At 68.0% G+C, this 229,905-nt stretch carries 220 protein-coding genes, 4 tRNA genes, 1 other RNA gene and 5 pseudogenes (1 of these 230 only partly in view); 80 read left to right on the top strand and 150 right to left on the bottom strand.

Annotation, left to right across the window (positions count from 1 at the left end; all coding sequences use genetic code 11):
- The 10 genes from mutM to QM806_RS16530 form a co-directional block, all read right to left on the bottom strand.
- Positions 1-303 carry the beginning of a bifunctional DNA-formamidopyrimidine glycosylase/DNA-(apurinic or apyrimidinic site) lyase gene (gene mutM / locus QM806_RS16575; protein ID WP_007296873.1) on the bottom strand. The gene continues 576 nt to the left of window position 1, outside the view, so only the first 303 of its 879 coding nucleotides appear in the window; it begins with the start codon at positions 301-303; the stop codon falls past the left edge of the window.
- Complete coding sequence (rnc, locus tag QM806_RS16570) at positions 296-1,054, bottom strand: ribonuclease III (protein WP_005566192.1); 759 nt, start codon at positions 1,052-1,054, stop codon at positions 296-298. Before rnc ends, mutM begins: the two co-directional genes overlap by 8 nt.
- A gap of 19 nt (positions 1,055-1,073) precedes the next feature.
- Positions 1,074-1,256 carry a 50S ribosomal protein L32 gene (rpmF, locus tag QM806_RS16565; RefSeq protein ID WP_005240446.1) on the bottom strand — a complete coding sequence of 61 codons (183 nt, stop codon included), beginning with the start codon at positions 1,254-1,256 and terminating at the stop codon, positions 1,074-1,076.
- Between the two features lie 2 nt (positions 1,257-1,258).
- A complete protein-coding gene (locus QM806_RS16560; protein WP_005259408.1) occupies positions 1,259-1,819 on the bottom strand; it encodes a YceD family protein in 561 nt (186 codons plus the stop codon).
- Between the two features lie 158 nt (positions 1,820-1,977).
- Positions 1,978-2,751 (bottom strand): DivIVA domain-containing protein, encoded by a 774-nt coding sequence (locus QM806_RS16555; RefSeq protein ID WP_005566190.1) that lies wholly within the window; start codon positions 2,749-2,751, stop codon positions 1,978-1,980.
- 108 nt (positions 2,752-2,859) lie between these two features.
- Positions 2,860-3,354, bottom strand: coding sequence for a pantetheine-phosphate adenylyltransferase (gene coaD / locus QM806_RS16550; RefSeq protein WP_005240440.1), 495 nt, complete (start codon positions 3,352-3,354; stop codon positions 2,860-2,862).
- The gene (gene rsmD, locus QM806_RS16545; RefSeq protein WP_005566189.1) at positions 3,351-3,917 is read right to left on the bottom strand and encodes a 16S rRNA (guanine(966)-N(2))-methyltransferase RsmD; all 567 of its coding nucleotides are present in this window, start codon (positions 3,915-3,917) and stop codon (positions 3,351-3,353) included. The genes coaD and rsmD overlap by 4 nt, the downstream gene beginning before the upstream one ends.
- Positions 3,914-7,318, bottom strand: coding sequence for a pyruvate carboxylase (locus QM806_RS16540; RefSeq protein WP_005259420.1), 3,405 nt, complete (start codon positions 7,316-7,318; stop codon positions 3,914-3,916). The genes rsmD and QM806_RS16540 overlap by 4 nt, the downstream gene beginning before the upstream one ends.
- A gap of 155 nt (positions 7,319-7,473) precedes the next feature.
- Positions 7,474-9,732 (bottom strand): ATP-dependent DNA helicase RecG, encoded by a 2,259-nt coding sequence (recG, locus tag QM806_RS16535; protein ID WP_120659263.1) that lies wholly within the window; start codon positions 9,730-9,732, stop codon positions 7,474-7,476.
- Positions 9,733-9,740: 8 nt separating this feature from the next.
- Positions 9,741-11,435 carry a DAK2 domain-containing protein gene (locus tag QM806_RS16530; protein ID WP_054246968.1) on the bottom strand — a complete coding sequence of 565 codons (1,695 nt, stop codon included), beginning with the start codon at positions 11,433-11,435 and terminating at the stop codon, positions 9,741-9,743.
- 236 nt (positions 11,436-11,671) lie between these two features.
- Between QM806_RS16530 and rpmB the strand changes: the two genes are divergently transcribed.
- Positions 11,672-11,863, top strand: coding sequence for a 50S ribosomal protein L28 (gene rpmB / locus QM806_RS16525; RefSeq protein WP_005240429.1), 192 nt, complete (start codon positions 11,672-11,674; stop codon positions 11,861-11,863).
- A gap of 148 nt (positions 11,864-12,011) precedes the next feature.
- Positions 12,012-12,800, top strand: coding sequence for an enoyl-CoA hydratase/isomerase family protein (locus tag QM806_RS16520; RefSeq protein ID WP_007296866.1), 789 nt, complete (start codon positions 12,012-12,014; stop codon positions 12,798-12,800).
- A 77-nt stretch (positions 12,801-12,877) separates the two neighbouring features.
- Here QM806_RS16520 and QM806_RS16515 read toward each other — a convergent pair whose 3' ends face one another.
- Genes QM806_RS16515 through QM806_RS16505 form a run of 3 tightly spaced genes read right to left on the bottom strand, consistent with a single transcriptional unit; the run spans position 12,878 to position 14,994 of the window.
- Positions 12,878-13,555 carry a uracil-DNA glycosylase gene (locus QM806_RS16515; protein WP_085999950.1) on the bottom strand — a complete coding sequence of 226 codons (678 nt, stop codon included), beginning with the start codon at positions 13,553-13,555 and terminating at the stop codon, positions 12,878-12,880.
- Complete coding sequence (locus tag QM806_RS16510) at positions 13,552-14,073, bottom strand: gamma carbonic anhydrase family protein (RefSeq protein WP_005561411.1); 522 nt, start codon at positions 14,071-14,073, stop codon at positions 13,552-13,554. The genes QM806_RS16515 and QM806_RS16510 overlap by 4 nt, the downstream gene beginning before the upstream one ends.
- A 9-nt stretch (positions 14,074-14,082) precedes the next feature.
- Positions 14,083-14,994: a thiamine-phosphate kinase gene (locus QM806_RS16505; protein WP_005561412.1), complete on the bottom strand. Its 912-nt coding sequence runs from the start codon at positions 14,992-14,994 to the stop codon at positions 14,083-14,085.
- A gap of 246 nt (positions 14,995-15,240) precedes the next feature.
- On the opposite strand from QM806_RS16505, the gene QM806_RS16500 reads away from it, so the two are divergent.
- Together QM806_RS16500 and QM806_RS16495 are read left to right on the top strand one after the other, a co-directional pair.
- Positions 15,241-15,474, top strand: a complete 234-nt coding sequence (locus tag QM806_RS16500; RefSeq protein WP_005240420.1) for an Lrp/AsnC ligand binding domain-containing protein — start codon at positions 15,241-15,243, stop codon at positions 15,472-15,474.
- Between the two features lie 2 nt (positions 15,475-15,476).
- Entirely contained in the window at positions 15,477-16,073 is a 597-nt protein-coding gene (locus QM806_RS16495) for a DUF3515 domain-containing protein (RefSeq protein WP_005561414.1), read from the top strand.
- Between the two features lie 19 nt (positions 16,074-16,092).
- Here QM806_RS16495 and QM806_RS16490 read toward each other — a convergent pair whose 3' ends face one another.
- The 3 genes from QM806_RS16490 to QM806_RS16480 form a co-directional block, all read right to left on the bottom strand.
- The gene (locus QM806_RS16490; protein ID WP_054246964.1) at positions 16,093-17,199 is read right to left on the bottom strand and encodes a D-alanine--D-alanine ligase family protein; all 1,107 of its coding nucleotides are present in this window, start codon (positions 17,197-17,199) and stop codon (positions 16,093-16,095) included.
- A 92-nt stretch (positions 17,200-17,291) separates the two neighbouring features.
- Positions 17,292-18,416 carry a cystathionine gamma-lyase gene (locus tag QM806_RS16485; RefSeq protein ID WP_120659264.1) on the bottom strand — a complete coding sequence of 375 codons (1,125 nt, stop codon included), beginning with the start codon at positions 18,414-18,416 and terminating at the stop codon, positions 17,292-17,294.
- A 4-nt stretch (positions 18,417-18,420) separates the two neighbouring features.
- Positions 18,421-19,419: an NAD(P)H-dependent glycerol-3-phosphate dehydrogenase gene (locus QM806_RS16480; RefSeq protein ID WP_005561650.1), complete on the bottom strand. Its 999-nt coding sequence runs from the start codon at positions 19,417-19,419 to the stop codon at positions 18,421-18,423.
- Positions 19,420-19,589: 170 nt separating this feature from the next.
- Here QM806_RS16480 and cofC point away from each other — a divergent pair, with 170 nt between their 5' ends.
- The 3 genes from cofC to QM806_RS16465 all read left to right on the top strand — a co-directional run bounded on the left by cofC (position 19,590) and on the right by QM806_RS16465 (position 23,534).
- A complete protein-coding gene (gene cofC / locus QM806_RS16475; protein ID WP_405135545.1) occupies positions 19,590-20,291 on the top strand; it encodes a 2-phospho-L-lactate guanylyltransferase in 702 nt (233 codons plus the stop codon).
- Positions 20,292-20,359: 68 nt separating this feature from the next.
- Positions 20,360-22,564, top strand: a complete 2,205-nt coding sequence (locus QM806_RS16470) for an RNA degradosome polyphosphate kinase (RefSeq protein WP_005259445.1) — start codon at positions 20,360-20,362, stop codon at positions 22,562-22,564.
- A 34-nt stretch (positions 22,565-22,598) separates the two neighbouring features.
- The gene (locus QM806_RS16465; protein WP_005240406.1) at positions 22,599-23,534 is read left to right on the top strand and encodes an NUDIX hydrolase; all 936 of its coding nucleotides are present in this window, start codon (positions 22,599-22,601) and stop codon (positions 23,532-23,534) included.
- Positions 23,535-23,637: 103 nt separating this feature from the next.
- Here QM806_RS16465 and QM806_RS16460 read toward each other — a convergent pair whose 3' ends face one another.
- The 3 genes from QM806_RS16460 to leuC form a co-directional block, all read right to left on the bottom strand.
- Positions 23,638-24,240, bottom strand: coding sequence for an HU family DNA-binding protein (locus QM806_RS16460; RefSeq protein WP_169693836.1), 603 nt, complete (start codon positions 24,238-24,240; stop codon positions 23,638-23,640).
- Between the two features lie 158 nt (positions 24,241-24,398).
- Positions 24,399-25,007, bottom strand: a complete 609-nt coding sequence (leuD, locus tag QM806_RS16455) for a 3-isopropylmalate dehydratase small subunit (protein WP_005240402.1) — start codon at positions 25,005-25,007, stop codon at positions 24,399-24,401.
- A gap of 27 nt (positions 25,008-25,034) precedes the next feature.
- Complete coding sequence (gene leuC, locus QM806_RS16450; protein ID WP_025432333.1) at positions 25,035-26,456, bottom strand: 3-isopropylmalate dehydratase large subunit; 1,422 nt, start codon at positions 26,454-26,456, stop codon at positions 25,035-25,037.
- 138 nt (positions 26,457-26,594) lie between these two features.
- On the opposite strand from leuC, the gene QM806_RS16445 reads away from it, so the two are divergent.
- The 3 genes from QM806_RS16445 to QM806_RS16435 all read left to right on the top strand — a co-directional run bounded on the left by QM806_RS16445 (position 26,595) and on the right by QM806_RS16435 (position 28,102).
- Positions 26,595-27,296, top strand: coding sequence for an IclR family transcriptional regulator (locus tag QM806_RS16445; RefSeq protein WP_005240398.1), 702 nt, complete (start codon positions 26,595-26,597; stop codon positions 27,294-27,296).
- Positions 27,297-27,334: 38 nt separating this feature from the next.
- On the top strand, positions 27,335-27,853 hold the full coding sequence (locus QM806_RS16440) for a pyridoxamine 5'-phosphate oxidase family protein (protein ID WP_005574162.1): 519 nt from the start codon (positions 27,335-27,337) through the stop codon (positions 27,851-27,853).
- Between the two features lie 81 nt (positions 27,854-27,934).
- Positions 27,935-28,102 (top strand): DUF5302 domain-containing protein, encoded by a 168-nt coding sequence (locus QM806_RS16435; RefSeq protein WP_005240394.1) that lies wholly within the window; start codon positions 27,935-27,937, stop codon positions 28,100-28,102.
- Between the two features lie 61 nt (positions 28,103-28,163).
- On the opposite strand, the gene QM806_RS16430 is transcribed toward QM806_RS16435, so the two are convergent.
- The 4 genes from QM806_RS16430 to QM806_RS16415 form a co-directional block, all read right to left on the bottom strand.
- A tRNA-Glu gene (locus QM806_RS16430) sits at positions 28,164-28,236 on the bottom strand.
- 76 nt (positions 28,237-28,312) lie between these two features.
- Positions 28,313-28,384: transfer RNA gene (locus tag QM806_RS16425), tRNA-Gln, on the bottom strand.
- A gap of 142 nt (positions 28,385-28,526) precedes the next feature.
- A complete protein-coding gene (gene gltX, locus QM806_RS16420) occupies positions 28,527-30,002 on the bottom strand; it encodes a glutamate--tRNA ligase (protein ID WP_120659265.1) in 1,476 nt (491 codons plus the stop codon).
- Positions 30,003-30,075: 73 nt separating this feature from the next.
- A complete protein-coding gene (locus tag QM806_RS16415; RefSeq protein ID WP_005574166.1) occupies positions 30,076-30,849 on the bottom strand; it encodes a fumarylacetoacetate hydrolase family protein in 774 nt (257 codons plus the stop codon).
- 115 nt (positions 30,850-30,964) lie between these two features.
- Between QM806_RS16415 and QM806_RS16410 the strand changes: the two genes are divergently transcribed.
- Positions 30,965-32,209, top strand: a complete 1,245-nt coding sequence (locus QM806_RS16410) for an MFS transporter (protein WP_120659266.1) — start codon at positions 30,965-30,967, stop codon at positions 32,207-32,209.
- Here the strand turns inward: QM806_RS16410 and QM806_RS16405 are convergent.
- The 5 genes from QM806_RS16405 to QM806_RS16385 form a co-directional block, all read right to left on the bottom strand.
- Entirely contained in the window at positions 32,206-33,216 is a 1,011-nt protein-coding gene (locus QM806_RS16405; RefSeq protein ID WP_283292038.1) for a 3-isopropylmalate dehydrogenase, read from the bottom strand. The genes QM806_RS16410 and QM806_RS16405 overlap by 4 nt on opposite strands.
- A 71-nt stretch (positions 33,217-33,287) precedes the next feature.
- Complete coding sequence (gene serA, locus QM806_RS16400; protein WP_005264744.1) at positions 33,288-34,883, bottom strand: phosphoglycerate dehydrogenase; 1,596 nt, start codon at positions 34,881-34,883, stop codon at positions 33,288-33,290.
- A 223-nt stretch (positions 34,884-35,106) separates the two neighbouring features.
- Positions 35,107-36,108 (bottom strand): ketol-acid reductoisomerase, encoded by a 1,002-nt coding sequence (ilvC, locus tag QM806_RS16395; protein ID WP_061700158.1) that lies wholly within the window; start codon positions 36,106-36,108, stop codon positions 35,107-35,109.
- Between the two features lie 49 nt (positions 36,109-36,157).
- Entirely contained in the window at positions 36,158-36,661 is a 504-nt protein-coding gene (gene ilvN / locus QM806_RS16390; RefSeq protein ID WP_005240383.1) for an acetolactate synthase small subunit, read from the bottom strand.
- Positions 36,658-38,601: an acetolactate synthase large subunit gene (locus QM806_RS16385; RefSeq protein WP_007296851.1), complete on the bottom strand. Its 1,944-nt coding sequence runs from the start codon at positions 38,599-38,601 to the stop codon at positions 36,658-36,660. The genes ilvN and QM806_RS16385 overlap by 4 nt, the downstream gene beginning before the upstream one ends.
- 267 nt (positions 38,602-38,868) lie before the next feature.
- On the opposite strand from QM806_RS16385, the gene QM806_RS16380 reads away from it, so the two are divergent.
- From QM806_RS16380 to QM806_RS16370, 3 genes are all read left to right on the top strand, one after another.
- Positions 38,869-39,366 carry a PH domain-containing protein gene (locus QM806_RS16380; RefSeq protein ID WP_005566372.1) on the top strand — a complete coding sequence of 166 codons (498 nt, stop codon included), beginning with the start codon at positions 38,869-38,871 and terminating at the stop codon, positions 39,364-39,366.
- A gap of 52 nt (positions 39,367-39,418) precedes the next feature.
- Entirely contained in the window at positions 39,419-41,263 is a 1,845-nt protein-coding gene (ilvD, locus tag QM806_RS16375) for a dihydroxy-acid dehydratase (RefSeq protein WP_005259494.1), read from the top strand.
- Between the two features lie 325 nt (positions 41,264-41,588).
- Entirely contained in the window at positions 41,589-43,124 is a 1,536-nt protein-coding gene (locus QM806_RS16370; RefSeq protein ID WP_283292035.1) for an amino acid permease, read from the top strand.
- A gap of 70 nt (positions 43,125-43,194) precedes the next feature.
- On the opposite strand, the gene QM806_RS16365 is transcribed toward QM806_RS16370, so the two are convergent.
- A complete protein-coding gene (locus tag QM806_RS16365; protein WP_005259499.1) occupies positions 43,195-44,064 on the bottom strand; it encodes a DoxX family protein in 870 nt (289 codons plus the stop codon).
- A 98-nt stretch (positions 44,065-44,162) separates the two neighbouring features.
- Here QM806_RS16365 and QM806_RS16360 point away from each other — a divergent pair, with 98 nt between their 5' ends.
- A complete protein-coding gene (locus tag QM806_RS16360) occupies positions 44,163-45,311 on the top strand; it encodes a PQQ-dependent sugar dehydrogenase (RefSeq protein ID WP_005259500.1) in 1,149 nt (382 codons plus the stop codon).
- Between the two features lie 76 nt (positions 45,312-45,387).
- Here the strand turns inward: QM806_RS16360 and gatB are convergent, their stop codons facing one another.
- From gatB to QM806_RS16340, 4 genes are all read right to left on the bottom strand, one after another.
- Positions 45,388-46,899, bottom strand: coding sequence for an Asp-tRNA(Asn)/Glu-tRNA(Gln) amidotransferase subunit GatB (gene gatB / locus QM806_RS16355; protein ID WP_005566378.1), 1,512 nt, complete (start codon positions 46,897-46,899; stop codon positions 45,388-45,390).
- A 42-nt stretch (positions 46,900-46,941) separates the two neighbouring features.
- A complete protein-coding gene (locus QM806_RS16350) occupies positions 46,942-47,973 on the bottom strand; it encodes an ATP-dependent 6-phosphofructokinase (protein WP_005240365.1) in 1,032 nt (343 codons plus the stop codon).
- 96 nt (positions 47,974-48,069) lie between these two features.
- The gene (locus QM806_RS16345) at positions 48,070-48,732 is read right to left on the bottom strand and encodes a response regulator (protein ID WP_005240363.1); all 663 of its coding nucleotides are present in this window, start codon (positions 48,730-48,732) and stop codon (positions 48,070-48,072) included.
- Positions 48,733-48,741: 9 nt separating this feature from the next.
- A complete protein-coding gene (locus tag QM806_RS16340) occupies positions 48,742-49,938 on the bottom strand; it encodes a sensor histidine kinase (protein WP_007296848.1) in 1,197 nt (398 codons plus the stop codon).
- 139 nt (positions 49,939-50,077) lie between these two features.
- Here QM806_RS16340 and QM806_RS16335 point away from each other — a divergent pair, with 139 nt between their 5' ends.
- Positions 50,078-50,719 carry a hypothetical protein gene (locus QM806_RS16335; protein ID WP_054246641.1) on the top strand — a complete coding sequence of 214 codons (642 nt, stop codon included), beginning with the start codon at positions 50,078-50,080 and terminating at the stop codon, positions 50,717-50,719.
- Complete coding sequence (locus tag QM806_RS16330) at positions 50,716-52,167, top strand: alpha/beta-hydrolase family protein (protein ID WP_054246642.1); 1,452 nt, start codon at positions 50,716-50,718, stop codon at positions 52,165-52,167. The genes QM806_RS16335 and QM806_RS16330 overlap by 4 nt, the downstream gene beginning before the upstream one ends.
- Here QM806_RS16330 and gatA read toward each other — a convergent pair.
- From gatA to QM806_RS16315, 3 genes are read right to left on the bottom strand one after another with little or no spacing between them, the layout of a single operon-like run.
- Positions 52,164-53,645, bottom strand: coding sequence for an Asp-tRNA(Asn)/Glu-tRNA(Gln) amidotransferase subunit GatA (gatA, locus tag QM806_RS16325; protein WP_054246643.1), 1,482 nt, complete (start codon positions 53,643-53,645; stop codon positions 52,164-52,166). The two genes, QM806_RS16330 and gatA, sit on opposite strands and share 4 nt — an antisense overlap.
- A complete protein-coding gene (gatC, locus tag QM806_RS16320; RefSeq protein WP_005259514.1) occupies positions 53,642-53,941 on the bottom strand; it encodes an Asp-tRNA(Asn)/Glu-tRNA(Gln) amidotransferase subunit GatC in 300 nt (99 codons plus the stop codon). Before gatC ends, gatA begins: the two co-directional genes overlap by 4 nt.
- A gap of 60 nt (positions 53,942-54,001) precedes the next feature.
- On the bottom strand, positions 54,002-54,559 hold the full coding sequence (locus QM806_RS16315; RefSeq protein WP_005566383.1) for an antibiotic biosynthesis monooxygenase: 558 nt from the start codon (positions 54,557-54,559) through the stop codon (positions 54,002-54,004).
- Between the two features lie 204 nt (positions 54,560-54,763).
- On the opposite strand from QM806_RS16315, the gene QM806_RS16310 reads away from it, so the two are divergent.
- Positions 54,764-55,414, top strand: coding sequence for an ACT domain-containing protein (locus tag QM806_RS16310; RefSeq protein ID WP_025432327.1), 651 nt, complete (start codon positions 54,764-54,766; stop codon positions 55,412-55,414).
- Positions 55,415-55,451: 37 nt separating this feature from the next.
- Here the strand turns inward: QM806_RS16310 and QM806_RS16305 are convergent, their stop codons facing one another.
- From QM806_RS16305 to QM806_RS16265, 9 genes are all read right to left on the bottom strand, one after another.
- Positions 55,452-55,940, bottom strand: a complete 489-nt coding sequence (locus tag QM806_RS16305) for a GNAT family N-acetyltransferase (protein WP_005259518.1) — start codon at positions 55,938-55,940, stop codon at positions 55,452-55,454.
- Between the two features lie 57 nt (positions 55,941-55,997).
- The gene (gene ligA / locus QM806_RS16300) at positions 55,998-58,088 is read right to left on the bottom strand and encodes an NAD-dependent DNA ligase LigA (protein ID WP_054246644.1); all 2,091 of its coding nucleotides are present in this window, start codon (positions 58,086-58,088) and stop codon (positions 55,998-56,000) included.
- Positions 58,089-58,129: 41 nt separating this feature from the next.
- Positions 58,130-59,152: a methionine synthase gene (locus QM806_RS16295; RefSeq protein WP_005259522.1), complete on the bottom strand. Its 1,023-nt coding sequence runs from the start codon at positions 59,150-59,152 to the stop codon at positions 58,130-58,132.
- Positions 59,149-60,243: a tRNA 2-thiouridine(34) synthase MnmA gene (gene mnmA, locus QM806_RS16290; protein ID WP_007296841.1), complete on the bottom strand. Its 1,095-nt coding sequence runs from the start codon at positions 60,241-60,243 to the stop codon at positions 59,149-59,151. The genes QM806_RS16295 and mnmA overlap by 4 nt, the downstream gene beginning before the upstream one ends.
- Complete coding sequence (locus QM806_RS16285) at positions 60,243-61,463, bottom strand: cysteine desulfurase family protein (RefSeq protein ID WP_005566003.1); 1,221 nt, start codon at positions 61,461-61,463, stop codon at positions 60,243-60,245. The genes mnmA and QM806_RS16285 overlap by 1 nt, the downstream gene beginning before the upstream one ends.
- Before the next feature lie 17 nt (positions 61,464-61,480).
- On the bottom strand, positions 61,481-62,404 hold the full coding sequence (locus QM806_RS16280; protein WP_054246645.1) for a lysophospholipid acyltransferase family protein: 924 nt from the start codon (positions 62,402-62,404) through the stop codon (positions 61,481-61,483).
- Positions 62,401-63,234 carry a GNAT family N-acetyltransferase gene (locus QM806_RS16275; RefSeq protein ID WP_054246646.1) on the bottom strand — a complete coding sequence of 278 codons (834 nt, stop codon included), beginning with the start codon at positions 63,232-63,234 and terminating at the stop codon, positions 62,401-62,403. Before QM806_RS16275 ends, QM806_RS16280 begins: the two co-directional genes overlap by 4 nt.
- Before the next feature lie 134 nt (positions 63,235-63,368).
- Complete coding sequence (locus tag QM806_RS16270; protein ID WP_005259533.1) at positions 63,369-64,325, bottom strand: electron transfer flavoprotein subunit alpha/FixB family protein; 957 nt, start codon at positions 64,323-64,325, stop codon at positions 63,369-63,371.
- Positions 64,326-64,371: 46 nt separating this feature from the next.
- Positions 64,372-65,172, bottom strand: a complete 801-nt coding sequence (locus QM806_RS16265; protein WP_005259535.1) for an electron transfer flavoprotein subunit beta/FixA family protein — start codon at positions 65,170-65,172, stop codon at positions 64,372-64,374.
- Positions 65,173-65,413: 241 nt separating this feature from the next.
- On the opposite strand from QM806_RS16265, the gene QM806_RS16260 reads away from it, so the two are divergent.
- Genes QM806_RS16260 through QM806_RS16250 form a run of 3 tightly spaced genes read left to right on the top strand, consistent with a single transcriptional unit; the run spans position 65,414 to position 69,077 of the window.
- A complete protein-coding gene (locus QM806_RS16260; RefSeq protein WP_005569008.1) occupies positions 65,414-66,241 on the top strand; it encodes a class I SAM-dependent methyltransferase in 828 nt (275 codons plus the stop codon).
- A complete protein-coding gene (locus tag QM806_RS16255; RefSeq protein WP_183102189.1) occupies positions 66,238-67,836 on the top strand; it encodes a 1,4-alpha-glucan branching protein domain-containing protein in 1,599 nt (532 codons plus the stop codon). The genes QM806_RS16260 and QM806_RS16255 overlap by 4 nt, the downstream gene beginning before the upstream one ends.
- Entirely contained in the window at positions 67,833-69,077 is a 1,245-nt protein-coding gene (locus tag QM806_RS16250) for a glycosyltransferase family 4 protein (protein ID WP_120659268.1), read from the top strand. Before QM806_RS16255 ends, QM806_RS16250 begins: the two co-directional genes overlap by 4 nt.
- An 8-nt stretch (positions 69,078-69,085) precedes the next feature.
- On the opposite strand, the gene QM806_RS16245 is transcribed toward QM806_RS16250, so the two are convergent.
- Both QM806_RS16245 and QM806_RS16240 read right to left on the bottom strand, forming a co-directional pair.
- Entirely contained in the window at positions 69,086-69,343 is a 258-nt protein-coding gene (locus tag QM806_RS16245; RefSeq protein WP_005566342.1) for a DUF3253 domain-containing protein, read from the bottom strand.
- Between the two features lie 25 nt (positions 69,344-69,368).
- Entirely contained in the window at positions 69,369-70,112 is a 744-nt protein-coding gene (locus tag QM806_RS16240) for an acyltransferase (RefSeq protein ID WP_005240319.1), read from the bottom strand.
- 139 nt (positions 70,113-70,251) lie between these two features.
- On the opposite strand from QM806_RS16240, the gene QM806_RS16235 reads away from it, so the two are divergent.
- Entirely contained in the window at positions 70,252-71,559 is a 1,308-nt protein-coding gene (locus QM806_RS16235; protein ID WP_054246649.1) for an outer membrane protein assembly factor BamB family protein, read from the top strand.
- A 39-nt stretch (positions 71,560-71,598) separates the two neighbouring features.
- Here QM806_RS16235 and QM806_RS16230 read toward each other — a convergent pair whose 3' ends face one another.
- The 5 genes from QM806_RS16230 to QM806_RS16210 all read right to left on the bottom strand — a co-directional run bounded on the left by QM806_RS16230 (position 71,599) and on the right by QM806_RS16210 (position 76,354).
- Complete coding sequence (locus QM806_RS16230) at positions 71,599-72,756, bottom strand: THUMP-like domain-containing protein (protein ID WP_005566344.1); 1,158 nt, start codon at positions 72,754-72,756, stop codon at positions 71,599-71,601.
- A gap of 1 nt (position 72,757) precedes the next feature.
- A complete protein-coding gene (locus tag QM806_RS16225) occupies positions 72,758-73,729 on the bottom strand; it encodes a class I SAM-dependent methyltransferase (RefSeq protein WP_005259548.1) in 972 nt (323 codons plus the stop codon).
- A 55-nt stretch (positions 73,730-73,784) separates the two neighbouring features.
- A complete protein-coding gene (locus QM806_RS16220) occupies positions 73,785-74,564 on the bottom strand; it encodes an enoyl-CoA hydratase/isomerase family protein (protein ID WP_005566345.1) in 780 nt (259 codons plus the stop codon).
- Positions 74,565-74,621: 57 nt separating this feature from the next.
- The gene (locus QM806_RS16215) at positions 74,622-75,464 is read right to left on the bottom strand and encodes an NUDIX hydrolase (RefSeq protein WP_054246651.1); all 843 of its coding nucleotides are present in this window, start codon (positions 75,462-75,464) and stop codon (positions 74,622-74,624) included.
- A gap of 65 nt (positions 75,465-75,529) precedes the next feature.
- The gene (locus QM806_RS16210) at positions 75,530-76,354 is read right to left on the bottom strand and encodes an ABC transporter ATP-binding protein (RefSeq protein ID WP_007296831.1); all 825 of its coding nucleotides are present in this window, start codon (positions 76,352-76,354) and stop codon (positions 75,530-75,532) included.
- A gap of 83 nt (positions 76,355-76,437) precedes the next feature.
- On the opposite strand from QM806_RS16210, the pseudogene glgX reads away from it, so the two are divergent.
- Positions 76,438-78,405 (top strand): annotated as a pseudogene (glgX, locus tag QM806_RS16205) (glycogen debranching protein GlgX); the annotation flags it as partial.
- 14 nt (positions 78,406-78,419) lie between these two features.
- Here the strand turns inward: glgX and yczE are convergent.
- The 4 genes from yczE to ctaD all read right to left on the bottom strand — a co-directional run bounded on the left by yczE (position 78,420) and on the right by ctaD (position 83,095).
- Positions 78,420-79,121, bottom strand: coding sequence for a membrane protein YczE (gene yczE, locus QM806_RS41695; RefSeq protein WP_259465556.1), 702 nt, complete (start codon positions 79,119-79,121; stop codon positions 78,420-78,422).
- An 82-nt stretch (positions 79,122-79,203) separates the two neighbouring features.
- Positions 79,204-79,983, bottom strand: coding sequence for an aminoacyl-tRNA hydrolase (locus tag QM806_RS16195; RefSeq protein ID WP_120659270.1), 780 nt, complete (start codon positions 79,981-79,983; stop codon positions 79,204-79,206).
- A complete protein-coding gene (gene serB / locus QM806_RS16190) occupies positions 79,980-81,200 on the bottom strand; it encodes a phosphoserine phosphatase SerB (RefSeq protein ID WP_005240300.1) in 1,221 nt (406 codons plus the stop codon). Before serB ends, QM806_RS16195 begins: the two co-directional genes overlap by 4 nt.
- A gap of 104 nt (positions 81,201-81,304) precedes the next feature.
- Positions 81,305-83,095: an aa3-type cytochrome oxidase subunit I gene (gene ctaD, locus QM806_RS16185; RefSeq protein WP_011598346.1), complete on the bottom strand. Its 1,791-nt coding sequence runs from the start codon at positions 83,093-83,095 to the stop codon at positions 81,305-81,307.
- Between the two features lie 301 nt (positions 83,096-83,396).
- Between ctaD and QM806_RS16180 the strand changes: the two genes are divergently transcribed.
- The 3 genes from QM806_RS16180 to QM806_RS16170 are packed head-to-tail and all read left to right on the top strand — an operon-like array spanning position 83,397 to position 85,989.
- A complete protein-coding gene (locus tag QM806_RS16180; protein ID WP_054248122.1) occupies positions 83,397-84,404 on the top strand; it encodes an ABC transporter substrate-binding protein in 1,008 nt (335 codons plus the stop codon).
- Between the two features lie 35 nt (positions 84,405-84,439).
- Positions 84,440-85,507: an iron-siderophore ABC transporter substrate-binding protein gene (locus tag QM806_RS16175; RefSeq protein ID WP_005566352.1), complete on the top strand. Its 1,068-nt coding sequence runs from the start codon at positions 84,440-84,442 to the stop codon at positions 85,505-85,507.
- A gap of 8 nt (positions 85,508-85,515) precedes the next feature.
- Positions 85,516-85,989 (top strand): NUDIX hydrolase, encoded by a 474-nt coding sequence (locus QM806_RS16170; protein WP_120659272.1) that lies wholly within the window; start codon positions 85,516-85,518, stop codon positions 85,987-85,989.
- 84 nt (positions 85,990-86,073) lie between these two features.
- Here QM806_RS16170 and nrdF read toward each other — a convergent pair whose 3' ends face one another.
- From nrdF to QM806_RS16150, 4 genes are all read right to left on the bottom strand, one after another.
- Entirely contained in the window at positions 86,074-87,039 is a 966-nt protein-coding gene (gene nrdF / locus QM806_RS16165) for a class 1b ribonucleoside-diphosphate reductase subunit beta (RefSeq protein WP_005240291.1), read from the bottom strand.
- A 77-nt stretch (positions 87,040-87,116) separates the two neighbouring features.
- Complete coding sequence (gene nrdE / locus QM806_RS16160) at positions 87,117-89,300, bottom strand: class 1b ribonucleoside-diphosphate reductase subunit alpha (protein ID WP_037204660.1); 2,184 nt, start codon at positions 89,298-89,300, stop codon at positions 87,117-87,119.
- The gene (nrdI, locus tag QM806_RS16155) at positions 89,258-89,734 is read right to left on the bottom strand and encodes a class Ib ribonucleoside-diphosphate reductase assembly flavoprotein NrdI (RefSeq protein WP_005259574.1); all 477 of its coding nucleotides are present in this window, start codon (positions 89,732-89,734) and stop codon (positions 89,258-89,260) included. The genes nrdE and nrdI overlap by 43 nt, the downstream gene beginning before the upstream one ends.
- Positions 89,735-89,822: 88 nt before the next feature.
- Complete coding sequence (locus QM806_RS16150) at positions 89,823-90,056, bottom strand: redoxin NrdH (protein WP_005240286.1); 234 nt, start codon at positions 90,054-90,056, stop codon at positions 89,823-89,825.
- Positions 90,057-90,619: 563 nt separating this feature from the next.
- Between QM806_RS16150 and QM806_RS16145 the strand changes: the two genes are divergently transcribed.
- Positions 90,620-91,453, top strand: a complete 834-nt coding sequence (locus QM806_RS16145) for a siderophore-interacting protein (protein WP_005566356.1) — start codon at positions 90,620-90,622, stop codon at positions 91,451-91,453.
- Positions 91,454-91,483: 30 nt separating this feature from the next.
- On the opposite strand, the gene QM806_RS16140 is transcribed toward QM806_RS16145, so the two are convergent.
- Entirely contained in the window at positions 91,484-92,047 is a 564-nt protein-coding gene (locus QM806_RS16140; RefSeq protein ID WP_005240282.1) for an NAD(P)H-dependent oxidoreductase, read from the bottom strand.
- Between the two features lie 101 nt (positions 92,048-92,148).
- On the opposite strand from QM806_RS16140, the gene QM806_RS16135 reads away from it, so the two are divergent.
- Together QM806_RS16135 and QM806_RS16130 are read left to right on the top strand one after the other, a co-directional pair.
- Positions 92,149-92,748, top strand: coding sequence for a TetR/AcrR family transcriptional regulator (locus QM806_RS16135; protein WP_005240279.1), 600 nt, complete (start codon positions 92,149-92,151; stop codon positions 92,746-92,748).
- Between the two features lie 34 nt (positions 92,749-92,782).
- A complete protein-coding gene (locus tag QM806_RS16130; RefSeq protein WP_120659273.1) occupies positions 92,783-93,553 on the top strand; it encodes an META domain-containing protein in 771 nt (256 codons plus the stop codon).
- Here QM806_RS16130 and QM806_RS16125 read toward each other — a convergent pair.
- Positions 93,550-94,101: a nucleosidase gene (locus QM806_RS16125; protein ID WP_043789679.1), complete on the bottom strand. Its 552-nt coding sequence runs from the start codon at positions 94,099-94,101 to the stop codon at positions 93,550-93,552. The genes QM806_RS16130 and QM806_RS16125 overlap by 4 nt on opposite strands.
- 50 nt (positions 94,102-94,151) lie before the next feature.
- Between QM806_RS16125 and nadE the strand changes: the two genes are divergently transcribed.
- Together nadE and QM806_RS16115 are read left to right on the top strand one after the other, a co-directional pair.
- Complete coding sequence (gene nadE / locus QM806_RS16120) at positions 94,152-94,991, top strand: NAD(+) synthase (RefSeq protein ID WP_005566362.1); 840 nt, start codon at positions 94,152-94,154, stop codon at positions 94,989-94,991.
- Positions 94,992-94,995: 4 nt separating this feature from the next.
- A complete protein-coding gene (locus QM806_RS16115; protein WP_005566364.1) occupies positions 94,996-95,781 on the top strand; it encodes an SDR family oxidoreductase in 786 nt (261 codons plus the stop codon).
- Here the strand turns inward: QM806_RS16115 and QM806_RS16110 are convergent.
- Complete coding sequence (locus QM806_RS16110; RefSeq protein WP_005566366.1) at positions 95,778-96,035, bottom strand: MoaD/ThiS family protein; 258 nt, start codon at positions 96,033-96,035, stop codon at positions 95,778-95,780. The two genes, QM806_RS16115 and QM806_RS16110, sit on opposite strands and share 4 nt — an antisense overlap.
- Positions 96,028-97,083 (bottom strand): GTP 3',8-cyclase MoaA, encoded by a 1,056-nt coding sequence (moaA, locus tag QM806_RS16105; protein WP_005259589.1) that lies wholly within the window; start codon positions 97,081-97,083, stop codon positions 96,028-96,030. Before moaA ends, QM806_RS16110 begins: the two co-directional genes overlap by 8 nt.
- A 122-nt stretch (positions 97,084-97,205) precedes the next feature.
- On the opposite strand from moaA, the gene QM806_RS16100 reads away from it, so the two are divergent.
- The 4 genes from QM806_RS16100 to QM806_RS16085 all read left to right on the top strand — a co-directional run bounded on the left by QM806_RS16100 (position 97,206) and on the right by QM806_RS16085 (position 101,438).
- Complete coding sequence (locus QM806_RS16100; RefSeq protein ID WP_120659276.1) at positions 97,206-98,390, top strand: molybdopterin molybdotransferase MoeA; 1,185 nt, start codon at positions 97,206-97,208, stop codon at positions 98,388-98,390.
- Complete coding sequence (moaCB, locus tag QM806_RS16095) at positions 98,387-99,361, top strand: bifunctional molybdenum cofactor biosynthesis protein MoaC/MoaB (RefSeq protein WP_283292020.1); 975 nt, start codon at positions 98,387-98,389, stop codon at positions 99,359-99,361. Before QM806_RS16100 ends, moaCB begins: the two co-directional genes overlap by 4 nt.
- On the top strand, positions 99,354-99,767 hold the full coding sequence (locus QM806_RS16090; protein ID WP_025432319.1) for a molybdenum cofactor biosynthesis protein MoaE: 414 nt from the start codon (positions 99,354-99,356) through the stop codon (positions 99,765-99,767). The genes moaCB and QM806_RS16090 overlap by 8 nt, the downstream gene beginning before the upstream one ends.
- A 252-nt stretch (positions 99,768-100,019) precedes the next feature.
- Positions 100,020-101,438 carry a DEAD/DEAH box helicase gene (locus QM806_RS16085; protein WP_169693573.1) on the top strand — a complete coding sequence of 473 codons (1,419 nt, stop codon included), beginning with the start codon at positions 100,020-100,022 and terminating at the stop codon, positions 101,436-101,438.
- On the opposite strand, the gene bluB is transcribed toward QM806_RS16085, so the two are convergent.
- From bluB to QM806_RS16070, 3 genes are read right to left on the bottom strand one after another with little or no spacing between them, the layout of a single operon-like run.
- Complete coding sequence (gene bluB / locus QM806_RS16080; RefSeq protein WP_051055332.1) at positions 101,435-102,094, bottom strand: 5,6-dimethylbenzimidazole synthase; 660 nt, start codon at positions 102,092-102,094, stop codon at positions 101,435-101,437. The genes QM806_RS16085 and bluB overlap by 4 nt on opposite strands.
- Positions 102,091-103,128 (bottom strand): CobW family GTP-binding protein, encoded by a 1,038-nt coding sequence (locus tag QM806_RS16075; RefSeq protein ID WP_283292018.1) that lies wholly within the window; start codon positions 103,126-103,128, stop codon positions 102,091-102,093. Before QM806_RS16075 ends, bluB begins: the two co-directional genes overlap by 4 nt.
- A 45-nt stretch (positions 103,129-103,173) precedes the next feature.
- The gene (locus QM806_RS16070) at positions 103,174-104,022 is read right to left on the bottom strand and encodes an alpha/beta fold hydrolase (protein WP_054247805.1); all 849 of its coding nucleotides are present in this window, start codon (positions 104,020-104,022) and stop codon (positions 103,174-103,176) included.
- A 64-nt stretch (positions 104,023-104,086) separates the two neighbouring features.
- Here QM806_RS16070 and QM806_RS16065 point away from each other — a divergent pair, with 64 nt between their 5' ends.
- The gene (locus QM806_RS16065; protein ID WP_005572223.1) at positions 104,087-104,611 is read left to right on the top strand and encodes a MarR family winged helix-turn-helix transcriptional regulator; all 525 of its coding nucleotides are present in this window, start codon (positions 104,087-104,089) and stop codon (positions 104,609-104,611) included.
- Here QM806_RS16065 and QM806_RS16060 read toward each other — a convergent pair.
- Positions 104,551-105,036, bottom strand: a complete 486-nt coding sequence (locus QM806_RS16060; RefSeq protein ID WP_005572221.1) for an acyltransferase — start codon at positions 105,034-105,036, stop codon at positions 104,551-104,553. The two genes, QM806_RS16065 and QM806_RS16060, sit on opposite strands and share 61 nt — an antisense overlap.
- Positions 105,037-105,163: 127 nt before the next feature.
- Between QM806_RS16060 and QM806_RS16055 the strand changes: the two genes are divergently transcribed.
- Positions 105,164-105,565, top strand: a complete 402-nt coding sequence (locus QM806_RS16055) for a PAS domain S-box protein (protein WP_283292017.1) — start codon at positions 105,164-105,166, stop codon at positions 105,563-105,565.
- A 279-nt stretch (positions 105,566-105,844) separates the two neighbouring features.
- Here QM806_RS16055 and QM806_RS16050 read toward each other — a convergent pair whose 3' ends face one another.
- The 16 genes from QM806_RS16050 to prfB form a co-directional block, all read right to left on the bottom strand.
- Positions 105,845-106,054, bottom strand: coding sequence for a hypothetical protein (locus QM806_RS16050; protein WP_283292016.1), 210 nt, complete (start codon positions 106,052-106,054; stop codon positions 105,845-105,847).
- A gap of 86 nt (positions 106,055-106,140) precedes the next feature.
- Positions 106,141-106,213: transfer RNA gene (locus tag QM806_RS16045), tRNA-Ala, on the bottom strand.
- Positions 106,214-106,375: 162 nt separating this feature from the next.
- A complete protein-coding gene (locus tag QM806_RS16040; RefSeq protein WP_005240246.1) occupies positions 106,376-107,107 on the bottom strand; it encodes a DsbA family protein in 732 nt (243 codons plus the stop codon).
- A 41-nt stretch (positions 107,108-107,148) separates the two neighbouring features.
- Positions 107,149-107,637: a MauE/DoxX family redox-associated membrane protein gene (locus QM806_RS16035; protein ID WP_005259608.1), complete on the bottom strand. Its 489-nt coding sequence runs from the start codon at positions 107,635-107,637 to the stop codon at positions 107,149-107,151.
- Between the two features lie 26 nt (positions 107,638-107,663).
- Positions 107,664-108,890 (bottom strand): MFS transporter, encoded by a 1,227-nt coding sequence (locus tag QM806_RS16030; protein ID WP_005259609.1) that lies wholly within the window; start codon positions 108,888-108,890, stop codon positions 107,664-107,666.
- Positions 108,891-108,950: 60 nt separating this feature from the next.
- Positions 108,951-110,582: a phosphoglucomutase (alpha-D-glucose-1,6-bisphosphate-dependent) gene (pgm, locus tag QM806_RS16025; RefSeq protein WP_283292015.1), complete on the bottom strand. Its 1,632-nt coding sequence runs from the start codon at positions 110,580-110,582 to the stop codon at positions 108,951-108,953.
- 74 nt (positions 110,583-110,656) lie between these two features.
- Positions 110,657-111,001 (bottom strand): fluoride efflux transporter CrcB, encoded by a 345-nt coding sequence (crcB, locus tag QM806_RS16020; RefSeq protein ID WP_005240232.1) that lies wholly within the window; start codon positions 110,999-111,001, stop codon positions 110,657-110,659.
- A complete protein-coding gene (locus QM806_RS16015) occupies positions 110,998-111,372 on the bottom strand; it encodes a fluoride efflux transporter FluC (protein ID WP_043793026.1) in 375 nt (124 codons plus the stop codon). Before QM806_RS16015 ends, crcB begins: the two co-directional genes overlap by 4 nt.
- 87 nt (positions 111,373-111,459) lie before the next feature.
- Positions 111,460-111,831, bottom strand: a transfer-messenger RNA (tmRNA) gene (ssrA, locus tag QM806_RS16010).
- 95 nt (positions 111,832-111,926) lie between these two features.
- Positions 111,927-112,793 carry an EamA family transporter gene (locus QM806_RS16005; RefSeq protein WP_487247565.1) on the bottom strand — a complete coding sequence of 289 codons (867 nt, stop codon included), beginning with the start codon at positions 112,791-112,793 and terminating at the stop codon, positions 111,927-111,929.
- Positions 112,790-113,263, bottom strand: a complete 474-nt coding sequence (smpB, locus tag QM806_RS16000) for an SsrA-binding protein SmpB (RefSeq protein WP_005240226.1) — start codon at positions 113,261-113,263, stop codon at positions 112,790-112,792. The genes QM806_RS16005 and smpB overlap by 4 nt, the downstream gene beginning before the upstream one ends.
- Before the next feature lie 76 nt (positions 113,264-113,339).
- A complete protein-coding gene (gene ftsX, locus QM806_RS15995) occupies positions 113,340-114,245 on the bottom strand; it encodes a permease-like cell division protein FtsX (RefSeq protein ID WP_005240225.1) in 906 nt (301 codons plus the stop codon).
- Between the two features lie 66 nt (positions 114,246-114,311).
- Positions 114,312-115,001, bottom strand: a complete 690-nt coding sequence (gene ftsE / locus QM806_RS15990; protein WP_005240222.1) for a cell division ATP-binding protein FtsE — start codon at positions 114,999-115,001, stop codon at positions 114,312-114,314.
- 55 nt (positions 115,002-115,056) lie between these two features.
- Positions 115,057-115,518 (bottom strand): Rv3103c transmembrane domain-containing protein, encoded by a 462-nt coding sequence (locus tag QM806_RS15985; protein WP_005572214.1) that lies wholly within the window; start codon positions 115,516-115,518, stop codon positions 115,057-115,059.
- Entirely contained in the window at positions 115,515-116,411 is an 897-nt protein-coding gene (locus QM806_RS15980; RefSeq protein ID WP_005240218.1) for a mechanosensitive ion channel family protein, read from the bottom strand. Before QM806_RS15980 ends, QM806_RS15985 begins: the two co-directional genes overlap by 4 nt.
- Before the next feature lie 5 nt (positions 116,412-116,416).
- Positions 116,417-117,523 (bottom strand): peptide chain release factor 2, encoded by a 1,107-nt coding sequence (gene prfB / locus QM806_RS15975; protein ID WP_005572212.1) that lies wholly within the window; start codon positions 117,521-117,523, stop codon positions 116,417-116,419.
- 166 nt (positions 117,524-117,689) lie between these two features.
- Here prfB and QM806_RS15970 point away from each other — a divergent pair, with 166 nt between their 5' ends.
- The 5 genes from QM806_RS15970 (at position 117,690) to QM806_RS15950 (ending at position 123,979) form a co-directional block, all read left to right on the top strand.
- Entirely contained in the window at positions 117,690-118,184 is a 495-nt protein-coding gene (locus tag QM806_RS15970; protein WP_005572210.1) for a beta-class carbonic anhydrase, read from the top strand.
- 49 nt (positions 118,185-118,233) lie between these two features.
- Positions 118,234-119,022 (top strand): histidinol-phosphatase, encoded by a 789-nt coding sequence (hisN, locus tag QM806_RS15965; RefSeq protein ID WP_005572208.1) that lies wholly within the window; start codon positions 118,234-118,236, stop codon positions 119,020-119,022.
- Positions 119,023-119,532: 510 nt separating this feature from the next.
- Positions 119,533-120,945, top strand: coding sequence for an acyl-CoA dehydrogenase family protein (locus tag QM806_RS15960; RefSeq protein ID WP_037245266.1), 1,413 nt, complete (start codon positions 119,533-119,535; stop codon positions 120,943-120,945).
- A 29-nt stretch (positions 120,946-120,974) separates the two neighbouring features.
- Positions 120,975-122,180, top strand: a complete 1,206-nt coding sequence (locus QM806_RS15955) for an acyl-CoA dehydrogenase family protein (RefSeq protein ID WP_005572206.1) — start codon at positions 120,975-120,977, stop codon at positions 122,178-122,180.
- Between the two features lie 164 nt (positions 122,181-122,344).
- Positions 122,345-123,979, top strand: coding sequence for an acyl-CoA synthetase (locus QM806_RS15950; RefSeq protein ID WP_120659281.1), 1,635 nt, complete (start codon positions 122,345-122,347; stop codon positions 123,977-123,979).
- Here QM806_RS15950 and QM806_RS15945 read toward each other — a convergent pair.
- Positions 123,966-124,385: pseudogene (locus QM806_RS15945) on the bottom strand (nitrate ABC transporter substrate-binding protein); the annotation flags it as partial. The gene QM806_RS15950 and the pseudogene QM806_RS15945 sit on opposite strands and share 14 nt — an antisense overlap.
- A gap of 74 nt (positions 124,386-124,459) precedes the next feature.
- Between QM806_RS15945 and QM806_RS15940 the strand changes: the two are divergent.
- From QM806_RS15940 to QM806_RS15930, 3 genes and pseudogenes are all read left to right on the top strand, one after another.
- Positions 124,460-125,096 (top strand): annotated as a pseudogene (locus tag QM806_RS15940) (ABC transporter permease).
- 23 nt (positions 125,097-125,119) lie between these two features.
- Positions 125,120-125,413: pseudogene (locus QM806_RS15935) on the top strand (2-oxoglutarate and iron-dependent oxygenase domain-containing protein); the annotation flags it as partial.
- 274 nt (positions 125,414-125,687) lie between these two features.
- On the top strand, positions 125,688-126,332 hold the full coding sequence (locus tag QM806_RS15930; RefSeq protein WP_005572201.1) for a GntR family transcriptional regulator: 645 nt from the start codon (positions 125,688-125,690) through the stop codon (positions 126,330-126,332).
- A gap of 72 nt (positions 126,333-126,404) precedes the next feature.
- On the opposite strand, the gene QM806_RS15925 is transcribed toward QM806_RS15930, so the two are convergent.
- Positions 126,405-126,481, bottom strand: a tRNA-Met gene (locus QM806_RS15925).
- Positions 126,482-126,925: 444 nt separating this feature from the next.
- On the opposite strand from QM806_RS15925, the pseudogene QM806_RS15920 reads away from it, so the two are divergent.
- Positions 126,926-127,255, top strand: a pseudogene (locus tag QM806_RS15920) (transglycosylase family protein); the annotation flags it as partial.
- A 475-nt stretch (positions 127,256-127,730) separates the two neighbouring features.
- Positions 127,731-128,285 carry a transglycosylase family protein gene (locus tag QM806_RS15915; protein ID WP_005240188.1) on the top strand — a complete coding sequence of 185 codons (555 nt, stop codon included), beginning with the start codon at positions 127,731-127,733 and terminating at the stop codon, positions 128,283-128,285.
- A 76-nt stretch (positions 128,286-128,361) separates the two neighbouring features.
- Here QM806_RS15915 and QM806_RS15910 read toward each other — a convergent pair whose 3' ends face one another.
- Complete coding sequence (locus tag QM806_RS15910) at positions 128,362-131,340, bottom strand: UPF0182 family protein (protein WP_082359909.1); 2,979 nt, start codon at positions 131,338-131,340, stop codon at positions 128,362-128,364.
- A 154-nt stretch (positions 131,341-131,494) separates the two neighbouring features.
- Here QM806_RS15910 and QM806_RS15905 point away from each other — a divergent pair, with 154 nt between their 5' ends.
- A complete protein-coding gene (locus QM806_RS15905) occupies positions 131,495-132,106 on the top strand; it encodes a PPA1309 family protein (protein ID WP_005564840.1) in 612 nt (203 codons plus the stop codon).
- Between the two features lie 4 nt (positions 132,107-132,110).
- Here the strand turns inward: QM806_RS15905 and QM806_RS15900 are convergent, their stop codons facing one another.
- Positions 132,111-133,133 (bottom strand): YlbL family protein, encoded by a 1,023-nt coding sequence (locus tag QM806_RS15900; protein WP_166680677.1) that lies wholly within the window; start codon positions 133,131-133,133, stop codon positions 132,111-132,113.
- 113 nt (positions 133,134-133,246) lie between these two features.
- Here QM806_RS15900 and QM806_RS15895 point away from each other — a divergent pair, with 113 nt between their 5' ends.
- The 3 genes from QM806_RS15895 (at position 133,247) to QM806_RS15885 (ending at position 137,039) form a co-directional block, all read left to right on the top strand.
- Positions 133,247-134,674 (top strand): zinc-dependent metalloprotease, encoded by a 1,428-nt coding sequence (locus tag QM806_RS15895; RefSeq protein ID WP_120659284.1) that lies wholly within the window; start codon positions 133,247-133,249, stop codon positions 134,672-134,674.
- Between the two features lie 119 nt (positions 134,675-134,793).
- Positions 134,794-135,687, top strand: coding sequence for a hypothetical protein (locus tag QM806_RS15890; protein WP_283292010.1), 894 nt, complete (start codon positions 134,794-134,796; stop codon positions 135,685-135,687).
- The gene (locus tag QM806_RS15885; RefSeq protein ID WP_054248208.1) at positions 135,684-137,039 is read left to right on the top strand and encodes an ABC1 kinase family protein; all 1,356 of its coding nucleotides are present in this window, start codon (positions 135,684-135,686) and stop codon (positions 137,037-137,039) included. Before QM806_RS15890 ends, QM806_RS15885 begins: the two co-directional genes overlap by 4 nt.
- An 87-nt stretch (positions 137,040-137,126) precedes the next feature.
- Here the strand turns inward: QM806_RS15885 and QM806_RS15880 are convergent, their stop codons facing one another.
- A complete protein-coding gene (locus tag QM806_RS15880; RefSeq protein WP_016883149.1) occupies positions 137,127-137,468 on the bottom strand; it encodes a WhiB family transcriptional regulator in 342 nt (113 codons plus the stop codon).
- 450 nt (positions 137,469-137,918) lie between these two features.
- Positions 137,919-140,057, bottom strand: coding sequence for an ATP-dependent DNA helicase UvrD2 (locus QM806_RS15875; RefSeq protein ID WP_005564831.1), 2,139 nt, complete (start codon positions 140,055-140,057; stop codon positions 137,919-137,921).
- A gap of 80 nt (positions 140,058-140,137) precedes the next feature.
- On the opposite strand from QM806_RS15875, the gene QM806_RS15870 reads away from it, so the two are divergent.
- Positions 140,138-140,392: a mycoredoxin gene (locus QM806_RS15870; RefSeq protein WP_005564830.1), complete on the top strand. Its 255-nt coding sequence runs from the start codon at positions 140,138-140,140 to the stop codon at positions 140,390-140,392.
- On the opposite strand, the gene nudC is transcribed toward QM806_RS15870, so the two are convergent.
- Together nudC and QM806_RS15860 are read right to left on the bottom strand one after the other, a co-directional pair.
- Positions 140,389-141,300, bottom strand: coding sequence for an NAD(+) diphosphatase (nudC, locus tag QM806_RS15865; protein WP_005564828.1), 912 nt, complete (start codon positions 141,298-141,300; stop codon positions 140,389-140,391). The two genes, QM806_RS15870 and nudC, sit on opposite strands and share 4 nt — an antisense overlap.
- Positions 141,301-141,320: 20 nt before the next feature.
- Positions 141,321-142,388: a potassium channel family protein gene (locus tag QM806_RS15860; protein WP_005564826.1), complete on the bottom strand. Its 1,068-nt coding sequence runs from the start codon at positions 142,386-142,388 to the stop codon at positions 141,321-141,323.
- A gap of 121 nt (positions 142,389-142,509) precedes the next feature.
- On the opposite strand from QM806_RS15860, the gene QM806_RS15855 reads away from it, so the two are divergent.
- The gene (locus QM806_RS15855) at positions 142,510-142,908 is read left to right on the top strand and encodes a DoxX family protein (protein ID WP_043788825.1); all 399 of its coding nucleotides are present in this window, start codon (positions 142,510-142,512) and stop codon (positions 142,906-142,908) included.
- On the opposite strand, the gene QM806_RS15850 is transcribed toward QM806_RS15855, so the two are convergent.
- The gene (locus QM806_RS15850; protein WP_283292004.1) at positions 142,874-146,221 is read right to left on the bottom strand and encodes an ATP-dependent helicase; all 3,348 of its coding nucleotides are present in this window, start codon (positions 146,219-146,221) and stop codon (positions 142,874-142,876) included. The two genes, QM806_RS15855 and QM806_RS15850, sit on opposite strands and share 35 nt — an antisense overlap.
- A complete protein-coding gene (locus tag QM806_RS15845; RefSeq protein WP_005564821.1) occupies positions 146,218-149,514 on the bottom strand; it encodes an ATP-dependent helicase in 3,297 nt (1,098 codons plus the stop codon). Before QM806_RS15845 ends, QM806_RS15850 begins: the two co-directional genes overlap by 4 nt.
- Positions 149,515-149,570: 56 nt before the next feature.
- Here QM806_RS15845 and QM806_RS15840 point away from each other — a divergent pair, with 56 nt between their 5' ends.
- Both QM806_RS15840 and QM806_RS15835 read left to right on the top strand, forming a co-directional pair.
- Positions 149,571-150,356 (top strand): alpha/beta fold hydrolase, encoded by a 786-nt coding sequence (locus QM806_RS15840; protein WP_005564819.1) that lies wholly within the window; start codon positions 149,571-149,573, stop codon positions 150,354-150,356.
- Between the two features lie 10 nt (positions 150,357-150,366).
- Positions 150,367-150,675, top strand: a complete 309-nt coding sequence (locus tag QM806_RS15835) for an MGMT family protein (RefSeq protein WP_005564818.1) — start codon at positions 150,367-150,369, stop codon at positions 150,673-150,675.
- A gap of 13 nt (positions 150,676-150,688) precedes the next feature.
- Here the strand turns inward: QM806_RS15835 and QM806_RS15830 are convergent, their stop codons facing one another.
- Together QM806_RS15830 and yczR are read right to left on the bottom strand one after the other, a co-directional pair.
- Positions 150,689-151,954 (bottom strand): lipase family protein, encoded by a 1,266-nt coding sequence (locus QM806_RS15830; RefSeq protein WP_005564816.1) that lies wholly within the window; start codon positions 151,952-151,954, stop codon positions 150,689-150,691.
- Positions 151,955-152,096: 142 nt separating this feature from the next.
- Entirely contained in the window at positions 152,097-153,542 is a 1,446-nt protein-coding gene (yczR, locus tag QM806_RS15825) for a MocR-like transcription factor YczR (RefSeq protein WP_133986530.1), read from the bottom strand.
- A 61-nt stretch (positions 153,543-153,603) separates the two neighbouring features.
- Here yczR and QM806_RS15820 point away from each other — a divergent pair, with 61 nt between their 5' ends.
- Together QM806_RS15820 and QM806_RS15815 are read left to right on the top strand one after the other, a co-directional pair.
- The gene (locus tag QM806_RS15820; RefSeq protein WP_257226324.1) at positions 153,604-153,729 is read left to right on the top strand and encodes a hypothetical protein; all 126 of its coding nucleotides are present in this window, start codon (positions 153,604-153,606) and stop codon (positions 153,727-153,729) included.
- Between the two features lie 22 nt (positions 153,730-153,751).
- Complete coding sequence (locus QM806_RS15815; RefSeq protein WP_283291997.1) at positions 153,752-155,500, top strand: NTP transferase domain-containing protein; 1,749 nt, start codon at positions 153,752-153,754, stop codon at positions 155,498-155,500.
- Positions 155,501-155,504: 4 nt separating this feature from the next.
- Here QM806_RS15815 and QM806_RS15810 read toward each other — a convergent pair whose 3' ends face one another.
- The 6 genes from QM806_RS15810 to QM806_RS15785 form a co-directional block, all read right to left on the bottom strand.
- On the bottom strand, positions 155,505-156,209 hold the full coding sequence (locus QM806_RS15810) for a sirohydrochlorin chelatase (RefSeq protein WP_064080765.1): 705 nt from the start codon (positions 156,207-156,209) through the stop codon (positions 155,505-155,507).
- On the bottom strand, positions 156,206-157,363 hold the full coding sequence (locus tag QM806_RS15805; RefSeq protein ID WP_054247393.1) for a uroporphyrinogen-III synthase: 1,158 nt from the start codon (positions 157,361-157,363) through the stop codon (positions 156,206-156,208). Before QM806_RS15805 ends, QM806_RS15810 begins: the two co-directional genes overlap by 4 nt.
- On the bottom strand, positions 157,360-157,761 hold the full coding sequence (gene nirD / locus QM806_RS15800; RefSeq protein WP_005574158.1) for a nitrite reductase small subunit NirD: 402 nt from the start codon (positions 157,759-157,761) through the stop codon (positions 157,360-157,362). Before nirD ends, QM806_RS15805 begins: the two co-directional genes overlap by 4 nt.
- Positions 157,762-157,842: 81 nt before the next feature.
- Positions 157,843-160,353, bottom strand: coding sequence for a nitrite reductase large subunit NirB (gene nirB, locus QM806_RS15795; protein ID WP_005574157.1), 2,511 nt, complete (start codon positions 160,351-160,353; stop codon positions 157,843-157,845).
- Between the two features lie 52 nt (positions 160,354-160,405).
- Positions 160,406-161,818: an MFS transporter gene (locus QM806_RS15790; RefSeq protein ID WP_064080766.1), complete on the bottom strand. Its 1,413-nt coding sequence runs from the start codon at positions 161,816-161,818 to the stop codon at positions 160,406-160,408.
- Positions 161,819-161,949: 131 nt separating this feature from the next.
- Positions 161,950-163,200 carry a CynX/NimT family MFS transporter gene (locus QM806_RS15785; RefSeq protein ID WP_120659291.1) on the bottom strand — a complete coding sequence of 417 codons (1,251 nt, stop codon included), beginning with the start codon at positions 163,198-163,200 and terminating at the stop codon, positions 161,950-161,952.
- Positions 163,201-163,211: 11 nt separating this feature from the next.
- On the opposite strand from QM806_RS15785, the gene QM806_RS15780 reads away from it, so the two are divergent.
- Positions 163,212-163,877 carry a FadR/GntR family transcriptional regulator gene (locus QM806_RS15780; protein WP_037204681.1) on the top strand — a complete coding sequence of 222 codons (666 nt, stop codon included), beginning with the start codon at positions 163,212-163,214 and terminating at the stop codon, positions 163,875-163,877.
- On the opposite strand, the gene QM806_RS15775 is transcribed toward QM806_RS15780, so the two are convergent.
- From QM806_RS15775 to QM806_RS15765, 3 genes are all read right to left on the bottom strand, one after another.
- On the bottom strand, positions 163,874-164,728 hold the full coding sequence (locus QM806_RS15775) for a TIGR02569 family protein (RefSeq protein ID WP_005562508.1): 855 nt from the start codon (positions 164,726-164,728) through the stop codon (positions 163,874-163,876). The two genes, QM806_RS15780 and QM806_RS15775, sit on opposite strands and share 4 nt — an antisense overlap.
- An 82-nt stretch (positions 164,729-164,810) precedes the next feature.
- Complete coding sequence (gene moeZ, locus QM806_RS15770; RefSeq protein ID WP_005240132.1) at positions 164,811-165,995, bottom strand: adenylyltransferase/sulfurtransferase MoeZ; 1,185 nt, start codon at positions 165,993-165,995, stop codon at positions 164,811-164,813.
- 134 nt (positions 165,996-166,129) lie between these two features.
- A complete protein-coding gene (locus QM806_RS15765; protein WP_005562509.1) occupies positions 166,130-167,269 on the bottom strand; it encodes a DUF3152 domain-containing protein in 1,140 nt (379 codons plus the stop codon).
- Between the two features lie 224 nt (positions 167,270-167,493).
- Between QM806_RS15765 and fasR the strand changes: the two genes are divergently transcribed.
- Positions 167,494-168,165 (top strand): HTH-type transcriptional activator FasR, encoded by a 672-nt coding sequence (gene fasR / locus QM806_RS15760; RefSeq protein WP_005259707.1) that lies wholly within the window; start codon positions 167,494-167,496, stop codon positions 168,163-168,165.
- A gap of 57 nt (positions 168,166-168,222) precedes the next feature.
- Here the strand turns inward: fasR and QM806_RS15755 are convergent, their stop codons facing one another.
- Both QM806_RS15755 and QM806_RS15750 read right to left on the bottom strand, forming a co-directional pair.
- Positions 168,223-168,453, bottom strand: coding sequence for a DUF3107 domain-containing protein (locus QM806_RS15755; protein WP_005259708.1), 231 nt, complete (start codon positions 168,451-168,453; stop codon positions 168,223-168,225).
- Positions 168,454-168,565: 112 nt separating this feature from the next.
- Positions 168,566-169,246 carry a ferritin-like fold-containing protein gene (locus QM806_RS15750; RefSeq protein ID WP_005240122.1) on the bottom strand — a complete coding sequence of 227 codons (681 nt, stop codon included), beginning with the start codon at positions 169,244-169,246 and terminating at the stop codon, positions 168,566-168,568.
- 322 nt (positions 169,247-169,568) lie between these two features.
- Here QM806_RS15750 and QM806_RS15745 point away from each other — a divergent pair, with 322 nt between their 5' ends.
- Both QM806_RS15745 and QM806_RS15740 read left to right on the top strand, forming a co-directional pair.
- Complete coding sequence (locus QM806_RS15745) at positions 169,569-171,203, top strand: DEAD/DEAH box helicase (protein ID WP_005562510.1); 1,635 nt, start codon at positions 169,569-169,571, stop codon at positions 171,201-171,203.
- Between the two features lie 9 nt (positions 171,204-171,212).
- Positions 171,213-172,427, top strand: coding sequence for an Rv3212 family protein (locus tag QM806_RS15740; protein ID WP_005562512.1), 1,215 nt, complete (start codon positions 171,213-171,215; stop codon positions 172,425-172,427).
- 9 nt (positions 172,428-172,436) lie between these two features.
- Here QM806_RS15740 and QM806_RS15735 read toward each other — a convergent pair whose 3' ends face one another.
- Both QM806_RS15735 and QM806_RS15730 read right to left on the bottom strand, forming a co-directional pair.
- The gene (locus tag QM806_RS15735) at positions 172,437-172,850 is read right to left on the bottom strand and encodes a VOC family protein (RefSeq protein WP_043787750.1); all 414 of its coding nucleotides are present in this window, start codon (positions 172,848-172,850) and stop codon (positions 172,437-172,439) included.
- 55 nt (positions 172,851-172,905) lie between these two features.
- Positions 172,906-173,892, bottom strand: a complete 987-nt coding sequence (locus tag QM806_RS15730; protein ID WP_054247388.1) for a GlxA family transcriptional regulator — start codon at positions 173,890-173,892, stop codon at positions 172,906-172,908.
- Positions 173,893-173,990: 98 nt separating this feature from the next.
- Between QM806_RS15730 and QM806_RS15725 the strand changes: the two genes are divergently transcribed.
- Positions 173,991-174,821 (top strand): NAD(P)H-dependent oxidoreductase, encoded by an 831-nt coding sequence (locus QM806_RS15725; RefSeq protein WP_133986528.1) that lies wholly within the window; start codon positions 173,991-173,993, stop codon positions 174,819-174,821.
- 8 nt (positions 174,822-174,829) lie between these two features.
- On the top strand, positions 174,830-175,660 hold the full coding sequence (locus QM806_RS15720) for an SDR family oxidoreductase (protein WP_133986527.1): 831 nt from the start codon (positions 174,830-174,832) through the stop codon (positions 175,658-175,660).
- Here QM806_RS15720 and QM806_RS15715 read toward each other — a convergent pair.
- A complete protein-coding gene (locus tag QM806_RS15715; RefSeq protein WP_005562521.1) occupies positions 175,632-176,429 on the bottom strand; it encodes a ParA family protein in 798 nt (265 codons plus the stop codon). The genes QM806_RS15720 and QM806_RS15715 overlap by 29 nt on opposite strands.
- Positions 176,430-176,498: 69 nt before the next feature.
- Between QM806_RS15715 and QM806_RS15710 the strand changes: the two genes are divergently transcribed.
- Positions 176,499-177,113, top strand: coding sequence for an acid phosphatase (locus QM806_RS15710; protein ID WP_005562524.1), 615 nt, complete (start codon positions 176,499-176,501; stop codon positions 177,111-177,113).
- Complete coding sequence (locus QM806_RS15705; protein WP_283291985.1) at positions 177,110-177,589, top strand: GNAT family N-acetyltransferase; 480 nt, start codon at positions 177,110-177,112, stop codon at positions 177,587-177,589. The genes QM806_RS15710 and QM806_RS15705 overlap by 4 nt, the downstream gene beginning before the upstream one ends.
- Here the strand turns inward: QM806_RS15705 and QM806_RS15700 are convergent.
- A complete protein-coding gene (locus QM806_RS15700) occupies positions 177,586-178,023 on the bottom strand; it encodes a hypothetical protein (protein ID WP_005259725.1) in 438 nt (145 codons plus the stop codon). The two genes, QM806_RS15705 and QM806_RS15700, sit on opposite strands and share 4 nt — an antisense overlap.
- A gap of 76 nt (positions 178,024-178,099) precedes the next feature.
- Here QM806_RS15700 and QM806_RS15695 point away from each other — a divergent pair, with 76 nt between their 5' ends.
- A complete protein-coding gene (locus tag QM806_RS15695; RefSeq protein ID WP_005259726.1) occupies positions 178,100-179,056 on the top strand; it encodes a diacylglycerol/lipid kinase family protein in 957 nt (318 codons plus the stop codon).
- 239 nt (positions 179,057-179,295) lie between these two features.
- Positions 179,296-179,550 (top strand): WhiB family transcriptional regulator, encoded by a 255-nt coding sequence (locus QM806_RS15690; protein ID WP_005240099.1) that lies wholly within the window; start codon positions 179,296-179,298, stop codon positions 179,548-179,550.
- Positions 179,551-179,610: 60 nt separating this feature from the next.
- Here the strand turns inward: QM806_RS15690 and QM806_RS15685 are convergent, their stop codons facing one another.
- On the bottom strand, positions 179,611-181,113 hold the full coding sequence (locus tag QM806_RS15685) for a sensor histidine kinase (protein WP_005259727.1): 1,503 nt from the start codon (positions 181,111-181,113) through the stop codon (positions 179,611-179,613).
- Between the two features lie 17 nt (positions 181,114-181,130).
- Positions 181,131-181,346, bottom strand: coding sequence for a biotin/lipoyl-binding carrier protein (locus QM806_RS15680; protein ID WP_005240095.1), 216 nt, complete (start codon positions 181,344-181,346; stop codon positions 181,131-181,133).
- A 94-nt stretch (positions 181,347-181,440) separates the two neighbouring features.
- Here QM806_RS15680 and QM806_RS41690 point away from each other — a divergent pair, with 94 nt between their 5' ends.
- A complete protein-coding gene (locus QM806_RS41690; protein WP_022597109.1) occupies positions 181,441-181,515 on the top strand; it encodes a 50S ribosomal protein bL37 in 75 nt (24 codons plus the stop codon).
- Between the two features lie 70 nt (positions 181,516-181,585).
- On the opposite strand, the gene rsrA is transcribed toward QM806_RS41690, so the two are convergent.
- Both rsrA and QM806_RS15670 read right to left on the bottom strand, forming a co-directional pair.
- Positions 181,586-181,867, bottom strand: a complete 282-nt coding sequence (gene rsrA, locus QM806_RS15675; protein WP_005240092.1) for a mycothiol system anti-sigma-R factor — start codon at positions 181,865-181,867, stop codon at positions 181,586-181,588.
- Entirely contained in the window at positions 181,864-182,523 is a 660-nt protein-coding gene (locus tag QM806_RS15670; protein WP_371737077.1) for a sigma-70 family RNA polymerase sigma factor, read from the bottom strand. Before QM806_RS15670 ends, rsrA begins: the two co-directional genes overlap by 4 nt.
- A gap of 176 nt (positions 182,524-182,699) precedes the next feature.
- Here QM806_RS15670 and ybaK point away from each other — a divergent pair, with 176 nt between their 5' ends.
- Positions 182,700-183,194 carry a Cys-tRNA(Pro) deacylase gene (gene ybaK, locus QM806_RS15665; RefSeq protein WP_005259729.1) on the top strand — a complete coding sequence of 165 codons (495 nt, stop codon included), beginning with the start codon at positions 182,700-182,702 and terminating at the stop codon, positions 183,192-183,194.
- Here the strand turns inward: ybaK and QM806_RS15660 are convergent.
- Complete coding sequence (locus QM806_RS15660) at positions 183,181-183,939, bottom strand: SOS response-associated peptidase (RefSeq protein WP_043787757.1); 759 nt, start codon at positions 183,937-183,939, stop codon at positions 183,181-183,183. The two genes, ybaK and QM806_RS15660, sit on opposite strands and share 14 nt — an antisense overlap.
- 78 nt (positions 183,940-184,017) lie before the next feature.
- Here QM806_RS15660 and aroA point away from each other — a divergent pair, with 78 nt between their 5' ends.
- Positions 184,018-185,334, top strand: coding sequence for a 3-phosphoshikimate 1-carboxyvinyltransferase (gene aroA, locus QM806_RS15655; RefSeq protein ID WP_133986525.1), 1,317 nt, complete (start codon positions 184,018-184,020; stop codon positions 185,332-185,334).
- Entirely contained in the window at positions 185,280-186,320 is a 1,041-nt protein-coding gene (gene rsgA, locus QM806_RS15650; RefSeq protein ID WP_005562531.1) for a ribosome small subunit-dependent GTPase A, read from the top strand. The genes aroA and rsgA overlap by 55 nt, the downstream gene beginning before the upstream one ends.
- A gap of 29 nt (positions 186,321-186,349) precedes the next feature.
- Here rsgA and QM806_RS15645 read toward each other — a convergent pair whose 3' ends face one another.
- From QM806_RS15645 to QM806_RS15620, 6 genes are all read right to left on the bottom strand, one after another.
- A complete protein-coding gene (locus QM806_RS15645) occupies positions 186,350-187,588 on the bottom strand; it encodes a fatty acid desaturase family protein (RefSeq protein ID WP_005562532.1) in 1,239 nt (412 codons plus the stop codon).
- Between the two features lie 112 nt (positions 187,589-187,700).
- Positions 187,701-188,957, bottom strand: a complete 1,257-nt coding sequence (locus tag QM806_RS15640; protein ID WP_061041172.1) for a fatty acid desaturase family protein — start codon at positions 188,955-188,957, stop codon at positions 187,701-187,703.
- A 62-nt stretch (positions 188,958-189,019) separates the two neighbouring features.
- A complete protein-coding gene (locus QM806_RS15635) occupies positions 189,020-190,135 on the bottom strand; it encodes a ferredoxin reductase (protein ID WP_005259737.1) in 1,116 nt (371 codons plus the stop codon).
- Between the two features lie 91 nt (positions 190,136-190,226).
- The gene (locus QM806_RS15630; protein WP_005259738.1) at positions 190,227-190,739 is read right to left on the bottom strand and encodes a DUF6912 family protein; all 513 of its coding nucleotides are present in this window, start codon (positions 190,737-190,739) and stop codon (positions 190,227-190,229) included.
- A gap of 30 nt (positions 190,740-190,769) precedes the next feature.
- Positions 190,770-192,194: a WS/DGAT/MGAT family O-acyltransferase gene (locus QM806_RS15625; protein ID WP_005259739.1), complete on the bottom strand. Its 1,425-nt coding sequence runs from the start codon at positions 192,192-192,194 to the stop codon at positions 190,770-190,772.
- A complete protein-coding gene (locus tag QM806_RS15620; protein ID WP_037204691.1) occupies positions 192,188-192,625 on the bottom strand; it encodes an HAD-IA family hydrolase in 438 nt (145 codons plus the stop codon). The genes QM806_RS15625 and QM806_RS15620 overlap by 7 nt, the downstream gene beginning before the upstream one ends.
- Positions 192,626-192,730: 105 nt before the next feature.
- Between QM806_RS15620 and QM806_RS15615 the strand changes: the two genes are divergently transcribed.
- The gene (locus tag QM806_RS15615) at positions 192,731-193,255 is read left to right on the top strand and encodes an Rv3235 family protein (protein WP_005562538.1); all 525 of its coding nucleotides are present in this window, start codon (positions 192,731-192,733) and stop codon (positions 193,253-193,255) included.
- A gap of 16 nt (positions 193,256-193,271) precedes the next feature.
- On the opposite strand, the gene secA is transcribed toward QM806_RS15615, so the two are convergent.
- From secA to QM806_RS15540, 15 genes are all read right to left on the bottom strand, one after another.
- Positions 193,272-196,142: a preprotein translocase subunit SecA gene (gene secA / locus QM806_RS15610; RefSeq protein WP_064080335.1), complete on the bottom strand. Its 2,871-nt coding sequence runs from the start codon at positions 196,140-196,142 to the stop codon at positions 193,272-193,274.
- A gap of 151 nt (positions 196,143-196,293) precedes the next feature.
- Positions 196,294-196,971 (bottom strand): ribosome hibernation-promoting factor, HPF/YfiA family, encoded by a 678-nt coding sequence (hpf, locus tag QM806_RS15605; RefSeq protein WP_005568143.1) that lies wholly within the window; start codon positions 196,969-196,971, stop codon positions 196,294-196,296.
- Positions 196,972-197,142: 171 nt separating this feature from the next.
- Positions 197,143-197,841: a ComF family protein gene (locus QM806_RS15600; protein ID WP_064080334.1), complete on the bottom strand. Its 699-nt coding sequence runs from the start codon at positions 197,839-197,841 to the stop codon at positions 197,143-197,145.
- A 31-nt stretch (positions 197,842-197,872) separates the two neighbouring features.
- Entirely contained in the window at positions 197,873-199,666 is a 1,794-nt protein-coding gene (lpqB, locus tag QM806_RS15595; protein WP_005259751.1) for an MtrAB system accessory lipoprotein LpqB, read from the bottom strand.
- Positions 199,663-201,435: an MtrAB system histidine kinase MtrB gene (mtrB, locus tag QM806_RS15590; RefSeq protein ID WP_043790468.1), complete on the bottom strand. Its 1,773-nt coding sequence runs from the start codon at positions 201,433-201,435 to the stop codon at positions 199,663-199,665. Before mtrB ends, lpqB begins: the two co-directional genes overlap by 4 nt.
- Positions 201,432-202,109 carry an MtrAB system response regulator MtrA gene (mtrA, locus tag QM806_RS15585; RefSeq protein ID WP_005240059.1) on the bottom strand — a complete coding sequence of 226 codons (678 nt, stop codon included), beginning with the start codon at positions 202,107-202,109 and terminating at the stop codon, positions 201,432-201,434. The genes mtrB and mtrA overlap by 4 nt, the downstream gene beginning before the upstream one ends.
- A gap of 45 nt (positions 202,110-202,154) precedes the next feature.
- Positions 202,155-202,838 carry a dTMP kinase gene (locus tag QM806_RS15580; RefSeq protein WP_054248260.1) on the bottom strand — a complete coding sequence of 228 codons (684 nt, stop codon included), beginning with the start codon at positions 202,836-202,838 and terminating at the stop codon, positions 202,155-202,157.
- 56 nt (positions 202,839-202,894) lie between these two features.
- Positions 202,895-204,379: an adenosylhomocysteinase gene (gene ahcY / locus QM806_RS15575; protein WP_043790469.1), complete on the bottom strand. Its 1,485-nt coding sequence runs from the start codon at positions 204,377-204,379 to the stop codon at positions 202,895-202,897.
- Between the two features lie 90 nt (positions 204,380-204,469).
- Positions 204,470-205,090 carry a TetR/AcrR family transcriptional regulator gene (locus QM806_RS15570; protein WP_005259761.1) on the bottom strand — a complete coding sequence of 207 codons (621 nt, stop codon included), beginning with the start codon at positions 205,088-205,090 and terminating at the stop codon, positions 204,470-204,472.
- An 84-nt stretch (positions 205,091-205,174) separates the two neighbouring features.
- On the bottom strand, positions 205,175-206,683 hold the full coding sequence (locus QM806_RS15565; protein WP_005259762.1) for an amino acid permease: 1,509 nt from the start codon (positions 206,681-206,683) through the stop codon (positions 205,175-205,177).
- 28 nt (positions 206,684-206,711) lie between these two features.
- Positions 206,712-207,638, bottom strand: coding sequence for a cation diffusion facilitator family transporter (locus QM806_RS15560; protein ID WP_005568158.1), 927 nt, complete (start codon positions 207,636-207,638; stop codon positions 206,712-206,714).
- Between the two features lie 78 nt (positions 207,639-207,716).
- Positions 207,717-208,949 carry a mannose-6-phosphate isomerase, class I gene (manA, locus tag QM806_RS15555; RefSeq protein WP_005568160.1) on the bottom strand — a complete coding sequence of 411 codons (1,233 nt, stop codon included), beginning with the start codon at positions 208,947-208,949 and terminating at the stop codon, positions 207,717-207,719.
- Positions 208,949-210,028 (bottom strand): hypothetical protein, encoded by a 1,080-nt coding sequence (locus tag QM806_RS15550; protein ID WP_005568162.1) that lies wholly within the window; start codon positions 210,026-210,028, stop codon positions 208,949-208,951. Before QM806_RS15550 ends, manA begins: the two co-directional genes overlap by 1 nt.
- A 77-nt stretch (positions 210,029-210,105) precedes the next feature.
- Entirely contained in the window at positions 210,106-211,473 is a 1,368-nt protein-coding gene (locus QM806_RS15545) for a phosphomannomutase/phosphoglucomutase (protein WP_043790472.1), read from the bottom strand.
- Positions 211,474-211,576: 103 nt separating this feature from the next.
- Positions 211,577-211,972, bottom strand: coding sequence for a DUF3499 domain-containing protein (locus tag QM806_RS15540; RefSeq protein WP_005259770.1), 396 nt, complete (start codon positions 211,970-211,972; stop codon positions 211,577-211,579).
- 80 nt (positions 211,973-212,052) lie between these two features.
- Between QM806_RS15540 and QM806_RS15535 the strand changes: the two genes are divergently transcribed.
- On the top strand, positions 212,053-212,544 hold the full coding sequence (locus QM806_RS15535; RefSeq protein WP_029539455.1) for a metallopeptidase family protein: 492 nt from the start codon (positions 212,053-212,055) through the stop codon (positions 212,542-212,544).
- A 1-nt stretch (position 212,545) separates the two neighbouring features.
- Here QM806_RS15535 and QM806_RS15530 read toward each other — a convergent pair whose 3' ends face one another.
- Positions 212,546-212,806: a WhiB family transcriptional regulator gene (locus tag QM806_RS15530; protein ID WP_166680705.1), complete on the bottom strand. Its 261-nt coding sequence runs from the start codon at positions 212,804-212,806 to the stop codon at positions 212,546-212,548.
- A gap of 467 nt (positions 212,807-213,273) precedes the next feature.
- On the opposite strand from QM806_RS15530, the gene cofD reads away from it, so the two are divergent.
- From cofD to QM806_RS15515, 3 genes are read left to right on the top strand one after another with little or no spacing between them, the layout of a single operon-like run.
- Entirely contained in the window at positions 213,274-214,263 is a 990-nt protein-coding gene (cofD, locus tag QM806_RS15525) for a 2-phospho-L-lactate transferase (RefSeq protein ID WP_005264987.1), read from the top strand.
- Positions 214,260-215,624, top strand: coding sequence for a coenzyme F420-0:L-glutamate ligase (locus QM806_RS15520; protein WP_120659299.1), 1,365 nt, complete (start codon positions 214,260-214,262; stop codon positions 215,622-215,624). Before cofD ends, QM806_RS15520 begins: the two co-directional genes overlap by 4 nt.
- A 10-nt stretch (positions 215,625-215,634) precedes the next feature.
- Positions 215,635-216,183: an NUDIX hydrolase gene (locus tag QM806_RS15515; RefSeq protein ID WP_005240029.1), complete on the top strand. Its 549-nt coding sequence runs from the start codon at positions 215,635-215,637 to the stop codon at positions 216,181-216,183.
- Here QM806_RS15515 and QM806_RS15510 read toward each other — a convergent pair.
- From QM806_RS15510 to rfbD, 4 genes are read right to left on the bottom strand one after another with little or no spacing between them, the layout of a single operon-like run.
- Positions 216,180-216,944 carry an SGNH/GDSL hydrolase family protein gene (locus tag QM806_RS15510; RefSeq protein WP_005563298.1) on the bottom strand — a complete coding sequence of 255 codons (765 nt, stop codon included), beginning with the start codon at positions 216,942-216,944 and terminating at the stop codon, positions 216,180-216,182. The two genes, QM806_RS15515 and QM806_RS15510, sit on opposite strands and share 4 nt — an antisense overlap.
- A gap of 11 nt (positions 216,945-216,955) precedes the next feature.
- Positions 216,956-218,035 (bottom strand): mannose-1-phosphate guanylyltransferase, encoded by a 1,080-nt coding sequence (manB, locus tag QM806_RS15505; protein WP_005563297.1) that lies wholly within the window; start codon positions 218,033-218,035, stop codon positions 216,956-216,958.
- Entirely contained in the window at positions 218,025-218,924 is a 900-nt protein-coding gene (locus QM806_RS15500; protein ID WP_065490414.1) for a glycosyltransferase family 2 protein, read from the bottom strand. Before QM806_RS15500 ends, manB begins: the two co-directional genes overlap by 11 nt.
- A 34-nt stretch (positions 218,925-218,958) precedes the next feature.
- The gene (rfbD, locus tag QM806_RS15495) at positions 218,959-219,807 is read right to left on the bottom strand and encodes a dTDP-4-dehydrorhamnose reductase (RefSeq protein WP_005563296.1); all 849 of its coding nucleotides are present in this window, start codon (positions 219,805-219,807) and stop codon (positions 218,959-218,961) included.
- 68 nt (positions 219,808-219,875) lie between these two features.
- On the opposite strand from rfbD, the gene QM806_RS15490 reads away from it, so the two are divergent.
- Both QM806_RS15490 and QM806_RS15485 read left to right on the top strand, forming a co-directional pair.
- The gene (locus QM806_RS15490) at positions 219,876-221,405 is read left to right on the top strand and encodes an LCP family protein (RefSeq protein WP_438363251.1); all 1,530 of its coding nucleotides are present in this window, start codon (positions 219,876-219,878) and stop codon (positions 221,403-221,405) included.
- A gap of 23 nt (positions 221,406-221,428) precedes the next feature.
- A complete protein-coding gene (locus QM806_RS15485) occupies positions 221,429-222,148 on the top strand; it encodes a TIGR03089 family protein (protein WP_005563294.1) in 720 nt (239 codons plus the stop codon).
- Here QM806_RS15485 and QM806_RS15480 read toward each other — a convergent pair.
- Genes QM806_RS15480 through QM806_RS15470 form a run of 3 tightly spaced genes read right to left on the bottom strand, consistent with a single transcriptional unit; the run spans position 222,133 to position 224,297 of the window.
- Entirely contained in the window at positions 222,133-222,489 is a 357-nt protein-coding gene (locus QM806_RS15480) for a hypothetical protein (protein WP_052023925.1), read from the bottom strand. The two genes, QM806_RS15485 and QM806_RS15480, sit on opposite strands and share 16 nt — an antisense overlap.
- A 37-nt stretch (positions 222,490-222,526) precedes the next feature.
- Positions 222,527-223,054 (bottom strand): 5-(carboxyamino)imidazole ribonucleotide mutase, encoded by a 528-nt coding sequence (purE, locus tag QM806_RS15475; protein WP_005563291.1) that lies wholly within the window; start codon positions 223,052-223,054, stop codon positions 222,527-222,529.
- Positions 223,038-224,297 (bottom strand): 5-(carboxyamino)imidazole ribonucleotide synthase, encoded by a 1,260-nt coding sequence (locus tag QM806_RS15470; RefSeq protein WP_005563289.1) that lies wholly within the window; start codon positions 224,295-224,297, stop codon positions 223,038-223,040. The genes purE and QM806_RS15470 overlap by 17 nt, the downstream gene beginning before the upstream one ends.
- A gap of 130 nt (positions 224,298-224,427) precedes the next feature.
- Here QM806_RS15470 and QM806_RS15465 point away from each other — a divergent pair, with 130 nt between their 5' ends.
- The gene (locus QM806_RS15465) at positions 224,428-224,973 is read left to right on the top strand and encodes a GtrA family protein (protein WP_043788103.1); all 546 of its coding nucleotides are present in this window, start codon (positions 224,428-224,430) and stop codon (positions 224,971-224,973) included.
- A gap of 3 nt (positions 224,974-224,976) precedes the next feature.
- Here QM806_RS15465 and QM806_RS15460 read toward each other — a convergent pair whose 3' ends face one another.
- The 5 genes from QM806_RS15460 to QM806_RS15440 are packed head-to-tail and all read right to left on the bottom strand — an operon-like array spanning position 224,977 to position 229,035.
- Positions 224,977-226,311 carry a sensor histidine kinase gene (locus QM806_RS15460; protein WP_005264680.1) on the bottom strand — a complete coding sequence of 445 codons (1,335 nt, stop codon included), beginning with the start codon at positions 226,309-226,311 and terminating at the stop codon, positions 224,977-224,979.
- 8 nt (positions 226,312-226,319) lie between these two features.
- Complete coding sequence (locus QM806_RS15455) at positions 226,320-227,000, bottom strand: response regulator transcription factor (protein WP_025432276.1); 681 nt, start codon at positions 226,998-227,000, stop codon at positions 226,320-226,322.
- Positions 227,001-227,039: 39 nt separating this feature from the next.
- Positions 227,040-227,597 (bottom strand): PH domain-containing protein, encoded by a 558-nt coding sequence (locus QM806_RS15450; RefSeq protein WP_005264682.1) that lies wholly within the window; start codon positions 227,595-227,597, stop codon positions 227,040-227,042.
- Positions 227,598-227,612: 15 nt separating this feature from the next.
- On the bottom strand, positions 227,613-228,170 hold the full coding sequence (locus QM806_RS15445) for an HdeD family acid-resistance protein (RefSeq protein ID WP_005563284.1): 558 nt from the start codon (positions 228,168-228,170) through the stop codon (positions 227,613-227,615).
- Between the two features lie 16 nt (positions 228,171-228,186).
- Positions 228,187-229,035: a biotin--[acetyl-CoA-carboxylase] ligase gene (locus QM806_RS15440; protein WP_037207635.1), complete on the bottom strand. Its 849-nt coding sequence runs from the start codon at positions 229,033-229,035 to the stop codon at positions 228,187-228,189.
- A 116-nt stretch (positions 229,036-229,151) separates the two neighbouring features.
- Between QM806_RS15440 and QM806_RS15435 the strand changes: the two genes are divergently transcribed.
- The coding region (locus QM806_RS15435; RefSeq protein ID WP_283291963.1) for an acyl-CoA carboxylase subunit beta at positions 229,152-229,905 on the top strand (754 nt) is incomplete at its 3' end.

The raw sequence follows: 229,905 nt of genomic DNA, 5'->3' as shown, positions 1-229,905 counted from the left end.
GGCACGGATGCGCAGATGCTTCTCGGTCGGCAATTCCGGTGGCTGCACGAGCATTTGACCACTCATGCCGAGATGCACCACGAGAGCGACCGTGCTGGGTTCGAGGACCAGCCACAGATACTTTCCACGACGGTCGGCGCTCGCGATGCGTTCGCCGGTGAGCTGTCCGGCGAGGTCTGCGGCGCCGGGCAGATGACGCCGGATCGCCCGCGGGTGCAGGATGTCGACGGAATCGATCGACGCCCCCACGATATGGCGTTCGAGTCCGCGCCGGACCACCTCGACTTCGGGCAGTTCAGGCACTGACGTCGTCGGCCGCTACGTCGGGGCCTGCGTCGGACAACGCATTCCACGCCGTGCTCGCAGCCTTCTGCTCGGCCTCTTTCTTGGAGCGGCCGATACCGACGCCGAGGGGCTTGCCGCCGACGATCACGGTGGCGGTGAATTCCTTGTCGTGGTCCGGGCCGGTCGCGGTGATCTCGTACGCCGGGACGCCGACGCCACGCTCCGCGGTCAACTCCTGCAGACTCGTCTTCCAGTCCAGACCCGCACCGAGACGGGGGGCCCGCTGGAGGAGGTCGCTGAAGAGGTCGAGTACGACGCGTCGCGCCGTATCGATGCCGTGCTCGAGGTGGATGGCGCCGAGAATCGACTCCATGCCATCGGCCAGGATGCTCGGCTTGTCACGGCCACCGGTCATCTCCTCGCCCTTACCGAGCAGGAGATGGGCACCGAGGCCGCCCTCACCGAGACTGCGGGCCACCTCCGCGAGCGCGTGCATGTTGACGATGCTCGCCCGGATCTTCGCGAGGTCGCCCTCGGACTTGTCCGGATGCGCAAGGTAGAGCTTCTCGGTGACGGTGACTCCGAGCACGGAGTCGCCGAGAAATTCGAGACGCTCGTTGGTGGGCAGACCACCGTTCTCGTACGCATACGAGCGGTGCGTCAACGCCAAGGTGAGCAGCGAAGGCTCGATTTCTACGCCGAGGGCGGCGAGGAGGGAAGCATGATCCTCCTCGCCGCCGGCGGGTGTATTACTGATGTCGCTCGTCACAACGCCTCTCCGCGGAGAACTAGACGGCGGCAGTGACCTGGCGGCCCTTGTATGTGCCACACGACGGGCACGCGACGTGGGGCAGCGTCTTCTCGCCGCAGCCACGGTTGGGGCAGGTGACGAGAGTAGGCACAGTGGTCTTCCACTGGCTGCGACGCGACCTCGTGTTGGATCGCGACATTCTGCGCTTGGGGACAGCCACTTCTACTTCTCCTCGGCTTCGGTGTTCACAAGATTCTTGCTGGGTTCTGATTCCACGCCAAATTTGGCTGCAAGACCAGCCCAGCGAGGATCAAGTATGTCATGCCCATGGCCAGATTCGGCAATCGCCAGGCGAACGCCACATTCTGGGCACAATCCTTGGCAGTCGTCACTGCAGAGCGGCTGCAATGGCAGTGCGAGGCCGACGGCATCGATCACGACGGGTTCGAGATCGATCTCGTCGTCCACGACGTGATAGACCTCCCCCTCCTCCGTGGTCTCTTCCGTAGTGCTGTCCGGGTATGCGAACAGCTCCGTGAGAGTCAGGTCCACCGTGTCGGAGAACGGCTCGAGACATCTCGAGCACTCCCCCACGGTGTCGGCTCGCAACGAACCGGTGACCAGGACCCCCTCGGATACGGCCTCCAATCGGAGATCGAGATCGATCTCCGATCCTTCCTCGATGGCGATCAGGTCGAGACCGATGCGCTGTGGCGCCGTCACCACCCGTTCCACGGTGCGCATCGAACCGGGACGACGGCCGAGTTTGACCGTGTCCAGCACGAAGTCCGCGTCCCGTCGGGAACGCGATGAGCTGTGGCGATGGGATGACAACAAACTTCACTTTCGAGAAAAGGGAAACGACAAAGGGCAACCACTCCACGATACGCAATCTGCGCGGTGGAGCCAAATTCGATCGAGTGCGGCGACCCGACCGTCGCTCAGCGGCGACGCTCGGCGCGGCGGTCGTCGACGTCGTAGTCCGAGGCGTAGTCGGGAACACCCGAACCGGTCCGCAACTGCTGACGTCCCCGGCCGACGGACCGGACGGTGCCGTTCAGGAAGTCCTCGAATTCCGCGAGCTTCGTGTCGACGTACAGATCGCAGTCCGAGCGGAGACGATCGGATTCGGCGTGCGCGGAGTCGATCACCCGGGCAGACTCGGCGTGCGCCTCCTGGACGACCTCCGTCTGCGAGACGAGGCGCGCCTGCTCCGCCGTGCCCTCCGCAACGGACCTCTCGTACGATGCCTTGCCCGACTCGATCATGCGATCTGCCTCGGCCCGCGCTCGACCCGTGAGTGCGTCGTACTCGCGCTGGCCTTCCGCGACCGAGGACTCGGCCTCGGCGCGCGCGTCGGTGACCAACTGCTCGGCGTGCGCGCGGGCCTCGGCGACCATCCGGTCGGCCTGCGCCTTCGCGTCCGCCAGAATGCGGTCGGCGTCGTCTCGCGCGTTCTCGATGGTGGAGTTCGCCTCGGCGTTGGCGCTGGAGATCGTCTTCTCCGCGTTGGACCGCGCGTCCCCCACCAGTTTGTCCTTGTGGTCCAGGACGTCCTGGGCGTCGTCGAGTTCACCGGGAATCGCATCGCGCACGTCGTCGAGCAGTTCGAGGACGTCACCGCGTGGAACCACGCAGCCGGCGGTCATCGGTACGCCGCGTGCCTCTTCGACAATCGCGACAAGTTCGTCGAGCGCCTCGAATACCCGGTACACAAGCAACCCCAATCATCCATGACCCTCAGCAGGTCGGCGCAGCCTTCTCCGTGCAAGTCTGCCCGACCGGACGCCGAGGGTGTGTCGTGGCAGCCGGTGTGTCGGGTATCAGCTGCTCTCGGCGGCGCGCTCGGCGATCCTCGCGAGAAGACGGGCGTGGACCTTCTCGGGCAGCATGTCGGAGACGTCGCCACCGAACGTGGCCACTTCCTTCACGAGCGAACTCGACAGGTAGCTGTACGTGGGATTGGTCGGGATGAAGAGGGTGTCGACACCACTGAGCTTCTGGTTCATCTGCGCCATCTGCAGCTCGTAGTCGAAGTCGTTGGCGCCGCGCAGGCCCTTGACGATCGCTGTGATCCCTTGCTGCTTGGCGTAATCCACCAGCAGGCCGTGCCAGGACGAGACCCGCACGTTGGGCAGCTCACTGGTCGAGTCTTCGAGCATCTCGATGCGCTCTTCGACGGTGAACAGGCCACGCTTGCTCTTGTTGACCATGACCGTCACGATGACCTCGTCGAACTGCGCGGCAGCTCTGCCGATCACGTCAAGGTGGCCATTGGTCACGGGGTCGAAGGATCCGGGGCAGACAGCGCCAGTCATGAGTCCAGACCGTAGCAGGTCGCCAATTCGATTCTCGCCTCGCCGTACTTCTTCGCCTTGACGGGTGCGAAGCCTTCGGGCCAGGCCGTCTCGGGTGACCTCGACGACCGTTCGAGCACCACGATCGAGCCGTCGCCGACCCAGCCGTTGACCCGCAGGTGGCCGAGCACCGTCTGCACCGCCTGGTCGTCGACGGCGTACGGCGGATCCGCCATCACCAGGTCGTACGGCCGGTCGGCGGTGCCCGCGAGCACCGCCGCCACCGGAGCGCCGCGCACTTCCGCGCCCGGTAGACCGACGGTGCTCACGTTGTGTTTGATGATGCCCGCCGCTTTCGCGTCGGACTCGACGAGGACCACGCGGTCCGCGCCCCGGGAGAGCGCTTCCAGGCCGAGCGCCCCCGATCCCGCGTAGAGATCGAGGACGGACGCGCCCTCGAGGTCCATCCGGCTGTGCAGTGCGCTGAACAATGCCTCGCGGACCCGGTCCGAGGTGGGCCGGGTCCCGCTCGGCGGGACCCGCAGGCGTCGACCGCCCGCGAGTCCCGCGATGATCCGAGTCACTCGCTCGCGGACTCCCCTGTCGCCACGACGGCGAGCAGGTCGCCGCCCTCCACCTGTTGGACCGATCCGATGGCCAGCCGGGAGACCGTGCCACTCCGCGGGGCGGTGATGGCCGCTTCCATCTTCATGGCCTCGATGGTCGCGATCGTGTCGCCCGCGGAGATGTGCTGGCCCTCGGTCACGGCGAGGGTCACCACACCGGCGAACGGCGCCGGCACGTGGCCGGGGTTGTTCTTGTCCGCCTTCTCCGCGGCGGGCATCTCACTGGAGATGGACCGGTCGCGCACCGACACCGGACGCAGCTGCCCGTTGAGGATGCACATGACGGTGCGGTATCCCCGCTCGTCGGGTTCGGAGATGGCCTCGAGCCCGATGATCAGCTCGACACCCTGCGCGAGGCGGACCCGGTGCTCGTCGCCGCGGCGCAGGCCGTAGAAGAACTGGTTGGCCGAGAGCTGCGACGTGTCGCCGTACTTGTCGCGGTGCTCGAGGAATTCCTTCGTCGGGCCGGGGAACAGCAGCCGGTTGAGCGTCGCGCGGCGTTCCGCGGACGTGCCGGAGAGGGCCTTCTCGTCCTCCGCGGACAGCGGCACCTCCGGCTTCGCTTCGCCGCGGCCTTCGAGTGCCCGGGTGCGGAACGGTTCGGGCCAGCCACCGGGCGGGGTGCCCAGTTCGCCGCGCAGGAATCCGACCACCGAGTCGGGGATGTCGAACTTCGCCGGGTTGTCCTTGAATTCCTCGGTGGAGGCACCGGATCCGACGAGGTGCAGGGCGAGGTCGCCGACGACCTTCGACGACGGGGTGACCTTCACGAGGCGGCCGAGCATGCGGTCGGCGGCCGCGTACTTGGCCTCGACCTCCTCGAACTTGTCGCCGAGACCGAGGGCCACGGCCTGGGTGCGCAGGTTCGACAGCTGACCGCCCGGGATCTCGTGCGTGTAGACGCGTCCGGTCGGGGCCGGCAGCCCCGACTCGAAGGGCTTGTAGACCTTGCGCAGCGCCTCCCAGTACGGCTCGAGGTCGCACACGGCCTGCAGGTCCAGGCCGGTGTCGTACTCCGAATGCGCGGCGGCCGCCACGATCGCCGACAACGCCGGCTGACTGGTGGTGCCCGCCAGCGCGGCCGAGGCCCCGTCGACCGCGTCCGCGCCTGCCTGCCACGCGGCCAGGTAGGTCGCGAGCTGACCACCCGGGGTGTCGTGGGTGTGCACGTGCACGGGCAGGTCGAAGTTCTTGCGCAGCGCCGTCACCAGGGTGGTGGCGGCCGGGGCGCGAAGCAGTCCGGCCATGTCCTTGATCGCGATGACGTGCGCACCGGCCTCGACGATTTCCTCCGCCAGGCGCAGGTAGTAGTCGAGGGTGTACAGGTTCTCGTTCGGGTTCGACAGGTCGCCCGTGTACGACAGCGCGACCTCGGCGAGCGCGGTGCCGGTCTCGCGGACGGCGTCGATGGCCGGCCGCATCTGGTCGACGTTGTTGAGGGCGTCGAAGATGCGGAAGATGTCGATGCCGCTGTTCGTGGCTTCCTCGACGAACGCCCGCGTCACCTTCTCCGGGTACGGGGTGTACCCGACGGTGTTCCGGCCACGCAGCAGCATCTGCAGGCAGATGTTCGGCACGGCCTCACGCAGCGCCGACAGCCGGTACCAGGGATCCTCGTGCAGGAACCGCAGAGCCACGTCGTAGGTGGCACCACCCCAGGCCTCGATGGAGAGCAGTTCCGGGGTCAGCCGGGCGACGTGTCCGGCGACGTCGAGCAGACCGCTGGTGCGCACGCGGGTCGCGAGCAGCGACTGGTGTGCGTCGCGGAACGTGGTCTCCGTGACGGCGAGGGCCTTCTGCTCCCGCAGTGCCTTGGCGAATCCTTCCGGGCCGAGGGCGAGGAGCTTCTGGCGACTGCCGTCCGGCGGCGGGGTGGACAGGTCGATCTGGGGCAGCTTGTCGCGCGGGTACACAGCCGACGGCCGCTCGCCGTGCGGCTTGTTGACGGTCACGTCGGCGAGGTAGGTGAGGATTTTGGTGCCACGGTCCGCGGAGCTGCGCAGCGTGAGCAGCTGGGGGCGCTCCTCGATGAAGGACGTGGTGACCCGGCCGGCCTTGAAATCGGGGTCGTCGAGCACCGCCTGCAGGAACGGGATGTTCGTCGACACGCCGCGGATGCGGAACTCGGTGACCGCGCGGCGGGCCCGGGCGACGGCGGTTTCGAAGTCGCGGCCGCGGCAGGTGAGCTTGACGAGCATCGAATCGAAGTACGCGGAGACCTCTGCGCCGACCGACGTTCCGCCGTCGAGGCGGATACCGGCACCACCCGGGGTGCGGTAGCCGGTGATCCGACCGGTGTCCGGGCGGAACCCGTTGGCGGGGTCTTCGGTGGTGATGCGGCACTGCAGCGCCGCACCGCGCAGCGTGATCTTGTCCTGGCTCAGGCCCAGATCCGCGAGGGTCTCCCCCGACGCGATCCGCAACTGCGATTGCACGAGGTCGACGTCCGTGACCTCTTCGGTGACGGTGTGCTCGACCTGGATGCGGGGGTTCATCTCGATGAAGACGTGGTTGCCGCGGGTGTCGAGGAGGAATTCGACGGTGCCGGCACAGGAGTAGTTGATCTCCTTCGCGAACGCGACGGCGTCCGCGCAGATCTTCGCCCGCAGCTCTTCCGAGAGGTTCGGGGCAGGCGCGAGCTCGATCACCTTCTGGTGACGGCGCTGCAGCGAGCAGTCGCGCTCGAACAGGTGGATGACGTTGCCCTGACCGTCGGCCAGGATCTGGACCTCGATGTGACGCGGGTCGACGACGGCCTGCTCGAGGAACACCGTCGGGTCGCCGAACGCCGACTCGGCCTCACGCGCGGCGGCCTCGATGGACTCCTTGAGCTGAGCCCGCTCGGCGACGCGCCGCATGCCGCGGCCACCGCCGCCGGCGACGGCCTTCACGAACAGCGGGAACTGCATGGTCTCGGCCGCGGCCAGCAACTCGTCCACGTCGGCGGACGGCTCCGAGGACGCCAGCACCGGCAGACCGGCGGCCTTCGCCGCGGCGATCGCGCGTGCCTTGTTGCCGGTGAGCTCGAGTACCTCGGCGGACGGACCCACGAACGTGATGCCCGCCTCGGCGCACGCGGCGGCGAGATCCGGGTTCTCGGAAAGGAAGCCGTAGCCGGGGTAGATGGCGTCGGCGCCTGCCTGCTTGGCCGCGGAGACGATCTCGTCGACGGAGAGGTACGCCCGAACCGGGTGTCCCTCCTCGCCGATCTGATAACTCTCATCAGCCTTCAGACGGTGGATCGAGTTCCGATCCTCGTACGGGAACACCGCGACCGTTCCAGCACCTAGTTCGTAGGCGGCACGGAAAGCGCGGATCGCAATTTCGCCACGGTTGGCGACCAGGACTTTGGAGAACATTGGAGCAAACTACCCCGCCGTCGACGGCCGCGGATAAATGGCATCCCACATTTCAGGATCCTCCACAAACTTCACAAAGACCCCCCTGACGTGTGCGAATTCTGCAACAGACCCGAAACAGACGAGCAAAGATTTACGTGAAGCGAAGTAAGTTCTCACGTTTTCTCCAGATATTCGATGCGGTCCGCGTCGAGCGCCGACGTCACCATCGCCGACAGTCCGGGATGGTTCTCGAGGCGCGGGTCGTCTGCGATCACCGAACGCGCGAACTCGGACGCCGCGGCGATGACGTCCTCGTGGCCGAGCAGCGACAACAGCCGCAACGTGGACGTCGTGCCCGACTGCGCCGCACCGAGAATGTCGCCCTCGCGGCGCGTGGCGAGGTCGAGTTGCGCGAGTTCGAAGCCGTCGTTGGTCGACGCCACGCTCGACAATCGCTCGTAGGCGGGACCGCCCGGATTCATCTTCGTGACGAGAATGCACAGGCCCTGGTGTTTGCCACGGCCGACGCGTCCGCGCAGCTGGTGCAGCTGACTCACACCGAAACGGTCCGCGTCGACGATCACCATGATCGTCGCGTTCGGGACGTCGACACCGACCTCCACGACCGTGGTGCACACGAGGACGTCGATATCGCCGGCCGTGAAGTCGCGCATCACCGCGTCCTTCTCGTCCGCGGGAAGCCGGCCGTGCAGCAGACCCACCCGCAGGTCCGGCATGACGCTGCCGCTCAACTCCTCGAACACCTCGACGGCGGACTTCGTCTCGGGCGCCTTCTCGTCGAACGCGTCTTCACCGTCACCCTTCTCTCCGTCGCCGATGCGCGAGCACACGACGTACGCCTGCCGCCCCTCGGCCACGTCCTCGCGGATCCGTTCCCACGCGCGCGCGACCCACTGCGGCTTCTGCGACGCGGGTACCACACTGCTCTTGATCGGTGACCGCCCCTTCGGCAGCTGGCGCAGCGTCGACACCTCGAGATCGCCGAGCACCGTCATCGCGATGGTGCGGGGAATCGGCGTCGCCGTCATCACCAGCAGATGCGGGCTCATGCCCTCCCGCGCCCTCGACCGCAGCCGGTCGCGCTGCTCGACACCGAACCGGTGCTGCTCGTCGACCACCACCATCCCGAGATTGAAGAATTCGACGTTGTCCTGGATCAGGGCGTGCGTGCCGATGACGATCCCGGCGTCGCCGGTGATCGCCTCGTTCAGAGCCGTGCGTTTGGCGGCGACCGGCATCGACCCCGTCAGCAGCGCCACCCGTGTGGCCTTCTCGTGCGCCCCGAGCTCCCCCGCGGTCGCGAGGGGGCCGAGCATCGCCCGCAGCGACCGGGCGTGCTGCGTCGCGAGGACCTCGGTCGGCGCGAGCAGGGCGCACTGGTAGCCGGCGTCGACCACCTGGAGCATGGCGCGCAGGGCCACGATCGTCTTACCCGAACCCACCTCACCCTGCAACAGCCTGCTCATCGGGTGCGGCTGCGCCAGATCGGCCGAGATCTCGTCGGCGACCGCGTGCTGACCGTCGGTGAGCTGGAACGGAAGCATTTTCTCGAACACGTCGGCGATCCCGCCGGGCACGGGCGGGCACTCGGGCGCGACTCGCTCGGCGTTGTCGTGGCGGCGACGGGCGAGAACCAGCTGCAGCGCCGTCGCCTCGTCGAACCGCAGACGGTCGTGGGCGTTCTCCACGTCCTCGCGGGTGTCGGGCAGGTGGACCGACCGGAGGGCTTCGTCGAGACCGATCAGGTCGCGTTCGGCCCGGATGTTTTCCGGCAGGGGGTCGTCGACGTGATCGAGCTGGTCCAGGATCTGGCGGACGCACTTCATGATCGTCCAGCTCTCCACGTCCCGGGTGGCCGGATAGAGCGGGATCAGCGCCCGGTCGAACACGGACAGGTCGACCCCCGCACCGGGTTCCTGCGACGCCCGGGCGATTCCCGCGAGATCCCCGGCACCGCGGATCCTGTCGACGTTCACGACGGGGTCCTCGCTGCCGGCACGCGGCTCGGGAAGGATGAGGTAGCTCGGATGGGTGAGGCTCCACTTCTGGCGGAAGTACTTGACCGTTCCCGAGAACATCGCGCGCACACCCGGCTTGATCACGTGCTTGACCTTCTGCGGGCTGAAGAACGTGACGTCCACGTTCTGGGTGTCGGTCGACAGGACCACCTTGAGCATGCTGCCCGGCCGGTTCTTCATCTTCACGACGGCCGCGGACGTGACCCGGGCGATGATCGTGATGTGCTCGCCCTCCGGCGGGTCCTTCTCCGCGAGCTCGCGGCCCTGCGAGGCGTACCGGTGCGGGTAATGCCGCAGCAGGTCCTCGACCGTGCGGATGTCGAACGCCTCCTCGAGCGCGTCGGCGGTCTTCTTCCCCAGCAGATGATCGAGCCGGTCGGACAATGTGGCCATCGAATTCCTCATTCCACCCCGAGTTGCAACAGATCTCCAGGTTGTCCACCGTGGTAGATCATCACCTCGACGCCGGGGTGCCGCTGCGAGATGTGATCGGCCAGTTCCGTGTCCAGCCCCTCCGGCGCCTCCGACCCCATCAGGAGCGTCACCAGTTCGCCACCCGCGCCGAGGACGAGGTCGACGAGCCGCCGTCCGGCCGCGACCGCGTCCGGTTCGATGACGATCACCTCGTGACCCATCAGTCCGATGCCGTCGCCCGGTTCGCAGGTGCCCACGTAGGTGAGGGCCCGTTCCCGGGCGATGCGCAACGATCCCCAGCGGGTGGCGGCGGCCGCCTCCGACATCGCGAACGCGTCGTCCACCGCCTCACGCTCGGGGTCGTGCACCGCCAGGGACGCGAGTCCCTGCACCATCGCGGACGTCGCGAGCAGCAGGACCTCGTGGCGGGCATCCCTCGCCGCGGCACTGACCGCGACGAGTTCCTGGGCCGTCAGCGCGCCGTTGGGGAGGACGAGCACCTCGGTGCGTCCCATCTGTCTGATGATGCCGAGAAGCTGGGCCCGGGTGACGGGGGCGTCATCGCACCGGAGGACGGTCGCGCCTTCGCTGGCGAACAGTTCGGCGGCGCCGTCCCCGGCCACGACGGCGACGATTCCCCGCTCCCCCTGATCCGGCCGGGTCCGGACCGGTGGAACGAGCAACCCCTGGTCCCGCGCATCCACGAGGAAGCTGCTGACCCGGATTCCGTGGATGCGTCCCGCCGACAGTCCGGCCTCCACGGCGGCGCCCGCGTCCGTGCAGTGCACGTGCACCGACCAGCCGCCGCCGCCGTCGCCGACGATCACGATCGAGTCCCCGAGGGCGTTCAGCGTGGTGCGCAACTCCCCCATGCGGTCCTCGTCGGACTCCGCGACCAGGTACATCACCTCGAAGTCCTGATCCGAGCCCTCGTCGCAGTCGGGTCCGGGTCCCGGATGCGCATGCGGGCCCTGCGACGCGGGCGGCGCGACAACGGGGACGGGCTCTGCGCGATGCGTGGACGGGGTGCGGCGCGGAACGTGGAGCGCGATCGGTGCGCGATCCGGCGGCGCACCCGTCACGGCCGTGACGAGAGCGTCGAGGATCACCACGAGGCCGAGTCCTCCCGCATCGACGACGCCCGCGGTGCCCAGCACGTCGAGTTGCGACGGCGTCCTGGTGAGCGCGGACGCCGCCGCATCCGCGGCTGCGCGTGCCGTGACCGCGATCGGCGCCTCGTCCGGGAACTCCGCCGCCGCGTCGGCCGCGCAGCGCAGCACGGTGACGATGGTGCCCTCCACCAGGTAGCTCACCGCGTCCGTCACCAGATTGGTGGCCATCAGCAGTCCGGTCCGGACCGTCCGGGTGTCGACGGCGGAGGTGACGGCCGCTTCCGCGACCCCTCGCAGCACCTGGGACAGGATCACTCCGGAATTCCCGCGCGCGCCGGCGACCGCGCCCCGAGCCAGGGCGATGGCAACCTGCCGGACGTCCTTGGTGCCGCTTGCAGTGCCCGCGTACTCGTCGATCGCACCCAGCGCCGCCCGCATGGTGAACAGCAGGTTGGTACCCGTGTCGGAGTCCGGGATCGGAAAGACGTTGAGGCTGTTGATCTCCTCGCACCGCTTTTCCAGACCCGCGACGGCGGTCCGCGCCCACGATTCGAGGACTCGACCGTCCATCGGGAGCTCAGGGGCCACTGTCGTCCTCTCCGGCCAGGGGAATGGGAAGGTGCCGTCAGACTAGTCGGGGGAAGATGATCGGGCCGGCGGTCCGAGCCCTTCGGGACCGGGTTTGGCCAATCCGCACTCGAGCGGCTACTCTTGCACGGTTGCCTCGTACAGGGCGCGCTTGCTGTGCCCTGTCTCCACGAGGCCAGCAAATTTCACAGTTCACTATCTTGAAGGAGTTCGCGACTATGGCTGCCGTCTGCGACGTATGCGCCAAGGGGCCCGGCTTCGGTAAGTCGGTCTCGCACTCGCACCGGCGTACCAACCGTCGCTGGAACCCGAACATTCAGACTGTTCGTGCCGAGGTTGCCCCCGGAAACACCCGGAAGGTCAACGTCTGCACCTCTTGCCTGAAGGCTGGAAAGGTTGCTCGGGGCTGACCCGACGCTGCGTGCGATGTCACTGCGCCCCCGACACTTCGGTGTCGGGGGCGCAGTTTTTTATGCCGCCGCACCTTGTCCGATTCGGCATCGTCGCAGCGCATCGGGGCACGTCGGGCACCGGCAGGGGCCCACGTAAGGTGCAACGGTGACTTCTCTCGATGGACTCAGCAAAGTACAGCTCGAAGACGGCGTCCTGCGCATCACGATCGCGACGGCGGAGAACGGCACCTCGCTGGACGGCGAGGGCATGGTGCAGGGTGCCCGGGCACTCGAAGCGGTCGGTGACCGAATCGGCAGCGTCCTCCTCGTCGGGGAGGGCCCGAACTTCTGCGCGGGCGGCAACGTCCACGCCTTCGCGTCCGCACCGGTGCGAAGCGAATACGTCGCCGAGGTGGCGCGCGTGTTCCACGAATTCGTTCGTGCGCTCGACGCCGTGACCGTTCCGGTGATCGCCGGTGTGCACGGGTGGGCTGCGGGCGCCGGTATGAGCCTTGTCTGCCTCACGGACGTCGCCATCGGCGGCCCGGGCACCAAGCTGCGCCCGGCCTACCCGTCCATCGGCTTCACCCCGGACGGCGGCATGTCCTGGACCCTTCCGCGCATCGTCGGCGACGCTCGCGCGCGCGAGATCCTGATCACCGACGCCGTTCTCAGCGGTGACGAGGCCGTCCGCCTGGGCATCCTCAGCCGCCTCGTCGGCGACGACGTCGTTCAGGACGAGGCACTCCGGCTCGCCCGCACGCTCGCTGCCGGCCCGACGCCGTCCTTCTCGGGGATCAAGACGCTCGTCCGCGCCTCCCGATATCGCACGCTCGCCGAGCAACTCGACGCGGAGGCCGCGTCGATCGCCACCGCGGCCGACAGCCCGGTGGGACGCGAGGGCGTCGACGCCTTCGTCGAGAAGCGGCGTGCCGACTTCTCGTCGGTGCAGTGAAGCGGCGTGCCGACTTCTCGTCTGTGCAGTGAAGCGGCGTGCCGACTTCTCGTCGGTGCAGTAGGGAAATTCGCCGATTACGGCAGCTGCCAGTTCACCGGCTCGGCACCCAGTCCGTCGAGGAGTTCGTTCGCCCGGCTGAACGGTCGCGATCCGAAGAATCCGCGCGACGCGGACAACGGTGAGGGGTGGGCCGACTCGATGGTCGGCACGTCGCCGAGCATCGGTTTCAACGTGGACGCGTCCCGGCCCCACAGAATTGCGACGAGGGGTTCGGGGCGCGCCACGAGAGCGCGAATGGCCTGCTCGGTCACCGCTTCCCAGCCCTTCTTCCGGTGTGAGGCCGGGAGTCCGGGCTGCACGGTGAGAACCCTGTTCAGCAGAAGCACTCCCTGGCGCGACCACGGGGTGAGGTCCCCGGTGGTGGGTGTCTCGTAGCCGAGGTCCTTGCTGTATTCGGTGAAGATGTTGCCGAGGCTGCGCGGCACCGGGCGCACGTCCGAGGCCACCGAGAAACTGAGACCGACCGCGTGCCCGGGTGTGGGGTACGGGTCCTGACCCACGACCAGGACCTTGACCTCGGAGAACGGGTGGGTGAACGCCCGCAGGACGTTCTCTCCCGTGGGGAGGTACTCACGCCCGTCGGCGATTTCCGCGCGCAGGAACTCGCCCATCTCCGCGATCCGCCCGGACACGGGTTCGAGTGCGTCTGCCCATCCGGCCTCGACGAGGTCCGACAGCGGCGCCGCCATCAGTCGAGCCTGCGCAGCGAGTCGCGGTAGTAGGCCGCGTTCGCGGCGTACATCTTCACGTTCATCGCGAGGTGCCCCTCGGGAACCTCGTAACCCTGCCGGATCTTCGCGGGGACGCCGAGTGCCATGCTGCGCGGTGGAACCTCGAACTTGAACGGAACGACGGCGCCGGCTCCGACGACCGAACCGGCACCGATGACCGAACCGTTGAGCACGATCGATCCGGACGCGATCAGGCAGTGGTCGCCGATCGTGGATCCTTCGATGTGCGCGGCGTGACCGACGACGCACCCCGAGCCGATGACGGTGGGATCGACCATCGTGCAATGGATCACGGTGCCGTCCTGGATGTTCGTGTCGGCGCCGACGGTGATGGTGCCGTAGTCGGCGCGGAGCACGGCCTGTGGCCACACCGAGGTTCCTGCCGCCAGGGTCACGTTCCCGATCACCACGGCGTCGGGATGGACGTAGGCGTCCGGATGGATGTCGGGTTCGCGGTCCCCGAGCGCGTAGATAGCCATGCGTGCAACCTATACCGAGAAGCTCTGCCAGCCGCCGGCCCCCGGCCAGGTCTCGCCGTCGACCGAGATGCCGGACCCGTCGTGCACCGCGCCGATCGTCGTCCACCCCGCGGGGAGCGGGACGTCGGCAGGAAAGCTGGCGGCGAAGCCATGGTCCTCTCCCCCGGTGAGCACCCATTCCCAGTGGTCGGCGCCGAGAAGCTTCGCCGCCGCCACCAGTTCGGGTGAGACGGCCATGTGGGATCGGGTGAGGGACATTCCGACGCCGGAGGCGTCGCAGATGTGACCGAGATCGGCGAGGAGCCCGTCGGAGATGTCGGTCATGGCGTGGGCGCCCCCGTCCGCGGCGGCCCAGGCGGCGGAATACGGTGGAGTGGGGACACGATGTGCGGCGAGAAGATCCGGGAAATCCGAGGACCCGCCGAGCAGCAGCGCGAGTCCGGCCGCCGACCGGCCGAGTTCGCCGGCCACCGCGACGACGTCGCCCGGCAGCGCGCCAGACCGCCGGATCGGGCTCCTGCCACCCAGATCACCGAGGACGGTGACGGAAATCACGACCTGCCCGGCCTGCACGAGATCACCGCCCACGACGCCGGCCCCGAGTTCCTCGGCGCTCTCCCCGATTGCCGCCGAGATGCCGTCCGCCACGTCGATCGACGTGTCCGGCGGCAGGCCGAGGGAAACCAGGAAAGCGGTGGGGCGCGCCCCCATCGCCGCGACGTCGGCTGCGTTCTGTGCCACCGCCTTGCGGCCCACGTCTCGCGGGGACGACCAGTCGAGCCGAAAATGCCTGTCCTGCACCAGCATGTCGGCGGACACCGCCACCCGGCCGTCGGCCGCCCGGACGAGGGCGGCGTCGTCGCCGGGGCCGATCAGGGTGGACAGGGGCTGCACCCGTCCCTCCACCGCTCGGCCGATCACGGCGAACTCGCCGACGTCGGCGACGGTGAGGGGCGGGTTCGGGTCCGGGGAATCCGTCGGTGTGATGGTGTGCCTCCAGTGTCGGGTGGCCCGGGCAGCGGCCGTGGGTCCGGTCGACGGGATGTGCGACTGCGGTACCTTTTAGCTGTTGCCGGGACTTCTCGGCACGTGACCGATCAGCGCGCCGAAGCACCCGCGACTCTACCGAGATCATGCGGCGCGGAGCAGGGAAGGGCCGGAGCGAGAGTGCAAGCGTTCATCCTGATCCAGACCGAAGTCGGCAAGGCCGCGGCGATCGCGACCGAGATCGCGAAGATCACCGGAGTCCGGACCGCCGAGGACGTGGTCGGACCGTACGACGTCATCGTGCGGGTGTCCGCCGACGATGTCGCCCCCGTCGTCAAGGAGATCCGTCAGGTCTCCGGCATCACTCGCACCCTCACCTGCGACGTCCCCGAAAAGTCTGCGAACAAGAACTGAGCATGTCCGACCTCGAACCCGAACAGAACGCCCCCGCCGGCAACTCCGACCCGGTTCCCGGGGAGCGGCGCAATCCCGCACTCATCGCGACGGCCGTTGCGCTCCCCGTGGCCCTGGTCATCGGCATCGTCGTCGCGGCGGTGTTCGCCGGCCGGAACCCGGTGAAGGAACCCGTGTCGCTGGGCCCCGTGCCCGCGCCCGCATCCGGCTCCGCGGAGTGCGCCACCCTGATGGCGGGCCTTCCCGAGGCTCTGGGCGACTACACGCGCGCCGAACTCACCGAACCCGCTCCCGAGGCGACCGCCGCGTGGCAACCGGCCGAGGGCGAACCACTCGTCCTGCGTTGTGGTCTGGACCGCCCCGCGGAGTTCGATCAGGCTTCGCCGCTGCAGGTCATCGACGGAGTTCAGTGGTTCGAGATCTCGGGCGCGAGCGCCGGAATCGACGCGAGCAGCTATTTCGCCGTCGACCGCGGCGTGTACATCGGACTCACGGTTCCCACCGGGGTGGGACCGACGCCGCTTCAGGACATTTCCGGTGCGGTGTCGCAGGCGTTGCCGCAGCAACCCCTCGATCCGGCGCCCGTGGCGAATCCCTGAGCGCCGGACCGCGATTTCTCTAGCGGAGACCGACGCCGCGCGCAAGGGCGGTGTCGACCAGGGTCGAGACGAGGGCGCCGTAGTCGACGCCCACCGCACCCCACATGCGCGGGTACATCGAGATCGACGTGAATCCGGGCATCGTGTTGATCTCGTTGATCACCGGGCCGTCTTCGGTCACGAAGAAGTCCACCCGCGCGAGTCCCTGGCAGTCGAGCGCGGAGAACGCGCGCACCGCGAGTTCACGGATCTCTTCGCTGACCGATTCGTCGAGTTTCGCGGGCACGTCGAACTCGCACACGTCGTCGAGGTATTTGCTGTCGAAGTCGTAGAACGCCTCGTCGTCGCCTGCGCCTTCCGGCATCCGGATCTCGGCGATGACGCTGGCCCGCACGTCGCCGTCCGGGAACTCGAGGACTCCGCACTCGACCTCGCGGCCGACGATCCCGGATTCGACGATCACCTTCGGGTCGTGCAGACGGGCGTGGGTGATGGCGTCGTCGAGCGCGGCCCACTCGGCCACCCGGGTGATGCCGATCGAGGATCCGCCGCGGGCCGGCTTCACGAATACCGGGAGGTGGAGGCGGGACTTCTGTTCGTCGGTCAGCGTGGCGGTGCCGGGGCGCAGGACGACCTGGTACCCGATGGGCAGGCCTTCCGCGGCGAGCAGCTTCTTCGTGAATTCCTTGTCCATACCGGCAGCGCTGGCGAGCACGCCGGGACCGACGTACGGGACACCTGCGAGTTCGAGCAGGCCCTGGATCGTGCCGTCCTCGCCGTAGGCGCCGTGCAGGACGGGGAAGACGACGTCGACCGAGGCCAGGATCTTGCCCGCTTCGCCGTCGTCGAGGGCGACGAGGTCACCGGACCGCGTCGGGTCGGCGGTGAGGGCCAGTGCGGACCCGTCGGCATCGACGCTGGGCAGTGCCCGGCCGCGGATGGCCAGCGTCTCGGGGTCGGTGGAGCCGAGAACCCACGAGCCCTCGGTGGTGATGCCGATCGGCACCACCTCGTACCGTTCCGGGTCGAGGTTCCTCAGGACGCTTCCGGCCGACACACAGGACACGGAATGCTCGTTGCTGCGGCCACCGAAGATGACGGCTACCCGGGTACGCGGTTTACTCACGACACAAACCGTACCGTCGCCGTGACCCGCTCACCGCACCCACCTCTCCTCATATTTCCTTCGCCGACCTCACGACACGTCGGGTGCCGCACTCACAATGCGGACAGGGCTTGCTCGAGATCGGCGACGAGGTCTTCGGTGTCCTCGATTCCACACGAGATCCGCACGAACCCGTCGGGCACGGGGTCACCCCACCGGGCCCGGCGGTCGGCGCTGGTGTGGATGCCGCCGAAGCTCGTCGCAGGCACGAGGAGCTCACTTCCGGCCACGAGTCGGTGGAACTGTTCGGCGGAGTCCACCTCGAAGCTCACCAGCCCGCCGAATCTACGCATCTGACCGGCGGCGACGGCGTGCGCAGGATCTTCGGGCAGCCCCGGGTACCGGACACGGTGAGCCGCCGGGTGCGACTCGAGCAGGGCCGCGAGGGCCAGGGCGTTGGCGCACTGCCGCTCGAATCGCAGACCGGCCGTCCCGAGACTCCGGTGGGCGAGCCACGTCTCGAACGGCCCCAGCACCGTGCCCGACAGCGCCCTCTCGCGTTCCATTCCGGCCAGGAAGTCGGCGTCCGACGCGGCGATGTACCCCATGAGGAGATCACTGTGACCGCTCAAAGTCTTTGTGCCGCTGGCGACTACCACGTCGGCGCCGAGTTCGAGCGGCTGCTGGCCGAGTGGGGTGGCGGTCGTGTTGTCCACCACGAGAACGGCGCCCGCGTTGGCGCACTGCTCGGACACGGCGCGCAGATCCACCACGTCGAGGGACGGGTTGGCCGGAGTCTCGGCCACCACCACCGTCGTCCCCTCGGCGGACGCCAGCAGTGCGGCGGCCGCCTCGCCGGCCATGTCGGCGGTCCGCAGTTCGTGCACGGTGATGCCCATCGGCTCCAGGCGCTCCCGCGCGTACGCACGCACCTGGTAGTAACCGTCGGACGGAACGACCACGGTGTCACCGGCGGTGAGCAGACTCCGCAGCACGACGGTGACCGCCGACATCCCGGAGCCGACGACGAGTGCGCCCGCGGCGCCCTCGAGCGTCGCCAGCGCCGATTCGAGGTCGCGCCACCCCGGATTGGAGGCACGCGCGTAGGTGTCGGACTCGGTTCCCTCGTCCGCGCTCAGCTGATAAGGCGCAGCGAAAACCGGCCCCCTCTGCATCGGTGAGCCGGGAACATTCTCTGCGGCAACGGCTTTGACGCAGCGGGTGGAATCACCACTCACGAGTTCACTCCGGCTTCGTGCGGCGGCCGAGCAGCTGACCGATCGCGTCCTGCACCACGAGGCCCTCGTGGCACACCCGGTGCACGGCATCGGTCAACGGCATCTCGACGTCGTAACTGGCGGCGAGAGCCCGCACCGACGAGCACGATTTGACGCCCTCGGCGACCTGACCGTGAGTGGCCGCCTGGGCACTCTCGATCGAACCACCCTGGCCGAGGCGTTCACCGAACGACCGATTGCGCGACAGGGGCGACGTGCACGTCGCAACCAGATCACCCACTCCCGCGAGACCCGCGAGGGTGGCAGGTTTCGCACCGAGCGCTACTCCCAGCCGGATGATCTCGGCCAGACCGCGAGTGATGATGCTCGCAATCGTGTTCTCTCCCAAACCGATTCCCGACGCCATACCGCAGGCGAGGGCGATGACGTTCTTGCAGGCGCCGCCGACCTCGCACCCGATGACGTCCGAATTCGTGTACGGACGGAAGTATCCGGTGGCCGAAGCCTTCTGCAGTTCCAGCGCCCGCGTCGAATCCGTGCACGCGACGACCGTCGCCGCCGGCTGACCGATCGCGATCTCCCGGGCCAGATTGGGCCCGGACAGGACGGCGACCCGCCCCGGGTCTGCGCCGGTGACCTGGATGATCACCTGACTCATCCGCATGAGGGTGCCGGTCTCGATGCCCTTGGCGAGGCTCAGGAGGGTGGCGTTCTCGGGGATCATCGGACTCCAGACCTGCAGATTGTCGCGCAGGGACTGCGACGGCACCGCGAGAACGACGATGTCGGCGCCGTCGAGTGCGGCCCGCGCGTCGTCGGTGGCGGTCAACGACGGAGGCAGGGCGATGCCCGGCAGGTAGTCCGTGTTCTCGTGCCGCGACACGATCGATTCGGCGACCTCACCGCGTCGCGCCCACATGGTGACATCGGTCCCGGCGTCGGCCAGGACCTTCGCAAATGCAGTCCCCCATGAACCCGCTCCCAGTACCGCAGCCTTGCTCACACAGCCCCCTCGTCGTTCGTTACCCGATGCGTCGCCCACAGTATTGCCGATGCCGAGGTCGAGCGCCGCCCCGCCACCGAACTCGTTCGCTGCTCAGCGGCGACCGGGCGTCCGCAGCACCACCCCGCGCGGGCTGGCAAGATATCCGCATGAGCACAGCGACCCGATCCGTGGCGCCGCGCGCGCACGTACTCGTCGCCGTGAAGGAACTCCACGCGGCCAAGACGCGGCTGTCGGGTGTCTTCGACACGGACGACCGCACCGGACTGGTGCTGTCGATGCTGCGCGACACCCTCGCCGTCGTCAGCGATGTCGCGACGGTCGTCGGTGTCACCGTGGTCACGCCGGACCCCGCGGTGGCGCGGCTCGCACGCAGCGTCGGCGCGCATGTCTACGCCGACCCCGCACCCGTTTCCACCGAAGACCGGCCGGACGAGGCCGGCACCGAGCACGGTCTCAATGCGGCGCTGTCGGCGGCGGCCGAGCACGTCCGCAGCAACGAGCGCGGAGTCGACGTCGTCGCACTCCAGGCCGATCTTCCGTCTCTGCGCGGAGGTGAATTCGGTGAAGCACTCGCCGCGGCGAGAACCGGCGGCAGGTCGGTGGTCGTCGACCATCACGGCACCGGAACCGCCGCACTGTTCTCCTGCGACCCGGAAATTCCGCTCGATCCCCGGTTCGGACCGGGATCGGCGAAGCGGCATCTCGAATCGGGGGCCCGTCCCCTCGACGGGCACTGGCCGGGTCTGCGGACCGACGTCGACACCGCCGACGATCTCGATGCCGCGCAGGCTCTCGGCGTCGGACCTGCGACGCGTGCCGCACTCGACGCGCTCGAACACACCGCCCCCTCGCGCTGCGGAAACGAGTAGGCAACGCACCGCGTGTGAATTTGCCCCATCGATTGTCCGCGGCCGAATTCTCGAGGGATGATCGTGGGGTGAGTAACCGAGAAGCACTCGACCAGCAGACCGACGTCGACGGAAAGAACGGAACCCGCGACGGCATCGTCACGGCGAATCCCACGAACGTTCCCATGGCGCCCCCCGCTGCCACGAGTGCCCTCACGAGCGCACTGACCGACGGACTCCCCGAAGATCGTTACCTGAACCGCGAACTCAGTTGGCTCGATTTCAATGCCCGGGTTCTCGCCCTCGCCGAGGACACGTCGCTGCCGCTGCTCGAACGCGCCAAGTTTCTCGCCATCTTCGCGTCCAATCTGGACGAGTTCTTCATGGTCCGCGTCGCCGGACTCAAGCGCCGCGACGAGACCGGGCTTTCCGTGCGGTCCGCCGACGGCCTCTCCCCCCGCGAACAGCTCTCGCTGATCGCGACCCGGACCCAGGAGATCTCGGAGAAGGCCGCACGGGTCTTCCTCGACTCCGTTCGTCCCGCGCTTGCCGCCGAAGGGATCTCCATCATCGGATGGGACGATCTCACCGACGACGACCGCGAGCGCCTGTCCGTGCATTTCCAGGACCAGATCTTCCCCGTACTCACTCCGCTCGCCGTTGACCACGCCCACCCGTTCCCGTACATCAGCGGCCTGAGTCTCAACCTCGCGGTGACGGTGAAGGATGCGGTCACCGGTGGCGAACACTTTGCGAGGGTCAAGGTTCCGGACAACGTGGGCCGGTTCGTCCGCGTCCGCCGCGACGAGACTCCCTCCTCCATCGACGCGTTCCTGCCGCTGGAAGATCTGATCTCCGCTCACCTCGACATGCTGTTCCCGGGCATGGAGATCGTGGAGCACCATGCATTCCGGATCACGCGCAACGCCGATTTCGAGGTCGAGGAAGACCGCGACGAAGATCTGCTGCAGGCGCTCGAGCGTGAGTTGGCCCGCCGCCGCTTCGGTTCACCGGTGCGACTCGAGGTCGCGGACGACATGACCGAGCACATGCTCGAACTCCTCCTGCGCGAACTCGACGTCGATCCCGGCGACGTCATCCAGGTACCCGGACTGCTGGATCTGTCGTGCCTCTGGCAGGTGTACGCGGTCGACCGACCCGCCCTCAAGGACGCACCGTTCGTCCCGGCAACGCATCCCGCGTTCGGCGAGCGCGAAACGCCCAAGAGCGTCTTCTCCACTCTCCGCGACGGCGACGTCCTGGTCCACCACCCGTACGACTCGTTCTCCACGAGCGTCCAGCGCTTCATCGAACAGGCCGCGGCCGACCCCCAGGTTCTGGCGATCAAGCAGACTCTCTACCGCACTTCGGGCGACTCCCCCATCGTCGACGCGTTGATCACCGCCGCCGAGGCGGGCAAACAGGTTGTGGCACTGGTCGAGATCAAGGCGCGATTCGACGAGCAGGCGAACATCAAGTGGGCCCGCAAGCTCGAGCACGCGGGTGTGCACGTGGTGTACGGACTGGTCGGGCTCAAGACCCACTGCAAGACGTGCCTCGTCGTCCGTCGCGAAGGGTCCACCATCCGGCGTTACTGCCACATCGGCACCGGCAACTACAACCCGAAGACCGCCCGGCTCTACGAGGACATCGGCCTGCTCACCGCGGCACCCGAGATCGGCGCAGACCTCACCGACCTGTTCAATTCCCTCACCGGCTACTCGCGGAAGACGCAGTACCGCAACCTCCTCGTCGCGCCGTACGGTGTGCGCCGGGGAATCATCGAGCGGATCGACGGTGAGATCGCGCACAAGCTGCGGGGCGAGGACGCCGGAATCCTGCTGAAGGCCAACGCCTTGGTCGACGAACAGGTGATCGACTCGCTCTATCGCGCATCCAAGGCCGGTGTGCCCGTCGATATCGTCGTGCGTGGCATCTGCGCCCTCAAGCCCGGAGTTCCCGGCCTGAGTGAGAACATCCACGTCCGGTCGATTCTCGGACGTTTCCTCGAGCATTCCCGCGTCTTCCATTTCCGCGGCGCCGACGAATTCTGGATCGGCAGCGCAGACATGATGCACCGCAACCTCGACCGGCGCGTCGAGGTCATGGCGCAGGTGAAAGATCCTCGACTCACTGCTCAGATAGGCGAGATCATCGATTCCGCGCTCGATCCCGTCACGCGGTGCTGGGTGCTCGGGGCCGACGGCCGGTGGGTTCCGTCGCCTGCCCACGGCGAGGAGGTTCGCGACCACCAGGAGGCCATGATGCGCAAACGAATGGGCACCGGATCCTGATCGCGGCGAATCCGCGGAAGAAGGAAGGAACTCGGTGAGCAGTTCACCCGGCAAACCGGTCAAAGCCAATATCTTCGCCGCGGGCGCCGTGCTGTGGCGAAAATCTCCCGGTAACCCCGACGAGATCGAGATCGCGCTCATTCACCGGCCCAAATACGAGGACTGGTCATTTCCCAAGGGAAAGCTCGACCCCGGCGAGACTGCCGTGGTGGCCGCACTGCGTGAGGTGGAAGAAGAGACGGGAATTCGCGGGCGTCTCGGCCGGCATCTCGGCGCGTTGACGTATCCGATTCCGGGCCACCGCCGATTGAAACGTGTCGAATACTGGGCGGCAGAAGCCCGTGCCGGCGAATTCGTCTCCAACAGCGAAGTGGACGAAATGCGGTGGCTTCCCGTATCCGAGGTCGCCGATCAGCTGTCGTACCCCATGGATCGCAAGATGCTCCGTCGATTCACGGCTCAGCCACCCGACACCGCGACCGTGCTGCTGGTCCGGCACGCCAAGGCTGGAAGCCGGAAACGGTACAAGGGTGACGACACCACCCGGCCCCTGGATGCGAACGGCCAACTCCAGGCCGAAGCGCTCGTCGCGCAGCTCGAGGCGTTCGGAGCCACGGACATCACGTCGGCCGACCGGACGCGGTGCACACAGACGGTCGAGCCGCTGGCACGCGCGTTGGACACGACCGTCCGGTTGGATCCGCTGCTGTCCGAGGAGAGTTACACCGCCGACCCGGTGGCCACTCGCACACGGGTCCGCAAGATCGCCGCTCTCGGCGGAGTTCAGGTGATCTGCAGTCAGGGTGGCGTCATTCCCGATCTGCTCGACTGGTGGGCGGAGATCGACGGCATCGCGCTTCCCCCGGCGCGGAACCGAAAGGCGAGCACCTGGGTGCTCTCGCTGTCCGGTGGCAAACTCATCGCCGCCGACCATATCGACAGTCCGCTGCCTCCCACCCGGAAGGACTGAGACCCGCCGACCGGAGTTCACCGGGACACCAGGCGAACACAGACAGGCGCCAACCCCCAGGGTCGGCGCCTGTCTGTGTTCGGGCAGTCCTGTGTGCGCTGTATTACTTGGCGCGCTTCGCGGGAGCCTTCTTTGCTGCGGTCTTCTTGGCTGCAGTCTTGGCCGGAGCCTTCTTTGCTGCGGTCTTCTTGGCAGCCGTGGTCTTGGCCGGAGCCACCTTCTTCGCCACGGTCTTCTTGGCAGCCGTGGTCTTGGCCGGAGCCTTCTTGGCCGCAGTCTTCTTGGCGGCCACGGTCTTGGCCGGAGCTGCCTTCTTGGCTGCGGTCTTCTTGGCAGCCGTCTTCTTGGCAGCAGCCTTCTTGGCGGCGGCCTTGGTGGCGGGTGCCGCTGCACCGCGCTTGACTGCCGGACCGGTGGCCGGAAGCTTCTGGCCGCCAGCGATAACCGCCTTGAACTGAGCGCCCGGACGGAACGCCGGCACCGACGTCGGCTTGACCTTGACGGTCTCACCCGTGCGCGGGTTACGTGCGACACGTGCCGCGCGACGACGCTGCTCGAAGACACCGAAACCGGTGATGGTCACGCTGTCGCCGCGGTGCACTGCCCGGACGATCGTGTCCACGACATGCTCGACAGCTTCCGTTGCCGTGCGCCTGTCCGTGCCCAGTTTCTCGGTCAGAACATCGATGAGCTCTGCCTTATTCATTGAAATTCCTCCGCGAACTAATGGTCCATCATCGGACCGACTACGAACTACGGTAAACCTGAATACCGCAGGAGTCTATGTGCCACGCCAATTCTCATACAACGCGGCACCATTCTCAGGAACTTATTATCTGGGAGACAGGGCTCCGATTCCAACTTTCAGTCGGCCGGAGTGGGCTCCGGAAGAGTCGCAGGTTTCCAAGAAGGCCTTGACTTTTCGAACTCGGAAATGGCTTCTACCTGCCGCAATGTCAATCCGATGTCGTCCAGACCCTCGATCAGACGCCATCGCGTGTAGTCATCAATCGCAAAGGGCACCACGGTGGTTCCGGCCGTCACAGTCTTGTTCTCGAGGTCGACAATCAATTCGAGACCGGGTTGCTCGTCGAGCAACTTCCAGAGCAGTTCGACGTCCGACTGGGCTACCTGAGCGGCCAGCAGACCGGCCTTGCCGGCGTTGCCCCGGAAGATGTCCGCGAAGCGAGACGCGATCACGACCCGAAATCCGAAGTCGGATAGCGCCCACACGGCGTGCTCCCGGGAGGAGCCCGTGCCGAAATCGGGCCCGGCCACCAGAACGCTGCCCTTGTCGTACGGGGCGACGTTCAGAACGAAGTTCGGATCGTTCCGCCACGCGGCGAACAGACCGTCCTCGAAACCGGTGCGGGTCACTCGTTTCAGGTAGACCGCCGGAATGATCTGGTCCGTGTCCACGTTGGATCGCCGCAGCGGAACGCCGATACCTTTGTGTGTGCTAAAGGATTCCATCGAAAAATCTCCTAAATTCCTTGGGTCCTAGGCCAGATCTGTCGGCGCGGACAGTGTTCCCCGGACTGCGGTCGCGGCGGCGACCAGCGGCGAAACCAGGTGAGTCCGGCCGCCCTTGCCTTGACGGCCTTCGAAATTGCGGTTGGACGTGGAGGCCGAACGCTCGCCGGGCGCGAGCTGATCCGGGTTCATCCCGAGGCACATCGAGCACCCCGCCTGCCGCCATTCGGCGCCCGCGGCGGTGAAGATCTCGCCGAGACCCTCCTTTTCGGCCTGCGCGCGCACGCGCATCGAGCCCGGCACGATCAGCATCCGGACCCCGTCGGCGACGTGGCGGCCGCGCAACACGTCGGCCACGGCCCTCAGATCCTCGATCCGGCCGTTGGTGCACGAACCCACGAAAACTGTGTCGATCGCCACCTCACGCAACGGAGTTCCGGCTTCGAGACCCATGTAGGTCAACGCCTTCTCCGCGGCGTGACGCTCGCTCTCGTCCACGATCTCGGCCGGATTCGGCACGGCCTCGCCGAGCGGCAGGCCCTGCCCCGGGTTGGTGCCCCAGGTCACGAACGGCGTCAGCGAGCTCGCGTCGATGTGGACCTCGTTGTCGAAAACCGCGCCCTCGTCGGTCTTCAACTGCTCCCAGGCCTCCACCGCGGCGTCCCAGTCGGCACCCTTCGGCGCGTGGGGTCGTCCCTTGATGAATTCGTAGGTGATCTCGTCGGGGGCGATCATGCCTGCTCGCGCACCCGCCTCGATGGACATGTTGCAGACGGTCATCCGCGCTTCCATCGACATCTTCCGGATCGCTTCGCCGCGGTACTCCAGGACGTAGCCCTGGCCTCCACCCGTTCCGATCTTCGCGATGACAGCCAAAATGAGATCTTTACTCGTCACGCCTTCGGGCAATTCGCCGTCGACGGTGATCGCCATCGTCCGGAAAGGACGCAACGACAGCGTCTGCGTCGCCATGACGTGTTCGACCTCACTGGTGCCGATACCCATCGCGAGCGCGCCGAACGCGCCGTGGGTGGACGTGTGGCTGTCACCGCACACCACGGTCATGCCGGGCTGGGTGAGACCGAGCTGGGGTCCGACTACGTGGACGATGCCCTGATCGATGTTTCCCATCGGGTGCAGCCGGACACCGAATTCCTCACAGTTGCGCCGCAGCGTGTCCACCTGGGTCTTGGAGACGGGGTCTGCGATCGGCTTGTCGATGTCGACGGTGGGGACGTTGTGGTCCTCGGTGGCGATCGTCAGGTCGGGCCGGCGCAGTGGGCGCCCCGCCAGCCGGAGTCCGTCGAATGCCTGCGGACTCGTCACTTCGTGAACGAGATGCAGGTCGATGTAGATGAGGTCGGGGTTGTCTCCCTCACCCCGGACCACGACGTGGTCTTCCCACACCTTCTCTGCCAGGGTGCGTGCTTTCTCCGCCATCTTCTCCACCTCTGTGTGTCTTCTCGCACCGCGGGCTTCGGGCCGGTCCGCCGTGCGCCTGATGTCGTTACCCTCTTCCCGGACACGCACTCGACGTGAGGCGAAGGTGCGCTATGATCCCAGTATGCGAGAAAGTGGTATCGACCTATGAGACAGCATAGCGGCATCGGGGTCCTTGACAAAGCGGTGGGCGTGCTGCATGCCGTGGCCGAGAAGCCCTGCAGCCTCACCGAACTGTGCTCGCGCACCGGACTCCCCCGCGCCACCGCCCACCGGCTGGCCGTCGGGCTCGAGGTCCACCGCCTCCTGACCCGCGACTCCGACGGGCTGTGGTGCCCCGGTCCCGGCCTCGCCGAACTCGCTGCAACGGCTAACGATCCGCTCGTCTCGGCGGCGGCGCTCGTCCTTCCGCGATTGCGCGAGATCACCGGTGAGAGCGTGCAGCTGTACCGCCGGGAGGGCACGCAGCGCATCTGTGTGGCGGCGATGGAGCCGCCCACGGGCCTCCGCGACACCGTTCTCGTCGGGGCACGACTGCCGATGAGCGCCGGCTCGGGTGCCAAGGTCCTTCTCGCCTGGGCCGACCCACAGACTCAGCGCGCGATTCTTCCCGACGCGGCGTTCGGCGAACGCGTGCTGCTCGAGGTTCGCAGACGCGGCTGGGCGCAGAGCGCCGCCGAGCGGGAACCCGGTGTCGCCAGTGTCGCCGCACCCGTACGGGATGCCGGCGGCGCTGTCATCGCAGCGATTTCGGTGTCCGGACCCATCGACAGAATGGGCAGGCGCCCCGGCGCCCGGTGGGCGGCCGACCTGCTCGCCGCCGCGGAGGCGTTGCACAAGAGACTCTGACCACTCACGACCGCCGTTCACCGCGACAGGAGAAGCCGATGGGGAAGAACCAACGATCGCAGATCACGATGACGGATTCGGAGATCGCCGAATTCGTGGATCGGAGCCGGATCGCCACGCTCGCAACGGTGGCAGCGGACGGCAGACCTCATCTGGTCGCCATGTGGTACGCCGTGATCGACGGCGAGATCTGGTTCGAGACGAAGTCGAAATCGCAGAAGGCGGTCAACCTGCGCCGTGACGATCGGGTCACCGTCCTGATCGAGGACGGCCAGACGTACGACACCCTGCGCGGACTTTCCATCGAGGGCCGGGCGGAGATCGTGGAGGACCCGGACGCGATGTTCGCGGTCGGGGTCAGCGTGTGGGAACGCTACACCGGGCCCTACACCGACGATCTGCGTCCCGCCATCGATCAGCTGCTGTACAAGCGGGTTGTCGTGCGGATCGTTCCCGAGCGCATCAGGAGCTGGGATCACGCCAAGCTCGGCATGCCCGCGATGCCGGTGGGCGGGACCACGGCCGCGTACCTGGAGACGGCCGACCGCCGCGCCTGATCCCGGGCAGAAAAACGGGAGCATTCTCGGTGCCCTCGGCGTAGCTTCACAGAGTGAACCGACTACCCGAGGGAGTTCACCATGACTGACGCCAGTAACGAGGACACGAAAAAGAAATTCCGCGAAGCACTCGAGCGGAAGAATCATCAGGCCGGGCTGTCCACCGATCACAAGGACGGACATTCCAAGGCGCACGAGGCCCACGGGCCTGCCGACCACAAACGCGAATTCCGCCGCAAGACCGGATAAACGACACATCGTCCGGATAAAGAGAAACACCCTCCAATTTCTTGGAGGGTGTTTCTTTTTGTAGCCCCGACGGGATTCGAACCCGCGCTACCGCCTTGAGAGGGCGGCGTCCTAGGCCGCTAGACGACGGGGCCAGGAACTTTGTCTTGCTTTGGAAGCTCAGCAAGCATAGCTTCCAGAAGTTCGGAGTCAAAATCGGCCGAACTTCCGCTGGGGTACCAGGACTCGAACCTAGAATGGCGGTACCAGAAACCGCTGTGTTGCCAATTACACCATACCCCAATGGCCGTTCTCGAACCGCTGAGCTTCTGGGCTCTGCGGCCCGCCTCGGGCCGAAGAAGAGATTACCAGCCTACTGCCGGGATTTACCAAATCGTATGGTCAGAGGCTATTTTTGCACCCTTTTCGGCCCGAGAGCGGCGTTCTAGCCGGCGATGCCGGCCCGCGCAGAGCGCAGCCGGGACAACGAAACGTCGCGTCCGAGCAGTTCCATCGATTCATAGAGCGGCGGGCTGATGTGCGAGCCCGTGACGGCCACCCGCACCGGAGCGAACGCCTTACGTGGCTTGAGGCCCAGTTCGTCCACGAGAGCGGTCTTGAGGGACTCTTCCAGTGAGGCCGCATCCCACGCCTCGACTGCGTCCAGCGACGCGAGGGCGGCGTCCAGTACGGGTGCGGCGTCGGCGCCCAGGTTCTTGGCAGCGGCGGCAGGATCGATCGCGAAGTCGGCCTCGTCGACGAACAGGAACTTCAGCAGATCCCAGGCGTCGGACAGGACGACGATGCGCGTCTGAACCAATTCGGCAGCGGTCGCGAAGACGGACTCGTCCACGGTCTCCCCGAGATGGCCGTGGAGCGTCAGGAACGCGCGCAGCCGCGCGGCGAAATCAGCGGGCTCGAGCAGCCGGATGTGCTCGGCGTTGATCGCGTCGGCCTTTTTCTGGTCGAACCGGGCCGGATTGGAATTGACCTTGGAGATATCGAAGGCGGCGACCATCTCGTCCAGCGAGAACACGTCGTGGTCGTCGGAAATACCCCAGCCCAGCAGCGCCAGGTAATTCAACAGTCCCTCGGGGACGAAACCGCGATCGCGATGGATGAAGAGATTCGACTCGGGGTCGCGCTTGGACAGTTTCTTGTTGCCCTGCCCCATGACGAACGGCAGATGCCCGAACTTCGGAGTGAACTCGGCCACGCCGATCCGCTGCATCGCCTCGTAGAGGGCGAGCTGCCGCGGCGTCGACGACAGCAGGTCCTCGCCGCGTAGGACGTGTGTGATCTTCATCAACGCGTCGTCGACGGGGTTGACCAACGTGTACAGCGGAATCCCGTTGCCGCGGGTGAGGGCGAAGTCGGGAACGGTTCCGGCCTTGAACGTCGTCTCGCCGCGCACGAGGTCGTCCCACGTCAGGTCGTGGTCCGGCATCCGGAGGCGGACCACGGGTTTGCGGCCTTCGTCGAGGAACGCCTGCCGCTGCTCCGGTGTTCGATCACGATCGAAGTTGTCGTAGCCGAGCTTGGGATCGCGGCCGGCCGCCTTGTGCCGCTCCTCGACCTCCTCGGGTGTCGAGAACGACTCGTACGCCTCGCCCGCCGCGAGCAACTTCGCGACGACATCCAGATGCAGGTCCCGTCGCTGGGACTGGCGGTAGGGCTCGTACGGTCCCCCGACCTCCGGGCCCTCGTCCCAGTTCAATCCGAGCCAGCGCAGCGCGTCCAGGATCGCCTGGTACGACTCCTCGCTGTCACGGGCAGCATCGGTGTCCTCGATGCGGAACACGAACGAACCACCGTTGTGTCGGGCGAACGCCCAGTTGAACAGGGCGGTTCGGACAAGCCCCACGTGCGGGGTTCCGGTGGGCGACGGGCAGAAACGGACGCGAACTTCGCTTGTGGTCATGGCTCACTTGGGTCGACGCTGGGAAAACGGACTCCTACAGGCTAGTCCGCTCCCGATTTCGACACGAGAGCCGTCAGCGCTTGGCAGTCACCGGGTTGGTGAGGGTGCCGATACCACCGATGGTCACGCTCACGCTCTGACCGTCGACGATCGGACCGACGCCTTCCGGAGTGCCCGTGAGGATGACGTCGCCCGGGAGCAGCGTCATGACAGCCGACACCCATTCGATGATCTTCGGAATGTCGTGCAGCAGAAGCGAAGTGTTGCTCGACTGCTTCACCACCCCGTCCACCTCGGTGGTGATGTCGACGTCGGAGGCGTCGAGCCGGGTCTCGATCCACGGTCCCAGTGGGCAGAACGTGTCGTGCCCCTTCGCCCGCGTCCACTGCCCGTCCTGGCGTTGGTGGTCACGGGCCGACACGTCGTTGGCGGCCGTATACCCGAGCACCACGTCGAGAGCCTTGGCGGCGGGCACGTCCTTGCAGGGGCGTCCGATGACGACCGCGAGTTCTCCTTCGTAATGAACTTCATTGGAGGACTTCGGCAGGACGATGGCGGCGTCGGGGCCCACGATCGAGGTGTTGGGCTTGAGGAAGATCACAGGATCGGCCGGCGCCTCTCCCCCCATCTCGGCGGCGTGGGCGGCGTAGTTCTTTCCGATCGCGACGACCTTGCTCGCGAGGATCGGTGCCAGCAGTCGCACATCGGCGAGCGGCCAGCTCCGGCCGGTGAAAGTGGGGGTGCCGAACGGGTGCTCGGCGATCTCCTTCGCGATCCGGGACTCCTCGTCCCCCTCGATACTGACGAACGCAACACCATCGGGACTTGCCACTCGACCAAGACGCATGGCGCCGAGTCTATCGGCCCCGGTTCACCGCCGTACCGGGACGCCGCGGGACGCGGGGTATAGACTCCACACGATCCCCAATATATGAGAATTCAATCCTAGATATTGAGATGACATGACCGCATCGATCGACACGCCGTCCGCCGTCGGAACTGCCCGCAGATGGTGGATGCTCACCCTCGGGATGTTCGCCCAGGCCGCACAGGCGGTCTTCGTCAACGGCGTCGCCTTCCTGATCCCCGAACTCCAGGAGAACCACGGGCTCAGCCTCGCCCGCACCGGGCTCCTCGTCGCCGCACCCACCCTCGGAGTCATGCTGACGCTGATCGCGTGGGGCGCCCTGGCCGACCGCTACGGCGAACGCCGAGTGCTGGCCGCCGGAATGGCGGCCACGGCGGCCGCGGGAATCGGCGCGACCCTGTCCGGATCGCTCACGGCCACCGCGGCCTTCCTGCTGCTCGGCGGCATGGCGGCGGCCTCGGCGAACGCCGCGAGTGGGCGCGTCGTCGTCGGATGGTTCCCGCCCGAGCGCCGCGGACTCGCGATGGGTATCCGGCAGATGTCGCTGCCGCTGGGCATTGCCTGCGCTGCGCTGACGCTCCCCTCGGTCGCACACGACCACGGCATCGGATGGGCGCTCGCGCTGCCCGCCGCCCTGTGCGCGACTGCCGCGCTGGCCTGTGCACTCTGGGTGGTCGATCCGCCCAGGCCGAGCCGAAGCGCCGCGGAGGATCTCGGCATGCTCGCGAATCCGTATCGCGACAGCGGCACTCTGTGGCGCATCCACGCCGTCTCGGTGCTGCTCGTCGTGCCCCAGTACACGGTATGGACGTACGCGCTCGTATGGTTGATCTCCGAAAGGCATTGGGAAGCAACGGCGGCAGGCCTGATCGTGACAGTCGCCCAGATCCTCGGCGCATTCGGCCGAATGGGAGTCGGTTTCTGGTCCGACGTGGTGGGCAGTCGCATGCGTCCGCTTCGCTGGGTCGCCGTCGCAGGCGGAGTGTCGATGGCGGCGCTCGCCGTGACGGATGCGATGGACTCGCCACTGGCGATCGCGGCGCTGTTGGCAGCGTCCGTCGCGACCGTGGCACCGAACGGCCTCGCCTTCACCGCCGTCGCCGAGATCGCGGGTCCGTTCTGGGGCGGACGCGCGCTCGGCGTTCAGAACACCGGTCAGTTCGTCGCGGCCTCGATCGTTCCCCCGGTGTTCGGCGCACTGATCGGAATCGTCGGCTTCCCGGTGACTTTCGCCATAGCTGCGGGATTTCCGGCCGCCTCGATACCACTGATCCCCGTGGCCCGGTCCGAAGACCGGGCCACGGGGATCGAGGGAGACAAGATCGAATCGCGGTCCTAGAGGGCGGCGGCGATCCGGTCGCCGACCTCCGACGTGACGACCTTCGAGTCACCACGGGACGCCAGATCGGCCTCGACGGCAGCTTCGATGCGCGCAGCATCGCCGTCCCTGCCGACGTGACGCAGCAGCAGCGCCGCGGACAGGATGGCCGCCGTGGGGTCCGCGATCCCCTGGCCGGCGATGTCCGGGGCGCTGCCGTGCACCGGCTCGAACATCGACGGGTTGGTCCCCGACGCGTCGATGTTTCCCGACGCCGCCAGTCCGATGCCTCCCGTGACCGCACCCGCGAGGTCGGTGATGATGTCGCCGAACAGGTTGTCCGTGACGATCACGTCGAAGCGCGACGGATCGGTGACCATATAGATGGTGGCCGCGTCGATGTGGCAGTACGCCGTCTCCACGTCCGGGTATTCGGCGGACACCGTCTCCACGGCACGCGTCCAGATCGCACCGGCGTTGGAGAGGACGTTCGTCTTGTGGATCAGGGTGACGTGCTTACGCCGGGTCTGCGCGAGCGCGAACGCGTAACGCACCACCCGCTCGGCACCGAACCACGTGTTGATCGACACCTCGGTCGCGATCTCGTGCGGGGTGCCGACGCGGATCGCGCCACCGTTACCGGTGTACGGCCCCTCGGTGCCCTCGCGCACGACCACGAAATCGATGTCCGGCTGCGCCGCGAGCGGCGACTTCGATCCCGGATAGAGCTGCGACGGACGCAGATTCACGTGATGATCCAACGCGAATCGCATGTTCAGCAGCAGACCCCGCTCGAGCACACCCGGCGTCACCGACGGGTCGCCGATGGCGCCCAGCAGGATCGCGTCGTGCTCGCGGATCGCCGCGAGATCGGCGTCCGGGAGGAGTTCCCCGGTGGCGTTGTATCGACGGGCACCGAGGTCGTACTCGGTGGTCTCGAGATCGGGTACGAGCTTCCGCAGCACCTTCAACGCCTCGGCCATGACCTCGACACCGATGCCGTCACCCGGAATGACCGCAAGCTTCATGAACGCCTCACTTCACATAGAGCTGTGCGCGTGCCACGACAACGGGGGTCGTGACACGCGCACAGTGGGGATTAGGCCAGGTTGACGAGCTCGATCTTGGTGGCGCCGACGGCGGTGGAGATCGCGTCCCGCACCTCGCTCGGCACCTCCCGGTCGACGCGGAGGAGGATGGTCGCACCCTCGCCTTCGGCGTCCTGGCTGAGCTGCGCAGCCTGGATGTCGATGCCGGCATTGCCGAGCTGCGTGCCGATCTTGCCGAGCGCGCCGGGCTGATCGGTGTAGTTGACCACGAGGTTGAGACCCTCGGCGCGCAGTTCGAAGTTGCGGCCGTTGATGTTGACGATCTTCTCGACCTGCTGGGGGCCGGTCAGCGTGCCCGAGACGTTGATGACACCGCCGTCGCCGAACACGGCGCGCAGGTCCACCACGCTGCGGTGGTTGGGGCTCTCGGCGGCCTTGGTGACCTCGGCCGTGACGCCGCGCTCTTCCGCGAGTGCGGGAGCGTTGACGAACGTGACCGCGTCCTCGATGACGGCGGAGAACACACCGCGCAGAGCCGAGAGCGCGAGCACCTCGACGTCCTCGGAGGCGAGCTCGCCGCGCACGTCGACGGAGAGGTTGACGGGCAGTTCACCCGACAGGGCGCCGATGAGCACACCCTGCTTGCGGACGATCTCGAGCCACGGGGCAACTTCCTCGCCCACCGCGCCACCGGACACGTTGACGGCGTCGGGAACGAAATCGCCTGCGAGAGCGAGCAGTACAGACTTCGCGACGTCGGTTCCGGCGCGGTCCTGAGCCTCGCTCGTGGACGCACCGAGGTGCGGCGTCACGACGACCTCGGGCAGGTCGAACAACGGGCTGTCGGTGCAGGGCTCGGTCTCGAACACGTCGAGGCCCGCGGCGCGCACGTGACCCGACTTGATGGCCTCGGCCAGCGCGGCCTCGTCGATCAGGCCGCCACGGGCAGCGTTGACGATGACGACGCCCTTCTTGGTCTTCGCCAGGTTCTCCGTGCCGAGCAGTCCCTTGGTCTCGGGAGTCTTGGGGAGGTGCACGGAGATGAGGTCGGCGCGCTCGAGCAGTTCGTCGAGGGTGACGAGCTCGATGCCGAGCTGCGCGGCACGGGCGGCCGACACGTAGGGGTCGTACGCGATGACGTGCGTCTCGAACGCGGCGAGACGCTGCGCGAACAGCTGGCCGATGCGGCCGAGGCCGACGACGCCGACGGTCTTGCCGAAGATCTCGACACCGTTGAATTTGCTGCGCTTCCATTCGCGGTCGCGCAGGGTGGCGTCGGCAGCGGGGATCTGGCGGGCGGTGGCGAGCATCAGCGCGACGGCGTGCTCGGCGGCCGTGTGGATGTTGGACGTCGGGGCGTTGACGACCATGACACCACGCTCGGTGGCGGCGGGTACGTCGACGTTGTCGAGACCGACGCCGGCGCGGGCGACGATCTTGAGCTTGGTACCGGCCGCCAGGACCTCGGCGTCCACGGTGGTGGCGGAACGGACGAGGATCGCGTCGGCCTCGGGCACCGCCGCGAGCAGGGCCGGTCGATCAGGTCCGTCGACCCATCGCACCTCCACACCGTCGCCCAATGCCTCGACGGTGGACGGCGCGAGCTTGTCGGCGATCAGAACTACAGGACGGCCTGGCTGGCTCACGTGCAAACTCCCTGAGTAGGTGGGTGTGGGGGTGTTTTAACCACACACAGCTTAGTCCGCCCTCACAGGGAAACCGCATCCTGGTCTGCGATACCACATAGTGGACGCCTGCAACAACGGAATCGGACACGAAACAACACCGGCCCAATGTCACATCGGGGCCTCTGACGAGACCGATGCGACATCGGGCCGGTGGTTCGGTGGAACTGTAAAGCAGTGAAACCTAGGCGGTTTCGGTGATCGGGCGGTCGACCCAGCTCATCAGGTCGCGCAGCTTCTTGCCGGTGACCTCGATGGGGTGCTCGGCGTTGGCCTTGCGCAGGCCCTCGAGCTCGGTGTTGCCGTTCTCGACGTTGGCGACGAGGCGGCGGGTGAACTCACCCGACTGGATGTCGGCCAGGATCGCCTTCATGCGCTCCTTGGTGCCTGCGTCGATGACGCGCGGGCCGGAGAGGTAACCACCGAACTCCGCGGTGTCGGACACCGAGTAGTTCATGCGGGCGATGCCACCCTCGTACATGAGGTCGACGATGAGCTTGAGCTCGTGCAGCACCTCGAAGTACGCCATCTCGGGCGCGTAGCCGGCCTCGACCATGACCTCGAAACCGGTCTTGACCAGTTCCTCGGTGCCGCCGCAGAGCACGGCCTGCTCGCCGAAGAGGTCCGTCTCGGTCTCTTCCTTGAACGTGGTCTTGATGACGCCGGCGCGGGTGCCGCCGATGCCCTTGGCGTAGGACAGTGCGAGGGCCTGGCCCTCACCCTTCGGGTCCTGGTCGATCGCGATGAGCGCGGGAACACCCTTGCCGTCGACGAACTGACGACGCACCAGGTGGCCGGGGCCCTTGGGGGCGACCATGCCGACGGTGACGAACTCCGGAGCCTTGATCAGGTCGAAGTGGATGTTGAGGCCGTGTCCGAAGAACAGCGCGTCGCCGTCCTTCAGGTTGGGCTCGATGTCATTGGTGAAGATCGACGCCTGCGCGGTGTCGGGTGCGAGCACCATGATCACGTCGGCCCACTCGGAGACCTCGGCGGGGGTGCCGACGGTCAGGCCCTGCTCCTCGGCCTTCGCGCGGGACTTCGAGCCTTCCTTCAGGCCGATACGCACATCGACGCCCGAGTCGCGCAGGCTCAGCGAGTGCGCGTGGCCCTGGCTTCCGTAACCGATCACAGCGACCTTGCGGCCCTGGATGATCGACAGATCGGCATCGTCGTCGTAGAACATCTCGACTGCCACAGTTCAACCTCTTTCTTGGATTTGCGTATCTAAAGTACTAGCGAGTGGCCGTGATGGACTTCGGCCCCCGTCCCACGGCCACGACCCCGGACTGCACGATCTCCCGGATACCGTACGGATCGAGCATCCGCAGCAGCGCATCCAGCTTGGATCGCGTTCCAGTCGCCTCGATCGTGACCGACTCCGGGGAGACGTCGATCACCTTGGCGCGGAACAGATTCACCGTCTCGATCACCTGCGTGCGCACGCTGGCGTCGGCTCGCACCTTGATGAGCACCAGCTCGCGGGCGACGGAGGCCTCACCGTCCTGCTCGACGATCTTGATGACGTTGATGAGCTTGTTGAGCTGCTTGGTCACCTGTTCGAGCGGGAACTCGTCGACAGTCACGACGATGGTCATGCGGGAGATCTCGGGAAGCTCGGTGCCACCGACGGCGAGCGACTCGATGTTGAACCCACGACGGGAGAACAGCGCGGCCACCCTGGCCAGCACGCCCGGCTTGTCCTCGACGAGAACACTGAGGGTGTGGCTCGTACTCACTGATCTTCCTCCCCGGCCGCTGCGGCCATGCCCGAACGCTGCTCGCGCTCCATGGCCTCGTGAATGACGGCCGGCTCGGCGGCCGCCTCGTCGTCGTCGAACAGCGGGCGGATGCCCCGCGCCGCCATGATCTCGTCGTTGCTCGTGCCCGCCGCGACCATCGGCCACACCTGAGCGTCGGCGCCGACGATGAAGTCGATCACCACAGGCTTGTCGTTGATGGCCTGCGCCTCACGGATCGCCGCCTCGACGTCCTCTTCGCGCTCGACGCGAATCCCGTGGCAGCCCAACGCCTCCGCCAACTTCACGAAGTCGGGGATGCGGATCGCGCCGTGCGTGCCGAGATTGGTGTTGGAGTAGCGCTCGTCGTAGAACAGTGTCTGCCACTGGCGCACCATGCCGAGGTTTCCGTTGTTGATGAGCGCAACCTTGATCGGGATGCCCTCGAGCGCGCAGGTGGCGAGTTCCTGATTGGTCATCTGGAAGCAGCCGTCACCGTCGATGGCCCACACCTCGGTGTCGGGCATGCCCATCTTGGCGCCCATCGCGGCGGGGACGGCGTAACCCATCGTGCCGAGACCGCCGGAGTTCAGCCAGGTGCGCGGCTTCTCGTAGTTGACGAACTGCGCGGCCCACATCTGGTGCTGGCCGACGCCGGCGCAGTAGATCGCGTCGGGACCGGCGAGCTTGCCGACCGACTGGATCACGTACTCCGGGGACAGCGCGCCGTCGGAGGGACGGTCGTAGCTGAGGGGGTACGTGCGACGGATGCCGTCGAGGTACGCCCACCACTCGGTGAGGTCCAGCGTGGTTCCGGTGGCCAGGTCAGCCTTGATCGCCTCGATCAGTTCGACGATGACCTCTTTGCAGTCGCCCACGATCGGGACGTCCGCGTACCGGTTCTTGCCGATCTCCGCCGGGTCGATGTCGGCGTGGATGACCTTGGCGTCGGGGGCGAACGAATCGAGCTGACCGGTGACCCGGTCGTCGAAACGCGCGCCGAGCGTGATCAGCAGGTCGCTGCGCTGCAGTGCCGCCACCGCCGCGACGGTGCCGTGCATGCCGGGCATGCCGCAGTTCAGCGTGTGGCTGTCCGGGAACGCGCCGCGCGCCATCAGCGTGGTGACCACCGGGATGCCGGTGAGCTCGGCCAGTTCGAGCAGTTCCGGAGACGATTCCGACTTGATGACGCCGCCACCGACGTACAGCACCGGGTGCTTCGCGTCGGCGATCAGGCGGGCCGCCTCGCGAACCTGCTTGCCGTGCGGCTTGGTGACGGGACGGTAGCCGGGCAACCGCATCTCCGGCGGCCACGAGAACGTGGTCTGCGCCTGGAGAACGTCTTTCGGGATGTCGACGAGCACCGCGCCGGGACGACCGCTGGAGGCGAGGTAGAACGCCTCCGCGATGATCCGGGGAATGTCGACGCCGTCGGTGATGAGGAAGTTGTGCTTGGTGATCGGCATCGTGATGCCGGAGATGTCGGCTTCCTGGAACGCGTCCGTGCCGATGAGCGCGCGGCCGACCTGTCCGGTGATGGCCACGACCGGAACGGAGTCCATCTGCGCGTCGGCGAGCGGCGTCACGAGGTTGGTCGCACCGGGACCGGACGTCGCCATACAGACGCCCACCTTGCCGGTCGCCTGGGCGTACCCGGTGGCGGCGTGGCCTGCACCCTGCTCGTGACGGACGAGCACGTGCCGGACCTTCTTCGAGTCGAAGAGCGGGTCGTAGACAGGCAGAACGGCACCACCCGGAATGCCGAATACCGTGTCGACCTCGAGCTCCTCGAGGGCTCGGACCACGGACTGGGCGCCGCTGACCCGCTCGGGGGCGAGTTGGCGGCGGCTACCGGTCTGAGTCGCGGCGGCCGCGGTCGTCGGGCTTGCTGCCCCCGACTTGCGCGGCGTGGGTTGAGGCCGTGCGGTTGGTGCGCTCACTGGGAAATCCTCTGATTCTGGCTCCGGGCAACAAAAAACCCCCGTCAGCTGATGCTGTACGAGGGTGGCGCGTCGTTATCTGGCGAGTTGAAGGAATCGACTCAGGCGACGACGCGCCGGCCGATTACGAGCAACTCATTCTGTTTCACGCGCTCGACGGTAGGCGCGCTAATAGTGAACAGTCAACTTGGTGAGTCGGCCGTCCCAGAATATGAGATACATCGGCTGCGGTGCGAAGATGTAGAGGTGTCAACTCCGCAGCAGCCCGTGCCACCAGAATCATCATCCCACACGACGAACCCACCCAAGCAGGTCATCCGGATTTCTCCCCTGGCCTATCTGGGATGCGCCTTCCTCCTGTTCGCCGTGTCGTTCCCCATCTTCGGCTGGCCGGCCGCCTTCGGCTGGCTCGTGATCGCCCCGATCGTCGCGGTGGCCTGGGTCGCGCGGGTGCGGACCACGGTCACGCCCGACGGACTCGAGGTGCGCCGGCTGTTCGGCGGCCGGTCGCTGGCGTGGTCCGAGATCACGGGATTCCGCTTCCCGGGGCGCGGCTGGGCCCGGGCCACGCTGACGGACGGGGGCGAGGTGACCCTTCCCGTCGTCACATTCGACCGGCTTCCCGATATCGCCCAGGCGAGCGGCGGCCGCATCACCGACCCCTACGCGGCAGCCGCCGCGGCGGACGAAGCGGCCCACCACGCCGACACCGAATCGAACGGCGAGCAGCCGGTGAAGAACCGGCCGGACACAGACGGCGAATAGTGCGCGAGTAGCGTTTGTCAGTACTTCCGTACGCTGACTAAGGAATACGCTCATGCCCCCGCTGAGGTCCCGAACCACCACCGCAGGACGAAATGCCGCAGGCGCCCGCGCACTGTGGCGCGCCACCGGAATGACCGACTCCGACTTCGGGAAGCCGATCGTCGCGATCGCGAACTCGTACACGCAGTTCGTTCCCGGGCACGTCCACCTGAAGAACGTCGGCGACATCGTCGCCGACGCCGTCCGCGCCGCCGGTGGTGTACCTCGCGAGTTCCACACGATCGCTGTCGACGACGGAATCGCGATGGGGCACGGCGGCATGCTGTATTCCCTTCCCAGCCGCGAGATCATCGCCGACTCCGTCGAGTACATGGTCAACGCGCACACCGCCGACGCCCTCGTCTGCATCTCCAACTGCGACAAGATCACCCCGGGAATGCTCAATGCCGCACTGCGTTTGAACGTTCCCACGGTGTTCGTGTCCGGCGGACCGATGGAGGCCGGCAAGGCGGTGGTGGTGAACGGTGTCGCCCAGGCACCGACCGACCTCATCACGGCGATCTCGGCGAGCGCCAACGACCAGGTCGACGAGGAAGGACTGTCCGAGGTCGAGCGCAGCGCCTGCCCGACGTGCGGGTCGTGCTCGGGCATGTTCACCGCGAACTCCATGAACTGCCTCACCGAGGCGCTCGGTCTGGCGTTGCCGGGCAACGGTTCCACACTGGCCACCCACGAGGCCCGTCGCGCGCTGTTCACCCGCGCGGGAACGACCGTCGTCGAAGCCGCGCTGCGGTACTACCGGGACGAGGACGACTCCGTCCTCCCCCGCAACATCGCGACGCCTGCCGCGTTCCGCAACGCGATGGCGCTGGATGTCGCGATGGGCGGCTCCACCAACACGGTGCTGCACACCCTCGCGGCCGCGCAGGAGGGTGAGGTCTACGACTTCGACCTCGACAAGATCGACGAGATCAGCCGCAAGGTGCCGTGCCTGTCGAAGGTCTCGCCCAACTCGGACTACCACATGGAGGACGTGCACCGGGCGGGCGGAATCCCCGCCATCCTCGGCGAACTCCGCCGGGCCGGACTGCTCGAGAGCGACGTCTCGACCGTGCACACCGAAAGCTTCGACGAGTGGCTCGACACGTGGGACATCCGGTCCGGCAAGGCATCCGACGAGGCCGTCGAACTCTTCCACGCCGCGCCCGGCGGCGTCCGCACCACCGAGCCGTTCTCGACGAACAACCGTTGGTCGTCGCTCGACACGGACGCCGCCAACGGCTGCATCCGCGACTTCGAGCACAAGCACACGGTCGAGGGCGGCCTGGCCGTGCTGCGCGGCAACATCGCCGTCGACGGCGCGGTCATCAAGACGGCGGGCATCGACGAAGACCTGTTCCACTTCCAGGGACCCGCGCGCGTCGTGGAGTCGCAGGAAGAGGCGGTGTCGGTGATCCTCGGCAAGAAGATCCAGCCCGGTGAGGTCCTCGTCGTGCGCTACGAGGGTCCCGCAGGCGGCCCGGGCATGCAGGAGATGTTGCACCCCACCGCATTCCTCAAGGGCTCCGGCCTCGGAAAGAAGTGCGCGCTGATCACCGACGGCCGATTCTCCGGCGGTTCCTCGGGACTGTCCATCGGCCACATCTCCCCCGAGGCCGCCAGCGGCGGCGCCATCGGCCTGGTGGAGGACGGCGACCAGATCCTCATCGACATCGCGACCCGCACGCTGAAGCTCCTCGTCGACGACGCGGTGCTCGCCGAGCGCCGGGCGAAGATGGAGTCGTCCGAGCGTCCGTGGCAGCCGGTGAACCGCGAACGCACCGTCACCACGGCCCTGCGGGCGTACGCCGCGCTGGCCACGTCCGCCGACAAGGGCGCGGTCCGTCAGGTCCCCTGACACACCCGCACCGGGCGCACCGAACAGACACGAAGCCGGGTGCCGCAGCAGGAGCTTCCTGCCGCGGCACCCGGCTTCCGTCGTCGGTGTGACGACGGATTCCGCCTCGGATGTGACCGCGCTCACGGGTGATCAACTCGCTCAGACGGCAACACCCCAGAACACGTTCTACTGATCGAATTGATCAGTTGAGCCCGGACTTCTTGCACACGGCGCTCAGTAGTGGTTCCCTCAGTTGGCCGTTGAGACCTACATCACAATCGGCAGCACCACCGGAACATCTCCGGCCCACGAGGCCATCGGGAATACAACCAAGGAGCGACACATGCCAGGAGTCGGCATTTGGCGAACGAAATCCGTTGAGCAATCGATAGCGGACACCGACGAACCCGACACCCGGCTGCGGAGGGAACTCACCGCGAAGGACCTCACCGTCTTCGGTGTCGCCGTCGTGATCGGCGCCGGCATCTTCACGCTCACCGCCCGGACTGCAGGCAACGTCGCCGGGCCGTCCATCTCGCTCGCCTTCATCCTCGCCGCCATCGCCTGCGGCCTGGCCGCCCTCTGCTACGCCGAGTTCGCATCCACCGTCCCCGTCGCGGGCAGTGCGTACACGTTCTCCTACGCCACCTTCGGCGAGTTCGTCGCCTGGATCATCGGCTGGGACCTCATCCTCGAATTCGCCCTTGCGGCAGCCGTCGTCTCCAAGGGCTGGTCGCTGTATCTGGGTAACGTCCTCGGGTTCAGCGGATCCACCACAGCCCACCTCGGTCCCGTCGACTTCGACTGGGGCTCGCTGATCATCGTCGGCGGCATCACGATCGTGCTCGCCATCGGGACCAAGGTGTCCTCACGCGTGTCCGCCGTCATCACGGCCATCAAGATCGCCGTCGTCCTCCTCGTCATCGCCGTCGGCGTGTTCTACATCAAGAAGGAGAACTACGCCCCGTACATCCCGCCCGCCGAGAGCAACGAGAGCGCCGCGCAGGGTGTGCACCAGACCCTCTTCTCCTTCCTCTCCGGAGCCGACGGCAGCAGCTACGGCTGGTACGGCCTCCTCGCCGCAGCGAGCCTGGTCTTCTTCGCCTTCATCGGATTCGACGTCGTCGCCACCACCGCCGAAGAGACCAAGAACCCGCAGAAGGCGCTCCCCCGCGGCATTCTCGGCTCGCTCGCGATCGTCACCGTGCTCTACGTCGCCGTCACCCTCGTGCTCACCGGCATGGTGAAGTACACCGACCTCAAGACAGGTAGCCCGCTCGTCGGCGACAGCAGCGCCACCCTCGCGACCGCCTTCGAGGCACACGGCATCACCTGGGCCCAGACCGCGATCAACTTCGGCGGGCTCGCGGGCCTCACCACCGTCGTGATGGTGATGATGCTCGGCCAGACCCGCGTCCTGTTCGCCATGTCCCGCGACGGACTCGTGCCCCGCGGTCTCGCCAAGACCGGCAAGAACGGCAGCCCCGTCCGCATCACCCTGTTCGTCGGCGCCGTGGTCGCACTCCTCGCCGCCTTCTTCCCGATGGGCACGCTCGAGGAGATGGTGAACATCGGCACCCTCTTCGCGTTCGTCCTCGTCTGCATCGGCGTCATCATCCTCCGCCGCACGCGTCCCGACCTGCCCCGCGGATTCCGCGTTCCGCTGGTCCCGCTGGTTCCCATCCTCGCCGTTCTGGCCTGCGGGTGGCTGATGCTGAACCTGTCGGTCGAGACCTGGATCCGATTCCTCGTGTGGATGGCCCTCGGCGTCGTCGTGTACCTCGCCTACGGCCGGCGCAAGTCGGTCCTCGGACAGAAGCTGGCCGCACAGGCCGGTCCGCCCGAGGAGGAGAACATCCCGGAACTCGTCCAGCGCTGATCTGACGAAAACGACTGTGCCGCACTCCCGATCCGGGGAGTGCGGCACAGTCGTGGAACGTGCGAAATGATCAGATGAGCGGGTTGGCGCCGTTCAGGAAAATCCACACGCACACACCGGCGCCGATACCCAGGATCAGTGCCGCGAACGACCCGATGAACGGGCGCGTCGCCCAGCCGCGACGGCCGTCGAGCGAGATACGCCCCGGCCCAGTGAGAATGATCACGCCGGCGCACACACCCAGCAGCGTCTCGTACTCGGTGCCTGCGGGTGCGAAGTACTCGAGCCCCGGTTCCGCGATCTGCCGGAACGCCCACGCATTGATCATCACGGCCAGCACCGAGGCGGCGGCCAGCGGGGTGACGAGACCGAGGATCAGCAGCGCACCGCCCGCGACCTCACCGATGGCACCCAGGATCGCGAGCAGTTTCGCCTGCTGGAAACCCGAGTTCACGAGCACCTCTTCGAACCCGTCGAGTCCCGGACCGTTCCACATCCCCGTCAGCTTCTGCAGACCGTGCACGAGTGCCGTTCCGCCGACCGCGAGTCGCAGGGCCAGCAGTCCGAGGTCAAGGGTGCCGCGGCCGATCTTCACGTCGCCCTCGCCGATCCGGTCGGTCGACGGATCGCCCGCCGTGGCCCCGAGGGACGCGCCGGAACCCGCGCCGATCACCTGCGTCGGCTGGTCCGGCATGTCGGACGCCCCCGACTGCCGGTACGCGGGGATCTGCTCGGTGGGGAGGCCCGCGCCGCGCGCGTCGCCGTAGTCGAGTTCGTCGTCGGTGTGCGGCAGGCCCTGCCCCCTGGATCCGGACGTCGGCGTGGCCGACGGAAAGCGCTCGGTGGGAAGGTCGTAAGGGCTCGAGACCTTGCCGTAGCCGGGTGAGGCGCTCTGGTCCGCAGCACCCTGGTCCGACGACTCGCTGGGGTCTTTCCGCATGTCAGTCACACCGTCAAGCCTAGGTCGATCGGCCGGACATCGCTCGTAGGCGGAACCGGCGTGGCGGCGACCTCGCACTCTTCCGTAACGTCTCCATCATGATGGTGGGTGGGCGGCGCCGCACGGCGTCCCGCAAGATGGCGATGTCCGCGCTGTGCGTGACGGCGGTCCTCGCCGCCGGGTGCGCGAAATTCGACGACTCCGCGTCCTCACCCTTCACACCCGAGCCGACGGGTGCGTCGGGCGCCGAGGTGGAGCCGGAGAATCCGCCGCCGTCCACGACCACCACCCCACCGCCGAGCGGGCCGCTCGGACCGTGCCAGGATCCGGACCCCAGCGTGATCGCCACCTGTCTCGACACCACCGGCGGACTCGTCGTCCTCCCCGACGGGGCCACCGCCCTGGTCGCGGAGCGGCGGACCGGACGCATCCTGCAGGTCGCTCAGGGGCAGACCCCCAAGGAGATCGCGCACGTCGACGTCGACGGCACCACCGACGGTGGACTCCTCGACATCGCGCTGTCGCCGAGTTTCGTCGAGGACAACCTCATCTACGCATACGTCACGACCCCGACCGACAACCGGGTGGTGCGGATCGCACCGGGAGACTCCGCCAAGGAGGTTCTCGGCGGGATTCCGCGCGGCGACGCGGGCAATGCGGGTTCGCTCGAATTCTCGGGCGACGAACTGATGGTCCTGACCGGCAACGCGGGCAACGCCGCCGCGGCCGCCGATCCGGCGTCCCTCGCCGGGAAACTGCTGAAGGTCACCGCCCTGTCGCCCGCACCGACTCCGGCGCAGCCCCGCCCTCAGGTGGTGCTGTCGGGCATCGGGACCGCCGGAGGGGTGTGCGTCGACCCGGGTGTCGCCGTGTGGGTCACCGACCGCACCCCGCTGGAGGATCGGCTGCTGCGGGTCAGCGCCGACGGAGCGGTGTCGTCTCCGGTGTGGACGTGGCCGGAGCGGCCCGGCGTCGGCGGCTGCGTCGCCGCCGGTGACGTCGTAGCGGTGTCACTGAGCACCGCGAAGGCGATGTCCGCACTCGCTGCCGACCCCGGCACGGGAGCCGTCACCACCGCCCCCGGTGTCATCGTCCAGGACCGGTACGGCCAACTCGGCGGCGCCGCACTCGGACCCGACGGTCTCATCTGGGTGAGCACGGTCAACAAGACCGGCGGTCAGCCCGGACCCAACGACGACCGCGTGATCAAGATGCCCCTGCCGTCCGGTGGCGGCGGATTCGACTGACGGCCCACCCCCGTCGAAACGAACGGGACGCTCGTTCGGTTGATCCGAACGAACGTCCCGTTGGTGCCGAAGGAGTTCAGCCGCAGGCTTCGATGACCAGTTCTTTGACGCGGGCCGGGTCGGCCTGACCACGCGTGGCCTTCATCACGTCGCCGACGATCTTGCCCGCGGCCGCGACCTTGCCGCCGCGAATCTTCTCGGCGATGTCGGGGTTCGCGGCCAGAGCCTCGTCGACGGCCGCCTTCAGCTTCGTGTCGTCGCGTTCGACGACCAGCTCGGGATGGTTCGCGACGACCTGCTCGGGGTCGCCCTCACCCTCGAGGACGTGGTCGACCACCTGGCGGGCCACCTTGTTGTTGAGCTTCCCGCTGTCGATCAGCGCGACCACCTGCGCGACCTGAGCCGGCGTGATCGGCAGCTCGGCGAGTTCCACGCCGCGGGTGTTCGCCTGCTGCGCCAGGTATGACACCCACCAGGACCGTGCGGCCTCCGGGGAGGCGCCGGCCTCGACGGTGGCGATGACGAGGTCGAGGGCCCCCGCGTTGACGAGGTCGCGCATGACCTCGTCGGAGACACCCCAGTCGGCCTGGATCCGGGCGCGGCGGACCCACGGCAGCTCGGGCAGGGTGCCACGCAGCTCCTCGATCCATTCCGCGCTGGGCGCGACCGGCTCGAGATCGGGCTCCGGGAAGTAGCGGTAGTCCTCGGCGGTTTCCTTGCGGCGGCCCGGTGACGTGGTCCCGTCGGCCTCCTGGAAGTGCCGGGTCTCCTGGATCACCTCACCACCGGCCTCCAGCACCGCGGCCTGCCGGCGCATCTCGTACCGGACCGCCACCTCGACGCTCTTGAGGGAGTTGACGTTCTTCGTCTCGGTACGGGTGCCGAGTTCGGTCGCCCCGATCGGCATCAGCGACACGTTGGCGTCGCAGCGCATCGAACCCTGGTCCATGCGGACGTCGGAGACGTTCAGCGACTTCAGCAGGTCGCGGAGCGCGGTGACGTACGCGCGGGCCACCTCGGGGGCGCGGGCACCGGCGCCACTGATGGTCTTGGTGACGATCTCGACGAGCGGGACCCCGGCGCGGTTGTAGTCGAGCAGCGAGTGGCTGGCGCCGTGGATGCGCCCGGTCGCGCCGCCGACGTGCAGCGACTTTCCGGTGTCCTCTTCCATGTGCGCACGCTCGATCTCCACGCGCCACGTGGTGCCGTCGTCGAGGACGACGTCGAGGTAGCCGTCGGTGGCGATCGGCTCGTCGTACTGGGAGATCTGGTAGTTCTTCGGCTGATCCGGGTAGAAGTAGTTCTTCCGCGCGAAGCGGCCCCACGGTGTGATCGAACAGTTCAGTGCCAGTCCGATCCGGATCGCGGACTCGACCGCCGCCTCGTTCACGACGGGCAGCGACCCGGGCAGACCGAGGCACACCGGGCACACCTGCGTGTTCGGCTCGGCGCCGAACTCGGTGGGGCACGGGCAGAACATCTTCGTTTCGGTGCCGAGCTCGACGTGCACCTCCATGCCGAGAACAGGCTCGTACTTGGCGAGCACTTCGTCGTAGTCGAGGAGGTCCGGAGCGTCGACAGCAGTCATGCCACAGAGTTTATGCGTCCGGCGGTTCGCCGAAAAACGCGGTCAGCCGAAAAATGCGGCCGCCTCCTCGTACCGCTCCCGCGGCACCGTCTTGAGGCGCCGGGTCGCCTCCTGGAGGGGCACGAGGTCGATCGACGTGCCGTGCAGGGCCACCATGTTTCCGAAGTCACCGCGGTGGACGGCGTCGGTGGCGTGCACCCCGAAGCGGGTGGCGAGCACCCGGTCGTACGGCGTCGGGGTGCCGCCCCGCTGCACGTGCCCGAGCACCGTCGTCCGCACCTCCTTGCCGATACGGCGGACGATCTCGTCGCCGAGCTGCTGTGCGACGCCGGTGAATCGTTTGTGACCGAACTCGTCGATACCGCCCTCACGCAGACTCATCGACTCCGGGGTCGGAGTGGCGCCCTCGGCGACGACGCAGATGAAATGCGAATCGCCGCGCTGGAATCGCTTCTTCACGAGGGAGCAGACTTCGCCGACGTCGAACGGGACCTCGGGAACGAGAGTGAGATGCGCACCGGTCGCGAGCCCGGAGTGCAACGCGATCCAGCCCGCATGCCGGCCCATCACCTCGACGAGCATCACCCGCTGGTGGGATTCGGCGGTGGTGTGCAGGCGGTCGATCGCATCGGTCGCGATGGACAGAGCGGTGTCGAAACCGAACGTCACGTCGGTGCAGTCGATGTCGTTGTCGATCGTCTTCGGAACCCCGATCACGGGCACCCCACTCTCGGCGAGCCAGCTCGCTGCGGTGAGCGTGCCCTCCCCGCCGATCGGGATGAGCGCGTCGATCCCGTTGTCGTCGAGAGTCTGCCGGATCTGGTCGAGGCCGGCCTTCAACTTGTCGGGGTTGACCCGCGCGGTACCGAGGATGGTGCCGCCCCGGGTGAGGATTCGATCGATCCGGTCGTCATTGGACAGCACCACCTTGCGATCCTCGAGCAGGCCGCGCCAGCCGTCACGGAATCCCACCACCGAGCTGCCGTATCGGCCGGCGGCGGTGCGAACCACCGCCCTGATCACCGCATTCAGTCCGGGGCAGTCTCCGCCTCCGGTGAGCATTCCGATCCGCATCCAAGCACCCCTCGTCGTCTCGTGTGGTGATGGTGGTTCTCATCACCCATCTTGCCGCTCGAACCGTGTTCGGGCACCTCGGACCGGCAGGTTCACTCAGCCCGGCGTGACGAGACCGCTCTCGTACGCCAGGACCACTGCCTGTGCGCGGTCGCGCAGATCCAGCTTGGACAGCACCTTGCCGACGTGCGTCTTGACGGTCTGCTCGGCGACGAACAGGCGCTCCGCGATCTCGGTGTTGGACATGCCGCGGGCGATGAGTTCGAGTACCTCGCGTTCGCGGGGCGTCAGCGCCGACAGCGCGGCCGGTTTGCGGCGCGCCGTGCTGCGGCGGCTGGTCACGTCGGCGATGAGACGCCGGGTGACGGTCGGCGCGAGAAGTGCCTCGCCGTCCGCGACCACCCGCACCGCGCGGATGAGTTCCTCCGCGGGCGCGTCCTTGAGCATGAAGCCGCTGGCCCCGATGCTCAGCGCCTCGTACACGTAGTCGTCGACGTCGAACGTCGTGAGCATGAGCACGCGCACCGGCGGATCGAAACCGGCCGACAGGATGACGCGGGCCGCGTCGAGTCCGTTCATCTCCGGCATGCGGACGTCCATCAGGACCACGTCGGGTCGCAGACGCCGGACCTCGCTCACCGCCACGGCCCCGTCCGGAGCGTCACCGATGACACTGATGTCGGGCTGTGAGGCGAGCAGGGCTCCGAAGCCCTGCCGGACCATAGCCTGGTCGTCGGCGATGAATACGGTGATGGCCACCCAGCCAGCCTAGGCGGAGGCGACCGGGAACTCGGCGTGGACGTCGAATCCGCCGTTGTCGTGCAGGTGGGTGGTGAGTACGCCCCCGACTGCCTGCGCACGCTCACGCATGCCGATGATGCCGTTGCCGCCGGTCGACTCGTGCCTGGTCAGGGCGGAGACGAGGCTCCGCCTCGGCGGCCCGTTGACGATCGACACGGACGCTATCGGCGACTCGTACGCGATCTTCACCTCGACCGCGGCGCCGGCCGCGTGGCGGGCCGTGTTGGCGAGGGATTCCTGCAGGATGCGGTACATCACGAGCCCGACCGACTCCGACACGAGCGTCGGGTCGCCGTCGACGTGCCAGGAGACGGGAATGCCTGCCCTGCGGCTGCCCTCGAGCAGCTCGCTGATCTGCTGAACCCCCGGCTGGGGCGCGTGCTCGGCCAGCTGGCCGTCGCTGCGCAGCACTCCGAGCAGTCCGCGCACCTCGTTCAATGCGGCGCGGCCGGCGGCTCCGATCGACTCGAACTCGGCCCGCGTCTCGTCCGACATGTCGGCGATGCGGTACGGCGCGCTCTGCGCCTGCACCACGACCATCGACATGTGGTGCGCGACGACGTCGTGCAGGTCCCGGGCGATGCGCGCCTTCTCCTCGAGGACCGTCCGGCGAGTGCGCTCGAGCTCACTCAGCTCCTCCTGCTGCGCGAGTTGCCGGCGGGAGAGCACCAGCCACCGGATCAGCAGGCCGAAGACGACGATCGCGGTCAGGCCCACCGCCCACCCGCGGCCGTTGGTGCCCGGGGTGTCGGCGAGGAACAGCAGGACGGTGGAGATCCATGCCACACCCACGACCGGAATCGCGGCCCGCATGCTGACGGCGGCCAGCAGGGCGAGCATCACCAGGATGTGGACCACCTGCCAGGGGTAGTCGTAGCCGTCCTGCAGTGCGAAGACACGCGGAATCACCAGCGCCGAGACCGCGGAGACGGCCCAGGCCAGCGCCGGATTCGAGCGGATGAGCAGGAACGGGAACGTCGCGAGCGCCGCCACGAACGGTTGGATGGGGGGACTGACCTGGTGGGTCAGCTGCAGGGTCGGCCACGCCACGGCGAACAAAATCGCCGTGACCACGACGATTGCCACGTTCAGCCACTGGCCTTCGGCGGCTCTCCGGATGCGCGTCTTCGTCTTCACACTGTCGACAGTAGAAACCGTGGTCACGGAGTGTCCTCATACCCCGGGCTCATGTCGGCGTAGCCCCGGAGTATGAGATCGGGGCCCCCTCGCACCACGAGACCAGGGATCGAACCGGACTCCGGGGTGATGTGGCTGCGCAACACGAATTCATAACGTTCTCGTCATGCGAAAGACGGGGACACGGAGAACGACTTGGGCCGCGGTGGCGTGCGCCGCAACCGCACTACTGACCACGACAGGATTCGCAGGCACCGGCGCGGCGAGCACGCCCCGGCACGAGAACGTCGCCGCCTCCGCCGCGGTGCACACCCTCACGGCACCGGCCGAGCTCACCGAGGACTCCGTTCCCGCGGACTTCGCTTCCGTGATGGGGTACACGCCGGTGCTGATCGACGGAATGCTCGCCAATCCCGGCGGAGACTGCTCGTCCCCCGTGCCGCTGCCACTCGAGTTCGATACGTCGTGCAAGGCCCACGACCTCGGTTACGACCTTCTGCGGTACGCGTCCCGGTCCGGCGAGGACCTGGGTCCCTGGGCGCGGCAGAGCCTCGACGCGCAGCTGGATCAGCGCATGCACGCGGCGTGCGACACCCGCGCCGACGAGCAGGCACGGGCGCAGTGCTTCGTCATGGCGAACGTCGCGGCTACCTTCGTCACCGGAAACAGCTGGCGCCAAAGCTATTCGGCACCGGTCACCGAATCCGGGCTCCCGTACGTACTGGCCGGCGGTGTCGGTGTCGCGCTCCTCGCCGGCGCGGCCTGGTCGATCCGCCGCCGCCCGCATCCGGTCGGAGCCGTCGCATGACCATCACCGCTCTGTCCGGTCCCGGACGGAGCACGGTGCACAGTCGCTCGCGAACGAAGCCGAATGCCCTGCGCCGCACACTGGTCACGACGATCCCGGTCTCCGCTCTCCCCCGCGTCTCCTCCACGATCGTCGTCACCGCCGTCACACTCGCGTCTCTCGCTCCCTCACTGCTCCCCCGGAGTGCGCTGACGCAGGCTCTGTTCACCGGTGTCCTCGCCGCATTCGGTTTCGGTTTCGTCGTCCTCGTCCGTCGACTGTGGCACCTCGTCACGCGTTCACGCAGCTACCACCCTCCGCGGGACTCGGTCCGTCTGCTGGCCCTGATCGGCGCCATGATCGTCGTGACCTGGGCGATCGTGCTCGCCGACCACTGGCAGGATTCACTGCGTGCCGCCATGGGCATGCCGGGCATCGGGCCGGACCACTGGATGCAGGCGATCATCGGGGCAGCGCTGACGTTGCTGCTGTTCGCCGGCATCGGCAACGTCGTCGGCACCGTCGCCCGCCATCTCGGCTGGATCGGCAGCGCCACCACCGCCGTCGTTCTCGCGACCGGGTTGCAACTGGTCGCCGGACCCGCGTTGTGGGGAATGATGTCCCGTTCCTACAGCGACTCCAACGCGCTCGTCGACGTGTCCCTGCACCGACCGATGTCCGCCGAACTGTCCGGCAGCCCGGACTCCGCGATCAGCTGGGAGTCGCTCGGGCGCCAGGGACGACGGTTCGTGGCGGCGGGCGAGCAGTCGGCCGGCATCCGCACATATGTGGGGATGGATTCGGCGCCGGACGTCGAATCGCGTGCGGCACTGGCGGTATCGGAGCTCGAGCGGGCAGGCGGATTCACCCGGTCCGCCATCGTCGTCACCGTGCCCACCGGCTCGGGGTGGATCGACGAGAACGCCGCCGAAGGATTCGAGGAACGCTTCGCCGACGACGTCGCCATCGTCGGCATGCAGTACTCGTACCTGCCGAGCTGGATCACGTTCGTGTTCGGACGTTCCGCCGCAGACGAATCGGCGGCCGCGTTGTTCGATGCCGTCGCCGAGCGGATCGCCGACCTGCCCGACCTCCTGCGTCCGGCTCTCTACGTCTACGGCCAGAGCCTCGGATCCGTCGGCGGCAGTGCACTTTTCACTGACGCCGACCAACTCCGCGAGCGTGTCTGCGGCGCACTGTGGGCGGGCCCGCCCGCCGGCTCCGTCCTGACGGACGGGGCGACGGTGCTGGCGAACACGTCCGACCCGGTGGTGTGGTGGTCCCCCGACCTGATCGTGCGCCGACCCGACCTCTCGCTCGCAGTACGCGATGCGCCGGTACCCCAATGGATTCCGGGCATCACGTTCCTGCAGACGAGTGTCGACCTGGTGTCCGCGCTGAACTTCGCGCCCGGGCACGGACACCGCTACGGCAGCGAGCAGGGCACCGCCCTGCCCGACTGCTCCTAGTTCGGCGAGCCGATCGGACCGCGTGCGGCCTCGTACGCGGCACCGACGCGGTACAGCCGCTCGTCGGCCAGTGCGGGAGCCATGATCTGCAGTCCCACCGGCAGACCGTCGTCCGCGGACAGTCCCGACGGAACCGACATCGCGCAGTGCCCGGCCAGGTTGGTCGGCAGCGTGCACAGGTCCGAGAGGTACATCGCGAGCGGGTCGCCGACCTTCTCGCCCAGCTTCCACGGGGTGAACGGGCTGGTGGGCGACACCAGGACGTCCACCTTCTCGTAGGCCTTCTCGAAGTCCCTGGCGATGAGCGTCCGCACCTTGAGCGCCTGACCGTAGTAGGCGTCGTAGTAGCCGGAGGACAGCGCGTAGGTACCGATCATGATGCGGCGCTTGACCTCCGGGCCGAAGCCGGCGGCACGCGTCGCGGCCATCACCTGGTCGGCGCTCATGTCGCCCTCGTCGATGCGCAGTCCGTAGCGCATCGCGTCGAAGCGCGCGAGGTTCGACGACACCTCGCTCGGCAGGATCAAGTAGTACGACGCGAGCGCGTACTCGAAGTTGGGACACGACACCTCGACGACCTCGGCACCGAGTTCGGTGAGTTGCGCGACGGCGGCGTCGAACGAGGAGATGACCCCGGGCTGGTAGCTGTCGGAGTGCAGTTCCTTGACCACACCCACTTTCACGCCCTTCAGGTTGCCACCGGCACCCTCACGCGCAGCGGCCACCACGGGGCGCACGGGCGCGTCGATCGACGTGGAGTCGCGCGGGTCGTGCCCGGCGATGACCTCGTGCAGCAGAGCCGTGTCGAGGACCGTGCGACCGCAGGGACCACCCTGGTCGAGCGAGGACGCGCACGCCACGAGGCCGAAACGGGAGACCGTGCCGTACGTCGGCTTGGTGCCGACCGTCGCCGTGACGGCGGCGGGCTGACGGATCGAGCCGCCGGTGTCGGTGCCGATCGCGAGCGGGGCCTGCCGGGACGCGAGGGCCGCGGCACTGCCGCCGCCCGAGCCGCCCGGGATGCGCGTGGTGTCCCACGGGTTGCGGGTGGGGCCGTAGGCGGAGTTCTCGGTGGACGACCCCATCGCGAACTCGTCGAGGTTGGTCTTACCCAGGATCGGGATGCCGGCGTCGCGCAGTTTCTTCGTGAGCGTGGCGTCGTACGGTGCGATCCAGCCTTCGAGAATCTTCGACGCGCACGTGGTGGGCATGTCGGTGGTGGTGAAGATGTCCTTGAGCGCCAACGGAACTCCCGCGAGCGGGGAGGCGGGCGCATTGCCCGCGGCGAGGCTGCTGTCCACTTCCTTCGCCGACACGAGGGCCTGCTCGCCTGCCACGTGCAGGAAGGCGTTCAGTTCCCCGTCGACTGCGGCGATGCGGTCGAGATGCGCCTGGGTGACCTCGACGGACGACACCTCACGGCTGTGGATCTTCGACGCGAGATCTGAGGCGTCGAGGGTGGTCAGTTCGGCGCTCATTCGCCCTCTCCAAGGATCTGCGGGACGGCGAAGCGATTCTGCTCGACAGCGGGTGCGCCGGACAGCGCCTGCTCGGGAGTCAGGCCGGGAACGATCACGTCGGGACGGGTCACGTTGGTGACCGCGTTCGGGTTCGCCATCGGCGGAACATCCTCGGCGGGCACCTCGGTGACCACCTTCACGTGGCTGAGAATCGAGTCCAGCTGACCGGCGAACTCGTCGAGCTCGGCATCGGTCAGGGCGAGTCGAGACAGCCGCGCGAGGTGCGCGACCTCGTCACGGGAGATGGCAGGCACCGCGGGGCCCCTTTCGGTTCGGACGTACACAAGTAGGTCCCAGCCTAGAGCGTGGCCCGATCAGCCGTGCAGCCAGCGCCGCAACCTGCCCGTCAGGAACGGCAGAACCACGAAGACCATCACCGGAGTCGTGACCACCGACGCCACCAGGGTGCGGGTCACGACGTCCAGGGCCGTGAGCCGAGGGGTGACGAACAACGCGATGAGGAGTGAGATCGGGAAGAAGCCGAGCCAGATGGTGACCGCCTGCTTCCACCGCGGCGGTGGCGGCGTGACCCGCACGGCGTGCGTCAGCGTCGACTGCGGTTCGAACCAGCCCTCCACCCCGGTCAGCCGGTGCGTGACCGTGTCCTGTGCGAGACCCGTCCCCCGGCCCACCCACACCTTCCTGGCGGGCGACGTCGTCCACGCGTCGAGAGTGTCCTCGTCCGCGAACCGGTACACCACGTGGTACTGCTCGGGATCGGACGCCGCGCGCAGCCAGCCCCCGCCGAGGAACCCCGGGAACGTGCCCGCCATCGCCATCCCGGCGTCCGTCCAGCGCAGGAATTCCTGTTCCCGGCCCGCCGCCACCCGCCGCGAGACGGACGTCGTCACTCCCGTTTCCGTGGTGTTCATGCACCCATGTTTGGGCTGGCGTGTTTCGCGGACGAGGCGAATTCGTATCCGCAGTGTCACGAATCGAGCGCGACCTGCGAGTCCCCGTCCCGTCCCCGGCGAAGCCGCAGGGGGGACCGCATACTCGGGAACGAAAGTGCAAGGATGGTGAGCGACGGGGGTCGCAGGTACTCCCGCGTCTATCTCGTGGTGAAAGGGACGCACGTGTCGTATCTGCTTCGCGTCCAGCTTCCCGACCGTCCCGGTAGCCTCGGCTCTCTCGCCGTCGCCCTGGGGTCGGTGGGTGCTGACATTCTGTCGCTCGACGTGGTGGAACGGGGTGCCGGATTCGCCATCGACGACCTCGTGGTCGATGTCGAGCCGGGATCGCTCCCCGACACCCTCATCACGGCGGCCGAGAACCTGCCCGGCGTCACCGTCGACTCCATCCGGCCGTACGCCGGAATCCTCGACACCCACCGTGAGCTCGAGCTCATCGACCAGGTCGCCACCGCGGCGGACGATCGACTGCAGGTCCTCGTGGACGGAGCGCCGCGCGTGCTCCGGGTCGGCTGGTCCGTGGTCGCCGACCTCGGTCCGCACGGCGCATACCGGGTGGTCGGCAGCTCGGGAGCTCCCGAGACCCATGCCACCGAGATCCCGTGGATGCCGCTGGAGAAGCCCACGGCGCTCGACGGCGAGGGCGACTGGGTGCCGCAGGTGTGGCGTGACATGAACACCACACTCGCGGCGGCTCCCCTCGGGACCACCGGCCGCGTGCTGATGCTCGGCCGCCCCGGCGGCCCGGAGTTCCGTCCGTCCGAGATCGCCCGGCTGGGTTACCTCGCCGGCATCATCGCGACGGTTCTGAGCTGACCACCGTCCCGGGCCGGGAGGTCCGGTGGTGGTCGCCTCAGACGAGCTCGCGGACCAGGACGGTGAGCTCGACGCCCGGCACGGGCACCCAGTTCCGTTCGGGCACAGGCACGAAACCGTTGCGGTCGTAGATTCGGCGGGCATCTTCCATGTCCGGCTGGGTGGACATCACGACCGCGCGGTCCCCGCGGTCGTATGCCGTGTCCAGCACGTGCCGCACGAGCGCCGACCCGACCCCGGAACCGCGGGCGTCGGGTGACACGGCGAGCATCCGGAATTCGAGTTCACCCGGCTGCGCGACGTCGGCGTACGGGGAAGCCGGTTCCGCGATCGTGACGGAACCGACGATCCGGCCCTCCATCACGGCAACCCGGACATCCGCCTTCTCCGCCCGCTCGGCGGTGTCGCGCAACCGGTTCGTGTACGGATCGTGCGCCTCGACGAATCCGCCGCCCACGTAGGCGATCACCGTGAGGTCACTGACGGCCTCGTACTCGTCCGGCGTCGCATTCCGAATCTCGATCATGTCCAGAACTATGACAGGACTGCTCACGCCGCCCAAAATGCGGGCGTGAGGTTCCGATCACACTCCGGAATCCGCGACCGCGTCCGGTCCGCCCTCCAGCAGTCGACGGAACCCGTCCTCGTCGAGGACCTGCACTCCGAGTTCGACGGCCTTGTCGTGCTTCGAACCCGGCGATTCGCCGACCACCACGTATGCCGTCTTCTTCGACACCGAACCCGCGGCCTTACCGCCTCGGACGAGGATCGCCTCCTTCGCCTGGTCGCGCGAGAACGTCTCGAGCGAACCCGTGACGACGATCGACAGTCCCTCGAGATTGCGCGGAATCGATTCGTCACGTTCGTCTTCCATGCGAACCCCGGCCGCGGACCACTTCTCCACGATCTGCTGGTGCCAGTCGACACCGAACCACTCGGCGACGGCCGCGGCGATGGTGCCGCCGACCCCGTCCACAGCGGCGAGTTCCTCGACGGAGCTCTGCCGGATCCGCTCGAGCGACCCGAATTCACCGGCCAGCGCACGCGCCGCCGTGGGACCGACATGACGGATGGACAGCGCGACCAGCACCCGCCACAGCGGCTTGTCCTTGGCGGAATCGAGATTGTCGAGCAGCCGGCGGCCGTTGGCCGACAGCCCGCCGGCCTTGGTCCGGAAGAGCGACGTCTTGAGCAGATCGTCCTCGGTGAGCGAGAACAGGTCTCCCTCGTCGCCGATCGCCTTGGCCTCGAGCAGGCTCGTGGCGGCCTCGTAGCCGAGGACCTCGATGTCGAACGCGCCGCGGCCCGCGACGTGGAACACGCGTTCCCGGAGCTGCGCGGGGCAGTACTGCTGGTTGGGGCAGCGAATGTCCGCGTCACCCTCCTTGGCGGGGGCCAGCGGCGTGTCGCACTCCGGGCAGTGGGTGGGCATCACGAACTCGTACTCGTCGCCCGTCCGGGCGTCGACCACGGGCCCGAGGACCTCGGGGATGACGTCACCGGCCTTGCGCAGCACGACCGTGTCGCCGATGAGCACGCCCTTGCGTTTGACCTCGGAGCCGTTGTGCAGGGTGGCGAGTGAGACGGTGGAGCCGGCGACCGTGACCGGTTCCATGTAGGCGAACGGGGTGACTCGGCCGGTGCGACCGACGTTGACCCGGATGTCGAGGAGCTTGGTGGTGGCCTCTTCCGGCGGGTACTTGTAGGCGATCGCCCAGCGCGGCGCCCGGGACGTGGACCCGAGCCGGCGTTGCAGCGACGTCTCGTCGACCTTGACCACCAGACCGTCGATCTCGTGCTCCACGTCGTGCCGGTGCTCGCCCCAGTACTGCACCCGGTCCACGACGGCGTCCGCGCCCGTGACACGCGCGGTGTGAGTCGACACCGGCAGGCCCCACGCCGCCAGTGCCGTGTACGCGTCGTACTGGGAGACCGGCTCGAATCCTTCACTGCGGCCGAGTCCGTGGCAGATCATTCCGAGGCGCCTGCGGGCCGTGACGGCCGGATTCTTCTGCCGCAGCGACCCGGCCGCGGAGTTCCGGGGATTCGCGAACGGCGCCTTGCCTTCCTCGACGAGCGCCGCGTTGAGTGCCGCGAAGTCCTCGAGCCGGAAGAACACCTCGCCGCGCACCTCGAGGAGCGCGGGGACCGGGTATTCGTCTGTGCCGGTGAGCTTTTCCGGGATGTCGTCGATGGTTCGCGCGTTCAGAGTGACTTCTTCACCGGTTCGGCCGTCGCCTCGCGTGGCGGCCCGGACGAGCCGGCCGTTCTCGTAGACCAGGTTCAGCGCGACTCCGTCGATCTTCACCTCGCACAGGTAGTGCAGGTCGGGGCCGGTCTCCTGCTCCACCCGGCTGATCCAGGTGCGCAGTTCGTCGGTGGCGAAGACGTTGTCGAGACTCAGCATCCGCTCGAGATGATCGGCGGAGGCGAAGTCGGTGGCGAAACCGCCGCCGACGAGTTGTGTCGGCGAATCGGGCGTCCGCAGGTCGGGGTACTGGTTCTCGAGGTCGTTCAGCTCGCCCAGCAGCACGTCGAACTCTCCGTCGGAGATGATGGGCGCGTCGCGGACGTAATAGCGGAACTGGTGCTGCCGCACTTCCTCGGCCAGCTCGTTCCAGTGCTCCCGAATGTGTCCGGGGGCCGGTGTCGGGGCTTCGGTCGATTCACTCACTACCGAAGATTAACCGGTCCGGCCGACACCGAACGCCGGACTCAGAGCGATTCGGGGTCGTCGGTGAACGCGCTGCTCACCTCGGCGCACAACTTCAGCGCGTCCCGGCTCCAGGACGCGCTTGCGCCCGCGAGTCCGCAGGCGGGAGTCACGGCGACCTGGGTCCGCAGCGTCGTGCGCGGAAATCCGAGCCGGTCGATCAGCGTCACCGCAGGTCGGGCCAGGTCGCGCCACGTGGCAGGCACCGCGGGAGCGTCGGTCGGGACGAGGCCGAGTGCGAGCTCCTTGCCCGCGTCGAGCAACTCGCCGATGCCGTCCAGGTCCGCGGACGCCAGCTGAGACACGTCCAGACCCACCGCACGGGCACTGCTGCGCCGCAGAAGGTCGGTGGGCAGGTCGGCGGAGCAGCAATGCACCATGGTCACCGCGCCGCAGCCGGCGAGGGCGGCCTCGAGCACGGCGAGAGCCTCCGGTTCCGGCATCGCCCGCACGGTCTCGAGCCGCGACCGACCGGACAGTGTGCCCGCAAGCACGGCGGGCAGTCGCGGCTCGTCGAATTGGACCAGCACCTGCGCGCCGAGACGTCGCGTGACTTCCGCGGCGTGCCGCGCGAGCCCCTCGCCCAGCGATTCGGCGAAGTCGCGCACCGCGCCGGGATCGGTGAGCACGCGCCGGCCGGTGCCGAGTTCCACCTCGGCCGCCAGCGTGAGTGGACCCACCGACTGCACCTTCACCACGTGGTCGGCGCCGACGAGGCCCGCACTCTCCCACGCCTCCTCGAGCGCGTCGAGATCCTGGTTCAGAAGGTCGGTCGCCCGCTTGGCGACCGAGCCGCGACGCTGCACCACGCGGTAGGCCGTCGTGGACACGTCCAGCTGCAGATCCACGAGCAGAGCGCTGGCGCGGCCGATCATGTCGGCGCCGAGCCCGCGGGCGGGCAACTCGACGAGGTGCGGGAGCCGGCCGAGTTCACCGAGAACGATCGTGGCGGCTTCACGCGGATCCGTGCCCGGCCACGAGCCGACGCCGGTGACGGCTCCGGCCAGTGAGATACCCTGCGTCACTGCGTGTTCGGACGCGCGTCGGTACCCGAGATGGTTCCGCTGCCCAGCACGATGTCGCCTGCCGGGTCGGTCCGGTACAGCACGACGGCCTGCCCCTTCGCGACGCCGGTGAGCGGCTCCCGAAGGGAGATGGCGATGCCGCCGTCGACCGCTTCGGCGACGGCGTCGGCGAGTCCGCCGTGGGCCCGGACCTGGACGGTGCATTCGAGGGGCCCGGTCGGCGTGCTCCCGGACGTCCACACGGCGCGGTCCGCCGTGATCGCGTGCACCTCGAGGTCGCGTGCGGAACCGACGCGGACGGTGCCGGTGTCGGGTTCGATGGACGTCACGTACCGCGGTTGCCCGTCGGCTGCGGGACCCTGGACGCCGAGGCCCTTCCGCTGGCCGATCGTGAAACCGTGCACGCCTTCGTGTTCCGCGAGCACCTCACCCGAATCGGCGTCGACCACACTGCCCGGGCGAACACCGATGCGGGCACCGAGGAATGCGCGGGTGTCGCCGGACGGGATGAAGCAGATGTCGTGGCTGTCGGGCTTGTTCGCCACGGCGAGGCCGCGTTCGGCGGCCTCCTCCCGGATCTGGCCCTTCGGGGTGTCCCCCACCGGGAACATCGCCCGCGACAACTGCTCGGCGGTGAGCACACCGAGCACGTACGACTGATCCTTGTCCGCGTCGACGGCGCGGCGCAGCACGCCGTTCTCGAGTTGCGCGTAGTGGCCGGTGGCCACCGCGTCGAACCCTAGGGCGATCGCACGGTCCGCGAGCGCCGCGAACTTGATCTTCTCGTTGCACCGCAGGCACGGGTTGGGGGTCTCCCCCGCGGCGTACGACGCCACGAAGTCGTCGATCACGTCTTCCTTGAAGCGGTCGGCGAAATCCCAGACGTAGAACGGGATTCCGAGCACGTCCGCGGCACGCCGGGCATCACCGGCGTCCTCCTTGGAGCAGCACCCCCGGGATCCGGTCCGCAGCGTGCCCGGCTCGGCGGACAGCGCGAGATGCACGCCCACCACGTCGTGCCCGGCAGCGACCGCCCGTGCCGCCGCCACCGCGGAATCCACACCGCCACTCATGGCCGCCAGTACTCGCATCAACGATCCCCTCCACGCGCTCCGACACCGGCGAGCCCGGCGGCGCGGGCCCGCTCCACAACTTGCGGCAGTGCCGCGATGACTGCATCCACGTCCGCGACCGTCGACGTGTGCCCGAACGAGAAACGCAACGATCCCCGCGCGGTCGCGGAATCCACGCCCATCGCGGTCAGGACGTGGCTCGGACGAGCAACTCCGGCGGTACACGCCGACCCGGTCGAACACTCGATCCCGGCGGCGTCGAGCAACATCAGCAGCGAATCGCCCTCGCAGCCGGGGAACGTGAAGTGGGCGTTGCCCGGCAGCCGCGCGCTGCCCACCGGCCCGTTCAGCACGGCATCGGGAACGGTCTCGCCGACACGCTCGATCAAGCGGTCGCGCAGGACGGTCAGTTCCGTCGCGCGGGAGTCGAGGTCGGCGGTCGTGTCGCGCAGCGCCGCCGCCATACCGACGACGCCCGCCGTGTCCGGGGTACCCGAACGCAGGTCGCGCTCGTGTCCCCCGCCGTGCAGCAGCGGCACACACGGCACCTGCCGTCCCAGCAGCAGCGCACCGACGCCCTGCGGTCCGCCGACCTTGTGCGCGGCGATGCTCAGCGCGGACAGCCCGCTCGCAGCGAAGTCCACGGGGATGTGCGTGACGGCCTGGACGGCGTCGCTGTGCATCGGCACACCGAACTCGGCCGCCACGGCGGCGAGTTCGGTGATCGGCATGATCGTGCCGACCTCGTTGTTGGCCCACATGATCGTGACCAGGGCCGTCTCGTCCGCGTTGACGGCGAGTTCGTCGCGCAGCGCCTGCGGGGACACCCGGCCCAGTTCGTCGACGGGCAGCCACGTGACCTGGGCACCCTCGTGCTTCTCGAGCCACTCCACCGCGTCGAGAACCGCATGGTGCTCCACGGAACTGGCGAGAATCCGCACCCGGTCGGGGTCGGCGTCCCGCCGGGCCCAGAAGATGCCCTTGACCGCGAGATTGTCGCTCTCGGTGCCGCCGGAGGTGAAGATGACCTCGGACGGCCTGGCACCGAGGTCGGCGGCGATGGACTCGCGGGCCTCCTCGATGCGACGGCGGGCGGCGCGTCCGGAACCGTGCAGCGAGGACGCATTGCCCACGGTCGTGAAGATGTCGGTCATCGCCCGGACGGCAGCGGGCACCATGGGAGTGGTGGCTGCGTGGTCCAGGTAGACGGGGTGATCGGCACTGCGGGCAGAGGTCATGACGTGACCAGGATAGCTCAGGCGACGAGACGCTCCGCCGCCTCGATGCCCACGGCCGCCGTCCCGACCGCACCCTGCAGCGGATCGACGATGTCGTGCGCTGCGAGATCGATCCGTTCATCGCCCCGCGCGGCGCGCTCACACCGGGTCGCCAGATCGCGGCGGCAGTCCCCCGGGTACTCGATCGGCGCCAGCCGGACCTCCGCGGTGACTCCCTTCTGGCGGATGATGCGCCGGATCGACTGGCCGATCGTCTCCTCGCCGACGAAGCACGGCCCGGTCGTCAGGTCCCCGCCCCGGCCGGTGTACCGCAGCGAGATCGGCTGGACCGGGCATTCCGCGTCGATCGCCGCCTGGAACAGCGCAGGCCGGAAACCGCCGTACGCCCGTCCGCACCACGTGGTGCCCTCCGGGAACGCCACGACTCGTTCGCCGTCGCGCAGCCTGCCCGCCGTCGTCGCCACCGTGTCCGGGAGTGCGCGCAGGTTCTGCCGCTCGATCGGGACGACCCTCATCCGCTGCGCGAGCGACCCCAGAACCGGCCAGTCCAGCAGATCCCCGCGGGCGACGAAGTTCGCCGGGGCGAGCGCGCTGAGCACCAGCACATCGGTCCACGACACGTGGCCGGCCACCACCAGGATCCCGCCGGTGTGACGGCGCTTTCCACGATGATCGACGACGACGAGGCGAATTCCCACGCAGCGCAACAGGATCGCTGCGTACCGCCGCTGCAGACCGGTCCGCCACGACCGCGGCAGCAGCCATCCCGCGGTCAGGAGCGGCGCCGTCGCCAGTGCCGACACGACGAGGCACCAGCGAACGACCACGGTCGGGATCGACACTCCGTTCGCCTCCGCGGGCAGACATCCCGCGCCGCACGGACTCGACGGCATCCACGAGTGCACGGTCGCCTCGGGCGACTCGGACACCGCCGTGCTCATGCTCGTGCTCCCGCCTCGAGAGTGGCCGATGCCGAACGCAGGCGTTCGAGGTAGCGCTCGTTGGCGCCGTGCAGTCCCTGCAGTGCGACGAAATCGGCGACACCGAACTCCGGATCGTGCGCGGGCTCACCGCACACCTTGGCGCCGAGGCGCAGGTAGCCCCGGAGCAGCGGCGGCAGGGTCGGCCGGGCGGGCGGCTCGATCTCGTCGAGCGACCGCCCGTCGACGCGCACCGGGTTCCTGGGCACGGCCCGCGCGGCCGGGTCGTTGCCGTACTTGCGGAGCAGCAGGTCGCGCACCCCTCGGACGTTGGATCCGGCCACCGCGTCCGGATGCTCGCGCATCGGCACGGAGACGCATCCCATGACCCATTCGTATCCGGTGAGCTGCAGGTAGTGGAGGATGCCTGCCCACATCAGGCTCAGCACCGAACCGGAGCGGTGGTCGGGGTCGACGCACGCCCGGCCCATCTCGACGATGCGGTTGCCGACGGGGTCGAGCGCGGAGATGTCGAATTCGGTGGCGGTGTAATAGCCACCGGCCTGGGCAGCGGCGTCGGGCGGGAGCATGCGGTAGCAACCGACGAACTCGCCGGTCTCCTCGTGGCGGACGAGGAGGTGGTCACAGAAGTCGTCGAACCGGTCGGCGTCGAGGGCGTCCGCGTGCGCGGGGACGGAGAATCCGGGTTCGGAGGCGAACACGCGGTAGCGCAGCCGCTGGGCGGAAACGCGGTGTTCGCGGTCGGACGAGACGACCAGGGAGTATCGGGGCGCGGTTACAACAGAATCGGCGGTCTCACTCGGTGCGCGGAGAACTGACGAAGTTGTCATGGCGCAGGTTTACCGAGCAGGGGCGGCGTGAGGGCATCGCCCGGGTGTCGTGTCGATGCAGCCCGGATGAACGACGGAAGATACGACGACGGCCCCGCTCCCGGCGAGGGAACGGGGCCGCCGTCGGCCGAGAATCAGCCCTTGTGGGCCTTGACTGCCTCGGTGAGCTGCGGAGCGACGTTGAACAGGTCGCCGACGATGCCGTAGTCCGCGATCTCGAAGATCGGGGCTTCCTCGTCCTTGTTCACGGCGACGATGGTCTTCGACGTCTGCATACCGGCGCGGTGCTGGATGGCACCGGAGATGCCGAGCGCGATGTACAGCTGCGGGGAGACCGTCTTGCCGGTCTGACCGACCTGGAACTGTCCCGGGTAGTAGCCCGAGTCGACCGCGGCACGCGAGGCACCGACAGCGGCACCCAGCGAGTCGGCGAGTTCCTCGACGACGGTGAACTTGTCGGCGCTGCCGACACCGCGGCCACCGGAGACGACGACGGTCGCCTCGGTGAGCTCGGGGCGGTCGCCACCGACGATCGGATCACGCGAGGTGATCTTGACGGCGCCCTCTTCCTGGGCCGGGACCTCGACGGAGACCTTCTCGCCTGCGCCGGCTTCGGGCTTCGCCTCGATGGCACCCGGGCGGACCGAGATGACCGGGACGTCGCCGTTGGCCTTGGCGTCGACGGTGAATGCGCCACCGAAGATGGAGTGCACGGCACTGCCGTCGGACTTCACGTCGACGACGTCGACGAGCAGGCCGGAGCCGATGCGGGCAGCAAGACGTCCGGAGACCTCCTTGCCCTCGACGCTGGCGGCGGTGATGACCGCAGCCGGCGCGGCCGACTCGACGAGCGACGCGAGCACGTCGACCTTCGGGGTGACCAGGTAGCCGTCGATGTCGTCCGACTCGGCGACGTAGATCTTGGCCGCGCCTGCGGCGGCGAGGCCCTCGGCCAGCTTGTCGGCGGTACCGGCGGGACCGGTGACCACTGCGGCCGGCTCACCGAGCGCGCGAGCGGCGGTGATGAGTTCGGTGCTGACCTTCTTCAGCGCACCCTCTGCGTGCTCGACGAGCACCAGTACTTCTGCCATGTCTAACTCTCCCTGTATGTGTCTGCTGGTCTGTAGAGGGGCGCGATCAGATGATCTTCTGGCCCACGAGGTAGGCAGCGATCTTGCTGCCGCCGTCGCCCTCGTCGACGATGCGCTCACCAGCGGTACGCGGGGGCTTGGGGGTGGAGGCGGTGACGGTGGTGCCCGCGTTGGCGACGCCGACGGTCTCCGGGTCGACACCGAGGTCGGCCAACGTGTAGACGAGAACTTCCTTCTTCTTCGCGGCCATGATGCCCTTGAAGGAGGGGAAGCGGGGCTCGTTGATCTTCTCGGTGACGCTGACGATGGCCGGCAGGCTCGCCTCGAGGCCGAAGACGCCCTCGTCGGTCTCGCGCTCTCCGGTGACGGTGCCGTCGGCGACCGTGAGCTTGCGCAGCTGGGTGAGCTGCGGGATGCCCAGGTACTCGGCGATGATGGCCGGAACGGCGCCGACGCGGCCGTCGGTGGCCTCGTTGCCGGCGATGATCAGGTCGGCAGGCTCTTCGTTCTCGAACGTGATCTGTCCGAGCGCCGCGGCCAGGGTCCACGCGGTCTGCACCGCGTCGGAGCCGTGGAGGGCCGGGTCGTTGATGTGCACTGCCTTGTCGGCACCCATGGACAGGGCCTTGCGGATGGCGTCGGTGGCACGGTCCGGACCTGCGGAGAGGACGGTCACCTCGCCGCCCTGAGCCTCCTTGATCAGGAGCGCTTCTTCGACGGCGCGCTCGTTGATCTCGTCGAGCACTGCATCGGCGGCCTCGCGGTCAAGCGTGTAGTCACCGTCGGTCAGCTTGCGCTCGGACCACGTGTCGGGGACCTGCTTGATCAAAACAACGATGTTCGTCATGGGTCTTCGTCGACCTCCTGTGTGTTCTTGCGTGGTTATCGTGAGTTGCTCCGCGTGGGCCGAGCTCTCGTTGTCGATATTTCGTCGCACGATGGCTCTGCGACAGATTACCCCACGTTAAGTTACCAGTCGGTAACTTGCGTGAAAGTCTCGTTCACCATAACGGCCGAATGCGCATTTCATCCCTGTGATGTAGACCACCTGGACGAGCGACCTTGCCGGTGGCACTAACCTCGCAGCGGTGAGCGAATCATTTGTCGGCGACCGCGAGGACGCACCACTGCCCCCGCTCGGTCACGAGCAATTGCCATCGACCGGCGACGAGCAGCTGCCCCTCACGGGCGAGCGGACCGTGCCCGGGATCCCCGAGGAGAACTACTGGTTCCGGCGGCACGAGGTCGTCTACCGCGACCTCCTCCCCCGCTGCACGGGACGCCGGGTACTCGAGGCCGGATCCGGAGAAGGCTACGGCGCCAACATGATTGCCGACGTGGCACAGAGCGTCACCGGACTCGACTACGACATCTCCGCGGTCGAACACGTCCGTGCGCGCTACCCCCGCGTCGAGATGCTGCACGGCAACCTCGCGGAGCTTCCCCTCGACGACGAATCCGTCGACACCGTCGTCAATTTCCAGGTGATCGAACACCTGTGGGACCAGGCCCAGTTCCTCCGCGAATGCTTCCGGGTGCTGACGCCCGGCGGGGAACTGCTCGTCAGCACCCCCAACCGCATCACGTTCTCGCCGGGCCGCGACACGCCCCTCAATCCGTTCCACACCCGCGAACTCGACGCGGCCGAGCTGACCGGACTGCTCGAGGAGGCCGGATTCAGGGTCGCCCTCATGACCGGCGTCCATCACGGCGACCGGCTGAAGTCCCTCGACGCGAAGCACGGCGGCTCGTTCATCGGCGCGCAGATCGACCGCGCACTCGCCGGCGAACCCTGGCCCGACGAACTGACCCGCGACGTCGAGGGCATCACCCTCGACGACTTCGCCTTGCACGAGGGCGACATCGACGACAGCCTCGACCTGGTGGCCGTCGCGGTGAAGGATCCTGTTCGGTGACCGAATCCGACAACCGCACCGGAGCGGGCGACGCGACGGAACCGGGTATGTTCTGCCTGGTCCTGCACTCCCACCTGCCCTGGCTCGCCAATCACGGCCGGTGGCCGGTGGGCGAGGAGTGGCTGTACCAGTCGTGGGCGGCGTCGTACCTCCCTCTCACCGCGATGTTGCGGCGGCTGTCCGACGAGGGTCGCTCACACCTGCTGACCCTCGGCATCACCCCGGTTCTCGCAGCTCAGCTCGATGATCCGCACTGTCTGGTGGGGATGCACCACTGGCTCGGGAACTGGCAGATCCGCGCACACGAGGCGGCAGGCATGCCCGACGACGCGCACCGCGATCTCGGTGCCCGCGAGCACCGCGCGTCCGCCGCCGCCCTCGCCGACTTCGAACTGCGCTGGCGGCACGGCGGCTCACCGCTACTGCGCGACCTTCTCGACCGCGGGGCGTTCGAACTGCTGGGCGGGCCGCTTGCCCACCCGTTCCAGCCGCTGCTCGACCCGCGGTTGCGCGCCTTCTCCCTCAGCGAGGGGCTCGCCGACGCCGCCGCGCGGTGGAACTGCACGCCGACAGGTATCTGGGGGCCCGAATGCGGGTACACCCCCGGCATGGAGACCGGATACGCCGAGGCGGGTGTCACTCATTTCATGGTCGACGGTCCCGCCCTGCGCGGCGACACGTCGCTCGGCAGACCGGTCCGTGAGTCCGACGTGGTCGCGTTCGGACGCGACCTGCAGGTGAGTTACCGGGTGTGGTCGCCGAAGTCGGGCTACCCCGGGCACGGCGCCTACCGTGACTTCCACACGTACGACCACGACACCGGCCTCAAACCGGCCCGGGTGACCGGCCGCACGGTCGACTCGGCCGACAAGGCGCCATACGACCCCGCCCTGGCTACGGCCGCGGTCGACCGGCACGTGGCCGACTTCGTCGCCACCGTCCGCAGGCGCCTGCGCGACGAGTCGGAGCGCATCGGACGGCCCGCGCTCGTCGTCGCCGCGTTCGACACGGAACTGTTCGGGCACTGGTGGCACGAGGGCCCCGAGTGGCTCGAGAAGGTGCTGCGGGCGCTGCCCGAGGCCGGAATCCGGGTCGGCACCCTCGATGACGCCCGGCGGCAGGGCTACGTGGGCGAACCCGTCCAGCTCGAGAGATCATCGTGGGGATCCGGCAAGGATTGGCGGGTATGGGCCGGCGATCAGGTCTCGGACCTGGTGCAACTCAACTCCGAGGTGGTCGCGACCGCCCTCGACACCGTGGACAAGACCCGCGACACCAATGCTGCCCCCGGACGTCCCGCGCTCCGGAACCGCGTGAACGATCAGATACTGCGGGAGGCACTCATAACGGTGTCGAGCGACTGGGCGTTCATGGTCAGCAAGGATTCCGCGGCCGGATATGCCCGCGACCGGGCACACAAGCACGCACATGCCACCCGCGAAATCGCGGCCGCGGTGTCGGCGGGCAAGGACGCGGCCGCGAACCGGCTCGCAGAGGGATGGAATCGCGCCGACGGCCTGTTCCCCGGGCTCGACGCGCGGCGTCTGCCCGGCAGGGAGCACCGGCTGACGGGCACCGAGGGAGGGGCGTCGTGAAGATCCTGATCGTGTCGTGGGAGTACCCACCCGTCGTGGTCGGCGGTCTCGGCCGCCACGTCCACCACCTGGCCACCGAACTCGCGGCGGCCGGACACGAAGTGGTGGTGTTGTCGCGGCGGCCGTCGGGCACCGACGCCTCCACCCATCCCACCGTCACCCACATCGAGGACGGCGTGCTGGTCGTCGCCGTCGCCGAGGACCCCGCGCACTTCGTCTTCGGCGAGGACATGCTGGCGTGGACACTCGCGATGGGGCACGCGATGGTGCGGGCCGGCGTCGCCCTGCACAAGCCCGGTGTCGGGGAGGGCTGGCAGCCGGACGTGGTGCACGCACACGACTGGCTCGTGGCCCACCCCGCCATCGCGTTGGCCGAATTCTACGACGTCCCTTTGGTTTCCACACTCCACGCCACCGAGGCCGGACGGCACAGCGGCTGGGTGTCCGGCCGGATCAACCGGCAGGTGCATTCGGTGGAATGGTGGCTGGCCAACGAATCCGATGCGCTCATCACCTGTTCCGCGTCGATGCAGGACGAAGTGACCACACTCTACGGTCCGCAGCTCCCACCGACCACGGTGATCCGCAACGGAATCGACCTCACCACCTGGAGCTTCCGCGAGCGCGCGCCACGGTCCGGACCGCCGAAACTACTGTTCGTCGGCCGCCTCGAATACGAGAAGGGCGTGCAGGACGCCATCGCCGCGCTCCCCCGCATCCGCCGCAGCCACCCCGGGACCACGCTGTCGATCGCCGGTGAAGGCACCCAGTTCACCTGGCTCTACCAGCAGGCCCGCACCCATCGCGTCGCCCGTGCCGTGAACTTCCTCGGCAACCTCGACCACATCGAACTGCTCGGGTGGCTGCACGGCGCCGACGCCATCGTCCTGCCCAGCCGGTACGAACCGTTCGGCATCATCGCACTCGAAGCCGCCGCCTCCGGCACCCCGCTCGTGGCGTCCACCGCCGGCGGCCTCGGTGAAGCGGTCGTCGACGGCGAGACCGGCATGTCGTTCCAGCCGGGCGACGTCACCGGGCTCACGTCCGCGGTCCGGGAGGTCCTCGACGACCCGGCCGGCGCCCAGCAGCGCGCGGTGGCCGCCCGTGACCGTCTCACCGCGGATTTCGACTGGAACAAGGTGGCCGAGGACACCGTCCACGTCTACGCGGGCGCCAAGCGTCGCGTGCGGCACCCGTTGGCGAGGCCGGAGATTCCCGAGCGTCCGCTGCCCGGTCGCTGACGTGGCCCTCAGTCCGCGCGGGCCCGCCGGATCCGGATCGGACCCCGTGCCGATCCCGGATCCACGACGGCACCCTTCTGAGTGACCTCGACCTCCCCGGCATCGGCCAGGCGCCGGGCGGCCTCCCGCACCGGCTCCATGAGGGGACGCCAGTCGTCCGGTGCGACGGCCCGCGCGACATCCGACGGGCAGATGCTCGAATTCGCGGACCGCGCGTCGAGGAGCGCCCGGATGCGCTCCTCGAGTTCACTGCCCGACGCGGTCATGCTGCCGACTATGCCACCGCGCCGGTCAGTTCTCCTGCGCCGCCTTCTTCCGGGCGATGTCCTCGAGGGCCGCGATGTACTTCGCGCGTTCGGACGCACCCGCCTCCCACTCGGCCTTGCGGTTCTTCACGGGCTTGGCCGGCGAGCCGACGGCGATGCTGAAGTCCGGGATGTCACCCTTGACGACGGCATGCGCGCCGAGAACACAGCCTCGCCCCACCCGCGTGTTGCGGAGAACCGTGACCTTGGCCGCCACCCACGTGTCGGGTCCGATGCGGACCGGGCCCTTCACGATGCCCTGATCCTTGATCGGGACGTTCACATCGTCCATGCGGTGATCGAAGTCGGTGATGTAGCACCAGTCGGCCACGAGCGTCGACGCGCCGATCTCGATGTCGAGGTACGTGTTGACGACGTTGTCCTTGCCGAAGACCACCTTGTCGCCGATGCGCAGCGAACCCTCGTGGCAGCGGATCGCGTTGCCGTCGCCGATGTGCACCCAGCGGCCGATCTCGAGCCGCGACAGGTCGGGGGTCGAATGGATCTCCACCCGCTTGCCGAGGAACACCATGCCGCGCAGGATCACGTGCGGGTTGGCCAGCTTGAACTTCGCGAGCCGGTAGTACCGCACGAGGTACCACGGCGTGTACGCCTTGTTCGCCAGCACCCATCGCAGCGAGTCGCGTGTCAGGAAGCGGGCCTGCTCGCTGTCGCTCCGCCGGGATCCTCGCCACCTCGTACGCAACGGTGCGCCCCACATGCTCGTCATAGCCTGTCAGCCTACGTTCACAGCTCGGGCCCCCGGTCGGGTGCGTCCGGACTCCGACACCGGCATCGGGGTGTGCCGATCGGCGCAGCCTCGGCGGGATAGTCTCTGGGCCGAGCGTTATCGAAGACGAGGAGAAGTAATGCGGCGGGTCCTACGTTCGTCAGTACTGGCGCTGGCGACGATCTCGGCTGTCGTCCTCAGCGGCTGCAGCAGCGGAACGCAGGTCGACGACATCTTCTCCGCAGGCGGGTGGCCCGGCATGCACGCCGACGCCCGCAACAGCGACACCAGCCCCGTCACCGGTTCCCGCGAACTCTCCTTCGCCTGGTCGCGGCCGCTCGGCGGTCCGGTGGCGAATTACGCGTCGGTGGCCGCCAGCGGCCAGATCTTCATCACGGCCCGCACCGAGAAGGGCTGCAACCTCTTCTCCTACCAGATGGACAGCGGCCGCAAACGCTGGTGCCGTCAGCTCGCGCCGGGTGTCGTGGCCTCCACGCCGATCGTCGACGGCGCCGCCAACGTGTACGTGGGTGAGAACGGCGCCATCAACTCGTTCAACGAGTACGGCCAGCTGCGTTGGCGCACACCGGTGGTCGGGACGCCGCTGTCGGCGCAGTTCACCGGCGACGGCAATCTCCTCTTCATCACCCAGCTCGGCCAGATCAACGTCGTGGACACGCAGACCGGTCAGAAGGTCGTGGCGCCGTACGATCTCGTCCCGCCGCCGTCCGTCGCCGAGGGCGCGACCGTCGACATCCTGCCCGACGACAAGGGCCTCAGCGGCTGCTTCTTCGGCGCACCCGACTGCCCGGTGGCGAACATGCCGGCCATCGACCTCGAGTCCGGCAAGTTCTACTTCACGTTCTTCGCCCCAGGAGCACCCGCGGCGGAACTCGTCGCAATGAAGTACTCCGGCGGCGACAACCCCGCGATCACTCAGGAATGGTCCAGCGATGCACTGCCGGGCGGCAGCGCGTCCAGTCCCGATCTGTCGGCCGACGGCTCCGTCGTCTACACCAACGACAACTGGGGCACGTTGTGGGCGATCGATTCCGCGACCGGCGATCCGAAGTGGAGTTACGACATCGGGTATGCCGCCGCCGGCAGCCCGTCGACGTCCGCGGACGGTCTGATCATCCCCGCGGGCGGACTCGACGGCCACCTGCTGGCGTTGCAGGACAAGGGCGATCATGCCGAACTTGTCTGGGAGCGGAAGGATCTGCTGCAGCTGGGCGTCCCGGCCCAGACGGCCGGGTCCACCGGTTACGCGGTGGTCCGCGAGGGTACGGACGGACTGGCGATGCTCACGTTCGACACCGGGACCGGCGAAACCCTCGACCAGGACACCCTGCCCGGGGCGAAGGGCTTCACGGTCGGCACGTCCGTCGGGCCGAAGGGTGAAGTTCTCACGCCGACACTGCTCGGAGAGCTTTTCGTCCTCCGCTGACCCGTGAGTACTTATTAACGTCCGGCGGTTAAGAAGTACTCACGGGCGCGAAGCGCAGATGAAGACGACGCCGGCTCGGCCGATCCGCGTGATCACCACACTGAGCGAACGACTTCCGCGCAGCTTCAGCTTGGGACGCAGGACCGCGGGATCGACGTCGACGCCGCGCACGAGGATTTCCGCCACCCCGCAGTCGTGCCGCGCCAGCTCCTGCCGCAGCGACTTCTCCGAATACTTCACCTGTTCGAGAATGCGGAAGCCCCGCACGCCGTCGGGGACCGAATCGCCGGTGAGATAGGCGATCCGGGGATCCAGCTGCCACAGCCCGTGCCGGGCGGCGTAGTGCCGCACCAGGCCCGCACGCACGACGGCGCCGTCGGGGTCTATGATCCACTCGCCCGGCGCGCGTTCGGGGATGTCGTCGTCCTCGGCGTCCGTCACCGTCCACGCGGTGCCGTCGGAGCCGAGGACGCTCGCTCGCCGGGTGACACCGGCTCCGGACAGTCCCGGCGACCACAGGCACGCCTCGCGCACGCCGCCGTCGAGCGACACCACCTCCACCTCGCCGTCCCAGCCGAGCCGGTCGAAATCGAGTCCGGGGGCGCACTTCACCGCGAGATCCCGTCCACGGTATGCGTCGATCAGATCGGGCAGCGGCGGCTCCAGCGCGGCGGGGTCGTGTGTGCGCCTGCCGCCGGACCGTCGCGCCGGATCCGCGAGCACGACGGTGCCGCGGGTGCACGGGACGAGCGCGTCGGCGCGGAGAACGGCCGCCCCGGGAACGTTGTGCTGCGCCATCAGGAGCCGGACCGGGTCGAGGTCGCTGCCGATCACGGTTGCGGCCGTCCCGGCCACCGCGTCCAGTTCGGCGCCGATGGAGCACGTGACGTCGTGGACGTGCCGGTCCTTCAGCCGCGTCGCACGGTGTGCGGCGACCGCACGCGGTGTCGCCTGTTGCAGGGCGTCGTCGGTGAAGAACCAGTTTTCGGTGCCGGGAAGTTTGGCTGCCGCCTTCCGCCGCAACAGCACGGTCTCCACCAGCAGCGCCACGTGTGAGCCGAAACGCGTACGCGCCCGGCCGATGTCGGCCAGGCGCGTAGACGTGGTCAGTGCGAAGCCGTCCACCTCCGCGAGCGCGGCTGCCCCGTCCGGGCTCTGCAGGAACTCCACGTCCCCGGCAGTGAACGCATAGCCCAATTCAGTTGCCGGGCTTCACGCCGGTGATCATGACGTTGTAGAAGAATCCCCGTGGAACCACGTGCCGGAGAACCTTCTCGTCGACCCAGCTGAGCGTCTTCCATCCGGTGAACGCGAAACGCCCCCAGCCCCAGCCCAGCTTCTCCGGGGGCACAGCCGCCTCGAACGTGCGGACGGGCCACCCGAGCAGAGCGGCGGCGAATTCCTCGGTGGCCGCGTGAACCTGCTCGGCGCCTGCCGACTTCGCGATCTTCTCGAGGTCGCTCGGATCGAACGTGTGGAGGTCGACGACGGCCTCGAGCGCGGCCGCGCGGGAGGACTCGTCCAATTCCGCCTGCGGGCGACGCCAGTCCGCTAGGAACGGCAACTTGGTGACCCGGGTGGTGACCTCCCACGTCGCGCGACCCAGCCAGCGGGCGTAGAAGTTGCCGATCGTGGTCGGCTCACCGGCGAACACGAAACGCCCGCCCGGCTTCAGGACGCGCAGAACCTCGCGCAGCGACTGCTCGACATCCGGGATGTGATGCAGGACAGCGTGTCCCACGACGAGGTCGAACGTACCGTCCTCGTACGGGATGGTTTCGGCGTCGGCGACGCGGCCGTCGACGGACAATCCCAGGCCCTCGGCGTTGCGGAGGGCGACCTTCACCATGCCGGGCGACAGGTCGGTGACCGAACCGGTCTTCGCGACCCCGCCCTGCATCAGGTTGAGGAGGAAGAATCCGGTGCCGCAGCCCAGTTCGAGCGCCCGCTCGTAGGGCAGCGGCTGATCGCCCGCGACGGCGTCGAAACGTCCGCGCGCGTAGTCGATGCACCGCTCGTCGTACGAGATCGACCACTTCTCGTCGTACGTCTCGGCTTCCCAGTCGTGGTACAGCACCTGGGCGAGTTTGGTGTCCTTCAGCGCAGCCTCTACCTCTTCGGCGGTGGCGTGCGGATGAGGAGCTGGGTCGTCATGGGCGCTTGCAGTCATGCGGCAAATCCTACTCGCTGGTAAGAGTGAACAGGTTCTAGTTTCGGGCTCCAGACTACTCGCCTGTGAACTGAGCCTTACCTGGGCCGTTCTCGATGAACGATTCCATCCCGATCTTGCGGTCCTGGGTGGCGAACAACGAGGTGAACAGCTGACGCTCCACCGCGAGCCCGGTCCCCAGGTCGACGTCCAGCCCACGGTCCACGGCGGCCTTCGCCGCAGCCAGGGCGCGGCCCGCTCCCTTCGTGAACTGCGACGCCCACGTGCGGGCCGCCTCGTACACGTCGTCCGGCGCCACGACCTCGTCGACCAGACCGATCGCGAGAGCCTCCTCGGCGTCGACGAACCGGCCGGTGAACAGTAGATCCTTGGCCTTGGACGGTCCGATCAGCCGGGCGAGACGCTGAGTGCCGCCGCCGCCGGGGATGATGCCGAGCAGGATCTCCGGCACGCCGAGCTTGGCGTTGTCGCCCGCGATGCGCCGGTCCGCCGACAGCGCGACCTCCAGGCCGCCGCCGAGCGCGTACCCCGTGATGGCGGCAACGGTGGGCTTCGGGATCTCGGAGACCGCCGCGAGGTCGGACTGCAGGTCGCCGATCACGTCGGACATCTGCCCGAAGTCCATCTCGGACATTTCCTTCACGTCCGCGCCCGCGGCGAAGACCTTCTCGCCGCCGTAGACGATGACGGCCTTCACGTCGGCGTTGACGGTCGCCTCCCGCGCCGCTGCCCGCAACTCCTGCTGAACCTGGCGGTTCAGGGCGTTCATCGGGGGGCGCGCCAGCCGGATCGTGCCGATGCCTTCGGATACCTCGAGAGTGACAAACTCAGCCATGAGGCAAAAGGCTACTTGTCTGCCTCCGACCCGGTTTCGCGGCCCGCCGCATCGCGATCAGTCGCGGGACGCCCACGGATGCGGACCGGCTTCGTAGTAGCCGTCCTGCCCCGGGAACTCGACGCGGAGCTGCTCCTCGTCCGTGATCAGAGTCGGCAGGATCACCGGGATCTCCGGCTCCGCGGCCAGCACCTCCGCGACCGAACCGAACGCGCTGAGCCCCGTGAGCTGACTCCACGTCGGCGGCAGCAGAATGCTTCCGCCGCCCTGCCAGTGCGCGAGCGCCGCGGCGGGACTCTGCCACTGCACCTCCTCGGCCTCGGACGTCGCGCCGTCCGCGATCTGGCCGTGCGGTGCGGCGGCGACGAAGAAACGCGTGTCGTAGCGGCGGCCCTCGCCGACCGGGGTGATCCAGTTGGCCCAGGGCCGCAGCAGGTCGGCCCGCAGGACGAGGTTCTCGCGCTTCAGGAAGTCGCTGAACGACAGTTCCCGCTTCTCGAGCTGTGTTCGGGACTGCGAATAACGGGACGTGTCCGCCACGACCGTGTCCGCGCTCGATCCCGCGAGGAGCACGCCGCATTCCTCGAACGTCTCACGCACCGCCGCACATACGAGGGCCTTCGCGCGCGCCGCATCGGTGGAGAACCGCCCGGCCCACCAGTCGACGGACGGTCCCGCCCAGTCGACCTCGGCTTCGGCGTCGGACGGGTCGACCCCGCCGCCGGGGAACACGGTCATGCCGCCGGCGAACGCCATCCCCTTCACCCGGCGGAGGAGGAACACCTCGATACCGGACGCCGCGACATCTGCCGCGGCGTCACGGATGAGGATGACCGTGGACGCGTCCTTGGGTGCCACGTCGGTACTGTCGCGGGGCGCCTGCTCTTGCTTCGAGACCATGTCTCGGAACCTACGCCGCCGGGTGACGCGGGTCGCAGTCGGTCCCCCGGTGTGACCGCCGGTCCTCAGCCTCGCCGGTGCGCGCCGGGGACGCGGGTCCGCCGCGCGAAGAACCGGCCGTCGACCTTGTCCAGGCTGATGGACTGGCTGAACGCCTCGCTGAGGTTCTCGGCCGTGATGACCTGATCCAGGAGCCCCTGCGAGACGACCTCCCCCTCCTTGAGGAGCAGTGCATGAGTGAAGCCCGGCGGGATCTCCTCGACGTGGTGGGTGATGAGGACCGTCGCGGGGGCGTCGGGGTCGGCGGCGAGATCGGTGAGGCGCGCGACGAGTTCCTCGCGCCCACCTAGGTCGAGACCGGCGGCGGGCTCGTCGAGCAGCAGTAGTTCCGGGTCGGTCATCAGCGCACGGGCGATGAGGACGCGCTTGCGCTCACCCTCGGACAGGGTGCCGTACGTGCGTCTGGCGAGGTGCTCGGCACCGAGGCTCTCGAGCATCTCGACGGCACGGTCGGTGTCCATGTCGTCGTAGCGCTCACGCCAGCGTCCGAGGACCGCGTAGCCGGCGGAGACGACGAGATCGGTCACGATCTCCTCGGACGGCACCCGGTTGGCGAGCGCCGAGGAGGACAGTCCGATCCGCGGACGCAGTTCGTTGATGTCGACGCGGCCGAGCCGCTCGCCGAGAAGGTAGGCGCTTCCGCTCGTGGGATGCAGTTCGGCGGCCGCGATCCGGAGCAACGACGTCTTCCCTGCCCCGTTCGGTCCGAGGACGACCCACCGCTCGTCGAGTTCCACCTTCCAGGTGACCGGGCCCACCAGAGTGTTGCCCCCGCGGCGGAGGAGAACGTCGTCGAATTCGATGAGGAGATCAGGATCAGGTTCATGCACGGACCCATCTTCCCGCACATCTTCCGAGCATTCACGGCAGGATCAGTTGCGTGTCGCCTCACATCGATTCGCACCCCGGCGAGATGTCGTCGCTCCCGCCGAGTCTGCGGCTGCCCGGATCACCGTTTCCCCTGGGAGCGAATGTGCGTGGCACCGGAACGCAGTTCGCGGTCCACGCTCCCGACGCCGAACTGGTACAGGTGTGCCTGATTTCCGAGGACGGCGACGAGACGCGGATCGACCTGGTCCAGCGGACGTACGGCATCTGGCACGGCATCGTCGAGGGCGTCGGTGCGGGACAGCGCTACGGCTACCGCGCGCACGGACGCTGGGAGCCCGCACGCGGCGTGCGCCTCAACCCCGCCAAGCTGCTTCTGGATCCGTGGGCGACCGGCATCACGGGCGAACTCGGCGACCACGACGCACTCGTCTCCCACGACGGCGACCCGTTCGGCGGCCCGTCGCGCGTCGACAGCCTGGGCCACACCCCTCTGTCGGTGGTGACGGCCGACCACGCCCGCACGAGCGGACCGCGGATCGAAAGGCCGTGGGAGGAAACCGTTGTCTACGAACTTCACGTGGGATCGTTCACCGCACGGCACCCCGACGTGCCGCCGCAGTACCGCGGAACGTATCTGGGTCTCGCGGAACCCGCCGTCGTCGGTCATCTCGTCCGTCTCGGGGTGACCGCGGTCGAACTGCTTCCCGTCCAGGCGTACATCTCCGAGGCCACCGTGCGTTCGCGGGGCATGCGCAACCACTGGGGGTACGCCACCGCGGCGTTCTTCGCCCCTCACCCGGGTTATGCGGTGGTGCCCGGTCAGGAGATCACCGAATTCCACACGATGGTCGACGCGCTGCACGCCGCGGGGATCGAGGTCGTCCTCGACGTGGTGTACAACCACACCTGCGAACAGGGCGTCGACGGCATCAGCCTCAGCTGGCGCGGCCTCGACGCCCCCGGCTACTACCTCCTCGACTCCGACGGTCGCGACATCGATCTCACCGGCTGCGGGAACACCGTCGACGCACAGTCGCCCGTCGCCGTCCGGATGATCGGCGACAGCCTGCGCTACTGGGCGCACGAGATGGGGGTCGACGGCTTCCGGTTCGACCTCGCGTCCGCTCTCGGCCGGCCCGGCGGCGGCCGATTCGATTCCCGCGCTTCGATCTTCTCCGCGATCACGGCGGATCCCGTTCTCTCCCGGTGCAAACTGATCGCCGAACCGTGGGACGCCACGTCGGACGGATATCGGGTCGGGCACTTCGGCGTTCAGTGGTCGGAATGGAACGACAAGTACCGCAACACCGTTCGACGGTTCTGGAACGGCGGCACCGGGGTACGCGATCTCGCCTCCCGGGTGGCGGGTTCCGAGGACGTGTTCGGAAACCGGCGGCCGTGGGCGTCCGTCAATTTCGTGACCGCGCACGACGGTTTCACCGCCGCGGACCTCGTGTCGTACCGCCGCAAACACAACGAGGCGAACGGCGAGGACAACCGGGACGGCGCCGATCACAACGACTCCGTCGACCACGGCGTCGAAGGCCCCACCGACGATCCGTCGATCATCGAGGCGCGGTCCCGGCACGTCCGCGCGCTCCTGGCCACGCTCGCACTGTCGACCGGCACGCCGATGTTCACCGCAGGCGACGAGTTCGGTCACACCCTCGGCGGCAACAACAACGCGTACTGCGTCCCCGAAGACACCCCGCGTGAAGACTCCTGGCCACTCGACTGGAGTACCGGGGACACGACTCTCACCGCATTCGTCACCCGGGCCCTCGACCTCCGACGCGCCTCCCCCGCGCTGCGCCAGCCGGAATTCTTCGAAGGCAGGCGCACACCCACCGGCCATCCCGACCTCGTGTGGTTCGGCGCCGACGGCGCGGAGATGGACGACCGCGCGTGGTACGACGACTCCAGGCGCACCCTCCAGGCGTGGATCGACGGTTCCGACATCCGCTCCCACACCGAAGACGGGCACCAGCTCACCGACGACAGCTGGCTTCTCGTCTTCCACTCGGGCGGACCCACCGTGATCACCCTGGGCTGTCCCGAATGGTTCTACGGCACGGTGCTCGCCGAATTCGACTCGGCGTCCCCCGACGGCGCACCCGCGCCGGCCGGCCCGATCTCCGGAGACTCCACGATCGCACTGTCCGGTCCGACGCTGCTCGTCTTTCGTGCGGTCGGATAGATGCCACCGAAGCGCATCATCAGCTGGATGAGCGGGCCGATGCCCAGCGCGTAGACGACGGTGCCCACCCCCACGGTGCCGCCGAGCAACCAGCCGGTGGCCAGCACCGTCACCTCGATCGACGTGCGGATCACCCGCACCGACAGCCCGGTGCGCGCGACCAGACCGGTCATGAGACCGTCCCTCGGGCCGGGACCCATCCCCGCACCGATGTACAGCACGGTGGCGAGCGCGTTGAGGACCACGCCACCGAGCATCACCACGATGCGCACGAGAAGGGAGTCGGCGGGTTCGAGGTACGCGAGCGAGGTGTCCACCGAGACGGCAATGACCACGACGTTGGCGATCGTCCCAAATCCCGGTTTCTGGCGGATCGGGATCCACAGCGCGAGCACCACGACACCGGTCAGCGCGGTCACCACACCGAAACTGAGTGGCGTGCGATCCGCGACCCCCTGATGGAACACATCCCAGGGGTCGAGACCGAGGCCGGCGGTGATCATCATGGCCATCGAGAAGCCGTACAGCCACAGTCCGGCGAACAGAGCGATCAGGCGTCGAGCGAGCATGCCCGTCAGTGTTCCGGGAAATCCTGCCGCACCCCATAGCCACGACGCAGGCACTGGACTGTCGATGCGTCGGCCACCACGCTCAGGGGCAGGCGATCACGGTCATCGATCCGGGAGCCACTTCGGTGAAGCCGGCGTCGCGCACTGCGATCGCCCGGCCCCGCACCACCTCGATGGTCAGCTCTTCCCACAGTCCGACGTCGGCGTCCCGCACGGTGCAGCGGTAGCCGGTGGCCGCCCACGCGCGGGCCTGCTCGGTGGTCATCGCACCGGCGAGCAGCATCGACGCGTGGCCCACCTGGGCCGCGGCCTTCCCCACCGTCATGTCCAGAGCGGAGTTGATCCACAGCACCGGATCCCCGTCCGGGATCTCTCCGGGGTCGTCGTGGTCGAGATCGGTCCCGCCGATCTGCAACTTCCGGATGCGGGGATCGAGCGCACCGACGGCGACGGGCACGAGCGCGCGGGCCTGCGCACCGTCGACGTCGACGGTGATCCCGTCGACCTCCTGCGCCGCACGCCACCCGGCTCCCCGTGCCCGCCGCGTCACCTTGCGGATCCGGGACCCGATCCAGACGAGGTAATCCTCCTGCCACGGTCCGGGCGCGCCCGTCTCATCGGGGCCGACGCGGGGGTCGAGGCACAACGCCACGGCCGCGGTGGCTGCAGCTTCCAGCAGAGCACTACGGGGCGGGGGGTCGGCCTTCGGAATGTGCAGCACGATCGGCATGGCGAGGACCTGTGCCGGGTCGTCCGGATCCGGCCGGCCGCCGTATCCGGCCGCGAGGACGGCGTGACGCGCCGCCCACAGGGTGTCGTCACCGGTCTCCCCGGTGACCGCACCGCGGCACGATTCCGTCACGACAGCGGGACTCGTCGCACCACGCCGTCCACCGCGTCGGCGGCCTCGACCTCGTCGCGGGTGACCCCGAGGATGAACAGCACGGCGTCGAGGAAGGGGTGCGACAGTGCGGTGTCCGCGACCTCGCGCAGAGCGGGCTTGGCGTTGAACGCGATTCCCAGCCCGGCGGCGTTGAGCATGTCGATGTCGTTGGCGCCGTCGCCGACCGCCACCGTCTGTTCCATCGGGACGCCGACCTGAGCGGCGAACTTGCGCAGTGCGGTCGCCTTCGCGGCCCGGTCGACGATGTCGCCGATCACCCGGCCGGTGAGCTTGCCGTCCACGATCTCGAGCGTGTTGGCCTGCACGAAGTCCAGTTCCAGTTCGTGGGCCAGGCCCTCGATGACCTGCCGGAAACCGCCGGACACCACACCGCAGTGGAAGCCGAGCCTGCGCAGCGTCCGGATGGTGGTGCGGGCGCCCGGTGTCAGTTCCAAGTTTTCCGCGACGTCGTCGATCACGGACGCGTCGAGGCCGGCGAGGGTTGCGACCCGCTGGTGCAGGGATTCGGTGAAGTCGATCTCGCCGCGCATCGCCGATTCGGTGACGGCGCGCACCTCGTCCTCGACGCCCGCCCGCGCGGCGAGCATCTCGATGACCTCGCCCTGGACGAGGGTCGAGTCGACGTCGAACACGATGAGCCGTTTGGCCCGACGGGCCAGTCCCCCGCGTTCGACCGCGATGTCGACGTTCTCGCGCACGGCCACTTCTGCCAGTACGGTGCGCAGACTCTTGTCCGCCTCCGCCGTGCCGGGAGCGCTCACGAGAAGTTCGAGGCCCGTCACCGGGTAATCGGCGACACCCCGGATCGAGTCGATGTTGACCCCGAGGGTCGCCATCTCCCGGGCCACCGAGCGCAGCGCGCGAGCGGACACCGGGCTACCGAGGACGACCACGGCGTGGGTGGACAGCGACTGCCTGCCCGGATCGGCACCGATCTCGACGTCCACCGACATCCCGACGGTGGCCATCGCCTCTTCGAGTTCCTCCTGCAGCGCTTCCCCGTTCTCGGGGCAGGCCACCAGGACACCGAGGGTCAGTCGCCCACGAATCACCACCTGCTCCACGTCGAGAAGGCTCACGTCGTGGCGGGAGAGCGACCCGAAGAGCACCGAGGTGACGCCGGGTCGGTCGGGGCCCGTCACGGTCACCAGAACAGTGGTGTCTGCTGCACCCACCGATGTACTCCGATCATGTTGCTCGCGCGGCTTGTCCGGCACCCATTGTGCCAACTGAAAGGCCCCGCCCGGTGTGGGGGCGGGGCCTTTCCGAAACTGATGTGTCAGCGGCCGGTGTCGGTTCCGGGGTCGCCTTCGTCGCCGACGGTCAGCGGCTCGTGGCGTTCCTTCTCGAGCACGGTGCTGGCGTGCTTGCCACCGTGGCCCGGTCCGACGTGCGCCTCTGCCTTCATCCGCTCGACCATGTGCGGATAGTGCAGCTCGAACGCGGGACGCTCGGAGCGGATGCGCGGCAGCTCGGTGAAGTTGTGCCGCGGCGGCGGGCAGCTGGTGGCCCACTCGAGCGAATTGCCGTAACCCCACGGGTCGTCGACGGTCACGACTTCGCCGTACCGGTAACTCTTGAAGACGTTCCAGATGAACGGCAGCGTCGAGGCACCGAGGACGAACGCGAAGATCGTCGAGAAGGTGTTCAGGAACGTGAAGCCGTCCGAGGGCAGGTAGTCGGCGTAGCGACGCGGCATACCTTCGTTACCCAGCCAGTGCTGGACGAGGAACGTGCCGTGGAAGCCGATGAACGTGGTCCAGAAGTGCCACTTGCCGAGACGCTCGTCCATCATGCGTCCGGTCATCTTCGGGAACCAGAAGTAGATGCCGGCGTAGGTGGCGAACACGACGGTGCCGAAGACCACGTAGTGGAAGTGGGCGACCACGAAGTAGGTGTCCGTGACGTGGAAGTCCAGGGGCGGGCTCGCGAGGATGACGCCGGACAGACCACCGAAGAGGAACGTGATGAGGAAGCCGATGGAGAACAGCATCGGCGACTCGAACGTCAACTGCCCCTTCCACATGGTGCCGATCCAGTTGAAGATCTTCACCCCGGTGGGCACCGCGATCAGGAACGTCATGAACGAGAAGTACGGGAGCAGCACGGCGCCGGTGGCGTACATGTGGTGAGCCCATACCGCGATGGAGAGGGCGGCGATCGCCAGGGTCGCGTAGACCAGGCCGCTGTAACCGAACACGGGCTTACGGCTGAAGACCGGGAAGATCTCCGACACGATGCCGAAGAACGGCAGCGCGATGATGTACACCTCGGGGTGACCGAAGAACCAGAACAGGTGCTGCCACAGCAGCACACCGCCGGTGGCCGGGTCGAAGATGTGGCCACCGAGGTGACGGTCCACGAACAGGCCCATGAATGCAGCGGTCAGCAGCGGGAACGCCAGCAGAATCAGGATGCTGGTGATGAAGATGTTCCACGTGAAGATCGGCATCCGGAACATGGTCATGCCGGGGGCACGCAGGCAGATGACGGTGGTGATCATGTTGACACCACCGAGGATGGTGCCGAGGCCTGCGACCGCGAGGCCCATGACCCAGAGGTCGGCGCCGACGCCCGGGGAGTGCAGGGCACTCGTCAGGGGCGTGTAGGCGGTCCAGCCGAAGTCCGCGGCACCGCCGGGGGTGATGAAGCCGGCGGTCGTGATGATCGCGCCGAACACGTACAGCCAGTAGCTGAACGCGTTGAGTCGCGGGAACGCCACGTCGGGGGCGCCGATCTGCAGCGGCAGGATGTAGTTGGCGAACCCGAACACGATCGGCGTCGCGTACAGCAGCAGCATGATCGTGCCGTGCATCGTGAACAGCTGGTTGAACTGTTCGTTCGACAAGAACTGCATACCGGGCACAGCGAGCTCGGCGCGCATCATCAGGGCCATGAGACCACCGATGAGGAAGAACGCGATCGAGGTCGTCAAGTACATGATTCCGAGCACCTTGGGGTCGGTGGTCGTAATCATTTTGAAGATGAACGAGCCCTTGGGTCCCTGCCGCGGCGGGTAAGGCCTGGCTGCAGCTATCGCGGGGACTGGCTGGGGCGCTACGGCAGTCACTGATCCTCCTGAATGCGCGTCCGTCCCCGGGCTGCGAGGCGAACGGTCTCTGGCTTGCGCTCATCGAATCGTAGACCGTGCCCTGAGCGGCCTCCGACTGGGTCCTACCCACTGTCGTACTTACCCGGACTCAGAGCAAATTGTGGCGCACGCGACCTGCGGTTTGTGGCCCCGGGGAGTGCTCACTGTCACGCGGTCCGGCGTGTCGCACGCGACCGGTCGACACGGATCCCGGACGCTCCGACACGCCGAAACCCCGGTGCTAAGGTTTCGCTCACCTAACTTCTACCAGGAGCACCATGTGAACGTTCTCTCCCGACGCCGGGTCGTCGCCGGCGCGGTCGCACTGGCCGCTGCAGCCACTTTCTCGATCACGTCCTGCTCCAGCAGCGACGACTCCGCCGCCGCATCCAGCACCACCTCGTCGACCGGGCAGTTCCCCCGCACCGTCGACCACTTCCGCGGCAGCACCGAGATCCCGGCCGCGCCGCAGCGCATCGTGGCACTCGACAACAGCTTCACCGACGCCGTCCTCCTCCTCGAGGCGCCGCTCGTCGGATACGTCGACTACCGCGAACCCGGCCTGCCCGACTACCTCGGCTCCTCGCGGGACGAGTTCGCGGCGGAAGCCGAATCGGTGGGCAAGGTCAGCAACGCGAGCCTCGAGCAGATCGCCGCGCTGCAACCCGACCTGATCATCTCCGCCGAAGTGCGCGACGCGAAGAACTACGGGCAACTGTCCGCGATCGCGCCGACCATCTTCACCGAGACGACCGGGCCCACGTGGAAGGACAACATCCGGCTCGTCGGCACGGCACTGGGCAAGGAGGAGCTCGCGGAGCAGAAGATCGGCGCCTACGAGGAGCGGGCCGCCGCCGTCGGCGCGGAGATCAACGACACGGCGTCGAATCCGGTGATCTCCGTCGTCCGGTTCGCGGGCGAGCCGACGGCGCGCCTCTACCGCACGACCTCGTTCAGCGGGATCGTCCTGTCGGACGCCGGGCTCGCCCGTCCGCAGAGCCAGGGCCCCGATCCGGCCGATCCGGACAACATCATGCAAGCCATCAGCCCCGAGCTGATCAGCGGGGCGGAGGGCGACGCCATCTTCGTCAGCACCTGGCAGGACCCGGCCGGCAAGAGCGCCGAAGCGGCCAAGCCGTTCCTGGAGAGCCCGTTGTGGCAGACGCTGAAGGGACGCAAGATCGACGTCGACGACGCCCGCTGGATGTCGCCGGTCAGCATCCAAGGCGCGCATCTCATCCTCGACGACCTGTCGGACACGTTCGGGGTGGACAAGCACAGCGGCTAACCTGAACGCGCCCGCACACACAGGAAGTCGCCGAATTGTCCCCTCGTAGGTTTTCCGCCCGCCGCGCGTCCACCGGTCTCGTCGCCGCCGTCGCTGCGCTCGCAGTCGCCGGCTGCTCTCAACCGTCCGACGACGATCCCGCGGCGTCCATCGTCCGGACCACCACGCAAATCGCCGGAGCCGGCGTGGTCGGCATCGAGAGGGACACCACGACCGCCTGCGCCGAGCCGGCCCCGGTCGACGCCGCACTCGCGGCCGGCTCGACGCACCGGGTGGTCCACACGAAGGGCGAGAGCGAGGTTCCGTCCGATCCGCAGCGGATCGTGGTACTCGACAGCGCCGCGCTGGACGCGGTGTGCGCACTCGGTATGTGGGAGAACGTGGTCGGCGCGGCGACCGTCGACGGGGACTCGCCGCAACCCGGATACCTCGGCACGGGCATCTCCGAGATCCCGAGTGTCGGATCCGTCGATGCCCCGGACGTGAACAAGATCGCGCAGGCGGACCCGGACCTGATCCTCGGATCGAGTCCGGCGTCCGACCAGCTGGACGGCGCGCTCTCCCCCATCGCGCCCACCGTGTTCGTCGGCTCCGACCCCGTGTACTGGAAGGCGCAGTTCCTCCTCGCCGGCAACGCCCTGGGCCGCGCCGACGCGGCGACGGCCGCACTGGAGCTGTACCAGCAGGACGCGAAGCAACTCGGCGTCGACATCGATGCCGCGCAGACGCAGGCCTCCGTCGTCCGCTTCGGCGCCGACAGCATGGAGGTCGAGGGTCCGGCCACGTTCGCCGGCCAGGTCCTCACCGACGCCGGTGTGCGGCGACCCGCGTATCAGAACCTCGACGGCGCAGTCACCGAACCGATCTCCGAATCCGACATCGATCAGGCCGAGGGCGACCTCATCTACGCCGTCCTGGACGGCGAGGAGGGCACCGCGCACGCGGAGGACGTCATGTCCGGTGAGGCCTGGGAAGACCTCGAGGCGGCCTCCGACAAGCGGGTCTTCGCCGTCGAGGGTGACGTGTGGGGCGGAAACGGTGTCGTCGCCGCGCGCGCGATGCTCACCGACCTGCGGAACACGCTGAACGGTTACGTCGGCTAGGAGGCCCGGTGCCCGTCCCCGAGTTCGTCACCGCCCTGCGCGGCCACGTCGGCACTGCGCCGCTGTGGCTGTCCGGGGTGAGTGTCGTCGTGCGTGACGCCGACGGCCGGGTGCTGCTGACCCGGCGCGTCGACAACGGCAAATGGGCCGTCGTGTCCGGCATCCTCGAACCTGGGGAGGAACCCGGACCCGCCGCCCTGCGTGAGGTGCGCGAGGAAACCGGCGTCGACGCGGAACTGGTCCGGATCACGAGCGTCGACGTCACCGACCCGATCACCTACCCGAACGGCGACGTCGCGCAGTATCTCGACGTGTGCTTCCTCGCGCGGCACCTGATCGGGGAGGCTTCCGTGTCGGACGACGAAAACCACGACGTCGCCTGGTTCTTCCCCGACGCGCTGCCGCCGGACCTCACCCCGTCGTCGCGGCTGCGGCTCGACAAGGCGCTGCAGGACGAGCCCGAGGCGTGGTTCCGCCGCTGAACGCAGTTCGCCCAATGCCACACCGGTGCAGTCGAACTTAACCGGTGTGACATTGGGCGACAGCTCTGGAAGTCGCGAGCGGGCCTAGAAGTCCCAGTCCTCGTCTTCGGTGTTGACGGCCTTGCCGATGACGTAGGAGCTGCCCGAGCCGGAGAAGAAGTCGTGGTTCTCGTCCGCGTTGGGTGAGAGCGCCGACAGGATCGCCGGGTTGACGTCCGTCTCGTCCTTGGGGAACAGACCCTCGTAGCCGAGATTCATCAGCGCCTTGTTCGCGTTGTACCGCAGGAACTTCTTGACGTCTTCGGTGAGGCCCACCTCGTCGTAGAGGTCCTGGGTGTAGTCGACCTCGTTGTCGTAGAGCTCGAAGAGCAACTCGAACGTGTAGTTCTTGAGGTCGTCGCGCTCGGCCTCGGTGAGCTGCTCGAGCCCCTTCTGGTACTTGTAGCCGATGTAGTACCCGTGCACGGCCTCGTCGCGGATGATGAGGCGGATGAGGTCGGCGGTGTTGGTGAGCTTCGCCCGCGACGACCAGTACATCGGCAGATAGAAGCCCGAGTAGAACAGGAAGCTCTCGAGCAGGGTGGATGCCACCTTGCGCTTGAGCGGCTCGTCGCCCTGGTAGTAGTCCATGACGATCTCGGCCTTGCGCTGCAGGTTCGGGTTCTCCTCGGACCAGCGGAAGGCGTCGTCGATGTCGCGGGTGGAGCACAGTGTCGAGAAGATCGAGCTGTAGCTCTTGGCGTGCACCGACTCCATGAACGCGATGTTGGTGTACACCGCCTCTTCGTGCGGGGTGATGGCGTCGGGGATGAGGCTGACGGCGCCCACGGTGCCCTGAATGGTGTCGAGGAGCGTCAGCCCCGTGAACACCCGCATCGTGAGCTGCTTCTCTTGCGGCGTGAGCGTCCCCCACGACGGGATGTCGTTGGACACCGGCACCTTTTCGGGCAGCCAGAAGTTGCCGACGAGACGGTCCCACACCTCGGCGTCCTTCTCGTCCTGGACGCGGTTCCAGTTGATCGCGGATACGCGACTCACCAGCTTGACCATTGATTCCTCACTTCGTTCGGCTGTGAGTACTTGTCAACCGCCGGCGGTTGACAAGTACTCACGGGCGGCGGAGCCGCCTACAGCATGCAGGAAACGCAACCTTCGACCTCGGTACCCTCCAGAGCCATCTGACGCAGCCGGATGTAGTACAGCGTCTTGATGCCCTTGCGCCACGCGTAGATCTGCGCCTTGTTGATGTCGCGGGTGGTGGCGGTGTCCTTGAAGAACAGCGTCAGCGACAGCCCCTGGTCGACGTGCTGCGTCGCCGCGGCATAGGTGTCGACGATCTTCTCGTACCCGATCTCGTAGGCATCCTGGTAGTACTCCAGGTTGTCGTTGGTCAGGTAGGGCGCCGGGTAGTAGACGCGGCCGATCTTGCCTTCCTTGCGGATCTCGATCTTGGACGCCACCGGGTGGATGGAGCTGGTGGAGTAGTTGATGTACGAGATCGACCCCGTCGGCGGGACGGCCTGCAGGTTCTGGTTGTAGATGCCGTACTTCTGCACGGACGCCTTCAGCTCGCGCCAGTCGTCCTGCGTCGGGATGTGCACACCGGACTCGGCGAACAGCTGCCGCACCCGCTCCGTCTTCGGCTCCCACACCTGATCGGTGTACTTGTCGAAGTACTCGCCGGACGCGTACTTGGACTGCGGGAAGCCCTTGAAGTGGGTGCCCCGCTCGATGGCGATCCGGTTGGACGCCCGCACCGCGTGGAACACGACGGTGTAGAAGTAGATGTTCGTGAAGTCGATGCCCTCGTCGGAGCCGTAGAAGATCCGCTCACGGGCCAGGTACCCGTGCAGGTTCATCTGGCCGAGGCCGATGGCGTGAGAGTCGTTGTTGCCCTGCTCGATCGACGGCACCGAGTAGATGTGCGTCTGATCGGACACCGCGGTGAGGGCTCGGATCGACACCTCGATGGTGCGTGCGAAGTCGGGCGAGTCCATGGTCTTCGCGATGTTCAGCGAGCCGAGGTTGCAGGAGATGTCCTTGCCGACCTCGCTGTACGAGAGGTCGTCGTTGAACACTGACGGCGTCGAGACCTGCAGGATCTCCGAGCACAGGTTGGAGTGGGTGATCTTGCCCTCGATGGGGTTGGCCCGGTTCACCGTGTCCTCGAACATGATGTAGGGGTAGCCCGACTCGAATTGCAGCTCTGCGATGGTCTGGAAGAACTCGCGCGCCTTGATCTTCGACTTGCGGATCCGCTTGTCGTCGACCATCTCGTAGTACTTCTCGGTGACGTTGACGTCCGCGAACGGGACACCGTAGATGCGCTCGACGTCGTACGGCGAGAACAGGTACATGTCCTCGTTCTTCTTCGCCAGCTCGAACGTGATGTCCGGGATGACCACACCCAGCGACAGCGTCTTGATGCGGATCTTCTCGTCGGCGTTCTCCCGCTTGGTGTCGAGGAAGCGGTAGATGTCCGGGTGGTGCGCGTGCAGGTACACCGCGCCTGCGCCCTGACGCGCGCCGAGCTGGTTGGCGTACGAGAAGGAGTCCTCGAGCAGCTTCATGATCGGGATGACACCGGAGCTCTGGTTCTCGATCTTCTTGATCGGGGCACCGTGCTCGCGAACATTGCTGAGCAGCAACGCAACTCCGCCGCCGCGCTTGGACAGCTGCAGCGCCGAGTTGATGGAGCGGCCGATGGACTCCATGTTGTCCTCGATGCGCAGCAGGAAGCAGGACACGGGCTCGCCGCGCTGCTTCTTGCCGGAGTTGAGGAACGTGGGGGTGGCGGGCTGGAACCGGCCGGCGATGATCTCGTCGACGAGCTTGGTCGCCAGTTCCTCGTCGCCGGCGGCGAGCGTGAGGGCGACCATGCAGACGCGGTCCTCGAATCGCTCCAGGTAACGCTTGCCGTCGAACGTCTTCAGCGTGTACGAGGTGTAGTACTTGAACGCGCCCAGGAACGTCGGGAAGCGGAACTTCTTCGAGTAGGCGTGCTCGATCAGCGACTTCACGAACGCGCGCGAGTACTGGTCGAGGACCTCGGGCTCGTAGTAGTTCTCCTCCACGAGGTAGTCGAGCTTCTCGTCCAGGTTGTGGAAGAAGACGGTGTTCTGGTTGACGTGCTGCAGGAAGTACTGGCGGGCGGCGGCGACGTCCTTGTCGAACTGGATCTCGCCGTTGGGGCCGTACAGGTTGAGCATTGCGTTGAGTGCGTGGTAATCGAGACCGTTCGTCGAGTCTCCACCGCGCGCGTCGCGCTCTACGCTCCCCGCGTCGATGGTGTCTGTGATGGTCGGCGCCACTTCTCGTGCTCCTCGTCGTCTAAGTGATCCCAGAATTCACCCAGACCGGCCCTGACCCGCTCGACGTCCTCGGCTGTGCCCATGAGTTCGAAGCGGTAGAGGTAGGGAACGTGGCATTTCTGAGAAATGATGTTTCCTGCAAAGCAATAGGACTCACCGAAATTGGTGTTTCCTGCCGCGATCACTGCTCGGATCAGCGACCTGTTGTGTGTGTTGTTGAGAAATCGGATGACCGGCTTCGGGACGTAACTGGTGTCGCGGCCCATGGCCGTCGTTCCCCCGCCATACGTGGGGACGATCAGCACGTAGGGTTCGCGAACCTCGAAGGTGCCCTCGCGGTCGTGAATGGGTATGCGCGTCGCAGGCAGCCCGAGCCGCTGGACGAATCGGTGCGTGTTCTCCGAGGCGCTGGAGAAGTACACCAGCGATGTCATCGGTTTCCACCATCCGGACTAGTACTACCGTTTACTGCCGCTCGGGAATCGGATCGAATTCCGCCTCGGGCGGTGCGATCGCCTCGCTTCAAGCAGCGTTTGCCGAGAGGGTCTTGATGCGGTCGGGGCGGAAGCCCGACCAGTGCTCGTCACCGGCCACGATCACGGGCGCCTGCAGGTATCCCAGTGCCATGACGTAGTCCCGGGCCTCGGGGTCTTCGGTGATGTCGACGACGGAGTATTCGATACCCGCCTTGTCGAGGGCCCGGTAGGTGGCATTGCACTGAACGCAAGCGGGCTTGGTGTAGACGGTGATGCTCATGAAGTCCCTCTTTCCACTGCCGAATGGAGCTGACGAAGTGTGTGTTCAGCGCACTGAGACTTCCCCTGATCGAGATGGCGGTGACCCCCGATGGAGATGCTCACCGAGTCGGTTCTCGTTGTGGTCTCTCAGTGCTCAAGACACTACACCTAGTGGCCGACAGAAACACTTAACCCGAGATGTTGTGAGTCACATTGATGAAATTCCCAGGTCGTCATCCCGCGGACCATAAATTTCGTGCTCGCTCCGGCGTGTCACACATCACATTTTCGGCGTGACGCGGAACACCCCTCGCATCGCGCTCGTGCACTGGAGGCTCCGGGAGCTTACGTCACCTCCGAGGACACGCCCGCATCCGCGGCGCAGGCCCCGGGAGAGCACCGTCCGGACCGGCCGCAGAGGACTCCGCCGGACCACGGCGGCGCCCTCCGAGCGGCGTACTCGTCACACCCGGAGGCGCCGCTTCCCGGCCGCCTGCGGCCGGGCACACCGGGGCGTCGCGTACGACGCGCCCCCACGCTTGCCGACCGGTAACTGCCGGGCCGTCCCGCTACCGTGAGCGCATGTCCGACGACTCCCTGGACCACCTCGACTGGTCGGCACCCGTGGCGCGCACGCGGCGGGTGACGCCGAACATGCAGAGGATCACCCTCGCGGGCGGAGATCTCGGTCGATTCGAGTCCAGCGGAAGGCCGGACGAGCGCCTGCTCCTCGCCTTCCCGCCCGACGGCGAAGAGAAACGCAGCTACACCGTGCGTCGCTGGGACCCGGACGCACAGGAGATGGACATCGATTTCGCCGTCCATGCGGGCGGGACCGCAGCACACTGGGCCGCGGGCGCGCGCCCGGGCGAGACGCTCGGGTTCTCGACCGCCTCGGGGTGGTACGCGCCGCCCGCCGACACCGAGTGGCAGCTCCTCGTCGCCGACATGACGGCACTGCCCGCGGTGGGCCGGATCGTCGAGGAGCTACCCGGCTCGGCGCGGGTACACGTGATCGCGGAGGTCACCACCCCCGAGGACCGGCAGCAGTTCGCCACCGATGCCGCGCTGACCGTGACGTGGCTGGACGGGAGCGGAAACGGCGCCGGCGACAGCCTGCTCGCCGAGGCGGCCCGCGACTGGCCGCGACCGGATGCACCGGGATACGTGTGGTTCGCGGGCGAGGCAAGGGTGTCGCGGGCGGTGCGACGCTGGTTGCGCCACGACCTGCGCTGGCATGCGGACCGCTACGACGTCATCGGTTACTGGCGCGACAACAAGGAGGAGTGGGTCGCGCGGTACGAGACGGTGCGCGAACAGATAGAAGCCGCCAGGGACTCTGCCCTGGCGGCCGGTGAAGACTTCGACTCGGTGCGCGACGCCGTCGACGCAGCCCTGGATCGGACCGGGCTGTAGCGACGGCGGCGCCGCGCGCGAGCGGAATCGTCAGGCGTCGACGAGCTGCTTCGTGGCGTCGACGAGGCTGGCGACGACGTCGGCAACCTGCTGCGCGACCTCCGCGTTCTCGCGCGGGTGCCGGTCGCCGAACTTGTCGATCGTGCCGCCGATGGCGAGGGTGACGTCCTCGAGGACCTTGCCACCTGCGATGCGGACGGCCTTGCGGGTGTCCTCGTGCGCCCACTGGGCACCGTTGCCGCTGGGCGAGGCGCTGATGACGGCGACGGGCTTGTCCTTCACGGCACCGGTGCCGTACGGCCGGGAGATCCAGTCGATGGCGTTCTTGAGGACGGCGGGGATGGTGCCGTTGTACTCGGGCGTGAGGAGCAGGAGCGCGTCGGCCCGGCCGGCGGCGTCGCGCAGCGCCTCGACGGCGGGGATGGAACCGGCGACGTCGATGTCCTCGTTGTAGAAGGGGACGTCTCCGAGGCCGTCGAACACGGTCACCTCGGCACCCTCGGGCGCCACGGCGATCGCGGTCTCGGCGAGCTGACGGTTGACCGAGGCGGCGCGCAGGCTGCCGACGAGAACGAGAACGTTGGTCTGTGACATGTCAATAATCCTTCGATGGTGCGTAGGGCGACTCGTGAACATGTATAGCAACTAAACGGACCGCGGTCCACTTATGTTCCCGTCACGGTAGGATGCGAGGCGTGACCAGTCCCCTCCTGCCCCAGATCGGGGTCGATCCCCCCGAACGCGGAGACGCCGCACGTAATCGGCGTCTTCTGCTCGACGCGGCCGCGCTGCTGGTCGCGGAGCGCGGCGTCGACGCCGTCACGATGGACGCGGTCGCCTGCAAGGCCGGTGTGGGCAAGGGCACAGTGTTCCGCCGGTTCGGCAGCCGGTCGGGCCTCATGCACGCACTCCTCGACCACACCGAACGGGAACTCCAGCAGTCCTTCATGTTCGGTCCACCGCCGCTCGGTCCGGGCGCCGACCCGATCGACCGGCTGATCGCCTTCGGGCACGCCCGCATCGCGATCGTCGAGGTACAGGGTGAGGTCCAGCGCGCGGCCGAGAATTCCCTCGAGTTCCGTTTCGCCGCACCCGCCCGGGCGGTGTCCGTGCGCCACGTCGTGTCCCTGCTCCGCGCGGCCGGGGTGCACGGCGACCACGAACTGCTCGCCTGTTCCCTGCTCGCACCGCTCGAGGCCACGCTGGTACTGCACGAACTGCGCGACCTCGGGATGTCCGTGGAACGTCTCGGCGACGCGTGGGAGGACCTGATCCGGCGCGTCACCCGATGTTGATCCCGAATCCGGACAATTTGTCTAACCTCGGGGAATGCGCACCACCGCCACCGTTCTCGGCCTCCTGACGTTCGCCTCGCTCACCGCATGCGACGGGGACGCGCAGACCACGCCGCCGGATCCCGCGGGCCGCACCTACATCTCCACCTCCGTCGAGGGCGATCCCATTCCCGGCGGTGGGCCGCTCGTGCTCGGCTTCACCGACCCCGGACGCCTCTCCGTCGAGGCCGGATGCAATCAGGGCAGCGCCGACGTCGACCTGTCCGGCGGGAAGGTCGTGGCAGGTCCGCTCGCGATGACGCTGATGGCGTGTCCGGGAGAGGCCGCCGGCGCGGACGCCTGGGTGGCGGCGCTGCTCGACGCGCAGCCGAACTGGACCCTCGGCGGCGACACGCTCACCCTCACCACGCCCACCGGTTCGGTGACGCTGACGGACGAGAAGGTCGTCCGGCCGGGTCGGCCCGTCGTCGGGACCACCTGGACGGTCACCGCGCTGATCAGCCCGGACGCGGTCACGACGACGGCGGCACTGGAGAGAACGGCACCCCAGTTGTTGATCGCCGGCGACGGTTCGGCGTCCGGCTTCACCGGCTGCAACCGCATGACCGGGACCGCGGACGTGCAGCAGAGTTCGATCTTGTTCAGCCCCTGGGCCACCACCCGGATGGCGTGCCCCCCGGACGTCTCGGAGGTCGAGCGTGCCGTCCTCGCGGCGTTGACCGGGGAGACCGGTTACAGCGTCCATTCGGACTCGCTGCGGCTGGTCAACAGCGACGGAATCGGGCTGACACTGCGGGCGAGCTAGAGAGCCGCGAGCCAGCGCCCGAGTTCCCGGGCGCTCGCATCGATCCGGGCGGGCCAGTCCAGTGCCGAGTCGTCGGCCGTGTCGCTGACGTGCTTGACCAGCCGGCACCGGGCGCCGCCGCGAGCGCTGGCATAGGCGACCGCGAAACCCTCCATGTCGACGAGGTCGGCTCGGCGGGCGAGCACGTCGCGCACACCGGCGTCGGACACGAACAGGTCGCCGGTCGCGAGCACGGAGCCGTCGCCGTCCGGCAGGGCGAGGAGATCGGCCACCTCGTGCCCGAGCGCCCGGATGGCGTCGCCACTGATGTCGTGGTTGAGCACGGTCGACGGCGTGAACAGGCCGCTGTGGTGCTCGTGCAACGCACCGGCGGTGCCGATGTTGACGACGAGCGGTTTGTCCGTTCGCGGGTAGTCGGCGAGTGCGGACGCCACGGCCACGGCGGCGCTCACCTTGCCGATCCCGGTGATCAGGACCTCGAACTCGGACGGGACGTGCACCGCCTCCGCCTTGGTCGCGCTGACCACCAGAACGCCCGATCTCCTCATGCGCGGAACCGTACCCTGCACTCGTCAGGGGCACTCGCTAGAGTTCTGTCATGGCGAATCTACGTGCGCAGATCCTCGAGGAACTCGGTGCCCAGCCCACCATCGATGCGGCTGACGAGATCCGCAAACGTGTTCAGTTCCTGAAGGACTACCTGCTGTCGACCCCGGCCAGGGGATTCGTCCTCGGCATCAGCGGCGGTCAGGACAGCACCCTCACCGGACGCCTCGCCCAGCTCGCGGCGAGCGAATTGCGCGACGAGGGCCACGACGCCGAGTTCGTCGCCGTGCGGCTGCCCTACGGCACCCAGGCCGACGAGTCCGACGCGCAGATCGCCCTCGACTTCATCAAGCCCGACCGGTCGGTGGTCGTCAACGTGAAGCCCGGCGCGGACGCCACCGCGAAGGAGTCGTCCGAGGCGCTGCGCGACATCATCGGCGACGGCGGCGAACTCCGCGACTTCGTCCGCGGAAACATCAAGGCCCGCGAACGCATGGTGATCCAGTACTCGATCGCCGGCCAGCTCGGATACCTCGTGGTCGGCACCGACCATGCCGCCGAGGCGATCACCGGCTTCTTCACCAAGTTCGGCGACGGCGGCGTGGACGTCACCCCGTTGACCGGGTTGTCCAAGCGTCAGGGCGCCGAACTCCTGCGCGAACTCGGCGCACCGGAGAGCACGTGGAAGAAGGTCCCCACCGCCGACCTCGAGGACGATCGCCCCGCCCTCCCCGACGAGGAAGCGCTCGGCGTCACGTACGCACAGATCGACGACTACCTCGAGGGCAAGGACGTGCCGGACGCCGTCGCCCAGAAGCTCGAGACCATGTTCCTGAATACCCGCCACAAGCGCACGGTCCCGGTGACCCCGCTCGACACGTGGTGGCGGTGACCCGATGGTCCAGGCGCTGGTCGCGGGCGGTACCGGCACTGCAGGCCGGCAGGTGGTCAAGGAGTTCCTCGCGCGTGGTCACTCCGTCCGGGTCCTGACCCGGCACGGCGGCGCGCCGGGCAGCGAGATCGCCCATTTCCACGGTGATCTCGTCACCGGTGACGGCCTCGCGGAGGCCCTCGACGGTGTCGACGTCGTGGTGGACACCACCGACGGCAAGACCCGCGGAACCCGGGCCGTGCTCGAGAAGGGGGCCGAGAACCTCCTCGCCACCGCGGACGGCGCGGGAGTCGGACGCGCCGTCCTGCTCTCCATCGTCAACGTCGACCGAAGCGAATTCCCTTACTACCGGGCGAAGCGGAAGCAGGAACGGGTCTACGAGAGTGCCGCGATGGAGACGTCGATCGTCCGGGCGACCCAGTTCCACGACTTCATTCCCATGATCGCGAAGCCGGCGAGCCGGACCGGGTTGATCCCCGCCTTCTCCAAGACGAGCTTCCAGACCATCGACACCAGAGACGTCGCGACCGCGCTGGTCGACGCCGCCCTGGCCGCCGAACCGGCGCCGGAGGAGCCGATCACGATCGGTGGCCCGGAGGTTCGCACCGCCCGCGATCTGACGGCGGCGTGGAAGAAGGCCACCGGGACGCACGGGTTCGTCGTGAACGTGCCTCTTCCCGGCGCGATGGGTCAGTTCTTTCGGGACGAGTCGAACCTGGTGCCCGACAATCGGTTCGGAACGATCACGTTCGACCGGTGGCTGGCCGACTCCGTGAACGCGGCCCGCTAGCCGCCGGCGAACGGCGGCAGCACGTCCACCTGCGTGCCGGCGGTGCGGGTCAGATCGCGCGTCAGCTCGGAGTCCACCAGGAAGGCGGAGACTGACAGCACCTGCTGCATGTCGGGACCGTACTTGGCGAGGAGAAGTGCCTTCACCTGGCCGAGATCCGCGCCGGCCGGAAGGTCGAGCGTTTCCTTGGTGCAGCCTGCCGCGTCGGCGGCGGCCGCGAAGTACCGCACCGAAATGCCCGTCACGTCATCCACCGATTGCTCCCATGCTGCGTTGCGGCGGCGCGAAGCCGTCCGCGTTGATTCCGTGGCCCGCCCACTTGTTCCACATCGCGCCGCGCCACAACTGCGCCAGCTCCTCGTCGCCCGCACCCGACCGCAGGGCCGCCCGCAGGTCGATCTCCTGGTCACTGAACAGGCACGACCGTACCGTTCCCTCGGCCGTGAGGCGGGTGCGGTCGCAGTCGGAGCAGAACGAGCGGGTGACGGACGCGATGATCCCGACCGTGGCCGGTCCGCCGTCGACGAGCCACTCCTCGGCGGGCGCCGACGGATCTTCCCTCCCGTGTTCGGTGAGGGTGAACCGCTCGCCGAGGACGGCCAGCAACCGGTCGGCGGCGACCATGTTCTCGCGTGCCCACTCGTGGTCGGCGTCGAGCGGCATCTCCTCGATGAACCGCAGTGCAACGCCCTCGCTCAGGCACCACTCCAGGAGATCGGCCGCTCCACTGAGCGTTTCGGGCATCAGCACCGCGTTGATCTTCAGCGGCGCCAGCCCGGCTCGGGCGGCGGCGCGGATACCGGCGATCACCGACGGCAGCCGGTCGCGCCGCGTCAGTCTCGCGAAGTGCTCACGATCGACCGAGTCGAGGGAGACGTTGACCCGCGTCAGTCCGGCCCGGGCGAGCCCGGCCGCGCGGTGTTCGAGACCTACCGCGTTGGTGGTCATCGCGAGCGGGATCCCCGGCGCGCGCTCGGCGCACCCGGCGATCATCTGCTCGAGATCCACGCGCATCAGCGGCTCGCCCCCGGTGAACCGCACCTCGCGCACTCCGAGCCGGTGGACGGCGATGTCGACGAGCCGGACGATCTCGTCCGCGGTGAGGAGGTTCTCCGCCGGGATGGCGGGCAGGCCTTCCTCGGGCATGCAGTACGTGCAGCGCAGCGAGCACTTCTCGGTGATGGACACCCGCAGGTCACGCGCGACCCGGCCGAACCGGTCGACCAGCTGGTCGACGTCGGGCCTGCCCGCGAGCGAGACCGACGACCGGACGGTCGGGATTCCCATCGCCACTGCCGTCATCGAGTTGCCTTTCGCTGCATCTGTCCAGTATGCCGCGAGGGGGTGACCGTTGTCCGGCGCGGTGCCCTCGTCGCCCTGTCGGAGGGATGCCTAGGATTGGTGACCATGGCCGGAGGAACATCGTGACCGCACGCTCTGTGGAGCAGCACACCCAGCACGTCGCCGAACTCCTCGCGACGCTCCATGAGCGCCCGGCCGAGGAGATTCCGCTCGGCGAGGCACTCGGGCGCGCCCTCGCCGCCGACGTCCACTCCCCCGTCGACCTGCCGTTGTTCCGGAATTCGCAGATGGACGGGTACGCGGTCGACGCCGCATCCGTCACGTCGGTGCCGGCTGTGCTGCCGGTGCTGGGCGTGATCGCCGCGGGACCGGCCGGCGCCACCACCCACACTCCCGGGACCGCCTACCGGATCATGACCGGGGCCCCGATCCCCGACGGCGCCGACGCCGTCGTCCCGGTGGAGGACACGGAGGCCACGGACGGACAGGTCCGCATCGAACGCTCGCGCGCCGCGGGCGAATTCGTGCGCGAGCGCGGCAGCGACGTCCGGGAGGGCACGCTCCTGCTGCCCGCAGGCAGTGTTCTCGCCGCCCGGCACATCGCCGTCCTCGCCGCCGTCGGCCTGCAGCGCGTCCCGGTGCGTCCGCGCCCCCGCGTCGCCGTGATCACCACGGGGGCCGAACTGGTGGACGCCGGGACCACACTGCACCCCGGCGAGATCTACGACTCCAACGGCATCGCCCTCGCGTCGAGCGCCAGGGCCAACGGCGCCGAGGTCGTCTCGATCACCCGCAGCGGCGACGACCCCGCCGAGTTCCGGACCCTGCTCGCGGAGGCGACCACCAGCGCCGATCTCGTCCTCACCTCCGGCGGGGTGTCGATGGGCGACTTCGAGGTGGTCAAGGAGACGCTCTCACCGCTCGGCGCACAGTTCGGTCACGTCGCGATGCAACCGGGCGGCCCGCAGGGCACCGCCGTCGTGGACGGCACGCCCGTCCTCAACTTTCCCGGGAACCCGGTGAGCACGCTCGTCTCGTTCGAGGTGTTCGCGCGTCCCGAGATCCGGCGCGCGGCCGGGCTCCCCGCGACGGAACCCGAGGAACTGCCGCTCGCCGCGGCCGTCACCTCCATTCCCGGCAAGCGGCAGTTCCTCCGCGCACGCCGCACCGATGCCGGAGTCGAACTCGTGTCCGGCCCCGGTTCCCATCTCGTCGCCGCGATGGCATGGGCGGACGTCCTCGTCGACGTTCCCGCCGACGTCACCGCGCTCGACGCCGGCCAACTCGTGAAGGTGATACCCCTATGAGCGACCTGACGCACCTCGACAGTGAGGGCCGCGCCCGCATGGTCGATGTGAGCGCGAAAGCGGACACGACCCGAATCGCGGTGGCCGCGGGGCAATTGGTCACCACACCCGCGGTGATCGAACTGGTCCGGGCCGACGATCTACCCAAGGCGGACGTTCTCGCGACGGCCAGGATCGCCGGGATCTCGGGGGCGAAGAAGACGTCCGAGCTGATTCCGTTGTGCCATCAGCTCGCGCTGTCCTCGGTGAAGCTGGAGTTCGGTTTCACCGACGATGCCATCACGATCGAGGCCACCGCGAAGACGAAGGGCCCGACGGGTGTCGAGATGGAGGCCCTCACCGCCGTGGCGGTGGCCGGATTGACGTTGCACGACATGGTGAAAGCCGTCGACCCTGCCGCGACACTGGACGGTGTCCGGTTGCTCACCAAGGACGGCGGCAAACGCGGACACTGGACGCGTGAGCAGCAGAGCACCGGAATCCCCACGGTGACATCGCGATCCGCGGCCGTTCTGGTCGCCTCGACCGGCGGCGCGAAGGGCACTCGGGAAGACACGACCGGCCCGGTGATCGCCGCGTGGCTCGAGGACCGTGGCTTCACCACCCGGGGTCCGCTGGTCTACGCGGACGCCGACATCGCGGCCGGCCTCGCCGACGCACTGTCCGGCAATCCGGCGCTGATCATCAGCACCGGCGGCACCGGCGTCTCCCCTACGGATGCGACCCCGGAGGCGACCCGCGCGGTGCTCGACCGCGAACTGCCCGGTGTGGCCGACGCCATCCGGTATCGCGGGACGGAGGTCACCCCGCACGCCTCGCTGAGCCGCGGACTCGCGGGTGTGGCGAACGGCACAGTCGTGGTGAATCTGCCCGGTTCGCCGGGCGGCGTCAAGGACGGATTGTCCGTCCTCGACCCCATCGTCGACCATCTCCTCGCTCAGGTCGCCGGCGGAGGTGCGCACGATGCCTGACATCCTCGCCCAGATCTCGGATCAACCCCTCGATCCCGCCGTCGTCGACGCCGCCGTGGCCGGGCCCGAGCACGGCGCCGTCGTGGTGTTCACCGGAGTCGTGCGCAATCACGATGGCGGACAATCCGTTTCGGACCTCGAATACCAGTCGCACCCGGACGCCGAACGCTTCCTCCGTACCGTGTGCGAGGAGGTCGCGGCGTCCACCGGACTGCCCGTGGCGGCCATCCACCGGGTCGGATCCCTCACCGTCGGCGACCTCGCGGTGGTCGCCGCGGTCGCCGCACCACACCGCGCCGAGGCGTTCGCCGCGTGCGCCGAACTCGTGGAGCGCATCAAGCACGAGGTACCCATCTGGAAGCGGCAGAAATTCGCCGACGGGGCCTCGGAATGGGTCGGTTTGTGACTCCTCGGTCGGACCGTTCGGCTGCCACCGGGTAGAGTGGCGATCACTAGGTGACCACGACGGTCATCCAGCGTCGTAGAACGCATTCAGTTCGGTCACCCGAATCCTGTTGGATGTGCACCACCGCATCCGCTCTTCTTACGGCGAAGAAGCTTGCCGACCGGCAACGCCGCCAACCTGTGCTCGAGCTCCGACGGAGACCTTCCGTATCGGCCCTCCGGGCACAACCCTGTGCCCGAAAGGCCTGACCACTTGTCTGATACACATACTCCCGACACGACGTTCGCCGCGCTCGGTGTCCGTGAACCACTGGTGAAAGCACTCGCCGACAAGGGGATCACCTCCCCGTTCCCCATCCAGGTCGACACCCTCCCCGACACGCTGTCGGGCCGCGATGTGCTCGGCCGGGGCAAGACGGGCAGCGGTAAGACGCTGGCCTTCTCCATCCCGATGGTGTCCCGCCTCGCGGGTGAACTGTCGGGCGGAAAGCGTCGCCCGGGCCGCCCGGTGGGCCTGATCCTGGCCCCCACCCGCGAGCTCGCCACGCAGATCACCGCAACCCTCGAGCCCCTCGCAGCCGCCTACGACCTGCGGGTCACCACGATCTTCGGTGGTGTCTCCCAGAACCGTCAGGTGAGCGCTCTCAAGGCCGGCGTCGACATCGTCGTCGCGTGCCCCGGACGGCTCGAAGACCTGATGAAGCAGAAGTTCGTGAGCCTCGACGCCGTCGAGATCACCGTGCTCGACGAGGCCGATCACATGGCCGACCTCGGCTTCCTGCCCGTCGTCACCCGCATCCTCACCGCGACTCCCCAGCAGGGGCAGCGGCTGCTGTTCTCCGCCACCCTGGACAACGGCGTCGACAAGCTGGTGAAGCGGTTCCTGAAGAACGAGGTCCTGCACTCGGTCGACGAGGCGAACTCGCCTGTCGCGGCCATGACGCACCACGTGTTCGACGTGGACGGCGTCGAAGCCAAGCGCAAGCTGGTCGAGCGGCTGGCGTCCGGAACCGGACGCCGGATCCTGTTCATGCGCACCAAGCACCAGGCCCGCAAGCTGGCCCGTCAGCTCACCGAGGCGGGAATCCCCTCGGTCGACCTGCACGGCAACCTGTCGCAGGCGGCCCGTGACCGCAACCTCGCGTCGTTCTCCGCCGGTGAGGCACGCGTGCTGGTGGCCACCGACGTCGCCGCGCGCGGCGTCCACGTCGACGACGTGCAGTTGGTCGTCCACGTCGATCCGCCCGCCGAGCACAAGGCATACCTGCACCGTTCCGGTCGCACCGCACGCGCGGGCAGCGCCGGCGACGTCGTGACGGTTGTGCTGCCCGAGCAGCGCAAGGACCTCGCCGTGCTCATGCGCAAGGCCGCGATCAAGGTGACCCCCGTCCGCAGCACCGCGGAGTCCGCACACGTGCTCGACCTGGTCGGCGACATCGCACCGCACGTCGCTCCCGCCCCCAAGGCGGCACCGGCGTCGAACGGCGGCGGACGCAATCAGCGACCGGGCGGCGCCCAGGGTGGACGCGGCCAGGGCGGTCGCGCACACGGTCAGGGCGGCGGCGCACGTCGCTCCCGCTCGGGTGCGGCCGGACGCCCGCGCGCCGCTGCGTCCACGGGCGGCGGCACCCGCACGGCGTCCGCCGGTGGCTCACGCCGCCGTCAGGGCTAGAACTTCTCGAGGTGGACGGCGTCGGCCAGTGGCCGGCGCCCCCGCCACCCGAAGCGCTCGAGGTCCGGCACCTGCTGGAACTCGGCAACCTTCCCCACGCACAGCCAGGCGATGGGGCGCACCGGGTCGGGGATTCCCAGCAATTCGGTGAGATAGGGCTCGTCGTAGAACGACACCCAGCCGACGCCGACGTTCTCGGCGGCCGCGGCGAGCCACAGATTCTGGATCGCGAGCACGGCGGAGAACAGACCGGTGTCGTCGACCGTGTGCCTGCCGAGGATGTGTTCGCCGCCGCGGCTCCGGTCGTAGGTGACGACGATGCCCATACCGCTCTCGCAGATCCCTTCGATCTTGATGGGATCGAACGTCTTCTTTCGGTCTTCGGGCAGCGAGTCCGCGAAACGCCGCCGCGCGCCCGCCACGTGGTCGGCGAACGTGGTCAGCGTCTCGGTGTCGCGCACGACGACGAAATCCCAGGGCTGAGTGTTGCCGACGCTGGGGGCGCAGTGCGCCGCGCCCAGGATGCGGTCGAGCACGTCGGCCGCGATCGGCTCCCCGGTGAATTCGGCCCGCACGTCACGGCGACGACGGATCGCGTCGTACACGGACAGCGCGGGCTCGGGATTCGTTTCAGGACTACACACAGACTCGGTCACGCGGTCACGGTATAGCGGTGCACGCCCAGCATCGCGCCGGGGTCCGCCTCTTCTCCCTCCGCCACGACACAGTCCGCGAGCCGGGTCCGCACCTGCTCGGCCTCGATGTCGGCGCCGATGAGCACCAGCTGGGTCGCCCGCTCCTCGCCGGATTCCCAGCGCGTCGACGTGAATCTGATGTGCGGACCGACCGTCTGCACCTCGAACTTCCGCGACTGCCCGGGCACCGCAAAGTGCACGAATCCCTTGATCCGGTAGATCCCGACCGGTCGCTTCTTGAGGAACTCGACGAGCCGCCGCGGATCGATCGGGTCGTCCGAGGCGAAATCGACTGCCTCGTAGGACGAGTGGAGGTGATCGTGGTCCTCGCAGTGGTCGTGCTGGTCCAGCAGGAGCTGGTCGAGGGTGAGTTGCTCCCCCGCCGCCGGTTCACGCCCGGGTTCCCGGTCGAACAACAGGGTGGGCTCGATCCGGCCGTGGTCGGTGGTCAGGACGGGCGCGCGGTCGTTGTAGTCGCGGACCATCGCCTGCACGGCGGCGCGCCGGCCGTCGTCGATGCGGTCCGTCTTGTTCAGGATCACGAGGTCGGCGAGTGTGACGTGCTTGCCGAGGTCCGGGTGCTGCGCCGACATGTCCTCGAACTGCTCACCGTCCACCATCACGACCAGACCGCCGTACACGACGTGCGGGTTGGTGCTGCCGAGAACGAGCCGAATCATGTTGCGCGGCTCGGCAAGTCCGCTCGCCTCGACGATGATCACGTCGATCTGCGACGTGGGATGCGCCAGGCGGTTCAGCATCTCGTCCATGTCGCTGACGTCCACGGCGCAGCACATGCAGCCGTTGCTCAGCGACACCATGGAATCGACCTGACCGGCCACCATCATCGAATCGATGTTCACGGCGCCGAAGTCGTTGACGATGACGCCGACCCGGACCCCGCGGTTGTTGCGCAGCACGTGGTTGAGCAGGGTGGTCTTTCCCGAACCGAGGAATCCGGCGACGATGACGACGGGAATCCGCTTCTTCGCCAACGCTGCGACCTCCGTGGGACCTCGACGATCTACCGGGCGCCCATCCTAGCGCCCCACCCCCGCGGAGAGGATCGCCGCGTCGACGACGGCAGCGGGCGCCATCGGCAGCGCATGATGCGTGGCTCCGGGAATCGTCGTGACCGTGGCTGACGGGAGCAACCGGCGAACGTTCGCCGCCACCCTCCCCGGATCGTGCGCCCGGCTCGCCCCGGCCAGCACCACCGACGTGTGGGCGGTCAGCCGCGCCAGCGCGTCCCGCTTCGGGCGTGGGGGCACCACGAGCGTGGTGCGGCCGAAGGCGGCCGTCCCGAGCGCGGTGACGCCGAGCCACCGGGGGTCGACTCCGGCGCCTGCGGTCTCCCAGCCGATCAGGCTCCGCTGCCGCTTCTCCGTCGGCCTGATCAGCACCGGCACCGCACGGAGCAGGTATCTCGGGCTCGTGCCCGCAAAGCAGGACGTCGGGTCGAGCAGCACCAGGCTGTCGACGCGACGGGAACCGTGCAGCGCGTAGGCGAGGGCGATCATGGCGCCGTACGAATGGCCGACCACTGCGGACGCGTTCACCTCGAGATGGTCGAGCACGGCGTCCAGCCACTCGAACAGGTTCAGGGCCGTGCGCAGCGGTGCACCGTCGTTCACGCTGCGCCCCACGTCGCCCATGACGTCCACCGCGAGCACCCGGTGACTGCGGGCGAGCGCCGCGACGTTCGCGATCCACACGGTCGACGTCGCCCCGCCTCCGGGAAGCAGGAGAAGCGGCGCCCCCGACGCGGGTCCGCACACGTTGACCCGGGTGGACCCGAACGGTGTGGGGACGTCGACGGGGGTGACGTTCACCGGCCAGTCGTCCAGCAGCGCGTCGTAGGCGGCAACGAAGTCGTCAACTGCCGACATCAGCCCTCCTCGAATTACCTCGATGATCGAGATACTAGACAATCGAACGAAAAGTCGCAGTAGATTGCAGGGCGTGAACCCGGACGACGGCGCACAGACCGTACACCGGCTGCGCGCACTCGCAGTCGAGCTGAACCTGCTCGGTGCCGAATTCGCGCAACTGCACGGACTGCACACCACCGATCTGCGCGCCCTGATCTGCATCCTCGACGCCAACCGGGCGGGCCTCGCCGCCACACCCGGATGGCTCGGAGGTCAGCTCGGCATCAACTCCGCCTCGGTCACCGCCCTCCTCGACCGTATGGAAAAATCCGGCCTGATCCGGCGCGACCGGGACGCCGACGACCGTCGTAGGTCGCTGCTCGCCGTCACACCCCGCGCCGTCGATCTCGGCCAGACGTTCTTCGGACCGCTCATCGACCGGACAGCCTCCGTCCTCCGCGACTTCGACGCTGTCGAAAGAGCCACCATTTCACGGTTTCTCGACGGTGCGAACCGAGCGGTCGCCGTCGAACGCCAGGCCGGCGCTCAGCGGACGGACGGCGACGGGTCGAGGTCGCGGACACGACGCGCGGGCGACCCCGCGTAGAGCCCGTTCGGCTCGCAGTCGCGGGTGACCACCGTGCCCGCCCCGATGACACATCCGTCCCCCACCGTCACTCCGGGGAGGATGATCGCGCCTGCGCCGATCCAGCATCCGTCGCCGACCACGATCGGGCGGTCGACCACCCGCCCGCCCCGGCCGGAGCTCGGACCGATCTCGTGCGTGCTCGTGATGAATTGGGCCCGGTGCCCAACAGCGACCTGCCTGCCGAGCGTGATGGGCGCGGTGCCGTCGAACAGCACTCCGCGGTTGACGAACGTCCCCAGCCCCATCGTGACGTCCTTGCCGCCGAAGTGGCAGCCGGAACAGATGCCGGCCCCCCACACTTTCGCGCCTGCCGCCATCAGCAGGAGAACCCGCAGCCACACGGGGACGAACGCGGAGGCCTGGACGATGGTGACGAACCGCATCCCGTCACCCTATCCCCAAGCATCAGGTCCACTACCGGACGTTGCTCGTCGTTAACTGCGACACCGCCCGAAGATCCGAGGCGCGGCGTACTATGTGGGCGCCATCGAAGATGCCCGAGGGGGGACAGTGAGACAACTGGATAGCGACGGATTCGCTGCACTGATGGAGTCCATCCCCCACGCGATCAGCGTTCACGACCAGGAACGAAACCTCGTGTTCAGCAACCCCGCCTGTGCGGCCCTGATCGGCTACGACACCGAAGAATTCGCAGACCTCGAGCACGAGCAGCTGTTCCACCCCGACGACGCCGAACTGTGGGGAACCATGCTCGCCCGGGTCCTGGGCACGGAAAGCACCAGCGCGACAGCACATCTGCGAATCCGCCACCGGGAAGGCCACTGGATCTGGGTGCGCGTCGCGGCGTCCACGTTCACGGCAGGCACCGAGAGGTTGGTCGCCCTCGTGCTCCAGGACGAATCCGACACGATCTGGGGCAACCCCACGGCCGCGAGGCAACCGATCCGATAGCCGCGCGCTCACCGACCGTCGCCGGACGCCGCGCCACTGCACGGCGGAGTCCGGACGGTCGCGCCGCACCGCCGACAGAAATGGGTGCGGTGCCCACCGTTGTTCGACGTCGCGCACCCACACACCTCCCACCCCACCAGGCACGTGTTGGCGGCCAGCGTGTGCCCGTTCGGACAGCGCCCCGGCGCGGTTTCGGTTCTGGCGGCCACACGTCGAATCTACCCGGTTATCGAACATATGTACGAGTTCGACCTCGAGTACCGTCGCTGCGCTGGTCGGTCAAATGTAGTTACCGGGCGAACCGTCCTCCTGCCCGTCCTCCCGCTCCACCAGGAACCAGCTCCCGGGGGCGTAGATCAGCTCCCGGGCGGCACGGACGATGACGAGCGCCCCGGACTCGTGGATGCTGTAGCTGTCGTCGTCGCCGAAGTCGGTGACGGCGAACTCCGCCAATTGGTCGAATGATCGATGCGTCACAGTGAATGTCATGACGCCAGTGTCCCACCGGGACAAGGGGAGGAATGAGGAAAGCCTCTCACCCGCATTGTCTGCGGATGAGAGGCTTCTCTCGAACGTGGAGCTAAGGGGACTCGAACCCCTGACCCCCACACTGCCAGTGTGGTGCGCTACCAGCTGCGCCATAGCCCCGTATTCGGTTGTTCTCCGCACTCGGAATGACTTCCTCCGTGCTCGAAGAAAGTTACACCATTGCCGACCGGGCCAACAAATCGCCTGGTCAGAGGCGCTTCGCGCCCGTGCGCCTTTCTGGTTGTTCCAGCTACCAAAAAGGCGCACGGGTGGCGGAGCCGCCTACAGCTGCGACACCCAGTTCTCGTTGGAGAGTGCATCGATCACGGTGCCGTCCTTGACCACGGCAGGGGTGCCGGTAGCGCCGCTCGCGGCGAGGGCCTGACGGCCCGCCTCGGCGTGCGCACGGGCCTGCTCGACCTTCGCGCCGGTGGTGATGCACTGGACGGCCTCGTCGGACGCTCCGGCGTCGCCGGCGATCTGCGCGAGCTCCTCGTTGGTGTGATCGGAGCTGCCGTTCTCCTTCGGCTGGTTCGACGGGGAGAACAGCGCCGCGTGGAACGCCGAATACGCCACGGCGTCACCGGTTTCTGCGACGCACTCGGATGCCGCGACGGCGCGGGTGGAGTAGTCACCGCTGGCCGAGAGCTGGTCGAGGAAGTTCAGGACGTGATACCGGACGGCCACCTTGCCGTCGTCGATGGCCTGCGCGAGTTCCTGGCCGTTCTTGTTCTCGAGCTCGGCGCAGTACGGGCACATGGGATCTTCGAACAGGTCGACCGTGGTGGCCGCGTCGGGGCGGCCGAGAAGTACGACACCGTCGTCCTGCAGCGCCACCTGGACCTCGGAGTTCTGGACCCCGCCGTAACCGTCGTTGCGCGGCTTGCTGCGGTTGCTCTGCCAGATCACACCACCGATGACCAGTACGGCGATGACCAGTACCGCGAGCCCACCGAGAATGTAGGTGGACCGGCTGGATTCCGGCTGCGGGTTGTACTTGTTCTTCGAGCTCACGTGGATGCAGTCCTTCGACGTCGGATCGATTTACCGAATGCTTACTCTGCCACCGCCTGCTGAGGGGTCACTGAGAATGTGGCGCTGGAGCCGAGCCCCAGCGCGAACAGGGAACGGGGGAACACGATCAGCCACACGGCCAGTGCGAGGAAGCCCACATCCCGGAGGATCTCCTTGGTGTAGTCCCAGCCGTTCACGTCGGCCGCACCACCGCCGCCGAAGCATCCGCAGTCGATGGACAGCCCGCGGGCCCACACCGAGACGATCACGGCGATGAGCACGAGCAGGAGCGCGGCGGACACCGCGGCCGTGGCGCGGACGGCGAGCCCGATCAGCAGGAGCAGCCCGAGCGCGATCTCGAGGAACGGCAACGTGTTGGCGACGGGCCGGACGAGGTCCTCGGGAAGCAGTTGGTAGGCGCGGACCGCGATGATCGTCTGGGCGGGGTCGGCGACTTTGAGTGCGCCGGAGACCAGCCAGACGGCAGCGAGAGACAGCCGGGCGAGAAGGGAGACGACCTTGATCCACACTCGAACGAGCGTACCGAAGGCGTCGGTCAGACCGCCTCGACCGACACCTTGGGCGCCGGCTTGTTCGGCACGAGCAGCCAGCCCACTGCGGCGAGAAGCATGACCCCGCCGGTGACGCCGAATGCGACCGCGTAGGACAGGTGCTGGGCGAGCAGACCCGCTCCGACCGGGCCGAGGACTCCGCCGACGTCGGCGACCATCTGGAAGGTCGCCAGCACGGGACCACCCCGGGACTTCGCGCCCACGACGTCGGCGACCGCGGCTTGCTGCGCGGGACTCATCACTCCGGATCCGATGCCCGCGATGCCGGACAGCACCAGGAATACCAGCAGGTTCTCGCTGAGTCCCATCCCGACGGTGCTGGCGCCACACACCAGCAGTCCGAGCAGGACGAACAGCTTCCGGCCGTAGACGTCGGACAACCGCCCGGACACGATGAGGACGAGTGCATTGCCGACGGCGAAGACGGTGAGGGCGATGCCGGCGAGGGCGGCGTCGCGGTGCAGCGCCTCGACGACGAACAGCGGGACCATCGCGACCCGCACGCCGAAGATCACCCCGCCGAACGCGAAATTGGAGCCGAGCGCGGCGCGGTAGACGGGCTGCCCGAGAGCCTCCCGGAGCGTCATGGCGGCTCCGGCGGCGGTGGCGTCGGGCGCCGTCAGGTGCGAACCGCGCAGACTCACGAAGACGACCGCGGCCGCGATGACGAGGGCGATCGCGTAGATGACGAACGGAACCCGCAGTCCGAATCCGACGAGCAGCCCGCCGACGAGGGGTCCGGAGATCGACCCCATCAAGAAGCTCGTCGCGTAGAGCCCGGATACTCGACCGCGGCTGTCCACCGGTGCGATGCGGATCACCAGGCCCATCGCCGACACCGTGAACATCGTCGAGCCGATGCCCCCGAGCGCGCGGAAGACGAGCAACTGCCAGTAGTCCCCCGCGACCGCGCAGGCGGCGGTCGAGGCGGCGACGATCAGGAGTCCGGTGATGTAGACCGGCCGCTCCCCCAGTTTCTGCACGAGCCGGCCGCTGACCGGGGCGAAGACCAGGCGCATGAACGCGAACGACGAGATCACCACCGTCGCCGCCGTCACGCTCACGTCGAAACTGCGGGCGAACTGTGGGAGGGCGGGTGCGACGATCCCGAATCCGAGTGCGATGACGAAGCTGGCCGAGACCAGCACCCAGATTTCCGAAGGGAGCCGCGGGCTGCGCCCGGCGGGCAGCCCGGCTGCGCGAGTGTTCATAGTTGAATCCGATGGTAGGTGCCCCCGCAGCGGCGGCGGCACCTACCCCCGGCCGAACACCTACTTCAGGACGTCGGCCACCAGTTCCTTGGCCGCCGCCTGCACCTGCGCGAGATGGTCCGGGCCCTTGAACGATTCGGCGTAGATCTTGTAGACGTCCTCGGTGCCCGACGGCCGCGCCGCGAACCACGCCGACTCGGTGGTGACCTTCAGCCCGCCGAGGGCCGCCCCGTTACCCGGGGCACTCGTCAGTGTCGCGGTGATCGGCTCCCCCGCCAGTTCGGTGGCCGACACCTGCTCGGGCGACAGCTTCGCCAGTACCGCCTTCTGCTCGCGGGTGGCGGGGGCATCGATACGCGCGTAGGCGGGGCTGCCGAGCTGCTCTGCCAGTTCCCCGTACCGGACCGACGGTGTCTTGCCGGTCACCGCCGTCATCTCCGAGGCGAGCAGGGCCAGGATGATCCCGTCCTTGTCGGTGGTCCACACCCCGCCGTCGTGGCGCAGGAACGACGCACCCGCACTCTCCTCGCCACCGAAGCCGAGCGAGCCCTCGAGAAGTCCGGGGACGAACCACTTGAAACCCACCGGCACCTCCAGCAGTTCGCGGCCGAGGCTCCCGACCACCCGGTCGATCATCGACGAACTGACGAGTGTCTTGCCCACCTTCACTGTCGAACCCCACCCCCTGCGGTGCGAGAACAGGTAGTCGATGGCAACCGCGAGGTAGTGATTGGGATTCATCAGTCCCCCATCGGGAGTGACGATCCCGTGCCGGTCCGCGTCGGCGTCGTTTCCGGTGGAGATGTCGAACCGGTCCCGGGCTCCGATCAGCGACGCCATGGCGTCCGGCGACGAGCAGTCCATGCGGATCTTGCCGTCGGTGTCGAGCGTCATGAACCGCCACGTGGCATCGACGAGCGGGTTGACGACCTCGAGATCGAGTCGATGGGTGTCGGCGATCGCACCCCAGTAGTCGACGCTCGCTCCGCCCAGCGGGTCGGCGCCGATCCGCACTCCGGCCGTCCGGATGGCGTCGAGATCGAGGACGCTCGGCAGGTCGTCGATGTAGAAGCGGAGGAAGTCGTACCGCTCGGCCCGCTGGATCGCCCGCTCCGCGGAAGTTCTCCGCACCCCCGAGAGGTCCCGGCGGAGTAACTCGTTGGCACGATCGGCGATGATCGTCGTCGCCTCCGAGCCGGCGGGGCCTCCGTGCGGCGGGTTGTACTTGAAGCCGCCGTCGCGGGGTGGGTTGTGGGACGGCGTCACGACGATGCCATCGGCCTGCGACTCCGGGCCGCTGCGGTTGTAGCGGAGAATCGCGTGACTGACCGCGGGGGTCGGGGTGTACCGGTTCCGCGAATCGATCAGCACAGTCACGTCGTTCGCGGCCAGCACTTCGAGAGCCGACGTCCACGCCGGCTCCGACAGGGCATGGGTGTCGCGTCCGACGAACAGCGGCCCGTCGATGCCCTGGGACGCCCGGTACTCGACGATGGCCTGGGTAGTGGCCAGGATGTGTGCCTCGTTGAATGCGTTGTCCAGGCTCGACCCGCGGTGCCCGGATGTCCCGAACACCACCTGCTGCAAGGGATTCTCGGGGTCGGGCACGCCGCTGTAGTACGCGGTAACCAGGTGCGCGATGTCTACCAGATCCTCCGGCAGTGCCACCTGACCCGCTCTGTCGTGCGCCACGAGACCTCCTGGAAACTCATCGGGATCGAACTCGACTACCCACCCATCCTGCACCCTCGCACCGGAGTCTGCCCTCAAGACGTCAATCGGAATCCCAGCCAGGCGGCGGCCAGTCCGGCCGCCACACTCGCGACCACGTAGACGACGGACGGGAGCGCCCGCCGGATCCGCAGCAATCCCACCGATTCCACCGCGAACGTCGAGTACGTGGTCAGTCCGCCGCAGAAACCCGTGCCCAGCAAGGCGAACGTCTGCACGGACATCGACGCCCCCGACAACAGTCCGAGGATCAGGCACCCGGCGACGTTCACCAGGAAGGTGGCCACCGGAAAGCTGCGGTACGAGTCGACGTACCGGCCGGTGAGGTACCGCGTCGTCGCACCGAGCGCGCCGCCGAGGGCTACGAGGAGGACGGTCATGCCGCCGCCTGTCGCGCCAGCCGGTGCCGGTGACCGACGAGCATCCCCAGCCGCGCCGCGAGCAGGGCCGGTATCAGAGTGGCCACTACGTAGAGCGTCCCTGTGACGGCGTCCTCCCGCACCGCGTCGACCGCGAACGTCGAGAACGTGGTGAAGCCGCCGAGGACGCCGACTCCGAGGAACAGTCGCCACAACCGGTCCGGCCCGACCGTCTCGGCGAGGTAACCGAGCAAGAGCGACCCGACCACGTTGATCAGAAGGACGGTCCAGATGCCCGGCCACAGGGCGGCCAGCAGGAATCTCGCGGACGCACCGAGCGCACCGCCCAGGGCGACCACGGCCACCGGTTTCGTCAGGGACACGGCACACATCGTGTCACGGCTGAGGGGCGGGGCCGTTCGAACTCGCAGGGCACAAAAAAATCCGGGCCGGACACCTGGTGGTGTCCGGCCCGGACTCGGTGGAGCTGCCGGGAATTGAACCCGGGTCCTCCGCAGCAAAGCTAGGGCTTCTCCGTGTGCAGTTTGCTATGTCTCTACTTGGATCTCCCAGTCTCGCAAACAAGCCAGGATGACGATCCCAGTCGCTGTTGGTTGTCCCATTCGACTCCGCGACCGAGTCGAACGGTAAAGCCCTCTAGCTGATGCCAGTACCCGGGCCGAGGGCGAACCCGGACTGACAGACACGCAGTCGCTACTTAGGCAGCGAGTGCGTAGTCGCGCTGATTGGAATCGGCGCTTATATGTTTGCAGCGACGCTTACGGTGGTCTCTTGCCTGCACCGACACGCTTCCCCTACCTCAACGTACGCAGTCGAAACCGTTCAGCCCCGTACGTGCCCCACGAGTCTCGCGGGGCCACCTAGTGTAACGCGAACCCGGTCCGGATTCATCCCGGTTTTCCTCCCGAGTGTCGGCGGCCGTATTTCAGCTGGCCACGGCGATCATTCCGACGGCCGCGAGGGCGAGGAGCATCCCCGCCTGCTGCATTCTGCTCACCCGTTCACCGAGCATCACCATCGCCAGCAGAACGGTGGCGGCGGGGTACAGCGATCCGATCACGCTGACGAGCGACAGCAGACCGCCCTGGAACGCGTACATCATGGCCGCATTGGCCAGGACGTCGAGGAAACTCACGTACACGGCGAGCTTGAGGGGTTCGCCGTGCGGCAGCACGAAGTGGCCGGCGGACAATGCGACGAGCCACACCACCGCGGTCGCCGCGGCACGGGACACGGCGAGCGCCCACATCCCGCCGTCGTCACCGATCTGATGCAGCGAGACGAAGGAGAGCGCGAACGCGACGCCGGATCCGACGGTGAGCAGCGCCACGGTGCGGGTGAAGCGCAGCACCCTGCCCCCGGCGACCTCTCCCGCGGTCTCGTCGGGAGATTCCCTGCTGACGAGGACGACGGCGACGAGGGCCACGGCGATCCCGATGTACGCGATGGGCCCGGGTCGCTCACCGAACGCGAGCCCGATCAGTACCGGAATGCCCGCGACCAGCACGGCCGTCAGCGGCGACACCACCGACATCGGTCCCGAGGCCAGCGCGAGGTAGAACCACCAGACCGCTACACCACCGGCCACTCCCGCCACGGCGCCCCAGACGAGGGACGACGAGGTGAGTGTGCCCCCGGCGAACGGGGCGATCACGAGCACGATCAGCAGCGACAGCGGGTACGACACGATGACGACGCGTAGCGCCGCGACCCTGCGGGACGCGACTCCCCCGATGAAATCGCTCACGCCGTAACCGATCGCGGCCACGAGCGCGAGCAGGACGGACGTCAGCGCATGCCCTTGACTCGGCGGCCGAGTTCGCGGGTCACCTCGCGCTCGGCGGTCCGCCTGGCCAGATCCTGGCGCTTGTCGTAGTCCTGCTTACCCTTCGCGAGCGCGAGCTCCACCTTGACCTTGCCGTCGGAGAAGTACATCGACAGGGGAACCAGAGTCTGGTTTCCCTCCCGCGTCTTGCCGACGAGGTGTTCGATCTCCCGCTTGTGCAGCAGCAACTTCCGGGTACGGCGCGGCGCGTGGTTGGTCCACGTGCCCTGCGTGTATTCGGGAATGTGCAGTGAGCGCAACCAGACCTCACCGTCGTCGACGGTGGCGAACGCGTCGACCAGCGACGCCTTGCCCTCGCGCAGACTCTTCACCTCGGTACCGACGAGGGCGATCCCCGCCTCGTAGACGTCGAGGATGGTGTAGTTGTGACGCGCCTTGCGATTGGTCGCAATGACCTTGCGGCCCTTTTCCTTCACTTTCCGGGCCTTTCAGTCCGCGATGTCCGAGGTGAACAGTTCGTACCCTCCAGCATAGGAGAAGAGGCAAACCGAATTATTCGCGGACGTACAAGCGCAGGGTCACGTACGCGGTGACCGCCGCCATTCCGACGCCCACGAGGATCAGCACCGGTGAGACGAACAGCACGTCACTGTTGGAGATCCGGGCCACGATGTTGGCCTCGTAGACATCCGCGAGCACGTCGTCGATGAACATGTTCTTCGCGGTGAACAGGCCCACGATGGCAAGAACGGCACCCACCAGCGCGGCGACCACCGCCTCGAGCAGGAACGGCAACTGTGTGTACCAGCGGGTGGCGCCGACCAGCCTCATGATGCCGACCTCGGTGCGCCGGGTGAACGCCGCGATCTGAACCATGTTCGCGATCAGCAGGATTGCCGCGACGGCCTGCACGATCGCGATCGCGAACGCGGCGTTGCGCACGCCGTTGAGGACGCTGAAGAGCCGCTCCACCAGCTCGCGCTGGTTGAGGACGCTCTCGACTCCCGGGCGGGTGCCGAACTTCTCGTTGATCACGCCGAACCGCTCGGGGTCGCTGAGCTTGACCTTGAACGAGGCCGGGAAGCTGTCGGGGCTGACGAGTGCGGCGAGCTCGGGTTGATCCTTGAACACCCGCTCCGTCGCGTCCTTCACGGCGTCGTCCCGGTTGAGATACTCCACCGACACCACCGACGGCGTCTCTTCCAGCTCGGTGCGCAGCGTCTTGCAGATCTCCCCCTCACACCCCGGGTCCGACGTGGAGATGTCGTCGGTGAGAAAGATCTGCACCTCGACGCGGTCCAGGAAGATCTGCTGGGTTTTGCCGGCCATCTGCACCACCAGCAACCCGCTGCCAAACAGGCCGAGCGAGATCGCGGTGGTGAGGATCATCGCGATGGTCATGGTGACGTTGCGACGGAGTCCGGTCAGGACCTCACTGAAAATGAAACTGGCACGCATCGGGGAATCAGAGTCCTTCGTAGGAGACTTGGGGACAATACTGAAGCTGGAGTGCAGGGAGGGCGGCTAACGCCCCACGCCGTACACACCCCGAGCCTCGTCGCGCACCACTCTGCCGAGGTCCAGCTCCACCACCCGACGGCGCATCGAGTCGACGATGTGGTGGTCGTGGGTGGCCATCACCACCGTCGTTCCGGTGCGGTTGATCCGTTCGAGCAGCAGCATGATGTCCTGGCTCGTCTCCGGGTCCAGGTTTCCGGTGGGCTCGTCGCACAGCAGCACCAGCGGCCGGTTCACGAACGCCCGCGCGATGGCGACACGCTGCTGCTCACCGCCCGACAGTTCGGTGGGGAGACGATCCGCCTTCCCGGACAACCCGACCATTTCGAGCACTTCGGGCACGGTCCGGGAGATCATCGCGCGCGGCTTCCCGATCACCTCGAGCGCGAACGCGACGTTCTCGGACACGGTCTTCTTCTGCAGGAGCCGGAAGTCCTGGAAGACGACGCCCATGCTCTGCCGCAGCTTCGGCACGCGCCGGGCGGAAAGCTTGTTGACGTGGAAGTCCGCGATGTGAATGTCACCCGACGTCGGCGACTCCTCCTTGAGGAGCAGGCGCATGAAGGTCGACTTTCCCGAGCCCGACGGGCCGATGAGGAAGACGAACTCGCCCTTGTCCACCTCGACGCTCACCTTGTCCAGGGCGGGCCTCGTGGAGGTCTTGTACGACTTCGACACATTCTCGACGCTGATCACGAGGAGCCAGTCTAGACGTTATCGAACAGTGACCAAATGGAGCAACGCGCGGACGTCATCGCCCACTCGGCGGTGTCGCCGACGTCGTCGGGACGGAAGACGTGGTCGGCGGGGTGCCCGTGGGCGGAGGCGGAAACGGGTTGGGAATCCCGAACGGCAACGTCGGGGTCGACGTCACCTGGCTGGTCCCCGTGGGCGCCGTCTCCTGCGGGGTCGGCTCGGGCGTCGCCTCGGTGGTCGTGACCGTCTCCGACGTCGACTCGGTCGTCGTCTCGATCTCCGATGTCGGCAGCGTCGTCTCCTGAAGGGGCGCTTCCCGGGTGGGCACGACAGCCGGCGCGACGGGTCCCTGGACCACCTCTTCGACAGGGTTCAGGTACGTGTACAGCGTGTACAGCACCACCCAGAGGATGCACAGCACCAGCGTCGACGTCCGCACCCGTCCGCCGAAGATCTTCGCGGGAAGGAACGACGAGTGCAGAATCCGGTCCAGTCCGCGCCGCGGTTCGTCGGTCATCCCTCGCCCTCCGCTGCCCGGACCGTCTGGAGGTCCGGTTCGACGGTGATCCCCTGCCGTCTCATCGCGGTGGCGATGCGCACGCGCAGTGCGCGCCCCACCTGGAACTGCTTGCCCGGCAGGGTTCGCGCCACGACGCGAACGCTGACCTCGTCGACCGTCAGACTCTCCACTCCCATCACCGTCGGTTCGTCGAGCAGTAGTTTCTTCAGCCCGCGATCCGCGAAGGCCTCGACACCGACCTGGTGCAGCACCTCGTTGACCCGGTTGATGTCCGACGTCGCCGGGACGGGAACGTCGATCACGGCACGCGCCCAGTCCTTGGACAGGTTGATCGCCTTCACGATCTGGCCGTTGGGAACGGTGATGACCTCACCGTCCGAGTTCCGCATCCGGGTGACTCGGAGCGTGACGTCCTCGATCACACCCTCCGCGTCTTCCGACGACCCTGTCACCGCGAGCTGCACCGTGTCGCCGAACCCGTACTGCCGTTCGGTGATGATGAAGAAGCCGGCGAGGATGTCCTGCACCACGCGCTGCGCGCCGAAACCGAGCGCCGCACCGAGCACGGTGGCCGGGGCCACCAGGCTGCCGATCGGCAGGCTCAGCTGATCCAGCACCTTCATCGTTGCGATGACGTAGATGATGGTGATGATCACCCAGGTGATCACCTGCGCCACCGAGTGCCGGTGCTTGGTCGCCTCGGACCGCACAAGAGCGTCGCCCTGCATGTAGTTGCTGTCGATCCGGTCGGTGACCTTGCTGCCACCCCAATTGACGAATCGCGCCATCAGGATCGCCCCGAGGACGGTGAGCGACACCGCAAGCCCCGTCGACGAGAGCCAGTCGAGCAGGTTCTGGGTGGGAGCGAACATCGCCGCCGTCGCTTCCATAGGTATTAGGACGCCTGATTCTCGCGCATCCGCCAGCGGATGCCCGATTCGAGGAATCCGTCGATGTCACCGTCGAGCACCGCCGACGGGTTGTTGACCTCGTACTCGGTGCGCAGATCCTTGACCATCTGGTACGGGTGCAGCACGTACGACCGCATCTGGTTGCCCCAGGAACTGCCGCCGTCGCCCTTGAGCGCGTCCATCTCGGCGCGCTCCTCCTTGCGCTTGACCTCGAGCAGCTTGGCCTGCAGGACGCGCATCGCCGACACCTTGTTCTGCAGCTGCGACTTCTCGTTCTGACAGGTCACGACGATGCCGGTCGGGATGTGCGTCAACCGGACCGCGGAGTCGGTGGTGTTGACGGACTGCCCACCGGGGCCCGAGGAGCGGTACACGTCGACGCGGACGTCGTTCTCGTTGACGTCGATGTGGTCGGTGGTCTCGACCACGGGCAGGACCTCGACCTCGGCGAACGACGTCTGGCGGCGACCCTGGTTGTCGAACGGGCTGATCCGGACCAGCCGGTGCGTGCCCATCTCGACGGACAGGGTTCCGTAGCTGTACGGCGCCTTGACCGCGAACGTCGCGCTCTTGATGCCGGCCTCTTCCGCGTAGGACGTGTCATAGACCTCGACGCCGTAGCCGTGCTTCTCCGCCCAGCGGACGTACATGCGCATCAGCATCTCGGCCCAGTCGGCGGCGTCGACGCCACCCGCGCCGGAGCGGATGTTGACCAGCGCGTCACGCTCGTCGTATTCGCCGGAGAGCATCGTCTTGACTTCCATCGCGGCGATGTCCTCGCGCAGGCTGTGCCGCTCGGCGTCGGCGTCCGCGATGGCCTCCGCGCCCTCGTCCTCGGCGAGTTCGTAGAGCACCGGCATGTCGTCGAGCCGCGACCGCAGTTCCTCGACGCGCCGCAGTTCGGCCTGCGAATGCGAGAGCTGGCTGGTGACCTGCTGGGCGTGCTCCTGGTCGTTCCACAGCTCCGGATCGGCGGCCTGGTGTTCGAGCTCGTCGATGCGGCGGCGCAACTCCTCCACGTCCAGCACCGATTCGACGGTACGGAGGGTGGTGTCGAGCTCGCTGAGGTCTGCGGATACGTCGGGATGCACGGTTCCCAAGGTTACCGGGTGCGCGCGCGGGCCCTCTCACCCCTGCTTCCCAGCCGAAGTCACCCCTTCCGATCACGGCGAGTCGAACCCTTGCGCACCCCGGACGCTCCTTGTTACATGCACGAGTACGCACATGTTTGTGCCGCCATTCCGGACGGAGTCGACGATGACCGTGACCGACCAGTACCTGAAGAACAACGAGGAGTACGCCGCCGGATTCACCGGGCCACTCCCCCTCCCCCCGAGCAAGCACGTCGCGGTTCTCGCCTGCATGGACGCGCGTCTGGACGTCTACCGGGCCCTCGGCATCCAGGAGGGTGAGTCGCACGTCATCCGCAATGCCGGCGGTGTCGTGACGGACGACGAGATCCGGTCGCTCGCGATCAGCCAGCGACTGCTCGGCACCACCGAGATCATCCTCATCCACCACACGGACTGCGGAATGCTCACGTTCACGGACGACGACTTCAAGAAGTCCATCCAGGACGAGGTCGGTATCAAGCCGGCCTGGTCGGCCGAGGCGTTCTCCGACCTCGACGAGGACGTCCGGCAGTCGCTGCGCCGCATCCAGTCCAGCCCGTTCATCACGGCGACCACGTCCCTTCGCGGGTTCGTCTTCGACGTCGCCACCGGAAAACTCGCCGAAGTGAAGATCGACTGAGTTCGCGCCGGCGCGGTACGAATAAGCACTACGAGTAATCTGTGCGACCGTGACCGACCTCCACGCCGACCTGCAGCTCGCCCTCCGAATCGCCGACGAAGCGGACGCGATCACCAGGGCGCGATTCGGGGCGCTCGACCTGTCGGTCGACGACAAGCCCGACCTCACACCGGTCACCGACGCCGACCTGGCCGTGGAACGGGCAGTGCGCGCGACGCTGGAAGCCGAGCGGCCCGCCGACGCCGTCCTGGGCGAGGAGTTCGGCGGCAACGCTCAGTTCACGGGACGCCAGTGGGTGGTCGACCCGATCGACGGGACCAAGAACTTCGTCCGCGGCGTCCCGATCTGGGCCACCCTGATCGCGTTGCTCGAGGACGGCGTTCCCACCGTCGGCGTGGTGAGCGCCCCGGCACTCGCGCGCCGCTGGTGGGCCGCTTCGGGCGCGGGCGCCTGGTCGACGTTCGACAGGTCGGAGCCCACTCGCCTCGCCGTCTCCGCCGTCGACCGACTCGGATCGGCCAGCCTCACGTTCTCGAGCCTGTCGGGATGGAAGGAACTGGGCATCCGCGAACAGTTCCTCTCCCTCACCGACGACGTGTGGCGGGTCCGCGGCTTCGGTGACTTCTTCTCCTACTGCCTGCTCGCCGAGGGCGCCGTCGACATCGCCGCCGAACCCGAGGTGTCGCTGTGGGACCTCGCGCCCCTCGACGTCCTGGTGCGCGAGGCCGGCGGCCGCTTCACCAACCTCGCCGGCGCCGACGGCCCGCACGGAGGCAGCGCACTGGCCACCAACACGCTGCTGCACGACGAGGCGCTGTCCCGTCTGCGCGCGAACTGACGTCGGAGTCAATTCGAACTGACGTCGGAGTCAATTCGAACTGACGTCGGAGTCAATACAGACAGCGGGTTCTGACAGGACTCCGGCGGAGGAGTCCGCCTCCGCCCTCCTCGGCCCCGAGACTCCCCGATTCCGCGGTTGGCCGCGTCCACCGTCGACGATTCCGGGGCCGCTACTTCACGCCCACCGCACGCGCGGGCACGTTCGGGATCCTGCCTGGTCGCTGGACCCCACCTGTGGTTACGGCGAACCGCTGCTCGGTCCGAGCCGATTTCGCCCTCGCTCGCGCCGCCCCTCGACTCGACCCGGCGGTGACGGAGCCGACGAATCCGGGGATATCGATCATCGTGTCGCCCTAGGTGAGCGGACTCGCCGCCACCTCCTCCCCGAACAGGCGCCGGGACGCTTCCGCGGACGGTCGCAGGCACTCGAACTTACTCAATAGTAGACACCCACCTTACTGCTGAGTAAGATAGCTCGTGTCCACGCCCGAACACCGAGAAACAGCTGGTGATCATGAGCAAGCAAGACACTGTTGCCCCCAACGACAGCGCGAAGCGGAAGCCCCGCGACACGTCCGCCGTCGGACTGAATCCGGTCAAGCGCGACGCCATGGGTGCCGCGATGCGCGTGCTGACCAAGATCACCGGTTCCGATCTGGCCGAGAAGTACAACCTTCGCCAGACGATCGACCGGGTGACCTACGAAGGCACGAAGACCGGCTTCAAGACGCTCGGCGCCGCGACCCGCGGGTTCCAGAAGGTGTCCGGCGGCGGTGCGCCGAAACGCCTCCCCGACAACCCGACCGCCAAGGCCGGCTACTTCGACCTCACCCCGAGCGACGAGCAGCAGATGATCGTCGAGACCGTGCGCGAGTTCGCGGCCGAGATCCTGCGACCCGCGGGCCACGACGCCGACGCTGCCGCCGCTGCCCCTGCGGATCTCGTGAAGCGCGCCGCCGAACTCGGCATCACCCTGATCAATGTTCCCGAGGAACTCGACGGGGCCGCCAGTGAGCGCGGGGCCGTCACCAACTCCCTCGTCGCCGAGGCTCTCGCCCACGGCGACATGGGACTCGCCCTGCCGATCCTCGCGCCGAGCGGCGTCGCCGTCGCCCTCACCCAGTGGGGCACCGACTCCCAGCAGAAGACCTACCTGCCCTCGTTCACGGGCGAGCAGGTTCCGAACGCCGCCGTGGTCGTCAACGAGCCCCGCGCACTGTTCGATCCGTTCGCGTTGCAGACCAAGGCGGTTCGCTCGCCCAGCGGTTACAAACTCAACGGCGTCAAGAGCCTCGTTCCCGCCGCCGCCTCGTCGGAGCTATTCATCGTGGCAGCCGAACTCGACGGCAAGCCCTCCTTCTTCATCGTCGAGGCCGACACGAAGGGACTCGTCGTCGAGGCGGACCCGAGCATGGGTCTGCGCGCCGCGGGCCTCGGCCGGCTCAACCTCACCGACGTCGCCGTGCCCGAGTCGGGGCTGCTCGGCGACGCCGACGCCGACGTGCGGAAGGCCGAATACGCCGACGCCATCCGGCTGGCCCGCCTGGGCTGGGCGTCGCTCGCGGTCGGAACCGGACAGGCCGTCCTCGACTACGTGATCCCGTACGTCAACGAGCGGGTCGCGTTCGGCGAACCGATCAGCAACCGTCAGGCGGTCGCGTTCATGGTCGCGAACATCGGCATCGAGCTCGACGGCCTGCGTCTGGTGACGTTGCGCGGCGCCTCGCGCGCCGAGCAGGGGCTCTCCTTCGCCCGCGAGTCGGCCCTCGCCCGAAAGCTGGCGTCCGAGAAGGGCATGCAGATCGGCCTCGACGGCGTTCAGCTGCTCGGTGGCCACGGTTACACCAAGGAACATCCCGTGGAGCGCTGGTACCGCGATCTGCGCGCCATCGGCGTCGCCGAGGGCATCGTCCTGATCTGAGCGGCCGGATTCGAACTAAGGAAACTGTCATGATCAACCTCGAACTTCCCAAGAAGCTCAAAGCCTCCGCGAATCAGGCGCACCAGGTCGCCGCGGAAATCTTCCGGCCGATCTCCCGCAAGTACGATCTCGCCGAGCACGCCTACCCCAAGGAACTCGACACCATGGCCGCCATGGTGGAGGGACTCAACGACTCCGGTAAGGGCGCGGCGGGCGCCGCCCTCGGACGGGGCGACGAGCCGAAGGTCATCGGGAACGTGAACGGCGGCAACATGTCGTCGCTGATGAACGTCATCGAAACCTGCTGGGGCGACGTGGGTCTCACACTGGCGATCCCGTACCAGGGCCTCGGCAACTCGGCCATCGCCGCCGTCGCCACCGACGAGCAGCTCGAGCGTTTCGGCAAGGTGTGGGCCTCGATGGCCATCACCGAACCCGGTTTCGGTTCCGACTCCGCCGCCGTCACCACCACCGCGGTGCTCGACGGCGACGAGTACGTGCTCAACGGCGAGAAGATCTTCGTCACGGCCGGCGAGCGCTCCACGCACATCGTCGTGTGGGCCACCGTCGACAAGACGAAGGGCCGCGCCGCGATCAAGTCGTTCGTCGTCCCGCGCGACGCCCCGGGCCTGAGCGTCGCCCGCCTCGAGCACAAGCTGGGCATCAAGGCGTCCGACACCGCGGTCCTGCTGCTGCAGGACTGCCGGATCCCCAGGGACAACCTGCTCGGCACGCCGGAGGTCAACGTCGAGAAGGGCTTCGCCGGCGTCATGCAGACGTTCGACAACACCCGTCCGATCGTCGCCGGCATGGCGGTCGGCCTCGGCCGCGCCGCGCTCGAGGAACTGCGCAGCATCCTCTCCGACGCCGGTGTGGAGATCTCCTACGACACTCCCGCGTACAACCAGCACGCGGCCGCCGCCGAGTTCCTGCAGCTCGAGGCCGACTGGGAAGCCGCCTACCTGCTCGCGCTGCGCGCAACGTGGATGGCGGACAACAAGAAGCCGAACTCTCTCGAAGCATCCATGTCGAAAGCGAAGGCCGGTCGCACCGGAACCGCCATCTCCCTCAAGGCCGTCGAACTCGCCGGCACCTTGGGCTACTCGGAGCGCCCGCTGCTCGAGAAGTGGGCGCGCGATTCCAAGATCCTCGACATCTTCGAGGGAACGCAGCAGATCCAGCAGCTGATCGTCGCTCGCCGTCTGCTCGGAAAGTCGTCCGCCGAGCTGAAGTAGCAGCTCGAGGGGGACTTCCATCGAGGGGTGCAGCCCCCGCCGCACTCACCTGCGGCGGGGGCTTCTTCGTGCGGGACGTCCGGCTTCACCGGACCGCGCGGCCGGCCCCCTCACGTCATCTACGCTGGACGGGAAATCCGTCACTGCAGCCGGAGGGGTTCTCCATGCCAGCTCAGCACTTCCTCACCAAGATCACGGACACCGTGGGAGCTGTGCGGGTGATGAACCGCGCAGGCCTCGTTCCCTTTCCCCGCGTCGACCAGGGCGTCCGATCGATCCTGGCCGTGCGGAAGTACGGTCCGTTCGCCGGGCCCGTCCACGCCAATGCCGAGGCCGGACTGGATGCGGTGGCCCTGATCGACGAGCGCGGCCCGCTCACCTACACCGACATCGAGGAGCAGTCCAACGCCCTGGTGCGGGCGTGGCAGGCCGATGGCATCACTCCCGGTTCCGTCATGGGATGCATGTGCCGCAATCATCGCGGCCTGGTCCTGACGATGCTCGCTGCCGCCAAGAACGGCACCAAGCTGGTGCTGATGAACACCGGGTTCGCCCGGCCCCAGCTCGTCGACGTCGCCGCCCGCGAGCAGGTTCAGGCGTTCGTATACGACGACGAGTTCCACGCGGTCGCCGAGGCCCTCCCGGACGAGGTCCTCACCTATCGCTCCTGGGCGGAGGACGATTCGACGTCCCAGGTCGGCACGCTCGACGACGTGATGGAGGGCAGAGACCGCAGTTCGCTGCCCGCGCCGTCCACGCAGGGCGGATTCGTCCTCCTCACCAGCGGCACCACGGGCACACCGAAGGGCGCTCCCCGCGGACACACGTCGCCGCTCGCGTCGGCCCAGTTCCTCGACCGGGTTCCGCTGCGACGCGGGCAGACGATGATGATGGCGGCCCCCGCGTTCCACGGGACCGGAGTCTCCCAGTTCGCACTGGCACTGGCACTGGGCCAGACCGTGGTGATGCATCGCAAGTTCGATCCGGAGAACACGATCCGCCTGGTCGAGAAGCACCGCTGCGACACACTGGTCGTCGTTCCCACCATGCTGCAGCGCATCATCGACCTCGGGCCGGAGACCCTGGCCAAGTACGACACGTCGAGCCTGAAGATCATCTTCGCGGCCGGATCCGCCCTCTCCCCCGACCTCTGCAAACGCACCACCGCCGCTTTCGGCGACGTGCTCCACAACCTGTACGGCTCCACCGAGGTCGCCGTCGCCACCGTCGCGACTCCGGCCGACCTTGCGCTGGCGCCGGGCACCGCGGGGCGGGCACCCGTCACCTGCCACGTGGAACTCTATGACGAGTCGGGTCAGCGGATCACCGAACCCGAGACCGTCGGACGGATCTTCGTCGCCAGCGGTCTCAGCTTCTCCGGATACACCGACGGTCGCGACAAGGAACGCATCAACGGTCTGCTGTCCACCGGCGACGTCGGCCACTTCGACCGCAACGGCCTCCTCTTCGTGGACGGCCGGGACGACGACATGATCGTGTCCGGCGGCGAGAACGTCTACCCTCTCGAGGTCGAGAACCTGCTCGCCGACCGGGAGGACGTGCTCGAGGCCGCTGTGATCGGTGTCGAGGACTCCGAATTCGGCCATCGCCTCCGAGCTTTCGTGGTAGCCGGCCCGGGATCCGCAAAGGACGCCGACGAGTTGAAGGCCCACGTCAAGTCGAACCTGGCGCGGTACAAGGTGCCCCGCGAGGTCATCTTCATCGAAGAACTTCCCCGCAACGCGACGGGCAAGTTGCTGCGTCGCGTCCTGATCGAGATGGACGTCACGGAGAGCTGATCCCGATCCCGGGATCGGTGAACCGGTTCGTGTAGATCTGTTCCGCGGTCGGCGAATCCGGGATCGCGGCACCCCCGGCGACGAGGATCGGTTTCAGTTCGTCGACCGTCCCCTGCACTCGCGCCATGTCGTACGTTCCGACCGATCCGTCGGCCTCGTTCGCGATCAGCCCTTCGTCCTTCAGCAGTGTCGCACTGAACTCCGCCTCACCCTCGGCATAAGGCGAGAACGAGGAGTCCTGGGACACGCCGTCCACGATGGCCTCGTTGGTGGACTCGGGAGCGGAGACGTAGTCGGCGGTGGACTGCTGGATGATCGGCACCAGCTTCTGCAGGCACGGCGTCAGCGATTCCACCTTGTCCGCGCGGACGGAGACGATGGACGCGTAGATGTAGCCCGAGTCCTCCCGTCGCGAGCGCGCGAACCCCGGCCGTCACGGCCACGAGCGGCCCCTCGGCGCGGCGGCCGCGAACGGTCAGGATGGCCGCGGGCCTGCAGTTACCCGTGCTGTCGCCGGCGGGAGCACTCGCCCTGTGGTCCGCGGTGAGCTGGTTCGTCCTCTCCCCCGAACGGCAGTTCCTCCTTCCTCCGCCGAATCGCGTTCTCACGCAGTCGCTCCTGGACTGAAAGCACCTGTCCCCTATGCTCGAGGCCCTCGCCGTCACTGCCCGCGTCCCGCTGATCGGCCTGTGCTTCGGTTACGGAATGACGGCCCGCACACTCGTTGCGTCCTCATCGCCGCCTTTCCCATCATCACCAACACTCACTTCGGACTCCAGTCCGTCGACCGCGGCCTCCACGACCTGTTCACACTCGGCCGGGCATCCCGATGAGATCGCCTGGTGAAGCTGGAACTTCGACGGCACTGCCCGCCGTTCTCACCGGCATTCGCACCGCGTCCGGCCTCGTCGCGGTCGGCACGATCATCGGAGACCTGTTCTTCGCCAAGGGCGAGCCCGGCATCGGCACGCTTCTCGACGTGTTCCGCAGCCGGCTCCAATCCGAGGATCTCGTCGCCGCGATCGTGATCGCGTCCGGTGTCGCCGTGTTCTCCGCGTTCGGCATCCTGTCCCGACTGCTCGTCGGCAGCTGGCACTCGTGCTGCCACAGATCCTGAGCACACCTTCACGAAAGGCCGTCATGCTCACTTCCCCGTTCTCCGCCCCGACCGTCGACATCACGCCGTATCTCGCCGGGGGAGCCCGCGCCCACAACAGTGCCGAATGCGCACGTGTGGCGGCGGAACTCGACACCGCCTGCCGTGAGGTCGGCTTCGTCCAGATCGTCGGTCACCGGATTCCCGGAGCGACGGTCGACCGGCTGGCCAGTGCACTCGACCCCGCGTCCGAGTCCCTGAGCATGAGTCTCGGGGTGGAATCCGCGAATCGGATGAACGACTTCTACGAAGCCTTCGTCGTGGGAGCCGAGACCACGACGCCGTGATCGAACCGCTCCCGGGACTCTCGTCGACGGGGTGCCGGGATATCCGCCGATCACGGTCGCGGAGAACATCGCGGCCAAGGTCGCCGGCGTGAAGCGGGCGTCAAACCGACTGCGGCACTTCGCGAAGCCGCGCGGGTCCTGTCCACCCGCTGGCAGCATCAGTCGGTGGGGCGCCCTCCCGCCGGCGATCGAATAGAGTCGACGCAGGAGCCGGGCCGGGCGGCGAGGTCACGACCCGCCTCGAGGAAAGGGTTCGGAAGGATCGATGACACACACGGAGCGAGCCCTGCTCACCGAATCCGTTCACGACACTCTTCGTGAACAGATCTTCTCCGGCGAACTGCCCCCTGGTACGCCACTCAGCGTTCCGGCGCTGGCCGCGAAACTGAACGTCAGCCGTACCCCTGTCCGGGAGGCCGTGCAGCAACTCATCTACGAGGGCATCGCGGTCTACACCCGCAATGCGGGCGCCAAGGTCGATTCTCTCGACGCGGACTCGATCCGCGCCGTCTTCGAGGTCCGTGAGGTGCTCGACGGACTGGCCGCATTTCATGCGACTGCCGCCGCCACCCACGAGACGGTGCAGCAGTTGAAGAAGATGGTGCAGGTCCAACGTGAGCTGCTGGACGGTCCCGCCGATCAGCGCCGCGATTCACGGCTCGACCTCGAATTCCACACCCTCATCCGGGAAACCGCGCGCAACAAGCCACTGAGCGTAGCCCTCCTGCGGTTGGACGGGCAATCGCATCTGTACCGGTCGGACATGTGGAGTGCGGATCTGAATCGGAGGCTGGCCGTCACCGAGCACGAGCGGATCGTCGGCGCCATCGAGTCCGGTGACGCGGTCGGCGCGCGGGCTGCAGCATGCGCCCATGTGGCGGGATTGCTGGTACGAACGACGCGGATGTGAGGGTCGCCCTCGACGGGGGCGAGCAGACAAAAAAGAACCGGCGTCCTGGATTCCAGGACGCCGGTTCTTCAGTGGTAGCGGGGACAGGATTTGAACCTGCGACCTCTGGGTTATGAGCCCAGCGAGCTACCGAGCTGCTCCACCCCGCGTTGCATGAACAAAGTTACACGAGCGAACGAACGGATTGCAAATCGCCCGGAAAGCGTCCGACTAGCAACCTTTCAGCACCACTCGAGTCACATCCGTTACCTGAATGTTATGACGCTCGTCACATTTCGGGCGAAAATCTGTAACGCTGCCGAGACCTGAAACGTCGGGGACGACCTGGGAAAACAGCGGTCGTTCGTCCCAGCATTTGGACGCCCGTCACAGAAAATCGACCCGTGACCATTCCGTGATCACCGCGTACGTTCGTTGCCAGCCCGAAACTACCGGGCAACGCCGACCCGCCGCAGCTCGACCTGCCCCCGCGGGATTCGGAATCCCGACACCTCGAGGGGCAGGGACGAGGACAGATCGACCACCGGGTCGGCACACCAGCCGTTACCGCACCACCACCACCTCGTCAGCAGGCGCGGAGAGGAAACAACCACATGACCAATTCCAGCATCGTCAAGCGGACCATGGGCGCAATCGCACTCACCGGAGCAGTCATCGGAGTGCCGCTCGGCCTGAGCACCGGCACCGCATCGGCCGCTTCCGGAGACTGGGACGCCGTCGCAGCGTGCGAGAGCAGCGGCAACTGGGGCGCCGACACCGGAAACGGCTTCTCGGGCGGTCTGCAGTTCACCGACAGCACCTGGGCAGCGAACGGCGGCTCCGGCTCACCGGCCAACGCATCGCGCGAGGAGCAGATCCGCGTCGCCGAGAACGTCCTGGCAACCCAGGGACCCGGCGCCTGGCCGGTCTGCGGACAGTACCTCTGATCCGCACCTTGCTCGAAGTGCCCCGCGCGCAGCACGACTGCGCGCGGGGCACTCCTGAATAGCGAGTCCTCGTCTTACACCACCGGGACCCGCTTTCCTGCCATTTCGACGTGAGCCGCTGCACAAAATCGTGGTGATCCCCACCACATAACAGCAGGGTAACGAATAGACGCCGAAACGATATCGAGACGCTCTGACCTGCAAAGACAGCGATAATTCGCCGTCGCAGCCGGACAGCTGTCCACCATTTTCGCCAGGTGAACTGCGGGCAAAGCTCCCGTACGGTCGCTCTCGGCCCGAAACAACCGGGCGAAAGCCGGCCCGCCGCTGCTAGCTCTGCCCCGCGGGTTCGGAATCCCCGAAACCTTCGAGGGGCAGGGACGCGGCACAGACTCGCAGCCCGGCGTGACGACGCGAACGTCGTCGCCCGCAGGCCGGCCACGCCAGCAAGCGCGGAGAGGATTGACCCCGCATGACCAATCACAGCATCAGCAAGCGTGCCCTCGGCTGGATCGCCGTCACCGGAGCCGTCGTCGCCGTCCCGCTCGGACTGAGCACCGGCACCGCCTCCGCCGCTTCCCACAACTGGGACGGCGTCGCCCAGTGCGAGAGCGGCGGCAACTGGGGAATCAACACCGGAAACGGCTACTACGGCGGCCTGCAGTTCTCGCAGAGCACCTGGGAGGCCAACGGCGGCACCGGCTCGGCATCGAACGCCAGCAAGGCCGAGCAGGTCCGCGTCGCCGAGAATGTTCTCGCGACCCAGGGCCAGGGTGCATGGCCGGTGTGCGGTCAGTACCTGTCCACCGGTGGCGGCGACGTCGCCGAGGCTCCGGCCCCCGCCCCGGAGCCCACCCCGGCCCCAGCCCCCGCCGCTCCGGCTCAGGTTCAGGCACCCGCCCCGGTCCAGCCCGCCGCACAGCAGGCGCTCGACGCCGCGCGTCAGGTCGCCGAGCAGAACGGCTACGGACAGCAGTTCCAGCAGCTGGTGGACACCAACCCGCAGCTGGTCGACGCACTGCGCTGATCTTTTGCTCATACGACGAGGCCCTGTCATCCGGTTCGGATGACAGGGCCTCGTTCTCGTTGTGGCCGAGACGCCGCTACTTCGGGATCGCCTCGTACGCGGCGACCGCCTTCTGGACGCGAGCGAGCGCTGCGCCGTAGGCCGCGAAGTCACCGCTGCGCTGCGCCGACGTCAACGCGTCGAGGGATGCGTCCAACTCCGCCACGGCCGCCGAGACATCCGTGCCGGACGGCGGTGTCGCCGGAGCGGTGGGCGCCGGTGCCGCACCCTGATCGACGGGCGGCGTGGTGCCGGTCTCCGGGGGCGTCCCTTCTTCCGCACTGGGTGCCGTCGCCACCGAACCCGTGCCGGCGCCGAACACCTGGTCGAGCGCCTGCGCCAACGTCGGGGCGTACCCGACACGCACACTGTTACTCGGCGGTGGCTCGCGGTAGCTCACCAGCACTCGGGACAGCTGCGGGAACGTCGACGTGTTCGGGCCCGTCGAACTTCGCTCCGTATACATCGGTTCGACATAGAGGATGCCGCCGTCCGCGATCGGCAAGGTCAGCAGGTTGCCGTACTGAATCTTGTTCGATCTCTCGAGCAGGGTTCTCTCCGACGCCACCCGGGGATCCGAGATCATCGAGTTCTGGGTCTGCTGCGGACCCTGGGTCTGCGTGTCCGTCGGCAACTGAAGCACGGTGAACTTGCCGTAATTCTCCGGATCCGACTTCACCGACAGATATGCGGACAGGAACTCGCGACTGTAACCCACCATCGCACTGGTCAGATTGAACGACGGTTTCCCGGTCTCGGGATCACCGACCAGCACGTAGTACGGCGGCTGGTTCGCGCTCGTGTCGATCGTGGGATCGCTCGGAACCGACCAGAACGCGTTGTTGGTGAAGAACTCCTTCGGATCGTCCACGTGGTACTTGGCGAGCATCTCGCGCTGCACCTTGAACAGGTCCTCGGGATAGCGGAAGTGCGCACGCAGTTCGTCGGGAATCGAATCCGCCGGCTGAACCGCATCCGGGAAGACACCCATCCACGCATCGAGCACCGGATCGTTCTGGTCCACCTGGTAGAGCTTCACGGTGCCGTCGTACGCGTCGACGGTGGCCTTCACCGAGTTGCGGATGTAGGACACCTCCTTACGGGGCAGCAGGCGGCCGGTGTTCTGGTCGATGCTGTCCTCGACGAGTCCGTCGAGCGAACTGCGCTGGGCGTACGGGTAGTCCTGCAGGGTGGTGTAGGCGTCCACGATCCACACGACCTTGCCGTCGACGACGGCCGGGTACGAGTCGCCGTCCGCGGTCAGCCACGGGGCGACGTGCGTGACACGGTCCCGCGGGTCCCGGTTGTAGATGATCTTGGAATCCGAACCGATGGCACCGGAGAACAAGATGTTGCGCTCGGTGTACTTGGCCGCGAACGCCAGCCGGTTGAACCAGTTGCCGATCGGCACACCACCCGAACCGGTGTACGTGTAGCGCGAGGTGTCCGTGTCGTACTCCCGCGGATCCGAACCTTGGGATCCGCCGACGATCGCGTAGTCGGCGTCCGTGTCGGCGATGACCTCGCCGTAATAGATGCGCGGCTGCTCGACCGGGATGACCTGGTTACCCGCCTCCTGCGAAGCGATGTCACTGACCATGTAGACGGGGTAACCGCTGTTGCTGTTCGCGGCTTCCTCGGCGGACTCGCCGGCAGCGGCGTTCACCCGGTTCGCGGGGGCCGCGACCAGTCCGTTGCCGTGCGTGTAGACGGTGTGCTTGTTGATCCAGTCCGTCTGGTTACCCGTCAGGCTCTTGGACGACAACTCGCGGGCCGCGACGATGTAGTCACGCAACTGCCCGTCGATGTCGTACCGGTCGATGTCGAGCGTCGGCGGGAACCCGTAGAAGTTCTTCAACTGCTGCTGCTGGGTGAACGTCCGCGACAGGATGTTCGGATCGAGCAGTCGCGTGTTCTCGATGGTCGTGACGTCGGCGGGCACGTCCCGCGGCGGCTTCGTTCCGTACCCCTGATAGTCCTGGTACTCGACCTTGTCGTCGGTGATGCCGTACGCCTGCCGCGTGGCGGCGATGTTCCGCTCGATGTACGCGCTCTCCTTGTCGGCGGCGTTGGGACGCACCGAGAACTGCTCGACCACGAGCGGCCATACGGCGCCGACCAGGATCGAGGAGAGCACGAGAAGCGCTGTCGCCATTGCGGGAATCCGCAGATCGCGGAGGAAGATCGCCGCGAAGAACGCGCCCGCGCAGATGACCGCGATGGCCAGCAAGATCAACTTCGCCTGCAGCACCGCATTCATGTCGGTGTAGCTACCACCGGTGAACGTGGGTTCCTTGCGGCTGCTCGACAGCAGCGAGTAACGGTCGAACCAGTACGCGACGGCCTTGAGAAGAATGAACGTTCCCGCGAGCACCGCCAACTGGACGCGCGCCGCATTGGTCAGTGCCCCGCCCCGGCCCGCCAGCTTCAGCCCGCCGAAGATGTAGTGCGTCACCAGGCTCGCGAAGAACGCCAGCAGAACCGCGACGAACAGCCAGTTGAGGACGAAACGGTAGAACGGCAGATCGAACGTGTAGAAGCCGACGTCGAGGCCGAATTCGGGATCGGCGACGCCGAACGCGCCGCCGTTGACGAACAACTGCACCGTCACCCAGCTGGACTGGGCGATCAGCCCGGCGAGCAGTCCCACCGCGATCGGAATGGCCAGGCCGAACAAGCGCAGCCGAGTCATCACCGTGGTCCGGTACCGCGCCACCGGATCGTTGGGACCCGACACCGGGACGAACACCGGCCGCGAACGGTAGGCGAGCAGCAGTGCCAGCCAGACGATTCCGCCGACCACGACCCCGACTACGAGGAAGAGGAGCAGACGGGTGACGAGGACCGTGGTGAACACACCACGGAATCCGACCTCACCGAACCACAACCAGTCCGTGTAGGTGCTGATGAGCCGAGGGCCCACCAGCAACAGGGCAGCGACGACAAGCGCCAGCACCAGCAGCACTCGGCTGCGTTTGGACAACGACGGTAAACCTGCGGGGGGCCGCATGCCCACGTGCCACACTCCAAGAACTCGGCGACGCTGTCGCGCCGCGATCAACTGCACCGTTCGTTCGTCCACACCCGAACAGCAAGGGCGTGACCGTTTCGTCCCACTCTACGTAACAACCGAGAGATGCGGCCGTCGGTCCTGTTCCGGGGGTGCGAAGATGGGTCTCGTGAGTGAAGAGAATGTGAACCGAGAGACGGACGCCCTCGCCCGCTGTGTGCGCGAGGTGGTCGAATTCGTCGATGCCGGAGGGTGGGATCAGCCGCCCCAGATGTTCGCACTCGTCCCGACCGAACTGCTCGCGGCCGCCGAACCGAGCCTGCTCGACCAACTCGCCGACGGCGCGGAATTGACCCCGGTGGAACAGGATCCGTTCCCCGACGACATCGACGGCGGGTCGCGCGCACTCGACGAATTCCTCGCCACCACCAGCTGGCCGGAGTCCGTGGTGGGGTGCGCACTCGTTCAGGAGATCGTCGTTCTGCCGCCCGAGGCGGAGTCCGACCTCGACGACGCGCTCGTCCCCCTGCTGTCCGATCGCGACGCCGCCGACGACGCCGCGCGGGCCGCGGCCGAGTCGCATCCCGACCGCCGGTCCGCCCGGTTGATCGCCGCCGTGCTGCGCGACGGACCGTCGTTGTGCCTGATGCAGTTGCGCCCCGACGAGGACGCCGACCCGTACGCCGGGATCGAACTACTCACCTACGACGATCTGGCACCGAACCTCATCAGCGCGTTGTACGCCACCCTCGACGCGACCGAGGAGGACTGACCGCTCAGCAGTGCGGCGCGTCGGCTCCGGTATCGATGGCCTCGAGCGCATCGACGGCTCCGTCGAGGTTCTCGACCTTCACCAGCCGGAGCCCGTCGGGCGCACCCTGGCGTGCCTCGTCGCAGTTCTTCGCCGGCACGAGGAACGTCTCGGCGCCCGCCTCCTCCGCGGCGATCAACTTGTACTTGATGCCGCCGATGGGGCCGACGTCGCCGTCGGAGTCGATCGTGCCGGTGCCGGCGACGAACTTGCCGCCGTTGAGTTCGCCCGGGCTGAGTTTGTCGATCACGGCGAGGGTGAACATGAGCCCCGCCGAGGGGCCGCCCACGTCGGCGAGGTTGAAGTCGATCGTGAACGGGACGTCCGGGATCTCTTCGGGAGTGATCCCCAGGTAGCCCTTGGACTCGTCGTCCGGGCGTGCGCCGAGCACTACCCGCACCGTCGTCTCGGCGCCGTCGCGCCGGATCACGATCGGCACCTCCGTCTTCGGGGGCACATCGGCCACCGCCTCCTGCACACCACCGACAGTGGACACCGGCTTTCCGTCGACACTCACCAGCACGTCGCCCTCGCGCAGCAGTCCCTGGGAGGGGCCGTCCTCACCGACCTTGGCGATCCGCAGGTCCACCGGCTTGCCCAGGAAGTGGAGTGCCGCGAGTTCCGCGCTGTCCTCCGACTGCTGGAAGTCGGCGTCGTTCTCCTGCTTGACCTCGTCCTTCGACTTGTCCGGCGGGTAGACCTCCTCGCGGGGGACGATGCCCTGGCGCCCACTGGCCCACAATCCGAACGCTTCGAACACGTTGAGGTCGTCGCGCACCGCGACCGTCGTCATGTTGAGGTGGCCGGTGGTGTCGTCGACCTCCGTTCCCTCGATGGCGACGACTTCCTCACCACCTACTTCGCCGAGTGTGTTGAACGTGGGTCCCGGCCCGAGGGCCACGTACGGCACCGTGATCACCGTGCCGAGAATTCCGAGTACCACGATCGGGGCCAGCGCAGCCAGAAGCGTCACGATCCGTCGATTCACCTGGACCAGCGTAGAGCGCGAACCCGCGGACACGACTGTCGGCCGTCCGCGTGTTCGCCGTCAGCGTGACGAGGTGGACAGCCACGGAACCATGCGCCTTGTACCGTTGAGTCATGAGCAATCCGCCCTTCGGCTTCTCCAAACCCGACGACGATCCCGATCGTGACAAGAACACGGGGGATCAGAACGGGCCCGACCGCGACAAGAACGCGGGCGGTTCCGGCGACTTCGGTTTCGGGGCGGGTGGTTTCCCCGCCGGGGGCTTCGACCCGGCCTCCCTCGGCCAGATGCTGACCCAGTTCGGCCAGATGCTGAGCGGGATGGGCACGTCGATGGGGTCCGGTGAGCAGAGCGGCCCGGTCAACTACGAGATCGCGAAGAAACTCGCGCGCCAGCAGATGGGGTCGGTCGCGCCCATCACCCAGGGCAACTCCGAGGCGATCGCCGATGCCTCACGGCTCGCGGAACTGTGGCTCGACGCCGCGACGACGCTGCCGGCGGGCGCGACGAAGACCGTCGCGTGGACGCCCAACGACTGGCTCGACAACACCCTCGACACCTGGAAACGGCTGTGCGACCCGGTCGCGGAGAAGGTGTCCGGCATGTGGGTGCAGGGGCTGCCCGAGGAAGCGCAGCAGATGGCCGGCCCCATGATCGGCATGATGAGCCAGATGGGTGGCCTCGCGTTCGGCTCCCAGCTCGGCCAGGCCCTGGGCCAGTTGTCGAAGGAGGTGCTCACCTCCACCGACATCGGTCTCCCCCTCGGTCCGGCAGGCACGGGCGCACTGCTTCCCGCCGCGGTGGAGCGGTTCAGCAAGGGGCTCGAACAGCCCGACCGCGAGATCCTCGTGTTCCTCGCCGCGCGGGAGGCCGCCTACCAGCGCCTGTACAGCCACGTCCCGTGGCTGCGTCAGCGTCTCCTCGCCACCGTCGAGGAATACGCCCGCGGCATCACGATGGATTTCTCGGCCATCGAGGACATGGCGAAGGGACTCGACCCGTCCGCGCTGACCGATCCGTCGCAGCTCGAGAACATCCTGCAGCAGGGCGCATTCGAACCCCAGACCACACCCGAGCAGAAGCAGGCCCTCGAGCGACTCGAGACACTGCTCGCCCTCATCGAGGGCTGGGTCGAGGTCGTCGTCGCGTCGGCACTGAACGACCGACTCCCCGGCGTCGCCGCCCTCAGCGAGACGCTGCGCCGCAGGCGTGCGACCGGCGGACCCGCCGAACAGACGTTCGCGACGCTCGTCGGACTCGAACTGCGTCCCCGCAAGGTCCGGGAGGCCGCGCAGCTGTGGACTCGCCTCACGTCCGAGTCGACCATCGACGCCCGTGACGGCGTATGGGCCCACCCAGACCTGCTGCCCGACTCGTCCGATCTCGACAGCCCGGATGCGTTCGTCGAACGTGTGCTCGGACGCGGCGACGGCGGCGATTTCGACAATCCGATGGCACAACTGGAGGCAACCGAGGCCCGCGAGCGGGCCGAGGAGGCCGAGCGCGGCAAGTCCGGCAAGGACGACGGCCCCGAGTCCTGACCTTCTGACCCCACCAATTTTTCGATAGCGGGAAATCCACAGGTCGAAGCACGTTTCGGCCTGTGGACAACCCGCGTTTTCGGTGCTGATGCCGGGTCGTGGCCTGCGATCCTCAGCGTGTGACCATCCAGCCCACGCGACACGTCGGTGTCACTCTCGATCCCAGGATCGCCGTACTCGTCCGCCCCGACGGGCGCCTGCAGTTCGGCTGGGATCCCGAGCGCGCTCTCGTACTCGCCCCGCCTCCCGGGGTCCGGACCGAGCAACTCCTCGCCGTCGTCCGACTGCTCGACGGCAAGAACTCGCGGCCGCACATCCTGTGGACTGCCGTCGGGTACGGCATTGCGCCCACGGACGTGTCGAAGCTTCTCGGCGACCTCGACCGGGCAGGTCTGATCGATGTCGCCGGGACATCCCCCGTCGCGGACACGATCACGATCCGCGTGCACGGGCGCGGCCCGCTGTCGGATGCGGTGTCGGCCGGGCTCACGGACGGCGGCATCCGGGTATCCCGCTCCTTCCACTATTCCGCCGACAGCGACGTCCGGCGGTGGAACGCCCTGTGCGTCGTGCTCGCGGACGATCTGGTGGCGGAACCTCGGCTCGTCGCGGATCTGGTCCAGAACGGGACACCGCACCTGCAGGTCCGGCTGCGTGACGGCCGCGGTGTCGTCGGCCCTCTCGTGCTCCCGGGCAACACCAGTTGCCTGCGGTGCGCCGATCTCCTCCGCGCCGCGTACGACGAGGACTGGCCGCACCTGTCCGCTCAGCTCCTCGGGACGGTCGGGCACGCGAGCCCCGCCGTGATCATGGCCACGGCCGCAGTCGCCCTCGGCCAGCTCGAGGCCGTCTTGGCCGCGCCGCGAGGCGCGCCGCCCAGCAGCCTCGACGCGACGCTCGAGATCGATCTCGGGGCGCACCGGCTGGTGACCCGGCGCTGGCCGCGGCAGGCGAGCTGCAGCTGCACGTACCTGGCACCCGCTGCGGGCGAATCGAACCGCCTTCGGTCATGATGCATGATGGTGGGGTGTCCGACATCCCCCGCAGGAGTTCCGCCCGCACCGCCAAACTCGCGAGCATCCCGTTGGGAATCGCGGGGCGTGCTGCGATGGGCTTCGGCCGGAAGCTGACCGGCGGCGACAAGGACGAGATCGACGCACAGCTGAGCGCCAAGGCCGCCGAGCAATTGTTCGCGGTCCTCGGCGAACTCAAGGGCGGCGCCATGAAACTCGGGCAGGCGCTCAGCGTCATGGAGGCGGCGATCCCCGAGGAGTTCGCGGAGCCCTACCGTGAATCGCTGAACAAGCTGCAGGCGCAGGCGCCTCCCCTGCCCGCGCGGGCCGTCCACAGAATGCTCGACCAGCAGCTGGGCACCAAGTGGCGTGACCGGTTCCAGTCGTTCGACGACACTCCGACCGCATCGGCCAGCATCGGCCAGGTACACCGCGCGGTCTGGGCCGACGGTCGCGACGTGGCCGTCAAGGTTCAGTACCCCGGCGCCGACGAAGCGCTGCGCGCCGACCTGAAGACGCTCGGCCGATTCGCGGGACTGTTCGCCTCGGTCATGCCCGGCGTCGACGTGCGCCCGGTCATCGACGAGTTCACGGCCCGCACCGAGGAAGAACTCGACTACCGGATCGAGGCGAACAATCAGCGCCGCTTCGCCAAGGTGTACGACGGGGATCCGCAGTTCGCGATTCCGCACGTGGTCGCCAGTGCCCCCAAGGTCGTGGTCACCGAATGGATGTCGGCGAAGCCGCTGTCGGCCATCATCGCCGACGGCACCCCCGAGGAACGCAACACCGCGGGTGCACTGCTCGCGGAGTTCCACTTCGCCTCCCCCACCCGCGTCGGCCTGCTTCACTGCGACCCGCATCCGGGTAACTTCATGCTGCACAGCGACGGCCGCCTCGGTGTCATCGATTTCGGTGCCGCCGCACCGTTTCCGCACGGGCTTCCCCCGGTGCTCGGGTCCATGGTCCGGCTGGCGCTCCACGAGCAGTTCGACGAACTGACGGAGTTGCTGCACGCCAACGGATTCGTCCTGCCCGGCCGAACGGTCACCGACAAGGAGATCGCGGACTACCTGCGTCCCGTCACCGACCCGATCCGCACCGAATCGTTCCACTTCACCCGCGCCTGGCTGCAGAAGGCCGCGGGTTCCGCGACCGACCTCAACAGTGCGCAGTTCCGGACGGCCCGGGCACTGAATTTGCCGGCGGAGTATCTGATGATCTTCCGGGTTCTCGTCGGCTCGGTGGGAATCTGCGCTCAGCTGGACGCATACGCGCCGTACATGGAGATCCTCACGCGGTGGCTCCCCGGGTTCGCCGACCCCGCCCCCGAGGACGAAGACACCGTCTGAGCCCGTAAACACAGAACGGGCGTTCGCCCGGCCCACTCATGTGAGTGGCCGGGCGAACGCCCGAATTCTCCCGCCCCGTACCGGTTTCTACGCACAGACCAGAGTCTGTGTCTTGCGCGGACGTCCCCGGGGACGCTTGCGGGCGATCACGACGCCCTGGTCGAAGATCTCCCCACCCCACACGCCCCACGGCTCACCCCGATCGAGGGCCGCGTCGAGGCAGCGGGAGCGGATCGGGCAGGACGCGCACAGCGCCTTCGCCTGTTCCAGCTCGGTGGGAGAGTCCGCAAACCACAGGTCGGGATCATCGACCCGGCAGGGCAGATCACCACGCGCGGACACTATCTGAACAAATCCGCTTGTGGCGGTTGAGGTTTCGGATACCCCTCGGCATGTCACGGTAGACACGTCCTTCTCCTCTGCTCTCATTGCGACGGTCAATCTCTTCGGTTCGATGAAGTGGGTGCGAACCAGAGCCGAGGCTGCGAGCGGGAAAAGAGCTCGAACTACAAAGGCCACGGTCCGCGATGCGGGTCCGTGGCCTTGAAAAGACGGTAGGAGTTGATCTACCGAGGAATTCCTCGACAACTCCGATACACGGACTCGACTGCTGCTGCGGGACGACGACGGGCTGCCGACCAGACAATCGCCGGTGCCGTTTCCGCCGCGTTCATGCCGAACAGCGCGGAGGCAGCAGCGACTGCCGTCTCATGTGCTTGGAACTTCGTCATTTCACTGCCACCTCCACTTCTTCTCGATCCGATGTGAACCACACGGGTCTCCCCGCGCACTGAAACCACAGTAGGCAATTCTCCAGAACCGCACAACCTATTTTTGACCTGCAGTGATGCGCGCTACCCCCTGCCGCGTGGGAGTCGTTCAGGGACTACCGCTTCCCTTGATCACACCGAGGACGTCCTCGCCGAACTGCTCGAGCTTCTTCGCACCGATCCCGGGGATCGCGACGAGCCCGCGATCGTCCTGCGGCCGCTGCTCGGCGAGAGCCGTCAACGTGTTGTCGCTGAACACCACGTACGCCGGGACCTTCAGCTCCCGCGACTTCTCGAGCCGCCACGACCGCAGCGATTCGAGCAGCTCCACGTCGACATTGGACGGGCAGCCCTCGCAACGACCGAGCATGGTCGCGGTCGTCCCGATCAGCTGTTTTCCGCACAGCCGGCACCGTGGACGCTTCTTGTTGCTCTTGACGGGCGCCGCGATCCGCGAGGCAGGTGAATCTTCGGGGATGAGTCCGTGCAGGAACCGCGAACGGCGCCGCGACTTGCGGCCCCCCTCGTTCCGGGACAGTGCCCACGACATCTGCAGGTGCTCCCGGGCGCGGGTCACGCCGACGTACAGCAACCGGCGCTCCTCCTCGACGGCCGCCTCGTCCGGTGCCGAGTTGGAGTCGCCGAGCACGTGCTGGATGGGCAGCGTTCCGTCGGTGAGCCCGACGAGGAACACGGCGTCCCACTCGAGCCCCTTGGCGGCGTGCAGGGACGCGAGTGTCACACCCTGCACGACGGGTGGATGCCGCGCCTCGGCCCGCAGACTCAGTTCGCGTAACAGCGCGTCGAGGGTCAACTCCGGATCCTGGGTCAGCTGTTCCTCGGTGAGCGCGACCAGCGCCGACAGCGACGACCACCGTTCGCGAGCCTGCGCACCCGCCGGTTCCGCGTCGGTCAGCCCCAGCGGAGCGAGGACGGCGCGGACGAGCGTGACCAGGTCGGCGCCGACCGCATCCGGCAGGTCGTCGCGACCTGCGGCCTGGCGCAGCGCCGCGACGGCCTGGCGCACCTCGGTGCGCGTGAAGAATCCCTCACCGCCCCGGACCTGATACGGGATGTCGAGTTTCGTCAGCGCCTGCTCATGTACCTCGGACTGGGCGTTGATCCGGTACAGGACCGCGATCTCCGCGGCCGGAGTGCCGGACGCGATGAGCCGCTTGATCGTGCGCGCCACCCCGGCGGCCTCGGCCGGCTCGTCGTCGAACTCGACGAAACTCGGCTCCGGCCCGGAGTCGCGTTGCCCGATCAGCTGCAGGCGGGTGCCCGCGATCCTGCCGCGGGCCGCTCCGATCACGCGGTTCGCCATAGACACGACCTCGGGAGTGGAACGGTAGTCGCGCTCGAGGCGGACGACGGTGGCCTCCGGGAACCGGCGCGAGAAGTCGAGCAGGTAGTTGGGTGTGGCGCCGGTGAACGAGTAGATGGTCTGGTTGGCGTCGCCGACGACGGTGAGGTCGTCCCGCTCCCCGAGCCAGGCGTCGAGGACCCGCTGCTGCAGCGGAGTGACGTCCTGGTACTCGTCCACGACGAAGCACCGGTACCGGTCGCGAAACTCCTCGGCGACAGCCGAATGCTCCTCGAGTGCCGCCGCCGTGTGGAGCAGGAGATCGTCGAAATCGAGGAGCATCCCGTCCTGGCCGCGGGCCTTGAGCTGCTCGTAGCCGTGATACACCTCGGCGACCTTCGCGGCGTCGACCGGCGCCTCCCGGCGTAACTTCGCCACCGCGCGCGGGTAGTCCTCCGGCGCGATCAGCGACGCCTTGGCCCATTCGATCTCGCTCGCCAGGTCGCGGACGCTCTCCGTGCTGGTGGACAGTCCGACCCGTCCGGCGGCGGACGACACGACCGCGAACTTGCGGTCCAGCAGCCGCCACTCTGTGTCGCCGATCACCTGCGGCCAGAAGTACCTCAGCTGCCGCAGCGCAGCGGCGTGGAACGTGCGCGCCTGAACCTGCGCTCCCCCGTCGCCGATCCCCAGGCTGCGCAGCCGGCCGCGCATCTCGCCTGCCGCGCGAGCCGTGAACGTCACCGCCAGCACCTGCCCCGCGGCGACGTGCCCACTGGCCACGAGGTGCGCGATACGCCGGGTGATGGTCCGGGTCTTCCCCGTTCCGGCCCCCGCCAGCACACACACCGGACCCCGGGGAGCGAGTACCGCTGCGGACTGTTCGGGATCGAGACCGGTACTCGTCACCTCTGCTGCGCCGGCTGCTGACATGGCGTCCATCATGACAGGGGCGACCGACACGGCGCGAAGCGGACGAACACCGCAGTGGGAACACACGACGGAGTCGTGGTGTTATATCCGCCGTGACTGCTACCGACACCCACGCCCTGACCATCTACTCCACCACCTGGTGCGGCTACTGCCGGCGCCTGAAGACGCAGCTGGACGAATCCGGCATCGGCTACGTGGAGATCGACATCGAGGACGATCCGGCATCGGCGGAGTTCGTCGGCAGCGTCAACGGCGGCAACCACGTCGTCCCCACCGTCAAGTTCGCCGACGGCAGCACCGCGACCAACCCGTCGTTGTCGCAGGTCAAGAAACTCCTCGGCGTCTAGGATTCCGTCGCTGCTCCCGCCCAGGACTCGATGATCCCGCGAGCGATGGAAATCGAGCCGGGGAGCAGCAGCGGGGCGTCGGTGTCCGACGCCCAGTCGCCGAGTTCGAGTGCCGTGCGCACCTCGTCCCGAGTGAACCACCGGGCCTCGGCGATCTCGCCGTCCGCGAACGTCAGCGGGGCGTCGGGATCGCCGACGGCCGCGAACCCGATCATCACCGAACGGGGAAACGGCCACGGCTGGCTGCCGAGGTAGCGCACCTCACGGACGTCGACACCCACTTCTTCCTTGATCTCCCGGACGACGCACGTTTCGAGCGATTCACCGGCCTCGACGAATCCGGCCAGGATCGAGAACCGCCGCGCCGGCCACGTGGGCTGCCGGGCCAGCAGGACGCGATCTCCGCCGTCGTGCACGAGGCAGATGACCGCCGGATCGGTGCGGGGAAATTCCTCGTGCCCGGTGCTCGTCGAGATCCGCGACCATCCCGACATCGTCGGCTCCGACGGCGCGCCGTCGAGCGCACTGAAGCCTGCGCTGTCGTGCCAGTTGAGCATCGCGAGCGCCCCGGTGAGTACCCCGGCGTCCGCGTCGTCCAGCGTCCCGCCCAGCATCCGGAGATCGGCCAGCTCGCCGGTCAGCGCCTGCACCCGCACCGCCCACACGTGCCGATCCTTGCGGATGCCGAGGAAGACCGCCCCCCGTTGCGGTTCGGGGCCGAGTTCGGTGGCGTCCGCGAACACCAGCCCGTTGTCGCCCACCCGCACCTGTCCGCGGTGATTGACGCGCAGTAGCAGCGCATCCCGCCAGCCCGCTCGCAGTGCGTCCGTGTCCGAACGCAATTCCTCGGCCCGCCCCACGGCGGAGCGGGACAGGAGCGGGGTGTCGTTCAGCCGGAATGCAGTCACGCCGTCGACAATACTGCCGATCAGTTGGCGACCCGACGGATGTACAGCAGTCGGTCGTTCTCCTCGATCGAATCGACCTCCGGCGAGCCGACCCGGATCAACCGCCCTTCCCGCACCACACCGAGCACGATGTCCGCGAGGTGACGCGGGGAGCCGCCGATCTCGTCCCGCTCCACGGGGCGTTCCGCGATCGCGAAACCGGCCTCCGGAGTCAGGAGGTCCTCCATCATCTCGACGACGCTCGGCGTCTTCGTGGCTATGCCGAGGAGCCGGCCGGCGGTCTCTGAGGACACGACGACCGAATCAGCGCCGGACTGCCGGAGCAGATGCGTGTTCTCGGATTCGCGGATCGCCGCGACGATCTTCGCCTTCGGTGCGATCTCGCGGGCCGTCAGCGTCACCAGCACCGCGGTGTCGTCACGGTTGGCCGCGACGATGATCGCCGACGCGTTCTGCGCGCCCGCCAACCGCAGCACGTCCGATTTGGTGGCGGACCCGTGGACCGTGACGAGGCCCTTGCTGGCCGCCGAGTCGAGCACCGCGTGGTCGGTGTCGACCACCACGATCTCCGACGGCGGAACGTCGTCGCCGAGCATCGCGTCGATCGCGGTGCGTCCCTTGGTTCCGTAGCCGATCACCACGGTGTGATTGCGCACGTGCTGCCTCCAACGCTGAATTTTGAACGCCTGCCGGGAGCTCTGCGTGAGCGCGGAGAGAGTCGTACCGACCAGGACGATGAGGAAGAAGATTCGAAGAGGCGTGATCAGGAGAACGTTGACGAGCCTCGCGGACGGTGTGAACGGCGTGATGTCGCCGTAGCCCGTCGTCGACAACGACACCGTCGCGTAGTAGATGCAGTCGAGCAGCGACAATTCGTTGTCCTGCACGTCGCGGTAGCCCGCCCGGTCGATGTACACGATGAGAACCGCCAACGCCAACGCCGCCAAGGCGATACCCACGCGACGGTAGATCGCCCGCGCCGGACTGGTCTGCAGCTCCGGAATCCGGAGTACACCCACCAACGCGAAGTCGGGCCGGTCGGTCAGGGTGTCCGACCTGCTCAATCTCTCACGCAGCCTACCGGCCATATGTTCGTCTCCACGTTGCACTGAACTCCGACATCGGCTGGCAGCCTAACCCCGATTGCCCCATCGGTGACACGTCGGAGCCTCGTTGTCGCGAACCGAGTTGTTCGGGCAAGCTCACGTCATGCAACGAGAGAGCCACACACCACGACCGAGCCAGAAGCCCGCACTCCGCCTTGCCGCGCTTCTGCTCGGCGCGGGCACGATGCACTTCGTCGCCCCCAAGTTCTTCGACTCCACGGTCCCCACCCAGCTTCCGGGCGATGCCCGGACCTACACGTACGTGTCGGGGGTCGCCGAGCTCGCCATCGGCACGGCGCTCGCCGTGCCGCGAACCCGCCGGCTCGGTGGCGGCCTCGCTGCTCTCCTGTTCGTCGCCGTCTTCCCCGCCAACGTCAACATGGCAGTGGACTGGGTGAAGAGCTCCAAGACGACGAACGTGCAGAAAGCCGGTGCGCTGCTGCGTCTTCCGTTGCAGATCCCGTTGGTCACCGAGTCACTGAAGGCTCGGCGTCGGGCCTGATCTCGTCGGCGGGAGAACCGGCGGAACGGAGCAGACGGGCGAGCGCGTCGGCGTCGGGCAGGTGATCCGGCGCGATCGTCCGTCCGGTCCGCACGTAGTGGAAGGCGGCGCGCACCCGCTCGATCGGAACGTCCATCAGTTCGGCCCACGCCAGCCGGTACGCGGCCAGCTGCATCACGACGGCCTTCTCGTTGGCCGCGCTCGGCTCGGCGCCGGTCTTCCAGTCGATCACCGTCCACCCGCCGTCGGGATCGGTGAACACCGCGTCGATCCGGCCGCGCAGCACCGTCCCCGCCACCGACGTCTCGAACGGCACCTCGACCTCGGTCGGGTTGCGGTCGGCCCAGGGCGAGCGCAGGAACGCGTCCTGCAGGGTCGCGAGGTCGGTGTCGGGGCCCGCGCCGGTGTCGGCGGCACCGGGTAGCTCGTCGAGGTCGAGCAGCCGGGTGGCCCCGAAGCGGCTCTCCACCCAGGCGTGGAACGCGGTACCGCGCCGCGCGAGCGGATTCGGCGGGTACGGCAGCGGACGCCTCAGCCGGGCGGCCAGGGCGTCCGGGTCGGCTTCGAGTTCGACGAGCTGGCTCACCGACAACTGACCGGGTAACACCACCTCGGTGCGGGCGTTCGCCCGCGCCTCCCGCTCGGCGAGAAGGGCGTCGACGTCGGCTGCCCAGTTCTCGGGATCGTCGTCCCCGCCTGCCGGTGCCGTCTCGCCTGCACTCTTCAGCGCCGCCACGACCAACGCCGCGCCGCGCTCGACCGACTCCCGTCGGAGCCCGAGCGGATCCCGCGGCCACGCAGCCGACTTGGGGGTACTGGTCAGCGGGTTCTGCTCGTCGGGTTCGGGTGCGGGCGCCCAGATGTCGACGATCCCGATTCCCTCGTGCTCCTCGTCGGTCACCGTGTCGCGCAGTTCGGTGAGGAACTCCGACGGACCCTTGGGCTCCGTTCCGGATTCTGCCCAGTGGTGACCCGACGCGAACAGCACCCTTTCGGTGCGGGTGAGTGCGACGTAGAACAGCCTGCGGTCCTCGTCGAGTTTGCGGGCCGCCAGCGCCGCCTTGTGCGCCTTCACGGCCTCCTCGAGGTCTTTCCGGTCGTACAGGTTCTCGAGCTCGAGAACGGGCACGCCGTCGGCCGACTCCCCCGGCCGCGCACGGTCTCCGCGCAGCGAGGGCGGCAGTTCACCGACGGCACCGAGCCAGGACCCGGACGCCGTCCGCGAGGGAAAGACGCCGGCCGTCAGGTGCGGTACCGCCACCACTTCCCACTCCAGCCCCTTGGCCGAGTGCACCGTCAGCACCTGGACGCGGTGCGGGTCCACCTCGACTTCGCCCGGAGCCAAACCCTTTTCGACCGATTCCGCGGCCGACAGAAAGGCGAGCAGTCCGGTGACGGTGGCCGACGTGCGGCTCGCGTACCCGGCGACGACGTCGGCGAAGGCGTCGAGATGTTCGCGGCCCGCACTCCCCCGCGCCGACCGACGCGTCCGGGCCTGTGCTTCGATGCCGATACCCAACACCCGTTCGACCTCGGCCACCAGCTCGGTGAGTGGCTGCCCGATCCGCTCACGCAGAGACGCCAACTCCGCCGCGACGGCGGTGATCCGTGCGTAACCGACCTGCGAATAGCGTTCGGCGGGACCGGGATCCGCCAGTGCATCCGCCAGCCCGGCCTGCTCCGCGTGCTCACCGGGCAGCGCCTCGCCGACGGCGTCGGCCAGAGCGGACGAATCGGTGACGGCGCCGGTGGTGCCGTAGCCGGTTCCGATGGCCAGTTCGGAGGCTCGCCGCGACAGCGCCGTCAGGTCGGCGGCCCCGATCTGCCATCTCGCCCCGGTCAGCATTCGCACGGCGGCACTGCCCGCCATCGGGTCGGCGACCACCCGGAGCATCGCGATCACGTCGGCCACCTCGGGGGTGTGGAGCAGTCCACCGAGACCGACCACTTCGACCGGCAGACCGCGGGACCGCAGCACCTCCGCGATCGGTGCGGCGTCGGCGTTGCGGCGGATCAGCACCGCGGCGGTCGGCGGGTCCTCGCCCCGGCTCGTGGCGTCCGCGTACTGTTCGGCGATGCGGTCGGCCACCCATTCGCGTTCCTGCACGACGTCACCGGTGAGGGCCAGCCGCACATCACCCGGGACGGCCTGCGGTCGCGCCCGCAGAGTGCTGACCGACACGCCCCGCTCACGCAGGGACGCCGACGCCATGTTGGCCAGCGCCAGTGCCTCCGGCGGGTTGCGCCAGCTCGTGAGCAGTTCCAGGGTCGGCGCCGGATCTCCGTTCGTCAGCGGGAAGTCCGTTGCGAAGCGGGGCAGGTTGGCCGCCGAGGCACCCCGCCAGCCGTAGATCGACTGCATGGGGTCGCCCACCGCGGTGAGCGCGAGTTCACCGTCGAGACCGCCGCCGAACAGGGACGACAGCAGCACCCGCTGCGAGTGTCCCGTGTCCTGGTACTCGTCGAGCAGCACCACCCGGAAGCGGGTGCGCTCGGCGAGTCCGACTTCGGGGTGGTCCGCGGCGACGCGTGCCGCGAGCGACATCTGGCTGCCGAAGTCGAGCGCACCTTCGCGGCGCAGCGTGTCCGCGAGACGCTGCACCAGGGGAAGGAGATCCACCCGCCGGTGCTGGGTGTCGAGGATGTCGAGCAGTTCCTTGCCGGGGCCGCCGCGCTGTCGCGGTCCGGCGGGCAGGGTGTGGACGAGCTTGTCGAGCTCGGTGTGCGCCTCTCGCAGATCGTCCGGTTCGACGAGGTGCTCGGCCAGCTGCCCGGACAACGCGAGTACGGCTTCGGTGACCGACGCCGGATTCCGGTCGGTGTCGAGGTCGCCGTCCCAGGAGCTGACCACCCGGTGCGCCAGCTGCCACAGTTCCGTCTCCGACAGGAGCGTCGCCGAGGGTTCGATGGGCAGCAGGAGCCCGTGCTCGGACAGCAGTCGCCCGGCGTAGGAGTGGTAGGTGCTGACTTCCGGTTCGCCCGCGAGGATCCGCGACCGCAGGTCGCCGCTCGGGTCGACCCTGCGGAGCAGGTCCGAACCCGCCAGCCGGGCAAGGCGTTTCCTGATCCGGGCGGTCAGCTGCTGCGCCGCCTTCCGGGTGAACGTCAGCCCCAGCACCGCCTCGGGGTCGACGACACCGTTGGCCACCAGCCACACGACGCGGGCCGCCATCGTCTCGGTCTTGCCCGCGCCCGCCCCCGCGACGACGAGGGTCGGGCCGAGGGGGGCCGCGATGACGGCGGCCTGCTCCGGGGTGGGTGGATGCTGCCCCAGGCCGATGGCGAGTTCCACCGGGTCGATACGGATGGTCATTCCGACGTCACCTGCCGTCCCTCGTCGTGCGCGGGGCAACTCGTGCGCACCGGGCAGTGCCGGCAACCGTCGTTGACGCGGGCGAGGAACCCCGGCCCCTTGGTGGCCGCCGCTGCCGCGTGGATCACCGCGAGCCACGTCTCGAGGTCCTCGTCCGACAGCGGTGCCTGCACCCGCTGGGTGGCGCCTTCCTTCTTGTGCGGTTTGGCGACGAAGACCAGCCGCGCCCCACCGGGTTTCGACGCCGGCTCCCCGTCGATCGCGCCGGTCGCCGCCGCCACCTGGTACGCCGCCAGCTGGGCGTGCTGCTGGGCGTCGTCCTTGGTGACCGGTGCGCGGGCGGTCTTCACGTCGACGATGACGGGCCTGCCCTCGGCATCGCGTTCGAGCCGGTCGATCCGCCCCCGCAACCGGATCGTCGGGGAACCCTCTTCCTGCGGTTCCAGGACACCGTCGACTGCCACCTCGACACCGACCTCGGTGAGTTCGGATCGGGTGTTCCCGAGCCAGGCGGTGAACGTGGCGAGCATGTCCCGGGTGCGGTCGAGTTCACGCCGCGAGTACCACTGAGATCCCAGATCGATCGAATCCCAGGCGTTCTCCAGTGCGCGTTCCACCTGATCGGGCGGGATGCGGCCGGCGAGCGCCTGCACCAGCGTGTGCACGAGCGTTCCGGCGATGGCGTGGGTGTTGTCGCCGTCCGTCCCGCCGTGGCGTTCGAGCAGCCACCGCAACGGGCACGTGTTGAGCAGGTCGATGGTGGACGGCGACAACGACACCGGTCCGTCCTCCTCGTTCCACAACGCCACGCCGGTGCTCGGTTCGGCGGTGCCGTACCACTGGTCCGGGTGTGCGCCGCGCACTCCGGCGTCGGCGAGCCGGGCGAGTTGCCGCGCCGCGCGGTCCTGCCGGGCGGGATCGGATTCCGCGACGTCCGGATCGCAGACCACGCTGCGCAATTCGGCGACGAGGGCAGGCAGGGCCAGGACCCGGGTCGCCGGATCCTCCGCCTGCACGACCGTCTCCTCGACGTCCGAATCCTGGTCTCCGGCGAGCAACTCGTCGACGAAACGGGAGTGAACGAGATCGGCGTCGCCGCTGGCCGAGTCGACCGCGGTGACGAGCAGGCTCCGCCTCGCCCGGCTGCACGCCACCAGGAACAGCCTGCGTTCCTCGGCGAGGAGCGGTGCGGTGCGCGACATCCGGTCGGCGGCCGTCTCGCTGCCGTCGGACACTCCGGCGGTCAGGTCGATCAGCGCCTCGGTGCCGAGTAGGCTGCCGCGCGCCCGCAGGCTCGGCCACAGCCCTTCCTGCACACCCGCGACCGCGACGACGTCCCATTCGCGGCCGGCAGCCGAGTGGGCGCTGAGCACCGAGACGGCATCGACCGGGACGGCGGAGACGTTCCGCGTGGTGGGAATGGCTTGCCCGGTGAGGTAGTCGACGAACCCGGCGAGCTGTGCACGCGGGAGGCGGTCGACGTAACTCGCCGCGGCGTCGAACAGGGCGACCACGGCGTCGAGGTCGCGGTCGGCCTGTGCCCCGATCGGACCTCCGCGGGCGGAAGCCGCCGACCAGCGGCGTTCGAGTCCGGTGGCCTGCCATGCCGCCCACAGCACGTCCTCGATGCCGCGCCCACGGTCCAGGGGCACCTTCGCCTTGCGCAGCACGGACAGCACCCGGTTCAGGGATGCCGCTTCGACGTCGGTCAGCTTGGCCGTGACCCTGCGGGTGCTGTCGGTCTCGCCCACCAGCACGAGACGGAGGAGCTCGGCCGAGTCGCGGTCGCCGCCGGACGCCAGCTCGGCGCGCCGCAGTCCCCGGCGAAGACGCCGGAGCGCCACGGGTTCTGCGCCGCCGACGGGGCCGGCGAGCAGGGCGAGTGCGTCCTCGCCCGTGAATTCCTGCCCCGACAGTGCCCGCAGCACCAGCATCAGTCCCGACACCCCGTGCTGACGGGCCAGCGGCAACTCGGACGCCGCGGTGGTGACGGGCACACCTGCACCCAGCAGGGCACGACGCAGCGGCGCCAGGGCGCGCGGCACCGAGCGCACGATCACCGCCATCTCCGACCACGGCACCTCGTCGAGGAGGTGGGCGCGACGCAGGGTGTCGGCGATGAGCGCAGCCTCCTTCGCCGCCGTGCTCAGGACCCGGACCGACGTCCGTCCGCCGTCCCGCGCCGGGCTCCAGATCCGATGCGGCAGATGCCCCGGAAGCCGGGACGTGATCCGGGCTGCCGTGGTCGCGACCTCCGCCGTACTGCGAAAGTTGACCGGCAGCAACACCTGCCGGGGATCACCCTTGTCGGCCAGTTCGGCGAGGAATGTCGGGTCGGCCCCGCGGAAGCCGTAGATCGACTGGTCCGGGTCGCCGGCGACGACCGTGGTGCGGGTACCGGTGCCGACGAGCCGGACGAGTTCCGCGGCCTGCGGATCGAGGTGCTGAGCGTCGTCGACGAGCAGGTGCCGCACCCGGGCCCGCTCCGTGCGCAGCAGGTCCGGGTCGGTGGCGAACGCGGTCAGGGCCGCACCGATCAGTTCGGCGGCGTCCAGCGCAGGCGCGGTGGCCTCGGGGGCCTCGACACCGACGGCTCCGCGTAGCAGCATGCCGTGCTCGTACCGGGCGGCGAACATTCCCGCCGCCACCCACTCGGGACGGGTGTGCCGCCGACCCAGTTTGATCAGGTCTTCGGGGCCGAGGCCGCGCTCGCTCGAGCGCAGCATGAGGTCGCGCAGTTCGACGGCGAAGCCGCCCAGTGCCAGTGCGGGACGCAGACGTTCGGGCCACATCTCGCCGCCGTCCGCGATGTCGCCGTGCAGCATCTCGCGCAGCACGGCGTCCTGCTCGGCGCCGGTGATGAGGCGCGGGGGCGGGTTTCCGTGGGCGGCGGCCTGCAGCCTCAGCACCGCGAAGGCGTAGGAGTGGACGGTGCGTACGAGCGGTTCACGCGTGGCACGGGGGCCGTGGTGTTCGTCGTGGCCGATGAGCGCGGCGGTGACCTCTTCGCGCACCCGGCCGGCCGCTCGCTTCGACTGCGTCAGCACCAGCACCGACTCCGGGTCTTCGCCACCGGCGATCCGGTCGACCGCGACGTCCACGAGAAGCGACGTCTTGCCCGTTCCCGGGCCGCCGAGCACCTGCCAGGGATTCCAGCCCATTCCGAGGGGCGGCGCGGTGAGGACCCGCTGCGTGGCGTCGTCCCACACCCGGGCCTCGCGGACCGGGTTCTGACGGTGCACGAGCCGGGCACGGGGAACCGACGTCCTGGTGCGCACCGCCGATTCCGTCATGGGTGGCATTCCACCAGAACGGTCCGACATCTCGTGCGGCGACCCGATCCGGCATCATGGGTCACGTGTCAGCACTGAATACGTACCTGTTCGGCGCCGAGGACGGCACGGAGATCCTCGCCCTGCACGGACTCACCGGTCACGGCAGACGGTGGGAGGCACTGGCCACCGACCAGCTGCCGGACGCCCGCTGGATCTCCCCGGACCTGCTCGGGCACGGCCGTTCCACGTGGGCGCCGCCGTGGAACCTCGAAGCCCACGTCGCGAGCCTCGTCGACACACTCGACGCGTATGCGCGGGGACCCGTCCTGGTGGTGGGCCACTCGTTCGGGTGCGCCCTGGCACTGCACCTGTCGCGCGCCGTCCCCGACCGCGTCCGGGGACTCGTGTTGCTCGATCCCGCGATCGGGCTCGATCCCGAGGTGATGCAGTCGGTGGCGGATCTCACCATCTCGTCCCCCGACTACACCGACATCGCGGAGGCTCGATCCGAGAAGGTGCACGGCTCGTGGGGTGAAGTGGCCCGCGACGTCCTCGAGAACGAGATCGCCGAACACCTGGTGCCGCTGGCGAACGGCCGGGTCAACTGGCGGCTGTCCACCCCCGCCGTCGTCACGGCGTGGGGCGAACTCGCACGCGAGGCCGTCCTGCCGCCCGCGCACCTGCCGACCGTCCTCGTGCAGGCGTCGAAGGTGCAGCCGCCGTATGTCACACCCGAATTCCGCAAGGCTCTCACCGACCATCTGGGCGACAACCTGACCGCCGTCGACCTCGACTGCGATCACATGGTGCCGCAGGCCCGGCCCGACGAGGTCGCCGAGCTCGTCCGCACGCTCCTCTGATGGTCGCGTGATGGTCGCGACGACGGAGGAACAGGTCGAGGCGGTCCGCGCACTGGTCGCGTCGATTCCGCCCGGACGGGTGGCCACGTACGGCGACATCGCCTCGGCGGCAGGGCTGTCCAGTGCGCGGACGGTCGGCTGGATCATGCGCACCGACTCCGCCGATCTCCCCTGGCACCGGGTGCTGGGCGCGTCGGGACGACCGGCGCCGCATCTCGCGCACCGGCAGATCGCGAAGCTCGAACTCGAGGGTGTTCCCATCCGGGACGGCCGCGTGGATCTCGCGGCGGCCCGGCACCGGTTCGATCAGTCCGGCTGACGCCCCGCCCGCCTCAGCACGTGCTCGGCGCGGGATCACCGCGGAACCGGGCGTCCATCCAGTCCAGCCCCTGCGGCAGCCCCAGCGCCGCCGCCGACAGGTGGTCGGGGGTCGGAGTGAGCAGAGTCTGCACCGGAGTGCCCGCGTCGCAGTACCGCCGCAGGGTGGTGTCGATCGAATCGACCGGGATCAGTGCGTCCGTCGGGCTGTGCCATTCGAAGATCGGCGTGGTGGGCACGCCCGGATACAGCTCCAGGCTGTTCTCCTCCATCACCTTCCACGCTTCCGGATCGTCCATGAAATTCTTGTTGTCGGTCATCTGTGATGCGCTGCGCCCGATTCCGAACAGCATGATCTCGTTGGTGCATCCGTTGCCGATCATCTGCTTCATCCAGCGGCCCTGATCGTTGAGCTGGCCGCTGACGTCGATGCGGTCCGGGTATTCGCGCTCCAGCCCCAGCGCGGCGGCCATCGCGAGACCGAACGCGGGGTGCGGGTTGGTGCCCAGGGCCTCCGCCATCTTCACCAGGTTCATCGGGGTTCCGCCCTCGGCGGCGCCGACGATGTTCAGTTCGGGGGCGTAGCTCGGTGCCAGCGCCGCCGCCCAGGCCGTGGCCATGCCGCCGCCGGAATATCCGCCCAGTCCGACCTTGCTGTTCTGCACCTGCAGTTCGGGGACTCGCTGGACGGCGCGGATGCCGTCGAGGGTGATCTGGCCACCGAGCTTCGCCGCGCCGTACGCCATCCTCGGTCCCAGATGGTCGGGCAGCGCCACTGCCCACCCGCGCGCGAGTGCGATGTTGAGTCCGGCGGCCTCGCGGATCTGGTGCAGGGGGTCGGTGGTGTAGAGCTCGGTGACGATCTTGCACTTGTTGCCGAGCGAATTGATGATGTGCTGGTACGACACCAGCGGGCCGTCCGGGACGTGGTTCGGGGGCAGCACGTACGTGGTGTTCGCCGCGATCGGCTTGCCCTCGGAGTCGGTGGTCCGGAACAGCAGCTCCCACATCGCGCTACCGGGGAAGTAGTACGACGGCGGCAGCTGGCGGATCTTCAGGACTTCGCCCGGAGCATGGTCGGCGACGTCCGCGGGCTGGATGTAGAAGGGGTCCGGGTCGGCGACGGGGAAGATGGCGTCGGCGGCGGGTGGGGACAGCAAGGGGGGCACCAGCAATGGTGGTTGTGCCGCGGAGGTACCTGCGCCCACGAGGGCGGCAGTCAGCGCGAGGACCGAGCCGAGTACAGCGGTGCCGAAGGATCTGCGGAACAACGAACCCATGAGATACCCCACAATTCAGCGAGCGGGTCGACGGCATCACTATGCCAGAGCGTCGATAAAGATCAGCCGCTTTCCCGGTACCGAAGTGGTCTCTGACCGATACTTCGATTCACAGGTACTTTCGCCGTCGAACACCCGCACGTCACACGACGAGCGTCGGCGTCGCGGACATCGAGGCGTCGCCGGACACGACCAGGGTGGCAAGGATATTCACGGCCGCAGTCAGCTCGGACACCGGCCGCGTGAAGGGTAACCGCTGGTGGTCGTCGAAAAGATGGCCGGTGCCGAATCGGGGCCCGGGAGCCAGCAGCAAGCCCCTCGACCGTGCTGCAGCGCCGAGTTCCGTCGAACTCGTTCCGCCGGGGAGCGTGCACCACAGGGACAGACCCCCGGCGGGCAGCACGTAGTCCCACCCGGGCAACTGCTCGTCGACGGCCGCCGCGAGCGCGTCCCGCTGCACCAGGAGGTCACGGCGGCGCTGCGCGACCAGACGGTCGTGCCAGGCGAACAAGCGCACGGCAGCAAGCTGATCCAGCACCGAGACCGACAATTGCCTGCGCGCCATGATCTTGGCCATCTGCGCGGTGCGGGCGGCCTCGGCGCGCACCCAGCCGATGCGGATACCTCCCCACACGGTCTTGCTGAGGCTGCCGATCGCCACGGTCGCCGATTCCGGGACAGGGACGCCGAACGGCTCGAGGTCGTCCGAGCCGTCCAGCACGAGTTCCGCCGCCACCTCGTCGACGACGGTCACCACGCCGTGGCGGGCCAGGGTCGCGGCCAGCCGCCGCCTGCCGTCGGGAGTCGCCCTGGCTCCCGACGGATTGGAGAAGTCCGGCATCAGGTACGCCACCGTCGGGGCGCTCTGCCGCGCAGCCCGGTCCGCCTCGGCCACGAACGCGTCCGGGTCGGTCGCATCGATCGGCACCGGAACAGGCCTGCCGCCGGCGGCCTGCACGGACTCGACCGCGCCGGGATAGGTCGGATGTTCGACCAGGACCCGGTCGCCCGCCTCGACCAGAGCCTCGAACACCACTTCGGTGGCATCGCCCGCGCCGCCGGTGACGAGGATCTGGTCCGCGGTGGTCGGGCGACCCCGGCTCGTGTAATGGCCTGCTATCGCCGCGCGGAGCGTCGCCAGCCCGCCGGGGTGGTATCCGTGCTGGGGCATGAAACGGGGCAGCTCGTCGACGGCGTCCAGATAGGCCTCCCTGAGTTCGGGGGCGGCGGCCGGCGCGGCGTTGACGAGGTCGACGACACCGTCCACCGGCGCACCCACCATGCTCCCCCACGCCGGCGGACCCGACGGCATCGCCACGAATGTGCCCGATCCGTGTCGCGCCGACGCCCAACCGGCCTCGCGCAGTTCCCGATACGCGGCACTGACGGTCACCCGGCTGAGCCGGAGTTCCTCCGCAAGGGCCCGTTCGGCGGGCAGCCGGACTCCCACGGCCATCGATCCGTCGGCGACCTTCTCGCGGAGGGCGTCGGCGAGCCCGCGGTACAGCGGTTGCCCGCCAGTGGGCGCCGCACCGAGCAGCACCGCCAACTCGGCTGCCGAGACGGTTCGGACTGGTTCCACACTCATACAGGCCACTTTCCCACAGAGGACTGGAAATCGCGGTCCACTTTGCACCGACAATCGATACATGCTGGTAATTGGAATCCTCTTGACCCTCAGCCTGGCGTCGGTGGCCTGGCTCTGCGTCAGCACGGCGCACGGCGGACGGTCCGGGCTCGCCGGACCCCCGCGCAGCCACCTGCACAGCGACTGAGGATGTGCGGCAGCATGAGGGAATGAACTCTGCCGCACCCGTTCACGCGATCGTCCTCGCCGGTGGACGAGCCACTCGGATGGGCGGCGTCGACAAGCCGGCCGTGGTGGTCGGCGGACGCCGGATGCTCGACACCGCGCTCGACGCCGTCGACGACTGTGAACGCATCGTGGTCGTGGGACCACGGCGCGCCGACCTCGATTCGACGGTGCTCCAGACGCAGGAGACGCCACCGGGCGCCGGGCCGGTCGCGGGGGTGGCCGCCGGACTGGCGGTCCTCGACGCCGAACCGGGAGACCGGGTGATACTGCTCGCGTCGGACCTGCCGTTCGCGGAACCCGCGATGGTGGAGGCCCTCGCCGCCGCCGTGCAGGACGCCGACACCGTGTTCGCGGTCGACGAGTCGGGCCGCCTGCAGTTCCTGTTGTCCGCGTGGCGCGTCGGTGCGTTGACCGAGCGCGTGCGCTCGCTCGGGTCGGCGGTCAATCAGCCCATGAAGGCGCTCGTTCCGGACACGTTCGACACGGTCCTCTTCCGCGGGGTCACCGACTGCGACACACCGGCGGACGTCGAGCGGGCCCGGAGCAGGGCCGCGGCGGCGCCGGTCACGATCGCCGAGGCCAGGGACGCGATCCTGACCGCGGTCCTCCCGCTCCCACCGCGGTCCGCGGCGCTCGGCACATCGCTCGGCGCCACCCTCGCCGAGCCGCTGCTCGCCGCCGAGGCTCTGCCGCGCATCGCCGTCTCCGCCATGGACGGATACGCCGTCGCGGGCGACGGTCCGTGGCTGCTGCGCGGTGACATCCGGTACGCGGGAAGCTCCGAGGAACTCGAGCTGGCGGAGGGCGAGGCGGCCCGGATCGCAACGGGTGCGCACCTCCCCAGCGGCGCCACCGCCGTCGTGCGGGACGAATTCGCCGTGGCGACAGACACTTCCGAGGGACCGCGACTGTCCCGCAGCCAGGACGCCCCCGTGCGCGACGACGCGCGACGACGCGGCGAGGACTGGCACGAGGGGTACCGGCTCGCCGTGGAGGGCACGGCCGTCACGCCCGCACTCGTCTCCGCCGCCGCGAGCGCGGAGGTGACCACCGCGGGGGTCCGCGGCCCCGTCCGCGCGCACGTGGTGGTGACGGGAGACGAGATCCGGCGGGAAGGTCCGCTGCGACGAGGGCAGACGCGGGACGCCCTGGGACCCGTTCTCCCCCAGTTCCTCTTGTGGTGCGGCATCCGGACGGTCGCGGACACGCACCTACGGGACACGTCCGACAGCTTCGACGAACTGTTCCGGGAAGTCCGCCAGCCCGACCTGATCGTGATCGTCGGGGCGACCGGCGGCGGCGCGGCCGACCAGTTGCGTGCGGCGCTCGACCGGGCGGAGGCCCGGATCGTGGTGGGGAGGGTGCGGTGCCGCCCCGGCGGTTCGCAGGTGACCGCCCTTTTGCCGGACGGACGGGTGGTGCTCGGGCTGCCCGGAAACCCGTACGCCGCGGTCGCGACGCTCCTGACCACGGTTCCGTCCATCGCGGCCGCACTCACGGGTCGCACTCCGGCACCGCGTCAGCTGGCGCGTATCGCGAATGCGTCCGAGGTCAGTGGCGACGCCACCCGGATCCTGCCCGCCGTCCCGCAACCGGACGGCACGTGGCGCGTCGACCCCGGAGTCCGGACCGCGCATCTCGCAGGCCTCATCGACCGCGAAGCGCTGGCGCTGGTCCCGGCGGGCGCGGCCGACGGGGATCTGGCAGAGCTGGTGCCGCTCCCGCGCTGACGGGTCAGCGCTGGAACGACAGGGTGCGCTGTGCGGCCGGAATTCCGCTGCGGTAGCGCTCCGCCACGAGGCCGACGATGGCCGGATCGACACCGAGCGGCTCGGCCACTCCGTCCGCACCGGCATCAGCGAGACGCGCGTGGAACAGTCCGTGGGCCAGGAGATACGACGCGACGAACACGCGCTTCTCGCCGTCCGCACGCAATCCGACCACCACGTCGGGGACGCGCGGCTGCGCCGTCGCCACGTAGCCGATCCGGACCCGCGACGCCACGAGTTCCGACAACAGCGCCGCGGCGCGCCGGACGTCGCGCAGGGCCCGCGGGTCGGACGAGCCGGCCGCGGCGAGCACGACCGCGTCGCCGGGCCGCCAGCCCGCGTCGACGAGGCGCCGCAGCAGGACCTCGGCGAGAACGGGGTCCGGTCCCAGCGCCCGGGTCACGGCCACCGAGGGGTGACCGCTGTCCGCGACTTCCCGCGGAACATCGGTGTGGACGTGGTAGCCCGACGCAAGGAACGCCGGGACCACGACGGCGGGCCCGGTGATGTCGCGGAGCACCTCGGCCGGCGACGGCCCGAGAACGTCCACGAAGGAGACCCGGGTGGGTCCGACCTGCTCGGCGACGGCGTCGGCGAGCGCGGCGATCATCTCCACGCCCCGGGGACTCCGCGTGCCGTGTGCCACCAGTACCAGTGCTGTCTCGTTCATTGCTGTCCCTCCTCACGTGAATCGACGCAGTCGACGGGGTCGAGAGCGAGGCGGTATCCCCGCTTGACCACCGTCTGGACGGCTTTCGGTGCACCCAGGGACGCCCGCAGCCTGGCCACCGCCGTCTCGACGGCGTGGGTGTCGCCGCCGCCACCGGGCAGTGCCGCCAGCAGTTCGTCCCGGGGGACGACCCGGCCGGGCCGGGCGCCGAGCGTACGCATCAGCGACATCGCAGCGGGGGGCAGCTGCCGCACCTCGCCGTCGACGACCACGCAGCCGCCCCGGATGCTCAATTCGTGCCCGGCGGTCTGGATCTTGTTCGCCCGCCTGGGCAGCTCGTCGGCGATGTGCCGGGCGAGTGCCCCCAGCCGCGAGCGCGCCGGCATCGTCGTCGGCACCTCGAGTTCGCGCAGCGGTCCCGCGGTCACCGGTCCCACGCAGGCCGCGAGAACTCGGTGCCGGAACGAGTGCAGCACCATCTCGATCATTCCGGTCTCCTTGGCGCGGGTCAGCAGCGAGGCCACCGCCGGTGCGCTGGTGAAGCTGACCGCGTCGAGCCCGCCGGAGGCGATCAGTTCGATCATCCGGTCCATCGGGGCCTGGTCCTCGAGCGGCGTCCACCGGTAGACCGGGACGGCGATCACGTCGGCGCCCGCACAGCGGAGCACCTCGCAGAAGTCCGCGACCGGCTCCCATTCCGTGGTGGCACCGTGCAACTGGACCGCGATGCGCTTGCCTTCGACGCCCTCACCGAGCAGGTGATCAAGCACCTCCGCCGACGACTCCGAGGCGGGTGACCACTCTTCCCGCAGGTCCGCGGCCCGGATCGCGCCCTTCGCCTTGGGTCCGCGGGCCAGCAGGCGGCTCGCGGCCAGTGCCCGGCCCAGCTCCTCCGCTTCGCCCCAGCCGTCCGCGGCCTCCATCCAGCCGCGGAAGCCGATCCCCGTCGTCGCGACGACGATCTCCGGCGGGTTGTCGATGATCTGGCGCGTGACGCGCTCGAGTTCCGTGTCGTCGGCCAGCGGGATGATGCGGATGGCCGGGGCGTGCACCACGGTGGCACCGCGCCGCGTCAGCAGCGTGGCGAACTCTTCCGCACGCCGGGACGCCGTGATTCCGATCGTGAACCCGCACAGCGGCGTGTCGTCGTTCACGCGTTCGTGCTGTGAACCTGGACGACGCCGGCCCACACCCGCACGTCGTACACGGGCAGCCGCACCGACTCGTCGTCGAGGCAGCGTCCGTCGACCAGCGAGAACACCTGCTTGAGCAGCGGCGACGCCACGGTGGGCTCGCCGGCCCGGTCACCCACGAGGCCGCGGGACATCACGGCCGCGCGCCCGAACGGGTCGATGTTGCCCACGGCGCGCAGTGATCCGTCCTCGAGGAGAAACAGTGCGACCTGCTCCCCGCCCCGCAGCAGCACCGCCACCCCGAGACCGGGAATCAGCTGGCTGAGCGGGCACGCGGACGTCCATTCGAGACGGCCTGACTGGACGCTTTCACGCCTGGTTCCACTGGCACTGTGCACGTTCATGTCGACGACGGTCATCACAGTCCTCCTTCGGGCTGGTGTGTATCCGTGCTTGGATACATCGTTCGGGGTCGGTGTTTCCGCAGCGTTAAGCGGGGATTACTCCGATGTAGAAGCTGCGAATTTCGGCATTCCCATCAACACCGGGACCTTCCGGACGCCCGTGTCGTCGAACGAGACGGTCGGATCGGCCTCCTCGGGCGCGTTGACGAACGACACGAACCGCGACAGCTTCTCCGGGTCCTCGAGCACGCCCGCCCACTCGTCCTTGTATCCCAGAACGTGCTTGGCCATGGCAGCCTCCAGATCGGCGGCGATGCCCAGACTGTCCTCGCACACCACGGCCTTGAGGTGGTCGAGCCCGCCTTCGAGGGAATCGACCCACGGCGCGGTGCGCTGGAGACGATCCGCGGTGCGGATGTAGAACATGAGGTACCGGTCGATGTACCGGACCAGGGTCTCGTCGTCGAGCCCACCGGCGAGCAACTGGGCGTGCTTCGGAGACTGGCCGCCGTTGCCGCCGACGTACAGGTTCCAGCCGTTTTCGGTGGCGATGACGCCGACGTCCTTGCCGCGCGCCTCGGCGCATTCGCGGGCGCAGCCCGAGACACCGAACTTGATCTTGTGCGGGGACCGCAGGCCGCGGTACCGGTTCTCCAGGTCGACCGCCATACCGACGGAGTCCTGCACGCCGTATCGGCACCAGGTGGATCCGACACAGCTCTTCACGGTGCGCAGCGACTTGCCGTAGGCCTGACCGGACTCCATGCCCGCGTCGACGAGACGCTTCCAGATCGCGGGCAGCTGCTCGACGCGGGCGCCGAACAGGTCGATGCGCTGACCGCCGGTGACCTTCGTGTAGAGGCCGAAGTCGCGGGCCACCTCGCCGATGACGATGAGCTGTTCGGGGGTGCATTCGCCGCCGGGCATCCGCGGCACCACGGAGTAGGTGCCGTTCTTCTGGATGTTGGCCAGGAAGTGGTCGTTCGTGTCCTGCAGACCCGCCTGGTTGCGGTGCAGGATGTGGTCCGAGTCGGTGGACGCGAGGATTGATGCGACGACGGGCTTGCAGATGTCGCAGCCCGAACCCTTCCCGTACTTCGAGATCAGCGCGGAGAACGTGCGCGTGTCGGTGGCCTGCACGATCTCGAACAGCTCGGCGCGGGACTGCTCGAAGTGCTCGCACAGCGCCTTGGACATCACCACGCCGGACGACGCGAGGAGCTGCTTGATGGTCGGCAGGCAGCCGCCGCACGTCGTTCCCGCGTTGGTGCAGCTCTTGACTTGCGCGATGTCGCAGGCACCGTCGGCGATGGCCCCGCAGATCGAACCCTTGGTGACGCCGTTGCAGGAGCACACCTCGGCGTCGTCGGGCAGGGACCCGGCGCCGGGCTTCTCCCCCGCCGGCGAGATCAGCGAGGCCGGATCGCCCGGCAGCTCACGTCCGACGAGCGGGCGCAGCGACGCATACGCGGAGGCGTCGCCGACGAGGATGCCGCCGAGCAGCGTCTTCGCGTCGTCGGACACGACCAGCTTGGCGTAGGTGCCCTTGGCGGCGTCGCTCAGGACCACCTCCAGGGCTCCGGGCGTCTGAGCGTGCGCGTCGCCGAAGCTGGCGACGTCCACACCCATCAGCTTGAGCTTGGTGGACAGGTCCGCGCCCGGGAACTCCGCCGCTCCGCCCAGCAACCGGTCCGCGACGATCTCCGCGGTGGTGTAACCGGGAGCGACGAGGCCGTAGCACCGTCCCTCCACCGCGGCGCACTCGCCGACCGCGTAGATGTTCTCGTCCGACGTGCGGCAGCCGAGGTCCGTGATGATCCCGCCCCGCTCGCCGACCTCGAGTCCGGCGTCGCGGGCCAGCTGGTCCTGCGGCCGCACACCCGCGGAGAACACCAGCAGCGCGGCCTCGATCACCGAACCGTCGGACAGTTCGACGCTGATCCCGTCCGGACCCTCGGTGATGCCCGCGGTGCCGACACCCGTGTGGACGGTGAGACCCAGGTCGGTGACCAGGTTGGCGAGCAGCGCTCCGCCGCCCTCGTCCACCTGCAGCGGCATCAGCCGGGGCGCGAACTCGACGACGTGCGGTGTCATGCCCATCAACTTGAGGGCGTTCGCGGCCTCGAGTCCGAGCAGGCCACCGCCGACGACGACACCGACGGCGCCGGGTCCGGCCGCGTCGGCACGCTTCCGGATGCCGTCGAGGTCGTCGAGCGTGCGGTAGACGAAGCACTCCGGCCGGTCGTGCCCGGGGATCGGCGGCACGAACGGGTACGAACCGGTGGCCATCACGAGAGCGTCGTACGCGACGACCTCACCCGAATCGGTGGTGACCTTGCGGGACTCCCGATCGATGGTCGCGGCCCGGCGGCCGATCCGGAGATCGACGAGAGCGTCGTCCGGGTAGTCGTTACCCGCGAGCGCAAGCTCCTTGGGGTCCCACGCCCCCACATAGGAGGACAGTCCCACCCGGTCGTACGCGGGGAGGGGCTCCTCGCAGAGCACCGTCACCGACCAGTCGTCCGACTCGTCGCGCGCACGCAACGCCTCGACGAATCGATGTCCGACCATTCCGTGCCCGATGACCACTGCTGACTTGCGGCTCATGCCGTCGCTCCTTCTAGCTGAATTACTCGAGTTCATGCGGTACTGCGTGAGGTCACGCCGAGACCGACACCTTTTCGTCGTCGCCGTCGGAGACGGTGAGCCCACGAGTGACGGACGGGCGGCGCAGGAAGACGAACCAGGTGACGAAGATGCAGGCGATGTAGAAGGCGAGGAACACCCAGAACGCCATGGTCGCGGACTTCGCGGTGCCGCCGTAGGACGCGCGCAGCACCAGGTTGATGCCGACGCCGCCGAGGCCGCCGATGGCGCCCGCGAACCCGATGAGGGCGCCGGACATCGCGCGCGACCACGCCGCCTTGGCGTCCCGGCTCAGTCCCTCGAGTCCCTGCGCCTTGGCCTCGAAGATCGACGGAATCATCTTGTAGACCGAGCCGTTGCCGATGCCCGACAGCAGGATGAGGGTGATGAAGCCGAACACGAACGCCACCAGCACTCCGGCCGTGGCCGCGCCGGGCGTCCCGTCGTCGACGGTGCCGGCGGTGACCAGCACTGCGGCGGCGAGCGCCATGGCGACGAACGTGTAGAGCGTGATCTTGCCGCCGCCGATGCGGTCGGCGAGCTTGCCGCCCATCGGCCGCGCGATGGAGCCGAGCAGCGGTCCGATGAAGGCGATCTGCGCGGCGTGCAGCGCGGCCGCGGCGGGGGTGGCGCCACCGGCGAGGAAGTTGATCTGCAGGACCTGGCCGAACGCGAAGCTGAAGCCGATGAACGATCCGAACGTGCCGATGTAGAGGAAGCTGATGACCCACGAGTCGGAGAACTTCAACGCCTTGGCCATCGACCGGAGATCGGACTTCTGGTTGCCGAGGTTGTCCATGAACAGGGCGGCGCCGACCGCGGCGACGGCGATGAAGACCAGGTAGACGGCGCAGACGATCCAGGGCTCCGTGTTACCCAGGGTGGCGATCACGAGCAGGCCGATCACCTGGATCATCGGGACGCCGATGTTGCCGCCGCCGGCGTTGAGGCCGAGTGCCCAGCCCTTGAGTCGCTGCGGGTAGAACGCGTTGATGTTGGTCATCGACGAGGCGAAGTTGCCGCCGCCGACGCCGGCGAGTGCGGCCACGAGGATGAACGTCGTGTAGGACGCGCCGGGGTTCATCATCAGGTACAGGGTGAACAGCGTCGGCACGAGCAGGACGAGGGCACTGAAGACGGTCCAGTTGCGGCCGCCGAAACGGGCCGTCGCCACCGTGTACGGGATGCGCAGAATCGAGCCGACGAGGGTCGGGACCGCGACGAGGAAGAACTTGCCCGCCGCGTCGATCCCGTAGATGTCGGTCGGCATGAACAGCACCATGACGGACCAGATCGACCAGACGGAGAAGCCGACGTGCTCAGCGACCACCGACCAGATCAGGTTCCGCTTGGCGATGTCCTTGCCGCCCGCCTCCCAGGCGTCGACGTCTTCCGCGTCCCAGTGCTCGATGTAGTGCTTCTTCACCCGGGCCTCCTCGTTGTGTGGGAGACCCAAAGGTAGAAAACCGGTGTTGCGGCGGTGCTGCGGTCGGTGACCACAACGTCAACTGATCCTCACTTTTCAGCCAGGCCGATGTGAGGTTTCCTGCATGTTTCCTAGGCGTGTCGAAGAGCGTCCTCAGGCTCGGAATCGACGTGCCAGCTGTCCTCGAGCATGCGCGGCTTGCACGCCTGGAACGCTGCGATGAGGAGGATCACCACACCGAACGTCAAGAATCCGAACGACAGGGTCCACCCGCCGGAGGCATCGTGGAACACCCCGAACAGTAACGGCCCGAGGCACGCGACGGCGTAACCCACTCCCTGGGTGAAACCGGACAGCGTCGCCGAGCCGATGTGGCTGCGCGTGCGGAGATTGATCAGCGTCAGCGACATCGGGAACGTGCTGGGCCCGAGTCCGAGCAGCACGATCCACAGGATCGGCGCGCTCATCGGGGCGAGCAGCAGTCCACTGAAGGCCACGAGGTAACAGACCGCACACCCGATCACGATCGGGAACGGGTTGCGCATCCGGGCACACAGCGTGGGGGCCCCGAACGCCGCGACGAGACCCATGAACGAGAACAGACCGACCATGGCTCCCCCGAACGCCTCGCTCGCGCCGGCGTCGGACAGGATGTCGGGGATCCAGGTGAACATCGAGTACGTGATCATCGACGTCATCCCGAACATGCCCGCCATTCCCCAGCCGACGGGCGATCGCCAGGCCTTCCCGTGGGGACGGTCGGCCGGCACGTCCGCGGGCGGTTGCGCCGTCACGACCACGGCGCGACGTCGTTCGCGGGTGAGAAGGAGGATCCACGGGACCGCCGCGGCGAAGCCGAGGAGCGCCCAGACGCCGATCGACAACCGCCAGCCGAAGGCCTCGGCGAGCGGGACGGCCACGAAGGCTGGCGCGATGGTGCCGATCTGCACGCCGACGATGTACACCGAGCTCATCACGGCCAGCCGGTCGGAGAAGTAACGCTTGACGAGCGGCGGAATCACCACGTTGCCGATCCCCATGCCGGCCAGCGCGAGCGCCGACAGTGCCAGCAACGACCAGGTGTCGCTCATCAGGGCTCTCGTGAGCATGCCGACCGCGGCCATCAGCATCGCGACGAGGGCGGTCCGTTCCAGGCCCCACCGCTTGGCGATGAGCGGCGTTCCCAGTCCGAACAGCGCGAACATTGCCGTCGGCACCATCCCGAACACCCCGACGACGGTCGGTGAGAACCCGATGTCCTCCCGGATCTGCGAGGCCAGCGGGGTGAACGAGGTGACCGCCAGCCTCAGCACGAGGGCAGACATGGCGATCGCACAGAAGACGAGGAGGCGGCCGCGTAGAAGAGTCACGAGATAAATCATAGGATGACAGGATGACCTTTGGAAAACCCGTGCGCCGTTCGAGTCTGATCTCACAGGTCACCGAGCAGCTGCGCGACGAGATCTGCAGTGGTCGGTGGGCGGTCGGCGAGAGGATCCCCACCGAGACCGCGCTGTCCGACCTCACTGGAACCGGACGCAACACCGTCCGCGAGGCAGTGCAGGCGCTCGTCCACACCGGGCTGCTCGAACGGCGGCAGGGATCCGGCACGTACGTCGTCGCCACCTCCGACGTCGGGGGCACACTCGGCAAGTACTTCGCCGGCGCGCACGAGCGCGACGTCACTGAACTGCGGCAGGCGCTCGACGTCACCGCCGCCGCCCTCGCCGCCCGGCGCCGCACCCCGGACGACGTCGCTCGCCTGCAGAACCTCCTCGACGAACGCTCCCGGTGCTGGGCCGAATCCGACACGGAGGCCGCCGTCGCGGCGGACATCAGCCTGCACCGCGCGATCGTCGAAGCGAGTCACAACGCCGTGTATCTGGAGTTCTACGACTCGCTACTGCCCTCGATCGCCCAGACCGTCGACCGGCACGTGCACGCGACCGGCGCGGGGTTCCACGACGAGCACGGGCGTCTGATCCAGGCGGTGATCGACGGGGACGAGTCCGCCGCGACCACGGCCGCCCGCGATCTGTTCGCGGAGCTGCTCACCTAGAGGAGGAGGCGCACCACGTCGGCCGTGCGGGCGAGTCCGGGAAACGCTTCTGCGGTCGAGCGGGGGTGCAGCACGTGGACGGCGAGCCTGAACAGCACCGCACGCAGAAGCATCTGCGGCCATTCGGGCAGATCTTCCCAACGGCCGATGAGGGCCTCGTCGGCTCCACCCCAGGAAATCGCATCCACCACGGCCACCGCCGCCGCCCACGACGCGGGACGCCAGTACGGGGTGATGTCGGTGATCCCGGGCGCGAGGGCACCGGCGAACAGGACGGTACCGAACAGGTCCCCGTGCACCAACTGGTCCGGGCTGGTGACGGGCTTGCGCAGCGTCGCGAGCCCGGTGATCAGTTCCAGGCTCTTGCGACCGTCGGGGGACGGCGTCTCGAGCTGTTCGGCACCCTTCGCGCTGCGCAGCGGGATCTTCTCCCAGGCGGCCCGGTCCGCCGCCACGAACACGTCGACCTCCGCCCACGGCGCGACCGGGGGTTGGACGAGGAACCGGGGACGGTCGAGCTGCGAGGTCGCGGCGTGGAGCCGCCCCGACATCGACACGACCTCGTCGTGACGCGGCTCGGGTGTGCCCTCGATGAACGTGTCGGCGCGCCACCCGGACACCACATACCTGCCATCGGTGGACCGCACGGGACGCGCAAGCCGCACCCCGTCCACCTCGAGCGTCTCGCGGACCTTGGCGGACCACGCGGCGCGCGCGTGGTCGGCGACGGCTGACAGGACTACGTCTCCACAGAGCCACCCGCCGTCCCAGTCCGCACCGAGTGGGATGGGCTCGACTTCCCGGAGGCCGAACGTGGAGCACACGTGTTGAGGGGGTTGGCCTGTGCTCACGGACTCAACGCTACCGCCGGGTGGGCCGGGGACAGCGCAAGGCGCGCTGGCCCGGGGACGGGCAATCACGCCACGACGAAGGTCAGTAGACAGGCAGGCTGGTGTCGACCTGTTTCGCCCACGCGATCACGCCGCCCTGCAGATGCGTGGCGTCGGAGAAGCCGGCCTTCTTCAGCGCGGCCAGCGCCTCCGCCGACCGGACCCCGGTCTTGCAGTGCAGCACGATCGGCTTGTTCTGCGGAAGCTCCGACAGCGCCTCGCCCGACAGGATGCGGTCCTTCGGGATCAGCACCGCACCGGGCAGGTGCACGATGTCCCACTCGACCGGCTCGCGCACGTCGATCAGTTCGATGTCCTTGCCGGAGTCGAGGAGATCGCGCAGCTCCGTGGCCGTGATGGTCGAACCGGCCGCCGCCGCCTGCCCCTCGTCGGACACCACGCCGCAGAACGCGTCGTAGTCGATCAGTTCGGTGACGGGGGTCCGCGCCGGATCCCGGCGCAGTGTGATGGTGCGGTAGGTCATGTCGAGTGCGTCGTAGACCATCAGTCGCCCGAGCAGCGACTCCCCGATGCCGGTGATCAACTTGACCGCCTCGGTGGCCATGATCGAACCGATCGACGCGCAGAGCACACCCAGCACCCCGCCCTCGGCGCACGACGGGACCATGCCCGGCGGGGGCGCCTCCGGGTACAGGTCGCGATAGTTGAGTCCGCGACCGTTCGGCGCGTCCTCCCAGAACACGGACGCCTGGCCCTCGAATCGGTAGATCGAGCCCCACACGTACGGCTTGTGCGCGAGGACGGCGGCATCGTTGACGAGGTACCGGGTGGCGAAGTTGTCGGTGCCGTCGAGGATCAGGTCGTACTGCTCGAACAATTCGACGGCGTTGTCGGGCTCGAGCCGGAACTCGTGCAACCGGACGTCGACGTTGTCGTTGATCTCACGGATCGAGTCGCGCGCACTCTCGGCCTTGGGACGGCCCACGTCGGACCGGCCATGGATCACCTGTCGCTGCAGATTCGACATGTCGACCTCGTCGAACTCGACGATGCCGAGTGTCCCGACACCGGCCGCCGCAAGATAGAGCAAAGCGGGTGAGCCGAGGCCGCCCGCGCCGATGACGAGGACCTTCGCGTTCTTCAAACGCTTCTGCCCCGCCATGCCGACGTCCGGGATGATCAGGTGCCTGCTGTACCGCGCCACCTCGTCGCGGGAAAGTTCGGCGTCCGGTTCCACCAGTGGCGGCAGTGCCTCGGTGGTCTTCACAGAACGGTCAAGCGACACGGTCCACTCCTGACGATTGCGCGACAGCTTCCGATGTGTCGGACAGCATTGACTTCAACGTTCCGACGGGGTCCATTCTTCCCCTCCCGCCGGCAGTCGCGCGGGGCGGGCCCGGCTCACGCCCTCGGGAACGGCCACGGATTGAAATGGCAGGTCAGACCGTTCATCGGGACGATTCCCTCGGGGTCGAGTTGCGCGATGTCGTTGTTGGCCGTCCCGAACGTCTGCTGCATCATCACCGGCGCGAGGCCGCCTTCGGTCTCGCACGGCTGGTGGTCCTGGTAGCCGATGGCGTGCCCGACCTCGTGATTGATCTGGTACTGCCGGTACGACCCGATGTCGCCCTGGAACGCGATGGCACCGCGCACCCAGCGCGGCTCGTTGAGGACGACGCGATCGATTCCGGGGTTGTAGCAGGACACCTCCAGCTGGATGTCGTAGCCGCACGCCTCGCGGATGGTCATCTGCGACGTCAGCGACACCCGGAAGTCGGGGTCGCCCTGGTCGACGCGGCGGAACGCGAACCGCGGGTCCTTCGTCCAGCTCTTCGGATTCGACAGCGTCTGGTCGACCATCCGCCCGAACGACTCGTCGCCGCCGAATCCGGACGTGTCGACCCCGTCCTCGATCTCGACGCTGTACGTGAATTCGCGTTCGGTGCCCTGCCCGACCTTGGTCCCGCTTCCAGGAACCACGTGCCAGGTGCCAGCGCCGACCGCCGTGAACGGACCTCCCTCGGGCAGCGCGCCCGCGGGAAGTTCGGCGGCGAAGTTACCGTCGGCCTCCGGCGGGATCCCGATGACGCTCGAACCGTCGGTGTCCCGGGACAGGGTGCCGAATCCGGGGGTGTCGGTCTCGGCCGTCGTCTCGCTGCCACCGCCGGTGTCCCGGACCGCGTCGACCACGACGAGAACCGTGACCACCAGCAGGATCGGGATCGCGTAGGCCCGCCAACCGTAGGTGGAGACGAACCGGCCGATGCGACTCTGCTTCCTCGCCTGCCGCTCGGGGCGCGGGTTCCGGGGCCTGCCGACGTCGCGGCTGGTCGGGTCCCATTGCGCGCGGAGCGGTTGATGCGACTGCGCCTTCGGTGCCGACTGCGAAGCGCGGGGACGGACGTCACGCTGGTCGATGCTGCGCGATCGTCGCTCCCCGTCCTCGGAGCTCTGGGGAGCCCGGCCGCGAACACGCGGTCCTCCTCGGTCAGTCACGCAGCCCAGAATCTCACAGTCCGGCACCGCCTCGTCCCAGCGCACCGTCCGCAGGTCATTCGGCGTGTCACGCGGATGCGATCCGCAACGTCGCGGCTACCCGGATCACCTGGCGCCCCCGCCCCCTACCTGGTCCCAGTTACCGGTCAGGCAATATGCTTGACCGGGCGAGTCCAGCGAGTCCACCATGAACGGTTCACTACGCGCGGGTATCGTTCACACAGTTACACAGAATGTGACGCGGAATACTTGTGCAGATTGGAAGCGCTATGACTGAACTCGCGGATCGGACGAACTCCGATCGCGATGCCACCCCCGGAAAGGGCACCGGGGCCCGTCGCAGCACGCGACTCCCCCGCGACGCCCGGCGACTGCAGCTACTCGCCGCAGCCAGCGAGGTCTTCGTCACACGCGGATACCACGCTGCCGGTATGGACGAGATCGCCGAGTGCGCCGGTGTGAGCAAGCCCGTCCTCTACCAGCACTTCCCCGGCAAGCTCGAGCTGTACGTGGCGGTGCTGCAGAGCTATGTCGACAGCCTGATCTCCGGCGTCCGGCAGGCACTGCGCTCGACCACGGACAACAAGCAGCGTGTCCGCGCCGCGGTGCAGGCGTTCTTCGACTTCGTCGACAACGACTCGCAGGGATTCCGGCTCGTGTTCGAGTCGGACCTCATGGGTGAACCGCAGGTGCAGAGCCGCGTCGAGCAGGCCACCGAGGCGTGCGTCGACGCCGTGTTCGACCTCGTCAGCCACGACTCCGGTCTCGACCCCTACCGCGCCCGCATCCTCGCTGTCGGCCTGGTCGGCGCCAGCCAGTTCACCGCGCGGTACTGGCTCGAGGCGGCGCGCCCGATCCCGAAGGAAGAAGCGGTCGACACGACGGTCACGCTCGCGTGGGGCGGTCTGTCCCGCGTGCCGCTGCATCCCGAACAGCGCTAGCACCGTGCACGAGAAAGGGCCCGCAGTCGAGTCGACTGCGGGCCCTTTCTCGTGTGTTCACTTGGTCGGCGCGAATCCGACCTTGCGGATATCGGACGGGCCGATCTCCACGTAGGCGATCTTGCTGGACTGCACGAGGTACTTGCGTCCCTTGTCGTCCTGCAGAGACAGGATCCCGTCGCCACCGGTGAGGGCGTCCGAGACCAATGTCTCGACCTCGTCCGGGGTCTGCTCGCTGCTGACGATGAGCTCACGCGGGCTGTCGATTACACCGATCTTGACCTCCACGGTCAACCTCCGAACTCTCCGAGAAACATCAGCTGTCCTGGCAAGGCTAATGCAGCGGCCGCCGCCGGTGCGCGTCTGCGGGCTGTGCCCTGAGCGAACATGCCGTCACACCTCACACGAGCCCGAGCACGGCCATGCGTTCGGCGTGCATCTCCTGCATGCGATCGAAGAGCGCGACGACACCGTTGAGGTCGCCGGACGCGGAGATGACGAGTTCGGTCAGCGCCTCCCGCTGCGCCAGGACGAACTGTGCCTGGGTGATGGCCTCGCCGAGCAGTCGCCTGCCCCACAGCATGAGGCGGTCCTTGTCGCGGTTGCTGGCCTTGATCGCCTGCTGCACCTCGTGGACGACGAATTCCGAGTGGCCGGTCTGCGAAAGCACCTCCTCGACCGTCCGCGAGACCTCGGCGGGCAGCGAGTGCCCGATCTCGCGGTAGAAGTCGGCGGCGATCCCGTCACCGACGTACGCCTTCACCAGTGCCTCGAGCCACGTCGACGGGGTGGTGGACGCGTGGTAGTTGTCCAGGGCGCGGACGAACGGATCCATCGCCTCGAAGATGTCGAACCCACGCGCGGTCAGCGCCTTCTCGAGCATCTCGAAGTGGCCCATCTCGGCGGCCGCCATGCTGGCGAGCGCCACTTTGCCCTGCAGGGTCCGCGCCATCTGCGCGTCCTCGGACAGCCGGTAGAACGCGGAGATCTCGCCGTACGCGAGGACCGCGAAGAGTTCACTGACGCCGGGGTGATCAGCGGGAATGGTGGAATCAGAGGATGCAGGCGTGTTGGGCTCCATGGCGCCACAGCCTAGTGTGTCAGCCAGTGATGTTTGCCATGCGTAACCGGTTCTGGGGCGTTCTCCGGCTACAATGATCATGGGCAACCGCTCGTCACCACGTTCGCCTCCACGGAGAACGCGGTTTGAGTGATGATCGATCACGATCCGATCAGCGGTTCCCACCGATAATGTGCGCGCACCTGATCGACGGTCCCAGCCGCGCCTCGCCGAAATCTTCGATTTCTGCGCTGAGGCAGAGGCAGGATCGACTCGGAAGAGGACATCGACGAGCGTCGACTGGGAAATCGGGCCGACCAGCGGCCTGGCCCTTACCTCGTGCGTGCGTGCAGCTACGAGGAAGGCCAGTCCCCTGAGCAAGATCACTGTCGACCATGAAGACGACGCAACCGAGACCACGCTGTCGGCGCAACTCGACTCCACGCACGTCGCCCCCACCTTCGCCGAGCTCGGAGTTCGTGACGAGATCGTCCGCGCTCTCGACGAGATCGGCATCGAGCGCACGTTCGCAATCCAGGAGCTGACGCTCCCCCTCGCCCTCGCCGGCGACGACCTGATCGGTCAGGCCCGCACGGGCATGGGCAAGACGTTCGGTTTCGGCGTCCCGCTTCTCCACCGCATCTCCAGTGGCACCACCGGGACGGCCGCACTCGACGGCACTCCCCGCGCGCTGGTCATCGTCCCCACCCGCGAGCTGTGCATCCAGGTCACGAAGGACCTCGAGGGCGCCGCGAAGTACCTGAAGGGCGAGAAGAACAAGCTCGAGGTCCTCGCCATCTACGGTGGCCGCCCCTACGAGACGCAGATCGCGACGCTCCAGAAGGGCGCCGACGTCGTCGTGGGCACCCCGGGCCGTTTGCTCGACCTCGCCAACCAGGGTCATCTGATCCTGGGCAAGGTCGAGGTCCTCGTCCTCGACGAGGCCGACGAGATGCTCGACCTGGGCTTCCTGCCCGACATCGAGCGCATCCTCGGAATGGTGCCGGACAAGCGGCAGACGATGCTGTTCTCGGCGACCATGCCGGGTCCGATCATCACGCTCGCCCGCACGTTCCTCACCCAGCCGACGCACATCCGCGCCGAGCAGGCCGACGACTCGGCGGTGCACGACCGGACCAGCCAGCACATCTACCGGGCGCACGCACTCGACAAGGCGGAGATGGTGGCCCGCGTGCTGCAGGCCGACGGCCGCGGTGCGACGATGATCTTCACCCGCACCAAGCGCACCGCCCAGAAGGTCGCCGACGATCTCGCCGAGCGCGGTTTCTCCGTCGGCTCGGTCCACGGCGACCTCAATCAGGTCGCTCGCGAGAAGGCGCTGAAGGCGTTCCGCACGGGCAAGATCGACGTGCTGGTCGCAACGGACGTCGCGGCCCGCGGTATCGACATCGACGACGTCACCCACGTGATCAACTACCAGTGCCCGGAGGACGAGAAGACGTACGTCCACCGGATCGGCCGCACCGGCCGGGCGGGCCGCACCGGCATCGCCGTGACGCTGGTGGACTGGGACGACATCCCCCGCTGGCAGCTCATCGACAAGGCTCTCGACCTCGGCATCCCCGATCCCGCGGAGACGTACTCCAGCTCCCCGCACCTGTTCGAGGAGCTGTCGATCCCGGCCGGCGCGACCGGCACGATCAAGCGCCCCCGGGTGGAGAAGGTCGCATCCGAGCCGAGTGAGAAGACGGGCACGGAGCAGAGCGAGAACACCGATTCCGAGCGGGGCGAGAAGGCCGAGCGCACGGAGCGTCCGGCCCGCACCCGCACCCGCCGCCGCACCCGTGGTGGCCGCCCCGCGGACTCCGTGGGACCCAAGTCCGTGTCGCCGGAGCCGACGGCACCCGAATCCGCCGCTTCGAGCGGGGACACCGACGGCGAGGGTGCCTCCAAGCCCCGCCGGCGTCGTCGCCGCCGGACCACGAAGGTCGGCGCCGCCGCGACGAACGCGGAGTAAACAGCCACCGTGCTGGCACCTGAGCGGCGCTCGCGCGCCGATCTCGTCGTCGCTGCCGCAATCGCCGTTGCGGTCGTGGTCGCCCTCACCGTGGTGTGGTTCCGCAGCGATGCCCGGGGCACCACCTCGGTCACCGCCGCCGAACCGCCGCCTGCGCTCGTCACAGCCCTGACGGTTCCGGAGACGCTGAACCCGATCTGGGATTCCGCCAGTTCCGCCACCACCGCACCCCTCGCCGTCGGTGGTGCGGTCGTCACCGCGGACGGCGGGGACGTCGTGGGACGGGACCGGATGTCGGGTACCGAGCTGTGGCGGTACGAGCGTGATCTCGACCTGTGCGGTGTGACGGCGTCGTGGGAGAAGGTCGTGGCCGTCTACCGCGACGACCGCGGTTGCTCCCAGGTCACCGAACTCGACGGTGGTACCGGCGAGCGCCTGGCGCAGCGGAGCAGCGACGCCGATTCCGAGGTGACGTTGAAGGCCGACGGAACGTATGTGGCGTCCCTCGGCGACCGCAGGCTGGAATTGTGGCGCTCCGACCTCGTCCGCACCGTCGAATACGGACGGGTGGACGCGCCCGTGAATCCCAAGAAACAGCCACGCGCCGGATGCACGCTGATCGACGTCGGTTCGAGCAGCAGCAGGCTGTCCGTTCTCGAGCGCTGCCCCGGCGAGGTGGCCGATCGTCTGACGGTCATGAACCCGTCGCCGAAGGACAATCAGGAGCCCGAGGAGTACGGGTCGAGCGTCCTGGCGGGGGTGGATGCCGGTGTCGAGGGTGCGCGCATCCTCGGGGTGTCGGGCGAGACCACGGCCGTCTACCTCCCCGCGGGCACGTCGTACGGACCGCGGATCGGCCTGTTCGACGGCACCGGCAACGCCGTGTCCGAATACGCGCTCTCCCAACGGGTCGGACCGGATCCCGTCACGTCGACGAGCAGTTCGGTGGTCACCTGGTGGACCGGTACGGACGTGGTGTCGCTCGGCGCATCCGATCTCGCACCGCGCTGGATCTTCCCCGGCGCTCTCGGCCCGGGAGCTGTGATGGCCGGAAACCTGCTGGTCCCGGTGGAATCCGGCATCGCCGTGCTCGACCTGTCGACCGGCGCGTTGCTTCGCACGATCCCGGTGACGCGTGACGCCGCGGCGGGGCCGATCATCACGACGGTGGCCGGCGACATCGTGCTCGAGCAACGCGGCGATGATGTCGTGGCGCTGCGCTGAGGTCGCCCCTCACCCGGGTTCGGCGAACACCACCAGATAGCCGTCGAGGTCGCGGATCCAGATCTCGCGATGTCCCGCATTGGGATTGACGTGCACGTCCGTGACCACGTCGGCACCTACCTCCCGCACCCGCGCGACGGTGCCGTCGAAGTCGGGGGTCTCGAACCAGATCGCCACCCCATTTCCCCGCGGGAGCGCAGGGTCGCCGAGGGTGCCGTGGTGGTGGCCCTCGTCGAGCCGGTGCAGTTGCAGGATCATGTGCCCGTCGACGAGGAGTTGCTCGTAGTCCCGTCCGCCGTGGCCGCTGCGCGCGTCCAGGACCTTCCGGTACCACTCGCCTGCGCGTTCGACGTCGTCGACGGCGAGGAGCGGCTGCGCCCGCATCGTCAGGGTGTTGCTTCGAGGCGTATCCGAGACTGTCATGGCCCCGACGTTAGCGCCGTGCACTCCCCCCGCACTTGGACGAATGAGCATGCCGTCAACGGAAAGTGGCGCGGTATGCGGACGGCGAGACGCCGACCGTGCGCGAGAGGTGCTGTCGCAGCGACGTCGCGGTGCCGAATCCCGCAGCCGCGGCCACGCCGTCCACCGGCAGGTCGGTGTTCTCCAGCAGTTCGCGGGCACGGATGATCCGCTGTTCGAGAATCCACTGAGTCGGCGACATCCCGGTCTCGGCCCGGAATCGCCGGGTGAACGTGCGCACGCTCATCGACTCCCACGCGGCCAGCTCCCGCAGCGACAGCGGTTGATCGAGATGCGACAGCGCCCGGGCCCGCGCTCGCGCCGTGGACGCACCGTCGGCCTCCGGGACGGGCTCGGTGATGAACTGCGCCTGACCGCCGCTGCGATGAGGGGGCACGACCGTTCCCCGTGCCACCTCGTTGGCCACCGACGCACCGTGGTCGAGACGAATCATGTACAGGCACAGATCGATTCCGGATGCGACGCCGGCGGCGGTGAGCACGCTGCCGTCGTGTGTGTAGAGCACGCCGGGGTCCAGGTGCACGTCGGGGTACAGCCGCCGGAACGCGTCCGCCGACTTCCAGTGCGTCGTGGCACGCCGTTTCTCGAGCAGGCCGGCCGCCGCGAGGACGAACGAGCCCGTGCAGATCGATGCCACCCGCGTGTCCGGGCGAATGTGCGCGAGGGCGTCCGCGAGGCGACGGGGCAGGCGTCCGCCCTCCGGAGGGTCGTAGTCCTGATCGGATGCCGGGATCACGACGGTGTCGGCCGTGCCGAGCAGCGCCGGACCGTGCTCGACCGAGAGCGTCACGTCGGTGTCGGTCCGGACCTCGCCGGGGGTGAGGGCGCACGTGAGGACCTCGTACAGCGGCTCGCCGTCCCGCGACCGCGCCTCACCGAACAGTCGGTGGACGATCCCGAACTCGATCGGGAGCAGACCGTCGCGCACGAACACGACCACGCGATGACGGCGCCCGGTCCGCCCGCCTCTCGATTCGGACATGGCCCGATTATTTCACATATCGTCTCATCGGCCACTGTCGCGACCGCAGCCCCGCGTCCATGATCGGAGGGTCAGGACGACCGAGCGGAAGGTGAACCATGAAGATCCTGTGGGTATCGGCACATCCCGAGCCGAAGTCCCTGAACGCGGCCCTCCGCGGCGACGCCCTCGCGGCCCTGCGCGGTGCCGGCCACGACATCCGGACATCGGACCTGTACGAGATGCGATGGAACCCGGTGGTGACGGCTGGCGATTTCGGACACGACCCCCACCACCGCCTCCTCGTCGGCGCGCGGTCGGGCCGGGCCCTGACCGAGGGCACCCTGGCCCCCGACATCCGCGCCGAGCAGCGCAAGCTCGCGTGGGCCGACGCGGTGATCGTGCAGTTCCCGCTGTGGTGGTACGGCATGCCCGCGATCCTCAAGGGCTGGTTCGACCGGGTCTTCGTCGAGGGTTACGGCTACGGACTGCGCAGCGAGGACGGCTCCACCCGGCGGTACGGCGACGGCACCCTGGCCGGCAAGCGCGCGATGACGGTCGTCAGTTTCGGCGGCAGCGCCGACAGTGCGGGCCCGCGTGGGATCAACGGCCAGATGGACGAACTCCTGTTCCCGATCCACCACGGAATCTTCTGGTACACGGGGATGTCGGTGGTGCCCCCGGTTCTGATCGACAGCGCGGACCGGTTGCCCGCCGAGCACTACCCCGGCGTCGCGGCGCGGCTGATCGATCGCCTGTCCGGCCTGTTCACCGACGCGCCGTTGCCTTTCCGCACACAGAACGGCGGCGACTACGACGCTCGGTTCGTGCTGCACCAGGACCGGGCGCCCGGCGTCACGGGCCTGCGCGCCCACTATGCCGACGCGGATTCCGGCACGGCTGAATCGGAGGCCGAAGTCCGCACCACGGGGATCTGTAACGTGTTCTAATTCACGGCATGGCAACCTACGTGATCACCGGCGCCGCCTCGGGCATCGGGGCGGCGAGCCGCCGCACACTCGAATCCGCCGGTCATACCGTCATCGGAGTCGACCTCGCGTACACCGACGTGACCGCCGACCTGTCGACCCCCGGCGGACGGGCCGCGGCGGCCGACGCCGTGTCCGAGGCGAGCGGCGGCGTCGTGGACGGTCTCGTCTGCTGCGCCGGGCTCGGGTCGCTGTCGCACGTCCCGGGCGGCAAACTCGTCGCCGTCAACTACTTCGGGGCCGTGGAACTCGTGACGGCGCTGAAGCCCGCCCTCGAGCGCGCGGGCGGAGCCTCGGTGGTGGTGATCTCGTCAAGCAGCACCACCACGCAGCCGGGAATTCCCGAGGATCTGGTGACCGCGTGCCTCGACGGCGACGAGGCGGAGGCGGTGCGCATCGGCGACCACGTGACCGCCATCCCGGCGTACCCGGCGTCCAAGCTCGCGCTGGCCTGGTGGATTCGGCGTGAAGCGGTACGGCCGGAGTGGATCGGCAACGGCATACGACTCAACGCGATCGCGCCGGGCATGATCGACACGCCGATGACCAGCGGCGACGACCTCGACCCCGAACTGGCGAAGGCGCTGGACTTCTATCCGGTGCCGCTGGGCAGGCGCGGACGTCCGGACGAGATCGCCGCGCTCGTCGAGTTCCTGCTCGGACCGGGCTCGACACTGTTCTGCGGCAGCGTCGTCTTCGCCGACGGGGGCACGGACGCCCAGTTACGCCAACAGGATTGGCCCGCCGCGTGGAATCCGACGCCGGAAGAACTTACTCGGCACTTCCAGGCGAAAACGTAGCGAGCTCGGATCCCGCCCAGTGCTTGGCGAGGTTCTCGGCCAGGTCCCGGTACGCCTGGGCACCCTTGTTCTTGCGCCCCGCCAGCACGGTGGCACCCGACGCCGTGGCCTCCGCGAATCGCACCGTCCGCGGGATCGGCGGAGCGAGAACCGGCAGGTTGTAGCGGTCGGACACGTCGGAGAGCACGTCCCGGCTGTGCGTCGTGCGTGCGTCGTACAGCGTCGGCAGTGCTCCGAGCAGCACCAGGTCGGGGTTGGTGATCTGCTGTACCTCGGTGACCGTCCGCAGCAACTGCCCCACACCGCGGTGGGCGAGCGTCTCACACTGCAGCGGCACCAGTACCGACTGCGCCGCCGTGAGCCCGTTGAGCGTGAGCACACCGAGAGACGGCGGGCAGTCGATGATGATCGTGTCGTAGTCGTCCAGCAGCGGCGCCAGAGCGCGCTTGAGGGCGAACTCGCGACCGGGACGCATGAGCAGCAACGCTTCCGCACCCGCGAGGTCGATCGTCGCAGGCAGGAGAGCGACACCGTCCTCGGTGTCGATCACGGCCTCCTGCGCCGCCAGATCACCTGTCAGCACCTCGTGGACGGAGGCGTCCAGGCGGTCTGGGTTGTGCCCGAGGGAGAACGTCAGGCATCCCTGCGGGTCGAGATCCACCACCAGAACCTTCTGGCCCAGCCCCACGAGGGCTGCGCCGAGAGAAGCGACCGTGGTGGTCTTCGCGACCCCACCCTTCTGATTTGCCACTGCAAGAACCGTTGTCACGGCTCGATCCTTACCTACTTCGTCCCCGGAGGCGAGCCATACACGCAGATTGACTGCCATGATGGATGGATGCCACCCAGTGATTCGCCGCGCGGCCGTCGGATCGTCCTCCTCCGACACGGCGAAACGGAATGGGCCCGTTGGGGTAAACACACCGGTCGAACCGACGTCCACCTCACCGAACTGGGTGAAGCCCAGGCGCGGCGGATAGGTCCGGCGATGGACGCCCTCGAACTGCGCGACCCCCTCGTCATCGTCAGTCCGCGGCAACGCGCCCGGGAGACGGCGGAGCTGGCGGGATTGAAGATTCAGCGCACCTGGGACGCGCTCGCCGAATGGGATTACGGGATCTACGAGGGCATGACGACCCCCGAGATCAGGCAGCAGGTGCCGGACTGGACCGTGTGGACGCACCCGTGCCCTCGCGGTGAGCAGGCCGAGCAGGTGCACACCCGGTGCGACCTCGTCCTGTCCGTCGCGCATTCGCAACTAGTGGACCGTGACGTGATCCTCGTCGGGCACGGACACTTCTCGCGCGCGCTCATCGCCCGCTGGGCGGAGCTTCCGATCAGCGAGGGACGCCGGTTCGCGATGTCGCCGGGTGCGTACTCCGTCCTCGGCTTCGAGCACGGGGCACAACAGGTGGTCAGCCACAACGTCACGAGCGAGGAAGGTGCCCGATGATCAGACGCGCAGTACCCGAGGACGTCTCTGCGATCACCGCGATGATCTACGAACTCGCCGAACACCAGCGGGCCCGTGACGAGTGCACCGTCACCGCCGACCAGATCGACGACGCCCTGTTCGGTCCGCAGCCGTCGACCTTCGCCCACGTCGCGGCGAACGACGACGACCGGGTCGTCGGGATCGCGGTGTGGTTCCGGAATTTCTCCACCTGGGACGGAACGCACGGCATCTACCTCGAGGACTTGTTCGTCAGCCCGTCGGAGCGCGGTTCCGGGCACGGCAAGGCCCTGCTCGCCACACTCGCGAAGGAGTGCGTCGACAACGGCTACACGCGACTGTCGTGGTCGGTGGTCAACTGGAACAAGCCGTCGATCGCGTTCTACGAGTCGCTGGACGCGCACCCGCAGGACGAATGGACCACGTATCGGCTCACCGGGGGTCCGCTCGCCCGCCTCGCGTCCGAGGTGAGTTAGCGGTCCGACGGGTTGTCGGCGTCGGCCTCCTGGCCGTACTCGGCAGCCATCCACTTCGACGTGGGACTGCTGAACAGGCACCCGAGGGCCGCCACGACCACGACTCCGAGCAGCACACCGAAGAACGGCTGGTGCGAATCGGTGAGCAGCGACCACGCCACCGGTAGCAGGAGGAGTTGGGCGACGATCGCGATCGCCCGCCCCCAGCGCCGGCCGAAGATCAGGGCGAGCCCGGCGGCGAACACCGCGCCGCCGAGAATCGCGAACCAGGCCGCGGTGCCGTATCCACTGCTGACGCTCTGGTCGTGCCCGAGGAGTCCCCGGATCACCAGCACCACGGCGACGCCGACCGCCACCGCGCCCTCGAGCGACACCAGGGCGCCCGCCGCGCGGACCGTGGTGGGCGTGGACTTGCTGAGAGACGGCTTCGGCACGTCGGCCAGCCTAGAACACCCCGTCGCCGGCGGCCTCGGACGGTGACACGTGCCGCCCCCGCTAGGCTTGGGCCCCGTGCGCGCGCTGCTGATCGTCAACCCCAATGCCACATCGACGACCCCGGCCGGGCGTGATCTCCTCGCCCATGCACTGTCGAGCCGGGTGCGGTTGACGGTCGCGCACACGGCACACCGCGGCCACGCCGCCGAACTGGCGCAGCAGGCCTGCGTGGACGGGATGGGTCTGATCATCGTCCACGGCGGCGACGGCACCGTGAACGAGGTGGTAAACGGACTGCTCGGCACCCCGGTACCGAAGTCGATGAGCGCGGTGACGGTGGGGCCGATTCCCCCGATCGCCGTCGTCCCCGGCGGGTCGGCGAACGTGTTCGCCCGCTCGCTCGGCATCGCGCCGGACCCGGTGGACGCCACCAACCAGCTCATCGATCTGCTCGCCCGCAGGCAGCGGCGCAGGATCGGGCTCGCGCACTGCGACAACCGCTGGTTCACGTTCAACGCCGGCCTCGGCTGGGACGCCCAGGTGTGTGAGGCGGTCGACATGCACCGCAAGAACGGGCGCCCGGCCACACCGGCGCAATATGTCCGCGCGGCGGTGCGCGTGTTCTTCCGGTCGAAATATGCGGAGCCGACGCTCACCGTCGAGGTTCCCGATCACGACCCGGTCGAAGGTGTCCACTACGCATTCGTGTCGAACGCGAGTCCCTGGACGTATCTGAACAAGCGGGAAGTGCACACGAATCCCGACACCACCTACGACACGGGCCTCGGTGTCTTCGCGATGCGGTCCACCGCGATCCTCACCACGCTGCGGGTGGCCCGCCAGCTGCTGACTCCCGGAACCCGTCCGAAGGCGAAGAAGCTGGTCCGGGTCGACGACGTGCCGTCCGTGCGGATCTCCGCGTCGGAGCCCATCGGACTGCAGATGGACGGCGACTACATCGGACTGCGCAATGTCGTCGAGTTCGTGTCGGTGCCCGAGGCGCTGGATGTGGTCGCCCCGGCGCGACCCTGAGCAATTCTCGAGAATCCCCGTTTTCACCTAGCGGGAAGTGCCTGCACGAGGTACAAAGGACGGCGCGCCTCGAAGGGCAGCCTAAGTACGTGAGCTCCCCCACGGTGCGGCGGTTTTCTATTGACATCCCGCCAGTTCGTGAAAGCATTCACAAGCAACAGTGCGGAAACATTCTCTACGCACACATGAACTCATGAAGACGAAACGGTGCATTTCGCACCCAGTTAAGGAGCAGAAGGATGGACTGGCGCCACAAGGCAATCTGTCGCGACGAAGACCCCGAGTTGTTCTTCCCTGTGGGCAACAGCGGTCCGGCCCTCGCGCAGATTGCTGATGCCAAGGTTGTCTGCAACCGCTGCCCGGTGACCGCCGAATGCCTCTCGTGGGCACTCGAGTCGGGCCAGGACGCCGGTGTGTGGGGCGGCATGAGCGAAGACGAGCGACGCGCACTCAAGCGCCGCAACGCTCGGACGCGTGCCCGCACCACCGTCTGACACTTCAGAAGGAGACGGGCCCGGCACCACATGGTGCCGGGCCTTTTGCTTGCCCGCCGGTCAGTACCGGGGCCCACGACGGCCCAGCGGTACGCGTAACACGGCATCCGTGCCACCGTCCGCCCCGGGATGCAGCCCGAGGGAACCGTTCAGCTCGGCGGCCACCAGGGTCCGGACGATCTGCAGACCGAGACGGTCGGACCGCTCGAGGCTGAAACCGGGTGGTAATCCCCTGCCGTCGTCGTGGATCACGACGTCCAGCCACCGCGCGGAGCGTTCGGCCCTCATGGTGACCGTCCCCGGCGCGCCGGGTTCGAAGGCGTGCTCGATCGCGTTCTGCACGAGTTCGGTCAGCACCATCACCAGTGGCGTGGCCCGCTCCGCGGAGAACACGCCGAAGCTACCCTCCCGGCGGACCTTGATCGGCGTGCTCACCGTCGCCACGTCCGACAGGATCGGCACGAGGCGGTCGACGACCTCGTCGAGGTTCACTTCCTCGTCCACCGACATCGACAGTGTGTCGTGCACCAGGGCGATCGAGGTGACGCGGCGCACCGATTCGCTCAGCGCCTGCCGGGCTTCCTCGTTGTTGGTGCGCCGGGCCTGCAGTCGCAGGAGCGCCGCCACGGTCTGCAGATTGTTCTTCACCCGGTGATGGATCTCGCGGATCGTCGCGTCCTTGCTGAGCAGGGCGCGATCCCGCCTCTTCACCTCGGTGACGTCCCGCACGACGACAGCGGCGCCCACCCGCTTCCCGCCGGGTTTGAGGACCAGCGCCCGGAGCAGCACGGTCGCTCCCCTGGCTTCGATCTCCATGCGACGACCCGGCTTGTCGGCGATGGTGTCGCGGATGTACCCGGCGACCTCCTGCGACTCGAACGGGTCCGTCACGAGCGAGCGCGTGGTGGCGGCGAGGTTCTGACCGATCAGGTCCGAGCTCAGACCCATCCGGTGGTAGGCCGACAGCGCATTGGGACTCGCGTAGACCACGCTGCCGTCGGTGTCGAGACGGATGAAGCCGTCGCCGGCACGGGGACTCGAGTTGGTGTCCGACCGGGCCTCCCGGATCGGGAAGGTGCCGTCGCTGATCATCTGGCACAGATCCTCGGCGCAGTCGAGATACGCGACCTCGAGCGGGCTCTGCGCCCGCTGGTGCGACAGGTTGGTGTCCCGGCTCAGGACCGCGATCACCTCGCCGTTCCACCGCACCGGGACCGCCTCTCCGCGCGGCGGCAGACCCTCGTGCCCGCCGCCGTCCTCGGGGCGCACGACGCGGCCCTCGAGCAGCGCCTGCAGCACCTGCGGGTGTTCCGACTCCGACACGACGGTCCCGACGACGTCCTCCGGGAACGCGGTCGACGCGGTGGTGGGTCTGCAGTGCGCGACGCAGATCACGGTGCCGGTGGGGTTGGTGGCCGCGGAATCCGTTCCGACCCAGAGCAGAACGTCCGCAAAGGAGAGGTCGGCGAGCAACTGCCATTCACCGACGACGCGCTGGAGATGATCGACGGCCTCGCCGGGCAGGTCGGTGTGTTCGGCGAGCAGGTCACTCAGTGTGGACATCGTCGGTGGGTGTCAGCTCAGGAGATGACAGCGATCAGATCGCCCTGCTGGATCACGTCGCCGACCTTGACGTCCACGGAGGTGACCGTGCCGGGCTCTTCGGCGATGACGGGGATCTCCATCTTCATCGACTCCAGGATGACGAGGGTGTCACCCTCCTTCACCTCGTCACCCGCGCTCACCACAACCTGATACACCGTCGAAACCATTTCGGCGCGCACGTCTTCTGCCATTGTGATCCTTCACTCCCGGGTGTCGAGAAAGCCCTGTTGCAAGGACACCCAACCACACGTGGAAGACTGTGGTGAAAAGAAGGGAGATCTACTCATGGGTAAGCGTGGTCGTAAGAAGCGCAGTCGCAAGGGCAACGCCGCAAACCACGGCAAGCGTCCCAACGCCTGACGCGCCGTAGAACGCACCAGGGGCCGGAAAGCAGCGATGCTTTCCGGCCCCTGATTGCTGTTCTGACGAGTTATGCGTCTGGTTCGGTGTTCGTGATCAGGATTGTCCGCCGCAACTCGATGGAGAGCCTCTGACGCAGACTTTCCGGCGCGTGCTCCCCACCGCACTTGCGGTTCACGAGGCTCTTCACCTTCTCCTCGATCCCGTACGCCTCGAGGCACGACCCGCACTCGTCGAGGTGCCTCTGCAGCCGCGCCCTCGACGCCTCGTCGCATTCACGGTCCAGCATCAGCCAGACGTCCGCGATGACGGCGGAGCAGTCGAGCTGCTCGAATTCGTCCTGCTCGCTCACCGAGAAACCTCCTGCTCCGTGCTCACTACACTGTCGCCGGGCACCTCGTCGGTGCCCCCACGGTTGAATCCACGTTCGCGTGCGACATCGGCGAGCAGACCCCGGAGCTGCTTGCGCCCGCGGTGCAGTCGCGACATCACGGTCCCGATCGGGGTGCCCATGATCTCGGCGATCTCCTTGTAGGGGAATCCCTCGACGTCGGCGTAGTAGACGGCCATCCGGAACTCCTCCGGCAGGGCCTGGAGTGCTTCCTTGATGTCGTCGTCGGGGAGCGCGTCCAGGGCCTCGACCTCGGCGGACCGCAGACCGGTCGACGAATGTTCCGCCGTCGCCGCCAGCTGCCAGTCGGTGATCTCGTCGGTGGGGTACTGCGCGGGCTGGCGCTGCTTCTTGCGGTACGAGTTGATGTACGTGTTCGTGAGAATCCGGTACAGCCATGCCTTGAGGTTGGTGCCCTCGCGGAACGAACGGAACGCCGTGTAGGCCTTCACGTACGTTTCCTGCACGAGGTCCTCGGCGTCCGCCGGGTTCCTGGTCATCCTCAGAGCAGCGCCGTACAGCTGATCCAGAAGTGGGAGCGCATCCCTTTCGAAACGCGCGATCAACTCGTCCTGTGGCTCGGCCTGGTCTGCCGTCGGACGGTCATGTTCCTGCACGCTGATCCCTTCGGTCGCCGTGGGCGTCAACGTTACCGCCAACTGCAAACGCGACGTGGGCTCCATCACCGAGGACATCACGATACGGACCACTCCCTTCGATGCACTGTTCTTCTGCAGGTACCAACACGCCTCGCGTCCGCTGTGTTCCCGACCGCGTGGCAGAGTGTCTGTCCATGGCCGGAACTGCCACTCCCGCGACGAAGCTGCTCGTCGAACACCGCATCGACCACAACGTGCACAGCTACGCGCACGATGCGCGGGCGGAATCGTACGGTTCGGAGGCCGTCGACGCCCTGGGCGAGACGGTCGGCGTCACCGCCCACCAGGTCTTCAAGACGCTGGTGATCAAACTCGACACCGGCAAGCTGGCGGTGGCGGTCGTGCCGGTGCCGGAGAAACTGTCGCTGAAGGCGGCGGCCGCGGCGCTGGGCGCGGGCAAGGCCGTGATGGCGGAACGCACCGAGGCGGAGCGCTCCACCGGGTACGTCTTCGGCGGCATCTCACCGCTCGGCCAGCGCAAGGCACTCCCGACGGTCGTCGACGCGTCGGCTCTCGACTGGGACCGGGTGCTGTGCAGCGCCGGCAGGCGCGGACTCGAGATCGAACTCGCGCCCGCCGACCTGGTGCGGCTCAGCGGCGCCGTCACCGCGGCGGTCACAGCAGGCTGATCTGCTCCCCCACCTGTGCCTCGTCACGACCGGCCGCGTCCGGGTCGAGGAGTTCCGGTCCGTTGTTCTTCACACTGTTCACCAGCGTGGACACCCGCCGGACGGTGATATCGGCGATGGCGTCGGGTGACACCTCGAGTAGATCCGTCGACGCGGGATGCTCGGGATCGAGCCATGCGGTCCAGCGGTCGCGGGGCATCACCAGCGGCATCCGGTCGTGCACGTTCTCGAGTTGGGCGGCTGAGTCGACCGTGATGATGCTGCAGCTCAGAACCGGGGGCGACTCCGCGACCGCGGGATCGTGCCAGACCGACCACAGCCCGGCCATGTACAGGCGCGAGCCGTCCTCCGGCGACATGTAGTACGGGATCTTCTTCGCCTTGCCCGACTTCTTCCCGGCGGCCGCCGCATCGACCTCGGTCTGCCACTCGTACCAGCCGTCCATCGGAACGAGGCAGCGCTTGTACTTGAACGCGTTCCGGAAGGCCGGTTTGTTGTCGACCGAATCCGCTCGCGCGTTGAACAGCACCGGCCCCTTGCCGAGCTCCTTCGTCCACGACGGCACGAGCCCCCACCGCATCCGCCGGATCCGCCGGGCGTCGTGGCGGTCGACGACCGTCAGGACCTGCGTGGTGGGCGCCACGTTGTAGTCGGGCGGACTCTCCTCCTCGCCCGCCTCGTTGATCGCATCGAGGTCGGCCGCGAGTGTCGCCGGATTCGCAGTGGTCGCATACCTGCCGCACATGCCCACCAGAGTGGCACGAACCACCGACACCCGCGACACGCCGCCCACCCCGCCCCGCGACCCGCCCGATAGGCGAAGATGGAGACCGTGAGCCTGAGCCTGTGGAACGCCCCCCGCGCCGAAGCGCCCGTCGTCGCGACGGTCGCCCTCCCCGGATCGAAGTCGATCACCAATCGCGCGCTGATCCTCGCCGCACTCGCGGACGGTCCGTCCACCCTCACCGGGGCACTGCGCAGCCGGGACACCGACCTCATGATCGGCGCGCTCCGCACGCTCGGCATCAGCATCGAGACGGTCGGCGCCGACACGACGCTGCGGGTCACCCCCGGACGACTCCGGGGCGGTGCGGTCGACTGCGGACTGGCGGGCACCGTCATGCGGTTCCTTCCGCCGGTCGCGGCGCTCGCGAGCGGAACGGTTCACTTCGACGGGGACGAGCAGGCGCGCACCCGGCCCCTCGACACGATCCTGGATGCGCTGCGCGGTCTCGGCGCGGACATCGACGGCGATTCCCTCCCGTTCACGGTCCGCGGTGCGGGCTCGCTGCGCGGTGGACGGGTCACCATCGACGCGTCCGGCTCGTCACAGTTCGTCTCCGGGCTGCTGCTGTCGGCGGCCGCGTTCGACGAGGGTGTCACGGTCCATCACGACGGCAAGACGGTCCCGTCCATGCCGCACATCGACATGACGGTCGAGATGCTGCGCGAGTCGGGTGTCGAGGTCACGACCCCGGCGACGGGCGGGGAGGCCGACACGTGGCGGGTGAGCCCCGGTGTCGTCCGGGCCGTCGACCGGGCGATCGAGCCCGATCTGTCGAATGCCACCGCCTTCCTGGCCGCCGCCGCCGTCACCAGCGGTGAGGTGACCGTTCCCCTGTGGCCGAGCAGGACGACGCAACCAGGCGACGCGATCCGGGAAATCCTCCTGGCGATGGGCGCGGACGTCCGGCTGGACGGCGCGAACCTCACCGTCCGTGGTCCGCAGCAGCTGACCGGCATCGACATCGACCTGCACGACGTGGGCGAACTCACCCCGACCGTGGCGGCGCTCGCCGCACTCGCGGACGGCCCGTCGCACCTGCGGGGCATCGCGCACCTGCGCGGTCACGAGACCGACCGGCTGGCCGCGCTCGCACACGAGATCAACTCGCTGGGCGGGAACGTCACCGAGACCGAGGACGGCCTCACGATCGTCCCGGCGGACCTGCACGGTGGGACGTGGCACTCCTACGCCGACCACCGGATGGCGACCGCGGGCGCCATCGTCGGGCTGCGGGTCGACGGCATCGAGATCGAGGACGTCGGCACCACGGCCAAGACCCTGCCCGGTTTCGAGAACCTGTGGGCCACAATGCTGTCCGCGGCCGCGGGCACCGAACGGAAGGCGAGCTTCTGAGTCGCAGGCAGTACGACGAGTCCGACGTCCGGGTACGCCCGGGCCGAGGAACGCGCCCGCGCACGAAGACCCGGCCGGAGCACCTCGCCGCGGAGTCGGCGATGGTCGTCTCGGTCGACCGCGGCCGGTGGGGTTGCGTGCTGGGCGGCGACCCCGAGCGTCCCCTCGTCACCATGCGCGCCCGGGAACTGGGCCGCACCCCCATCGTGGTCGGCGACGAGGTGAGTGTCGTCGGTGATCTGTCCGGCAAGCCCGACACCCTGGCGCGGATCGTGCGGGTCGCCGAACGCTCCACGGTGCTGCGACGCACCGCCGACGACACCGATCCGTACGAGCGGATCGTCGTGGCCAACGCCCAGCAGCTGCTGATCGTCGTGGCGCTCGCCGACCCGCCGCCCCGGACGGGATTCGTCGAACGTGCGCTCGTCGCCGCGTACGCGGGCGGATTGAGTCCCATCGTGTGCCTCACGAAGAGCGATCTCGAGCCGCCCGAGGAGTTCGCGAGCGCGTTCGCCGACCTCGACGTCCCCGTCGTCGTGGCCGGTCGCGACGATCCGGTCGACGAGGTCTTGTCGATGCTGTCGGGCCGGCTCACCGCGCTGATCGGCCACTCGGGGGTCGGGAAGTCGACTCTCGTCAACCGCCTCGTGCCCGACGCCGACCGGGCCGTCGGCGTGGTCTCCGGCGTCGGCAAGGGCAGGCATACGTCCACGCAATCGGTGGCGCTGCCGCTTCCGACGGGCGGCTGGGCGATCGACACCCCCGGCATCCGGTCGTTCGGACTGGCCCACATTTCCCCGGAGAACGTGGTGGCCGCGTTCTCCGATCTGGCCGCGGCCATCGAGGACTGCCCGAGGGGGTGCACCCACCTCGGCCCGCCCGCAGACCCGGAATGCGCGCTCGACCGGCTGGAGGGCAAGGCCGCCAAACGCGTCGACGCGGTCCGTCACCTCCTCACGGCCATCGCGTCCAACGAAGCCTGGTGAGGGACGAACCGCGTCGATAGCGGTACTTTCTAGCGGGACAGCAGCGCGCGAAGACCGCGGCGCTTGCGGGTGCGCTTGATCGCGGTACTCAATCCCTGACGGCGACCGGTTACGGGATCGATTGTCGCCGTGGTGTTTCCACCGAACTTGCGCTCCGACGCCGTCTCCGGCGCGTCGTCCGCGGTCGCCTTGAGGTACTTGTTCGGCAACGACAGCTTGGCGATGGTGCGCCACGACTTCGCGTACTGCACGAGGAAGGGCCCGGTCGTGTACGGCAGGTCGTACTTGTCGCACAGTTCCCGCACCCGCACGGCAATCTCCGAGTAGCGGTTGCTGGGCAGGTCGGGGAACAGGTGGTGCTCGATCTGGTAGCTGAGATTGCCGGACATGAAGTCCATCAGCTTGCCACCCTCGATGTTCGCGCTACCGAGCATCTGCCGCAGGTACCATTCGGCCGGCGTTTCCTTGTCGATGTCCGCCTTGGTGAACTTCTCGGCGCCGTCCGGGAAGTGTCCACAGAAGATGATCGCGTTGGTCCACACGTTGCGGATCATGTTCGCGGCGATGTTTGCGGTGAGCGTGCTCTTCCACGCGGGACCCGTGACCGCGGGGTGCACGACATAGTCCTTGAGGATCTGCTTGCCGACCTTCTCGCCGACCTCACGGAGCTTGCGCTGGGTCTCCTCGCTCGGCACGCGCCCCTTGGCGACCTTGCCGAGTTCGAGATGCTGCGCCGCGATTCCGTACTCGAAGAACAGCGCGAGCAGCGTGTTGTACAGGAGATTGCCGGTGTTGAACGGCTTCCACCGCTGGTCACGCGTGACGCGCAGCAGTCCGTATCCCACGTCGTCGTCCATGCCGAGGACGTTGGTGTACTTGTGGTGAATGTAGTTGTGCGTCTGCTTCCAGTGAGCGGACGGTCCCGTCACGTCCCACTCCCACGAGGTGGAGTGGATCTCGGGATCGTTCATCCAGTCCCACTGGCCGTGCATGACGTTGTGGCCGAGTTCCATGTTCTCGATGATCTTCGAGAGAGACAGCATGGCCGTACCCGCCAGCCAGGCGGGACGCCGCTTGCTCGCGAAGAGGACGGCTCGGCCACCGATTTCGAGGGAACGCTGCAGTCTGATCGTGTTTCGCACGTACCGCGCGTCACGCTCCCCGCGGGACTCTTCGATATCGCGCCGGATCGCATCGAGCTCGCGTCCGAGCGACTCGATGTCGGCTTCGGTGAGATGTGCGTATTCCTTGACGTCTGCAATCGCCATGGGGGACCTCCTCCTGGCTGGGTCGACAGTTCACACCCGAAAGGCGCTGACTCGACCTACCGTACCGTAAGTTACGACACCGTAGGTTACCTGAGTGTAGGTGTGAGTGAAATCACCGTCGACGTCGAGGAATCTTGGCCTCCGCGCGGGCGCGCAACGCCGACAGCAGACCCCGCCGCTGCCCCGTGACGGGATCCGTGCGCAACGTCTCGACCATGGCGGCACCCGCATCACGGGCGTCGCGGAACTTGCGTTCCGAGGACGTCTCCGGGGCGTCGTCCGCCGTCGCCCGCAGGAACCGGTCGGGCAGGGCGAGCTTGTGGATCGTGCGCAGAGCCAGCAGGTACTGCTTGGCGAGCGAACCCGTGGTGTACGGCAGGTCGTACTTCTCGCACAGCGCCCGCACCTTCACGGCGATCTCCGGGTACCGGTTGCTCGGCAGGTCCGGGAACAGGTGATGCTCGATCTGGTAGCTGAGATTGCCGCTCATGAAACCCATGACCTTGCCGGAATCGAAATTGGCACTGCCGAGCATCTGCCGGAGATACCACTCGTGCCGGGTCTCGTTCTCGTACTCGTCCACCGTGAACTTCTCGGCACCGTCCGGGAAGTGCCCGCAGAAGATCACCACATAGGCCCACAGATTCCGCACGAGATTGGCGGTGGCGTTGGCCGTCAGCGTCGACTTCCACGCCGGCCCCGCGAGCACCGGGAACAGCAGGAAGTCCTTGCCGACCTGACGGAAGATCTTGCGACCGAAATCCTTGTTGGCCTGGGAATTGAGCTGACCCTTCTCCGCACCCTCGAGCTCGGCCGCGAAGGTGAGGTCGTGGAGCGCGATCCCCCACTCGAACGTGGCGGCCAGGATGATGTTGGCGAACGGCTGCAGCAGATTGATCGGCCGCCACTCCTCGTCGCGGGTCATCCGGAGGATGCCGAACCCCACATCGGAATCCATTCCCACGATGTTGGTGAACGTGTGGTGGGAGTAGTTGTGCGCCCGCTTCCAATGCTCCGAGGGGCCCGTCTGATCCCACTCCCACGACATGGAGTGGATCTCCGGATCGTTCATCCAGTCCCACTGGCCGTGCATCACGTTGTGGCCGAGTTCCATGTTCTCGATGATCTTCGAGAGGGACAGCATCGCGGTGCCCGCGAGCCAGGCCGGGCGGTAGCGGCTTCCGAACAACGCAACCCGGCCACCGAGCTCCAGCAGCCGTTGCGCCCTGATGGCCCGGCGGATGTAGCGGGCGTCGCGAACGCCCCGCGAATCCTCCACGTCGAGCCGGATCGCATCCAACTCACGCCCGAGCGATTCGATGTCCGCTTCGGTCAGATGCGCGAACTCTTTGATGTCGGTGATCGCCACCGTGCTCCTCCGTCTGGTGAGAGTCCGAGAATAGCGGAGTCAGGTGAACAACACGCCCACGCTCACGCGTCGAGCGTGCAGTCCCCTGCCGCCGCGGAGATACAAGTCTGGACTCGGTCACCTTCGGCGTGCTGCTTGCCGGACCTCAGGTCGATGGCGTGCCCGGCGAGGATCGGCACGACACACGTCTGGCAGATACCCATCCGGCAGCCGAACGGCATCAGTGCCCCGACCTGCTCACCCGCCTCGAGGAGAGTGGTGGCACCGTCGATCGTCACGGTCTTGTCGGCCTTGGCGAACGTGACGGTCCCGCCCTCGCCGGACGTGTCCGCGCGGGAGACGGCGAACCGCTCGAGGTGCAACTTGTCCTCGATGCCCTCGTCACGCCACAGCGTCTCGATCTCGTCGAGCATCGGCAGCGGTCCGCACGCCCACGTCTGCCGTTCGCGCCAGTCGGGACACACCTCGTCGAGCGAGGACAGCGCGAACTTGCCCTGGCTGCGGGTGAGCTGGATCTTGCACCGGAAGTCGTCGTGCTCCTCGTGGAGCCGGGTGAGCTCGTCGGCGAACATCACGTCGGCGTCGGTGGGGGCCGAGTGGACGTGGAAGACGTCGGGGAGCTGACCGCGCCGGTTCATCGTGCGCAGCATCGCCATGACGGGAGTGATGCCGCTGCCCGCGGTGAGGAACAGGATCCGCTGCGGCGGCGGGTCGGGCAGCGCGAAGTTGCCCGTGGGGGTCGCGAGCCGCACGATCGTCCCCGAGGGCACACCGTTGACGAGGTGACTCGACAGGAACCCCTCGGGCATCGCCTTGACGGCGATGGAGATGAGCTTGTCGTCCCAGTTCGGCGGCGAGGTGAGGGAGTACGAGCGCCAGTGCCAGCGTCCGTCGATGTGCAGACCGATGCCGATGTACTGGCCGGGCTCGTAGTCGAAGTCGAATCCCCAGCCCGGCTTGATGACGATCGTGGCCGAGTCCGCGGTCTCCGCGCGCACCTCTACGATCTGTCCGCGCAGTTCGCGAGCCGACCACAGTGGGTTGGCGAGATGCAGGTAGTCGTCGGGCAGCAACGGCGTCGTGAGCCGTGCCGCCGCACCTCGCAACCAATTGAGCTTGGACCGCTTGGCGGGCACAACCGCTGCTGCGGGCGCCTCGATCCAATCCTTCAGACCCATCCGACCTCCACCTTTTCCGTCATGACCTACGCTACCGTAGGTTATCAAGTTACGGTACCGTAGGTTACCCCAAGGTAAGAGGACGTACCGGTCAGAGCAGTTCGAGAAGGAACGGAAGCTCCTGAGTGGCGTACCACGCCAGGACATGATCCTCCGCGTCACCGAGAACGAACTCGGCGTCGGGGTCCCCGAGATCCGCCTCGTCGATCGCCGACACGGCCCGTTCGATGTCCGGCTCCGCCTCCGCGAGATCCACGTGCACCGACGCGACCGTGCCGATCGTCACCGGACCGGGCAACCGGACCACGGCGTCGTCGAGATCCGGCCGCGGCGTCACCTCGTCCACGTCCGCGGCGACCACGGCGCGACGGAAGCGAACCCCGTCGCTTCCGCTCTCCCCCACCCGGCCCGCGATCAGTCGCAGCGAGGCGCGGGCGGCCTCGGCCATCGCGACCTCGGCCAGTTCCTCGTCGTCGCCCGACGAGTACGCCTCGCGGAGCGTGGGGGTGACGGCGAAGGCGGTACGGCTCATCGGATCGAACTCCCGGTCGGCGACGAGCCGCTGGAGGATCTCGATCGTCGCGGGAACGTACACCCTCGTCATGCGTCACCCGTCATTCGCACCGCGGACTTCTCACCGACTGGCATCCAACAACTCCTCGAGAGATTCGTACAGCAGCGCCGCCACCACGTCCACGTCGGCCATGGCGTCACGGTCTGCATTCAAACCGTAGTAGACGTTGCCGTCGTAGGACGTCAGGCCGATGCTCAAAGTCTGGTTTTTCAGCAGCGGCGACACCGGATACATCTCGAGCATCCGCGCTCCCCCGACGTACAGCGGCAGCTGCGGTCCCGGCGCGTTGGTGATCATCAGGTTGAACATCCGCTGCGAGAAGCTGCTCGCGACACGGGCACTCATCGCGTGCAGCGTGGCGGGCGCGAATCCCGACAACCGCACCAGGGTCTCCGCGGTGACCCTCTGGCTCTGCTTGGCGTGCGCCTCCATGGCGTGCGCCACGTGCGACAGCCGCACCACGGCATTCGGTTCCCCGACCGGCAGGTCGATGAGGAACGACGACACCATGCTTCGCGGATCCGCCCATTCGCCGCGGCGTGACTCCTCGTCGTCGGTCTCGGGGTCCGTCGCGTACACGGACATCGGGACCATGGCCCGGACCGTGGTCGACTCGGCCACCGGCTCGCCGCGGGAGAGCAGCCAATACCGCATCGCACCCGACACGACGGCGAGGATGACGTCGTTGACCTCGCACCCGTACTGCGCGCGGATCTTCCGGTAGTCACCCAGCTCGGTCTTGACCACCGCGAAGCGCCGATTGCGTGAAATGGTCGCGTTCAGCGGACTCGCCGGCGCCACCTGCGTGGCGGTGCGCACGACGGCGGCGACCTTGCCGACGGCGCGCACGGTCTCACCGAGCGCGGACGCCATGTCACCCAACGTCATCCGCAGCGCCGCCAGCCCTTCGCCCGGCCGCGCCACCATCTCCGCCAGCGCCCCGGCGATCAGTGTGGACTCACTGGGGGCGGGGCTCGGCATCCACAGCTCCTCGGCCATGGGACGCCGGGTCTTCGCCGGGTCGAGGATCACCTGACCGATCTCGAGCGCCGTCTCACCGTCGACCAGCGACGAATGGGACTTCGTGAAGATGGCGAAGCGATTGTTCGACAACCCCTCCACCAGGTACATCTCCCACAGCGGTCGCGTGTTGTCGAGCGGCCGGGACGTGAGCCGTGCGACCAGATCGTGCAACTGGGCATCCGATCCGGGCTTCGGCAGCGCCGACCGCCGGACGTGGTACTCGATGTCGAAGTCCTGGTCGTCCACCCAGACCGGCCGCGACAGTCCCAGCGCCACCTCCCGCACCTTCTGCCGGTAGCGCGGGACCAGACTCAGTCGTTCCTCGACGAGGCTCAGTAATTCCTCGTAGGACAACCCGTTTCGCGGCTTGCGGAAGATCGCGAGCGAACCCACGTGCATCGGCGTACTGCTCGCCTCGAGAAAATAGAACGACGCGTCCTGCGTAGTCAGTCTCGTCACCATGTCGGCGCCTGTCCCCCTTGCATCCCATCTCGATCGACCTCGAGAAGTATCGCTATCTCGTCCGCGGTGGCGCCGCCGTCGACGTGGTGGATACCCACCATCCCGACGGCCACCGCACCCCGGACATTGACCGACAGGTCGTCGACGAAGATACAGTCCCCCGGGGCCAGACCGAGCGCGTCGGCCGTCAGCCGGTAGATCCGCGGATCAGGTTTGGCGACACCGACATCCCCGGACAGCACGACCTGATCGACCAGCCGGCCGTCACCGAGTTCCCGCAGCCACTGCGCGCCGGGACCACCGGGATCGTTGCTGAGGATCGCGGTCCGCACCCCACGAGTCCGGGCACCGGCGAGGACGGACGACAGGCCGTCCATGTCCGAACCGGGACCCGCGAGAACTCCTCCGAAGTCCAATATCAATCCCCGCACGTCCCCACCCTAGGGTCCGCTCCCCGGTTCGGCGACACGACGACGGGATCCGTGCGAGTATGACCGCTACGACGGCCGTCTCATGCCGAAACCGGGGGGTAAGAAATGAGTGAGTCCTACACGTTCCTGTCACGGGTGCCGCACTTCGAGCCGGCGGCCGGTGACGTTCCCGCACCGCCTCTGCCGGGGCGTTCGGCGGCGCCGTCGGGCGAACGGCACGCGTCCGGGCGCGGCAGGCACCGCTCGTCGCCCCACTCGGGGGCGTCGCCACGCACCGCCGCGACACAGCCGGGAACGCTGCCTCTTCCCTCACCGGACGTCCAGCGGTTCACGGAGCAGGCGTTCCGGCTCGTCCTCGAAGTGCTGGATCGGCGCCGCAACGTACGGCAATTGCGGCCGCTGGTGACGCCGTCGCTCGTCGACGTCGTGCGCACGCTCGCGCTGTCGGAGTCGCCCGCCCGGCGACTCGGTGTCGCGACGCTCGTCCGCGTGCACCTGCGCGCGGTGGAGCCGTGCGCGTTCGAGGCCTTCGGCACCTACGGCCGGGGACCGCGGATCTTCGTGATCGCAGCCCGTGTCGAACAGCAGTCCGACACGGGCTGGACCGTCACCTCGCTGGTGATCGGCTGATCGTCTTCGTCTGCGGTCAGCGCTTGCGCTTGGTCCGCGGGGCCTTCTTGCTCTTCGACTGCGACCGCGCGGCCTCACGCCGCTGACGACGGGTTCCGGCGTCGGCGGCATCGTCCGATTCGGCGGCTCCGCGGCGGCTGAGCTGGGCGTTGCCGTCCTCGGCAGGCCCGGAGTACGTGAGCCCGCGGGGCTCGCCGTCGTCCAGGCCCTTCGCACGGAGGGCGGACGGTGCCGCCGTGCCCTGCGCCTGCTGCGCCGCCTCCTGGGTGGGCAGTGGCCGCGGCGGTGCCGGAGCGGGCGAGGCCGACGCCGTCGCCGCTGCGGAAGCCGCGGTGACGCTCACGCCCGGGGCCTGTGCCGCCGTCGGGGCGGCCGCCTCGACCTGAAGGTTGAACAGGAATCCGACCGACTCCTCCTTCAGACCCTCGAGCATGCCGCCGAACATGTCGAAACCTTCGCGCTGGTACTCGACGAGCGGATCACGCTGGGCCATCGCCCGCAGGCCGATGCCCTCCTTGAGGTAGTCCATCTCGTAGAGGTGTTCGCGCCACTTGCGGTCGAGCACGCTCAGCAGGACGCGACGCTCCAGTTCGCGCATCGATCCCTCGCCGGCGACGCCGTCGATCTCGGCCTCGCGCCGGGCGTAGGCGTCGTGTGCGTCCTTCAGCAGGGTCTCGCGCAGCTCGTCGGCGGTGATGTCGTTGGTCTCACCGTCGTCGCCGTCGCCGACCAGTTCCTTGTAGTCGAGGCCGACCGGGTACAGCGTCTTGAGGGCCGTCCACAGTTGTTCGAGATCCCAGTCCTCGACGTATCCCTCGGCGGTGGCACCGTCGACGTAGGCGGTGACCACGTCGGTGATCATCTTCTCGACCTGGCCCTCCATGTCCTTGCCTTCGAGGATCTGGCGGCGCTCGTTGTAGATGACCGTGCGCTGCTGGTTCATCACCTCGTCGTACTTGAGGACGTTCTTGCGGATCTCGAAGTTCTGCTGCTCGACCTGCGTCTGGGCGCTCTTGATGGCCTTCGAGACCATCTTCGCCTCGATGGGAACGTCGTCGGGCAGGTTGAGCCGGGTCATGATCGACTCGAGGGCCGCGCCGTTGAACCGTCGCATCAACTCGTCGCCGAGCGACAGGTAGAACCGCGACTCACCCGGATCGCCCTGACGGCCGGAGCGGCCGCGCAACTGGTTGTCGATACGCCGGGATTCGTGCCGCTCGGTGCCGAGGACGTACAGTCCGCCCGCCTCCCGAACCTTGTCCGCGTCGGCTTTCACCTCGGCCTTGACCTGGTCGAGGACGTCGTCCCACGCCGCCTCGTAGTCGTCGGGCGTGTGGACGGGGTCGAGTCCCTGCTTGCGGAGCGCGATGTCCGCGATGATGTCGGGGTTGCCGCCGAGCACGACGTCGGTACCACGACCGGCCATGTTGGTCGCCACGGTGACGGCGCCCGACCTGCCGGCCTCGGCGATGATCTGGGCTTCCTGCTCGTGGAACTTCGCGTTCAGCACGTTGTGTGCCACGCCGCGCTTGGTGAACTGCTTCGACAGGTACTCGGACCGCTCGACGCTGGTGGTGCCGATCAGAACGGGCTGGCCCTTCTCGTGCCGCTCCACCACGTCGTCGACGACGGCGTCGAACTTGGCTTCCTCGGTCTTGTAGATCAGGTCGCCGTTGTCGACGCGGACCATCGGCCGGTTGGTGGGGATCGGGATGACGCCGAGGTTGTAGATCTGGTGCAGCTCGGCGGCCTCGGTCTCGGCCGTACCCGTCATGCCCGACAGCTTGTCGTAGAGACGGAAGTAGTTCTGGAGCGTGATCGTGGCGAGGGTCTGGTTCTCGGCCTTGATCTCGACCTTCTCCTTGGCCTCGATCGCCTGGTGCATGCCCTCGTTGTAGCGGCGGCCGACGAGGACGCGGCCGGTGAACTCGTCGACGATGATCACTTCGCCGTCGCGGACGATGTAGTCCTTGTCCTTCGTGTAGAGCTCCTTGGCCTTGATGGCGTTGTTCAGGTAGCTCACGAGCGGCGAGTTGGCGGCCTCGTACAGGTTGTCGATGCCGAGCTGGTCCTCGACGAGCTCGACGCCGGCCTCGTGGACGCCGATGGTGCGCTTGCGGATGTCGACCTCGTAGTGCACGTCACGCTTGAGCAGGGGCGCGATGCGCGCGAATTCCGCGTACCACTTGCTCGAGGCGTCGGCGGGGCCGGAGATGATGAGGGGGGTTCGGGCCTCGTCGATGAGGATGGAGTCGACTTCGTCGACGACGGCGAAGCTGTGACCGCGCTGGACGAGATCGTCCAGGGAGTGCGTCATGTTGTCGCGCAGATAGTCGAACCCGAACTCGTTGTTGGTGCCGTATGTGATGTCGGCCGCATAGGCTGCGCGACGCTCGGCCGGCGACATGCCGGACAGGATCACGCTGGTGTCGAGGCCGAGGAAGCGGTGGACGCGGCCCATCCACTCGGAGTCGCGCTTGGCGAGGTAGTCGTTGACCGTGACGACGTGCACGCCGTCGCCGGCGATCGCATTGAGGTACGCGGGCAACACGCAGGTCAGGGTCTTGCCCTCACCCGTCTTCATCTCGGCGATGTTGCCGAAGTGGAGGGCGGCGCCGCCCATGATCTGCACGTGGAAGTGCCGCTGGTCGATCACGCGCCAGGACGCCTCGCGGGCGACCGCGAACGCCTCGGGCAGCAGCTCATCGAGCGTCTCGCCGTCGCGGTAGCGGGCGCGGAACTCCTCGGTCTTCGCGCGGAGTTGCTCGTCGGTCAGGTCTTCGACCTCGGGCGACAGCGAGGAAACGTGGTCGGCGATGTGCTTGAGCCGCTTGACCATGCGACCTTCACCAACACGGAGCAGCTTCGATAGCGACAGCGACGGCACAGTCTTGTTCGTCCTCAATCTTCGGCAGTGGATGGGTGACACACAAAATCCGGCCGGAGGTCCGAGAACCCCGGCCGGATTCCATGGTAGGCGCTTCCGCGATCGGACGAGTAGACCGACCGCTCGGATCGTCAGGCGGAACGGGAGTACATCACGCCAGACGGATCAATCCGTAGTCGAACGCGTGCCGCCGGTAGACGACGGTCGCCTTGTCCGACTCCTTGTCGTGGAACAGGAAGAAATCGTGTCCTACCAGCTCCATCTCGTACAAAGCATCGTCGACGGTCATCGGCGCGGCCTTGTGTTCCTTGGTACGCACGACATGACCCGGTGTGTGCTCGTCCGGCATCTGACCGTCCAGGGAGATGTCGGGACTGATGCCGAGACTGTCGTCCTCGGCGAGTGCGGCGGTGGCCTCCGCCACCGACACCGGGGTCTTTTCCCCGTAGTGGACCTTTTTGCGATCCTTGGTGCGGCGGAGCCTGCTCTCGAGCTTGGCGGTCACCGACTCGAATGCTGCATAGAAGCTGTCGGCGGATGCCTCGGCTCGGGCTACCGGCCCCTTGCCTCGGGCAGTGATCTCGACGCGCTGGCAGTTCTTCCTCTGGCGTCGATTGGGTTCGTGGTGAAGTTCGACATCGAACAGGAATATGGAGGGATCGAAGCGCTCGAGGCGCGACAGCTTCTCGGAGACGTACACGCGGAAGTGGTCGGGTACCTCGACGTTGCGTCCCTTGACGACGATCTCGGCGTTGGGGGTATCCGTCTTCTCTTGTGCATCCGTTGTGCGGTCGTCGACGAAAACCGAGGCTTGCGAAGGGGTCGTCACTCGTACCTCCCGATTACGGCCCCGCCCCTTGATGGGCGGCGGCGAGTTTGAGCAATGCCGGAAGGGGGTCCGCCCGGCACCAGGTTCGAAGTTCCACCTCCTACCTGTGTTTTCGGGTGTGTCCGCGACGCTAGTACGTAACGCGCGCGAGTGCCACTGTTCGGCAGAATTTCATCTGACACCCGCCACGACGACCACCGCGCTCACTCGGATACCCACTCGCGACAGCACCCGGACCGACTCGGCGGCGGTCGCCCCGGTGGTCGACACGTCGTCCAGCAGTACCACCGAGATGCGTTGCAGTGCAGCCGGTTCCGACGCGAGATGCCGCGCGAATACTTGACCGCTGCGGGTCAACCGGACGCCACCCTCGAGGTTTACTCGACGTTGATCTGCGCTCAGTCCGACCGAATCGCGCACGGCGCGTCGCATCACGAGCGCGGGACACACGCGTCTGCCTCCCACCGCGGCGACGGCGATCCGGGTGACGGGGTCGCCGCCGCGTGCACGGGCGGCCCGGGGACGCGTCGGAGCCGGCACCAGAACCACCGGGGCGACGTCCGGCGGGTCGAGTTCTCGCCACTGCTGCAGACGGCCCAGGGCGCCCGCGACGGCGGATCCGAGGGGCGCGGCGAGATCACGCCGCCCGCGTTCCTTCGCGGCGATCACGGCGCGACGGCGGGCACCCGAGTACGGTCCGAGTGCCCACACCCCGACCCCGGGATCCACGCGGGGCCGGAGCAGCACGGGATCGTCGGCCAGCTCCGTGGCGCAGCGGGCACACCACTGCGTGCCCGGCACGCCGCACCCGCCGCATTCGGCGGGCAGGATCAGGTCGAGCAGGCTCCGGAGGCCGGGCAGGGCGCGCATGCGGGCAGTATCGGCGACCGCACCGACAGCCTCAGCCCGGCAGGACCGGGATCGCCTTGACACCCGTCAACCCGGGAACCTCCCGCCAGTACCGGTCGCCCGCCGGATCGTTGTTGTTCAACTGGAACACCGCCCGGGAGTCGGCGACGAACTCCGTGGTCGTCGACGCGTCCACGGCCACCACCGGCGCGGTCAGATTACGGCTCGGCAGCGCGTCCATCCGTGATCCGTCGACGGCCACCTGCACCACCGGGATGTCCGAGGCCGCGCGCGCGACGACGATCGTGTCGCTCGTGCTCCAGTCCAGGGACAGCGCCGGGCTGCCCAGACCGATCGCGACCGCACGGGGATTCGTCAAAGCGTACTCACCACCCGGCATCTGGGTGACGATCGCGAGGTAGACCTTGCCGTCGACGATCAGTGCCGCGCGCACCCCGTCGCGGGACAGCCGCAACTCGGTGATCGTGGCACCCAGCGCGGTGACGGCGCCGGCGTCGACGTTGACCACCGACGTCCGGCCGGTGCCGGGCTCGCGCAACACCCGAATCACCGTGTTGCCGTTGACCGCTGCCCAGATCGCCGAATTGTCGGGTGCCCATGTCGGGCGGGTGATCGCGCCGCCTTCGAGCACCGACGCGGCACCGTCCTCGTACGCGCCGACCATCAGCGAACTCGCGGGTTCCGGGGCGGGACGCCCCGTGTCCGCGACCGCGGCGACCAGCTTTCCGTCCTGCGACAGCGCGAGCGAACGCATGTTGCGGGCCGAACCGAAGTACCCGGGCACCGGGGTGACCCCGGTCTCGGTGACGCTCACCATCGACCCCTCGCGCAGCGCGTGCAGCCCCACGGTGGCGCTCGAGGTCGCGAACGGATTCATCGACGCGACGTCGGCGGTGGTCCACCCGTTCGGGAACCGCTCGTCGAAGGGCTCGCCGTCGGCGAGCAGCACATAGGGGCCCGAGATCTCCGCGTTGGCCAGCGTCCAGATCACCTGCGCCGCGAACAGCTGCTTCGCCTGCGCGTCCATGGGCGGCACGCCGGCGAAATCGATCCGGATGCCGCCGAGCCCCACCCCCACCTGCGCGGTGCGGCCGTCGGCCTTCGTGATCGGGCCCCGCACCGACACGCCGTCGCCGAGCTCGTTGCGCACGGCCGGGGCCAGGGCGGCCTTCGGCCCGTCGATCAGCAAGCCGATCAACTGCGACGCCATCTGGTCCTGGGCGCCCGACACCCAGCGCGGATCCGGCACGACCGTCGTCCCGGCCGGATCGAGGAAGTACAGCGATTTGCGCTGATAGGTGTTCAGGAACTGTGCCCGGTCCAGGATCACGCCGGCGGGGAGCTCGGAGATCCGCCACTCCCCGTCGAGTAGCTCGAGGCTGATCTTCGTCTCGAAGCTGCCCTCCTCCGCCACGTACAGTCCGCCGGGCTCGAGCTGCCCCACCTTATTGGCGCGGATCGTGTACGTCGCCTTGTCGGCGGACCGCGTCTCCGGGAGGACGTCGACCTTGTCGACGATGGTCGCGCTGGCCGCGTCGTCCCACCTGCCGGTCACACCGGGGGTGAGGAATTGACGGGCCGCGAGGTGCCGGTTGGACGGATCGGTACTGGCCTTGAAGAAGTCGCGGAGCAGCAGGTCGGGTTCACGCCCCGGCGCGGGGGCCGCGACGCTCGATCCGGGCGAGTCACGGTTGATCGTGCCGATCGCCTGCGGTGTGGAGGAATCCGGGAGGCTCGCGCACCCGCTGACCGTCACGAGCACCGCGAGGACGATCGCTCCGCATACCGACCGCGACAGCAGGGCGGATCGCCGCCGGGGCGTCACAGGTCCTGCTCCGGAAGGTGCGAACCGTCTCGGTCACCGACGTGCGCGCGCTCGCGCTTCTTGGGAACCGTGCGGGATTCGTCGGCCACCGTCTCCGGGCTCTCGTTGCGCACCGGCAACGTGGTGTCGCCCGGGACAGGCTGACCCTGAACGTATTTCGCGGTTCCCGGTTTCAGCGGCAGCGGGCTCGACACGACCTTGCGGCCCCGCACCCGCGGCAGCGTCAACCGGAAGCAGGCGCCTTGGCCGGGTTCGCCCCACGCCTCGAGCCTGCCGTCGTGGAGATTCGCGTCCTCCACACTGATCGCGAGTCCGAGGCCGGTACCGCCCGACCGCCGCACCCGCGACGGGTCGGACCGCCAGAACCTGTTGAACACCAGCTTCTCCTCGCCCGGCCGCAGACCCACGCCCTGGTCGCGCACGATGAACGCCGCAGCGCTGTCGTCGGCGCGCAGGCGCAGCAGCACCGGTTTGCCTTCTCCGTGATCGATCGCGTTCGCGAGCAGGTTCCGCAGAATGCGTTCCACGCGACGCGGGTCCACCTCGGCCATGACTGCCTGATCGGGCAGGTCCACGATCAGTTCGGTCCCGCTCTCGCGCGCGAGGTGACGGACCGTCGAGACCGCCGCACGCGCACACATCCGGACGTCGAGTTGCTCGGCGGCCAGTTCCGCGACACCGGCGTCGTGCCTGCTGATCTCGAGGAGGTCGGCCAGCAGCCCCTCGAACCGGTCGAGTTCGGCGACCAGCAACTCCGACGACCGCCGGAGCACAGGGTCGAGATCGTCGCTGCCGTCGTGGATGAGATCGGCCGCCATGCGCACCGTCGTCAGCGGTGTCCGCAGCTCGTGGCTCACGTCGGAGGTGAATCTCTTCTGGAGATTTCCGAACTCCTCGAGCTGGGTGATCTGCTTGGACAGGCTCTCCGCCATCTCGTTGAACGACATCGCCAGCCGGGCCATGTCGTCCTCGCCGCGCACGGGCATGCGTTCCTTCAGCCGGCCGTCGGCGAAGCGCACCGCGATCCGGGACGCCGACCGGATCGGCAGAACCACCTGCCGGGCGACGAGGAGCGCGATGGCCGCGAGCAGCACGGCGAGCACCGCACCACCCACCAGCAGCGTGCCGCGGACCAGCGACAGACTGCGGTCCTCACTGGCCAGCGGGAACACCAGGTACAACTCGAGCGTGGAGATCGCGGATGCGGTCGGGCTCCCGACGATCAGCGCCGGCCCCGAATAGCCTTCGGGATCGTTGACCGTGGCGAACTGGTAGGCCACCTGACCGGCCTGGACGAACGCCCGCAGTGATTCCGGAATCTGGTCCGCCGGGCCGCTGGACGTCGGGGCGCGGGGGCCGTCACCGGGCACGATGAGCACAGGATCGAACGTTCCCGCCGACCCCGACGCCTGACCGGCGTCGGGCTCCCGGTTCGTCAGCGCAGCCCGGGCACCGTCGAGCTGAGTGGTGGGCGAACTACTGTCGTCCGCCCCCGCCAGCTGCCCCTCGACCGTGCTGCGGGCACGGTCCATCTCCTCGGTCGCCGCGTTGATCTTCGTTTCGAGCAGACGGTCGGTGATCTGGCTCGTCAGCACGACGCCGAGCACGACGATGACGATGAGCGACAACGTCAACGTCGAGACGACGACCCTCAGCTGCAGCGAACGACGCCATGTGTGCGCGAGGGTATTGCTCAGTGAGTGACCCCACCGAAGGATCGGCGAAACGCGTCGGTTGACACGACGCCGCCATCGGGAAACACCTGTCACGGCGGTCCGGCCTTGTAGCCGACCCCCCTGACCGTCAAAACCACTTCGGGATTCTCGGGATCAGTCTCGACCTTGGCCCGCAGACGCTGAACGTGCACGTTGACCAGTCGGGTGTCGGCTGCATGTCGGTAACCCCACACCTGCTCGAGCAGGACCTCACGGGTGAACACCTGTCGCGGTTTGCGCGCCAGAGCCACCAGGAGGTCGAACTCGAGGGGGGTGAGGGAGATCAGTTCTTCGCCCCGGCTCACCTTGTGGGCGGGGACGTCGATGACGATGTCGGCGATGCTGAGCAGCTCGGCCGGCTCGTCCTCAGTCCGGCGAAGCCGTGCCCGGACCCGCGCCACCAGCTCCTTCGGCTTGAACGGCTTCATGATGTAGTCGTCCGCGCCGGATTCCAATCCGAGGACCACGTCGACGGTGTCCGTCTTCGCGGTCAGCATCACGATGGGGACACCGGAGTCGGCGCGCAGGACCCGGCACACGTCGATGCCGTTCATGCCGGGCAGCATCAGGTCGAGCAGCACCAGGTCCGGGCGTGTCTCCCGGACCGCGGTGAGCGCCTGGGTCCCGTCCCCCACCACATACGGATCGAATCCTTCGCCGCGGAGGACGATCGTGAGCATCTCCGCGAGCGCAGTGTCGTCGTCGACAACCAGAATCCTTGGCTTCATGTCCCTATCGTTGCATCTTCGGAGGCCGTAACAGCCCGTTCGCCGTTACGGCGTGCCGTGTTCTTTCTCGTCACGGCGTGCCGTGTCGTCACTCAAGAGTGCCAGGTTTTCGGCGAGCGTGACCGGATCGGTGTCCGGGGTGAGCACCCACCACGGCGAAATCCAGTCCTTCCCGGCCAGCTCCCGGTACACCTCGCCGGTGCGTTCCTGCAGTCCACGGTCGCGTTCGTAGGCGTCCAGCGACCGGCTCGCATCCGCCGATTCGCGGCCGCGGGCGCGTTGCTCGGCGAGTGCCACGGGAACGTCCAGATACAGCTGCAGGTCGGGCCGGGGCAGCCCCAGCCGCTCGAATTCGAGGTTCCCCACCCAGCCGACGAACTCCCCGTCCGCCCCCTGATGCAACCGGGCCGCACCGTACGCGGCGTTGGACGCCACGTAGCGGTCGAGAATCACCAGGTCGTGTTCGGCGAGCAGCGCCGACAGCTCCCCGACGGCACCGGACCGGTCCAGCGCGAACATCACGGCCATCGCGTGCACGGAGTCGCTGAAGTCACCGTGCGCGCCCTTGAGGGCCTCGGACGCCAGATCGGCGTGCATGGACCTGCCGTACCGCGGAAAGTCGAGGGTGCCGACCGTCAGGCCCTGCTCGATGAGGCGTGTCACCACTGCGCCGACGAGTGTTCGCTTGCCCGCGCCGTCCAGGCCTTCCAGCGCAATCAGTTTTCCCACGAGGAAGAAGGCTATCCCCCGGCCCGTGCGCGACGGACCGGGGGACGCCGCGGCCTCTAGTACCGGTAGTGCTCGGGCTTGAACGGGCCCTCGACGTCGACGCCGATGTACTCGGCCTGCTCCTTCGTGAGCTTGGTGAGCGTGCCACCGAGCGCTTCGACGTGGATCTTCGCGACCTTCTCGTCGAGGTGCTTCGGGAGGCGGTACACCTCGTTGTCGTACTCCTCCGGCTTCGTCCACAGTTCGATCTGCGCGATCACCTGGTTGGAGAAGCTGTTGCTCATCACGAACGAGGGGTGGCCGGTGGCGTTGCCGAGGTTCAGCAGGCGACCCTCGGACAGCACGATGATCGAGTGGCCGTCGTTGAACCGGAACTCGTCCACCTGCGGCTTGATGTTGATGCGGGTGACGTCGCCGGACCGCTCGAGGCCGGCCATGTCGATCTCGTTGTCGAAGTGGCCGATGTTGCCCAGGATGGCCTGGTGCTTCATCTGCTTCATGTGCTCGAACGTGATGATGTCCTTGTTGCCCGTGGACGTGATGACGATGTCGGCCCAGCCGATGGCCTGCTCGACCGTCTTCACCTCGAAGCCGTCCATCAGCGCCTGGAGAGCGTTGATGGGGTCGACCTCGGTGACCGCAACGCGGGCACCCTGTCCGCGCAGAGCCTCCGCACAACCCTTGCCGACGTCGCCGTAACCGCAGACGAGCGCGGCCTTGCCGCCGATCAGGACGTCGGTGCCGCGGTTGATGCCGTCGAGCAGCGAGTGCCGGGTGCCGTACTTGTTGTCGAACTTGCTCTTGGTGACCGAGTCGTTGACGTTGATGGCCGGGAACGTGAGTTCCCCGGCGGCCGCGACCTGGTAGAGACGCAGGACACCGGTCGTGGTCTCCTCGGTGACGCCCTGGACCGACTCCGCAACCGTGGTCCACTTGGTCTTGTCCGCGTCGAGGGACTGACGCAGCAGGGCGAGGAACACCTTGTACTCGTCGGAATCCTGCTCGTCGTCGGTGGGCGGCACGACGCCGGCCTTCTCGAACTGCGCGCCCTTGAGGACGAGCATCGTGGCGTCGCCGCCGTCGTCGAGGATCATGTTCGCGGGCTTGTCGGCGTCCGGCCAGGTGAGCATCTTCTCGGCGGCCCACCAGTACTCCTCGAGCGTCTCGCCCTTCCACGCGAAGACCGGGGTGCCCTGCGGCTCCTCGGGCGTGCCGTGCGGGCCGACGACGATCGCGGCGGCGGCGTGATCCTGCGTCGAGAAGATGTTGCACGAGGCCCAGCGGACCTCGGCGCCCAGTGCGGTGAGCGTCTCGATGAGGACGGCCGTCTGGATGGTCATGTGCAGCGAACCGGAAATGCGAGCACCCTTGAGCGGCAGCACCTCTGCGTACTCGCGGCGAAGCGCCATCAGTCCCGGCATCTCGTGCTCGGCGAGCCGGATCTCCTTGCGGCCGAACTCGGCGAGCGAAAGGTCCGCCACCTTGAAATCGATCCCGTTTCGGCTCTCGGCCACGGGCATGGTTGAAACTGAGGTCGTCATCTGCCTCTCCTGGTTGACTGCTGTTTCGGTCAAGGCTATCGGTACTGCGTCCCGAGGGTCACACTCACGTGAGGCTGCGCCGCGGGGCGGTCACTCCCGATCGGCCCCGCCGACCGCCTCGTCCACGAAAGGCCCCAGAAGAGCACCCAGATCCTCGGCGACGTTGGCCTCGGATTCGGGTGGCATCGAGATGTAACTCATAGCGAGGCGCACGATGGCGCGGCTGAGAATGCCCGCGTCCGACGGATTCGCCCGCACCCAGCCCCGCTGGAAGACGTCGGCGAGCCGCGTCGACGCCCGCTCGATGATCGGCGCGCTCTCGGTCGTGATCAGACGCAGCAGGTCGGGTTTGGTCTCGCCGCGCAGAAGTGACTGCACGAGCGGGTCGGACAGGCTGGCCGCGAAGAACGCGGTGAATCCGGAAAGCAGCGCGGCGCGGCCTTCCCCGACGTTCGCCGCCAGCGCCTCGTCGACGGCGTCGACCAGTTCGTCGGCCAGCCGGAGGGCGTACGCCTCCGCCAGCCCCTGCCGGGACTTGAACTCGTTGTAGAGCGTCTGCCTGCTCACCCCGGCGCCGGCCGCGACATCGGACATCGTGATGTCCGACCAGTCCTTCTCGAACAGGAGATCCCGCATCGCATCGAGCACCGACTGACGCAGCAGCAACCGCGCAGCCTCCTGATAGGGCACCCGGACACGCGACGAAGTCATGGCGAAGACATTAGTGCCCGCCGCTTCCGGGGCACTCGCCCGGTACTGCCGCTCCGACCCCCGGCCGTCGAATCCCGTTGCGTGTCAGACCTCGCCGCGACTCCGTCTCTCCATCATCGAATGGCGGCGGCTGTAGGCGAAGTAGATGATCACGCCGAGCGCCATCCACACGATGAACCGGATCCACGTCTCGACCGACAGATTCACCATCAGCCACAGGCAGGCGAGGACGGCGAGGACAGGCACCCACGGGACCAGTGGGACACGGAATCCGCGGGGCAGGTCCGGTCGCGTCCGGCGCAGCACGATCACGCCGACCGACACGAGGACGAACGCGAACAGCGTTCCGATGTTGACCATTTCCTCGAGGGTGCCGATCGGGAAGATGCCCGCGAGCACGGCCACCACGACACCGACGAGCACGGTGATCCGAACGGGTGTGCCGTGCTTGCCGGTCGGCGCCAGGCGCCTCGGCATCAGTCCGTCCCGGGACATGGCGAACAGAACCCGGGTCTGCCCGAGCATCAGCACCATCACCACGGTGGTGAGACCGGCGAGCGCACCGAACGAGATCAGGTTCTTCGCCCACGTGATCCCGTGGATGCCGAACGCCGTGGCCAGATTGGAACTGTCCCCGGCCAATTCGTGGTAGTCGACCATGCCGGTGAGCACCAGCGTCACCGCCACGTACAGGATCGTCACGATCAGCAGCGATCCCAGAATTCCGCGGGGCAACGCCTTCTGCGGATCCTTCGTCTCCTCGGCGGTGGTGGCGACGATGTCGAAACCGATGAACGCGAAGAACACCAGGCTCGCCGCCGCCAGCAGGCCGTACCAGCCGAACGTGCTGCCGCCGGCACCCGTGACGTAGGAGAACAGGGACTGGTGGATGCCCTCGCCCGTGCTGCCCGCCTCGGACGGAGGAATGTACGGGGAGTAGTTGTCGGTGTCGATGTAGAACGCGCCGACCACCACCACGACGAGCACCACGGCCACCTTGATCGAGGTGATTACGAGTGAGACCCGCGACGACAGCTTGGTGCCCGTCGCCAGCACGACGGTGATGATCGCGACGATGAGTACCGCACCCCAGTCGAACGTGACCGAGCCGAGCTGCGCCACCGGTGTGTGGTTGCCGATCACCTCACCGAGATAGAGCGACCAGCCCTTCGCCACGACCGACGCGGCGAGCGCGAATTCGAGGATGAGGTCCCAGCCGATGATCCACGCGATCAGTTCACCGAACGTCGCGTACGAGAACGTGTACGCGCTGCCCGCGACCGGAACGGTCGAGGCGAACTCGGCGTAGCAGAGCGCGGCGAGCCCGCACGCGATGGCGGCGATCACGAACGCCGCCGACACGGACGGACCGGCGACGTTGCCTGCGGTGCGCGCGGTGAGCGTGAAGATGCCGGCGCCGATGACGACGGCGACACCGAAGACGGTCAGGTCCCACGCCGTCAGATCCTTGCGGAGCTTGGTTTCCGGTTCGTCCGTGTCTCGGATCGACTGCTCGATCGACTTGGTGCGGAACAATCCGGTCGGCCTGCCGCTCAGGTGCGGTTCTCCGCTGCCTTTGTCCTGGATGGCCACATCAGCCTCCTCAATCGAAAGTTGCCGTTCAGCCTATGCCTTCGGTTGCCCGGAACAGATCGGGTTCGATGTAGATGCGGCGAGCCGCGGGGACTGCGCCGCGCACTCGCGCCTCGGCCTCGTCGATGGCTTCGGCGACGGCGCTGATGTCCGATCCGGCGGCCACGGCCACTTTCGCGGCCACGAGGATTTCCTCGGGTCCGAGGTACTGCGTCTTGCAGTGGATGACGCGCTCGATCTTCTCACCGTCGACGAGGGCGGCGAGAATCCGCGCCTCCTCGTCTGCGGTGGCTCCCTCACCGATCAGCAGGCTCTGCATCTCGACGATGAGGATGATCGCGATGATTCCCAGCAGGGCGCCGATGCAGAGGGTGCCGACACCGTCCCACACCGGATCGCCGGTGAGCATCGTCAGTCCGACACCACCGAGAGCGAGGACCAGACCGACCAGTGCGCCGGTGTCCTCGAGCAGCACGACGGGAAGCTCCGGGCTGCGCGACGTGCGAATGAATCCCCACCAGCTCGCCTTCCCCTTGAGGGGACGCGACTCCCGCACGGCGGTGAGGAAGCTGAACGTCTCGAGCCCGATGGCGATCACCAGGATGACCACCGCCACGAGGGGCGACGTGAGTTCCTCGGGGTGCTGGATCTTGTGGATGCCCTCGTAGATCGCGAACAGCGAACCGAGGCTGAACAACACGAGCGCGACGACGAACGAGTAGAAGTAGCGGCTACGCCCGTAACCGAACTGGTGCAGATCGTCGGCGGCGCGTTCGGCCTTCTTCTGGCCGAGCAGAAGCAGGCCCTGGTTGGAGGTGTCGGCCACCGAGTGCACGGATTCCGCCAGCATGGACGACGAGCCGGTGATCAGGAAGCCGGCGAACTTGGCTACCGCGATACCGGCATTGGCGCCGAGCGCGGCGAGAATCGCCTTCTTTCCCCCATGAGCCGACAACTGACTTCTCCTCTCGGTCGCACACGACCCTCACGACGGGCCGCGGAGCCCTTCTCGGATCGCAGGGCGGGTCACAGGCTACGCGATCGGCGGGCCGACCCTCGCACTGAACAACTGGGCAGACTCGGTGCCCGCGGTCACCACGACTTCGGGGTCCTCGGCCGCGATCCAGACGGCGTTGCCCTGGGACAGGTCGAGGGCAACGGTTCCGCACCGCAACTCCACCGAACCCGAGGTGCACAGCAGAATGTGCGGCCCCTCCGAGTCGAGCCGGTGCTCCGTGGGGCCGTCCGGCGACAGATCGATCCGCGCGAGGACGAATTCCGGCGCCGGTGTGGAGTACACGAATTCGCCACGGCCCGGGCGTTCTTCCGCTTCCAGTATCGGAATGTCGACGGTGTCGAAGTCGAGGACGCGCAGCAACTCCGGAACGTCCACGTGCTTGGGCGTGAGTCCCCCGCGCAGCACGTTGTCGGAGTTGGCCATGATCTCGACGGCCATCCCGTGCAGGTAGGCGTGGAGGTTGCCCGCGTCGAGGTACAGGCCCTGCCCTGGTTCGAGGGTGACCCGGTTCAGGAGGAGCGCGGCCAGCACCCCCGCATCCCCCGGGTACACCTCACTCAATTCGAGGGCGGTGCGGATCTCCGCCGCGAACTCACCGTCCTTGGTGTTCGACAGATAGGCGACGCATCCGTCGAGCACTCTCGGCATCAGCGCGCCGAGCACCGGCTGCGGCAACGTGATCCATGTGGTGAACAACGCGCGGAGACCGTCCGAGTCGGGTTGCCCGGCGATCAGGCCGGCGTAGGGCTGCAGCTCCGGAACCGCGATCGCCTCGAGCAGTTTGACCGTCCGCTGAGGGTCCCGGAAACCGGCGAGCGCGTGGAACCGGCTGAGGGCCACGACGAGTTCGGGTTTGTGGCTGGCGTCCTTGTAGTTGCGCACCGAGGATTCGAGGGGTATTCCCGCCTCGTTCTCCCGGGCGAACCCCTCCCACGCCTGCTCGGCGCTCGGATGGGCCTGCAACGACAGTGGTTCCTCCGACGCGAGCAACTTCAGCAGGAACGGGAGACGTTCTCCGAACGTCTCCACACTCCGCTTGCCGAGCTGGCGTTCGGGTTCCGAGTGCACCAGGTCCAGAAGGGACCGGGGCCCCTCCTCGGTGAGGACGCGGGCGGGATCACCCGGGTGCGCGCCCAACCACAGTTCCGCCTCCGGATGCGCCGTGGGAACCGGAAGTCCACGCAGCTGTGCGATGGCTGTGCGCGATCCCCACGCGTAGGACCGGAGCGCACCTTCGAGTCGGTGCACTAGATACCGCCGATCAATTGGAGGTACGCGGCAGTCATGTCGAGCCTGCCGACGAGAACCGCCGCCTGTTCCAGCTCGGGACGCTGCGACGGAACCTGACCCTCGTCCGAGGACGCGAGGACGAGATCGACGTCGCCCAGGGCGGCGATCCTGCGTTCGACGAGCATCCGATCGGCGTCTGCCGACAGCACGAACGTGCGCACCGGGCTCGCCGACGGTGGACCGTCCAACTCGGGATCGTGGAATATCGAGTCGTGCGCCGAGAGCGCCTGGTCGACACGGAACGTGCCCGCCGCGCTCAGAACGTCCGGAAGCTCCGACGCGGTCACCACCCGGCCCGCGTGCAGCAGCGCCTCGGCGCCGTGCCGGGCCAGTTCCACCGTGCTCTCCGTATCGCCCGTGAGCACGATTCGGCGTCCCTGCATGCGGGAGGCCAACGATTTCGCGGGATTGTGGAACACCTCGCTGTTCGGCCTGTCGCGCAGCGCCTCACCGTCGACGGCGTCGGCGATCTGCTCGAGGTCGGGAACCTCGTCACCCCAGCGTTCCGAACCGACCACCCGGAGGACGGCCAGCAGAACGGCGAAGTACCGCAGCAGACCGTGCCGGGTGAGTGCCCGGACCCGCGGCGCGAACATGACGACGCGTCCGGCCGCCGCGGCCTGCAAGGGTCCCTCGTCCGGTGCCGCCACCACCACTTCGGCGCCGCGGCGCACCGCCGCATCGATGGCCTGCACGAGTCGTGGGTCGCCTGCGTCGTCGCCGGCCACCACGACCACGTCGAGCGGGCCCACCCACACGGGGGTCCGGGTGGCGCGCACCAGCGGGAAACCGATCCGTTCGGCGAGGACCGCCGTCAGGATCGCCGCGCCGCGACTGGCACGCCCCGCACCGGTCACCACCACCACGCTGCGCGGACGCAGCCCCTGCAGTCGTTCGAGAGCCCCCTCCTCGACCGCGGACCGGGTCGCCCGGATCTGGGCACCCCCCATGGCGGCGGATCGCAACACACCCTCGGTGTCCGCCGCAACCAGTGCGTCCCCGTCGTCCAGATCGACCAGGGGCGTCGGCGCTGTCATGACACCGCACCCCCTTTCTTCATCGGTGCAAGCCACATTCGCAGCACGAGCAGAACCTGTACTTCCAACTATGGCAGTCAGGCTCGGACGATGCCCAGTATCTCGGTAACGAGTGCATCTACCTCGGCCGCCGTCGCCGCCTCCACGTTGAGTCGCAGGAGCGGTTCGGTGTTGGAGGCCCGCAAGTTGAACCACGCGCCGTCCGCCAGTGCGACCGTGACACCGTCGAGCCGATCCACGTCCGCGGTGCGCTCGGCGAACTCCGACAGCACCGCGGCGGTCCGTTCGGCGGCGTCCGCGACGGTCGAGTTGATCTCGCCCGACGCCGCGTACCGCTCGTACTTCGCCATCAGTTCGGACAGCGGACGATCCTGCTCCCCCAGTGCCGCGAGGACGTGCAGTCCGGCGAGCATGCCGGAGTCGGCGCCCCAGAAGTCGCGGAAGTAGTAGTGCGCGGAGTGCTCGCCGCCGAAGATCGCGCGCGTCTCGGCCATCTGCTGCTTGATGAACGAATGCCCCACCCGGGTGCGGACCGGGTGTCCGCCCAGCTCGGTCACCAGCTCCGGCACCGCGCGGGACGTGATGAGGTTGTGGATGACGGTCGCGCCGGGCTCCTTGGCCAGCTCCCGCTCGGCGACCAGGGCCGTGACGGCGGACGGCGACACCGGGTTGCCGAGTTCGTCGACCACGAAGCATCGGTCGGCGTCGCCGTCGAAGGCCAGACCGATGTCGGCCCCGGTCTCACGGACGTACCGCTGCAGGTCCACGAGGTTCGCCGGGTCGAGCGGGTTCGCCTCGTGATTCGGGAACGTGCCGTCGAGTTCGAAGTACAGCGGTTCCAGCTTCACCGGCATCGGCTCGAACACGGCGGGGACGGTGTGCCCGCCCATGCCGTTGCCCGCGTCGACGGCCACCGTCAGCGGGCGGAGGTCGGAGAGGTTCACCAGTCCGCGGACGAAACTCGCGTACTGCTCGAGCACGTCCTCCTCGGACACCGTGCCGGGAGCACCGTCGAACGCGGGAACCCCGTCGACGACCTCGGCTGCAATGGTGGCGAGGCCCGTCTCCTGCCCCACCGGCTTCGCGCCTGCGCGGCACAGCTTGATGCCGTTGTATTTCGCCGGGTTGTGGCTCGCCGTGAACATCGCACCCGGGCAGTCGAACAGCCCCGAAGCGAAATACAGCTGATCGGTGGACGCGAGTCCGATGAGGACGACGTCCAGACCCTGGGCGGTGACGCCGTCGGCGAACGCGCGGGCCAGATCGGGGGAAGACGCGCGCATGTCGTAGCCGATCACGACCTTCGTGGCGCTGTCCTCGCGAACGAGTCGTGCGAATGCGCCACCCACGTCCTGCACGAACGCGGAGTCGATGTGTTCACCGACGACACCCCGCACGTCGTAAGCCTTGATCACGGCATGTACGGACTCGGCTGATCGCGCCACTTCTTGTTTCTCCTTTACGAGCACCAGTGCTGGCGCAAGCCTAATGCCTGCCCGTCGCGGACACGGCACGCCGCGGACCGCAGGCCCGGAAACAGGCTGGACGTCAGTTGGAAGGGTCGGGAAGTACCCGCAGGTGGCCGCGACGACCGGTGCGCGCCGGGCTGGGCTGGGTGCCGGTCTCCGCGCGATCCTCGGTGGACAGGGCCCGTTCGGACCGCCCGCGATCGCCGAGGCCCGCCTCCCGCACGGCCTCCGCCAGCGCGGTCAGGTCGTCCTCGTCCGGGGTGCTCGACGAGAACCCACCCTCGTACCGAACCAGTTCCCAGCCCTTGGGTGCGGTGATCCTCGACGCGTGCGTTTCGCACAGATCCCACGAGTGCGGCTCGTCGACCGTGGCAAGCGGGCCGACGACGGCGGTGGAGTCGGAGTAGACGTACGTGAGCGTCGCGACAGCGGGGTTCTTGCACCCGGGGCGGCAGCATCGACGCAGAGATCTCACAGCTAGGAAGCCTAGCCCCACGAGGGCCCGACACCTACTCGGACACACCGAGAGTGTGCGGCTGTCGTAATGTCCACACCATGTCCAGAGCACGACGCAGGCGTCCCGTGACCACCCGATCCGTCGACCGACGGGGACGGGGAATCCGCGGGTCCGTCTTCCCTCCGGACGCGCCGGCACGACGGAGCCGCGCAGAGAAGTTCGATCTGGTGGTGCTCGAGGCATTCGCGCCGATCGACGCGCGCTGGCGCGAACGCCTGACGAAGCTGGACATCGCTGTCGACGAGGTCCCGAAGATTCATGCGCTCGACCCGGATTCGGTCAACTGGCCCGCCGAGGTCGTGGCGGACGGGCCCGTGCCACTGTCCCGACTGATCCCGGCCGGCATCGACCGGCACGGATCCACGACGCGGGCGCGAGTCGTCCTGTTCCGACGACCGCTCGAACAGCGCGCCAAGGACCCGGACGACCTCACCGACCTGGTGCACGACGTGCTCGTACAGCAGGTGAGTACTTACCTCGGAGTCGAACCCGAGGTCATCGACCCGGATCTGCCGGGCGACGAAGACTGAACTAGACGATCCCCCGCTTCAGGCGCCGGCGCTCACGCTCCGACAGGCCACCCCAGATACCGAACCGCTCGTCATTGGCCAGTGCGTAGTCGAGGCACTCGTCCCGCACCTCGCAGCCCAGGCAGATGCGCTTCGCTTCCCTGGTGGAGCCTCCCTTTTCAGGGAAGAAGGCCTCCGGGTCGGTCTGCGCACAGAGCGCGCGTTCCTGCCACTGGTCCTCGATGGTCTCGAACAGTTCGTCGAAACCGGTCACCAGACTCAACGCCGGGCGGGGGCCCGTCGTCTCGACTTCCTGTGCGACGAGTTCCGGCACAGGAATTTCTTTCACACTGCCTTCTTGCACACAGACTTCTTGAACACAGACGCCGTCCGCTGCGCCTGCTTCGGAATTGGTCTGCGGTTCGTCGCTTACTGTGCTCCAGCGAGTCTCCGACTCGATCTGCTCATTGGGCATCGTTCCGCCTCCTCACCTGTGATAGCGCAGAAAATTTCGATCGATCATGTACCCCGAACCGAACACCCCTGCCACCCGTTCGAACAACCGTTCGAATTGATCCCCGCTGCAAGTGATTCCACGCCCACAACGTCGGAATGACATATTTGTGATTAGACACGCCCAGCGTGTCGCGGTCAAGCTAACCGTCGAAAGTCGATTACTATTTCGCGCTCTCGATTCGCTTCGGGGAAGCAGCTCACAGGAGGCGGTCGGCCACCGCCTAGGCTTGCACCGTGAACGTGACTGTATTGGTTGGCGGGGTGGGCGGGGCCCGGTTCCTGCAAGGTGTGCGGAGGTTGCTCGGGGCCGATGCGCCCGGTCGTGCGGGCGCCGATTCCGGCCATTCCATCACCGCTGTCGTCAATGTCGGCGACGACGTGTGGATGCACGGACTACGGATCTGCCCGGACCTGGACACCTGCATGTACACCCTCGGCGACGGCATCGACACCGAGCGTGGGTGGGGGCATGCCGGTGAAACCTGGAACGCCAAGGCCGAACTCGCCGCCTATGGTGCGAAACCGGATTGGTTCGGGCTCGGTGACCGGGACATCGCCACGCACCTGATCCGCACGCAGATGCTGCGGACGGGGTATCCGTTGTCGGCGGTGACCGAGGCGTTGTGCAACCGGTGGCAGCCGGGTGTGACGCTGCTGCCGGTGACCGACGATCGTAGTGAAACTCACGTCGTGATCACCGATCCCGAGGACGGGGAGCAGCGGGCGATCCACTTCCAGGAGTGGTGGGTGCGGTACCGCGCCCAGGTCCCGACGCACAGCTTCGCGCACATCGGCGCCGAGCAGGCCGCCCCGGCGCCGGGGGTGCTCGAGGCGATCGAGACGGCCGACATCGTGCTGCTGGCACCGTCGAATCCCGTGGTCAGTGTGGGGGCGATCCTGGCGGTGCCGGGGATCCGCGGTGCGTTGCGCACCACCGCGGCGAAGGTGGTCGGGATCTCGCCGATCGTCGGCGGAAAACCGTTGCGCGGCATGGCCGACGAATGCCTCGACGTGATCGGCGTCGACACCTCCGCGGAGGCGATCGGCCGCTGGTACGGGGCCCGGAGCGGGACCGGGATCCTCGACGGCTGGCTGGTCCACGACACCGACACCGCCGAGGTTCCCGGGGTGGAGGTGGCCCGGGTGCCGCTGATCATGTCCGACCCCGACGCCACCGCCGCGATGGTGCGGGCGGCGCTGGACGTGGCGGGGGTGGCGCTGTGAGCGACGCCACCGGTTCCGCCCGGCTCGATCACGCCCCGGGCGGTGCGCTCGAGATCCGCCCGGTGATCGGTCTGCCCGAGTTCCGGCCCGGCGACGACCTGGCGGCAGCCGTGGTCGCGGCCGCGCCGTGGCTCGCCGAAGGGGACGTGCTGGTGGTCACCAGCAAGGTGTTCTCGAAGGTCGAGGGCCGGATCGTGTCCTCCCCGACCGACCCGGAGGAACGCGATGCCGCCCGGCGGCGGCTGGTCGAGCAGGAAGCGGTCCGGATCGTGGCCCGCAAGGGCCGGACCCTGATCACCGAGAACCGGCTCGGGATCGTGCAGGCCGCCTCGGGCATCGACGGCTCGAACGTGGCGGGCTCCGAACTGGCGTTGCTGCCGGAGGATCCCGATGCCAGCGCCCGCACCCTGCGCGACGCGATCGAGGTGGCGCTCGGCGTGCGGGTGGCGGTGGTGGTCACCGACACCATGGGCCGGGCGTGGCGCAACGGCCAGATCGACGCCGCGATCGGCGCGGCCGGGCTACCGGTGTTGCACGGGTACGCCGGGTCCCGCGACAGTCAGGGCAACGAACTGGTGGTGACGGAGGTGGCGGTCGCCGACGAGATCGCCGCGGCGGGCGACCTGGTGAAGGGCAAACTCGGCGGGGTACCCGTCGCGGTCGTGCGTGGTCTGGATCTGGCCGACGACGGTTCGCGGGCACAGGATCTGATCCGGCGTGGCGCCGAGGACCTGTTCTGGCTCGGCACCGCCGAATCGGTCGAGCTGGGCCGGGCCGAGGCGTTGCTGCTGCGCCGCTCGGTCCGCCAGTTCTCGACCGACCCGGTCGATCCGGATGCGGTGCGGGCGTCGATCGCGGACGCCCTGACCGCGCCCGCACCGCACCACACCCGACCGGTCCGGTTCGTGTGGGTCCGCACCCGCACCGTCCGAGACGCCCTGCTGACCCGGATGCGGGAGCAGTGGCGCACCGACCTGGCCGCCGACGGGATGGGCGCGGACGCGGTGGCGGCGCGGGTGGCCCGCGGCAACATTTTGTTCGACGCACCGGAGGTGATCATCCCGTTCTGCGTCCCCGACGGCGCCCACACCTACCCCGACAAGCGCCGGCAGGCGGCGGAGTCGACGATGTTCACCGTCGCGGTCGGCGCCGCGGTGCAGGGGCTGCTGGTGTCGTTGGCCACCAAGGGAATCGGCAGTTGCTGGATCGGGTCGACGATCTTCGCCGCCGATATCGTCCGCAGCACCCTCGACGTCCCCGCCGACTGGCAACCCCTCGGAGCGGTCGCCGTCGGCCACCCCCTCGAACCACTCACCCCCCGACACGCCGCCGACCCCGGCGACGCCCTGATCGAGAGATGACCCACGCGCAATGAGCGCCGAATCACTACACCGCACCGCGACCGCCGCGCTCGAGGGCTGGAAAACGCTCGACGAGAACGACGAATCGTTGCGCCACACCATGCTCGCGTTCCTCGCGTCGGCGCCGCTCGGGTGCCTGCGTGAGCACGCACCCGGACACATCACGGCGTCGTCCCTCGTCCTGGACGAGGGAGGATGTCACGTGCTTCTGACCCTGCATCCCCGGGTCGGCCGGTGGATCCAATTGGGCGGTCACTGCGAGCCTTCCGACGAGACCGTCGTCGACGCCGCGCTGCGGGAGGCGTGCGAGGAATCGGGAATTCCCGACCTCCGCATCGATCCCGACCTGCTGTCGGCGCACACCCACCCGATCACGTGCTCACTCGGACAACCCACCCGGCACCTGGATCTCCGGTTCCTCGTCCGCGCGCGTCCCGACGCCCACATCGTGCGCAGCTCCGAATCCACGGATCTCCGCTGGTGGCCGGTGGACGCACTGCCGCCGAACGCGGAGAAGTCCACGATCGACCAGCTCGTGCACCTGGCCGGACTGCGCTAGCGGAGCGGTTCCAGCGTCGGGCGCTTCGCCGCGATCCCGTCACCCGAGGACGTGCCACGGACACGTCGGCCGATCCACGGAACGAGAAAGTCCTTGGTCCACAGCAGATCCGCTCGGCGCTGCTCCGATTTCGCCAGAGCGGGCGCCGGACCGAGATCGGGCGGCGCGATGTCGTGCGGGGTGCCGAGAACCTCCAGCACCCGCAGGGCCATGTTCTCGTGACCGGCGACGGACATGTGCAGCCGGTCCCAGTCCCACATCCGCGCATCGTCGTATTCGTCGAACCGCCAGAAGTCGACGAGCGCCGCGCCGTGCCGATCGGCCACCTCGCGCACGAGTTCGTTGTAGATCGCCAGGCGCCCACGAAGTTTCCCGAACACCGGCGACCAACCGGCGTCGTACGCCGTGAACATCAGCACCCGCGCGCCGGTGGCCGCGAGCTTCGCGATGCCGGTGTCGTACTGCGCGACCATCGCGTCGATGTCGAGTTTGGGCCGCATCAGGTCGTTGCCGCCGGCGTAGACCGTCACCAGATCGGGTTCGAGTGCCACCGCGGCGTCGACCTGCTCGTCCACGATCGGGCCGAGCAGCCTGCCCCGGATCGCGAGGTTGGCGTAGCCGAAATGTGCCGACCGCGCCGCGAGTTGCTCGGCCACCCGATCGGCCCAGCCGCGTAATCCGTTGGGATGCCTCGGGTCCGGGTCGCCGACCCCCTCCGTGAAGGAGTCGCCGAGCGCCACGTAGCGCGTGAAGTCGTGCATCACTTCACCTATCACACGTCCGTGCTGAACCGGACCCCGCCGTCGGGCAACGTCACGCCCGGCCACACCCGGGCGCCGCGCAGGAGTTCGCATCGGGCGCCGATGTCGGCTCCGTCACCGATCACCGCGTCACGCACCAGAGCCCGCGGCCCGATGCGTGCGCCGAAACCGATGATGGACCGTTCGACGGTCGCTCCGGCCTCGACCACGGCGCCGTCGAACAGCACCGCGCCGTCGAGTCGTGCGCCCGCACCCACCTCGGCGCCGCGACCGACGACGGTTCCGCCGATCAGTAGTGCACCCGGGGCGACACCCGCGCCCGGGTGGACGAGCGATTCGCCGCGGGGCCCGTCGAGCGCAGGTGACGGTGCGATGCCGCGCACCAGGTCCGCGGAACCGCGCACGAAGTCCTCGGGGGTGCCCATATCGCGCCAGTACGAGGAGTCGACGTGTCCGTAGACGCGGGCGTCCTCGGCCAGCAGCGACGGGAACACCTCGCGCTCCACCGACACCGCGCGTCCCTCGGGGATCCGTTCGATGATCTCGCGCTTGAAGACGTAACAGCCGGCGTTGATCTGGTCGGTCGGCGGGTCCTGCGTCTTCTCGAGGAACGCGGTCACCCGGCCGTCCGCGTCGGTCGGCACGCAGCCGAACGCCCGCGGATCCCCCACCCGCACGAGGTGCAGGGTGACGTCGGCGTCCCGGTTCCGGTGGGTGTCGAGGATCGCGCCCAGGTCGGTGCCGCCGAGGACGTCGCCGTTGAAGACCATGGCGTGGTCACCACGCAGCTTCGGCAGAACGTTGCGGATGCCGCCACCGGTGCCGAGCGGCTCGGTCTCGGTGACGTAGTCGATCTCGAGTCCCAGCTTCGAGCCGTCGCCGAAGTACTCCTCGAAGACCTCCGCCTTGAAGGATGTGCCGAGGACCACGTGCTTGATCCCGGCCGCGCCGATCCGTGCGAGCAGATGCTGGAGGAACGGCAGACCCGCCGTGGGCAGCATGGGCTTGGGCGCCGACAACGTCAGCGGGCGAAGCCTCGTTCCCTTACCGCCGACCAGCACCACTGCATCGGTCGCCTTCTCAATTGCCATGAGTCGTTCCCCCCTCGTTCTGGTTCGTGTGTCGTTCCCGGACTGCGGCAGCCACGGCGATCTTCGACCGCACTGCCAATCCTCCCCGAAGTGCCCACCGCAGCGGCGCCTGCCACCAGTGGGGATGACGATCGGCCTGGAACCGGTACGCGCTCTGATGGTGAGCGGGCAGCATCAGTTCCGGATGCTTGCCCGCGGCGTGCCCCTTTGCGTGGGTGACCTCGGCGGAGGGCACGTACACGTTGAGCCACCCGGCCTTGCCCAGACGGTCGCCGAGGTCGACGTCCTCCATGTACATGAAGTAGCGGGAATCGAAGCCGTTGATCGAGTCGAACGCCGCTCGCCGCATCAGCAGGCACGAACCGGACAACCATCCGACCGACCGCTCGCTGACCGTCTCGTTCTCCTGGCGGTAGCCGGCAGTCCACGGGTTGGACGGCCACACGGTGCCCAGAATCGCGTGCCCTGCCCCCGACACGAGGTCGGGCACCTGGCGCGCCGACGGGTAGATGCTCCCGTCGGGTTCCAGAACGAGAGGTCCGAGCGCCCCCGCTCGCGGCCAGCGCTCGGCGGCCGCGAGAAGAACGTCGATCGATCCGGGCGCCCAGCGAACATCCGGATTGGCGATGACGACGAATTCGATCTCGTCGTCGATCTCCGCCACAGCCCTGTTGATGGCACCGCCGTAGCCGATGTTCCCGCCGGTGCGCAGCAGGCGCACGTGGTCGTGCGCCGCGTCCGCGGCCTCGGGGGCGCCGTCCGTCGATCCGTTGTCGGCCATCACGACCTGCGGATCTTCTTTCGTCGCCTCGGCGAGAGTGCCCAGGAATTGCTCCAGATGCTCACCTGGCGAAAAGGTCACCGTCACCACGGCCAGCTTCGAACTCACGCGGGCAAGCGTAGCCGTTGAGAGAGGGTCCGCCTCACACCGCTGCATGCAGGGCGGCATGCAACGCGTCTCGCCACGGCCGCAACGGGGTCAGCCCGGCGTCGGCCCAGGCGCGACCGGACAGCACCGAGAACGCCGGTCGAGGGGCGGGCCGCACGAACTGGGCACTCGTGCACGGCCGCACTCGCTGCGGGTCCGCGCCTGCTTCCTCGAACACGGCGCGCGCGAGGTCGAACCAACTCGCCCGGCCCGAATTGGTGGCGTGCAGCACCGGCGCGTCGACGTCGCTGCGACCGGCGAGTTCGAGCAGCGCGCCGGCCAGGTCACCGGCGAATGTGGGCGAGCCCACCTGATCGTCCACGACGTCGACCGTGTCACGTTCGCGCTCGAGCCGGAGCATGGTGGAGACGAAGTCGGAGCCGACCCCGGTGTAGACCCATGCGGTGCGCACGACATGGGCGGACGGAAGCGCTGCGTGGACGGCGCGTTCGCCGGCGAGCTTGGTGCGTCCGTAGGCAGTCGCCGGACCGGTCGGGGCGTCCACCTCGTACGGCGTGTCCCCCTGCCCGGCAAAGACGTAGTCGGTGGAGACGTGGATCAGCCGGGCACCCACCCGGGCGCACGCCGCCGCCAGGTTGGCAGGCCCCAGCTCGTTCACCGCCAAGGCGGTGTCCTCATCCGACTCCGCAGCGTCGACCGCCGTGTACGCGGCACAGTTGATCACCACCGATCCACCCTCGACCTGCGCATTCACCGCGTCGGCGTCGGTGATGTCGAGCTCGTCCGACCCCACACCCCGGGCCGGGATTCCGGTCGCCTCGGCTCGCCGAAGAAGGTGCCCGCCCAGCTGTCCCCGGGCGCCGGTCACAAGGATGTTCGTCACGGGGGTCAGTCTGGCACGCCGATCGACGCCTCCCTGCTCCCGGCGCGTCGACCAGTAGCCTGGTTTCCGTGTCACACGAGCAACCCGCACCAGACGCACCCCCGAGCACGGCTCGGCGGCCGATTCACATCGCTGTGGCGGTGCTGTCGGTGCTCGCCCTCGTCGTGACGGGATTCGCCTGGCGGAGCATCGACTCGCTGCGCAACAATCTGGCAACCGCGGGCGGTCTGGGACTCGGCGGAAGCGCCGACGGCGCCGTCGACATCCTCATGGTCGGAACCGACAGCCGCACCGACGCCCACGGCAACCCCCTGTCCCAGGACGAACTCGACTCGCTGCGGGCCGGCGAAGAAGTGGCGTCCAACACCGACACCATCGTCCTCATCCGCGTTCCCAACGACGGAAGCTCCGCCACCGCCATCTCGATCCCCCGCGACTCCTACGTCGACGTGCCGGGCATCGGCATGTCGAAGATCAACGCCGCGTACGGCGCAACCAAGGAGACCGAGCGGCTCCGACTCGTCGAGGACGGAGCCACCGACAAGGAAGCCGAGGAGGAGTCGACGAAGGCCGGCCGTGAGGCGCTCATCCAATCGGTGGCCGATCTCACCGGGATCACCGTCGACCACTACGCCGAGGTCGGACTGCTCGGATTCGTCCTCCTCACCAACGCCGTCGGCGGCGTCGACGTCTGCCTCAACGAACCGGTGGACGAGGACATGTCCGGCGCGCACTTCCCCGCCGGTGAGCAGACCCTGAAGGGGGCGGACGCACTGAGCTTCGTGCGTCAGCGCCACGACCTCCCGCGCGGCGACCTCGACCGCATCGTGCGTCAGCAGGTGTTCATGGCCTCGCTCGTCGGCAAGGTGCTGTCCGCGAAGACTCTCAGCGACCCGGGCAAACTGAACGAACTCAGCGGCGCCGTGCAACGCTCGGTCGTGCTCGACGACGACTGGGACATCATCGAATTCGCCACCCAACTGCAGGACCTCGCCGGCGGCAAGGTGCAGTTCGAGACGATTCCGGTCGCGGATCTCAACGGCATGACCGACTACGGCGAGTCCATCGTCGAGGTCAAGCCGAAGGACGTGAAGAAGTACGTGGCCGGTCTCGTCGGCGAGGAACCCACCGACTCGGAAGACCCCACCACGTCCGAGACCCCGAAGATCGACGCCTCGACCGTCACCGTCGACGTCGCGAATGCCAGCGACGTCGGGGGCCTCGCGAACGGCGTCGCCGACGCCCTGACGTCGCTCGGCTACGGCCAGGGTGAGGTCGGCAACTACACGGGCGCGTCGGTGAGCGAGACCACCGTCTTCGCGCACTCCGCGGACGACGACAGCGCCAAGGCGGTCGCCGCAGCACTCGGCGGACTCCCCACCGACACCGACGCGACACTGCCCGAAGGCTCGGTGCGGGTGGTGCTGTCGAGTGACTACCAGGGCCCGACGTCCGCCGAGACAACCAGCACCACCACGTCATCCGAGTCGTCGGAGACAGGCCTCGAGCCCGCGTCCACAGCCGGGACGACACCCACCCCGGCACCGCCCGGCCCGCCCATCGATGCCGGCTCGTCGGGCCCGCGTTGTGTGAACTAGAAAACGAGAGACGGATCGTGTCCATGAACCATGCGTCCCGCACGCTGACCGACGCCCTGCTCGACCCCATCCTGAAGAACGACCCGGCCGGACCCCGCGTCACGTTCTACGACGACGCCACCGGCGAACGGGTCGAACTCTCGGCCCTCACCCTCGCCAACTGGGCGGCCAAGACCGCCAACCTGCTGCGTGACGAATTCGGCGTCGAGCCCGGCGCCCGCGTCGCGGTGCTCCTTCCCGCGCACTGGCAGACCGCCGCGGTTCTGCTCGGCGCATGGTGGGCAGGCGCCGAAGTCGTCCTCGAAGCCGATGCGGACGCCGAGATCGCACTCGTCTCGGCCCAGCACCTGGGCGACGTCGAGGACGTACCCGAGGTAGCGGCGCTGTCGCTGGACGCATTCGGCAGGCCCGTCCCCGACCTCCCCGTCGGCATCACCGACTACGCCACGTCCGTGCGCGTCCACGGCGACCAGTTCCGGCCGACGGTCGCCGGACCCGCACTGGCGGGCAAGAGCGTCGACGACGTTCTCGCCGCAGCGCTCGCCTCCGCCGAATCGCAAGGGATCACCGGTACCGACCGGGTGCTGTCCGAAGAGGCGTGGGACTCCCCCGACGCCCTGATCGACGGTCTGGTGGCCGTCTTCGCGGCCGGAGCGTCACTCGTGCAGGTCACCAACGCCGACGACGCAGCCCGGTCGAGGCGCGTGGACACCGAGAAGATCACCCGTCAGCTCTCCCGGTAGCCGCCGTCCGCGAGGCCCGCGGCGATCTCGAACCTGTTCCGGGAACCGCGGTGCCGCAACTCCTCGAACAGGTACCGCAGCGCGAAGGTCCACCCGTACGCAGCCCACTGGTCGGCGTGGACCGCTTCGTGTCGCACGAGTGCTCTCGCCGGATCCCGGCCGGTGAGAAATGCGCCGCCGATCGTCGTCCCGCTGCGCGCGTACCCACCCCGCATCCGGCTGCACACGAAGATGCCGAACTCGGCGTCGAACGTGATGCGGGCGCCCCACAGCCGGGCATACGCCAACGCGAGCCGTGTGATCGCCGCGGACTGGGGGTTCCCCCGCGACGCGCGGATCATCGGCACACCGCGGCTGCGTTTCACGGGCGCAGGATACTCAGCCCAGCAGCTTGTCGCGCAGTGCCTTGTCCTTGTCCAGGACCATCTTCTCGAGCCCGTCCTGGAACGCGACCATCTGCTGCTGCAGGGCGGGGTCGGAGGCGCCGAGGATGCGGACGGCGAGCAGACCGGCGTTGCGGGCGCCACCGATGGACACGGTCGCGACGGGGACGCCTGCGGGCATCTGCACGATCGAGAGCAGCGAGTCCATGCCGTCGAGGTATTTCAGCGGGACGGGCACACCGATGACGGGCAGTGGGGTGGCCGACGCGACCATGCCCGGTAGGTGGGCGGCGCCCCCGGCGCCGGCGATGATCACCTGGATGCCACGGCCGGCCGCGTCCTTCGCGTAGTCGAGCATGCGCTGCGGTGTGCGGTGCGCGGAGACGACACCGACCTCGAAGCGCACACCGAACTCGGCGAGCGCCTCCGCGGCGGCCTCCATGGTGGGCCAGTCGGAGTCGCTGCCCATGATGAGCCCGACCTGTGCGCCCTGCCGTGCTGCCGTGTCACTCACCGTGTACATCCCATCCGTCGGTCCATTCAGCGTGCGAGAGCCAGTGCGCTGCGCGCTCGGCGCGCTCGCGCACCCGCGCCACGTATTCGGGGTCGTCGATCGAGCCGGGTCCGCCGACGATGTTCACGTGGCCGATCTTCCGGTCCTCACGTTCACCCTTGCCGTACAGGTGAATCTTCGCGTCGGGCATCCGGGCGAAGAGGTGGTGGACGCGTTCGTCCATGCTCATCTCGGGGGCGGTCGGCGCACCGAGCACGTTCGCCATCACCGTGATCGGCGCGAGCGGTGCGGTGTCGCCGAGCGGGTAGTCGAGGACAGCGCGCAGGTGCTGCTCGAACTGGGAGGTGCGGGCACCGTCCATGGTCCAGTGGCCGGAGTTGTGCGGGCGCATCGCGAGTTCGTTGACGACGAGCGCGCCGTCGGTGGTTTCGAACAGTTCGACGGCCATCGCGCCGACCACACCGAGTTCGGAAGCGATGCGGAGCGCCAGTTCCTCGGCAGCCTCGGCGACCGAGTCGGGCAGTGCGGGGGCGGGGGCGAGGACGACGGCGCACTGCCCGTGGCGTTGCACCGTCTCCACGACGGGCCACGTGGCGCCCTGGCCGAACGGCGACCGCGCCACCATCGCGGACAGCTCACGCCGCATCTCGACCTTCTCCTCGACGATGAGGGAGACACCCTTGTCGAGTTGCTGGGTGACGATGCGCTCGGCTTCGTCGGAATCGTCGGTGATCCACACGCCGCGACCGTCGTATCCGCCGCGGACGGCCTTGATCACGACCGGCCATCCGTGTTCAGCGCCGAACTTGACGACGTCCTCGGCCCAGGTCACCTCGGCGTACGCCGGAACGGGTGCGCCGAGTTCCGCGAGCTTGCGGCGCATCGCCAGCTTGTCCTGCGCGTAGATGAGCGCGGTGGGCGGCGGTTGCACGTTGACACCCTCGGCGACCAGGATGTCGAGATGCTCGGTCGGCACGTGCTCGTGGTCGAAGGTCAGCGCGTGCGACCCGACCGCGGCCCTGCGGAGCGCGTCGAGGTCGGTGTGGCTGCCGAGGACGACATCGGGGCTCACCTGCGCCGCGGGTTCGTCGGCGGTGCCGGAGAGCACCCGCAGGGTCTGGCCGAGCGCAATCGCGGCCTGGTGGGTCATCCGCGCGAGTTGGCCGCCACCGATCATCGTCACGACGGGTTGCCCGGCGGTCAGATCGCGGGGTGTCGTGGGACGCGGTGTGGAGTCAGAGTTGCCGGTCACGGGTCACTAGTTTGTCACGTCCGGCGCGAGGTTCCGCCGCCGAGGTGCCGGACCGCAGTTTCTGTGATTCTCCTGATGATCTCGCCGCCAATTGGTGGTATTCGGTCGGACTTTCGTAAACTCATCCGTTGTGTCATTTGTCGACGGCGTCCTAGCACGCGTTCCCCAGCCTTTTCGGGCTCTCGCGTTGCGGCATCACGAACTGATCAAGTTCGCGATTGTGGGCGGCACCACCATGATCTTCGACCTCGCGATCTTCTATTCGCTGAGCCTGACGATCCTCGAAGAGAAGCCCGTAGTCGCAAAAGTTCTGTCGGGAATTCTCGCGACCGTCCTGAGTTACATTCTCAACCGCGAATGGTCGTTCAAGAACCGTGGTGGGCGTGAACGACACCACGAGGCCCTGCTGTTTTTCACAATCAGCGGGATCGGCGTGCTCCTCGCCGCCGCGCCCCTGTGGATCGCCAACAACGTGTTCGACATCCGTGCCAGCCAGGAGAACCTGACCACGCTGGTGGTCGTCGACTTCGTGCTCAACTACATCATCGGAAACCTGCTGCAGATGGTGTTCCGTTTCTGGGCACTCCGCCGGTTCGCCTTCCCCGACGAGAACGTGCACATCATTGATCCGGACCTCGCCGACGAGGCCGTCGAGGAAGAGTTCGGCCACTCCTGATCGTCAGCGCGGTTCCCGGATCCCAGTGACCCGCGTCGGCACGTGTTCGCGCGCGAGGGGAACGAAGATCGCGAACAGGGCCGGACGGCGACGCTGCAGTTCCAGCCGGCCGCCGTCCGCCTCGATGAGTGCACGGGCCAGCGCCAAGCCCACACCGGTCGAACCGGCCCCCGAGAAGCCGCGGTCGAAGATGTGTGGCGCGAGGTCGTTGCTGACCCCGACCCCCTCGTCCGACACCTCGACGCACACCATGGTCTCGCGCGGCGACGTCTCCTCGCCGGGCGTCCTGAGATTCTGCCCCTGGATCAGGCGCACCGCGACGGTGCACGTCCCCGCCCCGTGCATGAGCGCGTTGTCGACGAGCACCGCGACGGCCTCGCGGAGCCGGGAACCGGTGGTCGACGCCATCACGTTCGTGTCTCCGCGCAGCACCAGCTCGCGGTCCGCGTCTTCGAACGGCCGCTTCCAGTCCGCGATGACCACGCTGAGCTCCCGGATCACCGACACGTGGGTCTCGGTGCCGTTGCTGCGTGACGAGCGGACCAGTTCGTCGATCGCGACGGTCAGACGGTCCACCTGCGCCATCGCCTCGTCGGCCTCGACCACGACCGCGGGATCCGAGTGCACGGACAGCTCGTCGAGCCGGAGACGGACAGCTGTGAGGCGGCTGCGGAGCTGATGGGAGACGTCCGCGACGAGCGCGTGTTCGCGCTGCAGCCGGCCCGCGATCTCGACGGTCGCGGAGTCCAGGACGTCGGAGACACGGTCGAGTTCGGGGATGCCGTGACGTCGCACGTCGGGCCGGAAGTCACCCTCCGCGAGCCGGGCCGCCCGGTTGGCGACGTCCCGCAGCGGATCGGCGAGCCGCTTCGCCGTGACGTAGGCGACCACGGTGCCTGCGGCGATGGACACGAGCACCAGCAGCGCGACGGCACCGACCGCCTGTCGTTGCTGGGTGCGCATCTCGTCGGACGGCACCTCGAGGCGGAGCGAACCGGACGTGCCCATGGCGAGAGATTCCACGAGAGGCGACGGCACGGACGATTCGCCGATGTCCACCCGCGCGGCGCCATCGTCGGTGGTCGGATAGACCACCACCAGGCGGCCCCCGGCGGGCGTCAGCAGACGCAGCGAGTTCGTGTCGAGATCGCCCTCGACGACGCCGTTGATGCCCTCCTGGGTAATGATCTCCGTCGCCATCCGATCGAGCCGGACCTGAAGATCACTCCGATTGAAATCTTCGACCCACAACCACGCCGTGTAGATGAGCGGCACACCGAGCAGCAGCGCCGTCAGGATCACGACTGCGAGGATCGACTGGAGAATTCTGCGGCGCACTACCCCGCCTAGTCGGTGTTGATGCGGAAACCGACGCCGCGAACCGTCGCGATGCGACGCTCGGCGGCGGGGCCCTCGTCACCGATCTTCCGGCGAAGCCACGACATGTGCATGTCGAGTGTCTTCGAGCCGCGCAGTTCCACGTCGCCCCACACCTCCGCGAGGATGGTGTCGCGGGACACCACCTGTCCCGCGTGTTCGAGCAGTACCCGCAGAAGCTCGTACTCCTTGTTGGCGAGGGCGATCTCGGTTCCGTTCACGAGCACCCTCCGGGCCGCCGGTTCGAGCCGGATCCCGCCGACCTCGACGACGGAATCCTCGCCGCCGCCGCGGCGGCGCAGCAGGGCGCGCACCCGCGCCATCAGTTCCGCCAACCGGAACGGCTTGCCCACGTAGTCGTCGGCGCCCGCGTCGAGCCCGACGACGAAGTCGACCTCGTCGGTGCGCGCGGTGAGCATGAGCACCGCCAGTTCCGAACTGTGGGCGCGCACTTGCCTGCACACCTCGAGCCCGTCCATCCCGGGGAGTCCGAGGTCCAGGATCAACAGGTCGTACGCTCCGTCGAGCGCCTGCTCCAGCGCTGCCGGGCCGGTCTGCTCGATGGTGACGTCGTATCCCTCCCGGCCCAGTGCCCGCGACAGCGGGGCAGCGATGGCTTCGTCATCTTCGGCAAGCAATACAGCAGTCACCTCCACAGCGTACGGAGGTGCCGGGACGGCTGTGACCGGTTACCAGCCTTTGCCGGTGTCGGCGTCGCCGCGCGGGTCGTCTCGCTCCCGTTCGCGGTGGAGATCCATCGCGTCGAACACCTGGTGATAGAGCAGCGAGTGGACGCGCTGGACGTCGGGGATGTCGTCGAATTCCAGTGGATCGTCGGAGGACGACACGATGACCAGCGTTCCGGTGCGGAGCATCCGGTCCAGGAGGCCGTGCCGGAACTGGACGTTGCTGATGCGCCCCATCGGAATGTCGATCCCGGTGTGCGTCATCACACCCTGGCGGATGAGGACTCGACGATCGGTGACGATGAAGTGGGTGAATTTCCAGCTGAGAAACGGCGCGACACAACGCCATACGACGAGGCCCAGCCACACCGCGAGGACGACGACGAGCACGATGTTCAGCGCGGAGCCGTCCAGTTTGTTCTCGGCGAAGCCCGCCGCGAAACCCGCCACGGCCGTTGCCAACAGAAAAGTGACGGCGGGGAGCAGCAGCATCTTCCAGTGTGGATGACGGTGAAGCAGCAGTTCCTCGTCCTCGGCGAGGGCGTCCTCCGGATATCCCATGCGAAGAGTGTGCCTCTACCGCATGCGGCTGAGCACTATCGGGGTGATGACGATGATGATGCCGTACAGCACCATCCACACTCCGACCACGATCACGAACACCTCGAGCGACAGTTCGGGCTGCAGGAGCACGAAGCCCCCAGCGACGACGCTGATCACGCCGAGCACGATGGTCAGCCCGCGATCCGCGACCGAACCCGAGGCGCCTTCCACGATTTCGAGGACACCCCGGAACACCCACCACGCACCGACGACGAGCGCGACGATCACGACGGTCTGGAGGGGGCTCCTCAGCACGAGGAACGCCAGAAGTATTGCCAGGGCGCCGGATACGCCCACGAGGGTCCGTGCGGCTCCCCCGGCCTCGACGTCGGCGAACGCCCGGATGATCTGGACGATCCCGAAGCCGAAGAACTGGATGGCGATCAGGACGGCCAGCACCGTGAGCGTCACGTGCGGCCAGACGAGCACCGCGATGCCGAGACCCAGGGTGAGCAGACCGAGCACCACCGTGAGGCCGGTCAGCGTGCGCCGGGCTGCGGTGACGGAGGACTCCGGAATCGAGGTACTCATGTACCACAGTGTGGCACTACTCGGTGCGCACCGGGCGTAAATGTGTGATGTCACCTGCGGCGACGGCGATCGTGCCGGGCTGGCCGTCGGGGGCGATCACGACCCGGCCCTCCGCGTCGACGTCCGTCGCGATGCCGATCAGTTCACGCCCGCCGGGTAGTTCGGCGCGCACTCGCTGGCCGAGCGTGCCGCAGCGGGCACGGTAGGCCTCGGCGAGTTCCGTGACGTCCCAGTCGGAGTCGTGCCATTGCTGCCAGCGATCGGCGATGGCGCGCAGCACCGCCCGCACGAGGGTGTCGCGGTCACTGACCTCGGCGCCCTCGAGGACGAGCGACGTCGCATGCTCGACGGGCAGTTCGTCTCTCGTGAGGCTCACGTTGAGACCGATCCCGACGACCACCGCCGGATCCGGTGCCGTGGCGGACACCTCGGCGAGGATGCCGGCGACCTTGCGGCCGTCGATGAGCACATCGTTGGGCCACTTGAGTTCCGCGGGAACCTTGGCGGCGGCGCGGAGCGCGTCGACGACGGCCACACCGGTCAGCAGCGGCAGCCACCCCATGTCCTGGACGCTCATCCCCGGCATCGTCAGCAACACGGAGACCGCGATCTGCGCCTGCGGCGGACTCACCCAGGCGCGGGAGTGGCGGCCCCGGCCGCTGCCCTGGAATTCGGCGAGCAGCACGTGCCGGTCGCAGGTCGACGCCGCGGCCCGCGCGAGAAGATCGGCGTTGGTGGACCCGGTCTCCTGCACCACGTCGAGCCGCTCCCAGAACCTGCGGGTGTCGCTGTCGTCGTCACCGCGGACGAGCGCCGCCCGCAGATTGTCGGCGTTGAGAGGAGGTCGGTTCAGGTCGGTCCACATCACCACAGCCTAGGACGAACAGGAAAAGGTACTGGTCAGTAGCCGGGTCCGGGCAACCCGCCGCGTGACCACCTCCCTTGGCAGAAGTTCGCCGGCTCTCGTTAAGCTGACCTGTCATGACCACTGTTCAGGAGCCGAGCGCGGCGGAGTCGGCGAGTACGCCCGATATTCACACGACGGCGGGAAAGCTCGCCGACCTGCGTAATCGTCAGGCCGAAGCGCAGCACCCCAGCGGTGACGCCGCGGTCGAGAAGGTCCACGCCAAGGGCAAGCTCACCGCCCGCGAACGCATCACCGCCCTGCTCGACGACGGCAGCTTCGTCGAACTCGACGCCCTCGCCCGGCACCGCTCGGTGAACTTCGGCCTCGCCGACAACCGCCCCGTCGGCGACGGCGTCGTCACCGGCTACGGCACCGTCGACGGCCGCGACGTCTGCGTGTTCTCCCAGGACGCCACCGTCTTCGGCGGCTCCCTCGGCGAAATCTACGGCGAAAAAATCGTCAAGGTCATGGACCTCGCCCTCAAAACCGGCCGCCCCCTGATCGGCATCAACGAAGGCGCCGGCGCCCGCATCCAGGAAGGCGTCGTCTCCCTCGGCCTCTACGGCGAAATCTTCCACCGCAACGTCCAGGCCTCCGGCGTCATCCCACAGATCTCCCTGATCATGGGCCCCGCCGCCGGCGGCCACGTCTACTCCCCCGCCCTGACCGACTTCGTCGTCATGGTCGACCAGACCTCCCAGATGTTCGTCACCGGCCCCGACGTCATCAAAACCGTCACCGGCGAAGACGTCACCATGGAAGACCTCGGCGGCGCGCACACCCACATGGTCAAATCCGGCGTCGCCCACTACGTCGCCTCCGGCGAAC

It is taken from the genome of Rhodococcus sp. IEGM 1351 (assembly GCF_030056875.1).
GTDB classification, from domain to species: Bacteria; Actinomycetota; Actinomycetes; order Mycobacteriales; family Mycobacteriaceae; genus Rhodococcus_F; species Rhodococcus_F opacus.
The sequence above is the reverse complement of the archived record's forward strand: the minus strand, read 5'-3'. Positions and strand labels throughout refer to the sequence as shown.

Coding starts and splice junctions, on each gene's coding strand:
- ybaK (WP_005259729.1), top strand. CDS start 182,700: ATGGCCGGAACTGCCACTCCCGCGACGAAGCTGCTCGTCGAACACCGC.
- nirB (WP_005574157.1), bottom strand. CDS start 160,353: ATGAGCCGCAAGTCAGCAGTGGTCATCGGGCACGGAATGGTCGGACAT.
- QM806_RS16090 (WP_025432319.1), top strand. CDS start 99,354: ATGCCTGACATCCTCGCCCAGATCTCGGATCAACCCCTCGATCCCGCC.
- QM806_RS15845 (WP_005564821.1), bottom strand. CDS start 149,514: ATGACGGAATCGGCGGTGCGCACCAGGACGTCGGTTCCCCGTGCCCGG.
- QM806_RS16270 (WP_005259533.1), bottom strand. CDS start 64,325: ATGGCAGAAGTACTGGTGCTCGTCGAGCACGCAGAGGGTGCGCTGAAG.
- QM806_RS16015 (WP_043793026.1), bottom strand. CDS start 111,372: ATGTGTGCCGTGTCCCTGACGAAACCGGTGGCCGTGGTCGCCCTGGGC.
- manB (WP_005563297.1), bottom strand. CDS start 218,035: ATGGCAATTGAGAAGGCGACCGATGCAGTGGTGCTGGTCGGCGGTAAG.
- QM806_RS15485 (WP_005563294.1), top strand. CDS start 221,429: ATGAACCATGCGTCCCGCACGCTGACCGACGCCCTGCTCGACCCCATC.
- ilvC (WP_061700158.1), bottom strand. CDS start 36,108: ATGTTCTACGACGACGATGCCGATCTGTCGATCATCCAGGGCCGCAAG.
- QM806_RS15710 (WP_005562524.1), top strand. CDS start 176,499: ATGCCACCCAGTGATTCGCCGCGCGGCCGTCGGATCGTCCTCCTCCGA.
- QM806_RS16540 (WP_005259420.1), bottom strand. CDS start 7,318: ATGTTCTCCAAAGTCCTGGTCGCCAACCGTGGCGAAATTGCGATCCGC.
- QM806_RS16235 (WP_054246649.1), top strand. CDS start 70,252: ATGCGGCGGGTCCTACGTTCGTCAGTACTGGCGCTGGCGACGATCTCG.
- QM806_RS16335 (WP_054246641.1), top strand. CDS start 50,078: ATGCGAAAGACGGGGACACGGAGAACGACTTGGGCCGCGGTGGCGTGC.
- QM806_RS15950 (WP_120659281.1), top strand. CDS start 122,345: ATGCCAGCTCAGCACTTCCTCACCAAGATCACGGACACCGTGGGAGCT.
- QM806_RS16070 (WP_054247805.1), bottom strand. CDS start 104,022: ATGTCGGCAGTTGACGACTTCGTTGCCGCCTACGACGCGCTGCTGGAC.
- QM806_RS16115 (WP_005566364.1), top strand. CDS start 94,996: ATGGTCCAGGCGCTGGTCGCGGGCGGTACCGGCACTGCAGGCCGGCAG.
- QM806_RS16410 (WP_120659266.1), top strand. CDS start 30,965: ATGACCGCATCGATCGACACGCCGTCCGCCGTCGGAACTGCCCGCAGA.
- moaA (WP_005259589.1), bottom strand. CDS start 97,083: ATGACGGCAGTGGCGATGGGAATCCCGACCGTCCGGTCGTCGGTCTCG.
- QM806_RS15510 (WP_005563298.1), bottom strand. CDS start 216,944: ATGCACGACTTCACGCGCTACGTGGCGCTCGGCGACTCCTTCACGGAG.
- QM806_RS15915 (WP_005240188.1), top strand. CDS start 127,731: ATGACCAATCACAGCATCAGCAAGCGTGCCCTCGGCTGGATCGCCGTC.
- QM806_RS15850 (WP_283292004.1), bottom strand. CDS start 146,221: ATGACCATCCGTATCGACCCGGTGGAACTCGCCATCGGCCTGGGGCAG.
- QM806_RS15955 (WP_005572206.1), top strand. CDS start 120,975: ATGATCAACCTCGAACTTCCCAAGAAGCTCAAAGCCTCCGCGAATCAG.
- QM806_RS15980 (WP_005240218.1), bottom strand. CDS start 116,411: ATGGAAGCGACGGCGGCGATGTTCGCTCCCACCCAGAACCTGCTCGAC.
- QM806_RS16245 (WP_005566342.1), bottom strand. CDS start 69,343: ATGACCGCGTCGGGCAGTGAACTCGAGGAGCGCATCCGGGCGCTCCTC.
- nirD (WP_005574158.1), bottom strand. CDS start 157,761: ATGACCGTCGTCGACATGAACGTGCACAGTGCCAGTGGAACCAGGCGT.
- gatB (WP_005566378.1), bottom strand. CDS start 46,899: ATGACTGCTGTCGACGCTCCGGACCTCCTCGACTACGACGAAGTGCTC.
- QM806_RS16275 (WP_054246646.1), bottom strand. CDS start 63,234: ATGACAACTTCGTCAGTTCTCCGCGCACCGAGTGAGACCGCCGATTCT.
- QM806_RS15815 (WP_283291997.1), top strand. CDS start 153,752: ATGAACTCTGCCGCACCCGTTCACGCGATCGTCCTCGCCGGTGGACGA.
- QM806_RS15750 (WP_005240122.1), bottom strand. CDS start 169,246: ATGGAGCCCAACACGCCTGCATCCTCTGATTCCACCATTCCCGCTGAT.
- QM806_RS15645 (WP_005562532.1), bottom strand. CDS start 187,588: ATGGCGATTGCAGACGTCAAGGAATACGCACATCTCACCGAAGCCGAC.
- QM806_RS15635 (WP_005259737.1), bottom strand. CDS start 190,135: ATGGGTCTGAAGGATTGGATCGAGGCGCCCGCAGCAGCGGTTGTGCCC.
- QM806_RS15785 (WP_120659291.1), bottom strand. CDS start 163,200: ATGATTTATCTCGTGACTCTTCTACGCGGCCGCCTCCTCGTCTTCTGT.
- QM806_RS16215 (WP_054246651.1), bottom strand. CDS start 75,464: ATGGTCTCGAAGCAAGAGCAGGCGCCCCGCGACAGTACCGACGTGGCA.
- QM806_RS16495 (WP_005561414.1), top strand. CDS start 15,477: ATGTCCGACCTCGAACCCGAACAGAACGCCCCCGCCGGCAACTCCGAC.
- QM806_RS15615 (WP_005562538.1), top strand. CDS start 192,731: ATGAGTGAGTCCTACACGTTCCTGTCACGGGTGCCGCACTTCGAGCCG.
- mnmA (WP_007296841.1), bottom strand. CDS start 60,243: ATGCGAGTACTGGCGGCCATGAGTGGCGGTGTGGATTCCGCGGTGGCG.
- QM806_RS16285 (WP_005566003.1), bottom strand. CDS start 61,463: ATGACCTCTGCCCGCAGTGCCGATCACCCCGTCTACCTGGACCACGCA.
- QM806_RS15535 (WP_029539455.1), top strand. CDS start 212,053: ATGTCCAGAGCACGACGCAGGCGTCCCGTGACCACCCGATCCGTCGAC.
- QM806_RS15685 (WP_005259727.1), bottom strand. CDS start 181,113: ATGTCCACACTGAGTGACCTGCTCGCCGAACACACCGACCTGCCCGGC.
- QM806_RS15830 (WP_005564816.1), bottom strand. CDS start 151,954: ATGGGTTCGTTGTTCCGCAGATCCTTCGGCACCGCTGTACTCGGCTCG.
- QM806_RS16330 (WP_054246642.1), top strand. CDS start 50,716: ATGACCATCACCGCTCTGTCCGGTCCCGGACGGAGCACGGTGCACAGT.
- QM806_RS15705 (WP_283291985.1), top strand. CDS start 177,110: ATGATCAGACGCGCAGTACCCGAGGACGTCTCTGCGATCACCGCGATG.
- QM806_RS15720 (WP_133986527.1), top strand. CDS start 174,830: ATGGCAACCTACGTGATCACCGGCGCCGCCTCGGGCATCGGGGCGGCG.
- QM806_RS15680 (WP_005240095.1), bottom strand. CDS start 181,346: ATGGCAGAAGACGTGCGCGCCGAAATGGTTTCGACGGTGTATCAGGTT.
- QM806_RS16125 (WP_043789679.1), bottom strand. CDS start 94,101: ATGAGGAGATCGGGCGTTCTGGTGGTCAGCGCGACCAAGGCGGAGGCG.
- QM806_RS15630 (WP_005259738.1), bottom strand. CDS start 190,739: ATGACGAGGGTGTACGTTCCCGCGACGATCGAGATCCTCCAGCGGCTC.
- QM806_RS16510 (WP_005561411.1), bottom strand. CDS start 14,073: ATGGCTATCTACGCGCTCGGGGACCGCGAACCCGACATCCATCCGGAC.
- QM806_RS15570 (WP_005259761.1), bottom strand. CDS start 205,090: ATGACTTCGTCGCGTGTCCGGGTGCCCTATCAGGAGGCTGCGCGGTTG.
- QM806_RS16435 (WP_005240394.1), top strand. CDS start 27,935: ATGACTGACGCCAGTAACGAGGACACGAAAAAGAAATTCCGCGAAGCA.
- QM806_RS16030 (WP_005259609.1), bottom strand. CDS start 108,890: ATGAACACTCGCGCAGCCGGGCTGCCCGCCGGGCGCAGCCCGCGGCTC.
- QM806_RS16365 (WP_005259499.1), bottom strand. CDS start 44,064: ATGCGGAAAGACCCCAGCGAGTCGTCGGACCAGGGTGCTGCGGACCAG.
- QM806_RS16405 (WP_283292038.1), bottom strand. CDS start 33,216: ATGAAGCTTGCGGTCATTCCGGGTGACGGCATCGGTGTCGAGGTCATG.
- QM806_RS16350 (WP_005240365.1), bottom strand. CDS start 47,973: ATGCGGATCGGAATGCTCACCGGAGGCGGAGACTGCCCCGGACTGAAT.
- QM806_RS15810 (WP_064080765.1), bottom strand. CDS start 156,209: ATGAACGAGACAGCACTGGTACTGGTGGCACACGGCACGCGGAGTCCC.
- QM806_RS16530 (WP_054246968.1), bottom strand. CDS start 11,435: ATGGACGGTCGAGTCCTCGAATCGTGGGCGCGGACCGCCGTCGCGGGT.
- QM806_RS16220 (WP_005566345.1), bottom strand. CDS start 74,564: ATGGCTGAGTTTGTCACTCTCGAGGTATCCGAAGGCATCGGCACGATC.
- QM806_RS15515 (WP_005240029.1), top strand. CDS start 215,635: ATGAGCGCCGAATCACTACACCGCACCGCGACCGCCGCGCTCGAGGGC.
- QM806_RS16145 (WP_005566356.1), top strand. CDS start 90,620: ATGTCCGACGACTCCCTGGACCACCTCGACTGGTCGGCACCCGTGGCG.
- QM806_RS15445 (WP_005563284.1), bottom strand. CDS start 228,170: ATGAGTACCTCGATTCCGGAGTCCTCCGTCACCGCAGCCCGGCGCACG.
- QM806_RS16050 (WP_283292016.1), bottom strand. CDS start 106,054: ATGACATTCACTGTGACGCATCGATCATTCGACCAATTGGCGGAGTTC.
- crcB (WP_005240232.1), bottom strand. CDS start 111,001: ATGACCGTCCTCCTCGTAGCCCTCGGCGGCGCGCTCGGTGCGACGACG.
- QM806_RS15880 (WP_016883149.1), bottom strand. CDS start 137,468: ATGAGAGCAGAGGAGAAGGACGTGTCTACCGTGACATGCCGAGGGGTA.
- QM806_RS15730 (WP_054247388.1), bottom strand. CDS start 173,892: ATGTCCGAATCGAGAGGCGGGCGGACCGGGCGCCGTCATCGCGTGGTC.
- QM806_RS15600 (WP_064080334.1), bottom strand. CDS start 197,841: ATGCGCGCCCTGCCCGGCCTCCGGAGCCTGCTCGACCTGATCCTGCCC.
- QM806_RS15480 (WP_052023925.1), bottom strand. CDS start 222,489: ATGATCCGCGCGTCGCGGGGGAACCCCCAGTCCGCGGCGATCACACGG.
- QM806_RS15440 (WP_037207635.1), bottom strand. CDS start 229,035: ATGTGGACCGACCTGAACCGACCTCCTCTCAACGCCGACAATCTGCGG.
- coaD (WP_005240440.1), bottom strand. CDS start 3,354: ATGACTGGCGCTGTCTGCCCCGGATCCTTCGACCCCGTGACCAATGGC.
- QM806_RS15985 (WP_005572214.1), bottom strand. CDS start 115,518: ATGACCGACGAACCGCGGCGCGGACTGGACCGGATTCTGCACTCGTCG.
- QM806_RS16140 (WP_005240282.1), bottom strand. CDS start 92,047: ATGTCACAGACCAACGTTCTCGTTCTCGTCGGCAGCCTGCGCGCCGCC.
- QM806_RS16130 (WP_120659273.1), top strand. CDS start 92,783: ATGCGCACCACCGCCACCGTTCTCGGCCTCCTGACGTTCGCCTCGCTC.
- fasR (WP_005259707.1), top strand. CDS start 167,494: ATGACTGAACTCGCGGATCGGACGAACTCCGATCGCGATGCCACCCCC.
- QM806_RS15690 (WP_005240099.1), top strand. CDS start 179,296: ATGGACTGGCGCCACAAGGCAATCTGTCGCGACGAAGACCCCGAGTTG.
- QM806_RS16315 (WP_005566383.1), bottom strand. CDS start 54,559: ATGAACACCACGGAAACGGGAGTGACGACGTCCGTCTCGCGGCGGGTG.
- QM806_RS15835 (WP_005564818.1), top strand. CDS start 150,367: ATGGTCGCGACGACGGAGGAACAGGTCGAGGCGGTCCGCGCACTGGTC.
- moaCB (WP_283292020.1), top strand. CDS start 98,387: ATGAGCGACCTGACGCACCTCGACAGTGAGGGCCGCGCCCGCATGGTC.
- mtrA (WP_005240059.1), bottom strand. CDS start 202,109: ATGAAGCCAAGGATTCTGGTTGTCGACGACGACACTGCGCTCGCGGAG.
- recG (WP_120659263.1), bottom strand. CDS start 9,732: ATGGCCACATTGTCCGACCGGCTCGATCATCTGCTGGGGAAGAAGACC.
- aroA (WP_133986525.1), top strand. CDS start 184,018: ATGGAGACCGTGAGCCTGAGCCTGTGGAACGCCCCCCGCGCCGAAGCG.
- yczR (WP_133986530.1), bottom strand. CDS start 153,542: ATGAGTGTGGAACCAGTCCGAACCGTCTCGGCAGCCGAGTTGGCGGTG.
- nrdF (WP_005240291.1), bottom strand. CDS start 87,039: ATGGTCAAGCTGGTGAGTCGCGTATCCGCGATCAACTGGAACCGCGTC.
- QM806_RS16305 (WP_005259518.1), bottom strand. CDS start 55,940: ATGATCGAGATTCGGAATGCGACGCCGGACGAGTACGAGGCCGTCAGT.
- rpmB (WP_005240429.1), top strand. CDS start 11,672: ATGGCTGCCGTCTGCGACGTATGCGCCAAGGGGCCCGGCTTCGGTAAG.
- QM806_RS15625 (WP_005259739.1), bottom strand. CDS start 192,194: ATGGTGACGAGACTGACTACGCAGGACGCGTCGTTCTATTTTCTCGAG.
- QM806_RS16060 (WP_005572221.1), bottom strand. CDS start 105,036: ATGCGGTTCGTCACCATCGTCCAGGCCTCCGCGTTCGTCCCCGTGTGG.
- gatA (WP_054246643.1), bottom strand. CDS start 53,645: ATGAGCGCCGAACTGACCACCCTCGACGCCTCAGATCTCGCGTCGAAG.
- leuD (WP_005240402.1), bottom strand. CDS start 25,007: ATGGAATCCTTTAGCACACACAAAGGTATCGGCGTTCCGCTGCGGCGA.
- QM806_RS15840 (WP_005564819.1), top strand. CDS start 149,571: ATGGGTCACGTGTCAGCACTGAATACGTACCTGTTCGGCGCCGAGGAC.
- QM806_RS15550 (WP_005568162.1), bottom strand. CDS start 210,028: ATGACAGCGCCGACGCCCCTGGTCGATCTGGACGACGGGGACGCACTG.
- QM806_RS16225 (WP_005259548.1), bottom strand. CDS start 73,729: ATGACTGCAAGCGCCCATGACGACCCAGCTCCTCATCCGCACGCCACC.
- QM806_RS15885 (WP_054248208.1), top strand. CDS start 135,684: ATGATGCATGATGGTGGGGTGTCCGACATCCCCCGCAGGAGTTCCGCC.
- QM806_RS15855 (WP_043788825.1), top strand. CDS start 142,510: ATGCAACGAGAGAGCCACACACCACGACCGAGCCAGAAGCCCGCACTC.
- ilvD (WP_005259494.1), top strand. CDS start 39,419: ATGCCCCCGCTGAGGTCCCGAACCACCACCGCAGGACGAAATGCCGCA.
- QM806_RS15450 (WP_005264682.1), bottom strand. CDS start 227,597: ATGGGATATCCGGAGGACGCCCTCGCCGAGGACGAGGAACTGCTGCTT.
- QM806_RS15735 (WP_043787750.1), bottom strand. CDS start 172,850: ATGACAGTCTCGGATACGCCTCGAAGCAACACCCTGACGATGCGGGCG.
- purE (WP_005563291.1), bottom strand. CDS start 223,054: ATGTACACGGTGAGTGACACGGCAGCACGGCAGGGCGCACAGGTCGGG.
- ahcY (WP_043790469.1), bottom strand. CDS start 204,379: ATGACGACCTCAGTTTCAACCATGCCCGTGGCCGAGAGCCGAAACGGG.
- QM806_RS16370 (WP_283292035.1), top strand. CDS start 41,589: ATGCCAGGAGTCGGCATTTGGCGAACGAAATCCGTTGAGCAATCGATA.
- QM806_RS16415 (WP_005574166.1), bottom strand. CDS start 30,849: ATGCGTCTTGGTCGAGTGGCAAGTCCCGATGGTGTTGCGTTCGTCAGT.
- QM806_RS16265 (WP_005259535.1), bottom strand. CDS start 65,172: ATGACGAACATCGTTGTTTTGATCAAGCAGGTCCCCGACACGTGGTCC.
- QM806_RS16240 (WP_005240319.1), bottom strand. CDS start 70,112: ATGACGAGCATGTGGGGCGCACCGTTGCGTACGAGGTGGCGAGGATCC.
- gltX (WP_120659265.1), bottom strand. CDS start 30,002: ATGACCACAAGCGAAGTTCGCGTCCGTTTCTGCCCGTCGCCCACCGGA.
- QM806_RS15895 (WP_120659284.1), top strand. CDS start 133,247: ATGAGCAATCCGCCCTTCGGCTTCTCCAAACCCGACGACGATCCCGAT.
- QM806_RS15725 (WP_133986528.1), top strand. CDS start 173,991: ATGAAGATCCTGTGGGTATCGGCACATCCCGAGCCGAAGTCCCTGAAC.
- QM806_RS16445 (WP_005240398.1), top strand. CDS start 26,595: ATGAGACAGCATAGCGGCATCGGGGTCCTTGACAAAGCGGTGGGCGTG.
- QM806_RS15780 (WP_037204681.1), top strand. CDS start 163,212: ATGACCTTTGGAAAACCCGTGCGCCGTTCGAGTCTGATCTCACAGGTC.
- QM806_RS15820 (WP_257226324.1), top strand. CDS start 153,604: ATGCTGGTAATTGGAATCCTCTTGACCCTCAGCCTGGCGTCGGTGGCC.
- nrdI (WP_005259574.1), bottom strand. CDS start 89,734: ATGACATCGCTGGTGTACTTCTCCAGCGCCTCGGAGAACACGCACCGA.
- ftsX (WP_005240225.1), bottom strand. CDS start 114,245: ATGCGTGCCAGTTTCATTTTCAGTGAGGTCCTGACCGGACTCCGTCGC.
- yczE (WP_259465556.1), bottom strand. CDS start 79,121: ATGCTCGCTCGACGCCTGATCGCTCTGTTCGCCGGACTGTGGCTGTAC.
- QM806_RS16460 (WP_169693836.1), bottom strand. CDS start 24,240: ATGAATAAGGCAGAGCTCATCGATGTTCTGACCGAGAAACTGGGCACG.
- QM806_RS15875 (WP_005564831.1), bottom strand. CDS start 140,057: ATGATGGACGCCATGTCAGCAGCCGGCGCAGCAGAGGTGACGAGTACC.
- QM806_RS16360 (WP_005259500.1), top strand. CDS start 44,163: ATGATGGTGGGTGGGCGGCGCCGCACGGCGTCCCGCAAGATGGCGATG.
- QM806_RS15970 (WP_005572210.1), top strand. CDS start 117,690: ATGACCGTGACCGACCAGTACCTGAAGAACAACGAGGAGTACGCCGCC.
- QM806_RS15660 (WP_043787757.1), bottom strand. CDS start 183,939: ATGTGCGGCAGGTATGCGACCACTGCGAATCCGGCGACACTCGCGGCC.
- QM806_RS16440 (WP_005574162.1), top strand. CDS start 27,335: ATGGGGAAGAACCAACGATCGCAGATCACGATGACGGATTCGGAGATC.
- QM806_RS15930 (WP_005572201.1), top strand. CDS start 125,688: ATGACACACACGGAGCGAGCCCTGCTCACCGAATCCGTTCACGACACT.
- QM806_RS15860 (WP_005564826.1), bottom strand. CDS start 142,388: ATGGCCGGTAGGCTGCGTGAGAGATTGAGCAGGTCGGACACCCTGACC.
- nadE (WP_005566362.1), top strand. CDS start 94,152: ATGGCGAATCTACGTGCGCAGATCCTCGAGGAACTCGGTGCCCAGCCC.
- QM806_RS16280 (WP_054246645.1), bottom strand. CDS start 62,404: ATGAGCACGGCGGTGTCCGAGTCGCCCGAGGCGACCGTGCACTCGTGG.
- QM806_RS16150 (WP_005240286.1), bottom strand. CDS start 90,056: ATGAGCATCACCGTCTACACCAAGCCCGCTTGCGTTCAGTGCAATGCC.
- QM806_RS15905 (WP_005564840.1), top strand. CDS start 131,495: ATGGGTCTCGTGAGTGAAGAGAATGTGAACCGAGAGACGGACGCCCTC.